The 224717-nt window shown below is 63.3% G+C and carries 222 protein-coding genes, 4 tRNA genes, 1 pseudogene and 1 riboswitch; of the genes and pseudogenes, 99 read left to right on the forward strand and 128 right to left on the reverse strand.

Annotation, left to right across the window (positions count from 1 at the left end):
* On the forward strand, positions 1-259 hold a 259-nt coding region (locus D3242_RS18190; protein ID WP_147377451.1), incomplete at its 5' end, for a transposase.
* A 78-nt stretch (positions 260-337) separates the two neighbouring features.
* Here the strand turns inward: D3242_RS18190 and parC are convergent.
* On the reverse strand, positions 338-2590 hold the full coding sequence (gene parC, locus D3242_RS18195) for a DNA topoisomerase IV subunit A (RefSeq protein ID WP_038646224.1): 2253 nt from the start codon (positions 2588-2590) through the stop codon (positions 338-340).
* A 327-nt stretch (positions 2591-2917) separates the two neighbouring features.
* On the opposite strand from parC, the gene D3242_RS18200 reads away from it, so the two are divergent.
* Positions 2918-4108, forward strand: coding sequence for a hypothetical protein (locus D3242_RS18200; RefSeq protein WP_027046730.1), 1191 nt, complete (start codon positions 2918-2920; stop codon positions 4106-4108).
* 118 nt (positions 4109-4226) lie between these two features.
* Here the strand turns inward: D3242_RS18200 and aspS are convergent, their stop codons facing one another.
* Positions 4227-6017, reverse strand: a complete 1791-nt coding sequence (gene aspS, locus D3242_RS18205; RefSeq protein WP_064985061.1) for an aspartate--tRNA ligase — start codon at positions 6015-6017, stop codon at positions 4227-4229.
* 224 nt (positions 6018-6241) lie between these two features.
* On the opposite strand from aspS, the gene D3242_RS18210 reads away from it, so the two are divergent.
* A complete protein-coding gene (locus D3242_RS18210; protein ID WP_223217744.1) occupies positions 6242-6556 on the forward strand; it encodes a hypothetical protein in 315 nt (104 codons plus the stop codon).
* A gap of 95 nt (positions 6557-6651) precedes the next feature.
* On the opposite strand, the gene D3242_RS18215 is transcribed toward D3242_RS18210, so the two are convergent.
* Complete coding sequence (locus D3242_RS18215) at positions 6652-7410, reverse strand: DeoR/GlpR family DNA-binding transcription regulator (RefSeq protein ID WP_064984746.1); 759 nt, start codon at positions 7408-7410, stop codon at positions 6652-6654.
* Between the two features lie 120 nt (positions 7411-7530).
* On the opposite strand from D3242_RS18215, the gene D3242_RS18220 reads away from it, so the two are divergent.
* From D3242_RS18220 to D3242_RS18235, 4 genes are all read left to right on the forward strand, one after another.
* Positions 7531-8763, forward strand: coding sequence for an MFS transporter (locus D3242_RS18220; protein WP_019857576.1), 1233 nt, complete (start codon positions 7531-7533; stop codon positions 8761-8763).
* A 221-nt stretch (positions 8764-8984) separates the two neighbouring features.
* Positions 8985-10229: an MFS transporter gene (locus D3242_RS18225; RefSeq protein WP_064985063.1), complete on the forward strand. Its 1245-nt coding sequence runs from the start codon at positions 8985-8987 to the stop codon at positions 10227-10229.
* Between the two features lie 75 nt (positions 10230-10304).
* On the forward strand, positions 10305-11456 hold the full coding sequence (gene rnd / locus D3242_RS18230) for a ribonuclease D (RefSeq protein WP_010915555.1): 1152 nt from the start codon (positions 10305-10307) through the stop codon (positions 11454-11456).
* 13 nt (positions 11457-11469) lie between these two features.
* Positions 11470-12504, forward strand: a complete 1035-nt coding sequence (locus D3242_RS18235) for an acyltransferase family protein (RefSeq protein ID WP_064984749.1) — start codon at positions 11470-11472, stop codon at positions 12502-12504.
* A gap of 7 nt (positions 12505-12511) precedes the next feature.
* Here the strand turns inward: D3242_RS18235 and D3242_RS18240 are convergent, their stop codons facing one another.
* The 3 genes from D3242_RS18240 to guaB all read right to left on the reverse strand — a co-directional run bounded on the left by D3242_RS18240 (position 12512) and on the right by guaB (position 15134).
* On the reverse strand, positions 12512-12931 hold the full coding sequence (locus tag D3242_RS18240; protein WP_019857573.1) for an MAPEG family protein: 420 nt from the start codon (positions 12929-12931) through the stop codon (positions 12512-12514).
* A gap of 132 nt (positions 12932-13063) precedes the next feature.
* Positions 13064-13681, reverse strand: a complete 618-nt coding sequence (locus D3242_RS18245) for a hypothetical protein (RefSeq protein WP_080643722.1) — start codon at positions 13679-13681, stop codon at positions 13064-13066.
* Positions 13632-15134: an IMP dehydrogenase gene (gene guaB / locus D3242_RS18250; protein WP_010915551.1), complete on the reverse strand. Its 1503-nt coding sequence runs from the start codon at positions 15132-15134 to the stop codon at positions 13632-13634. Before guaB ends, D3242_RS18245 begins: the two co-directional genes overlap by 50 nt.
* A gap of 39 nt (positions 15135-15173) precedes the next feature.
* Here guaB and D3242_RS33550 point away from each other — a divergent pair, with 39 nt between their 5' ends.
* Together D3242_RS33550 and D3242_RS18255 are read left to right on the forward strand one after the other, a co-directional pair.
* Positions 15174-15323, forward strand: a complete 150-nt coding sequence (locus D3242_RS33550; protein ID WP_155772703.1) for a hypothetical protein — start codon at positions 15174-15176, stop codon at positions 15321-15323.
* Positions 15324-15419: 96 nt separating this feature from the next.
* Complete coding sequence (locus D3242_RS18255; protein WP_064985065.1) at positions 15420-16841, forward strand: MFS transporter; 1422 nt, start codon at positions 15420-15422, stop codon at positions 16839-16841.
* A gap of 8 nt (positions 16842-16849) precedes the next feature.
* On the opposite strand, the gene D3242_RS18260 is transcribed toward D3242_RS18255, so the two are convergent.
* Genes D3242_RS18260 through D3242_RS18270 form a run of 3 tightly spaced genes read right to left on the reverse strand, consistent with a single transcriptional unit; the run spans position 16850 to position 19287 of the window.
* Positions 16850-17647 (reverse strand): RlmE family RNA methyltransferase, encoded by a 798-nt coding sequence (locus tag D3242_RS18260; RefSeq protein ID WP_019857569.1) that lies wholly within the window; start codon positions 17645-17647, stop codon positions 16850-16852.
* The gene (locus D3242_RS18265; RefSeq protein WP_019857568.1) at positions 17644-18999 is read right to left on the reverse strand and encodes a Ppx/GppA phosphatase family protein; all 1356 of its coding nucleotides are present in this window, start codon (positions 18997-18999) and stop codon (positions 17644-17646) included. The genes D3242_RS18260 and D3242_RS18265 overlap by 4 nt, the downstream gene beginning before the upstream one ends.
* A 60-nt stretch (positions 19000-19059) precedes the next feature.
* Positions 19060-19287 (reverse strand): hypothetical protein, encoded by a 228-nt coding sequence (locus tag D3242_RS18270; protein WP_064984751.1) that lies wholly within the window; start codon positions 19285-19287, stop codon positions 19060-19062.
* 123 nt (positions 19288-19410) lie between these two features.
* On the opposite strand from D3242_RS18270, the gene D3242_RS18275 reads away from it, so the two are divergent.
* The 3 genes from D3242_RS18275 (at position 19411) to D3242_RS18285 (ending at position 21154) form a co-directional block, all read left to right on the forward strand.
* A complete protein-coding gene (locus tag D3242_RS18275; RefSeq protein WP_064984753.1) occupies positions 19411-20343 on the forward strand; it encodes a lysylphosphatidylglycerol synthase domain-containing protein in 933 nt (310 codons plus the stop codon).
* A gap of 174 nt (positions 20344-20517) precedes the next feature.
* Positions 20518-20591: transfer RNA gene (locus D3242_RS18280), tRNA-Gln, on the forward strand.
* 182 nt (positions 20592-20773) lie between these two features.
* Positions 20774-21154 carry a cupin domain-containing protein gene (locus D3242_RS18285; protein ID WP_019857555.1) on the forward strand — a complete coding sequence of 127 codons (381 nt, stop codon included), beginning with the start codon at positions 20774-20776 and terminating at the stop codon, positions 21152-21154.
* Between the two features lie 131 nt (positions 21155-21285).
* On the opposite strand, the gene D3242_RS33965 is transcribed toward D3242_RS18285, so the two are convergent.
* Complete coding sequence (locus tag D3242_RS33965) at positions 21286-21540, reverse strand: hypothetical protein (RefSeq protein ID WP_223217745.1); 255 nt, start codon at positions 21538-21540, stop codon at positions 21286-21288.
* 409 nt (positions 21541-21949) lie between these two features.
* Here D3242_RS33965 and D3242_RS18295 point away from each other — a divergent pair, with 409 nt between their 5' ends.
* The 4 genes from D3242_RS18295 to D3242_RS18310 all read left to right on the forward strand — a co-directional run bounded on the left by D3242_RS18295 (position 21950) and on the right by D3242_RS18310 (position 25690).
* The gene (locus D3242_RS18295; protein ID WP_064984755.1) at positions 21950-22582 is read left to right on the forward strand and encodes a hypothetical protein; all 633 of its coding nucleotides are present in this window, start codon (positions 21950-21952) and stop codon (positions 22580-22582) included.
* Between the two features lie 100 nt (positions 22583-22682).
* Positions 22683-22756 (forward strand) — tRNA-Cys (locus D3242_RS18300).
* A gap of 367 nt (positions 22757-23123) precedes the next feature.
* A complete protein-coding gene (locus D3242_RS18305; RefSeq protein WP_019857552.1) occupies positions 23124-23804 on the forward strand; it encodes an outer membrane protein in 681 nt (226 codons plus the stop codon).
* Positions 23805-24010: 206 nt separating this feature from the next.
* Entirely contained in the window at positions 24011-25690 is a 1680-nt protein-coding gene (locus D3242_RS18310; protein WP_064984757.1) for a tetratricopeptide repeat protein, read from the forward strand.
* Positions 25691-26318: 628 nt separating this feature from the next.
* Here D3242_RS18310 and D3242_RS18320 read toward each other — a convergent pair.
* Complete coding sequence (locus D3242_RS18320) at positions 26319-27101, reverse strand: YciC family protein (protein WP_064984758.1); 783 nt, start codon at positions 27099-27101, stop codon at positions 26319-26321.
* Positions 27102-27191: 90 nt separating this feature from the next.
* Here D3242_RS18320 and D3242_RS18325 point away from each other — a divergent pair, with 90 nt between their 5' ends.
* From D3242_RS18325 to D3242_RS18350, 6 genes are read left to right on the forward strand one after another with little or no spacing between them, the layout of a single operon-like run.
* The gene (locus D3242_RS18325; RefSeq protein WP_081296134.1) at positions 27192-27875 is read left to right on the forward strand and encodes a DUF4129 domain-containing protein; all 684 of its coding nucleotides are present in this window, start codon (positions 27192-27194) and stop codon (positions 27873-27875) included.
* A complete protein-coding gene (locus D3242_RS18330) occupies positions 27872-29086 on the forward strand; it encodes a DUF4350 domain-containing protein (RefSeq protein ID WP_064984760.1) in 1215 nt (404 codons plus the stop codon). Before D3242_RS18325 ends, D3242_RS18330 begins: the two co-directional genes overlap by 4 nt.
* Positions 29073-30029: an AAA family ATPase gene (locus D3242_RS18335; protein WP_064984762.1), complete on the forward strand. Its 957-nt coding sequence runs from the start codon at positions 29073-29075 to the stop codon at positions 30027-30029. Before D3242_RS18330 ends, D3242_RS18335 begins: the two co-directional genes overlap by 14 nt.
* Positions 30026-31330 carry a DUF58 domain-containing protein gene (locus D3242_RS18340; protein WP_064984764.1) on the forward strand — a complete coding sequence of 435 codons (1305 nt, stop codon included), beginning with the start codon at positions 30026-30028 and terminating at the stop codon, positions 31328-31330. Before D3242_RS18335 ends, D3242_RS18340 begins: the two co-directional genes overlap by 4 nt.
* Entirely contained in the window at positions 31327-32346 is a 1020-nt protein-coding gene (locus D3242_RS18345; protein ID WP_064984767.1) for a stage II sporulation protein M, read from the forward strand. The genes D3242_RS18340 and D3242_RS18345 overlap by 4 nt, the downstream gene beginning before the upstream one ends.
* Positions 32333-33196 carry an RDD family protein gene (locus D3242_RS18350; protein WP_064984769.1) on the forward strand — a complete coding sequence of 288 codons (864 nt, stop codon included), beginning with the start codon at positions 32333-32335 and terminating at the stop codon, positions 33194-33196. The genes D3242_RS18345 and D3242_RS18350 overlap by 14 nt, the downstream gene beginning before the upstream one ends.
* A gap of 28 nt (positions 33197-33224) precedes the next feature.
* Here D3242_RS18350 and D3242_RS18355 read toward each other — a convergent pair whose 3' ends face one another.
* The gene (locus D3242_RS18355; RefSeq protein ID WP_027046725.1) at positions 33225-33911 is read right to left on the reverse strand and encodes a D-lyxose/D-mannose family sugar isomerase; all 687 of its coding nucleotides are present in this window, start codon (positions 33909-33911) and stop codon (positions 33225-33227) included.
* A gap of 243 nt (positions 33912-34154) precedes the next feature.
* On the opposite strand from D3242_RS18355, the gene D3242_RS18360 reads away from it, so the two are divergent.
* Positions 34155-35213 carry a D-TA family PLP-dependent enzyme gene (locus D3242_RS18360; RefSeq protein WP_064984771.1) on the forward strand — a complete coding sequence of 353 codons (1059 nt, stop codon included), beginning with the start codon at positions 34155-34157 and terminating at the stop codon, positions 35211-35213.
* Between the two features lie 32 nt (positions 35214-35245).
* Here the strand turns inward: D3242_RS18360 and D3242_RS18365 are convergent, their stop codons facing one another.
* The 9 genes from D3242_RS18365 to hutI all read right to left on the reverse strand — a co-directional run bounded on the left by D3242_RS18365 (position 35246) and on the right by hutI (position 53437).
* A complete protein-coding gene (locus D3242_RS18365) occupies positions 35246-36004 on the reverse strand; it encodes a heme ABC transporter permease (protein WP_019857541.1) in 759 nt (252 codons plus the stop codon).
* A gap of 172 nt (positions 36005-36176) precedes the next feature.
* Positions 36177-37949: a glucan ABC transporter ATP-binding protein/ permease gene (locus D3242_RS18370; RefSeq protein WP_064984772.1), complete on the reverse strand. Its 1773-nt coding sequence runs from the start codon at positions 37947-37949 to the stop codon at positions 36177-36179.
* Between the two features lie 370 nt (positions 37950-38319).
* Complete coding sequence (locus D3242_RS18375; RefSeq protein ID WP_064984774.1) at positions 38320-46911, reverse strand: glycoside hydrolase family 94 protein; 8592 nt, start codon at positions 46909-46911, stop codon at positions 38320-38322.
* Positions 46912-47199: 288 nt separating this feature from the next.
* On the reverse strand, positions 47200-47778 hold the full coding sequence (locus D3242_RS18380; RefSeq protein ID WP_064984776.1) for a HutD/Ves family protein: 579 nt from the start codon (positions 47776-47778) through the stop codon (positions 47200-47202).
* Between the two features lie 4 nt (positions 47779-47782).
* Positions 47783-49456 carry a urocanate hydratase gene (gene hutU / locus D3242_RS18385; RefSeq protein WP_171880392.1) on the reverse strand — a complete coding sequence of 558 codons (1674 nt, stop codon included), beginning with the start codon at positions 49454-49456 and terminating at the stop codon, positions 47783-47785.
* On the reverse strand, positions 49453-49827 hold the full coding sequence (locus D3242_RS18390; RefSeq protein WP_064984780.1) for a hypothetical protein: 375 nt from the start codon (positions 49825-49827) through the stop codon (positions 49453-49455). Before D3242_RS18390 ends, hutU begins: the two co-directional genes overlap by 4 nt.
* Before the next feature lie 24 nt (positions 49828-49851).
* Positions 49852-50670, reverse strand: coding sequence for an N-formylglutamate deformylase (hutG, locus tag D3242_RS18395; RefSeq protein WP_064984782.1), 819 nt, complete (start codon positions 50668-50670; stop codon positions 49852-49854).
* Entirely contained in the window at positions 50670-52211 is a 1542-nt protein-coding gene (hutH, locus tag D3242_RS18400) for a histidine ammonia-lyase (protein WP_064984784.1), read from the reverse strand. Before hutH ends, hutG begins: the two co-directional genes overlap by 1 nt.
* On the reverse strand, positions 52208-53437 hold the full coding sequence (hutI, locus tag D3242_RS18405; RefSeq protein ID WP_120145516.1) for an imidazolonepropionase: 1230 nt from the start codon (positions 53435-53437) through the stop codon (positions 52208-52210). The genes hutH and hutI overlap by 4 nt, the downstream gene beginning before the upstream one ends.
* Positions 53438-53534: 97 nt before the next feature.
* On the opposite strand from hutI, the gene D3242_RS18410 reads away from it, so the two are divergent.
* Positions 53535-54887: a formimidoylglutamate deiminase gene (locus D3242_RS18410; RefSeq protein WP_064985068.1), complete on the forward strand. Its 1353-nt coding sequence runs from the start codon at positions 53535-53537 to the stop codon at positions 54885-54887.
* A complete protein-coding gene (gene hutC / locus D3242_RS18415; RefSeq protein ID WP_019857531.1) occupies positions 54884-55624 on the forward strand; it encodes a histidine utilization transcriptional repressor HutC in 741 nt (246 codons plus the stop codon). Before D3242_RS18410 ends, hutC begins: the two co-directional genes overlap by 4 nt.
* A gap of 149 nt (positions 55625-55773) precedes the next feature.
* On the opposite strand, the gene D3242_RS18420 is transcribed toward hutC, so the two are convergent.
* Positions 55774-56118 carry a RidA family protein gene (locus D3242_RS18420; RefSeq protein ID WP_019857529.1) on the reverse strand — a complete coding sequence of 115 codons (345 nt, stop codon included), beginning with the start codon at positions 56116-56118 and terminating at the stop codon, positions 55774-55776.
* A gap of 220 nt (positions 56119-56338) precedes the next feature.
* On the opposite strand from D3242_RS18420, the gene aztA reads away from it, so the two are divergent.
* From aztA to D3242_RS18440, 4 genes are all read left to right on the forward strand, one after another.
* Positions 56339-57151, forward strand: coding sequence for a zinc ABC transporter ATP-binding protein AztA (gene aztA, locus D3242_RS18425; protein WP_019857528.1), 813 nt, complete (start codon positions 56339-56341; stop codon positions 57149-57151).
* Positions 57151-58026 carry a zinc ABC transporter permease AztB gene (gene aztB, locus D3242_RS18430; RefSeq protein ID WP_019857527.1) on the forward strand — a complete coding sequence of 292 codons (876 nt, stop codon included), beginning with the start codon at positions 57151-57153 and terminating at the stop codon, positions 58024-58026. Before aztA ends, aztB begins: the two co-directional genes overlap by 1 nt.
* Positions 58027-58056: 30 nt before the next feature.
* Positions 58057-58998 (forward strand): zinc ABC transporter substrate-binding protein AztC, encoded by a 942-nt coding sequence (gene aztC / locus D3242_RS18435; protein WP_064984786.1) that lies wholly within the window; start codon positions 58057-58059, stop codon positions 58996-58998.
* A 174-nt stretch (positions 58999-59172) separates the two neighbouring features.
* Positions 59173-59511: a protein tyrosine phosphatase family protein gene (locus D3242_RS18440; protein ID WP_019857525.1), complete on the forward strand. Its 339-nt coding sequence runs from the start codon at positions 59173-59175 to the stop codon at positions 59509-59511.
* On the opposite strand, the gene D3242_RS18445 is transcribed toward D3242_RS18440, so the two are convergent.
* Positions 59508-59975, reverse strand: a complete 468-nt coding sequence (locus D3242_RS18445; RefSeq protein WP_027046722.1) for an Lrp/AsnC family transcriptional regulator — start codon at positions 59973-59975, stop codon at positions 59508-59510. The genes D3242_RS18440 and D3242_RS18445 overlap by 4 nt on opposite strands.
* A 137-nt stretch (positions 59976-60112) precedes the next feature.
* On the opposite strand from D3242_RS18445, the gene hppD reads away from it, so the two are divergent.
* Positions 60113-61228, forward strand: coding sequence for a 4-hydroxyphenylpyruvate dioxygenase (gene hppD / locus D3242_RS18450; protein ID WP_019857523.1), 1116 nt, complete (start codon positions 60113-60115; stop codon positions 61226-61228).
* Positions 61229-61522: 294 nt separating this feature from the next.
* On the opposite strand, the gene D3242_RS18460 is transcribed toward hppD, so the two are convergent.
* From D3242_RS18460 to hmgA, 5 genes are read right to left on the reverse strand one after another with little or no spacing between them, the layout of a single operon-like run.
* Positions 61523-62059: a DinB family protein gene (locus D3242_RS18460; protein WP_038646160.1), complete on the reverse strand. Its 537-nt coding sequence runs from the start codon at positions 62057-62059 to the stop codon at positions 61523-61525.
* A 4-nt stretch (positions 62060-62063) separates the two neighbouring features.
* The gene (locus D3242_RS18465) at positions 62064-62357 is read right to left on the reverse strand and encodes a hypothetical protein (RefSeq protein ID WP_064984788.1); all 294 of its coding nucleotides are present in this window, start codon (positions 62355-62357) and stop codon (positions 62064-62066) included.
* Positions 62358-62368: 11 nt separating this feature from the next.
* Positions 62369-63382, reverse strand: coding sequence for a fumarylacetoacetate hydrolase family protein (locus D3242_RS18470; protein WP_038646158.1), 1014 nt, complete (start codon positions 63380-63382; stop codon positions 62369-62371).
* Positions 63379-64266 carry an MBL fold metallo-hydrolase gene (locus D3242_RS18475; protein WP_020628838.1) on the reverse strand — a complete coding sequence of 296 codons (888 nt, stop codon included), beginning with the start codon at positions 64264-64266 and terminating at the stop codon, positions 63379-63381. The genes D3242_RS18470 and D3242_RS18475 overlap by 4 nt, the downstream gene beginning before the upstream one ends.
* A gap of 11 nt (positions 64267-64277) precedes the next feature.
* Positions 64278-65591 (reverse strand): homogentisate 1,2-dioxygenase, encoded by a 1314-nt coding sequence (gene hmgA / locus D3242_RS18480; RefSeq protein WP_038652518.1) that lies wholly within the window; start codon positions 65589-65591, stop codon positions 64278-64280.
* Positions 65592-65710: 119 nt separating this feature from the next.
* Between hmgA and D3242_RS18485 the strand changes: the two genes are divergently transcribed.
* Positions 65711-66154, forward strand: a complete 444-nt coding sequence (locus D3242_RS18485) for a MarR family winged helix-turn-helix transcriptional regulator (protein WP_064984791.1) — start codon at positions 65711-65713, stop codon at positions 66152-66154.
* A gap of 42 nt (positions 66155-66196) precedes the next feature.
* On the opposite strand, the gene tdh is transcribed toward D3242_RS18485, so the two are convergent.
* Complete coding sequence (tdh, locus tag D3242_RS18490; protein WP_019857515.1) at positions 66197-67231, reverse strand: L-threonine 3-dehydrogenase; 1035 nt, start codon at positions 67229-67231, stop codon at positions 66197-66199.
* A gap of 52 nt (positions 67232-67283) precedes the next feature.
* Entirely contained in the window at positions 67284-68471 is a 1188-nt protein-coding gene (locus D3242_RS18495; protein ID WP_064984794.1) for a glycine C-acetyltransferase, read from the reverse strand.
* A 308-nt stretch (positions 68472-68779) separates the two neighbouring features.
* Between D3242_RS18495 and D3242_RS18500 the strand changes: the two genes are divergently transcribed.
* Both D3242_RS18500 and D3242_RS18505 read left to right on the forward strand, forming a co-directional pair.
* Positions 68780-70849 carry a putative bifunctional diguanylate cyclase/phosphodiesterase gene (locus tag D3242_RS18500; RefSeq protein ID WP_064984797.1) on the forward strand — a complete coding sequence of 690 codons (2070 nt, stop codon included), beginning with the start codon at positions 68780-68782 and terminating at the stop codon, positions 70847-70849.
* 104 nt (positions 70850-70953) lie between these two features.
* Complete coding sequence (locus D3242_RS18505; RefSeq protein ID WP_223217747.1) at positions 70954-71658, forward strand: polysaccharide deacetylase family protein; 705 nt, start codon at positions 70954-70956, stop codon at positions 71656-71658.
* An 18-nt stretch (positions 71659-71676) separates the two neighbouring features.
* Here D3242_RS18505 and D3242_RS18510 read toward each other — a convergent pair whose 3' ends face one another.
* Positions 71677-72105: a MarR family winged helix-turn-helix transcriptional regulator gene (locus D3242_RS18510; RefSeq protein ID WP_019857512.1), complete on the reverse strand. Its 429-nt coding sequence runs from the start codon at positions 72103-72105 to the stop codon at positions 71677-71679.
* Between the two features lie 115 nt (positions 72106-72220).
* On the opposite strand from D3242_RS18510, the gene D3242_RS18515 reads away from it, so the two are divergent.
* Entirely contained in the window at positions 72221-72628 is a 408-nt protein-coding gene (locus tag D3242_RS18515) for a hypothetical protein (protein ID WP_019857511.1), read from the forward strand.
* A gap of 158 nt (positions 72629-72786) precedes the next feature.
* Here the strand turns inward: D3242_RS18515 and D3242_RS18520 are convergent, their stop codons facing one another.
* Complete coding sequence (locus tag D3242_RS18520; RefSeq protein WP_064984801.1) at positions 72787-74832, reverse strand: oxidoreductase; 2046 nt, start codon at positions 74830-74832, stop codon at positions 72787-72789.
* A gap of 139 nt (positions 74833-74971) precedes the next feature.
* Here D3242_RS18520 and queF point away from each other — a divergent pair, with 139 nt between their 5' ends.
* Positions 74972-75433 (forward strand): preQ(1) synthase, encoded by a 462-nt coding sequence (queF, locus tag D3242_RS18525; RefSeq protein WP_010915503.1) that lies wholly within the window; start codon positions 74972-74974, stop codon positions 75431-75433.
* 6 nt (positions 75434-75439) lie between these two features.
* Here queF and D3242_RS18530 read toward each other — a convergent pair whose 3' ends face one another.
* Positions 75440-76024, reverse strand: coding sequence for a YqhG/Tai3 family protein (locus tag D3242_RS18530; RefSeq protein WP_064984803.1), 585 nt, complete (start codon positions 76022-76024; stop codon positions 75440-75442).
* A 317-nt stretch (positions 76025-76341) separates the two neighbouring features.
* On the opposite strand from D3242_RS18530, the gene D3242_RS18535 reads away from it, so the two are divergent.
* Complete coding sequence (locus tag D3242_RS18535) at positions 76342-77934, forward strand: class I SAM-dependent methyltransferase (protein ID WP_167470436.1); 1593 nt, start codon at positions 76342-76344, stop codon at positions 77932-77934.
* Between the two features lie 342 nt (positions 77935-78276).
* Here D3242_RS18535 and D3242_RS18540 read toward each other — a convergent pair whose 3' ends face one another.
* The 4 genes from D3242_RS18540 to D3242_RS18555 form a co-directional block, all read right to left on the reverse strand.
* A complete protein-coding gene (locus tag D3242_RS18540) occupies positions 78277-79260 on the reverse strand; it encodes a right-handed parallel beta-helix repeat-containing protein (RefSeq protein ID WP_064984805.1) in 984 nt (327 codons plus the stop codon).
* Positions 79261-79554: 294 nt separating this feature from the next.
* Positions 79555-80034: a DUF3828 domain-containing protein gene (locus D3242_RS18545; RefSeq protein ID WP_019857504.1), complete on the reverse strand. Its 480-nt coding sequence runs from the start codon at positions 80032-80034 to the stop codon at positions 79555-79557.
* 96 nt (positions 80035-80130) lie between these two features.
* Positions 80131-81780: an ABC transporter substrate-binding protein gene (locus D3242_RS18550; RefSeq protein WP_019857503.1), complete on the reverse strand. Its 1650-nt coding sequence runs from the start codon at positions 81778-81780 to the stop codon at positions 80131-80133.
* Positions 81781-81823: 43 nt separating this feature from the next.
* Complete coding sequence (locus D3242_RS18555; RefSeq protein ID WP_064984807.1) at positions 81824-83374, reverse strand: trimethylamine methyltransferase family protein; 1551 nt, start codon at positions 83372-83374, stop codon at positions 81824-81826.
* Between the two features lie 88 nt (positions 83375-83462).
* On the opposite strand from D3242_RS18555, the gene D3242_RS18560 reads away from it, so the two are divergent.
* The 3 genes from D3242_RS18560 to D3242_RS18570 all read left to right on the forward strand — a co-directional run bounded on the left by D3242_RS18560 (position 83463) and on the right by D3242_RS18570 (position 86640).
* Entirely contained in the window at positions 83463-84365 is a 903-nt protein-coding gene (locus D3242_RS18560) for a LysR substrate-binding domain-containing protein (RefSeq protein ID WP_019857500.1), read from the forward strand.
* A gap of 66 nt (positions 84366-84431) precedes the next feature.
* Positions 84432-86321 carry a DNA mismatch repair endonuclease MutL gene (gene mutL, locus D3242_RS18565; RefSeq protein WP_064984809.1) on the forward strand — a complete coding sequence of 630 codons (1890 nt, stop codon included), beginning with the start codon at positions 84432-84434 and terminating at the stop codon, positions 86319-86321.
* A gap of 4 nt (positions 86322-86325) precedes the next feature.
* A complete protein-coding gene (locus D3242_RS18570; RefSeq protein ID WP_019857498.1) occupies positions 86326-86640 on the forward strand; it encodes a DUF1905 domain-containing protein in 315 nt (104 codons plus the stop codon).
* Between the two features lie 81 nt (positions 86641-86721).
* Here the strand turns inward: D3242_RS18570 and D3242_RS18575 are convergent, their stop codons facing one another.
* Positions 86722-87615, reverse strand: coding sequence for a DMT family transporter (locus D3242_RS18575; RefSeq protein ID WP_064984811.1), 894 nt, complete (start codon positions 87613-87615; stop codon positions 86722-86724).
* A 92-nt stretch (positions 87616-87707) separates the two neighbouring features.
* On the opposite strand from D3242_RS18575, the gene D3242_RS18580 reads away from it, so the two are divergent.
* Positions 87708-88634, forward strand: a complete 927-nt coding sequence (locus tag D3242_RS18580; RefSeq protein WP_038646136.1) for a LysR substrate-binding domain-containing protein — start codon at positions 87708-87710, stop codon at positions 88632-88634.
* Between the two features lie 25 nt (positions 88635-88659).
* Here the strand turns inward: D3242_RS18580 and D3242_RS18585 are convergent, their stop codons facing one another.
* Complete coding sequence (locus D3242_RS18585) at positions 88660-89217, reverse strand: hypothetical protein (protein ID WP_245435302.1); 558 nt, start codon at positions 89215-89217, stop codon at positions 88660-88662.
* A gap of 156 nt (positions 89218-89373) precedes the next feature.
* On the opposite strand from D3242_RS18585, the gene D3242_RS18590 reads away from it, so the two are divergent.
* Complete coding sequence (locus tag D3242_RS18590) at positions 89374-89607, forward strand: DUF2093 domain-containing protein (RefSeq protein ID WP_010915490.1); 234 nt, start codon at positions 89374-89376, stop codon at positions 89605-89607.
* On the opposite strand, the gene lpxK is transcribed toward D3242_RS18590, so the two are convergent.
* From lpxK to D3242_RS18620, 6 genes are all read right to left on the reverse strand, one after another.
* Entirely contained in the window at positions 89604-90629 is a 1026-nt protein-coding gene (gene lpxK, locus D3242_RS18595) for a tetraacyldisaccharide 4'-kinase (RefSeq protein WP_064984816.1), read from the reverse strand. The two genes, D3242_RS18590 and lpxK, sit on opposite strands and share 4 nt — an antisense overlap.
* Before the next feature lies 1 nt (position 90630).
* The gene (waaA, locus tag D3242_RS18600) at positions 90631-91947 is read right to left on the reverse strand and encodes a lipid IV(A) 3-deoxy-D-manno-octulosonic acid transferase (protein WP_019857494.1); all 1317 of its coding nucleotides are present in this window, start codon (positions 91945-91947) and stop codon (positions 90631-90633) included.
* The gene (locus tag D3242_RS18605) at positions 91944-92735 is read right to left on the reverse strand and encodes a lysophospholipid acyltransferase family protein (RefSeq protein WP_019857493.1); all 792 of its coding nucleotides are present in this window, start codon (positions 92733-92735) and stop codon (positions 91944-91946) included. The genes waaA and D3242_RS18605 overlap by 4 nt, the downstream gene beginning before the upstream one ends.
* A 5-nt stretch (positions 92736-92740) precedes the next feature.
* The gene (locus tag D3242_RS18610; RefSeq protein ID WP_019857491.1) at positions 92741-92986 is read right to left on the reverse strand and encodes a DUF4170 domain-containing protein; all 246 of its coding nucleotides are present in this window, start codon (positions 92984-92986) and stop codon (positions 92741-92743) included.
* 76 nt (positions 92987-93062) lie between these two features.
* Positions 93063-93872 (reverse strand): 3'(2'),5'-bisphosphate nucleotidase CysQ, encoded by an 810-nt coding sequence (locus D3242_RS18615; protein ID WP_064984818.1) that lies wholly within the window; start codon positions 93870-93872, stop codon positions 93063-93065.
* Positions 93859-95202, reverse strand: a complete 1344-nt coding sequence (locus D3242_RS18620; RefSeq protein ID WP_064985071.1) for a TldD/PmbA family protein — start codon at positions 95200-95202, stop codon at positions 93859-93861. The genes D3242_RS18615 and D3242_RS18620 overlap by 14 nt, the downstream gene beginning before the upstream one ends.
* Before the next feature lie 168 nt (positions 95203-95370).
* Between D3242_RS18620 and D3242_RS18625 the strand changes: the two genes are divergently transcribed.
* Positions 95371-95787: a VOC family protein gene (locus tag D3242_RS18625; RefSeq protein ID WP_064984820.1), complete on the forward strand. Its 417-nt coding sequence runs from the start codon at positions 95371-95373 to the stop codon at positions 95785-95787.
* Positions 95788-95812: 25 nt separating this feature from the next.
* On the opposite strand, the gene epmA is transcribed toward D3242_RS18625, so the two are convergent.
* Positions 95813-96859, reverse strand: coding sequence for an EF-P lysine aminoacylase EpmA (epmA, locus tag D3242_RS18630; protein ID WP_064984821.1), 1047 nt, complete (start codon positions 96857-96859; stop codon positions 95813-95815).
* 129 nt (positions 96860-96988) lie between these two features.
* On the opposite strand from epmA, the gene efp reads away from it, so the two are divergent.
* The gene (gene efp, locus D3242_RS18635) at positions 96989-97558 is read left to right on the forward strand and encodes an elongation factor P (RefSeq protein ID WP_010915481.1); all 570 of its coding nucleotides are present in this window, start codon (positions 96989-96991) and stop codon (positions 97556-97558) included.
* A 26-nt stretch (positions 97559-97584) separates the two neighbouring features.
* Here the strand turns inward: efp and D3242_RS18640 are convergent, their stop codons facing one another.
* The gene (locus D3242_RS18640; RefSeq protein ID WP_064984823.1) at positions 97585-98484 is read right to left on the reverse strand and encodes an HNH endonuclease; all 900 of its coding nucleotides are present in this window, start codon (positions 98482-98484) and stop codon (positions 97585-97587) included.
* A 168-nt stretch (positions 98485-98652) separates the two neighbouring features.
* Between D3242_RS18640 and D3242_RS18645 the strand changes: the two genes are divergently transcribed.
* Positions 98653-99189 (forward strand): dihydrofolate reductase family protein, encoded by a 537-nt coding sequence (locus D3242_RS18645; RefSeq protein WP_064985073.1) that lies wholly within the window; start codon positions 98653-98655, stop codon positions 99187-99189.
* Positions 99190-99202: 13 nt separating this feature from the next.
* Here the strand turns inward: D3242_RS18645 and D3242_RS18650 are convergent, their stop codons facing one another.
* The 5 genes from D3242_RS18650 to D3242_RS18670 form a co-directional block, all read right to left on the reverse strand.
* A complete protein-coding gene (locus tag D3242_RS18650; protein ID WP_038646126.1) occupies positions 99203-100075 on the reverse strand; it encodes a patatin-like phospholipase family protein in 873 nt (290 codons plus the stop codon).
* A complete protein-coding gene (locus tag D3242_RS18655) occupies positions 100072-101394 on the reverse strand; it encodes a M16 family metallopeptidase (protein ID WP_064984824.1) in 1323 nt (440 codons plus the stop codon). Before D3242_RS18655 ends, D3242_RS18650 begins: the two co-directional genes overlap by 4 nt.
* Before the next feature lie 200 nt (positions 101395-101594).
* The gene (locus tag D3242_RS18660) at positions 101595-102983 is read right to left on the reverse strand and encodes a M16 family metallopeptidase (protein WP_019857484.1); all 1389 of its coding nucleotides are present in this window, start codon (positions 102981-102983) and stop codon (positions 101595-101597) included.
* A 114-nt stretch (positions 102984-103097) separates the two neighbouring features.
* On the reverse strand, positions 103098-103652 hold the full coding sequence (gene rsmD / locus D3242_RS18665; RefSeq protein WP_064984827.1) for a 16S rRNA (guanine(966)-N(2))-methyltransferase RsmD: 555 nt from the start codon (positions 103650-103652) through the stop codon (positions 103098-103100).
* Positions 103649-105754, reverse strand: coding sequence for a pseudouridine synthase (locus D3242_RS18670; RefSeq protein ID WP_064985075.1), 2106 nt, complete (start codon positions 105752-105754; stop codon positions 103649-103651). The genes rsmD and D3242_RS18670 overlap by 4 nt, the downstream gene beginning before the upstream one ends.
* A 241-nt stretch (positions 105755-105995) precedes the next feature.
* On the opposite strand from D3242_RS18670, the gene D3242_RS18675 reads away from it, so the two are divergent.
* Positions 105996-106445, forward strand: a complete 450-nt coding sequence (locus D3242_RS18675; RefSeq protein WP_019857481.1) for a nucleoside deaminase — start codon at positions 105996-105998, stop codon at positions 106443-106445.
* A gap of 127 nt (positions 106446-106572) precedes the next feature.
* Here the strand turns inward: D3242_RS18675 and D3242_RS18680 are convergent, their stop codons facing one another.
* The 5 genes from D3242_RS18680 to D3242_RS18700 form a co-directional block, all read right to left on the reverse strand.
* The gene (locus tag D3242_RS18680; protein WP_027046714.1) at positions 106573-107250 is read right to left on the reverse strand and encodes a metal ABC transporter substrate-binding protein; all 678 of its coding nucleotides are present in this window, start codon (positions 107248-107250) and stop codon (positions 106573-106575) included.
* A gap of 223 nt (positions 107251-107473) precedes the next feature.
* Positions 107474-110455, reverse strand: coding sequence for an isoleucine--tRNA ligase (ileS, locus tag D3242_RS18685; RefSeq protein ID WP_081296136.1), 2982 nt, complete (start codon positions 110453-110455; stop codon positions 107474-107476).
* A 283-nt stretch (positions 110456-110738) separates the two neighbouring features.
* On the reverse strand, positions 110739-111542 hold the full coding sequence (locus D3242_RS18690) for a MipA/OmpV family protein (RefSeq protein ID WP_064984830.1): 804 nt from the start codon (positions 111540-111542) through the stop codon (positions 110739-110741).
* 130 nt (positions 111543-111672) lie between these two features.
* Positions 111673-111885 (reverse strand): hypothetical protein, encoded by a 213-nt coding sequence (locus tag D3242_RS18695; protein ID WP_064984832.1) that lies wholly within the window; start codon positions 111883-111885, stop codon positions 111673-111675.
* 23 nt (positions 111886-111908) lie between these two features.
* The gene (locus D3242_RS18700; RefSeq protein ID WP_196774190.1) at positions 111909-113465 is read right to left on the reverse strand and encodes an acid phosphatase; all 1557 of its coding nucleotides are present in this window, start codon (positions 113463-113465) and stop codon (positions 111909-111911) included.
* A 136-nt stretch (positions 113466-113601) separates the two neighbouring features.
* Here D3242_RS18700 and D3242_RS18705 point away from each other — a divergent pair, with 136 nt between their 5' ends.
* Entirely contained in the window at positions 113602-114156 is a 555-nt protein-coding gene (locus D3242_RS18705; protein WP_019857473.1) for an HdeD family acid-resistance protein, read from the forward strand.
* 1 nt (position 114157) lies between these two features.
* On the opposite strand, the gene D3242_RS18710 is transcribed toward D3242_RS18705, so the two are convergent.
* Together D3242_RS18710 and D3242_RS18715 are read right to left on the reverse strand one after the other, a co-directional pair.
* Positions 114158-115138, reverse strand: a complete 981-nt coding sequence (locus tag D3242_RS18710) for a bifunctional riboflavin kinase/FAD synthetase (protein WP_064984836.1) — start codon at positions 115136-115138, stop codon at positions 114158-114160.
* Between the two features lie 6 nt (positions 115139-115144).
* On the reverse strand, positions 115145-116005 hold the full coding sequence (locus D3242_RS18715; RefSeq protein WP_064985076.1) for a TIGR01459 family HAD-type hydrolase: 861 nt from the start codon (positions 116003-116005) through the stop codon (positions 115145-115147).
* 296 nt (positions 116006-116301) lie between these two features.
* Here D3242_RS18715 and D3242_RS18720 point away from each other — a divergent pair, with 296 nt between their 5' ends.
* The 3 genes from D3242_RS18720 (at position 116302) to D3242_RS18730 (ending at position 121263) form a co-directional block, all read left to right on the forward strand.
* A complete protein-coding gene (locus tag D3242_RS18720) occupies positions 116302-118254 on the forward strand; it encodes a TadE/TadG family type IV pilus assembly protein (RefSeq protein WP_064984837.1) in 1953 nt (650 codons plus the stop codon).
* A gap of 190 nt (positions 118255-118444) precedes the next feature.
* Positions 118445-120430 (forward strand): TadE/TadG family type IV pilus assembly protein, encoded by a 1986-nt coding sequence (locus D3242_RS18725; RefSeq protein WP_171880393.1) that lies wholly within the window; start codon positions 118445-118447, stop codon positions 120428-120430.
* Positions 120431-120630: 200 nt separating this feature from the next.
* Complete coding sequence (locus tag D3242_RS18730) at positions 120631-121263, forward strand: LysE family translocator (RefSeq protein ID WP_032929773.1); 633 nt, start codon at positions 120631-120633, stop codon at positions 121261-121263.
* A 68-nt stretch (positions 121264-121331) separates the two neighbouring features.
* On the opposite strand, the gene D3242_RS18735 is transcribed toward D3242_RS18730, so the two are convergent.
* Both D3242_RS18735 and D3242_RS18745 read right to left on the reverse strand, forming a co-directional pair.
* Entirely contained in the window at positions 121332-122156 is an 825-nt protein-coding gene (locus tag D3242_RS18735) for a DUF2189 domain-containing protein (protein ID WP_027046709.1), read from the reverse strand.
* A gap of 436 nt (positions 122157-122592) precedes the next feature.
* Entirely contained in the window at positions 122593-122793 is a 201-nt protein-coding gene (locus tag D3242_RS18745) for a hypothetical protein (protein ID WP_019857465.1), read from the reverse strand.
* Between the two features lie 310 nt (positions 122794-123103).
* On the opposite strand from D3242_RS18745, the gene D3242_RS18750 reads away from it, so the two are divergent.
* Complete coding sequence (locus D3242_RS18750) at positions 123104-124327, forward strand: TadE/TadG family type IV pilus assembly protein (protein ID WP_064984841.1); 1224 nt, start codon at positions 123104-123106, stop codon at positions 124325-124327.
* Positions 124328-124405: 78 nt separating this feature from the next.
* Complete coding sequence (locus D3242_RS18755) at positions 124406-124921, forward strand: CAP domain-containing protein (protein ID WP_064984842.1); 516 nt, start codon at positions 124406-124408, stop codon at positions 124919-124921.
* 93 nt (positions 124922-125014) lie between these two features.
* On the opposite strand, the gene D3242_RS18760 is transcribed toward D3242_RS18755, so the two are convergent.
* The 3 genes from D3242_RS18760 to D3242_RS18770 all read right to left on the reverse strand — a co-directional run bounded on the left by D3242_RS18760 (position 125015) and on the right by D3242_RS18770 (position 128509).
* A complete protein-coding gene (locus D3242_RS18760; RefSeq protein ID WP_064984844.1) occupies positions 125015-126550 on the reverse strand; it encodes a DHA2 family efflux MFS transporter permease subunit in 1536 nt (511 codons plus the stop codon).
* 310 nt (positions 126551-126860) lie between these two features.
* Positions 126861-128039, reverse strand: a complete 1179-nt coding sequence (locus D3242_RS18765; protein ID WP_064984846.1) for an HlyD family secretion protein — start codon at positions 128037-128039, stop codon at positions 126861-126863.
* Positions 128036-128509, reverse strand: coding sequence for a MarR family winged helix-turn-helix transcriptional regulator (locus D3242_RS18770; RefSeq protein WP_019857459.1), 474 nt, complete (start codon positions 128507-128509; stop codon positions 128036-128038). The genes D3242_RS18765 and D3242_RS18770 overlap by 4 nt, the downstream gene beginning before the upstream one ends.
* 182 nt (positions 128510-128691) lie before the next feature.
* Between D3242_RS18770 and D3242_RS18775 the strand changes: the two genes are divergently transcribed.
* From D3242_RS18775 to D3242_RS18800, 6 genes are read left to right on the forward strand one after another with little or no spacing between them, the layout of a single operon-like run.
* Positions 128692-129336 (forward strand): CDP-alcohol phosphatidyltransferase family protein, encoded by a 645-nt coding sequence (locus tag D3242_RS18775; RefSeq protein WP_223217748.1) that lies wholly within the window; start codon positions 128692-128694, stop codon positions 129334-129336.
* 35 nt (positions 129337-129371) lie between these two features.
* The gene (locus D3242_RS18780; RefSeq protein WP_064984850.1) at positions 129372-131156 is read left to right on the forward strand and encodes a bifunctional alpha/beta hydrolase/class I SAM-dependent methyltransferase; all 1785 of its coding nucleotides are present in this window, start codon (positions 129372-129374) and stop codon (positions 131154-131156) included.
* 13 nt (positions 131157-131169) lie between these two features.
* Positions 131170-132510 (forward strand): phosphatase PAP2/dual specificity phosphatase family protein, encoded by a 1341-nt coding sequence (locus tag D3242_RS18785; RefSeq protein WP_081296138.1) that lies wholly within the window; start codon positions 131170-131172, stop codon positions 132508-132510.
* Complete coding sequence (locus D3242_RS18790; protein WP_019857455.1) at positions 132507-132950, forward strand: hypothetical protein; 444 nt, start codon at positions 132507-132509, stop codon at positions 132948-132950. Before D3242_RS18785 ends, D3242_RS18790 begins: the two co-directional genes overlap by 4 nt.
* Positions 132947-133609 (forward strand): lysophospholipid acyltransferase family protein, encoded by a 663-nt coding sequence (locus D3242_RS18795; protein WP_019857454.1) that lies wholly within the window; start codon positions 132947-132949, stop codon positions 133607-133609. Before D3242_RS18790 ends, D3242_RS18795 begins: the two co-directional genes overlap by 4 nt.
* Positions 133609-134544 carry a phosphatidate cytidylyltransferase gene (locus D3242_RS18800; RefSeq protein ID WP_019857453.1) on the forward strand — a complete coding sequence of 312 codons (936 nt, stop codon included), beginning with the start codon at positions 133609-133611 and terminating at the stop codon, positions 134542-134544. Before D3242_RS18795 ends, D3242_RS18800 begins: the two co-directional genes overlap by 1 nt.
* Before the next feature lie 19 nt (positions 134545-134563).
* Here D3242_RS18800 and D3242_RS18805 read toward each other — a convergent pair whose 3' ends face one another.
* The 5 genes from D3242_RS18805 to D3242_RS18825 all read right to left on the reverse strand — a co-directional run bounded on the left by D3242_RS18805 (position 134564) and on the right by D3242_RS18825 (position 138945).
* On the reverse strand, positions 134564-135613 hold the full coding sequence (locus D3242_RS18805; RefSeq protein ID WP_064984851.1) for a FecCD family ABC transporter permease: 1050 nt from the start codon (positions 135611-135613) through the stop codon (positions 134564-134566).
* Entirely contained in the window at positions 135613-136560 is a 948-nt protein-coding gene (locus tag D3242_RS18810; protein WP_064984853.1) for an ABC transporter substrate-binding protein, read from the reverse strand. The genes D3242_RS18805 and D3242_RS18810 overlap by 1 nt, the downstream gene beginning before the upstream one ends.
* Before the next feature lie 47 nt (positions 136561-136607).
* Positions 136608-137396, reverse strand: a complete 789-nt coding sequence (locus tag D3242_RS18815; RefSeq protein WP_064984854.1) for an ABC transporter ATP-binding protein — start codon at positions 137394-137396, stop codon at positions 136608-136610.
* Complete coding sequence (locus tag D3242_RS18820; protein WP_223217749.1) at positions 137393-137860, reverse strand: DUF1636 family protein; 468 nt, start codon at positions 137858-137860, stop codon at positions 137393-137395. The genes D3242_RS18815 and D3242_RS18820 overlap by 4 nt, the downstream gene beginning before the upstream one ends.
* A gap of 22 nt (positions 137861-137882) precedes the next feature.
* Positions 137883-138088, reverse strand: a riboswitch (cobalamin riboswitch).
* 209 nt (positions 138089-138297) lie between these two features.
* Entirely contained in the window at positions 138298-138945 is a 648-nt protein-coding gene (locus tag D3242_RS18825) for a class I SAM-dependent methyltransferase (RefSeq protein ID WP_064984856.1), read from the reverse strand.
* A 287-nt stretch (positions 138946-139232) separates the two neighbouring features.
* Between D3242_RS18825 and D3242_RS18830 the strand changes: the two genes are divergently transcribed.
* Positions 139233-140192 carry a DMT family transporter gene (locus tag D3242_RS18830; RefSeq protein ID WP_038646060.1) on the forward strand — a complete coding sequence of 320 codons (960 nt, stop codon included), beginning with the start codon at positions 139233-139235 and terminating at the stop codon, positions 140190-140192.
* Between the two features lie 127 nt (positions 140193-140319).
* Here D3242_RS18830 and D3242_RS18835 read toward each other — a convergent pair whose 3' ends face one another.
* The 4 genes from D3242_RS18835 to D3242_RS18850 all read right to left on the reverse strand — a co-directional run bounded on the left by D3242_RS18835 (position 140320) and on the right by D3242_RS18850 (position 144976).
* Positions 140320-141309 carry a substrate-binding domain-containing protein gene (locus D3242_RS18835; RefSeq protein ID WP_027046704.1) on the reverse strand — a complete coding sequence of 330 codons (990 nt, stop codon included), beginning with the start codon at positions 141307-141309 and terminating at the stop codon, positions 140320-140322.
* Positions 141310-141378: 69 nt separating this feature from the next.
* Entirely contained in the window at positions 141379-142434 is a 1056-nt protein-coding gene (locus D3242_RS18840; protein WP_019857445.1) for an ABC transporter permease, read from the reverse strand.
* A complete protein-coding gene (locus D3242_RS18845) occupies positions 142434-143951 on the reverse strand; it encodes a sugar ABC transporter ATP-binding protein (RefSeq protein WP_064984857.1) in 1518 nt (505 codons plus the stop codon). The genes D3242_RS18840 and D3242_RS18845 overlap by 1 nt, the downstream gene beginning before the upstream one ends.
* Positions 143948-144976 carry a LacI family DNA-binding transcriptional regulator gene (locus tag D3242_RS18850; protein ID WP_038646046.1) on the reverse strand — a complete coding sequence of 343 codons (1029 nt, stop codon included), beginning with the start codon at positions 144974-144976 and terminating at the stop codon, positions 143948-143950. The genes D3242_RS18845 and D3242_RS18850 overlap by 4 nt, the downstream gene beginning before the upstream one ends.
* A 216-nt stretch (positions 144977-145192) precedes the next feature.
* On the opposite strand from D3242_RS18850, the gene D3242_RS18855 reads away from it, so the two are divergent.
* Positions 145193-146026 carry an AraC family transcriptional regulator gene (locus D3242_RS18855; RefSeq protein ID WP_064985081.1) on the forward strand — a complete coding sequence of 278 codons (834 nt, stop codon included), beginning with the start codon at positions 145193-145195 and terminating at the stop codon, positions 146024-146026.
* A gap of 153 nt (positions 146027-146179) precedes the next feature.
* On the opposite strand, the gene D3242_RS18860 is transcribed toward D3242_RS18855, so the two are convergent.
* The 5 genes from D3242_RS18860 to D3242_RS18880 all read right to left on the reverse strand — a co-directional run bounded on the left by D3242_RS18860 (position 146180) and on the right by D3242_RS18880 (position 151329).
* Complete coding sequence (locus D3242_RS18860) at positions 146180-146449, reverse strand: antibiotic biosynthesis monooxygenase family protein (RefSeq protein WP_064984859.1); 270 nt, start codon at positions 146447-146449, stop codon at positions 146180-146182.
* Positions 146450-146694: 245 nt separating this feature from the next.
* Entirely contained in the window at positions 146695-147645 is a 951-nt protein-coding gene (locus tag D3242_RS18865; protein ID WP_027046703.1) for a bifunctional helix-turn-helix transcriptional regulator/GNAT family N-acetyltransferase, read from the reverse strand.
* A gap of 61 nt (positions 147646-147706) precedes the next feature.
* On the reverse strand, positions 147707-148852 hold the full coding sequence (locus D3242_RS18870) for a DSD1 family PLP-dependent enzyme (RefSeq protein ID WP_019857437.1): 1146 nt from the start codon (positions 148850-148852) through the stop codon (positions 147707-147709).
* The gene (locus tag D3242_RS18875; RefSeq protein ID WP_064984860.1) at positions 148849-150129 is read right to left on the reverse strand and encodes a D-arabinono-1,4-lactone oxidase; all 1281 of its coding nucleotides are present in this window, start codon (positions 150127-150129) and stop codon (positions 148849-148851) included. Before D3242_RS18875 ends, D3242_RS18870 begins: the two co-directional genes overlap by 4 nt.
* 12 nt (positions 150130-150141) lie before the next feature.
* Positions 150142-151329 (reverse strand): MFS transporter, encoded by a 1188-nt coding sequence (locus D3242_RS18880; RefSeq protein ID WP_064984862.1) that lies wholly within the window; start codon positions 151327-151329, stop codon positions 150142-150144.
* Positions 151330-151453: 124 nt separating this feature from the next.
* Here D3242_RS18880 and D3242_RS18885 point away from each other — a divergent pair, with 124 nt between their 5' ends.
* From D3242_RS18885 to D3242_RS18910, 6 genes are all read left to right on the forward strand, one after another.
* The gene (locus tag D3242_RS18885) at positions 151454-152080 is read left to right on the forward strand and encodes a TetR/AcrR family transcriptional regulator (RefSeq protein ID WP_019857433.1); all 627 of its coding nucleotides are present in this window, start codon (positions 151454-151456) and stop codon (positions 152078-152080) included.
* Between the two features lie 176 nt (positions 152081-152256).
* Positions 152257-152553: a co-chaperone GroES gene (gene groES, locus D3242_RS18890; protein WP_010915433.1), complete on the forward strand. Its 297-nt coding sequence runs from the start codon at positions 152257-152259 to the stop codon at positions 152551-152553.
* A gap of 62 nt (positions 152554-152615) precedes the next feature.
* Positions 152616-154271, forward strand: a complete 1656-nt coding sequence (groL, locus tag D3242_RS18895; RefSeq protein WP_019857432.1) for a chaperonin GroEL — start codon at positions 152616-152618, stop codon at positions 154269-154271.
* A 354-nt stretch (positions 154272-154625) separates the two neighbouring features.
* A complete protein-coding gene (locus D3242_RS18900) occupies positions 154626-156698 on the forward strand; it encodes a TadE/TadG family type IV pilus assembly protein (RefSeq protein ID WP_223217750.1) in 2073 nt (690 codons plus the stop codon).
* Positions 156695-157300, forward strand: a complete 606-nt coding sequence (locus D3242_RS18905; RefSeq protein WP_063827325.1) for a TadE/TadG family type IV pilus assembly protein — start codon at positions 156695-156697, stop codon at positions 157298-157300. Before D3242_RS18900 ends, D3242_RS18905 begins: the two co-directional genes overlap by 4 nt.
* The gene (locus tag D3242_RS18910; RefSeq protein ID WP_064984863.1) at positions 157297-157737 is read left to right on the forward strand and encodes a TadE/TadG family type IV pilus assembly protein; all 441 of its coding nucleotides are present in this window, start codon (positions 157297-157299) and stop codon (positions 157735-157737) included. The genes D3242_RS18905 and D3242_RS18910 overlap by 4 nt, the downstream gene beginning before the upstream one ends.
* Before the next feature lie 2 nt (positions 157738-157739).
* On the opposite strand, the gene D3242_RS18915 is transcribed toward D3242_RS18910, so the two are convergent.
* Positions 157740-158348, reverse strand: a complete 609-nt coding sequence (locus D3242_RS18915; protein ID WP_064984865.1) for a TetR/AcrR family transcriptional regulator — start codon at positions 158346-158348, stop codon at positions 157740-157742.
* Positions 158349-158446: 98 nt separating this feature from the next.
* Between D3242_RS18915 and D3242_RS18920 the strand changes: the two genes are divergently transcribed.
* The 3 genes from D3242_RS18920 to D3242_RS18930 are packed head-to-tail and all read left to right on the forward strand — an operon-like array spanning position 158447 to position 160333.
* Positions 158447-159457, forward strand: coding sequence for a zinc-dependent alcohol dehydrogenase family protein (locus tag D3242_RS18920; RefSeq protein WP_064984866.1), 1011 nt, complete (start codon positions 158447-158449; stop codon positions 159455-159457).
* Positions 159458-159490: 33 nt separating this feature from the next.
* A complete protein-coding gene (locus D3242_RS18925) occupies positions 159491-159934 on the forward strand; it encodes an OsmC family protein (RefSeq protein ID WP_064984868.1) in 444 nt (147 codons plus the stop codon).
* Positions 159935-159949: 15 nt separating this feature from the next.
* Entirely contained in the window at positions 159950-160333 is a 384-nt protein-coding gene (locus tag D3242_RS18930) for a nuclear transport factor 2 family protein (protein WP_019857425.1), read from the forward strand.
* 14 nt (positions 160334-160347) lie between these two features.
* Here D3242_RS18930 and D3242_RS18935 read toward each other — a convergent pair whose 3' ends face one another.
* The 8 genes from D3242_RS18935 to D3242_RS18965 all read right to left on the reverse strand — a co-directional run bounded on the left by D3242_RS18935 (position 160348) and on the right by D3242_RS18965 (position 164306).
* The gene (locus tag D3242_RS18935; protein ID WP_019857424.1) at positions 160348-160959 is read right to left on the reverse strand and encodes a LysE family translocator; all 612 of its coding nucleotides are present in this window, start codon (positions 160957-160959) and stop codon (positions 160348-160350) included.
* Between the two features lie 105 nt (positions 160960-161064).
* On the reverse strand, positions 161065-161445 hold the full coding sequence (locus tag D3242_RS18940; protein ID WP_019857423.1) for a YkgJ family cysteine cluster protein: 381 nt from the start codon (positions 161443-161445) through the stop codon (positions 161065-161067).
* A 4-nt stretch (positions 161446-161449) separates the two neighbouring features.
* Positions 161450-161614 (reverse strand): hypothetical protein, encoded by a 165-nt coding sequence (locus tag D3242_RS33555; RefSeq protein WP_019857422.1) that lies wholly within the window; start codon positions 161612-161614, stop codon positions 161450-161452.
* 1 nt (position 161615) lies between these two features.
* Positions 161616-162023 (reverse strand): hypothetical protein, encoded by a 408-nt coding sequence (locus D3242_RS18945; RefSeq protein ID WP_010915422.1) that lies wholly within the window; start codon positions 162021-162023, stop codon positions 161616-161618.
* Positions 162023-162250 (reverse strand): hypothetical protein, encoded by a 228-nt coding sequence (locus tag D3242_RS18950; RefSeq protein ID WP_027046702.1) that lies wholly within the window; start codon positions 162248-162250, stop codon positions 162023-162025. Before D3242_RS18950 ends, D3242_RS18945 begins: the two co-directional genes overlap by 1 nt.
* Positions 162251-162594: 344 nt before the next feature.
* On the reverse strand, positions 162595-162804 hold the full coding sequence (locus D3242_RS18955) for a cold-shock protein (RefSeq protein WP_010915421.1): 210 nt from the start codon (positions 162802-162804) through the stop codon (positions 162595-162597).
* Between the two features lie 458 nt (positions 162805-163262).
* Positions 163263-163592 carry a YciI family protein gene (locus D3242_RS18960; protein WP_019857420.1) on the reverse strand — a complete coding sequence of 110 codons (330 nt, stop codon included), beginning with the start codon at positions 163590-163592 and terminating at the stop codon, positions 163263-163265.
* 45 nt (positions 163593-163637) lie between these two features.
* Positions 163638-164306, reverse strand: coding sequence for a glutathione S-transferase family protein (locus D3242_RS18965; RefSeq protein ID WP_064984870.1), 669 nt, complete (start codon positions 164304-164306; stop codon positions 163638-163640).
* A 166-nt stretch (positions 164307-164472) separates the two neighbouring features.
* Between D3242_RS18965 and D3242_RS18970 the strand changes: the two genes are divergently transcribed.
* Positions 164473-164661 (forward strand): CsbD family protein, encoded by a 189-nt coding sequence (locus D3242_RS18970; protein WP_167470437.1) that lies wholly within the window; start codon positions 164473-164475, stop codon positions 164659-164661.
* Between the two features lie 57 nt (positions 164662-164718).
* Here D3242_RS18970 and D3242_RS18975 read toward each other — a convergent pair whose 3' ends face one another.
* Entirely contained in the window at positions 164719-165852 is a 1134-nt protein-coding gene (locus D3242_RS18975; protein ID WP_064984872.1) for a metallophosphoesterase, read from the reverse strand.
* 133 nt (positions 165853-165985) lie between these two features.
* On the opposite strand from D3242_RS18975, the gene D3242_RS33970 reads away from it, so the two are divergent.
* A complete protein-coding gene (locus D3242_RS33970; protein WP_019857416.1) occupies positions 165986-166141 on the forward strand; it encodes a hypothetical protein in 156 nt (51 codons plus the stop codon).
* Positions 166138-166578, forward strand: a complete 441-nt coding sequence (locus tag D3242_RS18980) for a hypothetical protein (protein ID WP_019857415.1) — start codon at positions 166138-166140, stop codon at positions 166576-166578. The genes D3242_RS33970 and D3242_RS18980 overlap by 4 nt, the downstream gene beginning before the upstream one ends.
* Positions 166579-166617: 39 nt before the next feature.
* Here the strand turns inward: D3242_RS18980 and D3242_RS18985 are convergent, their stop codons facing one another.
* The 3 genes from D3242_RS18985 to D3242_RS18995 all read right to left on the reverse strand — a co-directional run bounded on the left by D3242_RS18985 (position 166618) and on the right by D3242_RS18995 (position 170273).
* Positions 166618-167739: an NAD(P)/FAD-dependent oxidoreductase gene (locus D3242_RS18985; protein ID WP_064984874.1), complete on the reverse strand. Its 1122-nt coding sequence runs from the start codon at positions 167737-167739 to the stop codon at positions 166618-166620.
* 56 nt (positions 167740-167795) lie between these two features.
* The gene (locus D3242_RS34280) at positions 167796-169337 is read right to left on the reverse strand and encodes an amino acid ABC transporter permease/ATP-binding protein (protein WP_027046698.1); all 1542 of its coding nucleotides are present in this window, start codon (positions 169335-169337) and stop codon (positions 167796-167798) included.
* Positions 169338-169433: 96 nt separating this feature from the next.
* On the reverse strand, positions 169434-170273 hold the full coding sequence (locus tag D3242_RS18995) for an ABC transporter substrate-binding protein (RefSeq protein WP_027046697.1): 840 nt from the start codon (positions 170271-170273) through the stop codon (positions 169434-169436).
* A 225-nt stretch (positions 170274-170498) separates the two neighbouring features.
* Between D3242_RS18995 and D3242_RS19000 the strand changes: the two genes are divergently transcribed.
* Positions 170499-171587, forward strand: coding sequence for a LacI family DNA-binding transcriptional regulator (locus D3242_RS19000; protein WP_064984876.1), 1089 nt, complete (start codon positions 170499-170501; stop codon positions 171585-171587).
* Positions 171588-171594: 7 nt separating this feature from the next.
* Here D3242_RS19000 and D3242_RS19005 read toward each other — a convergent pair whose 3' ends face one another.
* Positions 171595-172203: a TetR/AcrR family transcriptional regulator gene (locus D3242_RS19005; RefSeq protein WP_064984877.1), complete on the reverse strand. Its 609-nt coding sequence runs from the start codon at positions 172201-172203 to the stop codon at positions 171595-171597.
* Positions 172204-172297: 94 nt separating this feature from the next.
* Between D3242_RS19005 and D3242_RS19010 the strand changes: the two genes are divergently transcribed.
* Positions 172298-173080: an NIPSNAP family protein gene (locus D3242_RS19010; protein WP_019857410.1), complete on the forward strand. Its 783-nt coding sequence runs from the start codon at positions 172298-172300 to the stop codon at positions 173078-173080.
* A 97-nt stretch (positions 173081-173177) separates the two neighbouring features.
* Here the strand turns inward: D3242_RS19010 and D3242_RS19015 are convergent, their stop codons facing one another.
* Both D3242_RS19015 and choX read right to left on the reverse strand, forming a co-directional pair.
* On the reverse strand, positions 173178-174014 hold the full coding sequence (locus tag D3242_RS19015) for an alpha/beta fold hydrolase (protein WP_051726772.1): 837 nt from the start codon (positions 174012-174014) through the stop codon (positions 173178-173180).
* A complete protein-coding gene (choX, locus tag D3242_RS19020; RefSeq protein ID WP_019857408.1) occupies positions 174011-174949 on the reverse strand; it encodes a choline ABC transporter substrate-binding protein in 939 nt (312 codons plus the stop codon). Before choX ends, D3242_RS19015 begins: the two co-directional genes overlap by 4 nt.
* Before the next feature lie 84 nt (positions 174950-175033).
* Between choX and betI the strand changes: the two genes are divergently transcribed.
* Positions 175034-175672, forward strand: a complete 639-nt coding sequence (gene betI, locus D3242_RS19025; protein WP_020628828.1) for a choline-binding transcriptional repressor BetI — start codon at positions 175034-175036, stop codon at positions 175670-175672.
* A 108-nt stretch (positions 175673-175780) separates the two neighbouring features.
* Complete coding sequence (locus D3242_RS19030; protein ID WP_245307261.1) at positions 175781-175864, forward strand: hypothetical protein; 84 nt, start codon at positions 175781-175783, stop codon at positions 175862-175864.
* Between the two features lie 12 nt (positions 175865-175876).
* Here D3242_RS19030 and D3242_RS19035 read toward each other — a convergent pair whose 3' ends face one another.
* Positions 175877-176842: a LysR family transcriptional regulator gene (locus D3242_RS19035; RefSeq protein WP_019857406.1), complete on the reverse strand. Its 966-nt coding sequence runs from the start codon at positions 176840-176842 to the stop codon at positions 175877-175879.
* A gap of 110 nt (positions 176843-176952) precedes the next feature.
* Between D3242_RS19035 and D3242_RS19040 the strand changes: the two genes are divergently transcribed.
* From D3242_RS19040 to D3242_RS19055, 4 genes are all read left to right on the forward strand, one after another.
* Entirely contained in the window at positions 176953-177465 is a 513-nt protein-coding gene (locus D3242_RS19040) for a cupin domain-containing protein (RefSeq protein ID WP_051112825.1), read from the forward strand.
* Positions 177466-177721: 256 nt separating this feature from the next.
* Positions 177722-179119 (forward strand): class II fumarate hydratase, encoded by a 1398-nt coding sequence (gene fumC, locus D3242_RS19045; protein WP_038646004.1) that lies wholly within the window; start codon positions 177722-177724, stop codon positions 179117-179119.
* Between the two features lie 177 nt (positions 179120-179296).
* Positions 179297-179719, forward strand: a complete 423-nt coding sequence (locus tag D3242_RS19050) for a DoxX family protein (protein WP_019857403.1) — start codon at positions 179297-179299, stop codon at positions 179717-179719.
* Between the two features lie 154 nt (positions 179720-179873).
* Positions 179874-180296 carry a DoxX family protein gene (locus tag D3242_RS19055; RefSeq protein WP_064984879.1) on the forward strand — a complete coding sequence of 141 codons (423 nt, stop codon included), beginning with the start codon at positions 179874-179876 and terminating at the stop codon, positions 180294-180296.
* A 21-nt stretch (positions 180297-180317) separates the two neighbouring features.
* Here the strand turns inward: D3242_RS19055 and ppx are convergent, their stop codons facing one another.
* Entirely contained in the window at positions 180318-181853 is a 1536-nt protein-coding gene (ppx, locus tag D3242_RS19060; protein WP_064984881.1) for an exopolyphosphatase, read from the reverse strand.
* Positions 181853-184054 (reverse strand): RNA degradosome polyphosphate kinase, encoded by a 2202-nt coding sequence (locus tag D3242_RS19065; RefSeq protein ID WP_027046695.1) that lies wholly within the window; start codon positions 184052-184054, stop codon positions 181853-181855. Before D3242_RS19065 ends, ppx begins: the two co-directional genes overlap by 1 nt.
* A gap of 228 nt (positions 184055-184282) precedes the next feature.
* Here D3242_RS19065 and D3242_RS19070 point away from each other — a divergent pair, with 228 nt between their 5' ends.
* The 3 genes and pseudogenes from D3242_RS19070 to D3242_RS34480 all read left to right on the forward strand — a co-directional run.
* Entirely contained in the window at positions 184283-184528 is a 246-nt protein-coding gene (locus tag D3242_RS19070) for a zinc-finger domain-containing protein (protein ID WP_015318409.1), read from the forward strand.
* A gap of 19 nt (positions 184529-184547) precedes the next feature.
* A complete protein-coding gene (locus tag D3242_RS19075; protein WP_038645993.1) occupies positions 184548-185786 on the forward strand; it encodes an FAD-dependent monooxygenase in 1239 nt (412 codons plus the stop codon).
* Between the two features lie 15 nt (positions 185787-185801).
* A pseudogene (locus D3242_RS34480) lies at positions 185802-185909 on the forward strand (hypothetical protein); the annotation flags it as partial.
* Here the strand turns inward: D3242_RS34480 and D3242_RS19085 are convergent.
* From D3242_RS19085 to D3242_RS19115, 7 genes are all read right to left on the reverse strand, one after another.
* Entirely contained in the window at positions 185910-186575 is a 666-nt protein-coding gene (locus D3242_RS19085; protein WP_064984883.1) for a TIGR02117 family protein, read from the reverse strand.
* 94 nt (positions 186576-186669) lie between these two features.
* Complete coding sequence (locus D3242_RS19090; RefSeq protein ID WP_031240865.1) at positions 186670-187419, reverse strand: amino acid ABC transporter ATP-binding protein; 750 nt, start codon at positions 187417-187419, stop codon at positions 186670-186672.
* Positions 187420-187495: 76 nt separating this feature from the next.
* Positions 187496-188653, reverse strand: coding sequence for an amino acid ABC transporter permease (locus tag D3242_RS19095; RefSeq protein WP_019857397.1), 1158 nt, complete (start codon positions 188651-188653; stop codon positions 187496-187498).
* Positions 188654-188657: 4 nt separating this feature from the next.
* Positions 188658-189845, reverse strand: a complete 1188-nt coding sequence (locus tag D3242_RS19100) for an amino acid ABC transporter permease (RefSeq protein WP_038645989.1) — start codon at positions 189843-189845, stop codon at positions 188658-188660.
* A 62-nt stretch (positions 189846-189907) separates the two neighbouring features.
* Positions 189908-190936, reverse strand: coding sequence for an amino acid ABC transporter substrate-binding protein (locus tag D3242_RS19105; protein WP_019857395.1), 1029 nt, complete (start codon positions 190934-190936; stop codon positions 189908-189910).
* 382 nt (positions 190937-191318) lie between these two features.
* The gene (locus tag D3242_RS19110) at positions 191319-192179 is read right to left on the reverse strand and encodes a DUF2182 domain-containing protein (protein ID WP_064984884.1); all 861 of its coding nucleotides are present in this window, start codon (positions 192177-192179) and stop codon (positions 191319-191321) included.
* 9 nt (positions 192180-192188) lie between these two features.
* Positions 192189-192824 (reverse strand): DUF1326 domain-containing protein, encoded by a 636-nt coding sequence (locus tag D3242_RS19115; protein ID WP_019857393.1) that lies wholly within the window; start codon positions 192822-192824, stop codon positions 192189-192191.
* A gap of 350 nt (positions 192825-193174) precedes the next feature.
* Between D3242_RS19115 and D3242_RS19120 the strand changes: the two genes are divergently transcribed.
* The 5 genes from D3242_RS19120 (at position 193175) to D3242_RS19140 (ending at position 197390) form a co-directional block, all read left to right on the forward strand.
* Complete coding sequence (locus D3242_RS19120; protein ID WP_019857392.1) at positions 193175-194356, forward strand: cystathionine beta-lyase; 1182 nt, start codon at positions 193175-193177, stop codon at positions 194354-194356.
* A 228-nt stretch (positions 194357-194584) separates the two neighbouring features.
* The gene (locus tag D3242_RS19125; RefSeq protein ID WP_019857391.1) at positions 194585-195664 is read left to right on the forward strand and encodes an HPP family protein; all 1080 of its coding nucleotides are present in this window, start codon (positions 194585-194587) and stop codon (positions 195662-195664) included.
* Between the two features lie 94 nt (positions 195665-195758).
* Positions 195759-196445, forward strand: a complete 687-nt coding sequence (locus D3242_RS19130; protein ID WP_019857390.1) for an RNA polymerase sigma factor — start codon at positions 195759-195761, stop codon at positions 196443-196445.
* Between the two features lie 106 nt (positions 196446-196551).
* Entirely contained in the window at positions 196552-197076 is a 525-nt protein-coding gene (locus tag D3242_RS19135) for a DUF4142 domain-containing protein (protein WP_038645982.1), read from the forward strand.
* Positions 197073-197390: a cupredoxin domain-containing protein gene (locus D3242_RS19140; protein ID WP_038645980.1), complete on the forward strand. Its 318-nt coding sequence runs from the start codon at positions 197073-197075 to the stop codon at positions 197388-197390. The genes D3242_RS19135 and D3242_RS19140 overlap by 4 nt, the downstream gene beginning before the upstream one ends.
* Positions 197391-197463: 73 nt before the next feature.
* On the opposite strand, the gene D3242_RS19145 is transcribed toward D3242_RS19140, so the two are convergent.
* Positions 197464-198096: a CGNR zinc finger domain-containing protein gene (locus tag D3242_RS19145; RefSeq protein ID WP_038645978.1), complete on the reverse strand. Its 633-nt coding sequence runs from the start codon at positions 198094-198096 to the stop codon at positions 197464-197466.
* A gap of 260 nt (positions 198097-198356) precedes the next feature.
* Between D3242_RS19145 and D3242_RS19150 the strand changes: the two genes are divergently transcribed.
* From D3242_RS19150 to D3242_RS19160, 3 genes are read left to right on the forward strand one after another with little or no spacing between them, the layout of a single operon-like run.
* Entirely contained in the window at positions 198357-199199 is an 843-nt protein-coding gene (locus tag D3242_RS19150) for an alpha/beta fold hydrolase (protein WP_019857386.1), read from the forward strand.
* A 21-nt stretch (positions 199200-199220) separates the two neighbouring features.
* Positions 199221-199991 (forward strand): SDR family oxidoreductase, encoded by a 771-nt coding sequence (locus D3242_RS19155; RefSeq protein ID WP_064984886.1) that lies wholly within the window; start codon positions 199221-199223, stop codon positions 199989-199991.
* Between the two features lie 10 nt (positions 199992-200001).
* Positions 200002-200280: a ScoMcrA-related endonuclease gene (locus tag D3242_RS19160; protein WP_038645974.1), complete on the forward strand. Its 279-nt coding sequence runs from the start codon at positions 200002-200004 to the stop codon at positions 200278-200280.
* A 39-nt stretch (positions 200281-200319) separates the two neighbouring features.
* On the opposite strand, the gene D3242_RS19165 is transcribed toward D3242_RS19160, so the two are convergent.
* Positions 200320-201195: a crotonase/enoyl-CoA hydratase family protein gene (locus tag D3242_RS19165; RefSeq protein WP_064984888.1), complete on the reverse strand. Its 876-nt coding sequence runs from the start codon at positions 201193-201195 to the stop codon at positions 200320-200322.
* A gap of 79 nt (positions 201196-201274) precedes the next feature.
* Between D3242_RS19165 and D3242_RS19170 the strand changes: the two genes are divergently transcribed.
* Both D3242_RS19170 and D3242_RS19175 read left to right on the forward strand, forming a co-directional pair.
* Positions 201275-201859: a TetR/AcrR family transcriptional regulator gene (locus tag D3242_RS19170; RefSeq protein ID WP_064984890.1), complete on the forward strand. Its 585-nt coding sequence runs from the start codon at positions 201275-201277 to the stop codon at positions 201857-201859.
* 59 nt (positions 201860-201918) lie between these two features.
* Complete coding sequence (locus D3242_RS19175) at positions 201919-202635, forward strand: hypothetical protein (RefSeq protein ID WP_027046692.1); 717 nt, start codon at positions 201919-201921, stop codon at positions 202633-202635.
* On the opposite strand, the gene D3242_RS19180 is transcribed toward D3242_RS19175, so the two are convergent.
* From D3242_RS19180 to D3242_RS19215, 8 genes are all read right to left on the reverse strand, one after another.
* The gene (locus tag D3242_RS19180; RefSeq protein WP_064984892.1) at positions 202573-203442 is read right to left on the reverse strand and encodes a tetratricopeptide repeat protein; all 870 of its coding nucleotides are present in this window, start codon (positions 203440-203442) and stop codon (positions 202573-202575) included. The genes D3242_RS19175 and D3242_RS19180 overlap by 63 nt on opposite strands.
* 16 nt (positions 203443-203458) lie before the next feature.
* Positions 203459-204685, reverse strand: coding sequence for an anion transporter (locus tag D3242_RS19185; RefSeq protein ID WP_064984893.1), 1227 nt, complete (start codon positions 204683-204685; stop codon positions 203459-203461).
* 128 nt (positions 204686-204813) lie between these two features.
* Entirely contained in the window at positions 204814-205641 is an 828-nt protein-coding gene (locus D3242_RS19190) for a glycosyltransferase (protein WP_223217752.1), read from the reverse strand.
* 351 nt (positions 205642-205992) lie between these two features.
* Positions 205993-206781 carry a GGDEF domain-containing protein gene (locus D3242_RS19195; protein WP_019857376.1) on the reverse strand — a complete coding sequence of 263 codons (789 nt, stop codon included), beginning with the start codon at positions 206779-206781 and terminating at the stop codon, positions 205993-205995.
* Between the two features lie 178 nt (positions 206782-206959).
* On the reverse strand, positions 206960-207181 hold the full coding sequence (locus D3242_RS19200; RefSeq protein ID WP_027046691.1) for a hypothetical protein: 222 nt from the start codon (positions 207179-207181) through the stop codon (positions 206960-206962).
* A gap of 174 nt (positions 207182-207355) precedes the next feature.
* Positions 207356-207643 (reverse strand): hypothetical protein, encoded by a 288-nt coding sequence (locus D3242_RS19205; protein WP_064984896.1) that lies wholly within the window; start codon positions 207641-207643, stop codon positions 207356-207358.
* 95 nt (positions 207644-207738) lie between these two features.
* Positions 207739-207815: transfer RNA gene (locus D3242_RS19210), tRNA-Arg, on the reverse strand.
* A 46-nt stretch (positions 207816-207861) separates the two neighbouring features.
* Positions 207862-208167 (reverse strand): ETC complex I subunit, encoded by a 306-nt coding sequence (locus D3242_RS19215; protein WP_015318428.1) that lies wholly within the window; start codon positions 208165-208167, stop codon positions 207862-207864.
* Between the two features lie 125 nt (positions 208168-208292).
* Between D3242_RS19215 and D3242_RS19220 the strand changes: the two genes are divergently transcribed.
* Positions 208293-208369: transfer RNA gene (locus D3242_RS19220), tRNA-Pro, on the forward strand.
* Between the two features lie 403 nt (positions 208370-208772).
* On the opposite strand, the gene hdaA is transcribed toward D3242_RS19220, so the two are convergent.
* From hdaA to D3242_RS19235, 3 genes are read right to left on the reverse strand one after another with little or no spacing between them, the layout of a single operon-like run.
* Positions 208773-209477 (reverse strand): DnaA regulatory inactivator HdaA, encoded by a 705-nt coding sequence (gene hdaA / locus D3242_RS19225; RefSeq protein WP_019857373.1) that lies wholly within the window; start codon positions 209475-209477, stop codon positions 208773-208775.
* Positions 209474-210682 carry an AI-2E family transporter gene (locus D3242_RS19230; RefSeq protein WP_064984898.1) on the reverse strand — a complete coding sequence of 403 codons (1209 nt, stop codon included), beginning with the start codon at positions 210680-210682 and terminating at the stop codon, positions 209474-209476. The genes hdaA and D3242_RS19230 overlap by 4 nt, the downstream gene beginning before the upstream one ends.
* Complete coding sequence (locus D3242_RS19235; protein WP_019857371.1) at positions 210654-211211, reverse strand: CDP-alcohol phosphatidyltransferase family protein; 558 nt, start codon at positions 211209-211211, stop codon at positions 210654-210656. Before D3242_RS19235 ends, D3242_RS19230 begins: the two co-directional genes overlap by 29 nt.
* 205 nt (positions 211212-211416) lie before the next feature.
* On the opposite strand from D3242_RS19235, the gene purM reads away from it, so the two are divergent.
* From purM to D3242_RS19255, 4 genes are read left to right on the forward strand one after another with little or no spacing between them, the layout of a single operon-like run.
* Positions 211417-212541 (forward strand): phosphoribosylformylglycinamidine cyclo-ligase, encoded by a 1125-nt coding sequence (gene purM / locus D3242_RS19240; RefSeq protein WP_064984899.1) that lies wholly within the window; start codon positions 211417-211419, stop codon positions 212539-212541.
* Positions 212538-213251 carry a phosphoribosylglycinamide formyltransferase gene (gene purN / locus D3242_RS19245; RefSeq protein WP_064984901.1) on the forward strand — a complete coding sequence of 238 codons (714 nt, stop codon included), beginning with the start codon at positions 212538-212540 and terminating at the stop codon, positions 213249-213251. The genes purM and purN overlap by 4 nt, the downstream gene beginning before the upstream one ends.
* A gap of 12 nt (positions 213252-213263) precedes the next feature.
* Positions 213264-213605: a hypothetical protein gene (locus tag D3242_RS19250; protein ID WP_019857368.1), complete on the forward strand. Its 342-nt coding sequence runs from the start codon at positions 213264-213266 to the stop codon at positions 213603-213605.
* Positions 213605-214114 carry a SixA phosphatase family protein gene (locus tag D3242_RS19255; RefSeq protein WP_019857367.1) on the forward strand — a complete coding sequence of 170 codons (510 nt, stop codon included), beginning with the start codon at positions 213605-213607 and terminating at the stop codon, positions 214112-214114. The genes D3242_RS19250 and D3242_RS19255 overlap by 1 nt, the downstream gene beginning before the upstream one ends.
* Positions 214115-214160: 46 nt before the next feature.
* On the opposite strand, the gene D3242_RS19260 is transcribed toward D3242_RS19255, so the two are convergent.
* The 5 genes from D3242_RS19260 to D3242_RS19280 all read right to left on the reverse strand — a co-directional run bounded on the left by D3242_RS19260 (position 214161) and on the right by D3242_RS19280 (position 215962).
* Entirely contained in the window at positions 214161-214400 is a 240-nt protein-coding gene (locus tag D3242_RS19260; RefSeq protein WP_064984903.1) for a DUF680 domain-containing protein, read from the reverse strand.
* Between the two features lie 213 nt (positions 214401-214613).
* Positions 214614-214847: a DUF680 domain-containing protein gene (locus D3242_RS19265; RefSeq protein ID WP_019857365.1), complete on the reverse strand. Its 234-nt coding sequence runs from the start codon at positions 214845-214847 to the stop codon at positions 214614-214616.
* A 385-nt stretch (positions 214848-215232) separates the two neighbouring features.
* Positions 215233-215460 (reverse strand): DUF680 domain-containing protein, encoded by a 228-nt coding sequence (locus D3242_RS19270; RefSeq protein WP_064984904.1) that lies wholly within the window; start codon positions 215458-215460, stop codon positions 215233-215235.
* Between the two features lie 48 nt (positions 215461-215508).
* On the reverse strand, positions 215509-215712 hold the full coding sequence (locus tag D3242_RS19275; protein ID WP_019857363.1) for a DUF680 domain-containing protein: 204 nt from the start codon (positions 215710-215712) through the stop codon (positions 215509-215511).
* Positions 215713-215758: 46 nt separating this feature from the next.
* The gene (locus D3242_RS19280) at positions 215759-215962 is read right to left on the reverse strand and encodes a DUF680 domain-containing protein (protein ID WP_019857363.1); all 204 of its coding nucleotides are present in this window, start codon (positions 215960-215962) and stop codon (positions 215759-215761) included.
* Positions 215963-216447: 485 nt separating this feature from the next.
* Here D3242_RS19280 and D3242_RS19285 point away from each other — a divergent pair, with 485 nt between their 5' ends.
* Together D3242_RS19285 and D3242_RS19290 are read left to right on the forward strand one after the other, a co-directional pair.
* The gene (locus D3242_RS19285; protein ID WP_019857362.1) at positions 216448-217119 is read left to right on the forward strand and encodes a response regulator; all 672 of its coding nucleotides are present in this window, start codon (positions 216448-216450) and stop codon (positions 217117-217119) included.
* On the forward strand, positions 217106-218464 hold the full coding sequence (locus tag D3242_RS19290; RefSeq protein WP_064984907.1) for a sensor histidine kinase: 1359 nt from the start codon (positions 217106-217108) through the stop codon (positions 218462-218464). The genes D3242_RS19285 and D3242_RS19290 overlap by 14 nt, the downstream gene beginning before the upstream one ends.
* A gap of 13 nt (positions 218465-218477) precedes the next feature.
* Here the strand turns inward: D3242_RS19290 and D3242_RS19295 are convergent, their stop codons facing one another.
* From D3242_RS19295 to D3242_RS33560, 6 genes are all read right to left on the reverse strand, one after another.
* The gene (locus D3242_RS19295; RefSeq protein WP_019857360.1) at positions 218478-219356 is read right to left on the reverse strand and encodes an ABC transporter permease; all 879 of its coding nucleotides are present in this window, start codon (positions 219354-219356) and stop codon (positions 218478-218480) included.
* An 11-nt stretch (positions 219357-219367) separates the two neighbouring features.
* Positions 219368-220177: an ABC transporter ATP-binding protein gene (locus D3242_RS19300; RefSeq protein WP_038645810.1), complete on the reverse strand. Its 810-nt coding sequence runs from the start codon at positions 220175-220177 to the stop codon at positions 219368-219370.
* Positions 220178-220285: 108 nt separating this feature from the next.
* The gene (locus D3242_RS19305; protein ID WP_038645808.1) at positions 220286-221299 is read right to left on the reverse strand and encodes an ABC transporter substrate-binding protein; all 1014 of its coding nucleotides are present in this window, start codon (positions 221297-221299) and stop codon (positions 220286-220288) included.
* Between the two features lie 204 nt (positions 221300-221503).
* The gene (gene dapB / locus D3242_RS19310) at positions 221504-222280 is read right to left on the reverse strand and encodes a 4-hydroxy-tetrahydrodipicolinate reductase (RefSeq protein WP_064985084.1); all 777 of its coding nucleotides are present in this window, start codon (positions 222278-222280) and stop codon (positions 221504-221506) included.
* 8 nt (positions 222281-222288) lie between these two features.
* Entirely contained in the window at positions 222289-224382 is a 2094-nt protein-coding gene (locus D3242_RS19315) for an ATP-dependent helicase (RefSeq protein ID WP_064984909.1), read from the reverse strand.
* A gap of 112 nt (positions 224383-224494) precedes the next feature.
* Positions 224495-224668 (reverse strand): hypothetical protein, encoded by a 174-nt coding sequence (locus tag D3242_RS33560; protein ID WP_081296140.1) that lies wholly within the window; start codon positions 224666-224668, stop codon positions 224495-224497.
* Positions 224669-224717: the final 49 nt, after the last annotated feature.

Consider the following 224717-nt stretch of genomic DNA (forward strand, 5'->3'; position numbering starts at 1 on the left):
CGCCAAGTTGGCCGGCCTGGCGCCGATCGCCAATGACAGTGGCAAGCGCAGCGGTCGAAGACCAGTGCGCGGCGGTCGGGCAGGGCCGCGCGGCGTCCTCTTTCTCGTTGCCAGCATCGTTGCCAAAGCTTTCAAGCAACGGTTGCAGACTGCCGGAAAGGAGAAAATGGTCATCCGCATTGCGCTCGCCCGCAAGCTGCTCGTCATTCTCAATGCAAAAGCACGCGACGCGCGTAACGAATTCGCAAATGCAACTTGACACCTCAGATAGTCGCTCATCCGACCTCGCTTCGCGAGGCCACCTTCCCCCACACAGGGGGAAGGAAGAGACGCTTAGCTACCCGAACTTGCCCGTCCTCGGAAAACCCTTCGGCACCATGCGGCCGGCCGACGCCCGGGCGCCGATCCATTCGGCGAGTTCCTCGCGCGACCTTGTGAAGGTGCGGTCGGCCGAGTCCTGCCAGGACAGGCCCGTCTCCAAGGTGAACGGTTTGAGATCGAGCAGGCCGCCATCCTTGTATTTCTGCAGCCGCACGCCCTTGCCGCGGCCCATCTCGGGAATTTCCGAAAGCGCGAACACCAGCATTTTCCGGTTCTCGCCGACGATGGCGAGGTGATCGCCGGTAACCGGTACGCAACGCTTGGCCTCGTCCGGCGCCTTGACGTTCATCACCTGCTTGCCCTTGCGGGTGTTGGCGACAACTTCCTCCTCCGACACGATGAAGCCGTTGGCGTCATAGGAGGCCAGCAGCAGCTTGCGCTTCGGATCGTGGACGAAGGCGGTGACGATGTCCTGGTCGTTGTCCATGTCGACGATGATGCGGATCGGCTCGCCATGGCCGCGCCCGCCCGGCAGCCGGTCGGCGCCGATGGTGTAGAACTTGCCCCCTGTCGTGAAGACCAGCACCTTGTCGGTGGTCTGCGCATGGAAGGCGAGCTTGAGGCTGTCGCCTTCCTTGAAGGTCAGCGTCGAAAGGTCGGCCAGATGTCCCTTCATCGCCCGCAGCCAGCCCTTTTCCGAAACCACCACGGTGACCGGCTCACGTTCGATCATAGCGTGGGCGATGTCGGTCAGGTCGTGCTCGGGGGCATCGGCGAACTGGGTGCGGCGCTTGCCGAGTTCGGTCTCCGGGCCGAACTTGTCGCGGATGTTGGTGACTTCCCACTTGATCGTCGACCATTGCTTGGCATCGGACGCCAGCAGCGCCTCGATCTGCTTCTTCTCCGCGCTCAGGCCGTCGAACTCCTTGCGGATCTCGAACTCTTCCAGCTTGCGCAAGGCGCGCAGGCGCATGTTGAGGATGGCTTCTGCCTGGGTATCGGTGAGCGACCAGCGGGCCATCATCACCTGCTTGGGCTCATCCTCCTCGCGGATGATCTTGATCACCTCGTCGATGTTCAGATAGGCAATCAGGTAGCCGGCGAGGATCTCCAGCCGTCTTTCGATCTCGCCGAGGCGATGTTTCGAGCGGCGGATCAGAACGTCGCGGCGATGGTCGAGCCATTCCTGCAGCACGCCCTTCAGCGACAGGACGTTGGGCACCTTGCCGCGCGACAGCACGTTCATGTTGAGCGGGAAACGGCTTTCAAGCTCGGTGAGCTTGAACAGCGATTCCATCAGGATGCCCGGGTCGACGGAACGGCTCTTGGGCACCAGCACGACGCGGATGTCTTCCGCACTTTCGTCCCTGATGTCCTCGAGCAGCGGCAGCTTGCGCGCCATCAACAGCTCGGCGATCTTCTCGATCAACCGCGCCTTCTGCACCCCATAGGGGATTTCGGTGACGACGATGCTCCAGGTGCCCCTGCCCTGGTCCTCCTGGCTCCATTTCGAGCGGACACGGAAGCCGCCGCGGCCGGTCTCGTAGGCTTCGAGGATGGAAGCGCGGCTGTCGACGATGATACCGCCGGTCGGGAAATCCGGACCCTGGACGAAATCCATCAGCTTCGAGACCGGCGCATCGCGATGCTCGATCAGGTGCAATGCGGCGTTGCAAAGCTCGGCCGCGTTGTGCGGCGGGATCGATGTCGCCATGCCGACCGCGATGCCGGACGAGCCGTTGGCCAGCAGGTTCGGGAAGGCGCCGGGGAGCACCACGGGCTCCTCGTCCTCTTCATTGTAGGTCGGCCGATAGTCGACGGCATCCTCGGTGATGCCGGACAACAATTCGGTCGCCACATCGGTCATGCGCGCTTCGGTGTAGCGCATGGCGGCAGCGTTATCGCCGTCGATGTTGCCGAAATTACCCTGCCCGTCGACCAAGGGATAGCGCATGGAAAAATCCTGCGCCAACCGCACCAGCGCGTCGTAGATCGACTGGTCGCCATGCGGATGGAACTTGCCCATCACCTCGCCGACGATGCGGGCGCATTTGGCAAAACCCTGGTCGGGGTTGAGCCTGAGCAGCCGCATGGCGTGCATGATGCGGCGGTGGACCGGCTTCAGCCCGTCGCGAACGTCGGGCAGCGCCCGGTGCATGATGGTCGACAGCGCATAGGCGAGATAGCGCTCTTCCAGCGCCTTCTTCAGATCGACCGGTTCAATGTGATCACCACCGCCATTTTCAGGCGGCAAAAGCCTTTTTCCCATGGGCTGGGACTAGCTGAGCGGGTGATTCGCGGCAAGAGGCCGACAGACATACCCGCCGTTCTGCAACATGAAACCGCACGCCTGGGGATGTCGTCCAACATCAGCCTGTTACATCAGGCCTCTATGGCCAAGCGTGATGATATCGGGCAACCGGCTCTTCATGACAAATTCACCGATTTGCGCCAAGACGGTGGGATCGAGTTTGCCTTTCACTGTGATTTTCGACCATGGTACCGGGATACGCCTTTTTCCCGTCCAGTTCGTCACGGAATGGTGATGGTGCAAAGAATTGAAAAACAATTTCAGGACACTCTCAGGGACCTTGCGATGACAATCAAACGCTCAACTCTCCAGAAACTGGCTTTTTCGACCTTCTTGCTCACGCTGCCGCTGAATGCGGCCCTTGCCCAGGATGCCGCGGTTGCCGACCGGCTGAAGGCGGCGCTGGCGGCACAGGGCGTCGACATCTCCTGGACCGGCGTGACCGGCGACAACACCAGCATGGTGCTGCAGGGCGTTGCCATCAAGCCGGCGGCGGAAAAGGAAGCCCTCACCATCGGCGACGTCAAGCTAGAGAACGTGACCGCGGCCAATGGCGGCTTCGATATCGGTACCGTCTCGACCTCGGCCTTCGAACACGCCAAGGACGGCGTCACCCTCAACCTCAGCCCCTTCGTCATCCATGACATGACGGTTCCGGCCGATGGCGCCACCGGCCCGCTGGGCTCGCTGATGATGTACAAGTCCGCCGAACTCTCCAACATGACGGTCAAGGTCGCCGACAAGACCGCCTTCTCGATGGACGGGCTTGCCGTCGAGATCACGCCGCCGGCGGACGGCAAGGCGATGGAATTCACCGCCAACACGGAAAAGTTCAACGCCGACCTGACACTGGTCGACGATCCCAAGTCCAAGGAAGTCATCAACGCGCTCGGCTACCAGAACATTTCGGGCAATCTCGAAATGGCCGGCACCTGGCAGCCCTCGGACGGCAAGATGGAACTGTCGAAATACGACATCTCCGTCGAGAATGCCGGCACGCTCGGCATGACCTTCGACCTCGGCGGCTACACGATCGACTTCATAAAGTCGCTGCAGGAAATGCAGAAGAAGATGGCCGCGCAGCCTCAAGGCGCCGACAATTCGGCACAAGGCATGGCCATGCTCGGCCTGTTGCAGCAGCTTTCGTTCAACAGCGCCTCGATCCGCTTCGACGACGATTCGCTGACCGGCAAGGTGCTGGAATATGTCGGCAAGCAGCAGGGCATGTCGGCCAAGGACGTCGCCAACCAGGCCAAGGCGATCGTGCCGTTCGGCATGGCGCAGCTCAACAATCCGGAACTGACGGCGCAGGTGACCGCGGCGGTCAGCAAATATCTCGACGATCCGAAGAGCCTCGAAATCTCGGCCGAGCCGCCGGCATCGGTGCCGTTCGCGCTGATCATGGCCGGCGCCATGTCCAACCCGCTCGACCTGCCGAAGACGCTCGGTGTCAGCGTCAAGGCCAACGAGGACTGATCTAAGCGGCCTCAGCATACAAAAATAGCCCGGCAGCGATGCCGGGCTATTTTTTTGAATTATCGATTCGAAAGAGTCGGTTCTGGCTGGTTTTTAAAGTCTCGCCCGAAGCTGGCGATCAGGCGTCCTTCTTGGTCGGTGCGACACGCAGCGCCAACTCGCGAAGCTGCTGCGGGCTGGCTTCCGACGGCGCGTTCATCAACAGGTCGTAGGCCTGCTGGTTCATCGGGAACATGGTGATCTCGCGCAGGTTCTTGGCGCCAACCAGCAGCATGACGACGCGGTCGATGCCGAATGCCGCGCCGCCATGTGGCGGCGCACCATACTGGAAGGCACGATACAAGCCGCCGAAACGCTCCTCGACCGTCTGACGGTCCAGACCGACCATCTCGAAAGCCTTGACCATGGTTTCCGGCAGGTGGTTGCGGATGCCGCCCGAGGCAATCTCGAATCCGTTGCACACCGCGTCGTACTGGAACGCCTTGATGCTGAGCGGCTCCTGGTTAGTCAGGGCGTCAATGCCACCTTGCGGCATCGAGAACGGATTGTGAGCGAAATCGATCTTCTTCTCGTCCTCGTTCCATTCGAAGAACGGGAAGTCGACGATCCAGCACAGTTCGAATCGGTCGCGATCGACCAGGTTCAATTCCTCGCCCGCGCGGGTGCGCGCGGCACCGGCAAAAGAAACGAATTTCTTCGGATCGCCGGCGACAAAGAAAGCGGCATCGCCGTCGGCAAGGCCGAGCTGCTGACGGATCGCCTCTGTGCGCTCTTCGCCGATGTTCTTGGCGAGCGGACCGGCGCCTTCGAGCTTGTCGCCCTCCTTGCGCCAGAAAATGTAGCCAAGGCCCGGCTGGTCCTCGCCTTGCGCCCAGGAGTTCATGCGGTCGCAGAAGGCACGGCTTCCGCCGGTCTTGGCCGGAATGGCCCACACTTCGGCCTTCGGGTCGTTGGCCAGAATGTTGGCGAAGACCTTGAAGCCGGAATCGCGGAAATGGTCGGAGACGGCCTGCATCACGATCGGGTTACGCAGGTCCGGCTTGTCGGAGCCGTATTTGCGCATGGCTGCATCATAGGGGATGCGCGGCCAGTCCTTGGTGACGGGCTTGCGGTCGGCGAAAGCCTCGAAAACGGAGGTCATCACTGGTTCCATCGTCGACAGCACGTCGTCCTGTTCGACGAAGCTCATTTCGAGGTCGAGCTGATAGAACTCGCCGGGCAGACGATCCGCGCGCGGATCCTCGTCCCGGAAGCAGGGCGCGATCTGGAAATAGCGGTCGAAGCCCGACACCATGATCAGCTGCTTGTACTGCTGCGGCGCCTGCGGCAGCGCGTAGAACGTGCCGGGATGGATGCGCGACGGCACCAGGAAGTCGCGCGCGCCTTCTGGCGACGAAGCCGTCAGGATCGGCGTCGAGAATTCGGTGAAACCGACCTCGCCCATGCGTTTGCGCATCTCGGCAATGATCTTGGTGCGCGCCACGATGTTCTTGTGCAGCGTGTCGCGGCGCAGGTCGAGGAAGCGGTACTTCAGCCTGATGTCCTCGGGATAGTCCGGCTCGCCAAACACCGGCAGCGGCAATTCCTTGGCAGCCGACAGCACCTCGATTTCGCGTGCGAAAATCTCGATCTCGCCGGTCGGCAGGTTGGCGTTGACCGTCTCCGGCAGGCGCGCCTTGACCTCGCCGTCGACACGGATGACCCATTCGCCGCGCACGGTCTCTGCGACCCTGAAGGCCGGCGAATCGGGGTCGGCGACGATCTGGGTCAGGCCGTAGTGGTCGCGCAAGTCGATGAACAGCAGGCCGCCATGGTCGCGCACGCGATGCACCCAGCCCGACAGGCGAACGGAAGAGCCGACGTCGCCCTTTCTCAACTGGGCACAGGTATGGCTGCGGTAACGGTGCATTGTCATTGGTAAAGTCCGGGGTGCTGGGTGGCAGGCCAAAGCATCAAAGCCCGGCCCAAAATTTGCGCGAAAAGCGCATGGGAGGCCGGATTTGTCAAGGCAAGGAGACATCGGGCCGTATCCAGGTTCGACCGCCAGGGTTTAAGTCTTTGCCGGCCTTAACGCATTGCCGCCAGACGTGCTTCCTGAGACAACGCACTTATCAAGCGATCTGGAGACCCCACGTGCCAAAACGCACTCTCCCGCCGGGAACAGGCCCGCACAATGGCCGCGAGATGGAACTGATGCTTCAGGGTGACAAGCCAATGGCCTTGTTCTCGGCCGAACCGGGTATGTACGCCGAAGATATTGGCGACGCGGACTTTGAGCCGTTTGTAGAAACAGGTCGTATTCTGAGGTTCACCCACACTGATCCTGGAACCTTGGTGGAGGAGCGCCGCTACTGCCTGCCGACAGAAGAGTGGCGCTGCAAGCTCAGCCTGTTGATCTCTCAGAATGTGTCGCAGCGGAGGGGCCTTCGACGTCTTCACATCGAATGATCTGGCCAGGCTTGAAGGAACCCTTCTCGGTTACTCGAAGCAAGATATCGAAGTGTTCATCGCACATGCGGCGTCGTGGAAGTAGCTCGCCGCCTTCAAGCAAAGTGGATTTCGGCGCCCTGGCGTTCGAAATCGGCGAGGATCGCGGCCGGCGCGGTCTTTTCGACCACCAGATGGCGGATCGCTTCGGCGCCGGCGACGCGATAAGGCGCCGCGGTGGCCAGCTTGTCGTTGGTGACGGCGATGACGATGCCGGCGCTGTTCCTGGCCATGGCCCGCTTGACCTCGGCCTCGGCCGAATCGAATGCCGTCACACCGCGTGAGGCATCCAGGCCGCACGAGCCAAGGAAAAACAGGTCGGCGCCAAGCTGTGCAATGGCGGCCAGCGTGTCGGCGCCGACGCAGGTTCCGAGGTCGCGGACAAACCTGCCGCCAAGCACGGTCAGTTCGACCAGGGGATGGTCGGACAGCGCCGAGGCAACGCCGAGCGAATTGGTGGCGATGGTCAGTTCGAGGTCGCAGGGAATGGCCTTGGCGATGGCGGTGTTGGTGCTGCCGCCGTCGATGAACAGGGTCTGTCCGCTGGAGAGCAACGCCATGGCCGTGCTCGCCAGCCGCGCCTTCTCCTCGACCGCATGGCCCCCGCGCAGACCGATGGGGGCCGCGGCAAAGGGCGCCGCCGCAACCGCGCCGCCATAGACCCGGCGACAGTGCCCGGCTTTCGCCAGTTCCCTGAGGTCACGGCGCACCGTGTCCTCCGAAACCCCGAAGCGGCTCGCCAGTTCGCCCGCCAGCACACTCCCCTCCGCCGCGAGGCGGTCACGGATAAGTTGGTGCCGTTGATCGGTCAGCATTGCCTGTTTCGCCTGATCTTATTTCTCTGTGCACGTTCTTGCATGTTCTGCACGTTTATGCAAGGAGTGGCCGACTGGGCTGTCGCACAAGCCAGCCTCCCTTCCTTTGAAAGCGCCGCCATGAGCTTTGGTCTCAACCTTGCCCCGCAACACCGCGTCTATGCCGGGTTCGCGATCTATTCCTTCGCGATGGGCAACATCTTTCCACGGCTGCCCGACATCAAGCACGCCATGGGCATTGGGGACGGCACGCTCGGCCTCAGCCTGATCGGAACGCCGATCGGCACCTTGACGGCACTGACGCTCGCGACGCCGCTGCTCGAGCGCGTCGGCTTCCGCCGCGCGCTGCTCGTCCTGGTACCACTGCTGGCGCTTGCCTATGCCGTTGCGGTGCATGCGCCGGGGCCGCTCGCGCTTTTCCTCATGCTCTTTCCAGTCGGCCTGATGATCGGCAGCGTCGAGATCATGCTCAATGTCGAGGCCGACCGGACCGAATTCCTGGTCAAGCGTCGCATCATGAACCGCGCGCATTCGTTCTGGAGCATGGGCTTTTTCGGCGCCGGCCTGTTCGGCGGGGCTCTTGCGCATCTCGGCATATCGCCGCAACTGCATCTGGCGCTGATCGTGCCGATCGTCGCGATCTCGATGGCGCTGTTCCTCGGCGGCTATCAGCCGGCGCCGAGTCGCTTCGTCGGCACCGGCAAGAAGGCACCCATGCTGGCGCGGCCGACCCTGCCGATCCTTGTTCTCGTCGCGGTGACACTCTCGGCGATGCTGATGGAAGGCGCCAGCATCGACTGGTCGGCGATCTATATGCGCACCGTGTTCGAGTCCGGCCCCTTCGTCGCCGGTTTCACCGTGGCGCTGTTCGCCTTTTCCCAGGCAACCACGCGCTTCTTCGCCGACAGTTTCGTCGACCGCTATTCGCCAAGCGGCGTGGCGCGGGTGCTGCTGGCAATGATGGCGACCGGCGTGCTCGTTGTCTTTTTCTCGCCCGCGCCGTTCTTCTCCATGCTGGGCTTTGCGCTTCTGGGGATCGGTACCAGCGCCCTCTTCCCGCTGGCGATCTCGGCTGCCGCCCAACGGACGGATCGACCGGCTGCGATCAATGTCGCGGCACTGTCGCAGATCTCCTTCGTCGCCTTCCTGCTCGGCCCGCCGCTGCTCGGCTTCGTCTCGGACCATTGGGGCATCCGCTCGGCCTTTGGTATCGGCATTCCGTTCATTATCCTCAGCCTGCTGACCGCGGGATCGCTTGGCCGGCGGCCGGCCGCCGACAAACCGGCCGCTTCGGTGGATGAGCCGCTCGAACCGACGCGTGACAAGATACTTGCGCGGGCAGCAGAGGGGTGACTGAAGGTTTCCCTCGCCGCGGACGGGACGGCCGGCCAGGTAAGATCGCGTCGCGAAACTGAGGTCGGCAGTTGGACCATACGGACCTGCGTCCGCTCCAAACCAGGCAATATAGTGGGGGCGCTGCAGAACCGCGATTGATCCTGCAAGCGGCAATTGCCGCTGGCATTGGTGGGAGGGATAGTTCAAGAAGGGATCACCGATACGTGATCGCCTTTTTCATGTCCTCCATCCGCCCGCTGATCCCGCTTCTTCTCGCCGCAGGCATCCTGCTCGGCGGCAATGGGTTGCAGAGCACGCTGATTGCGCTGCGCGGCGCGCAGGAGGGGTTTTCCGCTTCCGACATCGGCCTGATGGGCACGTTCTATTTCGCCGGCTTCCTGCTCGGCTGCCTGGCCATCACCCGCATCATGAAGGCGGTCGGCCATATCAGGGCGTTTTCGGCGCTGGCCGCGATTGCCTCGGTCGGCACTCTGCTTTTGGTGCTGGTGCTCGATCCAGTGATGTGGTGCGCGGTGCGCTTTGCCGGCGGCTTCTGTTTTGCCGGGCTGTTCACCATCGTCGAAAGCTGGCTGAATTCCGGCGTCACCAACAAGGACCGCGCCCGCGTGCTGGCGATCTACCGGATGGTCGATACCGGCTCGGTGACATCGGCCCAGTTCCTGATCCCCGTCTTCGGCGCCGGCGGCTTCACCATCTTCGCCATCATGTCGATCATGATCACGCTGTCGCTGGTGCCGGTCTCGCTCGGCGACCGTTCCAACCCGACGCCGCCGGAGGAGGTCAAGCTCGACCTGGCGCGCGTCTGGCGCATTTCGCCACTCGGCTGCTTCGGCTGTATCGCCGTCGGCGTCACCAACAGCGCCTTTCGCACGCTGTCGCCGGTCTATGCCGAGCAGATCGGCATGTCGGTCGCCGATGTCGTCACCTTCGTCAGCGTCGGCATCTTCGGCGGCGCCATCATCCAGTATCCGCTCGGCTACCTCTCCGACCGATGGGACCGGCGCCGGGTGCTGTTGCTGACGACCTGCTGCGCGATGCTTTCAGCCCTGGCGCTGGTGTTCATCGCCGGCAGCAATCCGCTGCTCAACTTCATCATCATCTTCATCTTCGGCTGTTTCGCCATGCCGCTTTATTCGCTGTCGGCGGCGCATTCCAACGACCGAGCCGACACCGGCGAGTTTGTGCTGATCAATGCGGCGCTGATGCTGTTCTATTCCTTCGGCGCCATCGGCGGCCCTTTCGCCGCCTCGACAGTGATGCAGCATTTCGGGCCGAGCGCGCTGTTCGTGTTCAGCGCCACCGTCTATGCGATCTTCATCGCCGTCATCCTCTACCGCATGCAGGCACGCTCCGGCGTGCCCGTGGGCAAGCGCGGCCGCTTCATCGCGCTGCTGCGCACGTCGACCGTTTTTGCGCGGCTGGCTAAGCGCAATGGCGATTCCGATGGTCCGGGAAGCCGATGATGGCTGCGCCAAAGCTTGACGAAAGCCTTTCCGGCTGAAATCTAGGAAGACCTTACTCCTGCCAAAAGCGATTTGATGCACGTCATCACCACCCAGAAAGAACTCGAGACCGTTCTCGCCGCTTTCGAAAAGTCGGATTTCGTTACCGTCGACACCGAGTTCATCCGCGAAACGACCTTCTGGCCGATCCTGTGCCTGATCCAGATGGCGGCGCCTGGCGTCACCGCGCTGATCGACCCGCTGTCGCCCGACATCAACCTCGCCCCGTTCTTCCGGCTGATGGCCAACGAGGCCGTGGTCAAGGTCTTCCACGCAGCGCGCCAGGACATCGAAATCATCGTCCATCTCGGCGATCTCGTGCCGCACCCGGTGTTCGACACGCAGGTCGCGGCCATGGTCTGCGGCTTCGGCGACAGCGTTTCCTACGACCAGCTCGTGCAGCGCATCACCGGCGCGCGGCTCGACAAGTCGTCGCGCTTCACCGACTGGCGCCACCGGCCGCTGTCCGACAAGCAGCTCGACTACGCGCTCGCCGACGTCACCCATCTGATCGAGGTCTATCAGCATTTGAGCGCCGAACTGGCGCGGGAGAACCGCGCCCACTGGCTGAACGAAGAGATGGACGTCCTGACCTCGCGCGAGACCTACGATCCGCATCCGGAGGACGCCTGGAAGCGGCTGAAAATGCGGCTGCGCAAGCCGCAGGAACTTGCGATCGTGCAGGCCGTGGCGGCATGGCGCGAGCGCGAGGCGCGCGAGCGCGACGTGCCGCGCGGCCGCGTGCTCAAGGACGACGCGATCTACGAGGTGGCGCAGCAGGCGCCGCGCGACGCGGCGGCCCTCGCCAAGCTGCGCACAACGCCCAAGGGCTGGGAGCGCTCCTCGACGGCGACGGCCCTGCTTGGAGCGGTCAACACCGCGCTGGCCTTGCCCAAGGAGCAGATGCCGAAACTGCCGAAGAATTTCCAGCCGCCGGAAGGCTCGAGCGCCGCGGCCGAACTCTTGAAAGTGCTGCTCAGGATCGTCGCCGAGAAGCAGGGCGTGGCCTCGAAGGTGCTGGCCTCCAGCGACGACATCGACCGCATCGCCGCCGAGGGCGAGGACGCCGACGTGCCGGCGCTGCAGGGCTGGCGGCGCGCCGTCTTCGGCGAAGCGGCGCTGAAGCTGGTGCGCGGCGAGATCGGCATAAAGTTCGACAAGCGTAAAATAGCGGTGTTCGATCTCTAGAGGCTTCTGGCCGATGCGTTCGGATCAGGACGAGAGCCGGCGATACGAGGCGATCGACGCATTGCGTGCGATCGCCGTGATGCTGGTGCTGATCTTCCACTATACGTCCCGCTTTCCCGCCGACTACATCGGGTTCGACCACCAGATGACGCTGCCATGGCAAGGGATAGTTGGCGTCTTTCTCTTTTTCATTATCAGTGGCTACTGCATCGCGATGACAGCCGAGCGGTCTGAGACCGTGTGGATGTTCTGGCTGCAGAGATTTACGCGGCTGGAGCCCGCGCTCATCGTCTGTATCGCGATCACGCTTATTGTGGTTGCTGCTCTGGGTCTTCCGGGCAGAGAGGTTTCAGCGCTCGACGGCCTGAAAAACGCAAGCTGGGTAACGCTGTTTGTTCAAACGCCGCTGGTCGACGGCGCCTACTGGTCACTGCTTGCGGAAGCAAAATTCTACTTCGTGTTCGGCCTCATCTTCTACCTCTGGCCAAATCGCGTTCTCGTCCTTTTCACCAGCTTTACCGTTCTGGGCGCAATTGCATATTTTTCCGGGTTGTGGAGAGACCATCAGGCTCTGATTTTTCCCTTCAAGGGCGTCGCCATGCCGTATTTTCTGTTCCCCTACGGCCTCTTCTTTTTGATGGGCATCGCGGCGAGGCGATCGACCCGAACCGTGCAGACGGTCGTGACAGCCGGGTGCCTGGTGGTTGTTGTCAAACTGTGGGGCGGTTCAGCATTCAGTGCCTGGGTCATCGCGCTTTCAATTGTTGGGGTCATCGGGGTCCAGCTGCGCGATATCAAGATCTGGCGAAGCGTGAGTTACATCGGCTTGATCAGCTATCCTCTGTATCTTCTGCACCAGAATGTCGGTGTCGCGATCATACGATGGCTGGCTCCGTGGGTCGGCTCCCCGTATCTTCGGATCGGCATAGCGTTCTGCACCGTGGTCGCCATTGCAGCATTCGTCGCGTGGACGGTCGAGCATAGATTTCGGCGGAGGATCGAAATCTATGCGTCGCGCTTGATGTCGAGGGCTGCAACCCCCGCGTGACCCTGCCTCAGACGAGGCCGAGCAGGTGCAGCGCGAACCAGATCCAGGCCAGCGCCAGCACCACCGCGCCAGCGAAGAAAGAACGGCTGCGCAGCCGCAGATTGTTGCTGGTCAGGTGAACCCAGGCATGAAAATAGCGCGTCAGGACGAAAATCCACGCCAGCGTCAAGGTCAGATAGTTGACGCCGTTGGTGACGTGCAGCGTAAGGCACAGCACATAGAAAAGCACCGGCAGTTCGAACTGGTTGCAGAGATTGGCGGCAACGGTGACGCTGGACGCCGGCTCGGTCGAGCGGGCCTTGTACTGTCCGACCTTGGCCTCACCTGATTTGATTGCGCCATATCTGCGGCGCCCCAACACGCCGTAGACGATGTAGACCAGAGCCACATGCGCCAGAACGGGCCAGAAGATCGTGGTCTGGTTCATGACATTCCCCTGCCCTGTCCGGTACCATGCTTAGAGTGTTCCACCGTCTTCACGGAAACGGCAAACCACTCTAACTCTTTGTTTTGTCGCAATTCCCCAGGGAAAGCGCTACGCGCTTTTCCTGGAATTGCTCTAGCGTCTCTGACCCACCAGCCAGAAAGCGGCGATGACGACCACCGGGATGGCGAGAAGCGCGAATTTGGTGACGATCAGAGCCGAAGCGAAAGACAGCGAATCCGGATTGGCCGACAGGAAATCGGACAGAAGCCGCGCCACGGCGATGTTCTGGGCATAGTCGGCCAGCGTGTAGGGCAGCACCAGCACCAGCGCGAAGATCGACTGCACCTGCCCGGGAAGCTCGCGGAAGTTCTGCAGGCGCCGGCCAGTGGCCAGGACCAGGCTCACCAAGGTCAGCGACAGCAGCGCCGGGAACAACAGATCGAAGGTCAGATAGTGCCAGACCAGAATGATCTCGCCGCCGCGCCGGCCGAGCGCCGTCAGCCAGGCCATGCCTTCGTCGGGTGTGAAACCGAAATAGCGCATGTCGAGCGACGGCAGGCCGCCGCTCAACTGGCGGAAATAGAAGAACTCCATCACCGTCATGGCGATGAAAACCGCCGCCGACAGGAAACACAATGCGGCCGCGTGACGTGGCAGCCGCAGGACCGTCGCGGTCAGGCTCCGCCCGAGCCCGTATTGTTCAGGCTCCGCCGGGATAGTTCGGGCTTTCGCGGGTAATCGTGACGTCATGGGCGTGGCTTTCACGAAGTCCGGCGTTGGATATGCGCACAAAAGTGGCGCGCTCGCGGAAATCGGCAAGGTCGCGGCCACCGACATAACCCATAGCGGCTTTTAGGCCGCCCGCAAGCTGGTGCAGCACGCCAGACACAGGTCCTTTGTATGGAACCTGGCCTTCAATGCCTTCCGGCACCAGTTTGAGGGTATCGCGCACCTCGGCCTGGAAGTAGCGATCGGCCGAGCCGCGCGCCATGGCGCCGACCGAGCCCATGCCGCGATAGGCTTTGAAGGAGCGGCCCTGGTGCAGATAGACCTCGCCTGGGCTTTCGTCGGTGCCGGCCAGCAGCGAGCCGATCATGGCGGCGCTGGCGCCGGCGGCGAGCGCCTTGGCGAGATCGCCGGAATATTTGATGCCGCCATCGGCAATCACCGACACACCCGATTTGTGCGCCGTCTCGACCGCCGACATGATGGCCGAAAGCTGCGGCACGCCGACACCGGCAACGATGCGAGTGGTGCAGATGGAGCCCGGGCCGATGCCGACCTTCACGGCGTCGGCGCCAGCATCGATCAGCGCCTGCGTGCCTTCGGCGGTGGCGACGTTGCCGGCCAGGATGCGAACCGAGTTCGAAAGCTTCTTGGCGCGCGTGACGGCGTCGAGCACGCGCTGCGAGTGGCCATGCGCGGTGTCGATGACCAGAAGGTCGACGCCGGCGTCGATCAGGCGCTCGGCGCGCTCAAAGCCATCGTCACCGACACTAGTGGCGGCCGCCGCGCGCAGGCGGCCCTGCGCATCCTTGGTGGCGTGCGGGTTGAGCTGCGACTTCTCGATGTCCTTGACGGTGATCAGGCCGACGCAATTGCCCTGCTTGTCGACGACGACAAGTTTTTCGATGCGGTGCTGGTGCAGAAGCCGTTTGGCTTCGTCCTGGTCGACATTTTCCTTGACCGTGATGAGGTTCTCACGGGTCATCAACTCATAGACCTTCTGCGCCGGGTCGGAGGCAAAGCGCACGTCGCGGTTGGTCAGGATGCCGACCAGCCGGCCGGTCTTGTGGCCGCCCGTGCCGCCATTCTCGACCACCGGAATGCCCGAGATCGAATAGGTGCGCATCAGCGACAGCGCATCGGCGAGCGTGGCGTCCGGACCGATGGTGACCGGATTGACCACCATGCCGGATTCGAATTTCTTCACCTGCCGTACCTGCTCGGCCTGTTCGGCCGGCGAGAAATTGCGGTGGATGACGCCGATGCCGCCGGCCTGGGCCATGGCGATGGCAAGGCGCGCCTCGGTGACGGTGTCCATCGCGGCGGAGAGGATCGGCACGTTGAGGTCGATGTCGCCTGCGATGCGGGTGCGGACATCGGTTTCGCCGGGCATGACCTCGGAGTGACCGGGCTGCAAAAGCACATCGTCAAAGGTCAGCGCCAGTGCGCCTGTGGACGTTTCGATGATTTTTGCCATGGCCAGCCCTTTAGAATGCGGAAAAAGCGCTGGACCGGAATGGACAGCGCCGACTCTCATCTTCCCTTTCAGGATTGGCGCTGGCTGGTAACACGTCGCGACGCGGATGAAAAGCCGATCGTTGCATTGCACAACAGCGTCTTCGACCATTTGATTGCGCCACCCGTGGTTGCGGTCGCACAAAAGTGACAGCAATTTAACACGACATCGGTGTCCAGCCATGATAACCGCCCCCTGTATCGGTTCGCCCCCGGCCGAATAGAAAATTTGAAAACGGTCACGCTTGTGAATCGCACCATTCCGCTGATCCTGGCGGTCGCACTTTTCATGGAAAACATGGATTCGACCGTCATCGCGACATCGCTGCCGGCGATCGCCATCGATATCCATACCAGCCCGATCGCGCTCAAGCTGGCGCTGACGGCCTATCTTGTGTCGCTGGCGATCTTCATTCCAATCAGCGGCTGGATGGCCGACCGCTTCGGCGCCAAGAACATTTTTCGCGCCGCGATTGCGGTGTTTATCGTCGGCTCGGTCGCCTGCGCCTTGTCCGGTTCGCTGCCGGCCTTCGTGGTGTCGCGCTTCCTGCAAGGCATTGGCGGCGCCATGATGACGCCGGTCGGGCGCCTGGTGCTGGTGTGCGCCACGCCCAAGAGCGACCTGGTCGCCGCCATGTCGTGGCTGACCGTTCCCGCACTGGTCGGACCGCTGGTCGGTCCCCCGATCGGCGGCTTCATCACCACCTATTTCACCTGGCACTGGATCTTCCTGATCAATGTGCCGATCGGCCTGGTCGGCATCTGGCTGGCGACGCGCTTCCTGCCGGAAACCGAATCGATGGAGACGCCGCCGCTCGATTTCATCGGCTTCGTGCTGAGCGGGCTTGCGGCATCCGGCGTGGTCTTCGGCCTGTCCGTGGTCAGCCTGCCCTATCTGCCGCCGGCCACCGGCTTCATCACCGTGGGGGTCGGGCTGCTGTCGGGCGCGCTCTACCTCATGCATGCGCGGCGCGCCAAAAATCCGCTGCTGGCGCTCGAACTGTTCCGCAACCAGGTGTTCCGCTCATCGGTGCTTGGCGGCTCGCTGTTTCGCATCGGCATCGGAGCAGTGCCGTTCCTGCTGCCGCTGATGTTCCAGATCGGCTTCGGGCTGACGCCGTTCCAGTCTGGCATGATCACCTTCGTCTCGGCGATCGGCGCCATCGGCATGAAATTCGTCACCGCGCTGATTTTTCGCGTTGCCGGCTTCCGCCGCGTGCTGATCGTCGGCTCGCTGGTCGCCGCCGCATCGATCGCCATCTATGGCCTCTTCACCCCCGAAACGCCTTACGTGCTGATGCTGGCCATATTGCTGGTCGGCGGCTTCATCCGCTCGATGTTCTTCACCGGCGTCAACGCGCTCTCCTATGCCGAAGTGTCGGCCGAAGACACCAGCAAGGCAACACCGATCACGGCGGTGTTCCAGCAATTGTCGATCGCGCTCGGCGTGGCGCTGGCCGGCGGCATTCTGGAAGTCTCGACCTCGATCCATGGCGGACCGCTGACGCTGGGCGATTTCCACATCGCCTTCTTCATCGTGGCGGCGGTATCGGCGGCGGCGTCGCTGTCCTTCATGCGGCTGGCGCCCGACGCCGGCAATGCCGTCTCCGGCCATGGCCGCCTGACGACGCCCAAGCCGCTGGAACCCGTGAGATCGCCGGGGGAGTGAAGGCCGGCTCAGCGGTCAGCGTCCCCCGGCCCTTCGCTATGGCTCCGGGCGCTCGAGTCCTTCGGAACGTCCACTGGACGTTCCGATCCGCCTGACGGCGGACCGGACTCTCGCCCCTTAAAATCTTTGGCCAACAGATAAAGCTCGACCGATTCATCGCGCGAGGCCGGCGGCTTGACGTGGTGGACGGAGCGGAAATTCTTCTTGAGCATGGAGAGCAGTTCGTTCTCGGCGCCGCCCTGAAAAGTCTTGGCGAGGAAATGGCCGCCCGGTTTCAGGACGGACAGCGCGAAATCGGCCGCCACCTCGCACAGATGCATGGTGCGGATGTGGTCGGTGCGCTTATGGCCGGTGGTTGGCGCCGCCATGTCGGACAGCACGACATCCGGGTCCCCACCCAGCGCTTCGGCGAGCTTGCGCGGCGCATCCGGATCCAGGAAATCCATCAACAGCACCGGCGCGCCGGGCACGGCGTCCATCTCCAGATAGTCGATGCCGACGACATGCGGATTTTCCGCCGTCGATTTCGTGCGTGCGGCCGCGACCTGGCACCAGCCGCCGGGGGCGGCACCGAGGTCGATCACCTTCATGCCGGGCTTCAGCAGATGGTGCTTGTCGTCGATCTCGATCAGCTTGTAGGCCGCGCGCGAGCGATAGCCGTCGGCCTTCGAGCGCTGGACATAGGGATCGTTGATGTGGCGCTGCAGCCAACGTCGCGACGATTCCTTCAGGCCGCTCTTCTTCTTGATCCGCGTCTTCAGCACGCGAATGCTGGCCGATCCTGGATTTTCCGGTTTCTTGGTCATTGTCGGCCACGCCCATCGTTGCGCCAGACGCCGTCATCGGCCATCAGCTCGCTCAATATGCCTTCGCGCAGGCCACGGTCGGCGACGCGCAGCCGCTCCGAGGGCCAGACGGCGCGGATCGCTTCGAGGATAGCGCAGCCGGCCAGCACCAGATCGGCGCGGTCGGCGCCGATGCAAGGGTTGGCGCAGCGCTGCTGGAAATCCCAGCCGACCAGTCGTTCCACCATGCGGTCGACGCTGTCGCGGTCCATCCACAGCCCGTCGACCCGACGACGGTCGTAACGCTCGAGATCTAGGTGGACGCCGGCCAGCGTCGTCACCGTGCCGGACGTGCCGAGCAGATGGAAATTCGGGCTGGCCTTGAGGTGGCTCAGCCGGTCGCGACCGTCGAAGCTCGCCAACCGGCCGGCGACATCGTCGACCATGGCGTTGAAGATCTCGCGCGTGACGGTACGGCCACCAAAGCGCTCGGCCAGAGAGACGACGCCGACCGGCAGCGACGTCCACGAGACGATATGGTTGGCGAGCCGCGGCGAGCGGCGGCCGGTGAGATCGATCAGCGCGATCTCCGAAGAGCCGCCGCCGATGTCGAACAAGACGACGCCCTGCGTGTCGCGCTCGACCAGCGAGCCGCAGCCGGACACCGCCAGCCGCGCCTCGGTCTGGCGGTCGATGATCTCGAGCTTCAGGCCGGCCTCGCGCTCGACGCGTTCGAGGAATTCGACGCCGTTCTCCGCGGAGCGGCAGGCTTCCGTGGCGATCAGCCTGGCCTTCCTGATCTTGCGGCTGCGCAATTTATCACCGCAGATCTTCAGCGCCTCGACGGCGCGATCCATCGCCGGCTGGCCGAGCCGGCCATTGGCGGTGAGCCCCTCGCCCAGCCTGACGATGCGCGAGAAGGCGTCGATGACGCGGAACTGGCCATGCCGTGTGGGAACGGCGACCAGCAGCCGGCAATTGTTGGTGCCGAGGTCGAGGGCCGCAAAGACCGGCAGCTCATGCACCGGCGGCCGGCGCGTGCCCTGTTCGGGGCGCGGCGCTTGAGCGACGGGGGAGATTGCCGGCGCCGTCGGCTGCTTCGCTTCCAAAGCCGGGGCGGCCTGGCCTGGCACCGGCGATCGATTGCCCTGCGTTTCGTCGCGCGCAAAAACCTTGCGCCCGCGCCTTCGCTTGCGCCGCTTCTTGGGCTTGCCCTTCTGGTGATGGGGCGCGTCGCCCGCCTGCCCAGCGGCGGAGCGCGGCTCCGTCGGGCGGCGTTGCTGCCAGCCGGCAGTCCCCGAGCCCGATGGCCCTGGGGAAGCGCTGGACGCGCCCACCTCCGACGCGCCTGCGCCGGTGTCGCGGTCTTCCACTGTCGTTCCTTCCGGCGCCGCGCGAACCGGTGAAGGACGCAGCAGGCGCTTTGGCATGTTTCAAGTTGCCGCCAGACTAACAGTGCCGTGGCCGATCACCAAGAGCCGCATGCCGAATTTTGCCGGCTGGGCGAGACGGCCCTTTTGCGCCGCCGCGTAATGTACCTGCAAGGCTGGATTGGTAGCGCGGATGCCGGTGAAGACAACGCTGGCCGCAGCCGATGCCTTGTCGCCTGCCGTTGCGCCGCTTTCGCTGCGGGCAGATCTTGCCGGCGGTCGGCGCGACATGTGTTCGCGGTTGAATAGCCGGCTTCAATGAGGCATTTCTGAAATGAATGGAAGTCACCGGGCGGCCGGGCTCCCACCATCAAGCGAAAAGGAAGCGGGCACGCAGCGCATGGCAGTCAGGCAATGAACTGGAAACGCTATTTCTGGCCGGTCGTCGGCATCGCCGCGGTGATCTTCTCGCTGCTGCTGCTCTGGCATGAACTGCGCGGCATTTCGCTCGACGATGTCTGGGATGGGCTCGCCGCCATCCCAACCCGCGGCTGGGTGCTGGCGGCGCTGAGTTCCGTCATCGCCTATGCCGCGCTCGCCGGCTACGACCACATCGCGCTGCTGCATATCGGCAAGCGTGTGTCGTGGCTGTTCGTGACGCTGTGCTCCTTCACCACCTATGCGCTGTCGCACAATATCGGCGGATCGGTCTTTTCCGGCGCCGTCATCCGCTACCGTGCCTATGGCACAAGGGGCCTGACCGGCCAGGATGTCGGCGTGCTGGTGGCGATCTGCTGGATCACCTTCGTCCTGTCGACGATTCTCGCCTCCGGCCTCGTGCTGGTGTTCGAGCCTCAGATCATCGATCGGTTCTCGGGCGTCGCCCATCACGGGCTGTCAGAAGCGGCGGGCATCGCGATGCTGCTCCTCGTCGCCGCCTATATCTTCGGCAGCTGGCTGCATCTGCGCCCGCTGAAGATCGCCAGCTTCCAACTGCACTATCCGGCACTGCCGATCGTCGCCAGGCAATTGCTGATCGGCCCGATCGAACTGATTGCCGCCGCGGCGATCATCTTCTTCGCCCTGCCCGAGGTGCACAATCCCGGCTATTTCGTCGTGCTCGGCGTCTTCCTTGTCTCCTTCTCGATCGCCCAGATCTCGCACGCGCCGGGCGGACTCGGCGTGTTCGAGGTGGTCTTCCTCACCGGCCTTTCCGACATGGAGCCGGTCGGCGTGCTGGCGGCGCTGCTGGTGTTCCGGCTGTTTTACCTGATCATCCCGCTGATTCTGGGCCTGGGCGTGGTGCTGTTCTTCGAGCGTTCGCAGTTCAGCCGGACAGAGAGCTGAGGCGCGGATGGGATTTTGTGCCCGCCCGCGCACCTGAACCCCGGCGTCTGAAACCAGCTGTCAAAACGGAGCGATTGAACCACACAGCAGGCTTGACTATTTTCCGCTGGCGGCTACAAGGCAGCGCTCAAGCGGCTCAGCCGTTCGGCCCGCGCGGTCCATGACCGCGCTTGCTGGGGAATAGGTTAACGGTAGACCCACGGACTCTGACTCCGTTAGTCCTGGTTCGAATCCAGGTTCCCCAGCCACTCTTTATTCATAATTTGAATCAGCAGCTTACACAGAACTTTATGTCCTGATGCTGGCCATTCCAGGTCACCCGTTCAGGTGGTGAGCGCGGCTGTGGTCGACCTTCGCAGATATAAAAGCAATTGCTAATATAATGGAAAGGTGCCAGCATTGGACTCCGCGTCGCGTATGGGAGGATGCCATGGCCGATGGTGGAATGAATGTCACCAAGTTTGAATCCAAATCTCACGACAACCCGGATGAGGTTCGCTCGCCCGCCAAGACACGCGTCGAGGTGGTGCGGCTTCCAGGCTTTACGCTCGGGCGGCTCAATATGGAGCCGGGATGGAAATGGTCCGAATGCGTGAAGCCGGTCGTCAAGACGGATAGCTGTCAGGTATCGCATGTCGGCTACGTCGTGTCCGGAACCATCACCATCAAGATGAATGACGGCACTCAGAAGACGTTCACGAAGGGTACGTCCTATACCATCCCGCCCGGCCACGACGCCTGGGTGGAAGGCAACGAACGCTTCGTCTGCATCGAAGTCATGAGCGCCGAGCAATACGCCAAGCCGGCGTAGGGCAGGCTGCAAACCTGCTGGCTAAAAGGCTCGCGTCGGGCCGCGAGACTGTCGGCGCGGCATGAATATGTAGCGAACAACCGCCGCGCCCATCAGCGCGGTGGCATAGTCGTGGTTGCGCGCCGGTCGCCTCATCCCTTCCACATTGTCGATCGAAGAACAGCCTGCATATGCTCCGGGAGGTCGAGTTCGCCGCGCGCCTCTATCTCCAGAAGATATCGGGCCTTGGCCAGGCGATCGCCTTCCTCGACCGCGGCATGGCCGCAGATGGCGAGCAGCGCCCTCTCCTCCTCCCGGCTGGCTCCGCCGGAGTCGCCGCCTAAATCGTGCAGCGCCTTGCCGAACGCCGCATATGCAATCCTGTGCGCCTCAATCAGCTCTCGCAATCTATCTGACGGTTCCTGGTCTCGGCCCGGCGACCCTGTGGCGCGTGCGGTTGCCGCAACCGTCGAGGCGACGGCTGCGCTGCCGGAGTGGAAAAGCAAGGCGCGGCGGTTGATCCTGGACGTGGCGAACTCTCCCATTGCTTCGATGGCTATCAGATCGATGACATGACAGACCGTAACACGACGGCTTGCACATTCTTGTCAGGATGGAAGGCCTCAAGGCAGCCGACAGCAAGCGCGGGCTGGCTGATGCGCCGCACCTGAAACAAGCTTCCCGTCCGAGAACACGCACGGCGCGTCACTTTGGGCGGCTTGAGGCAGGTGAGATTTCCGGAGTGAAAAAGATTGATGGTGGCAGGTGCGTTCCAATGGCTAAGTTGCGTAGAAGTTTCCAGCACGAGGCCGGATAATGGTCACTGACACCGAGTTCATTCACGAAAGCATCCGCCAAGGCTGCGTGACGCTTGCCGATGGTGAATTCCTCATCGACAGGCTGGTGAAGTATGTCGGCAACGGAAGGATCCGTTGGCATGTCGAGTTTCGTGGGCATCGCGTCGAGTTCACGACCGGCCAGATCAAGAAGCAGCCGACCTTCCGCAGGAAGATGCTCGAACAGGCCGGTGTGCTGCCGCCGCAGCGCGCGGGTTTCGATTATAGGCGATGGGCACTCGATCTGAGAAAGAATGCCATCGAGCTTCCTTGGCGGGATCGACCGGTCGATGCCGGTTTCTCGATCGACAGCCTTGTCAGTCTTGGAGGCGACCGCTGGACGGTCGACTATCAAGGCAAGGTCATCAAGTTCACGACGACCAAACTGCGCAGGCAAACCAGTTTCCGCAAACGCATGCTGGCCAAGGCCAAGGTGCTGCCACCCCAACTGGATCCGGTCGCCTATCGGAAGTGGATGGACTGGCTGATTCAAAACGCCACGGAGGCCGCACCGCAGGCCAGCGATGCTTTGATGAGCGAGAAAAGCTGGCTCGACGACCTGCCGGAGCTGGCCGGCTGGCAAAGCGAGGCGCCGCGCGAAGAGACCAACTAAGGGCGGCGCGCCACCGACAATCCCTTCACCCAAACCGCGCAGGGGGGAGCGCCTGCAGCAAGGCTGACGCGCGTTGGTGGTATGACCATAACACCAGCACGGTCTGATGGCGGGACGGTGACGCATCGGTCTGCAAAACCGACGTAATGGGTTCAATTCCCATTCAGACCTCCATTTTCAAAGCCGCCCACGCCACGCACAAGCAGGGTGGCTTTCTTGTCAGAGACGCCAGCCTACCCTCTTAAACAGCGGCGGTGCCACCATGGCGCTTGCAACGCTTGGAGGCACACATTGATGGCGAGGGAATCCAGCCGCGGCCGGCTCACCGTGGCAACGCGGCTCCTCCGCGAACTCGAAGATCGGGGCGACAATCGTTTGGAAACAGGCCAAATGGCCCTCCAAAACGCCTTTTTGTTGCGCTGTAGCAACATGCTTTGGGGAAAGCGTGCGCTTCAACCATGCAATTGCGTTCCGTAAGGGAATTCCTGTGATACTGATACATAGAGCTCGGGTCAGGCATAGCTCCAGGCGGGGACAGACTATGAAATACATTTTGGCAGCAGCATTTTTTGGCGCCACCCTTTCCTCGGCCATGGCGGCCGATGTTGTGAATGAACTTCCGGTCGCTTCCACGTATGATTGGACAGGCGCCTATATCGGCGGCCAGATCGGTTACGCTTGGGGCAAGGACCATATCCAGGACGAGAACATCGCCAGCGGCGATTCAGATTATTCGGATAGCTTCAGGCTCCGTGGGGTCACCGGCGGTATTTTTGCCGGCTATAACATGCAATGGGGCAATATCGTCGGCGGCGTCGAAGGCGATATCGAGGCCTCCGGAATTGTCGGCCACAACCCGGACTGGCCGTTCGGAACTGACGACAATACCCATATCGACGCCCAGGGCTCATTGCGCGGGCGCCTGGGTTATGCCTTTGACAACTGGATGCCCTATGTCACCGGCGGTTTGGCGCTGGGAGACATTCACACGAAGTTCGAAGACGGGCCGGCAACGGATTCCAAGTCGACAATCAAGGCCGGCTGGACGGTCGGCGCGGGCCTCGCTTACGCTTTCAACAAAAACTGGGTCGGCCAGGCCGAATATCGCTATACAGATTTCGGCAAGGTCACGACTGCAACCGATAACACTGACTCGGGTTGGGAAGAGCACGAACACCTCAAGACCAACGAGGTCCGAATCGGGATCGCCTATAAATTCTGATTTGCAGATCCTGTATCAGGTCGCCCGCACAGCAGTTCCAAATATCGGTGCGTGTCCCGTATAATGGCGCCATTATATGGTGATGCGGATATGCGGGTGAAAATAGCCAAAGTGCAAGTTAGTCCGGATCGTGCCGAAGGTCAGAAAGCTTTGGGCACACCGACTGCGCTTGTCTGACGAAGGCAATGAGTCAGACGAGCCGGGAAATGGACCACTTCAACCTCGGCACCTATCGCCGCTCGATCTCCACCCGCTCCACTGAGACCCAGCGCTGGTTCGATATCGGGCTCAACTGGTGTTACGGCTTCAACCACGAGGAAGGCATCAAGTGTTTTGAGAAGGCGTTGCAGACCGATCCCGGCTGCGCGATGGTGCATTGGGGCATCGCCTATGCCGCCGGGCCTTTCTACAATCTGACCTGGAAGGAACATGGCGAGGCCGAGGCCAACAGCGCGACCAGGCGCTGCTTCCAGCATGTCCAGTTGGCGCGCGCCCATGCGGCTGGCGCCAGGGAGATCGAACGGCGATTGATCGAGGCGCTGGCCTCTCGCTTTCAGAAGCCGCACAAGGTGAGACCACAGGATTTCGAACGATGGGATGATGCCTATGCCGCCGCGATGCGGCGGGTTTACCACGATTTTCCCGACGATCATGATGTGATGGCGCTGCTGGTCGAGGCGCTGATGATGCGCACGGTGCGGCGGCTGTGGAACCTCAAGACGGGGGAACCGGCACCGAATTCGGACGTGCTGGAAGCCCTGGAGGTTTGCGAGCGGTCGATCCGGCTTGCCGACGAGGCAGGTGCCTCACAACACCCGGCGATCCTGCACCTGCACATCCATCTCCTGGAAATGTCGACCATGCCGGAACGCGGCTTGCGCTCGGCCGACCGGCTCGGCGAAATGTGCCCGGATGCCGGGCACATGAACCATATGCCTGGGCATATCTACGTGCTGTGCGGCGACTATGAGAAGGCGAGGATCGCCAGCGAAAAGGCGGTCCGCGCCAACGACCTCTATCTCGCCTATGCCGATGAGCCGACCTATTATCTGCTCGGCTGCTGTCACGATCTGCATCTGATGATGTTCACATGCATGTTCCTTGCCCAGTATCGGCCAGCGCTGTGGGCCGCCGACAAGGTGCGCAGCCTAGTGACGCGAGACGTGGTCGGCATCCAAGACCGCCCAAAACTCACCCAGACCGTGGAAGGCTATCATGCGATGAAATCGCATGTGCAGGTGCGCTTCGGCCGCTGGCAGGAGATCATCGACGAACCGGCGGTCGAAGAGCCCGGCCTGTATGTGCTGACGGCGGCCATGCAGCACTATGCCAAGGGTGTCGCGCATGCGACGCTGAGGCAATTCACGGAAGCCGAGCGCGAGCGCGACCGGTTCCACCGGCATATGGAGACCATTCCGACCGAACGGCGTTTCCTCAGCAACCCGACCCGCGCCTCGCTCGCTGTCGGTGCCGCCTTGCTCGACGGCGAGCTTGCCTACCATCAGGGCCGGCACGAGGAGGCCTATGGCCATTTGCGCCAGGCAGTCGAGCTGGATGACAACCTCTCCTACACCGAGCCATGGGCGTGGATGCACCCGCCCCGCCATGCGCTGGCGGCACTGCTTCTCGACCAGGGCCACATGCAAGAGGCCGAGCAGGTCTATCGCGACGATCTCGGCCTCACCGGCAAGGTGCAGCGCTGCGCCCAGCACCCGGACAATGTCTGGGCGCTGCACGGGCTGGTGGAATGTTTGCGGCGGCGTGGCGAGAGCGAGGAGTTGCTGGCCCTGCAGGCAAGACTCGCCACGGCGCTGGTCAAGGCGGATGTGGCGATCAGCTCGTCATGCCTGTGCCGAACGAGCGTGCAGCGCGGCTGCTGTCACTGAGATTCCGATCTGACGATGTTCCTATTCGAAGCCAACCTTCAGGAGATGGAAGCCCGAGCCGCCACCGCACAGACCGAGCCTTGGATCACGATCTTATGGCCGCGGCGCGGCGGCATCAGCCGATCAGGCCAGGCTGAATGAACGGCTTTCCTCAATTAGCGCAGAGCAGTCGATCTCATCATGAAATTGGGCGTATGCATCAGGTGCAAGCCAGGAAGCGTAGGACCGAAGCCGCTTGAGCCTGGCCGTTTTCTCGAGCCGCGCCAGCCGCTCATCTTCGGCTGGTTGGGTGCGAGCCGGCCTCTTGTTCCTCTCGGCAGGATCATACATATCGACTATCCTCGGTCGGAGCCTATGAAGAGGCCGCTCAATGAGGGAGTTGGCCCACTCACCGGAATATGGACCTGTTGCTCCGGCGGTCCGCTCTCCAATTGGGCTGGATGCCACCACAAGCGCGGATGAAAGTCGCCATCCATTTTGATGAAGCTGCCGCAATTGGCCGGGCTCGGCAGAGCCATCCTCAAGCGTGATCACCCCCGACCCAGTTCGTCAGGCATGTGTCGGACGAGCGCGCAAACCATTCCGTCGTTGAAGTGGGCTGTCGCCCTCATGTGAATGGCGCCGTCCGCTACGAGAATATCTGCGCCAGTTCGTCGATGCTTGCGCCTTCCTTGACCTGGCGCAGTTCGACATAACTGACCGCGGCGGCGATCGACAGCACCATGGAGATCACGGTCTGCACCAGCGCGGCGCCCAGCTGCGCCAGAATCCCGCCAAACAGGACGAAAACCAGCAATATCCCCCACTGGATGACCATCGCGATGATCATCAATATGAGAAACAGGCCAAACAGCGACCAGCGGTTTCCCTTGGTCAGGGCACGGCTGCGTGACATCGAGCCGAAAACGCCACGCCGCTCCTGGATCAGGACCGGCACCGACATCGACCATCCGAGCCACAAGATGATGCCGGGCACGATCAGGGCCAGCATGGCAAGGACCGAGCCAAAGGCGACGAGGAAGCCAATCGCCAGCGTCGGCAGCAGGAAGCGGATCGCAATCTGAATACAGTCGCCGAAGGAGGGCCGCCTGCCGTTCAGGTCCTCGATCGTCGCCCGGACCAGTGACGACTGAAGCAGCATGGTGAAAACGAAGGAAACCAGCCCGGGGACGAGGCTGAGATAGGAATTGCGGAACATCGCATGGGGATCCGCCATCGCACCCGGATCACCACGCAACATCGCGTCGACCTGCGGCTGGCTCCACAACCGGACAAGCAGCGTCGGCACGCCGGCGAACAGCGCGGCAAGGCCAAGGCAAAGCCCGATGTTGCGGCCTAAGACGGCAAAGGTGTTGTTGAACACCCTGCCGATCTCGAACCGGCCGGGTTGTCCCAATGTCGCAGTGGTCATGATATTCCCCCGAGCCGCCGCAACATCCAAACAACCAACCTCGAAAGTAAATCTGCCAAGATTAAAAGGCTTCGTCCAGTGGACTTGCAATTGTCCAGGCGTATTGCCAGTGTCGACACCGAACCGCAGGTGCAGAGGGGCGAGCGGGTGACAGTCGCACAGCCGCAGGACGCCGAATGGCTGGCAAAGATACACAAGCAGTTGCTTGCGGACGATTCCATCCAGTTTGACTTGCCGACACTGGTGCAGCCCGAGCCGCCGGAATGGCTGCGGCCTTTTCTGGAGGCATTGGCGAAGATCGGCCCTTACATGATCTACCTGTTCTGGGGCGCGGTGATCGTCGGCGTCGCGGTCATCGCGCTTCTGGTTGCCCTCGAAGCCAAGGGCGTGGCATGGCGCCTGCCGTGGCGGCGCGCCCGTAAGGAGGCAGAGGCGGAGGAGGCATGGCGCCCGAATGCGAGTGCCGCGCAGATCCTGCTGTCCGAGGCCGACGCACTCGCCGCGCGCGGCGAGTATGACGAGGCGGTGCATCTTCTGCTTCGCCGCAGCGTCGCCGACATTGCCGGGCGGCTGCCCGACTTTCTGCGCCCGTCGCTCACTTCACGCGACATCGCCAGCGCCACGTCGTTGCCGGCGCGGGCACGCAGCGCCTTCAGTGAGATCGCGCGCATTGTCGAGGCAGCGCTGTTTGCCCGCCGGCCGGTCGGAGCGGAAGGCTGGCAGCAGGCGCGTGGCGCCTATGAACGCTTCGTCTTCAGGGATGCCTGGACATGAGCGCGCCAGCGGTCGACGCCGCGCAGGAACCGTTCAGCCGCAAAACCCTGTTCTGGGGCATCTTTGCCAGCTTGCTGGCCGCGGCGGGGTTTTTCCTGCTGTCGACCTACGCGCCGGACTTTCGCCAGCCGGAAGGCGGCGGCACGCCGCTCTCCAAGGGCGGCTCCGGCTATGCCGGGCTCGTCGAATGGCTGAAACTCGCCAATGGACAGGCGCCACCCATGGCGCGCAGCGAGGAAGCGCTCGGCTCCGGCCTGGCGTCCGAATTCCTGCTGATCGTCACCATCGCGCCAAACAGCGACCCGGCCGCGCTGGCAAGGATCATCAAGCTTCGCTCGGGCAAGGCCACGCTGTTCGTGTTGCCCAAATGGATCATCTTGCCCCTGCAAGACCATGAAGGCTGGGAGATGAAGCTCGAACGGCTGCCCGATACGGTCGTCAACGACTGGCTCGGGCGCATCGCCAAGGCCAAGCTCGGCGAAGGCAAGAGTTTGGTCGGGCAGATCGACGTCGCAGGCCGCATGGTCACCGCGCCGGAAGACCTGCAATGGGTGGCGGATGACCACCCCTTGATCGCGGCGGGCAACGGCAAGGCCATTCTCACCGAGCTCGACGACGAGCCGTTCTACATCCTGACCGACCCCGATCTGATCAACAACGCGGCGCTGAAGGATCCGCAAAAGGCGGCGGCGGCACTGGACATGATCGCCATGCTGGAGCCCGGAAAGGGCGCCGTGATGTTCGACCTGACGCTGCATGGCGTCGGGCAGAAATACGATCTCGCCAAGCTTTTGGTCGAGCCACCCTTCCTGGCGCTGACGCTGTCGGTGCTGGCGGCGGCCGCCCTTGCCTTCCTGCATGGGCTCGGCAGGTTCGGACCGCCGCGCTCCGAGGCCCGGGCGATTGCCTTCGGCAAGCGGGCGCTGGTCGACACCACCGCGATGCTCCTGAAGCGCGCCGGGCGGCTCGGGCAGCTCGGCGATCGGTATGCGACGCTGATGCGTGCGCGTGCCGGCGCATTGCTCAGCGCGCCGCAAGGCTTGCCGGGCGAAGCGCTCGACCGCTGGCTCGATTCCCGCGACCGAAGCGAAACGCAGGGCTTCAGCCGCCGCTTCAAGGCCGCGAGCGAAGCCAGGACCCTGGCGCAAATGCATGAGGCAGCGGAAGCGCTGCATGAATGGACGACAAGGAGGCTCGGTGAACGTCGATGATGTGAAGGCCCTGGCGACCGCGATCAGGGAAGAAGTGGCGAAAGCGATCACCGGGCAGCGCGACACGGTCGATCTGATGCTGACGGCATTGTTTGCCGGCGGCCACATATTGCTGGAAGGCCCGCCGGGAACCGCCAAGACCATGACCGCGCGATGCTTCGCGCAAGCACTTGGCGTCGCCTATGGCCGCATCCAGTTCACGCCCGACCTGATGCCTGGCGATATCGTCGGCTCCAACATCTACAATTTCCAGAGCGGGCAGTTCACGCTGACGCGCGGGCCGATCTTCTGCGACTTTTTGCTCGCCGACGAGATCAACCGCACGCCGCCGAAGACGCAGGCCGCCCTTCTGGAGGCCATGCAGGAACACGCCGTCACCTTCGACGGCGCCACGCATGCGCTCAGCCAGAACTTCATGGTGGTGGCGACGCAGAACCCGATCGAGCATCAGGGTGTCTACCCCCTGCCCGAGGCGCAACTTGACCGCTTCCTGTTCAAGCACCGGGTGAGCTATCCCGATCTCAAGGAGGAACAGGCTATCATCGTGCATCACGGCGGCGGCACCGCCTCGCATGATATCGCGCAATACGGCATCAAGGCGCAGACGGACCGCAAGACGCTGGAGGCGGCACTTGCCACGGTTGGTGAGGTGACGCTGGTTGACGATGTCGTCGGCTATATCGCGGCCCTTGTGCGCCGCACGCGCGAAAGCCCGGACCTCGAGGTTGGCGCCAGCCCACGGGCGGGCGCCATGCTGGCGCGCGCGGCACGCGCCAGGGCGGCTCTCGACGGCCGCGCCTATGTCATCCCCGACGACGTCAAGGCGCTCGCCATACCCGCGCTGCGCCACCGCCTCATCCTGTCGCCGGCGGCGCAGATCGATGGGCGGCTTGTCGAGCAGATCGTGTCCGATCTCGTCGACCAGACGGAGGCGCCGCGTTGATCTACCCGACCGGCAGAGCGGTGTGGGCTGCGGCGGCCGGGGCGATCCCTGCCTTCCTGATCGCGCTTGCGCTGCCGCATGTCTGGTATCTGGGCCTGCTGTGGATCTGCGCGCTGCTGGCATTTCTCGCTGTCGACGCGGCGGCCGGGCGTGGGCGTGCCTCGCTCAGCGCCAGTCTCTCGGCGCCGCCGCAGGTCGGCGTCGGCGGACGCTTTACCGTGCACGTCGCGGCCAGCCTCGGCCAGCGGGCGCGCATGCTGCAAGCGCGTGTCGGCCACGATCAGCGTGTGGAGCCGGTCAGCCGCACAGGCGGTGCGTTGCCCGCGAATGGCGGCACGCTTGACCTTGAATTCACGGCGCGCCGGCGCGGCATCGCCAGTTTCGACCGGGTCTGGTTGCGCTGGAACGGCCCGTTCGGGCTGAGCTGGAACCAGGTGGTCCTGCCGATGGACCGCAAGGTGGCGGTGCTGCCCGACGTCAGCAGCGCGCGCGATGAGGCCATCACCTTGCTGCAGCGCTCCGCGCTCGCCGACGGCCACGCGCAAAGGCGGGCCGGCCAGGGCCGCGAGTTCGAGGCGCTGAAGGACTATCAGCCAGGCATGGGCCGGCGGATGATCGATTGGAAGCGCAGCGCCCGCCACGGCAAGCTTCTGGCGCGCGAGTTCAGGATCGAGGAGAACAACAACATCGTGCTGGCGATCGACAGCGGCCGGCTGATGTGCGAGCCGGTCGACGGCGTGCCGAAAGTCGACCGGGCGGTAACGGCAGCGCTTCTGTCGGCCTTCATTGCGCTCAAGGGCGGCGACCTCGTCAGCCTGTTCTCCTTCGATGCCACGCCTCGCGTCTCGAGCGGCGCGGTGCGCGGCTCGCCGAGTTTCACGATGATCCAGAAGCGCGCGGCCGAGATCGACTATTCCAGCGAGGAGACCAATTTCACGCTCGCGCTGACGACATTGGCGGCCAAGCTCGACCGTCGCTCGCTGGTCATCGTCTTCACCGATTTCGTCGACCCGATCAGCGCCGAACTGATGCTGCGCACCGTCGGCCGGCTGACCGAGCGGCATCTGGTGCTGTTCATGCTGATGAAGGATGTCGAACTGGAGACGCTGGCCGACATGCAGCCCACGAAACCCGAGGATGTGGCCCGCGCGGTCACCGCCGGCGGCCTGCTTCGGGAGCGGCAAGTGGTGATCGGGCGACTGCGGCTGCTTGGCGCGCATGTGATCGAGGCCGACCATCAGCGGCTCGGTCCGGCCCTGGTCGAGCGTTATATCCAGCTCAAGGAGGAAAACCTCCTATGACGCTGCCCGCAGGCACCGATGCCGTACGCCAGTCGCTGGCAAGCTTCCGCCACGAGCGCGAGGCCGACTGGAAGGCGTTCGAGGCGCTGCTGGCCCGCGTCGAAAACCGTGCGCCGCGCACGCTTTCGGAAGACGAGTTGCTGTCGCTGCCCCTGCTCTATCGTTCGGCGCTGTCCTCGCTCTCGGTGGCCCGCGCGACGTCGCTCGACAGCGCGTTGATCGCCTATCTGGAGGCGCTCAGCCTACGCGGGTACTTCTATCTCTATGGCGCGCGACGCAGCTTGAGGCAGCGCGTCGGCGATTTCTTCCTGCGTGACTGGCCGGCGGCGATCCGCGACCTGTGGCGCGAGACCTGGGTGTCGGTCGGACTGACGGTGATCGGCGCCATTGCCGGCTACTGGCTGGTCGCCTCCGACAAACGTTGGTACGACGCCATTATCGCGCCCAGCCTTGCCGGCGGGCGCAACCCGGATTCGTCTGCCGAAGTGCTGCGCAGCGTGCTGTACGATGGCGGCAGCAGCCACTTCCTGTCCGGATTTGCCGCCTATCTGTTCACCCACAACACGCAGGTGGCGATCCTGGCCTTTGCTCTCGGCTTCGTCTTCGCGGTGCCGAGCGTGCTGATCATCCTGATGAACGGATGCATGCTGGGCGCGCTGTTCCAGGTCTATGCGGCCAAGGGGCTGGGCTTGGAGCTCGGCGGCTGGCTGTCGATCCATGGCACGACGGAACTGTTCGCCATTGCGCTGGCGGGCGCGGCCGGCATGCGCATCGGCACGCGCATCGCCTTTCCCGGCGAACTGACCCGGATGGCCGCCGCCGCCCAGGCCGGGCGGGTGGCGGCGACCGTGATGGTCGGCGTGATGATGATGCTTCTGTTTGCCGGCCTGCTAGAGGGCATCGGCCGGCAGACGATCACCAGCGATGCGGCGCGCTACGCCATTGGCGGCGGCATGCTGGCCTTGTGGATCGCCTATTTCTACCTGTTCCGGATGGTGCGGCATGGCAACGGCTAGGAACCCTGCCGAGCTGATAAGGCCGCTGATCACGCCGGAAGGTGTCGACCTCAGGGTCAAGCTGGCGGACGCCGGTACGCGGGCTTCAGCCTTCCTGCTCGATGTGGTGATCATCGTCGCTGCCGCCATTGCGGTCACCCTTGTCGTCATCTTCGGCCTCGGCGGCCTTGGTGTGAAGGAGGCGGAGCCGCTCTTCATCGTCTGGATCATCTTCATCTTCCTGCTGCGCAACGTCTATTTCATCGCCTTCGAGGCGGGGCGGCGGGCAGCGACACCCGGCAAGCGGATCGTCGGCGTGCGGGTCGCCTCGCGCAGCGGCGCGGGTCTCACCATCGATCAGGTCATCGCACGCAACCTGATGCGCGAGATCGAGGTTTTCCTGCCGCTGTCGATCATCGCCGCGCGCGGCGGCGCCGGCGTCGCCGACACGCTGTCGACGGTTTTCGGCCTGGTGTGGGCGTTGCTGTTTTCGCTGTTTCTATTGTTCAACCGCGACCGGCTGCGCATTGGCGACCTGCTTGCCGGAACTTGGGTGGTGGAGACGCCGAAATTCAAGCTGGTCGAGGACCTTTCGCAGCGAAAGGACCCGGTCGACAAGCGCTTCCATTTCAGCCCGGAGCAGCTCGACGCCTATGGCATCGCGGAATTGCACAAGCTGGAAGAAGTGCTGCGCCGCGACGACTATTCCGCGATGAAGGCAGTTGCCGAGATTATCGGCCGCAAGATCGGCGCGAAGGTCGAACCGTTCGATTCAAAGGCCTTTTTGACCGCCTACTACGGTGATCTGCGAGCGCATCTCGAGCGCAAGCTGCTGCTCGGCAACCGCAAGGCGGACAAACACGCGCGGTAGCGCGGGGCCAAGCCGAGTTTGGCCTGCCCTACCTCAGCCACTTCTCATAGTCGGCCACCAGCAGGTGCACCGGGGCGACATCCTCGTCGATGTTGGAGAAGCGGCCGATCGGCTCGCGGAAGACATTGTCGGTGAGATCGTCGTTGACGGTAGACACCTCGCCGATCAGCACGTCCTTGCCCTCGGCCCAGAAGGCATGCCAGACCCCAGGCAGGAGCGTGACGCTCTGGCCCGGGTCGAGCTTCAGCAAACCGCCCGCCGGCAGCCTATGGATGGTTCCATCGACCGGCACCGACACCTCGGCCTTCGGGTCGATGCCGCCGTCGCGATCGTGCATGAACAGTTCCAGCACCAGCTTGCCGCCGCCACGGTTGATGATGTCCTCGGCCTTGATGTTGTGGCGGTGCATCGGCGACAGCTGGTCCTTGCGCGAGATCATGATCTTCTCGGCATAGAGCATGCCCATGCCCTTCTTCATATCCTCGTAGCGGCCGTTGCGCACGGTAAACAGGAACAGGCCGAGTTCGTTGAATTTTTCCTGGCCGTAATCGGTGATGTCCCAGCCGAGACGCGAGGTGTAGATGGCCGAAGAATCGACCTGGCGCGCCTTCATCTCCTCGGGCGACCAATAGGCGAAGGGGGGCATGATGTAGCCGAACGAGCGGATGAAAGCGTCGGCTTCGCGGATGATTTCGTTGATGGCGGAACGTTTCATGATCGTGACCCTTCGTGTCTACACGCTTTAGGTTGTTGCATGTCGTCATCCCAAAACCGCTGGGCACTTTTGGGCGACATGCATTGCAAATCGCATAGCCGAACGCCGCTGCGGTGTCGATCCATCTCACTGCCTGCCGTGCCCTTCGCCATGCAGGGATGGCCCAGCGATCCGGTCCGCTGGCCGCGTGACATCAAGCACTTTCAGGCTCATAAACCCTGCAAATTCTCACAGGAATAGAAGATGCCGACCGTCCACGACCTTGATACGCCGTCGATCCTGATCGACGCCGCGCGCGCCGAAGCCAACATCGCCCGCGCACAGGCCCATGCCGACAAAAACGGACTGAAGCTCAGGCCGCATATCAAGACGCACAAGCTGCCCTATTGGGCGAAGAAGCAGGTGGCGGCGGGTGCCGTCGGCATAACCTGCCAGAAGATCGGTGAGGCCGAGGTGATGGCCGATGCCGGATTGTCCGATATTTTTCTACCCTACAACATTCTCGGCCGCGCCAAGCTAGAACGGCTGAAGGCGCTGCACGGCCGCGTAACCCTGTCGGTCACAGCGGACAGCACGGAAACGCTGGAGGGGCTGGCGGCGGCTTTCACCGATACCGGCCATCCTCTCCAGATTCTGGTCGAATGCGACACCAGCATGGGCCGCTGCGGCGTGCAAACGGCTGATGAGGCGGTTGCGCTGGCAAGGCTGATCGACAAGGCCGGTGGCCTCGCCTTTGGCGGGCTGATGACCTATCCTGCCGCTGGCCGCGCGGCCGAGGCCGAAGCCTGGCTTGCGAAAGCCAAGCAGGCGCTGGCCGCTTCGGGCCTCGCTTGCGAACGCATCTCCAGCGGCGGCACCCCGGACATGTGGCGCTCCAGCAACGCATCGGTCGTCACCGAATATCGCCCTGGCACCTACATCTATCTCGACCGCTATCAGGTCGCCAAAGGCGTCGGCACCCTCGACGATTGCGCGCTTACGGTGCTCGCCACCGTCGTCAGCCATCCAACGGCAACACGCGCCATTCTCGATGCTGGCAGCAAGGCGCTGTCGAGCGACACGCTCGGGCTAAAGGATTTTGGCGAACTGCTCGGCGCTCCCGATGCAAGGGTCACCGGACTCAGTGAAGAACATGGCACTGTCACGCTTTCCGGTGACGCGAAGCTGCGCATCGGCGAGCGCGTGCGCGTGGTGCCCGACCATTGCTGCGTCGTCACCAATCTGTTCAACGAGGTCAACCTGATCGACGGCGAGCAGGTGCTCGAAACGCTGCCGGTGGCAGCGCGGGGGAAAATGGGATGAGTGGCCTTCCCTTCTCCCCCTGTGGGAGAAGGTTAAGCCCGCTCCGCCTGCCGAGCCGCTACCCGCCGCATGGCGATCACCCGGCGGCGGCGGATTTCGGTGCGCATCGCCATCAGGTGCAGCGTGAAGAACAACGCCGTGAAACCGACGGCCATGACTAGCAGCGGCCAGAGCAGGCTGGGGTCGATGGTCGGGCCGTCCATCCGGAACACCGAGGCTGGCTGGTGCAGCGTGTTCCACCAATCGACCGAGAATTTGATGATCGGGATGTTGATGAAGCCGACCAGCGTGATGATGGCGGCGGCCCAGGCGGCGCGGCTTGCATCGTCGAGCGCACGGGTCAGCGCGATGATGCCGAGATACATCAGGAACAGCACGAAGACCGAAGTCAGGCGGGCATCCCAGACCCACCAGGTGCCCCACATCGGCTTGCCCCAGATCGAACCGGTGATCAGCGCAAGTGCGGTGAAGACCGCACCGATGGGAGCCGCCGATTTCAGCGCGACATCGGCCAGCGGATGCCGCCAGACCAGCGTGCCAAGGGCTGAGACCGCCATCAGCGAGTAACACATCATGGCGAGCCAGGCGAAGGGCACATGGATGTACATGATGCGCACGGTGATGCCTTGCTGGAAATCCTCAGGTGCGGCGAAGCTCATATAGAGGCCGACCGCAAGGATGAGCGCGGCGATCGTCGCCAGCCATGGCACGACCTTGTCGGCCAGCCCAACGAAGCGCGTCGGGTTGGCAAGGTCCATCCAGCCGCTCAGGCGTGAAGTCGTATCGCTCATGCGGCATTACATAGACCGACAGCGCGATCGGGGCAATCGAGCGGTGGTGTCGCAGGCTTGGTTACCCTCCCCCTTGTGGGAAGGGTCGCTGCGAAGCAGCGGGATGGGGGCGGCGCTGCCCCCACCCGGATCTTCGGTCCGGCCTCCCCACGAGGGAGGTAAAAGATGATGCTTACGCGGCCTCGCCCTGCACGGAGCGGCTGAGGCGGCGGACTTCCTCGTCGTTGAGCAGGCCGCCGGCACGCAGCAGGCTGGCGAAGCGGCCGTTCCGCAGCGACAGCTCGGCGAAGCCACCCATTTCGACCACCCTGCCCTTATCCATGAACACGACCAGATCGGCGTCGCGAACGGTGGTCAGGCGGTGGGCGATGATGAAGGTGGTGCGGTCGCGCCGCAATTCGTCGATCGCTTCCTTGACGCGGTCCTCAGTCTCGACGTCGAGCGCGCTGGTCGCCTCGTCGAGCACCAGGATCGGGGCGTCCTTCAATACCGCGCGAGCGATGGCGATGCGCTGGCGCTCGCCGCCGGAGAGCTGGCCGCCACGTTCGCCGACCACCGTGTCGTAGCCATTGCTCTTGGCCAGGATGAAGTCCTGCGCCGCAGCCGCGACGGCGGCGGCGTGAATCTCGTCATTGCTGGCTTCGGTACGGCCGACGCGGATGTTGTCCTCGATCGAGCGGTTGAGCAGTCCGGCATCCTGGAACACCGTGGCGATCGAATGGCGCAGCGACTTGCGGGTCACGGTGCGGGTGTCGATGCCGTCGATCAGGATGCGGCCGCTCGACGGCGAGAAGACGCGCTGCAGCAAATTGATCAGCGTGGTCTTGCCGGCACCCGTCGGTCCGACGATGGCGACGGTCTGGCCGGCCTGAACCTCGAAGGACACATCGCTGACGCCCTGCCCCGAATTGGCGAATTCGAAGTTGACATCCTCGAAGCGGACATGGCCGGTGACATTGGTAAGGTCGCGCAGGCCATCCGGTTCGGCGGCATCGGCGGCCGAGTCCTCGAGCTTGTAGAACTCCTCGAGCTTGGCGCGAGCCTCCGAAATCTGGTTGGCGAAAGCCGACATCTGGTCGAGCCGCGAGATCAGCAGCGTGGCGAAGCCGGTGAAGGCGATGACATCACCGACGCGCAACTGGCCATGGGTCACCAGATAAGCGCCGATCAGAAGCACCACCATCATCGAGATGGTCGACGACAGACGATTGAGCGCATTGGCGATGGCCCACCAGTCGAGCACCGGGTTCTGCGCGTCGAGCAGGTTCTTGACATAGCGGCGCAGAGTCTCGGCCTCATGGCCAAGGCGGTTGTAGCTCTGGAGAACGGCGACGTTGCTCACGGAGTCCGTCACATGGGCGAACACCTTGTGGTAATGGCGCTCGACGGCTGCCTGGCCCGCCTTGGTGCGCTTCATCACCAGACGGCCGATGCCGACATAGAGCACGCCAAGCGCGAGCAGGACCATCGACATGCGCACATCCATGCTGAGCGCCGTCGGCACGAGAAGGACGAGCGCGACAGCCGTGGACAGATGCTGGCGCATGAATTCGAGCCATAGGCTGAACAGCGTCTCAACAGCACGCAGCAGCGTGTGCAGGGCGTTGGACGTGCCGCGCTGATGATGCCAGGCAAGCGGCATGGTGATGACGCGCTCGAAGGACTGGCACAGCACTTCGCTACGCCGGGCGTGAGCAAAGCGGTCGGCGCCGCGCGCCACCAGGACGAAAGCGATGACGTTGAAGGCGCCCAAACCGGCCCACACGGCAAGCGTGGAGAATACAGAGCCATGCGCGGAGATGGCATCGATCACCCGGCCAAACATGATCGGCTCCAGGATGGCGATAGCGGCAAGTGCGACATTGGCGCCGCAAATCAGCGCGACGCGCCTCTTGTCGGCGGCCAGATAGCCCAGCGCTCTCCAATAGATCTGCAGAAGTGACACTTCAGCTACTCCGCCAATTCTCTACTGTGCTCAATGCGGTATTGTGCACTGCACCATTGCTTGACACGTAACGGTTGACGCGTCGCAAAACAATGCCCGTCTATCGCTTCCGTTCCCATTTTGCGAACAAAAGATGACGACGATGCGAAATCTGACGTGATCACCTAACGGTTTGAGATAAAAGGTGAAATGCCAGCCTTGCGGCAAAATCATGGCAGTGGCCGAGCGCTGCCACATTTTTAATCACTGCAGGCTTGCATGAAGTGTCAGGCAATGCCTGGCGGATGCCGTCGCCGATCGCACGCAAGTAAACATTCGCGGCGTCGCGCGCCCCGAAGGACGCGCGACCTATTGACTTAAGGTATTGATTTTACGCCGGTATCTTTACCACGACCTCGGTCTTGGTACCAGCTTTGGGTTCGAAGGAGGCGGACTTTGTTTTCGAGCCGTCGACTTCAAGCGAGATCGTCTTGGTCTTTTTGTCGCGAACGACATGAACCTTGATCTCGGCGCCCAGCATCTTCAGGGAAGCCTGGTAGCCATCCCAATGGCTGGGCAGCTTCGGCCGGAACGTGATCTGCTTGCCGCGCCGTTCGATGCCGAGGATGCCCTCGACCGCCGCCCGGTAGAGCCAGCCCGCCGAGCCGGTGTACCAGGTCCAGCCGCCGCGCCCGCCCTTGTCGTCTCCGGCATAGATATCGGCCGCCACCACATAGGGTTCGACGCGGTATTGCTCGGCCGAGGCCTCGTCGGATGCGTGGTTGACCGGGTTCAGCATGGAGAAGCAGCGATAGGCCTCGTCCGTCTGCCCCATCTCGGCCAGCGCTATGACGAACCACGTCGCCGCATGCGTGTACTGGCCGCCATTCTCGCGCACACCGGGCGGATAGCTCTTGATGTAGCCGGGGTCCTTCTGCGTCTTCGAGAAGGGTGGCGTGAACAGTTTGACGATCTTGAGCTTGTCGTCGACGAGCAGGTTGGTCGCCTGCTGCATAGCCGTCGTCGACCGCGCCGGGTCGCCCTCGCCCGAAAGCACGCTCCAGGATTGGGCGATGGAGTCGATCCTGCACTCTTCGGAGGTGCGCGACCCCAAGGGCGTGCCGTCGTCAAAACTGCCGCGCCGGTACCACTCGCCATCCCATGCCGTGCTCTCAAGCGCCCGCTTCAGCGCCTCGGCATGCTTTACCCAGGTCTGCGCTCGCTTGCTGTCGCCCTCGCTCTTGGCGACGGCGGCGAAGTCGCCCAGCGTCTTCAGCAGGAACCAGCCTAGCCACACACTCTCGCCCTTGCCGTGCTCGCCGACACGGTTCATGCCGTCGTTCCAGTCGCCGCCAAGGATCAGCGGCAGGCCGGCAGGACTGCTGCGCTTGATGGCCAGGTCGAGCGCACGCGCGCAATGGTCGTAAAGCGACACCGTCTTCTTCGAGATTTCCGGGGTGAAGAAGGCATCGTGTTCGCCCTCGCCCAGCGCCTGCCCGTCGATGAAGGGCAGTTGCTCCTTGAGGATGGCGGCGTCGCCGGTCACACTGAGATAGCGCGCCGTGGCGTGGGCCAGCCAGACCACATCGTCGGAGATCATGGTACGCACGCCGGCTCCGGTGCGCGGCAGCCACCAATGCTGCACGTCGCCCTCCGGGAACTGCCGCCGCGCGGCGTTGAGGATCTGGTCGCGCGCCAGCGTCGGATCATGCGCCAGCAGCGCCAGCGTGTCCTGCAGCTGGTCGCGGAAGCCGAAAGCGCCGCTTGCCTGGTAGAAGGCCGAGCGGGCGCGGATACGGCAGGCAAGGCTCTGATAGGGCAGCCAGTGATTGACCATGGCATCGAGCGCCTTGTCTGGCGTCTCGACCTGGATGGTGTCGAGGAAACCGCGCCACTCGCGCTCATTGTCGGCCAGACGCTGGTCGAAATCCTTGCCACGGTGCGCCTGCACCAGCGCGCTCGCCTGCGCGGGGGTGTCGGCATCGCCGAGCAGCCAGAGCAGCGTGACGTCGCCGCCGGCCGGGATCTCGACGTCGCGGGCGATCGCCGCGCAGGGGTCATCCCCGGCTTCGACACGGCCCGACAGGGCCGCGCCGGTCAGCACCGCCTGCGGCAGCTCGCTGGACCCGTGCCGGCCGAGGAATTCGGAGCGATCCGCCGTCACCGAATGAGCAGCGGCATCGGCGGCGAGGAAAGCCACCCGCTCGCTGAAATCGAGCCCATAGGGGTTTTGCGCCAGCAACGCGCCGGTCGCCCCGTCGCGGGACGGGACGATGGTGGCGGCCGTCCGCGACCGATGCCCGCCAAGCACCCATTCGGCGTAGGCATAGACGCGCAGCCGCGCCGGCACCGCGCCTGAATTCTGGATGCGCAGCCGCGTGATCTTCACCGGATCGACGGGGTCGACCACATGGGTCAGGTCCATCGACAAAGGCCCACGCTTCGAGCGGAAGGTGGAGAAGCCCTGGCCATGCCAGGCCTCGTAGGTCATCGAGGGATCGCGCACCACGGCGGCGATCGGCGAGAACGCCCTGCCGCTGGCCTGATCGTAGATATAGATGCCCTCTCCCGGCCGGTTCGAGACCGGATCGTTGGACCACGGCGTCAACTGGTAATCGCGGCTGTTGCGGCTCCAGGTGAAGGCAGCACCCTCGGCCGACGTATGGAAACCGAACGAGGCGTTGGAGACGACATTGATCCAGGGCTGCGGCGTGGTGCGCCGGCCAGCCAGACGCACCACATAGTGCCGTCCGTCGCCGTCGAAACCGCCAAAGCCGTTCCATTGGCTGAGGCCAGAGCCATCGGCACTGACATCCGCCACGGACTGCGAGGCAAAGGCATGCGCCGCCGGGATTTCGCGCGGAGCCGGCGATCCGGTGGACGGCAAGCCATCGCGCGCCTGCAAGGCAGCCGCCTCGGCCCGTTCGATCTGATCGAAGATGGTGCCGTTGCGCGTATGCAGCACCACCCGGGCGACGGCGAGCAGCGTCTTGTAGGTGGTCTCTTCCATCAGGTCGCGGCGCACCGCGAAAATGTGCTGGCGGGGACCGAGTTCCTTGCCGCGCAGACGGCTGTTTTCGCACAGCGTCTCCACCGCGCGCTGCAGGTCCTGGACATAGGACGAAGCCTGCTCGTTGACGACGACGAAGTCGATCATCATGCCGCGGGTGCGCATGTATTCCTGGAAGCGCAGCGCCTGGGCGACGATTTCCAGATCGGCGACGTCGCCGATCCTGACCAGGAAGATCGGGAAATCGCCCGAAATGCTGGTCGGCCACAGGCTCGACTGTTTGCCCAGGCCCGAAGCGAGGGATTCGGCCGGCAAGCGCAGGAACGCGTCGGGGTAGATCAGATAGCGCGCCAGTTTCTGCACATTGGCGGCATCGGTCAGGCTGAGGCCCATATGGCGGGTCTGCACCTGGCTGCGCGTCCAGGCAAGCATGGCCTGGCGGGCAAAGCTCTCCTGATGGTCGAGGCGGTTTATCGCTTCTTCCAGCTCGGTGCGGTTGGCCCCGACCACGGTCCAGAAGGTCAGCGATATCTTCTTGTTGGCGGGCACGCGCACCTGGCGGCGCAGCGAGGCGATGGGATCGAGCGTAAAGCCGGAATGGCCGCCGAGCCTGGCGCCCGGATCGAAAGCCGCGGCATCGACGATCGAGCGGCCACGGCCGATGAAGGCGCGCCTGTCGGTCTCGGCCTCGGCATCGCGCGCCGGTCCGGACGGATCGGTGACGAAATGCGCCAGCGTGATATCGGGCTCGCTGGTCTCGCGCTTGCGGCGCGTGGCGAAGATCGCTCCTTTATTGGCGGCGATTTCAGTCTCCACGAACATCTTGGAGAAGGCCGGATGCGCGTTATCGGAGGCCTCCAAACCCAGTACCAGTTCGGCAAAGGACGTCACCTCGATGAAACGATCGGACGTGCTTTCATTGTAGAGCGTGATACGACGGCCTTCGCCATTGCCTTCGGAAACGACGATGCATTCGACCTCGGAGCGCAATGTGCCGACCAGTTTGACGAAGCTCGCCTTGTCGTCGGAGAACAGGGTCTGCACCTTCTCCTCTGCCGCGCGCTTTGGCTCCGCCGTTGCCGACCACCAGTCGCCGGTGCTGACGTCACGCAGGAAGATGTAGGAACCGAGACGGTCCTCGACCGGGTCCGGTTGCCAGCGCGTAACGGAAAGATCGCCCCAGCGGCTGTAGCCGGAGCCGGTTGCCGTCACCATCACCGAATAACGGCCGTTCGACATCACATTGGTCGAGCGGAGCGACCGCAGCGGATCGAGCACGATGCGGGTGTCGGGGCTCTCGGTTTCGGTCTCGTCCTTGGCGCGCTCGTCCGCCTCGGTCCTGACGGTCGCGGTCGGGATGTCGCGCGGGGCCCTTTCCTGCAGCAGGAGTTCAGCCGATTCAATGACCGGGTCGCTGTGGAAACGGTCGCGCAGGCGACCCTCGAAGATCGCGTCGGCGACCGCCGCGATCGACATGCCCGAATGGTGCGCATAGTAGTTCAGCACGACCGCGTGGTTGGTCCCTTCAGGCACCCGCTGCGGCGTGAAATCGACCGCATCGTAAAAACCATGCGGGCCAAGCGCACCGATGTCGCGCAGACGCGCCAGATTGTGCACGGCTTCGCGCGGGTTGAACTGCGCCGCCAATATGGTGGCGTAGGGGGCTATCACCGTGTTCTGGCCAAGGCCGCGCTTCAGCCCAAGCCCGGGCACGCCGAAATTGGTGTACTGGTAGGTCAGTTCGCGGTCGCGGGCGTTGTAGGCCGCTTCCGAGATGCCCCAGGGCACGTTTTTCTGGCGACCGTACTGGATCTGACGCTTGATGATCAGCTTGCTGGTCTGGTTGAGGATCGAGCCCTGCGCCTCCTTCATCACCAGCGGTGGCATCAGATACTCGAACATCGAGCCCGACCAGGACATCAGCGCGCCCTGGAAGCCGATCTCGACGATCGGACGGCCGAGCCGGAACCAGTGCTCGGTCGGCAGGTCGCCCTTGGCGATGGCGAACAGGCTGGTCAGCCGCGCCTCGGAGGCGAGAAGGTCGTAGCAGCTTTCGTCGAGCTGGTGTTCTTCGACCCGGTAGCCGATCGACAGCAGCTTGCGTTCCGGCCGCATCAGGAAGGCGAATTCCATCTCGAAGGCGAAACGACGGGTGCGCTCGCGCAAGGTCAGAAGTTTGGCGCGCAGCGCTTCGACGGCGTTGTCGTCGCTATGGGCATCATGGACATGCGCCTCGCAAGTGGCTTCCAGCCTCGCCGCCCAGTCGACGATGACGTCGCTCTGGGCCGACGCCGCCTCGGTGTGGATGGCGGTGGCCAGCTTGCGGATCTCGCCCGCCAGCACGGCGAGGTTGATGGTGCGGATCGAGGCCATTTCCGGCTGCGCCTTGATCGTCTCGACGGCGCGCCGCATGCCGTCCAGGCGATCGACGAGACGCTGGCGCAGAGGCCTGAGCTGACGGCGGTCGTCGGGCAATTCATCAAGGCTCTCGCTCAGGATGGTCACCGTGTCGAGAATGCCTTCGAAATCACCCTGCAGGTGAACGGACGGCGCTTCCGCCCATTCGGCACAGGCCGCCGCCACGGCCACCAGGTGGCCGGCGAGATTGCCACTGTCGACAGCCGAAATGTAGAGCGGGTACAGCGGCTTCAGCGTCGTAGTGTCGTACCAGTTGAAGAGATGGCCGCGGTGGCGCGGCATGCTCTCTATGGTCGTCATGGTCGCGTCGATGCGGGTGATGGCATCCGACAGGCTGATCCAGCCGAAATCGCGCGCCGAGACCACCGACAGGAGATAGACGCCGACATTGGTCGGCGACGTGCGCGGCGCCACGACCGGTGCCGGGCTTTCCTGGAAATTGTCCGGCGGCAGATTGTGATGCTCCGCCGTGACGAAGCTCTCGAAATAGTGCCAGGTGCGCCGCGCAATAGTGCGCAGCGTATGGATATCGGCCTGCGATATGCGCAGCCGGTCCTCGGTTTCGGCCGAGCGGCTGATCCAGCTGGCAATCGCCGGCGAGCCGATCCAGAACAGGGCGAAGAAGAAGGCGACGAAGGCGCCAGTGGAATCGGCCAGCACCGGAATGGCCAGGCCGACGAAACCGATGATCACGGCGCCGTACATCATGCCGTAATAGGAGCCGACATCGTTGTCGCCGGCCTTGTGCGCTTGGGAGGCGGTGCGCCATTCCAAAAGATTCTGGCGGCTGACGAACAACCGGTAGAGCGTGCGCACGATGGCGTCGCCCATCATCCAGGCATTGTGCGCCATCAGCACGATCTTCAGCGCCACCATGGCGGTGCCGAACGCGACGTCGCGCGCCAGCGCCGAGAAATGGCCGCGCGGCGTCTGGTCGCCGCTCTTGGGCAGGATGGCGTTGACGACATCGAAGGTCGGCGCCATGAACAGGCTGAGGATCAGCAAGGCCTGCCATTGCGCGGCCTGCGTGAAGGGCAGCAAGGTCCAGCCTGCGATCGCCGCCATCACCCAGAAGATCGGCGTCAGCGAGCGGCGCAGATTGTCGACCATCTTCCAGCGCGACAGGGCCGGAACGCCGGAGCGCGGATCGAGGATAAAGCCCAGAAGCTGCCAGTCGCCGCGTGCCCAGCGATGGTGACGCGAGGCGTCGACCGAGTAGCGGGTCGGATAGTCCTCGACCAGTTCGACGTCGGTGACCAGTGCAGCGCGCGCCAGCGCGCCTTCGAGCAGATCGTGGCTGAGGACGGTGTTTTCCTCGATGCGGCCTTGCAGGGCGGCCTCGAAGGCATCGACATGGTAGAGGCCCTTACCAGTGAAGGACCCGTCGCTGAAGACATCCTGGTAGAGGTCGGAAACGGCGAAGACATAGGGGTCGAGGCCGCGATTGGCCGAGAACACACGCTGGAAGAACGAGGCCTCGTCGCCTGATGTCAGCGAAGCGGTGATGCGCGGCTGCAGGATCGTGTAACCGGCGGTGACGACGCGCCTGGCGGCGTCGAAATGCGGGCGGTTGAGCGGGTGGCAGAGCTTGCCGACGAGGCTCGCCACCGCGTCGCGGGTGGTGCGCGTGTCGGCGTCGAGCGTCATAACATGGACGACTTTTTCCGGCAGCGGCACGTCGAGCGGCAGGAAAGTCGTGTCGCTGTCGCCGCGCAGCAGAAGGTCAAGCTCATGCAGCTTGCCGCGCTTGCGCTCCCAGCCCATCCAGGCCCCTTGAGCGGCGTTGAAGAGGCGGCGACGGTGCAGGATGTAGAAGCGCGGCGCGCCTTCCGAGGGATAGCGGGCGTTGAGACGGGCGATCTCGGCGCGGGCATATTCGAGGATCTCGGTGTCGGCCGCATCGATCTCGATCTTGCTGTCGGGCCAGTCCGACAGCAGCGCGAAATGGATCTCGTCCACCAGATTGGCAAGGTAATGGACTTCGAGGTTGCGGATGTTTTCCTCGACATCGTCGCGCGAGCCGATCAGCGACGGCACAACCACCAGCGTGCGCGCCTCGGGCGGCACACCGTGCCTGTAATCGTAACCGATCAGGCGTGTCGGCTTGAGGAAGAGCGAGACCACCGTGTTGAAGAAGGCCAGCGCGCCCTCGCTCGCCGGCACGGCAAACAGCGCCAGCATCAGGACGATCGAGGTCACCGACAGGCCGAGATTGGCCAACGCATTGCCGGTGAGGACGAGAAGCAGGGCCGTCAGCGCGAAGACCGGCAGGACAATGCCCAACCATCCGGTCTTGGTGAACGTCCGCTTGACCGTCTGGCTGATGGTGGGCCGATAGCCGATCGCTTTTTCCAGCTCCAGACGGCGCGGACCGACGAGGAAGAAGCCGACATCGGTATGCGCGGACGGAGCCGGCGCGGAATGGTCGCCATCGCCGGCCGATACATGTTCGCCGGCGGCGTGTTCGCTAGCGGCCTGGCCGGCCAGTTCGATCGCCTTTTCGGCGACGCGGTATTCCGACAGGTTCGAGCGGCGGGCAAGTTCCTCGATCGCGGTGCGGTATTGGTCGCGCGAGAAGAAATCGAGCGCGGCAAAATCGGTGCGCTCGCGCAGCACGGTGTCGATGCGGCTGACGCCTTCGAACCACACCGTCCAGTCGACGTCGTTGATGAGGCGCAGGCCGCGGATGATGTTGCCGGTCGTCACATTGCCGCTGGACAGCGTGTGATGCTCGGAGATGATGATCTCCTCGGCATCGGAGCCGGTCTTTTCGAGCTCGCCTTCCAGCCATTCCAGGGCCTTGCCGGCATTCTGCGAACCATCGCGCAAGCGATAGAGAAGCTGCGTGGCAAAGGTGGTGTCCTGCGCGTGAGCGCTGAAATTGGCCAGGATCGCCTGGCGGTCGGCACTTTCGTCGGTCGCCAGCACCTTGTCCGCCACATCGTTGGCGATCTGGCGCATCTGGCGGGTGCGATTGACCCTGACGGCCAGGCGGCGGAGATTTTCGATCAGCACGAACCGCAAAAGCGACGGCAGCGCCCAGAGTTCACCGATCTTCAGCGGCTCGACTGACTGAAAACCCTGGACGATGGACTTGAACATGGTCGCCGAGACGGAACTGTCCGAATGCGCCACATAGGTCCAGGCCAGCGCCAGCGCACGCGGCACGGTGCCGCCGTCAGGCAGTTTCAGCGTCGGCAGCTGACGATAGAAGCGGCGCGGCAGATCGCGCTTGACCTGGAAAATGGTCTCTTCGACCAGATAATTGTTGTCGAGCAGCCATTGCGCGGCCGGCGTGATCGTCTCGCCCTTGGCCTGCGCCGCATTGGTCGAACGGTAGACTTCGAGGATCTTCTTGGCGCTGTCGCGAATGCGGGCCTGGAAATCGAATGGGATCAGGCCGAAAAGATCGGTGAGATCGCCTTTGGCCAGGCTTTCGCCAAGCAGCCGAAGGCGCTCCTCCGGCAGGAATGTCGACCTTATCGGCTCTTCCGTAATGGCCGGAAAGCTCGCGCTTGTCTTCTCGATCTGGGCAGGATTCGTCTGAATATTCATTGAAAATTCCGTAAGCGGGCACTCAGCGGCGTCACCGCCACGGCAATGGCCCTAAAACCGGTTCAAATGCAATTGGTTGCATTAACCCCTATGCCGAAAGTTTGTTTCCGCACCACGACAGAGCGTCATCTTTCGACCAAACTCAAAGACGAGCGCCCCTCGCTCACGTCGGGTTCGATCGGCGGAGAGGATTCGGGCTTTTTCGTGATGCCGGCAGGAGCTTACGCTATATTTCGCCGGCATTGCGATCATGTTTGGAAACAGGCGGTAACCGTTGGCGCGAAAGCCTCAGGCGGCGGCGGTTATCCGGACCACGAACAGCGTCGTATCCCGCGCCGGCTCGACCTTCATGATGGGAGCATCCGGCCCGATCAGCAACGTGTCGAGCGGCCCGAGGCGAATTGACCCAGCCTCGGGGAAGAAAGCTTCGCCCTTCTGACAAAGGATGAGGGTCGAACCGGCCCGCGTCGCGATATCCACAGGCTGCGAAATCGCGAGCCGCTCGACCGAATGCAACGTGCGGCCGCGGCGCGTCATGACGTTGAGGTCGGTGATCGGGCCGGCGATCAACGAGGCGCTGGTCGGCAGGTCGGCTGGAAAGGAAAACGGCGCGGAAGTCGGCGTCAGCCGCACCGCTGGCCGGTCGGCGACATCGAGCACGATGCCCTCGCCTTCCAGCACCGACAGCGTGCGGTCGATGCAGGCAAAGCTGGAGAACGGCCCGCTGCCCTCGACGCGGGCCATCGACACGCGCCAGTCGAACTCGTCAAGGCCGGCGCCGTCAGGCGAGACGGCGATCTCGGTCGTCGTGCCGCCGCCGTTCTTCCACGGCATCACGCGGTAGTCGGCGGCACGAAGAATGCGCATGATTTCAGCCCAGAATGCCGGGCAGGTTGAGCTGGTGCTCCTTGGCGCACTCGATGGCGATGTCGTAGCCGGCATCGGCATGACGCATGACGCCGGTCGCCGGATCGTTCCACAGCACGCGCTCCAGGCGCCTGGCGGCATCCTGCGTACCGTCGGCGACGATGACCATGCCGGCATGCTGGGAAAAACCCATGCCGACGCCGCCGCCATGATGCAGCGACACCCAGGTGGCGCCCGACGCGGTGTTGAGCAATGCATTGAGCAGAGGCCAGTCGGAGACGGCATCGGAGCCGTCCTTCATCGCTTCCGTCTCGCGGTTCGGCGAGGCGACCGAGCCGGAATCGAGGTGATCGCGGCCGATGACGACCGGCGCCTTGAGTTCGCCCTTGGCGACCATCTCGTTGAAGGCGAGGCCGAGCCGATGGCGGTCGCCGAGACCAACCCAGCAGATGCGCGCCGGCAGGCCCTGGAACGAGATGCGCTCGCGCGCCATGTCCAGCCAGTTGTGCAGATGGGTGTTGCCAGGCGTCAGTTCGCGCACCTTGGCGTCGGTCTTGTAGATATCCTCCGGATCGCCAGAGAGTGCGGCCCAGCGGAACGGGCCGATGCCGCGGCAGAACAGCGGACGGATATAGGCCGGCACGAAACCCGGGAAGGCGAAGGCGTTCTCGAACCCTTCGTCCTTGGCGACCTGGCGGATGTTGTTGCCATAGTCGAGGGTCGGCACGCCGGCGTTCCAGAACGCCACCATCGCCTCGACATGCTCGCGCATGGATGCGCGAGCCGCCTTCTCGACCGCCTTCGGATCGCTGACACGCTTCTCGCGCCACTCGGCCATGGTCCAGCCTTTCGGCAGATAGCCGTTGATCGGGTCGTGGGCCGAGGTCTGGTCGGTGACCATATCGGGGCGGATGCCGCGCCTGAACATTTCGGGCACGATCTCGGCGGCATTGCCGAGCAGGCCGACCGACTTCGCCTCGCCGGCCTTGGTCCAGCGCTCGATCATTTCCATCGCTTCGTCGAGCGTCTCGGCTTTCTCGTCGACGTAGCGGGTGCGCAGGCGGAAATCGATCGAGTCCGGGTTGCATTCGATGGCCAGGCAGCAGGCGCCAGCCATGACGGCGGCCAGCGGCTGTGCGCCGCCCATGCCGCCGAGGCCGCCGGTCAGGATCCACTTTCCCTTGAGGTTGCCGCCGTAGTGCTGGCGGCCAGCTTCAACAAAGGTTTCATACGTGCCCTGCACGATGCCTTGCGTGCCGATATAGATCCACGAACCGGCCGTCATCTGGCCGTACATCATCAGGCCCTTTTTATCGAGCTCGTTGAATTTGTCCCAGGTCGCCCAGTGCGGCACGAGGTTGGAATTGGCGATGAGCACACGCGGCGCATCGGTGTGGGTGCGGAACACGCCGACCGGCTTGCCGGACTGCACCAGCAGCGTCTCGTCCTCGCCAAGCGTCTTCAGCGAGGCGACGATGCTGTCGAAATCGTTCCAGGTGCGCGCCGCCCGACCGATGCCGCCATAAACGACCAGTTCGTTGGGGTTTTCGGCAACGTCCGGGTCGAGATTGTTCATCAGCATGCGCAGGGGCGCTTCGGTCGTCCAATAGCGGGCGTTGAGCTTGTCGCCGCGGGGGCTGCGCACTTCACGGATGTTGTGGCGAGGATTGTTCATCATTGTCCCTTTCGAATGAGATGCGCGGTGCTGCGGGAGCCGTCGGCGCTAATCCAGGTGATCCGCTCGTTGGCAGGATTGGAGGAATCGATCGTCATGGTGTAGCAGGCCCAAACATCAGAGGGCGGCCACAGCGAGCAGTACTGGTCACCCCGCACGTCCCAGCGGCCTATCTGGTGACTGTCGCCTCTGGCATAGCTTGTTGCGCCGCCGTCATCGAAGTCTTGGGACCAGCCGTCGCCCTGGACCTGCGCGCCCTTCAGATCGGCAAGGATTTCCGGCCCTTTCATCGCCACTTCGGCGGCGAATGCCGAAACGATTGCAGCTAGAACCAGCCCCCCCGCGAGATGGAATGTCCTGACATGTCCGGTCACTGCGTTCCTCCGAAGAATTGCCGATCAGCCCTGCGCCCAGGCAATCGCGGTTTTCAGAATGTTCTCCAACGTTGCGCGGATCGGCGCCGCAAATCCGGCTTCGTAAGGCACCGGCCAATTGTCAGGCGAGCCCTTCTCCTCGGGCTCGCGCATGTAGCCACGGTTGGAGAGCTCCATCTGCAGCGCATGCACGCCGCTTTGTGGCTGGCCGAAATGGCGCGTGATCCAGCCGCCCTTGAAGCGACCATTGACGACCCATGTCTCGCCAGTTCCGACCAGGATTGCGGCGACCCTTTCCTGCAGGATGGGATCGGCGCTCTTGCCGTCGTTGGTGCCGAGGTTGAAGACTGGCAGCGTGCCTTCGAACAGACGCGGCAATACCGAACGGATCGAATGGCAATCGTAGAGGACGATGTTGTCATGCAGGCCACGCAAGCGGTCGATTTCGGCCTGCAAGGCAGCATGGTAAGGCACGAAGAATTTTTCGCGACGCTCGTCGACCTCCGACGGTCCCGGCTCCTCGCCCTCGCGGTAGAGCGGGTCACCGTCGAAGGTCTCGGTCGGGCACAGGCTGGTGGTCGCCTGGCCGGGGTAGAGCGAGGCGCCGGATGGGTCGCGATTGACGTCGATCACGGTTCGCGAGATGGCCGTGTGAACGACGGTTGCGCCGAGGTCGTTGGCGAAGTCATAAAGCTTGTCGATCCACCAGTCGCAATCGCGGCGGCCGAGCCAGGGCGACACCAGCCGGGGTTCGAGGCCGGCAAGGTCGATGCCGGTATGCGGGATCGACACCAGCAGCGGTGCTGTGCCTCGGCTGACGGTAAGCCAGGGTGTGGCGTTCATCATGCCGCTCCCGCGATGGACGGCAGCGCCACCGCGCGGGCAGCCCTGACGGTCGCGCCGCTGCGCACCATGGCGATCGCCTTTTCCATGTCGGGGTGGAAGTGGCGGTCATTGTCGAGATGCGGCACTTCAGCCCGGACCAGTTTGCGTACCGCTTCCAACGCGTTGCTCGACGCCAGCGGCTGGTGGAAGTCACAGCCTTGCGCGGCGGCCAGCAATTCGATGCCGATCACCGCCGTGGCGTTCTCGACCATGCCGATCAGCCGGCGCGCACCGTGCGCGGCCATCGAGACGTGGTCTTCCTGGTTGGCCGAGGTCGGGATGGAATCGACGCTGGCCGGATAGGCCTTCTGCTTGTTTTCCGAAACGAGTGCGGCCGCCGTCACCTGCGGGATCATGAAGCCGGAGTTGAGGCCCGGCTTGGGCGTCAGGAAGGCCGGCATGCCTGACAGCGCCGGATCGACCAGCATGGCGATGCGGCGTTCCGACAGCGAGCCGATCTCGCAGACGGCCAGAGCGATCATGTCGGCGGCGAAAGCCACCGGCTCGGCGTGGAAATTACCGCCGGAGAGCGCCGTGTCGTCCTCGGCAAAGATCAGCGGATTGTCGGTGACGCCATTGGCCTCGGTGCCGAGCGTATCGGCCGCCTTGCGCAACACGTCGAGCGCGGCGCCCATCACCTGCGGCTGGCAGCGCAGGCAATAGGGATCCTGCACGCGCTCGTCGCCGACACGATGCGATTCACGGATGGCGCTACCGGCCATCAGATTGCGCAGTGCCTCCGCCGTCTCGATCTGGCCACGGTGCTTTCTCAGGAGATGAATGCGCGGGTCGAACGGCGCGTCGGACCCCTTGGCGGCATCGGTCGACAGCGCACCGGCGACCAGCGCCGACTGGTAGAGCACTTCGGCTTCGAACAGAGCGGCGAGCGCATAGGCGGTCGAAAACTGCGTGCCGTTGAGCAGCGCCAGACCTTCCTTGGCGCCCAGCGTCACCGGCTCGAGGCCGTGCGAGACGAAAGCGACCTTGGCCGGGAAACGACCATGCGGGGTAAAGCATTCGCCGACGCCGATCATCACCGCCGTCATGTGCGACAGCGGTGCAAGATCGCCGGACGCGCCGACGGAACCTTGCGCCGGCACCACCGGGATGACGTCGTTGGCGAGCATCGCTTCCAGCAAATCGATGGTTTCGGGTCGCACCCCGGACGCACCCTGCGCCAGGCTGGCAAGTTTCAACGCCATCATCAGCCGGGCAATTGCGACTGGCATCGGCTCGCCGACGCCGGCGGCGTGCGACAGCACGATATTGCGCTGCAAGGTTTCGAGATCGCCGGCCGGGATGCGCACGCTGGCCAGTTTGCCGAAGCCGGTGTTGATGCCGTAGACCGGCTCGCCCTTGGCGACGATCCGGGCGACGGCCTCGGCGCTCGCCTTGATTTTTGGACGGCAGGCCTCATCCAGCTTCGGCACGGCACCACGGTAGATGGCGCGCCAGTCGGCCAGCGTCGCATTGCCAGGCTTCAGGGTCAGTTCGGTCATTGTCCTCTCCAGATGCGGGCATGGAGCGGGTTGAAGCCCATGCGGTAAACGAGTTCGGCCGGGCGCTCGATATCCCAGATCGCCAGGTCGGCGGATTTGCCGGCTTCCAGCGTGCCGGCCTTGTCGAGAAGGCCAAGTGCACGCGCAGCCTCGCGGGTGACGCCGGCAAGGCATTCATCGACGGTCAAGCCAAAAAGCGTCGCGGCCATATTCATGGTGAGCAACAGCGAGGTGAGCGGCGAGGTGCCGGGATTGCTGTCCGTCGCCACCGCCATCTTCACGCCATGACGGCGGAACAGGTCGACAGGCGGCTTCTTGGTTTCGCGGATGAAGTAATAGGCACCGGGCAGGATGGTCGCCACCGTGCCGGCCTTCGCCATCGCGGCAGCGCCTGCCTCATCGGTGTATTCGAGATGATCCGCCGACAACGCGCCATAGCTGGCGGCAAGTGCTGCGCCGTGCAGATTCGAAAGCTGGTCGGCATGGAGTTTCACGGGCAGTCCGAGTGCTCTCGCCTTCTCGAAGACGCGTGCGATCTGCTCCGGCGAAAAGGCGATGCCTTCGCAAAAACCGTCGACGGCGTCGGCAAGTTTCTCAGCGGCGACGTCGGGCAGGATCGTGGCGGCGACGAGATCGATGAAGGCGTCCTTGTCACCCCTAGCTTCGGGCGGCAGCGCGTGCGCGGCGAGGCAGGTTGTACGGATTGTGACGGGGCGCTCATTGGCCAGCCGGCGGGCGGCACGCAACGACTTCTTCTCATTGTCGAGATCGAGGCCATAGCCCGATTTGACCTCGACCGTCGTGACACCCTCGGCCATCAGCGCATCGAGGCGCGGCAGCGTCTGGGCAACAAGGTCATCCTCGTTTGCCGCGCGCAGCGACTTGACCGAGGACACAATGCCGCCGCCGGCGCGGGCGACTTCCTCATAGGTGGCGCCGGCCAGCCGCATCTCGAATTCATTGGCGCGGTTGCCGGCATAGACAAGATGCGTGTGGCAATCGATCAGGCCCGGCGTGATCCAGCGGCCCTCGCAATCGACCGTGTCCACGCCCTGCCCCGCCGAAGCCGGCATCGAGGCCTCCGCGCCGGCATAAACAATGAGACCATCGCGCGCGGCGATCGCGCCTTTCTCGACAATGCCGAGGCCCGCCACACCGTCGGCCATGGTCGCCAGGCGCGCATTGCGCCAGACACGAAGGCCGCTCTTCCCGTTTGCTCCACCCATCATCTTTTCCATTTGAAAGGATGACGATTATGTATATACATATTGAAACGCGACGCAAGTGGTCTCGTCGCTTAGGCATGCAGATTTGGAGACGGACGTGACGGCGATCTTTGCGGAACAGGCGCTGCTGCCCGAGGGCTGGCAAGGCAATGTCAGGATCGCGCTCGATGATGGCCGCATCGCCTCAGTCGAGGCGGACGCGGCACCGCAGGCCGGCGACGAGCGCCACACAATTGTCGTCCCCGGCATGCCCAACCTGCACAGCCACGCCTTCCAGCGCGGCATGGCCGGCCTGGCTGAGCTTCGCGGCCCCTCCGCCGACAGTTTCTGGAGCTGGCGCGAGGTGATGTATCGCTTCGCGCTGTCGATGACGCCCGATCAGGTCGAGGCGGTCGCCGCGCAGCTCTATGTCGAGATGCTGGAGGCCGGTTTTTCCCGCGTCGGCGAATTTCACTATCTGCACCACGACCGCGACGGAAACCCCTACGCCAATCTTGCCGAGATGGCCGAGCGCATCGCCGCCGCCGCCGGCGAAACCGGTATCGGCCTGACGCTGCTGCCGGTGTTTTATGCGCACTCCTCCTTCGGCGGAGCGGCCCCGAACGAAGGCCAAAGGCGATTCATCAACGATGTGAATCGGTTCTCCCGGCTTGTTGAGAAGTCCAGTGAATCGGTTCGCGCGTTGAATCAGGCTGTCGTCGGCGTCGCGCCTCACAGCCTGCGCGCCGCCACACCGGAGGAATTGACCCAAGTTGCTGCTTTGGCGCCGAATGGGCCGATCCACATCCACGTCGCCGAACAAGTGAAGGAGGTCGAGGACTGCCTCGCCTGGTCCGGCGCGCGCCCGGTCGAATTTCTGCTGGCCAATGCCGAGGTCGACCAGCGCTGGTGCCTGATCCACGCCACCCATATGACCGATGCCGAAACCATCGGCATGGCCAGGAGCGGCGCCATCGCCGGTCTTTGCCCGATCACCGAGGCCAATCTCGGCGACGGGACGTTTGCAGCGCCGCTATTCACCGAGCATGGCGGCCGCTTCGGTATCGGCTCCGATTCCAACGTGCTGATCGGCCTGCCCGACGAATTGCGCCAACTCGAATATTCGCAGCGCCTCGCCCACCGCGCCCGCAATGTGCTGGCGGTGGCCGGCGGCTCGACCGGGCGGGCGCTGTTCGACGCAGCACTCGACGGCGGCAGCCAGGCGCTCGGCGCCGGTGCCTCGCAGATCGCCGCCGGCGCCGCGGCAGATCTCGTCTCGCTCGACGCCGGCCATCCTTCTCTGGCCGGCAAGGCAGGCGACGCCATCCTCGACGCCTGGATCTTCGCCAATGGCAGCACGATCGATTGCGTCTGGGTGCACGGCAAGAAGCAGGTCAGCGGCGGCAGGCATGCCAGGCGCGAAGCTATCGCAAAGCGTTTTCGCGCCGTGATGAGGGCGCTTTCGGCATGAGCACGGTCGAGACGGCGGATGCGGACAGCGGCGGTTCCCTGCACCAACGCATCCTGTCCGACATCAGCGAAAAGATCCTGTCGGGCGCCTGGGCGCCCGGACATCGCATTCCGTTCGAGCACGAACTGACGACCGAGTACAATTGCTCGCGCATGACGGTGAACAAGGCGCTGTCGCAGTTGGCCAAGGCCGGGCTGATCGAACGCCGCCGCCGCTCGGGCAGCTTCGTCCGCCGGCCGCAGTCGCAGGCAGCAGTGCTGGAACTTCACGACATCAGGATCGAGGTCGAAGCGCTTGGCCTCCTCTATCGCTACGAGCGGCTGGAACAGCTCAAGCGCCGCAGCAATGCGGAGGACAGAGCGCTGCTCGGCCTGTCCGCCGCAGGCTCGGTGCTCTGGATCGAAGGCCTGCATTTTGCCGGCGAACGGCCCTTCGCACTCGAGCAGCGCCTGATCAATCTTTCCGCGGTTCCGGAAGCCGGGAACGAAGAGTTTCTGGAGATCGCCGCCGGCCCCTGGCTGATCGGCCGCGTTCCATGGAGCGAGGCCGAGCATCGCATCCGCGCCATGGCCGCCGATGAGGCTATCGCCGACGCGCTCGACATCGATCCGGGCGCGCCATGCCTTGTGGTCGAGCGCCGCACCTGGAGCGCTGAACACCCGGTTACCCATGTGCGGTTTATCTATCCGGCGGAAAGCCACACGCTGGTGGCAAGATTCACGCCGTCGCAGGGGTGAGGCGTGTCCAGCCGACGGCTGGCGAAAAGCCAACGATTTGGCTTTTCGAACGCCGAACGCCCGGAGCCATAGCGAAGGGCAGTTGCGCAGTCCGGGACAAGACCCGATCTCCCCCTTGTGGGGGAGATTGGCAGTTTCAGCGCCGTGCCTTAAATCGCCGCCGTAACGATAATCTCGACCAGATATTCCGGGCCAGCCAACTTGGCTTCGCCGGTGGCGCGGGCGGGGGTGTGGCCCTGCGGCACCCACTTGTCCCATTCCGAATTCATCTCGGCGAAGGTACCCATGTCCGCCAGCCAGATGATCGCCTGAACGATCTTGGTCTTGTCGGTGCCGGCCTTGGCCAGCAATTCGTCGATGGCCGCCAGAATGTCGCGGGTCTGCGAGGCGACGTTGCCGCCGGGCTCGCCGACCTGGCCGGCCAGATAGACGGTGTTGCCGTGGATGACGATCTGACTCATGCGCGGGCCAACATCGATGCGACGAATGCTCATGGGAGGTTCCTTCCTGTTATGGGTGGCGACTGTTTAGAGTTGCGGTTCGCTTCGGGCAAGGCCGCCGGGGCCAAATCCCCTTGGACCAGTGCGCAAACGACTCACGGCAAGTTGAGCCGCCGGTCGCAATTCCGCCTGATTGGCTTGTTGACTAATGTAATAACATCACATATCCAATCGGCCCTGCCCGCGGCCGGGTTTCGCTGCTCCACGGAACGACATGACCCAGACCTGCCTGACATTCCGTGACCTGACGCTGGGCTACAACAGCCACCCGGCGATCCACCATCTCGACGGCACGATCCGCAAGGGCTCGCTGACCGCCGTTGTCGGCGCCAACGGCTCCGGCAAGTCGACGCTGATGAAGGGCATTGTCGGCGTGCTGAAGCCTATGGCCGGTGAGGTTGCTCGCGCACCCGGCGTGCGCGCCGCCTACCTGCCGCAGCAATCGGAGCTCGATCGCTCCTTTCCCGCCCGCGTCGTCGACCTGGTCTCGCTCGGTCTCTGGCCGAAGCGCGGCATGCTCGGCCGCTACACATCAGAGGATCGCGCGGCGGTCAGCCAGGCGCTGATGGCGGTCGGCCTCGGCGGCTTCGAGAAGCGGCCGATCGACACGCTGTCGGGTGGCCAGCTGCAGCGCACGCTGTTTGCCCGCGTGCTGCTGCAGGACGCCGACCTGATCCTGCTCGACGAGCCATTCAACGCCGTCGATGCCAAGACGGTCGGCGATCTGATCGCCCTGATCAAGCGTTGGCACGGCGAGGAACGGACCATCATGGTCGTCGTCCATGATCTCGATCTGGTGCGGCAGAATTTTCCGGAGACGCTGCTTTTGGCCCGCCAGCCGATCGCCTGGGGCGAAACGCGCGAGACGCTGAAGCCGGAAAACCTTCTGCGCGCCCGTCGCTTCCATGAAGCCTGGGAGGAGAACGCGCCCTGGTGCGAGCCGGACGGGCACGGTCATGATCATGCCCATGGCCACGATCATCATGGCCACGATCACGACCATGACGCCGGGCCGAGGGCTGCCTGATGGACGCGCTCTACGGTCTGTTCATCGCACCGTTCGCCGATTTCGGCTTCATGCAGCGGGCGCTGTTCGGCTCGCTGATGCTGTCGTTGGGCGCCTGCCCGATCGGCGTCTTCCTGATGCTGCGGCGCATGAGCCTGTCGGGCGACGCCATGGCGCATGCCATCCTGCCGGGCGCGGCCGCCGGCTTCCTGTTCTATGGTTTGGAAATCCTGCCGATGACCATTGGCGGGCTGATCGCCGGTATTATCGTGGCGCTCGGCGCCGGTGCTGTCTCGCGTTTCACCATCCAGCGCGAGGACGCCTCGATGGCGGCCTTCTATCTGATTTCGCTGGCCATCGGCGTGCTGATGGTGTCGATCCGCGGCTCAAGCGTCGATCTCATGCATGTGCTGTTCGGCACGGTGCTGGCGCTCAACAATGAGGCGCTGACGCTGATCGGCGGCATCGTCGCGGTGACGCTGGTCAGCCTCGCCATCTTCTGGCGGGCTCTGGTCGCCGAATGCCTCGATCCGCTGTTCCTGCGTTCGGTCAGCCGCATGGGCAGCCCGGTGCACTTCATCTTCCTTGGTCTCGTCGTGCTCAACCTCGTCGGCGGATTTCAGGCGCTCGGCACGCTTCTGTCGGTCGGACTGATGATGCTGCCGGCGGCAGCCGCCCGCTTCTGGACGGTGCGCGTCGAGCCGATGTGCGTGCTGGCCGTGCTGATCGGCTTTGCCTCCTGCATCGCCGGGCTGCTGTTGTCCTATCACGCCTCGCTGCCGTCCGGACCTGCCATCATCCTGTCGGCCGGTGTCGTCTACTTCGCCTCGATCCTGTTCGGCACGCGCGGCATTCTGCGCGCCCGCATCATCCATCACCGTCACAGAACGGCCTGATCCCTCGCCCCTCGAAAGGAGACCCCGCCTATGCTGAGATCCATCCGTGCCGCTCTGGCGATGAGCGTTATAACATTAACTGCCTTTGGCGCATCGTCGGCGTTCGCGGCGCCGCTGAAAGTCGTCGCCAGCTTCACCGTCATTGCCGATTTTGCCAAAAATGTCGGCGGCGATCGTGTCGACATCACCACCATCGTCGGCCCGGATGGCGATGCCCATGTCTATGAGCCGAGCCCGGCCGACGCGGTCGCCATGGCCAAGGCCGATATCGTGCTGGTCAATGGCCTGCATTTCGAAGGCTTTTTGCAGCGGCTGGTCGATGCCAGCGCCACCAAGGCCTCGATCGTCACCTTGACCAAAGGCGTGACGCCGATCGACTTCAAACCTGAATTCGCCGACGCCGACGCGGCCGAAGGTGCCGGCACCGGTGGCGGCAAGACCGTTACCGATCCGCACGCCTTCCAGTCGATCGCCAACGCCAAGATCTATGTGAAGAACATCGCCGAGGCTTTCTGCGCGGCCGACAGCGACGGCTGCGTCGGCTACCAGACCAATGCCGCCGCCTACACCAAGAAGCTCGATGCGCTGGAAGGCGAAGTGAAGGCCGCGATCCAGTCGATCCCCGAGGCCAAGCGCGTCGTCATCACCTCGCACGACGCCTTCGGCTATTTCGAACACGAATACGGCCTGACCTTCCTCGCCCCGCAGGGCATTTCTACCGATTCCGAACCGTCGGCCGCCGATGTCGCCAAGCTGGTCGAGCAGGTGAAGCAGGACAAGGCGGCGGCGATCTTCGTGGAAAACATCACCAACCCGCGCCTGATCGAACAGATCGCCAGCGAAACCGGCATCAAGGTGGGCGGCACGCTCTACTCGGATGCGCTGTCGCAGCCCGATGGCCCAGGATCGACCTATATCGACATGATGCACAACAACATCCGCCAGATCAAAGGCGCGATCCTCGGCAGCTGAGGAGCGCCGATCCCGGAAATGGCGGAGGCCTTCCAGCCCGAACTGTGGCGATGCCTGACCGTTGGAATCCTCGCCGGAAACGTCTATCTCTGCAGAACGATTTCCGCTGGCGGATTGCCGGCCACGTCGGGGAGTGGCAAGACTCCCTGCAAATCAGATTGCGAGGATGCTGCGATGGAATACCGCGAAATCAGCGACGACTATTCGGTCTCTGGCCAGATCCAGCCCGAAGACGTCGCCGCCATCAAGGAAGCCGGTTTCAAGAGCGTCATCTGCAACCGGCCGGATGACGAGCAACCCGGCCAGCCTTCGGCCAAAAGCATCGGATCGGCGGTCGAAGCCGCCGGCCTCGCCTTCCGCTATATCCCCGTCATCAGCGGCCAGATCACCGCCGAGAATGTCGAGGACCAGGCCGAGGCGCTGGACGAAATGGAGGGTCCGGTGTTCGCCTATTGCCGCTCCGGCGCGCGCTGCACGAATCTGTACGGGCTGATCCAGCAGTCGAAGGGTTAGATCGGCAGCGCGCCGGTTTCCTTCAGCGTTTCCAGCACGATCGCCGTCTTCACATGCTGCACGGATTCGTGCGGCAGGAGCACGCCGTTGACGAACTCCGACAGCGACTTCAGGTCGGGCGTCACCACCTTCAGGATATAGTCCATCTCGCCGGTCAGCGCGTGCGCCTCCTGCACCTCGGGCAGCCGCGCCACCAGTTCGCCGAAGCGCTGGGCGTTGTCGCGATTGTGGGTGGCCAGGGTCACCGAGATGACGTTGACCAGCGAGAAGCCGAGCTTGTCGCGGTCGAGCACCGCCCGATAACCCTTGATGTAGCCGTCCTCTTCGAGCCGCTGGCGGCGGCGCGAGCATTGCGACGCCGACAGGTTCACCCGCTCCGAGAGATCGTTGTTGGTCAGCCGCGCATCGCCTTGCAAAAGCGCCATTATCTTGCGGTCAAATTGGTCAACGCGCGTCTCATCCATGGTTTTGTCTCTCAACATGCATGCTTCACGCATGACATCATCATTTCAAGCGTTTGAATGCAAGCACCATGCGCCTCCTCCGCGCTATGATGGCGTCAGATGGCCTTTTCGGGCCAAGCCAGCTTTGGAGGAATACCATGGGTCCCTTCCCACACGACGCCCCGCCCGCCAAAATCAGCAAGGACAACCCGGCCGGTACCGATGGTTTCGAGTTCGTCGAATTCGCGCATCCGGAGCCGCAGAAGCTGGCCGAACTGTTCACCCGCATGGGCTATGTGGCGGTCGCCAAGCATCGCAGCAAGGACATCACCGTCTGGCGCCAGGGCGACATCAACTATGTCGTCAATGCCGAGCCGGGCTCGCATGCCATGGAGTTCGCCGACAAGCACGGCCCGTGTGCCGCCTCGATGGCATGGCGCGTGGTCGATGCCAAGCACGCGTTCGACCATGCCGTCTCTAAGGGCGCCACGCCTTACGAAGGCGACGACAAGGCGCTCGACGTGCCGGCCATTGTCGGTATCGGCGGTTCGCTGCTCTATTTCATCGATGCCTACGGCAAGAAGGGCTCGGCCTACGACGCCGAATTCGAATGGCTCGGCGCGCGCGATCCTCGGCCGCAAGGCGTCGGTTTCTATTATCTCGACCACCTCACCCACAATGTCTATCGCGGCCAGATGGACAAATGGTGGGATTTCTACCGCGAACTGTTCGGCTTCAAGCAGATCCATTTCTTCGACATCGACGGCAAGATCACCGGCCTGGTCAGCCGCGCCATCACCTCGCCCTGCGGCAAGATCCGCATTCCGCTCAATGAATCCAAGGACGAGACCAGCCAGATCGCCGAGTATCTGAAGAAGTACAATGGCGAGGGCATCCAGCACATCGCGGTCGGCACCGACGAGATCTATACCGCCACCGACAAGCTCGCCGCCAACGGGCTGAAATTCATGCCCGGTCCGCCGGAAACCTATTACGACATGTCCTATGACCGCGTGAACGGCCATGACGAGCCGATCGAGCGGATGAAGAAGCACGGCATCCTGATCGACGGCGAAGGCGTAGTCGACGGCGGCATGACCAAGATCCTTTTGCAGATCTTCTCGAAAACCGTGATCGGGCCGATATTCTTCGAGTTCATCCAGCGCAAGGGAGACGAAGGCTTTGGCGAAGGCAATTTCCGCGCGCTGTTCGAATCGATCGAGCAGGACCAGATCAAGCGCGGCGTGATCAAGGTGGATGGCAAGGCGGCCTGAAGCAAAACAAGACGCTTACGGCTCGACCGGTTATGACGTTTTTTTAGGTAATAACCGGTCCTAGCCACGAACGTATGCATCTCGGAAGCGAAAGCCAAACTATCGGAGCTCGTTAGGCGCGCGGAGGCGGTGAGGATATTGCGCTCACGCGCCATGGGAAAATTGTTGCAAGGCTCGTGTCACCGGCCACGAATGGCGTTTTGCCCCGCATTGGCGCCTTCAAAGGCAGCGTCAGTATCGCGGAAGATTTTGACGAACTAGGCCCCAGGTGGGCTGAGTATCAGAAATAATGGGTCACAATCCCAGCCACTCGATCTCCGCCTTCCTCAGCTTGATGTCGTAGTCGAGCAAAAACTCGTCCAGCTGCGGTGGCGCGACCGAAGTGCTGGAAAGCATGGCGTGCACCTGGCCGCGATGGTGGATGTCGTGCAGGAAGACATGGGCCAGGATGTCGCCGATGCGTTCGGGAATCATGCCGTCCTCGCGCCGGTCGGTGATGACGCGGCGGTCGAGATCGGCTTCCTTCAACCCATCGCAGAAGGCGATCAGCCGCCGGTCGGCCACGGTTTGCGCGGCAAACAGCGCGTGGGGTTCGTCGAAGGGCACGAACTCATCATGGGCAGCGGCGCCGACGCCGCCCTCTTCGAGAAAATCGAGATAGAGATGATCGACCGCGAGAATGTGGTTGAGCGTCGCCTTGATCGACGGGAAGAAACTGGTGCGCTCGGCCTCGAACTCACCCGGCTTGAGCGCGAGCACGGCGCGATAGAGCCGGGCGTTCGACCAGAGATTGTTGCCGGCCATGCGGCGCAGATGGTCAAGCAGGGTCATGGTTTCATCCTGCGGAGCGGGTCAGATGCAAGCCTGCCGCCATAATCGCGAAGCCGGCAAGAACGATTAGCAGCAACCCGTTCATGCGCCGACGCATGGCTTGCGTTTCCGGATCCCGTGCGACCTTCATATTGGTGATGGTGTGAAGCATCATCGCTTTGCGCGAGTAGCCACTGCGGTTGATCAGGTTCGGCGAGCGCGCCTCGATGCGATAGCTCAACCGGATCGCCAGGATAAAGACGACCAGAATGGCGATCGCGCAGACACCGGCCAGCAGATAGAACGCCTCCCCCGCCATTCTACATTCCCCTATCCCTGGTATTTCTCGACCTTCTGCTCGATGGCGCCGAAGATCGAATGGCCCGTACTGTCCTTCATCTCGATGCGCACCGTGTCGCCAAAGCGCAGGAACGGCGTGCTCGGCTCGCCTGACACAATGGTCTCGATCATGCGCAGTTCGGCGATGCAGGAATAGCCGGCGCCGCCAGCCGAGACCGGCTTGCCCGGGCCGCCGTCGAGCTTGTTGGAGACCGTGCCCGAGCCGATGATGGTGCCTGCCACCAGCGGCCTTGTGCGGGCGGCATGGACGATCAGCGCCGGAAAATCGAAGGTCATGTCGACGCCGGCATTGGCGCGGCCGAACGGCTTGCCGTTGAGGTCGGCAAGCAGCGGCAGGCTGACCTTGCCACCATCCCAGGCATCGCCCAGTTCGTCCGGCGTCACCGCCACCGGCGAAAAGGCCGAGGACGGTTTAGACTGGAAGAAGCCAAACCCCTTGGCCAGTTCCGGCCCGGTGAGCGCGCGCAGCGTCACATCGTTGACCAACATGACCAGCCGGATCGCGGCGCGCGCCTCTTCGAGGCTAGCGCCCATCGGCACGTCGTCGACGATGACGGCGACTTCCGCTTCCATGTCGATGCCGAAAGCTTCGTCGGCCACGCGGATCGGATCGCGCGGTGGAATGAAGGAGTCCGAGCCACCCTGGTAGATCAGCGGATCGGTCCAGAAACTTGCCGGCATCTCGACGCCACGCGCTTTGCGCACCAGTTCAACATGGTTCACATAGGCGGACCCATCAGCCCATTGATAGGCGCGCGGCAGCGGCGAATGCGCATCGTGCTCGTGAAAGCGGGCTGACGGCACCGCATTGTTCTCCAGCGATTCCGCTATTGTGCCGAGATGCGGCGAGACCCTGCGCCAGTCGTCGAGGGCCGCCTGCAGCGTGCGCGCCAGGAATGAGGCATCGGTGTACTGCGTCAGGTCGCGCGAGACGACGACGAGTTTCCCGTCGCGCGTCCCGTCCTTCAATGTGGCAAGCTTCATGCGGTTTCCTCTCCTTGCGCAGCTTTGGCGCCGCTTAATTCCACAACAAGGCCGTCGCGGGCGATCGTCAAGTCGCCGGCCCATGTTTTCCTGACAGCAGCAAGCCAGTCGACCTCGCCGATCTCCGCATCGTCAGCGGGAATGAGGTGGTTGAGCACCAGCCTCTTCACGCCGGCATCGCTGGCGATGCGTCCCGCGTCCTCGGCAAAGCTGTGGCTGGCGAGCAGATGTTCCCTGAGCCGTGCGCCGTTGCCGGTTCTGGCAACCAGCCGCTCGATGCCCTCTTCCAACATGGCTTCATGGACGAGAATGTCGGCATCCTTGGCGAAATCGGCGAGCGGTGGAAAGAAAGCCGTATCGGCGGAGAACACCACGCTTTTGCCGCCCCGCTCGAAGCGCAGGGCAAAACAGTCGGTCACCGGCGGATGATCGACGCGCAACGCCGTCACCTTGAGGCCGTGTTGATCGAGCACATGGCCCTCAGCGAATTCGCTGATCGAAACCAGTTCGCGAATGTCAGGCCGGCCCTCATCAACGATGCGGATTTCGATGTCGAACTCCATCGCCTGGCAGAAGCGCCGCCAGTAATGGCCGGTGCCGGGCGGGCCGAACACATTGACCGGTGTCGCCAGCCCCGCCGTCCAGGCGGTGTGGACCAGCGGCCCGAGTTCCAGCAAATGGTCGGAATGCAGATGGGTGATGAAGATCAGGTCGAGCGCCTTCAGGCTGATCCCGGCATCGACCAGACCGCGCGTCACGCCGAGCCCGCAATCGACGACGATGGTCCGCCCACCGATCTCAAGCAGCGAGGAACTCGGCCACGGTCCGCCTGGCCGCAGCGCCGGGCCGCCCTTCGAGCCCAGCAGCACCAGCCGGTCCGGCATTGGCTTGCCGCTCAAGACCAGTCGCCCTCGGGCGTGCCATTGAAGCGCTTCTTTAGGTCGGCCCAGCAGTCGATGTAATTGTCCTGCCGGGTTTCCAGTTCGGCGCCGTAGCGGGTCAGCATCTGCGGGAAACGGGTCTCGAACATGAAGGCCATGGTGTTGTCGAGCTTGACCGGTTTCAGCTCCGCGCGCGAGGCCTTTTCGAAGCCAGGCGCATCCGGGCCATGGGCCAGCATCAGATTGTGCAGGCTGATGCCGCCGGGAACGAAGCCTTCCTCCTTGGCATCGTACTGGCCGTGGATCAGCCCCATGAACTCGCTCATGATGTTGCGGTGATACCAGGGCGGACGGAACGTATCTTCGGCCACCAGCCAGCGCGGCGGGAAGATGACGAAGTCGATGTTGGCTGTGCCTTCCTCGCCGCTTGGCGCCGTCAGCACGGTGAAGATCGATGGATCGGGGTGATCGAACAGGATGGCGCCGACCGGCGAAAAGGTCGCCAGATCATATTTGTAGGGCGCGTAGTTGCCATGCCAGGCGACGACGTCGAGCGGCGAATGGCCGATCTCGGTGACGTGGAAATTGCCGCACCATTTTACGATCAGCCGGCACGGCGTCTCCTTTTCCTCGAACCAGGCGCAGGGCGTCTTGAAGTCGCGCGGGTTGGCCAGGCAATTGGCGCCGATCGGGCCGCGGTCAGGTAAGGTCAGCTTGGCGCCGTAGTTTTCGCAGACATAGCCGCGCACTTCAGCGTCGACGAGCTCGACCTTGAAGACGAGGCCGCGCGGCAGCACGGCGATCTCGCCGGGCCGCAGTTCAATGACGCCCATCTCGGTGACGAAGCGCAAGGCGCCGACCTGCGGCACGACCAGCAACTCGCCGTCAGCGTTGAAGAAATGATCGTCGACCATCGATGTGTTTGCGACATAGACATGGGCTGCCATGCCGGTCTGCCCGAGCACGTCGCCGGCCGTGGTGATGCTGCGCATGCCCTGAATGAAATCGGTCGGCTCCTTTGGCATCGGCACCGGGTTCCAGCGATACTGGCCAAGTGCCAGTTCGTGATCGCCGACATTCGGCGCAGTCTTCCACAAGGGATAGCTCGCTGCCTTGAAACGGCCGGTGTGCTTGACGCTCGGCCGGATGCGATAGAGCCAGGAGCGCTCATTGGTGCCGCGCGGTGCGGTGAAGGGCGAGCCGGAAAGCTGCTCGGCATAGAGGCCGTAGGCCGGCCGCTGCGGCGAGTTCCGGCCTTGCGGCAGTGAGCCGGGGAGTGTCTCGGTCTCAAAATCGTTGCCGAAACCCGGCATGTAGGAAAAGGCCATCCGATCCTCCCTGATCCCGGCTCCAAGCTTCAAAATGCCAAGTCTGCCGGTGATATTGACCAAACTGGTTTCATCTGTAACCATCGAAAATGTAACTATCAACGGCCACGGCGCGCGTCATGGAACCCGACATTCTGGAGCTGGAAAGCTTCCTGCCCTACCGCCTCTACCGGCTTGCCGATGCCGTCAGCCGCGAATTCTCCAGGATCTACCGGGATCGCCACGGCCTGACGCGACCGGAATGGCGCACGCTTTCAGGCCTCGGCCAGCGCGGCACGATGACGGCGACCGAGCTCGGCGAGCAATCGGCCATGCACAAGACCAAGGTCTCGCGCGCGGTGGCCGAGCTGGAACGGCGGCGCTGGCTGACGCGCACGCCCGATGAAAGCGACCGGCGCGTCGAGCACCTGGCGCTGACCAAAGCGGGGCTTACCGCCTATCGCGAGATGGTGCCGCTGGCGAAGGCGTTTGAAAGGCAGTTGCTGGAGAGGTTGAGCCACCAGGAGCGGGCTGCGATTGTCAGCGGAGTAGCCGCGCTGGAGGGCGCCTTGGAAGGAAAGTAGCTGATAGGCTGGCGCGAGGCGCCCCCCTCTCCTATCGGCAAACTACCAATCCATCACCACCTTGCCCGAGCTGCCGCTCCTCATCGCGTCAAACCCCTCCTGGAAATCGTCGATGCCAATCCGGTGCGTGATTAACCCGGTCACATCGAGCGGGCCCTGCACCAGCGCGATCATCTTGTACCAGGTCTCGAACATCTCGCGGCCATAGATGCCCTTGAGATGCAGCATCTTGAAGATGACCTTGTTCCAGTCGATCTCGAAGCCGGTGGGCGCGATGCCGAGGATGGCGATCTTGCCGCCATTGTTCATGGTGTCGATCATGTCGCGGAAGGCGGGTGCCGCGCCCGACATTTCGAGACCAACATCAAAACCCTCGGTCATGCCTAGCGCCGGCATGACGTCGCGCAGCTTTTCCTTGGAGGCGTCGACGACATGCTGGACGCCGAGCTTTTTCGCCAGCGCCAGCCGCACCGGGTTGATGTCGGTAATCACCACTTTGCGCGCACCGACGCATTGCGCCACCAGCGCACCCATGATGCCGATCGGCCCGGCGCCGGTGACCAGCACGTCCTCGCCGACAAGATCGAAGGACAGAGCGGTGTGGACCGCATTGCCGAGGGGATCGAAGATCGCGGCGATCTCGTCCGGCACGTCGTCCGGGATCGGCACGACATTGTGCTGCGGGATCGCCAGATATTCGCCGAAGGCGCCGGGCCGGTTGACGCCGACGCCGAGTGTGTTGCGGCACAGATGCCCTCGCCCCGCGCGGCAGTTGCGGCAGTGGCCGCAGACGATGTGGCCCTCGCCCGAGACACGCTGGCCGACCTTGTATTCGGTGACCGCGGCGCCGAAATCGGCCACCGTGCCGACAAACTCATGGCCGGTCACCATCGGCACCGGCACGGTCTTCTGCGCCCACTGGTCCCAATTGTAGATGTGCACGTCGGTGCCGCAGATCGCAGTCTTCCTGATCTTGATCAGCACGTCGTTGGGGCCGATCTCCGGCACCGGCACCTCTTCCATCCAGATGCCTGGCTCGGCCTTGGCCTTCACCAGCGCCTTCATCATGTTCGACATTCTTTTGTCCCTTGAATCTCTTGATCCGGAATCGCTTTTCGGCGCCAGCCGCTCAGGCAATCACGCCCAGCTCCCTGCCGACCGCGCCGAAGGCGTCGACCGCCCTGTCGATATCGGCGCTGGAATGCGCCGCCGACATCTGCGTGCGGATGCGCGCCTGGCCCTTCGGCACCACCGGGAAGGAAAAGCCGATGACATAGATGCCGCGCTTCAGCATGCGCGCCGCCATCTCTTGCGCCAGCGTCGCATCGCCCAGCATCACCGGAATGATCGGATGGTCGGCCCCGGCCAGCGTGAAGCCGAGTTTGCCCATCTGCGACCTGAATCGCGCCGCATTGGCATAGAGGCGCTCGCGCAAGGCGTCGCCATTGCGGATCAGTTCGAACACCTTGATCGAGGCGCCGGCGATCGCCGGCATCAGCGTGTTGGAGAACAGATAGGGCCGCGAGCGCTGGCGCAGCCAGTCGATCACCTGGCTCTTGCCCGAGGTGTAGCCGCCGGAAGCGCCGCCGAGCGCCTTGCCGAGCGTGCCGGTGATGATGTCCACCCTGCCCTCGACGCCGCAATGCTCGGCCGAGCCGCGGCCTTGTCTGCCGACAAAACCGACCGCATGGCTGTCGTCGACCATGACCATGGCATCGTATTTGTCGGCAAGGTCGCAGACGCCCTCCAGGTTGGCGATGATGCCGTCCATCGAAAACACGCCGTCGGTGGCGATCAGCCGGAAGCGGCAATCCCTGGCTTCCTTGAGACGTGCCTCGAGATCGGCCATGTCGTTGTTGGCGTAGCGGAAGCGCTTAGCCTTCGACAGTCTGACGCCATCGATGATCGAGGCGTGGTTCAGCGCATCCGAGATGATCGCGTCTTCCTCGCCAAGCAGCGTCTCGAACAAGCCACCATTGGCGTCGAAGCAGGAGCCATAGAGGATGGTGTCTTCCATGCCAAGGAAGGATGAGATCGTCGCTTCGAGCTCCTTGTGTTCCTCCTGCGTGCCGCAGATGAAGCGCACCGACGCCATGCCGTAGCCATAGCGGTCCAGAGCCTGCGTGGCCGCCTTTCGCAGGTCGATGCTGTCGGCGAGGCCGAGATAGTTGTTGGCGCAGAAGTTCAGCACCTTCTCGCCACCGACTTCGATCTGTGCCGACTGCATCGAGGAAATTACCCGCTCGGACTTGTAGAGGCCGGCCGATTTGAGCCCGGCAAGCTCGCTGTCGATATGGGAGAGAAATGCTGCGGTCATGATCGGGCCTCGTTTGACGTGGCCAGACTGTCGTCCCGCCTGCGCAAAAAATCCATCGCAAAAGCGACCGGATGGGGTGGCCGGGCAGCATCAGATGAAACGCACGGGCACAGCCCAGGCCACCAGTTGGGAACACTTGCGCCAACCAATGTTCAAATGCAGCCCGGCGGCGAAACGAGCCGATAACCATTTCGCGATCTTTCCGCGTCATCCCCTTGCCGTCCAGCCGTCGGTTTCCGGTCCTGTTAACGTTTGCGGTTCAATGGTGCTCATACAGGAATCCGTTGGCGAGAGGGCCGCCCCCGAACATGTCGCAGCAGCCGGTGCAAACCGTTTCAGGCAAGCTCATATTGCTGATCAAGGCCGGCTATTGGCTGGCGCTGCTGATCATTGCCGCCATGGTGGCGGCCTCCTTCGTCCTGCTGCAGCAGACGATGGCCACGCAGCAGCACAACAACAACTTGCTCGACATTGTCGGCACGCAGAAGACCTTGTCGCAGCGTATCGTCTTCCTGGCCAGTGCAACGGGCGCCGCCTCGCGCGACAAGCGGCCGGCATTGGTCAGCGCGCTGAAGCAGGCCACCGCTGAATTCGAGACCAACTACGATCTGTTGCTCGAGCAGACCGGCGCGGATCCGCAATCGCCGGCCAAGCTCGATCCGAAGTCGATCGAGAGCGTGCTTTTCGCCAAACCCTTCCATCTCGATTACTTCTCGGTTGGGCTGATCGCCAATGGCGACCGTCTGATCTCAGCCCTTGAATCGCAACTCAATCTCGACAATGACGGCTACAAAGGCGGCGCCGAACGCGTCAACCTCGATGCCTCGGTCGCCAACGCCACCCTGTCGGGCTATGCCGCGCTTGGACAGCGCATCAGTGCCGATGCCGACGAGCGCTCCGAAAAGCTGCTCGCGCTTCACCGCACGCTGTTCTACGCCACCCTCGGCGTCATCCTGCTGGTGGCGCTGTTTATCTTCAGGCCGATGTCCAACGCGATCCTGCGCAAGACGCGTGAGCTTGTCGATGCGCGCAATTCGATGGCCTTCATCGCGGTTCATGACGGCCTGACCGGCCTGCACAACCGTACCTTCCTGACCGATCATTTCGACACGCTGATCAAGGGCGCACACCGCCGGCGCGAACGGCTGGCGGTGGTCCAGCTCGACCTCGACCGCTTCAAGCAGATCAACGATACGCTCGGCCACGCCGCCGGCGACTATGTCCTGGTCGTCACGGCCCAGCGCATGCGCGATTCCTGCCGGGCATCGGATCTGTGCGCGCGGCTCGGTGGCGACGAATTCGTGATGATCCTCAACGGAGCGGGCAGCACCGAAGACATCAACATGCTCGCGCGACGCATCCTGGCGCACATAAACGAGCCGATCGTCTTCCAGGGCACCACCATCCTTCCGGGCGCCAGCGGCGGCATCGCCGTCTATCCGATCGACGCCGACAACGCGCAGGACCTGCTCGTCCATGCCGATCTGGCGCTATACTCCGCCAAGAAAATGGGCGGCGGCAACTTCTCGTTCTTCTCGGAGGAGTTGCGCCGCGAGCTCGACTACCGCAAGCAGCTCGAACACGACATCAAGGTCGCCATCTCCGAGCGGGCATTCCAGGTCTATTTCCAGCCGCAGGTCTCCTTGACCGACGGCACGATCAGCGGCATCGAGGCCCTGGTGCGATGGAACCATCACGAGCGCGGCATGATCTCGCCGGGCGAGTTCATTCCGGTCGCCGAGAAATGCGGTTTCATGCCGGAGATCGGCCGCATCGTCATCAGCAAGGCGATCAACGAAGCCGCCGAATGGAACCGCGCCGGGATTGCCTTCGGACGGCTTGCCGTCAATGTCTCGGGCACCGAGTTGCGCGAGCACGATTTCGATGCGTTCCTGTTCGAGACGCTGGAAAAGGCCGGACTGCCGCCGCAGAAACTGTCGCTGGAAATCGTCGAATCCGTCATTCTCGACGATGAGAAGACAGGCATCGCGGCGAAGCTGCGTCACATCAGGGCCGCCGGCGTCCATCTGGAGCTCGATGATTTCGGCACCGGCTATGCGTCGCTCAGCCACGTCAATCCCAATGAGATCGATCGGCTCAAGATCGATCGCCGCTTCGTCCAGAACATCCATGAGAATGGCGACAACTCGAAGATCGTGCGCGCCATCACCGAGCTTGCCCGCGGCCTCGGCATATCCATCGTCGCCGAGGGTGCTGAAACCGAGGCCGAACTCGACTCGCTGATGGCGATCGGCTGCGACCAGGTACAGGGCTATTCCATCGCCTTCCCGATGCCGCAGGACAAGGCGCTGGAATGGCTGACCGCCCGCATGCCGAAGAAGGCCAAACTGCGGGTCTTGCAGGGCAGCCTGGCGTAACGGCCCGCCTTGACAACCAGCCGCCGAAGTGGCGGCCTGTCGCAAGTGCAAGCGGATCGCTGGAACTTATGACATTCTTTCGGTTTGTCCTGCCGGCCGTTCTGATGTCCGCGCTGCCAGCCCATGGGGCGGATCGCACCATCTATCTCACCTTCGACGACGGCCCGCTGAACGGCACCAGCAACATCCTCGACGTGCTGCAGGCAGAGCAGGTTCCGGCAACACTGTTCATGGTCGGCATGCATGCCGAGGCCAGTGCGTCCAACAAGGCGCTGGTGCGGCGCGCCAAGGCGATGCCGCTGGTGACGATCGGCAATCACAGCTACAGCCACGCCTATAATCACTACCGGCACTTCTATGGCGATACGGAAGGGGTGGTTGCCGACATGCTCATGGCGAATGCCGTGCTGGGCCTGAAGCCCGCGGTGCGTGCGCGACTGCCGGGGCGCGATGTGTTCCGGCTGCCCTCCATGTCAAAGGACGACAACTCGCTCGGGCCCGCGCAAGCCGGCCGCGAGGACCCCGACTACGAGTTCGTCGCCGCTTCCGGCTTCTATCTCTATGGCTGGGACCACGAATGGGTGCACAAGGACAGCGGCGAGCCGGTACAGAGCGTCGATCATCTGGTCAGCGAGATCGATCATCTGTTCGGCTATGGCCACTTCGCCAAGCCGGGCAAGCTGATCCTCTTGATGCATGACGAGATGTTCCAGGACGGTTTTGACGGCAAGACGAAGCTTACCGACCTGATCACCGCGCTGAAGCTGCGCCACTACGCCTTCGGAGCGATCCCGAATTATGACAACTGAGCCAATGGTTCGGTGTTCCTAGCTTTCGACATTGTCGCGCAGCGCCGCCAGTACCTGCGCAAACTCCGCCAGGCGCTCGTCGGGCAGTCCTGTGCGAAGCCGCTTGTCGAAGGCAAGCGCGGCCTGCCGCAACGTCTCGAACAGCGCTTCTCCCGCTTGTGTCAATTCGACCAGATGGACCCGGCGGTTGACGGGATCGCGGCGGCGCGTCAGCAGACCCTGTGCTTCCATCGCGTTCAGGTGGTGGGTCAGCGTCGCGCCCTGAATGCCGATCATGCCGGCGAGTTCGCGCTGATTGGCGAGTTCGCTCGACTTGACCGATAGCAGCGTGAGCCAGACCGGCAAGGTCCCGCCCGCTTCGACCAAAGCGGCGTCGAAGGCCTGGGCGACAAGCTTGGCGGTGCGGCCGAGATTCATGCCGACTGGCGGGCGTTCAAAGGGCGTCATTGCCGGACACTAGACGGTGTTTTTCCCAGATGGAACTGACTCTCGCTTTATACATTGACATCTAACTGTTAGATATCTAATTGTTAGATGCCCTGCAGATGAGAGGAGAGCCGTCATGCAATATGTCTACATCGTCGTCATCGGTCTTCACGTCATGGCAGGGGTGTTCTGGGCCGGCACCACCGTCACGCTTGCCCGCGATCCCGAGATCAAGGCAGAACGCTTCATCCAGCCGCAGCTGGGCGCGGCCGGCATGGTTTTCCTGACCGGGGCGCTGCTGTGGTATTTCTTCCATGGCGCCTATTTCGGCTCGATGGAAATGGTGCTTGCACTCGGCATCCTCGCGGCTTTCGCCGCCGCCGGCGTGCTCGGCGCGATGGTCAGGGCGCCCAGCCGGCGGCTTGCCGGCGCCAATGCGGAAATCGAAACGCAACTGCGCGCCAGAATGGCCATGGGCGAACGCATCGCTGCCTGGCTGCTGGTGGTCACGGTGCTGTGCATGGCGATCGCCCGGATGGTCTGAGCATCGTCCGCGCCACAAAGCTTTGAGATCGCACGTTGCCGGCGGTGAGCCAATGACGTGCGGGCGCGCGGCCGGGCCGGCGTACATGGGCTCTCGTATGCAGGTCCGACCGCGCGCCACCGACGCCAACAATTGCGCCGGCCTGAGCAGGCCGTGCATCAAATCCGCAAGCCGAACCTGATGCCGTCATAGATGGCGGCATGGATGTTGCGCGAAGCGACCGCATCGCCGATGCGCAACAGCACGAAGCCTGCTTCGGGGTTGCGTGCCGGGAAAATGTCGCCGCCGCCGACCAGACTTTCATAGTCGATCGCGCCGCCATTCTTCGAATGCGGCTTCAGGCTGAGGTAGAGATCGTCGAGCGGCGCCGTGCCGTGCTCGACCACCACCTGGTCGACCCTGCGTTCCCCGCGCCAGCCATCGGCAAAATCCGAAGCGAGTTCGGCGACCAGTTGGTTGCCCTCGCGCCGCACCGAGCGCAGGCGCGTGTTGATGGTGATGGTGACGCCTTTCTCCTGAAAAGCGCGCATATACGGCACATGGTTCATGCCGCCCATTTCGGGGGCAAAGAAACGCTCCGGCGAAACCAGTTCCAGCCTCGCACCGCTGTTGGCGATCAGTTCGGCCGCACCCATGCCCTGATGGCCGCCATTGTCGTCAAAGAGCAGCACGTTCTCGGCGGGCTTGACGCTACCGGCCATGATGTCCCAGCTCGACGTGACGAGATTGTCGCCGGCCGTCAACGGCGGGTTTTGCGGCAGGCCGCCGGTGGCGACGACCACCACATCGGGCGCCAGTGCCAGAACATCATCCTTTTCCGCCCAGGTGTCGTAGCGGATCTCGACGCCGAGCCGGTCGAGTTCGGCCAGCCGCCAGTCGATGATGCCGATCAGCTCCTTGCGGCGCGGATTCTGCGTTGCCAGACGTACCTGCCCACCCGCTTGCGAGGATGCCTCCAGGATCGTGACCTGGTGGCCGCGCTCGGCTGCGACACGCGCCGCCTCCAGTCCCCCGGCCCCGGCACCGACGACGACGACTTTCCGCTTCGGCCCTTCGGTCTTGACGATGATATGCGGAATCTCAGCCTCGCGGCCGGTCGCCGCGTTGTGGACGCAGAGGGCCTCGCCGCCTTCATAGATGCGATCGAGACAGTAGGTGGCGCCGACGCAGGGGCGGATCTCGTGCTCGCGGCCTTCCATCACCTTCCTGATGATGTGCGGATCGGCAATATGCGCACGGGTCATGCCAACCATGTCGAGCTTGCCGGTGGCGATCGCATGGCGCGCGGTGGCGACATCGGAGATGCGCGCCGCATGAAAGGTCGGGAACTTCGTCGCCGCCCTCACCTCTCCGGCAAAATCGAGATGTGGCGAAGACCGCATGCCGGTAACCGGAATGACCTTGGTCAATGCCGCGTCGCTCTCGATCGAACCGCGGATGATGTTGAGGAAATCGACCTTGCCGGAGCCGGCCAGCCGCCTGGCGATCTCGACGCCTTCCTCCTTCGACAGGCCTTGCGGAAAGTCCTCGTCGGCGACCATGCGGATGCCGACGACGAATTTCTCGCCAACCGCTCCCCGCACCGCATCCAGCACCATGTTGGTGAAGCGCAGGCGATTGTCGAGCGAGCCGCCATACTCGTCGTCGCGATGATTGGTGGCCGGCGACCAGAAGCCATCCATCAAATGGCCGTAAGCCTCGAACTCGATGCCATCGAGGCCGGCGGCCTGACAGCGCTGCGCGGCCGACGCATAGTCGGCAACGATGCGTTCGATGTCCCACTCCTCGATGGTTTTTGGGAAAGCGCGGTGCGCCGGTTCGCGCACCGGCGAGGCCGAGAGCACCGGCAGCCAGTCGGCCTTGTTCCAGCCGGTGCGGCGACCAAGATGGGTGATCTGGATCATCACCTTGCAGTCATGCTCGTGGCAGGCCTCGGCGAGTTCGGCCAGCCAAGGCACGATGCGGTCATCATAGACATGCAGATTGCCGAAGGCCGCGGGACTGTCGCGTGAAACGATCGCCGAGCCGGCGGTCATGGTCAGCGCCATGCCACCTTTGGCCTTCTCGGCATGGTAGAGCCGGTAGCGTTGTTTCGGCATGCCGTCCTCGGAATAGGCCGGCTCGTGGCTGGTCGACATCACCCGGTTCTTCAGCGTCAAATGCTTGAGCTGGTAGGGCTGGAGAAGCGGATCGTTGCTGGTCATCGTCTTCCTGCGGTTTCAAATTGCGCTGGAGCAGCAGGGAGCTGCCGCATTTCCTATTTAAGCATCGGATTCGTCTGAAAACCGCTGCGCACGTTTCGGTCCGATGCTAATGAGCGGCAAATTCGAAGGAACCCCGCCCATGATCGACACCAAAACCCTTACCCAGCTCGGCGCGCACGTCGAGACGCCACAGAGCCCCGAAGCAGCGGTCCTGGAAACCGTGCCGTTTTCGCGCGGCGACGGCCCGCCGGCGATCGTGCGCTTCACCTGCCCCGAGTTCACCTCGCTGTGCCCGGTGACCGGCCAGCCGGATTTCGCCCATATCGTCATCGACTACGCACCCGATGCGGCTTTGGTGGAATCGAAGTCGTTGAAGCTGTTCATGACCTCGTTTCGCAACCACGGCGCCTTCCATGAGGATTGTACCGTCATGATCGGCCGTCGCATCGTGGCAGCAACCAAGCCGCTGTGGTTGCGCATAGGCGGCTATTGGTATCCGCGCGGCGGCATTCCGATCGACGTTTTCTGGCAGACCGGCGCTCCACCTGAGGGCGCCTGGCTGCCGGACACCGGCGTCGCCCCCTATCGCGGGCGCGGCTGAGCCCCCTCATTCGCACTGATACTGGCTGAGCGCCCATTCGCCGGTCACCGACAGAAGATCAGAAATCTTCCAGTCACCGCCAACCTTCTTGAGCTTCCATTCGAGACGGTGCTGGTGACCTTCGACAACGAACGCCACGACCACCTTGGCCTCGTCGTCGTTGACGGCCTCGACCGTGCGCAGGCTCCGGTCGATGGCGAGCTTGTCGTAGTCGGCGTTGTCGAGTGCCATATTGGGGTCGAGGCATTCGCCCTCACCCGAAGCGCGCAGCGCGTCACTCTTGTCGAGCACGGTTTTCGCTGGATCGATGAAGTTCTTGCGTTGGGCTGGATCGAGTTCCAGCCCGGGATGTTCGTAAAAGGGCTTCACCACCGCCGTCGGCGATCCCGGCAGAACGGGCGCCGCCGGCGGCAACTCGACCGGCTTTTCCTGCGGCGCCGGCGTTGCGGCAGGAGGCGTAGCGTTGTTGTCTGGAGGCTGGCCGCCGGCGGACGGCGCGTTCGGCGGTGGTGAGCCGAACAGACCTTGAGCGGCGGCGGCGCAGGACCCAGTCAAAACGCACACGATCACCAGGGCCATAAGACGGGCCATCGCATCACTCCAGGCTTCGAACGGTCATGCGGTCAGGCCGGCGGAATGTCCAGCCTTTGGTCGTCGAAACCTGGTCACAAAGATGCAGAATTTGAGGAAACCAACAAGCACGTCGAGGCGCACGGTTCGCGCGGCTGCTCGCGCGAAGCGTTCAAAAACAATCATTTCAGCGGAACCATCGGCGAATCAGGATCATCGGCAACGCAAACGACCCCAAGCCTGCCGGCATCAAGAAACTTACAGCCATGTCTGGCTGGCGGGTTTGCGTATATTGTGCCAGTACCCTGGCAGGTTCCGTCAACAAGGAAGACCGTCTCTTGAACTATCTAGACGCCTTGGGGCTAACCCATGAAACGCTTCGGCCGGCCAACTATTGCGAGATCGGCTGCAGACTGGGCTATAGCCTGGCTCTGTCAAGAGTCCCGGCCATCGGCATCGATCCCGACTATGAGATCAAGGTCGCGTTGACCGCCCCCACGCGGTTGTTCAACACCACGAGCGACAGTTTCTTCGCACGCGACGACGTGGCGCAAATTCTCGGGGCACCCATCGATTTGGCGTTCATCGACGGGTTGCATCTTGTCGAATTCGCACTGCGCGATTTCATGAATCTGGAGAAGCATGCCAGCCCAGACAGCGTCATTGTCATTGATGACCTGCTGCCCCAGCACATGGATTACGCATCACGGCAACGCAACACAACTATCTGGACTGGTGATGTCTATCGCCTAATACCTATTCTTCGCCATTACCGGCCCGATCTGGACATCCGAGTTTATGATGTCGACATGAAGGGTTTCGGCCTGGTGACCCGGCTCGATCCGTCGTCGAACGTGCTCACCGCCAACTATGGCGCCATCGAAGCCGACATACTGGCTGGGAAGTGGTCATTTCCAACAGTCGCAGCCATACGCGACCACATGCAACCACGCGCCACGGATCTGTTGGCTAACGATCTTGGGATCGTCGCGGCACAGCGCGCGGCCAAGGCTTCGATGCAATCGGACCGGCGCGCGGCGCCGGCATTGTCGCAGCGCAGGCCGCGCCTCTCGGTCATCATCTGTGCCTACGAGATGGCGCGCGAGGCCCCCCGCACGATCCTGTCCGCGACCGCTCCCTATCAGAAGGGACTGAGGTCGGATGAATACGAAGTCATCGTTGTCGACAACGGTTCAAGCACGCCGCTCACATACGACAATCTGCCGCCAAATGTGCAAATCGTAAGAGCACCAGACCCCAGGCAATCCCCGGTGTTTGCTCTGAATTGGGCTGCCCGCGAAATCGCCAAAGGGGAGATTTTGTTGTTTGCCATCGATGGCGCCCGCATATTCTCCGAACGGCTGATCGATGAGACTGTAAAAGCTCATGACCGGATGGAGGATGCCTTTGTGTTCTCTCTGGCCTGGCACATTGGTCCTAAGGTGCAAATGGAGTCGGTGCCGGAAGGATATGGGCCAGAGATCGAAGACGGATTGATCCGTGCGGCGCGCTGGCCTGACGAGGCGGACGGGCTGTTCGGGATTTCGGTACTCGCCGGATCCTCAAGCAATGGTTTCTTCGGCGACATCACGGAAAGCAATTCTTTCTCGATAAGCCGCACGTCGTTCGACCGACATGGTGGCTTCGACGAACGTTTCACGTCCCCAGGCGGCGGCTTGGCAAATCTCGAGATATTTCGTCGCTACGTGACGCGCCCTGACGCGCGCAATGTCTGCCTGCTCAGCGAGGGGACGTTTCACCAGGTCCATGATTCGGTGGCGACCTCGGGCAAAAACAGGTGGGAGGCTTTTGCCGGCGAATACGAGGCAATCTTTGGCGGTCCCTATCTCAGACCTTCATATCATTGCTTTTATCAGGGAAAGCCCCGCGCCGGTATGGTTCCATTTATCCTGCAATCGCTTCAGGGTTGATTGCCGGTCGCCTGCGAACGCGATCGATCGGGTTTCAAGATGTTCCGTGCGGCTAAGCAGCCTGAAGGCTGCCAGCGCGGTGCCATGCAGCACCGAAACAAAGTGGCTAGATCTTTTCACCGTTTCACGGAAACGGCGAACTGCTCTAACTCTTTGTTTTGACGCAGTTCCCAGGGGAAAGCGCTACGCGCTTTTCCCAGGAAAACCGCACACACCTTTCCTGGAACTGTTCTCGCTGACGCACGCCCAAAGTCCGTGGAAAGCTTGGTCTTCAGGTCTTACTGCATTCCACCGGACAGCGAGCACGGCCCGGTGGAATGATCTGTCATGCAACAAGAACGCTTATTGCAGCGGCGCGCCTCCAGGTCCAGGGAATGCCGTCAGCGGCGTGCCATCCGAGACATTTCCGGAAATCATGTTGTTCTTGAACGACTGCACCACACCCGATCCGCTAGCGCCGACACCGGTTAAGTTGGCGAACACGGTCGATCCGCCAAGAGTGACGATCGAACTGCCGGCGCCGCTGGCAGCCGCACCATTGGCATTCACGCCCACGCCGGCATTGGATGACACCGTCGTATTTGTTACCGTGGCGCGGACCGGGGAGGCTGCGGCAACCGTCTTCACGGTCACGCCGTTGCCGCCGTTCCCGCTGACCAGGCTAGCCGTCAACGCCATATTTATGGCCAAGGTGTTACCCGTCCCATCGACAGTGATACCGGTGCCGTTGTTTGTGACCTCCGTTCGTGTGAACGCAGCGTTTATCCCAACGGCGCCAGTCGTCTTGATCAGAATGCCATTCGTGGCTGCCTCGGATATCCGGGTATTGCTGATATAGACTTCGGTAGGTCCGTTCGGCGCGACTTCCACGCCCTGGCCGGTGACCCGCTGGATGATCGAATCCTCGATATGCAGTTGGCCCTGACCAAGAAAGCGCACGCCATTTACGCCCGTGCCCACGCCATCGATATCCAGCCCCCTGAGATGCACAACGCTTCCAGCCGGAGCGTTGACAACGACACCATTGGTTCCGGCGGAGAGAACCCCGCCTTCCGTATATACACAGTCGATCGTAATCGACTTGGTGATTGTCACCACACCGAAGCCACCTGGATCGAGGCAGTTGATCTCCCCGCTGACAGCCGTCTTCGAGATCGCGCCGGCAAAGGTCTTGCAAGGCGCCGTGCGGCTGCACGGATTGGCGTCGTCGCCGACGCCGGAAACCCAGGTCCGGGTCGCTTGAGCGGAAGCCGGCGTGGCGATCACCGCCATCGCCAAAGCGAGAAACAGCGATGATAATAGGTAGCCTAGAATTTTCGTGATCATTCCCCCTAAATTGAACAAGAGATTCGTCCACAACCAAGCGGAGGAAGTCTAGCGCTTCGCCTTGTCAAAAGCAACGTGACGTCAAAACCGGATCGCTGATTTGAATTTCTCGTGTGCGTGGCAATCCGCCAAGCTACGCAACCGCCATCATGCCATTGTTACATCGCCTTCACACTACATTCGAAGCGCTTGGCATTCCATGAAATTTAGAAACTTCACGCGTCGGAGATGCCGAGCGCGACATGATTCCGCCGTTTCGACGCCCCCCGGCCGGAACGGCCAAGGCTCATGGCATCACTCCGGATCTTGGCCCGCCATGCATTCGAGCTGGCTCAGCGTCCAGCCGCTGGTCTTCGAAGCAATGTCCGATACCTTCCATTTGCCGTCGACCTGCTTCAGCGACCAGCGCATTTCGCGTTGCGAATCGTCTCCGTCCGAAAACAGCTTGAAGCTTGCCACCACTTGTGCCGCGTCGCCATCCACCGTCTCGGACAATTTCAGGGTTTTGGAGACGGTCTTCTGGTCGAAATCCTGCGCATCAAGACCGGGATCGAAGTCGATGCAGGCGACCTGGTCGGGATTCTTCTTGGTCGCCTGGTCGTTGAGATCGAACAGTTTCGTCACCGGCTCGACGAAACGATCCCGGTATTGTGCGTCGGCCTCGAATTTGACCGCCGGAACATAGAAGAACTTCACGGCGTCGGACGCCGGTCCGGCGAAGGCGGCCGCGGGCAAGGCTGTCGCGAGGGCGGCAAGGAGCACTGTCCGTCTCATGCAGGATCTCCGGCTTTTGATGGCTTGAAGCAATCAACACCACGCATCCTGCATACCGGCTTTTTTGCCGCTCATGAAGCCCCTGCCCGGCTCCTTTCAGCCGTCGAGCCAGACGTTCTGGAGGTCCATCTCGAAGGTCTGGTGGACGCCGTAGTTCTTCACCTTCTTGCTGGTGTGGCTATACAGCTTCTGCCAGAACGGCTGGATGATGACTCCGGAGTCCTGCAGGATCTGCTCGACGTCCTTCATCACCTCCTTGCGCTTGGCGACGTCGATCAGCGAGAGCGCCTGTTTGAGCTTGGCGTCGAAATCGGGATTGGAATAGGCTGACTCATTCCACGCCTCGCCGCTGCGATAACCCAGCGCCAGCACCTGGACGCCAAGCGGACGCATGTACCAGATGGTCATCGAATAAGGATATTTCGTCCAGTCGTTCCAGAAGGTCGACCCCGGCAGCACCGTGCGCTTCACCTTGATGCCGGCATCGCGCAATTGACCGGCGATCGCGTCGCCGGTGTTCTTCTGCCAATCGTCCTCGATGGTGATCAGCTCGTGCTCGAAGTCGGCCTGACCGGCTTCCGCCATCAGTTTCTTGGCGCCGGCGGCGTCACGCTCCTTCTTGGGCAGGGGATAATATTCCGGATGGATCGGGCTGACATGATGGTTCTCGCCGACCGTGCCGCGCCCGGCATAGCCGAGCTGCAAGACGGCATTGTTGTCGACGGCCATCTGCAGCGCGTTGCGCACCCTCTTGTCGTCATAGGGCTTGTGCGTGATGTTGGTGCGGGCAACCAGTGTCGTTGCCGTCGCGACCTCGGATTTCTGCAGACCCATCTTGTCGAGAATGTCGATGAAGTCGGCCGGGCTCTCGAAATTGAGGTCGATCTCGCCGGAATCAAAAGCGTTCACCGTGGCATTGAAGTCGGTGCCGTAGTCGACGAATTCGACGCCGTCGAGCGGCGTCTCGCCACCCCACCATTTGCCGTTCTCGCGGCGCTTCACCACCGCCTTCTGGCCGACATCGTAAGAGACGAGTTCGAACGGACCCGTCCCGATCGGCTTCTTGACCGGATCGGCGCCGTCGGCATCGAAGTTGCGGTGGACGACGAGCGCGGGATAATCGGTTAAGTTCGGGATCAGCGAAATGTCGGGTTCGCTGAGCTTCAGCTTGACGGTGTGGTCGTCGACCTTGGTGATCGCGCCGTCCCGCGCCTTGCCGGTTTTTGCGTCGATCAGCGCGCCGACGCGTGCGGCCATCGAATTGCCGGCGACGCCTTTTTCGCACCAGCGCGCCAGATTGTAGGCGATGTCATCGGCATTGAAGGCATCGCCATTGTTCCAGGTGATGCCCTTGCGCACATGCAGGACATATTCGGTGGCGTCGTCGTTGATATCCCAGCTTTCGAGCAGCACCGGCTCGAAGGTGAATTGCCTGGTGTAGCGCACCAGCGGCTCCAGCCAGCTGCGCGAAATGTTGGCCAGTTCCACCCAGTCGTAGGTGCGCGGGTCCTTCTGCGCCTTGACCGACATCGAGACGCGCAGCGTGCCGCCCTTCTTCGGCTCCTCGGCCAGGGCCTGTCGCGGCGCGGCAAGGCCGATCATGCCATAGGCAAGAGCCGTCGATGCACCGAAGGCGCTCGCTAGCGCCAGGAACTCACGCCGGTCCATGCGGCCGGCGCGTGCCTCTTGCGCCATGGCCTCGATAGCGCTCGGGACGCGGTCGCCATTGCTTGTGAAAAATGTCATTTTCTTCCTCCCTTATGGTTCCCGTCGGGTCTTCGCCCTTTGGTCAACTCACCGTATCCGGCAGCTTCTCCTCGCGCCGCGCTATCAAATCCCTGAGACCTTCGGCAATACCCACGTCGAGCTTCGGTTCCTCGTAATCGGCAAGCATGTTGCGTGCTTTCTCGCGGCCGCGCGTGTCATGGTCCTTCGCCCCTTCGGCATTCCACTGTTCGTAGGAGTTGAAATCCATGATCGAGGGCATGAAGAAGGCGGACTCGAAATGTTCGAGCGTGTGCTGGGTGCCGAGGAAATGGCCCTGCGGTCCGACCTCGCGGATCGCCGCCATGGCCTCCTTGAAATCGTCGAAGGACACCCCGCCGGCGTATTTGTACCAGCCGACAAGCTGCTCGCAGTCCGTTGCGAATTTCGAATAGCCGCAAGTCAGGCCGGCTTCCAACCAGCCGGCGGAATGCCAGATGTAATTGGCGCCGGACAGGATGGCGGCATGCATGAGCATGTTCGATTCGTATCCCGCCTGGGCGTCATTCAGCTTCGAGCCGACATGGAAGCCGGACGTGCGCCAGGGCAGCCGGTATTTCCGCGCCAGCGCGCCCATTAGATACATCATCTGGGCGGCCTCCGGTGTGCCGCCCATCGGCGCGCCGGTCTTCATGTCGACCGTGACCATGAACTGGCCGTAGATTTGCGGCGAGCCTGGGCGGATAAGCTGGGTCAGCGCCACGCCGGCAAGCGCCTCGGCGTTGACCTGCGCCACCGCGCCGACGGCGGAAGCCGAGGTCGAAGCGCCGCACAGCGCGAAAGGCGCCAGGATCAGCGGCTGGTTGTGGCTCGCGTAGACCCGCATGGCGTCGATCATGGTGGCGTCCCATACCAGCGGCGAATTGCAGTTGGTGATTGCCACCAGCACAGGGTTGTCGCGGACGAACGCCTCGCCGAAGACGATGCCGGCCATTGCCATCGTGTCCTCGGCACGCTCCTTCGACGTCACGATACCCATGAACGGCTTGTCGGAATGCTTGAGCGCCGAGTGGATGATGTGCAGATGCCGTTTCGGCACCGCGATTTCCATCGGCTCGCAGATGACCGAACTCGAGGAATGCAGCGCCGGCGCCATATAGGCCATTTTGTGGAAATTGTTGAGGTCGGCGAGCGTGCCGTAGCGCCTGACATTGTCGAGGTCGCGGACGTAGGGTGCGCCATACATCGGCACGAAAATCGAGTTCTTGCCGCCGACGCGCACCGTGCGCTCGGGGTTGCGCGCATTGAGCGTGAACTCCGACGGAACCTTCGAGACGAGTTCCATCAGCAGCGCGCGATCGATGCGGACGCGCGTCTCCCTGACATCGGCACCGGCCGCCTTCCAGAGCTCGATCGCGCCGTCGTCGCGGAATTCGCAGCCCACCTCCTCGAGGATCTTGACCGATTCCTCGTGGATCAGTTCCACCGCCTCGTCAGGCACGATCTCATAGACGGGGATGTTGCGCACCAAGGTCGGAAAGGAAGCGATCGGCGCGCTTCTGAGCGCCTTGCGGCCAAGACGGCCACCGCCGCGGCGGTGGGTCTGTTCGGTCAATTCGACGGCCGGTACGTTCATGGAGCCTCCTTCTTCCCGCCACCACGTTAGCGACCCGAAATATGGCTGTGACGCTGGAAAATCCTGATCTTCTGTATAAGCTGTGCTTATGCGAAGCCTGCGCCACCTTCTGCCCTCCGCCGGCAGCCTGATCGTCTTCGAGGCGGCCGGCCGGCTGTCGAGCTTCACCGCCGCCGGGCGCGAGCTCGGCATGACGCAGGCCGCCGTCTCCTACGCGGTGCGCGGGCTGGAGGAGCAGCTCGGCGCCAAGCTGTTCCAGCGCCGCCATCGGCAGGTCAGCCTGACCGAAGCCGGCGAACGCTTCCACGCCGATGTCTCGCTGGGGCTATCGCATATCCGCAAGTCGGCCGAGGATCTCCGCCTGCAGGCGACCGGTGGCCATGTGACGCTTGCCGCGTCGACCGCCTTCGGCTCGTTCTGGATGATGCCGCGCCTGCAGCAGTTCCGTGACGAATTGCCGGGCATCGATCTGCGCATCCAGACCGCCGACCGCGACCTCGACATCATCGCCGAAGGCATCCCGCTGGCGGTGCGCGGCGGCGAGCCCCGGGACTGGCCGGACTACCATTCGCTGCCGCTTGCCGATGAGGAGATTTTCCCCGTCGCCGGCACCAGCTACCTGGCCAAGTTCGGCATGCCGAAGACCGTGGGGGAATTGGCGACGCACCGTCTCATCCATCTCGAGGAGCCGTATCGCGAGGCGGCGAGCTGGGACGAATGGTTCCAGTCGGCCGGCGGCAGCCTCGGCGACACCGCACGCGGCCTGCGCATCAATGATTATGGCCTGGTCATCCAGGGCGTGATGGAGGGGCAAGGAATCGCGCTCGGCTGGCGGCACCTTGCCGAGCGGCTGCTGGCGACGGGACTTCTGGTGCAGGTGACGGACCACGTGCTCAAGACCGGCAAAGCCTTCTATATCGTCTGGCCGAAGAACCGGGAACTCAGCGACAATGCCCGCAAGGTCAGGGATTGGCTGGCCGCGCAGGCATAAAACCGTTTCACGGTCCCACGCAGTTCGCCCTCGCCCGCACCACACGAATCCGCCTATACTGTCGCCATGCCCATTCGCCAGCTTTCCGAAACGATGATCAACCAGATCGCCGCCGGCGAAGTCATCGAGCGTCCGGCGAGCGTGGTCAAGGAACTGGTCGAGAATGCACTTGATGCTGGCGCCTCGCGCGTCGAAATCGTCACCTCAGGTGGCGGGCTGAACCTGATCCGCGTCACTGATGACGGCTCCGGCATCCCCCAACAGGAGTTGGCGCTGGCGATTGCGCGCCACTGCACCTCCAAGCTCGGCGAGGATATCAACGACATCCGCTCGCTCGGCTTTCGTGGCGAAGCGTTGCCCTCGATCGGCTCGGTGTCGCGGCTGTCGATTCGGTCGCGCACGGCGTTAGGCGACAGCGCCGCCGAAATCGGCATCGAGGGCGGCCGCGTCCTGCCCGTAAGGCCTGCGGCGGCCAATCGCGGGACCACGGTCGAGGTGCGCGACCTGTTCTTCGCCACGCCGGCGCGGCTCAAATTCATGAAGGGCGAGCGGGCTGAAAGCTCGGCGACCAGCGATGTCGTCAAACGCATCGCCATCGCCTTTCCGGCCGTGCGGTTCACGCTCGCCGGCTCTGACCGCTCGACCCTGGAATTGCCGGCGACCCATGACAGTCCGGAAGGCAGCCTGCGCCGCGTTGCCCAGGTGATGGGGGCGGAATTTCCCGACAATTCCATCGCCATCGACGCGATGCGCGAAGGCGTGCATCTGACCGGCCATGTGTCGATCCCGTCCTTCACCCGCGCCAACGCGCTGCAGCAATATGCCTATGTCAATGGCAGGCCGGTGCGCGACAAGCTGATCGCCGGCGCCATCCGCGGCGCCTTCGCCGATGTGCTGCCGCGCGACCGCCACGCGGTGACGGTGCTGTTTCTTTCGCTCGATCCGGCCATCGTCGACGTCAATGTCCACCCGGCCAAGGCCGATGTGCGCTTCCGCGATCCGGGCCTGGTGCGCGGGCTGATCGTCGGCGCCATACGCCAGGCATTGGCCGATGCCGGCATTCGCTCGGCCACGACGGGAGCCGCAGGCATGATGGCGGCATTCCGGCCGGGTGCCCCACCCTACAGTCATGGCGGCCCGGCCAATGGCCATCGCAGCTACGAAGCAGCATTCCATGCATCCGGCTCCACCGGTTTCGATCCCTCACGCTCACCGCAGCGGCCGCTCGACATGCAATTCGAGGGTGCGGGCTTCGAACGCGCCAGCGCAAGGAATGGCGGTTTTGGCGAACCCGACCAGGCGGCTTTCGATACCGGTCCGCTTGCCAGCGCCGATGCGCGCGCCGGGCAGAGCGAGGCGGCGGAGACGCTGCTCGGCACGGTGCTCGGTGCGGCCCGCGCCCAGGTGCATGAGAACTACATCGTTGCCCAGACCAGGGATTCGCTCGTCATCGTCGACCAGCACGCCGCGCATGAGCGGCTGGTGTACGAAGCGCTGAAGAACGCGCTGCATTCGCGCCCCGTGCCCTCGCAGATGCTGCTTCTGCCTGAGATTATCGACCTGCCGGAAGAGGATGCCGAGCGGCTCGCCATGCATTCCGAAACGCTCGCCCGCTTCGGCCTCGGCATCGAGCGTTTCGGCCCGGGCGCCGTTGCCGTGCGCGAGACGCCGTCGATGCTGGGCGAAACCAATGTCCAGCAATTGGTGCGCGACCTCGCCGACGAGATCGCCGACAACGACACGGTCGAGACGCTCAAGGAGAGGCTGGACAAGATCGCCGCCACCATGGCCTGCCACGGCTCGGTTCGTTCCGGCCGGCTGCTCAAGGCCGAGGAGATGAACGCGCTGCTGCGCCAGATGGAGGCGACGCCCGGTTCCGGCACCTGCAACCACGGGCGGCCGACCTATATCGAGCTGAAGCTGGCCGATATCGAGCGGCTGTTCGGGCGGCGGTAAGCCTGTGGGCGGCGAACAGACGGTCCGGTTCCGGTTCGAAGCCGAGGTGATCCACTGGAGGGGCCCTTCGCCATACTTCTTCGCGCCGATACCCGAGCAGCATGGCGACGAGATCAAGAAAGTCGCGAAGTTCGCGACCTATGGCTGGGGGGTGATACCTGTCGAGGCGACTATTGATGGCTTTATGTTCGCCACATCCCTGTTTCCCAAGGGCGGAAGCTACCTTTTGCCCCTGAAGGACGACGTCCGGCGCCAGTGCAATCTAACGGCAGGCGATTCGATTTCCGCTTCCATCGCGATACACCTTCGCGGCCGATAACGCGGCCCGCGGGCGATCCTCTTGATCGATGGTCTGGCGCGGCTCTCGTCTTGATTCGGGAAAGGCAGCCAACCCTTTGGTCTAACGCTTCAAATTCACTACGATGACGCCGCCGAGTGCCAGCGCGCCGCCGAGGATGCCGAGTAGCGTCGGCACTTCGCCCAGCCAGAAGAAGCCGATCAGGGCAGACATAGGCGAAACCAGATAGAGGAAGTTGGAGGCACGTGCGGCCGGCAGACGCGACAGCGCGGTTGCCCATGCGGCATAAGCGATCAGGCTGGGCACGATGCCAAGAAAGATGACGGCGCCGAGACCGGCGGTGTTGGCCACGGCTGCCTGCGCGAAACCGCTCGGCAGAAAGGGGGACAGGCAAAGTGCGCCAAGAATCATATTCGAGGCCGAGATGGTCAGCGGGTGATGGCGGGCAAACAGGGGCTTCTGGACGATAGTGTTGACGGCCGAACAGAGCGCGGAGCCAAGCACGAGCAGTGCACCAGCATTGAAATGCAAGCCTTGTCCATCTGACATTGCTATGACGCCGATGCCGGCGAAGGATATCGCCGTGCCAGCCCAGGCCCACCTTGAAAAGCGCTCGCCGAGCAGCGCCATCGCCATGATGGCGGTGAAGATCGGGCTGACATTGATGATGAAGCCGGCGGCTCCCGCCGAGACGGTCAGCTCGCCGAAATTGAGCATGACAGTGTAGAGCGCGACGAAAATTGCCCCGCCAAAGACGAGGCGCCACACCTCGTCGAGCCTGGGCAGTGCCGGGCGCTTGACGGCAAGGAAGATCGCCGCCGGGACCGCGGCGATGGCAAAGCGCAGGGAGCCCAGTTCCAGCGGCCCGAAGGCGGCAAGGCCGGCGCGGATGGCCGGAAAAGCGGAGGCCCAGCCGACCACCGTCAGCGCCACGGCGATGGCGGCCGTGGTGTCCATCCGCTGTGTCTGATTCAACGTGCCTGTCATCGCGCTCATCTCACCGTCCTCATGCTGTTCCCGTCCTGGAGGCCACAAAACGCCTTTTCCCGCCTGTTGACAAACGACCAAATCGAGGATCACCTGTGACTATGGATCACAGCTCAGACACAATGGTGCCGCTCGAAACCCTGCGTGCCTTCGACGCGGCGGCGCGAACCGGCAGTTTTTCGGCGGCCGCTGAAAAGCTCAACATCACCCATGGAGCCATCAGCCGGCAGATTGCCAAGCTCGAGGACTGGCTGGGCCTGAAAGTGTTCGATCGCGGTGCGCGCGGCGTAACGCTGACGATCGAAGGCAACCGGCTGCATCTGCGCACGTCGGAGGCTTTCGCGCTGATTTCGAGCCATTCCGACCGCTGGGTCGAGCCGCGCGGCACGGCGGTGGTGCGGCTGACCTCGATCCCCTCGGTGAGCGGGCTGTGGCTGATGCCGCGCATGGCGGCACTGGAAAACAATCCCACCAAGCTGCGCATCGTGCTCGATGTCGACATCCGCCAGGCCGACCTTGCCGATGAAGGCATCGATCTGTCGATCCGCTGCGGCCGCGGCGGCATTCCCGGCCGCGTCTCGGTGCAGCTGTTCGAGGAGCATGTCTTTCCTGTCGCGTCACCGGAACTGGCTCGCGAGATCGGTCGCGGCGACCCGGCCCGGTTGCTCAAATTCCCGCTGATCAACGATTCCGACGCCTCCGGCTGGCGCGCCTGGTTCGCCGCGCAAGGCATGGATTATCGCCCACGTCCGCAAGATCGCCGCTTCGAGGACTACAATCTGGTGCTCGACGCTGCCGCCTACGGGCTCGGCATTGCGCTGGCGCGTCCGCCGCTGACCGGGCATCAGTTGCAGTCAGGCCGAATCACCGCGGTCGACGAGCGCACCGCGCTCAATCCAGTGTCCTATTGGCTCGACCGGCCGCTGGGGCGGCCACGCACCGCAGCGGCCGACCTTGCCCGCCGTATCGCGCAGCAGGCCGGATTGGCGCCGGACAAGATCGAGGCGTTCATCGAAGCCGAGCGATAGGTCTGCCGGCCTATCTCCGATTCGTTCAGCGAAGCAGCAGCAGAACGAATCCGAACATCATTGCCAACAAACCGGTTATGATCGAAACAAAGCCGATCCTCACCAGCAGGCCCTCGGGATTGGGTGCCGCGGCGGCGTGAGATTGATTGGCTGGCCTTCGCCGTCCCGACGGCATCCCCATGGCGGCGGCGTTTTGCGGCACCGGAACCTGCTGCGGGATAAACGACAGCAAGGACACCCCGGCGGCCCTGGCGGGTGCGTTGTCATTGGCCGTTACCGAAGGCGGCACGGCGCCGCGCTGCGTTTCGGCTTCGGGCGCTGTTCTCCTCGCCACGGTCGTTGCCAACACCGCCTCGTCGCGTGTGTCGAGCTGGGCCTGATAGGCCTCCACGATGCCGGGAGAAGCAATCTGCTGCGATTTGACAGCCATCAGGGCCGCCGGCATCGCCAACAAAGCGGGCGCCGTGCGTTGGGCGAACAAAGAGGGCGCGGCGGGCTGGACCAGTTCCCTGACCAGCGCCGTCCTGACCGGATCGGCTTTCGCCGACGGCACGGGTTGCGGCGTCATCGCCTCCTTGAGCAAGGAAGCCAGGCGGGCGGAAGAAATATCCATCATGCCCCCGATAAAAGCGCTTTTCGCACCTGTCCTAGCGCCTCAGCATTGTCCGAGGCTTGTCGCAAGCTTGACCTTGGCGGCGATTTGTGGCGATGAAATCTGTATGAACCTCGGCACCACCGCATGATGAACCGTTTCGAAGGCCCGGGCGGCAAGGAAGCCCGCATCCGCTACCTGGATGGCGATTTCCAGGTCACCAGCCCCGGCTCGTTCGTGCGTTGCGCGGTGACCGGGGAAAACATTCCCTTGGATGAGCTGAAATACTGGAGCGTCGCCAGGCAGGAGCCCTACGTCAACGCCACCGCTTCGCTGCGCCGCGAGATCGAGGTGCATCCTGAGCTGCGCAAGCGCAGCTAACCCCTCAGCTTGCGCTGCCGCCAGGCATCGAGCGTTTCCTCGATGATGCGTTCGGGCACATGGTCGAGCTCGAAAACCGTGTCGATTTCCAGCACATCGAGCCTGTCGAGAAAGTCCTGTGAGGCGCCGTGGCGCAACCGGGCGGCGTCCTTGGCCGTGGTAATGAGCCCCAGCCCTTCGGCGCGCGCCGTGATTGCCAATTCGGCGAGTTCGTCCTCGGCGTAGAAATGATGGTCCGGAAAGGGTTTTGAGAGAACCACCTCACCGCCGGCCTCGCGCACCGTGTCGAAGAATTTGTCGGGATGGCCGATGCCGGCGAAGGCGAGGAACCGTTTGCCGGCAAGCCCGGCCTTGCTGCTGGGCTCGGTATGCGCCTCGAAGATCGGCCGGCCGGCGCGCGCCGCCTGGCGCACCACGGCGTCTGCGGCGGTGCCCTCGCCCATCTTCAACAGCCCGCTGGTGAAGACCAGCTGGTCAACGATCTTTGCCCTCAGCGGACCGCCCGGAATGACGCGGCCATTGCCGATGCCGTAGCGGGCGTCGACCACGATCAGCGCGTAGTCGATATGGATGCGCGCGCTCTGAAAGCCGTCATCCATGATCAGGAAATCGCAGCCGTGCTTCGCCATGAGCAGCCTGGCGCCGGCGGCGCGGTTCGGCGTCACCGCGACCGGCGCGTGTTCGGCCAGAAGCAGCGGCTCGTCGCCGACATGCTTGGCGGCATCGTGATGGGCATCGACGACATGCGGCTCAGCGAAGGAGCCGCCATGGCCGCGCGACAGGAAACCAGGCTTCAGCCGCATGCGCTTGGCCTGTTGGGCGAGCGCGATGGCGACCGGCGTCTTGCCGGTGCCGCCGACGGTGAAATTGCCGACGCACAGGACCGGCGCCTCGATCTTCTCGCGCCTGGCCCGCCGCATGCCGCGCCCGGCGACAAGCGCATAGACGGCCGACAGCGGCGACAGCGCCAGGACTTTCCAGTCCGGCTCTTCCCACCAGAATGGTGGTGCTTCGGAGGCCACGCTAGCGCCCGTTGGCGCCCTTCAGGCGCGACTTGACGACCAGCGGCTGGATGTAGGGTTCGAGCGATTTCAGCGTGCGTGCCAGCGCGCCGCGCATCTCGTCGACGGTCGCCACCCCTGCCGCCATCATCTCGTGGCGCGCCACTTCGTTGGTCAAAAGGAAGTTGACGGCGCCGGCCAGCATGTCGCGATCACGCACCAGCTTGGCGCCGCCGCTGTCGATCAGCCGCTGATAGGCCTCGCGGAAATTCTGCACATTGCGGCCCGCCAGAACCGCTGTGTCGAGCATGGCCGGTTCGAGCGGATTCTGCCCGCCCTCGGAGGTCAGCGAGCGGCCGACGAAGGCGATTTCGGTCAACCGCAGATAGAGCCCCATCTCGCCGATCGTGTCGCCGAGCAGGATATCGGTGTCGGGCCCGATACGGTCGCCCTTGCTGCGCCGCGCGACCTTCAGCCCCATGCCGGAAATCTGCGCGGCAAGGCTTTCCGCGCGATCGGGATGGCGCGGAACGACGATCGTCAGCAGGCCGTGGTGACGCTTGTGCAGCGTCGCATGGACTTCCGCCGCGACCACTTCCTCGCCGTCATGGGTCGAGATTGCCGCCCAGGTCGGGCGGCCGCCGATCTGCCGCTGCAAGGAGGCCAATACCCGTTCGTCGACCGGCGGCGGGTTGGTGTCGACCTTGAGGTTGCCGGAAACGGTGACCGGCCGGGCGCCAAGCGCGCGAAAACGCTCGCCGTCGACATCGGACTGGGCAACGACATGGGCGAGATTCTCGAACAGCGCCTCGGCGATGTTGGCGCGTTTCTTCCACGAAGTGAAAGAGCGGTCGGACAGCCTGCCATTGACCAGCACCTGCGGCACGTGGCGCGCGCCAAGCTCGAGGATGGTCATCGGCCAGATCTCGGATTCAGCGATAATCGCCAGGTCCGGCTGCCAGTGATCAAGAAACCGGCTGACCGCCGGCTTAAGATCCAGCGGCACATATTGGTGGATGATGCGGTCGCCGAGCCGTTCGTCGGCGACCTGGGCCGATGTCACCGTGCCGGTTGTCAGAACGATGTTGACGCCGTAGTCGAGAATGCTTTCGACCAGCGGCACCACGGCTATGGTCTCGCCGACGCTCGCGGCATGGATCCAGATCACGGGCCCTTCGGGACGCGGGCGGCCGGCAACGCCGTAGCGCTCGCGGCGACGGTGGCGGTCTTCCTTGCCACGCGAGGTGCGCCAGGCGACATAGGGCCCGACCAGCGGATAGGCTGCGGCACCGGCGAAACGGTATGCCGTCAGCATGGCGCGCGCCCAGCGACCGCTCATCGCCGGCCATCCACGAGACGGTAGGCCTCGGCCGTCGCGGCATTGAGAGCGGTGGTGATTTCCTGGCGCTTGCGCTCCATTTCGGCGTCATCGGCGTCGGCCGCGACAAAGATCGGCGCGCCGATGGTCACGGCGGAACGGCCGAAAGGCAGGTTGATGGTCGTCTTGTCCCAGCTCTTTTCCAGCACCTTGCGACGGCTGGTGGCGATGGCGACAGGCAGCAGCGGCCGGCCAGAGAGGCGCGCCAGGAGAACGATACCGAGCCCTGCGTCGCGCGGCGTGCCATGCGGAATGTCTGCGATCATGGCGACGTTCTTGCCGGCGGTGAGCGACTTTTTGAGGGCAATCAAGGCCTTGGCCCCACCCTTGTCGAGATGCCGGGCATTGTCGCGCCCACCGGAACCGCGCACCGCCTCGATGCCGAATTTCTCCAGCATCAGCGCATTGAGCTCGGCATCGGCGCTGCGCGACACCATGGCGACCAGCGGCTTGCGCTTGGGGTAGTAGGCCGGCGTCAAAAGATGCTGGCCGTGCCACAGGGCGATGATGCCTGGCTCGAATTCGGCATAGGCGCCGCCCGAAAAGCGCGCCGAGCCGGCGACCAGGGGACTGGTCAGGCGAACCAGGCGGACGAACTGTGCGAGCAGGCTGGCAATGGCGTTCTTGACGAATCGCGACTGCGCGAGCGGCTCGCGCACCTTGCGCCAGAACGTCTTGGTCGCGCGGCTGCCGCCCCTGCCAGTCGGCGCGGCGTCGCTGGCTGGCCCTTTCGCCAGGTCATGCTCCATCGAAGTCAACCGGCAGCCTTGTTGTCGGGGTCCAGCAGACGGTGCAGATGAACGACGAAATAACGCATATGGGCATTGTCCACGCTGGCTTGCGCCTTGGCCTTCCACGCCGTGTGCGCGGATTGATAATCGGGATAGATACCGACAATGTCGAGCCCGTCGAGATCGCGGAACTCGGTGGTCCCAAGCTTCTTCAGTTCGCCGCCGAACACCAGATGCAAAAGCTGTTTCTTCCCGTCTTCCGCGGTCATGTCGGTCCTTCACATATTGTGAGTTTGTGACAGGTCTAGACCAAAGCCGCCGACTTTGGAACCTGCGAATGTGCTTTCACGCGTCCAGCCCGGCGATCACATCGACGAGCACCGCCAGCAACTCACCGCTGCCGGCCGCGAGCGCGCCGTGGCGGGTCACCTCGCCGGCATAGAGCGGCGCGCGGCCATGCGGGTCGAGCAACTGGCCGCCGGCCTCGCGCAGGATCAGATCGGCGGCGGCGATGTCCCAGTCATGCGCATTCGGCTTGACGACGGTGGCGTCGAGCGTGCCGTTGGCGATCATCGCCAGGCGATAGGCAAGCGACGGGCTGTAGGGCGCCCGTACCAGCCGCTTCTGCCAGCCGGCCGGCATCAGGTCGATCAGCTGCTTCAACCCTGAAATCTCGGCCTTGTCGCCAAGCGTACGCACGCCGATGCGCTTGCCGTTGCGGAATGCGCCCTGGCCGGGCAGCGCCCAGTAGGTCTCGTCCATTGCCGGGCATTCGAGCACGCCGGCAAGCGTGCGGCCCTCTTCGACCACGGCAACGCTGACGCACCAAGTGCGCTGTCCCTCGAGGAAGCCGCGCGTGCCGTCGATCGGATCGACGACGAAGGTGCGGCGTGCTGAAAGCCGCGCCGGATCGTCGACTGTCTCTTCCGACAGCCAGCCATAATCCGGCCGCGCCGCCAGCAGCGTGCCGCGCAGATAGGCGTCCGCTGCATGATCGGCTTCGCTGACCGGCGAGGTGCCGCCCTTCATCCAGACCTGTGGGCTGTTGCCGAAGTACTGCATGGCGATCAGGCCCGCCTCGCGGGCGGCATCGCGCAACAGCGGCAGATCCCCAATGGTGCCGGAGGGGGCAGCAGTCAGTTCAGGCTCCGGCAAGGGTCATGCCTTCGATCAGGAGCGTCGGCGCGGCGGTGCCGAAATTGCGGTCGAGGTCATTGGCCGGCACCATGTTGAGGAACATCGTCTTCAGGTTCGAGGCAATGGTGACTTCGGCGACCGGATAGGCCAGTTCACCGTTCTCGATCCAGAAACCGGAAGCGCCACGGCTGTATTCGCCGGTCACCATGTCGACGCCCTGGCCGAACACTTCGGTGACGTAGAAGCCGCTCTTGAGCGACTTGATCAAATCCTCCGGCGAGTGTTCGCCCGGCTCGATGGCGAGATTGGTGGAGGACGGCGAGACGGAAGAGCCGCTGCGTGAGCCGCGGCCGTTGGTGATCAATCCCAGTTCCCGCGCCGCCGAGGTCGACAGGAACCAGTGGTTGAGCACGCCCTTTTCGACCATGAGAAGCTTCTCGCCCTCGACGCCCTCGCCATCGAACGGGCGCGAGGCCTGGCCACGCGGCCTGAGCGGCTCGTCGGTGACGGTGATGGCCGATGCGGCCACCTGCTTGCCCATCATGTCGCGCAGGAACGAGGTCTTGCGCGCAACGGACGCGCCGTTGATGGCGCCGGCAAGATGGCCGGCGATGCCACGCGCCACGCGCGGGTCGAACACCACGTCGACCGGCCCGGTCGTCGCCTTGCGCGCGCCGATGCGGCGCACGGCGCGTTCCCCGGCCTTGCGGCCGATATCTTCCGGCGCGTCGAGATCGGCAAAATGCTGGCGCGAGGAAAATTCATAGTCGCGCTCCATGCCGGTGCCCTCGCCGGCGATGACGCTGGCCGAGCGCGAGAAGCGCGAGCCGACATAGTGGCCGATGAAGCCGTGCGAGGTGGCCAGCACGATACCGCCCAGCCCGGCACTGGCGCCGCTGCCGGCCGAATTGGTCACGCCCTTGACGGCAAGTGCCGCCGCTTCGGCCGCAAGGGCTGCTTCCTTCAACTGGTCGGCCGACACTTCGGTGGCGTCGAACAGGTCGAGATCGCGCATTTGCCTCGCCAGCAGCGCCGGATCGGCCAGACCCTGATAGGGATCCTCGGGCGAGACCTTCGCCATGGCAACGGCGCGCTCGGCCAGTGCGCGCGGGTCGGATGCGGCAGTGGCCGAGACGCTCGCCACTTTCTGGCCGACGAAGACGCGCAGCGAGACATCCTCGGCCTCCGACGATTCGGTGGCCTCGACCTTGCCGAGCCGTACCGACACGCCGGTGGAGCGGCCGCGCACGGCAATCGCATCGGCGGCATCGGCGCCGGCCTTCTTGGCGGCCTCGACCAGCGACGCGACGCGGTCGGTCAGTTTTTTAGCGTCTGATGTATCGGCCATGCCTGTGATCCTGCTTGTCGCGGCCAGCTTGCGGCCGCGCCCACCCATCTATTGTTCCGGTCCGGCTTGTGCAATGGCACAGGCTTCAATCAAAATGCATCGCCACATGGTCCCCGTCGCGAACCCTGTGACGCAAAATCAGCCCGCAACCCGCACGGAGCATCCTTCATGACGCCTTTCCATCTCGCCTTCCCGGTCCGTGATCTCGATGAAACCCGCGCTTTCTATGGCGAAGTGCTGGGCTGCGCGATCGGCCGCTCGTCGGCGACCTGGGTGGACTTCGATCTTTACGGCCATCAGATGTCGGCGCATCTGCGGCCGCAGGCCGCGCAAGCCGCCAGCGACGGCAAGGTCGACGGCATTCTGGTGCCGATCCCGCATTTCGGCGCCGTGCTGCTGATGGATGACTGGCGGCGCCTGGCGACCGGGCTGGAAGCGCGCGACGACATAGACTGGCTGGAACGGCCAATGGTCCGCTTCAAGGGCGAGCCCGGCGAACAGGCGACGCTGTTCATCCGCGACCCCTCAGGCAACGCACTGGAATTCAAGGGTTTTCGCTCTCTGGAGCAGGTTTTCGCGCACTGAGGTTGGGCACTACGCTGCCTGTGGCTCAAGAGCCGGCGACCGGCGTCCAGATCACGTCCTCTACTTTCTGGGCGCCGGTGGCCAGCATCGCCAGGCGGTCGAAGCCGAGGGCGATGCCGCTGGCCTGCGGCATGATGGCAAGGGCGGCGAGAAAATCCTCGTCCAGCGGATAACGCTCGCCATAGATGCGCTCTTTCTCGTCCATTTCGAGGATGAAGCGACGTCGCTGCTCCTCGGCATCGGTCAGTTCGCCGAAGCCGTTGGCGAGTTCGACGCCGCAGCAATAGAGCTCGAAGCGCTCGGCGACGCGCGGGTCGCGCGGGCTCGGCCGGGCAAGCGCCGCCTCGGCGACCGGGTATTCGCACAGGATGGTGGCGCGGCCGAGGCCGAGATTAGGCTCGATCTTTTCCACCATCACGCGGCTGAACAGGTCGGCCCAGCTGTCGTCGGGCGCCGTGCGCAGGCCGGCCTTGGTCAAGGCGGCGTACAGCGCGTCCCGGTCGGTGCCGACATCGGCGGCGACAGTGGCCAGGAGATCGATGCCGGCGTGGCGAGAAAAGGCGTCCGCCACCGTCAGCCGTTCCGGCTCGGCGAACGGATCGCAGTCGCGGCCCCGGAAGGAAAAGCGCGCCGCCCCTGCCCGCGTCGCGGCCAGCGCCAGCAGATCGGCGCAATCGCGCATCAGGCTCTCATAGGTCTCGCCCACCCGGTACCATTCGAGCATGGTGAATTCGGGATGATGCAAGGGGCCGCGCTCGCGGTTGCGGTAGACCGGACCGAGGCTGAAAATGCGCTGTTCACCTGCGGCGAGCAGCTTCTTGCAGGCGAATTCCGGCGAGGTGTGGAGATAAAGCGGCGCACGCGCGCCGTCCGGCCCGACCGCTTCCGTGGCGAAAGCCGCCAGATGCGCCTCATTGCCGGGCGAGACCTGCAGCGCCGCCGTTTCCACCTCGATGAAATCGTTGCGGGCAAACCAGTCGCGCAGAGCGGCCGTGAGGCCGTTGCGCAGCATCAGGCGCGGGCGCCGGTCGGCGTGAACGTCAGGCGTCCACCAGGGCGAAGCGGCGGTCATGGGCGATTTGAAGGCGTGCAGGCGCGCGCCATGTCAGTTTGCAGTGAGGGCTGGCGGTTCGCGCCAAGATGCGCTACCAGCGCCGCACAAGCCGGCAAACGCCCACTAACTCTCGCAGGATTTAAAACCGTGGTGAAAGTCATCGCCAGTTCGCTCCGCAAAGGCAATGTCGTCGACAAGGACGGCAAGCTTTATGTGATCCTCTTTGCCGAAAACATCCACCCAGGCAAGGGCACGCCCGTGACGCAGCTCGACATGCGCCGCATCGGCGACGGGGTGAAGGTTTCGGAGCGCTACCGCACCACCGAGCAGGTGGAGCGCGCCTATGTCGAGGAGCGCGAGCACACCTTCCTCTACGCCGACGGCGAAGGCTTCCACTTCATGAACCCGGAAACCTACGACCAGGTGGCGGTGAGCGAAGCCGTGGTCGGCGACGCAGCACCCTATCTGCAGGAAGGCATGCCTGTGCAGGTCTCGCAGTTCAACGGCATCGCGATTTCCCTGGTCCTGCCGCAGCGCGCCACCTTCGAAGTGGTCGAAACCGAGCCGACGACCAAGGGCCAGACGGCATCGTCCTCCTACAAGCCCGCCGTGCTTTCGAATGGCGTGCGCACCGCAGTGCCGCCGCATATCGCGCCAGGTACCCGCGTGGTGGTGATGACGGCGGATGGGTCCTATGTGGAGCGAGCGAAGGACTGAGGGTTACTCGGCGCGTCAGCGAAGCACTACTGCTTGAAGCAATGCTCGCGGTGCCATTGCAAGAAATGAGGATGCGGGCGTTCGAGCGGCCGGCGAGGCGGAAGCGCACGGCGGGTCTTGTTGACGAACCCTTGCACGCTCTCGAGGTCATTGACCTGCCGCGAGATCAGGATTTCCAGATCGTCGGAGAGGCTGATCAATCCGCGATCGAACATCCAATGCGCAGTACCTGATAATGCGAGCCCATTGTTGACGACATCGGGCCCGTTCGCTTCGACGGGTCGAATATGTGCCGCGGCAACTTCTGCCCGACCACCGCCATTTATCAACTTCAGTCCCGTGATCGCGCAGCGCTCATCATAAGCGCGCAAGACGATGCGACGGAAAATGCGGTCTCGCACGATTCGCGATCCAATGTAGCTTATGCGGTCGCGGCTGTGCTCGAACTGGAATGGCGCTTCTTCATCCTGAAACCCGGATGAAATGCCGATTTCATCGACGCGTGGCAGCAACGGCTCGCGGGTGTCAACGCCGAGATCGAGGATGCGGTTGAAGTCGCTCGGACTGATCGGCCGGACGGCCGATTGAGCGCGACCAGAAATCCGTCCTTGTTCGTTAAGCAAACCTCGCTCAACTAGCCCGTCCATCCCGTTGAATGGGACGGGATCGGCAAAATCGAGGTATGATCCCGGCTCAATCAGCGCGAGATACATGCCGGACGCCACAGGATCAGGGATAACCTGTTGGACTTTGGCGAGGGCGAAATAGCCACGGGTATCGTCTACTTTGCTAGGTTCATAGTAGATGATCCAATCGCCGACGCATGCTTCCACACGGCGTAGATACTGGCTGGGGAACTGATATCGCTCAGCAGGGCTGTCATCGTAGATCGAATCTGAGCGATGGATGAAGACCCCGAATCCCATGATCTTCCTGTAGCTTTGGGGATATCCGCTGAGATGTATCACCAAAATTCGACTTTGGACTCTCGTTTAGACCAGAGAAACACCTTCACCGACAAACCACCCCGATTTTTTCAGAGCCTGTAGCAAACGCCCCATGTGGTTCGTCCTTTGGGCGAAGAGGAGAACGCCATGAGAAAACTCATCGTCACCGAATTCATCAGCGTCGACGGCATTGCCGAGGTCGAGAAATTGCCTGGCGTTACCTGGAATGACGAGATGAACAGGTTCAAGGAGGATGAACTTGCCGACAGCGGCGCCATGCTTCTGGGGCGCACGACCTATGAGATCTTTGCCGGTTCATGGCCCAAGGAAACCGGGGATTTTGCCGACCGGTTCAACGCGCTGCCGAAATACGTCGCCTCCACGAGTTTGAAGGCGCTCGACTGGAAACCGGCCGAATTGCTCACAGGCTCGTTACCGGAAGCGGTGAGGACGCTGAAGCAAGGCAGCGGCGGCAACATCTATGTGCATGGCAGCCTCAGCGTCGCGCAGGAATTGCTGCGCCACGGGCTGGTCGACCGCGTCAGGCTGCTCAGCTATCCCGGCGCCGTCGGCCAGGGCAAGCCGCTGTTCCCGCCGGGCGAACAAGTGCCGCTCGAGCTGATCTTGGCCGCGCCGTTCAGCAACGGCGTTGTTGCGTTGGAGTATGCGCCGGCGAAGTCTTAGCCGGCCTCACCACTCACCCGGCCTTCTTCCCTCGCCTCCCCTTGATGGCGGCGGCGCCATTGCGCGCCTCCACCACCCGCTCCACCTCGCGCTTCAGCTGATCCTTGATGTCAGCCGTCTCGTTCATCAGCGCATCGATCTTCAGGAAATCCAGCACGCGGTATTTCGACACCGCCGGGCGGACCAGAATGTCGGGGCGGCACTGTTTCAGCTTGTTGGCGATAATCGACTGCATCATCAGCTGCGTGGCGCCGAACATCAGGTCGACGGAGGTGGGGTGCTTGCGGTCGGCCTCTTCCGGCGCACCGACCACGTCGACGCCGATGATGATGTCGGCGTCGTTCTCGATGAGATCGAAGGGCACGGGGTTGTAGATGCCGCCGTCGATCAGCAGCCTGCCGTCGCGCGTCACCGGGCGGAACACGGCGGGAATGGCGGCAGAGGCTGCAAGCGCGGAATGCAGGTCGCCTTCGTCGAACACGGCGAGCTTGTGGCCGAAATAGTCGGTCGCGGTCACCTTCAGCGGGATTTTCAGTTCGGCGAAAGTTTCGGGAATGGCCTCGGGCAGGAATGCCTTGAGGATACGCTCGACATTGAACTGGCTGACCCGGATGCCATTCTGCATGGCCTCCGCGATGGTGCCTGGCCGCGCGCGCCACATGCGGCTCGCCACTTCGGCGCGGCGGCCGAGTATCGAGCGGGCATAGTCGTGGATCTCTTTGCCGGTCATGCCCGCGGCCATGCCGGCGCCCATGATGGCGCCGATCGACGAGCCGGCGATCGCCACCGGCTTGATGCCGAGCTCGTCCAGCGCCTCGATGACATGGATATGCGCCAGGCCGCGCGCGCCGCCGCCGCCGAAGGCTATGCCGAATGTCGGGCTCATCCCTTGCCGGCTCCGGCCAGCGGCGGCCCGACCACCATGATGGTCGGGTCGGCCGTCAGCAGCTTTTTCGCCGCCGCCTTGACCTGGTCGAGGGTCACCGCGTTGATGTAGCCGGCGCGACGCTGCATGTAGTCGATGCCGAGATCGTCGAGCTGCAATTCGACCAGCGTCGCGGCGATGGAACTCGAAGAGTCCAGATTGGTGATGGCATAGGCGCCGATGAGATATTTCTTGGTCGCCGCCAGTTCAGCTTCGGTCGGGCCTTCCTCAGCCAACTGCCTGGCGACGTCGCGCACGATGCCGAGCGTCTCGGACGCGCGGTCCGAACGCGTGCCGGTGGTGACGATCAGCGCGTTGGCATGGTCCTGGTTGACCAGCGAGGAATTGACGCTGTAGGCCAGCCCGCGCTTTTCGCGCACCTCCTCGAACAGGCGCGAGGTGAAGGTGCCGCCGCCCAGGATCTCGTTCATCAGCACGGCGGGGAAGAAATCGGCCGACTTGCGCTTCACGCCCGGCCAGGCGAGCTGCAGCGAGGTCTGCGGCAGGTCGTAATTGACCTCGACGCGCTGCGCCAGCTTCGGCTCGACATCGGAGACCGGGGCGAGCGCCTGGTCCTTCGGCAGATCGCCGAACACCATGTCCAGCTTCTTCTTCAGCGTCTCGGCATCGATGGCGCCGACCACGGCGACATGCAGGCCGCCGCGCGCGAACACCGCCTTGTGCAGGGCCTTCAGATCGTCCTTGGTGATGGCGGCGATGCTCTGCTTGGTGCCTTGGTCGGAGCGCGAATAGGGATGGTCGCCATAGACGGCGCGCGCCCATTTGTTCTGCGCCACCGTGTCGGGATCATTCTCGTTGGCGATGATGCCGGACAGGATCTGGGCGCGGATGCGGTCGATCGGCGCTTGGTCGAAGCGCGGCTCGTTGACCGCCAGCCGCAACAGGTCGAAGGCCTCGTCGCGCTGCTCGGCCAGCATGCGCATGGAGCCATAGACGCCGTCGCGGGTCTCCTCGAAGCTCATCTCGGCGCCGGCATCGTCGAGCCTGACCTGGAAGGCTTCCGAATCGAGGGATCCGGCGCCCTCGTCGAACAGGCCGGTCATCAGATTGGCCAAGCCCTCCTTGCCCACCGGATCCTGCGTCGAGCCGCCGCCGAAGACGAAACGGACGGCGACGATCGGTACGGAATAGTCCTCAACCAGCCATGCGGTGATGCCTTTTGGGGAGGTGACCTGCTGGATATCCATCGCGCGCGCGGCAAGCGCGGGCAGGATCAGGAAGAAGATGGAAAGGAAGAGGGTTGCGAGGGCGGTGGCCACGCGCGGTCTTCCCTTCTCCCCTTGTGGGAGAAGGTGGCCTCGCGAAGCGAGGTCAGATGAGGGGTGTTCCAGCTTGGCAAGGACGGCGATCCGGCACGCACCCCTCATCCGTCTCGGCGCTGCGCGCCGATCCACCTTCTCCCACAAGGGGAGAAGGGAAGGCGCCGTCACCGCCTCGCGCATATGTGTCGAGTTCATCATCAATTCCCCGCCTGTTGCTGCGGCAAGAGATAGCCTGATGTCGAGCGGGCCAGCACCAGATAGCGCGCGGCGACGGCCTTGACCTCGTCCGCAGTGACCTTGCGGATGCGGTCCGGCCATTGCTGAACATCCTGCACGTTGCCGCCGGTGGCCAGCGTCGAGCCATAGATTTCGGCCATGGAGTCCTGCTTGTCGCGGGCAAAGACCATCGACCTGATATAGCGGTCCTTGGCCTTTTCCAGCTCATCCGGCGTGACGCCGCCGCTGGCGATGCGCGCCACCTCCGCATCGACCGCGGCCTCGACGTCGGCCAGCTTGGCGTCGCCGCGCGGCGCGCCATAGACGGTGAAATTGGTGTCGTCGAGCATGGTGCCCTGGAAATACGCGCCCGCATTGGAAGCGATGCCTTGCTTGACCACCAGCGCCTGGTAGAGCCGGCTGCGGTTGCCGCCGCCGAGGATCTCGGCCAAGAGGTCGAGCGCCTCGGCCTCGCCCGGCTTGGCGGTGTGGTAGGACGGCACCACCCATTGCGTCGAGAAACTCGGCACGCTGACGCGGGCGTCGGTGAGCGTGACCGTGCGCTTGGTGTTTTGCTCCGGCTCGACCGGGCGGATGCGCGGCGGAAGGTCCGGCCCGCGCGCCACCTTGCCATAGGTCTTTTCGGCCAACGCCTTGACCGTCTCCGGCTCGACATCGCCGGCCACGATCAGGACGGCGTTGTTGGGCCGGTAGTATTTGTCATAGAAAGCGACGGCGTCGGTGCGGTTGAGCTGCTCCATCTCCTGCATCCAGCCGATGACCGGAATGCGATAGGGCTGGTTCTGCCACAGCGTGGCATCGACTTCCTCGTCGAGCACCGCCTGCGGATTGTTGTCGATGCGCGAGCGGCGCTCTTCCAGGATGACGTCGCGCTCGGTCTTGATGACGTCGTCGGTGAGGATGAGGTTGCGCATGCGGTCGGCCTCGAAACCCATCATCTGCTCAAGCGCCGAGGGCGCCACCGTCTCGTGGAAAGCGGTGTAGTCGTAGGAGGTGAAGGCGTTGTTGGAGCCGCCAATGTCGGAGACGGCGCGGTCGAACTCGCCGGAGGCGTGATTTTTCGTCGCCTTGAACATCAGATGCTCGAAGAAATGGGCGATGCCGGATTTGCCGGGCGGCTCGTCGGCGCTGCCGATCTTGTACCAGACCATATGGGTGACGATCGGCGCGCGATGGTCGGGAATGACGACCACCTCCATGCCGTTATCGAGCAGGAAATCCGTCACCTTGAATTCGGCCGGCGTCTTGTCGGGCGACGCGCTGCTGTCGGCCAGCACGGGGCCGGTGAGCGTGAAGGCCAGCGAGGTTGCCAGCAGTGTCGTCCGCAGCCATTCAGCCCTGGATGTCATCAATGGCTCCGGTTTTTTCTTCAAGACGATAGGCAAGGTGCTGGCGACAAGCAAAGTGATTTGTTGTTGCCGGCAAAGGCGGCGGCAAAGAGGCCACCGCTCGATGCAGGCGTGTCACGCAGCCTCGATGAAGCGGATGATGGTCTCGCCATAGTTGCGCTCGTCCAGTACCGAAAAGCCGGGACCCGGTTCGAAGGGAGCCGCCGCCGTCTCCTCGACCACGCAGAGCGCGCCGGGGCGCAGCCAGCCGCCGGCTCTGGCAGACTGCAGCGCGCGCTCGCCCAGCCCCTTGCCGTATGGCGGGTCGGCGAAGACCAGGCCGAACGGCGCCAGCGTGCCCGCCTCGCCAAGGCCGGTGGCGTCGCGGCGAAAGATCTTGGTGCGTCCGGTCAGGCCGAAGGCCTCGACATTGTCGCGGATCAGGCCGCGGCCTTCGGCCGATTCCTCGATGAAGACGCCATAGGATGCGCCGCGCGACAGCGCTTCCAGACCAAGCGCCCCGGTGCCGGCGAACAGGTCCAGTACGCGCGCGCCGTCCAGCTGTTCGGCAAAGCGATGCGCCAGCACGTTGAAGACGGCCTCGCGGGTGCGGTCGGTCGTCGGACGGATGGCGCTGCCGCGGGGCGTCGCCAGCGGACGCCCACGAAACTCACCGCCGACGATCCTCATCTTGTGCGGGGACCCTTGGGACCGCCACGCGGCCGTTCACCGCCAGCCGGACGCTCGCCACGCGGCTTGCCGAACGGCTTTGCGCCGCCTGGTTTGCCAGCGGGCTTGCCATAGGACGGCTTGAACGAGGCCTTGCGCGCCTTGGCCTCCGCCGCCTTGGCGGCGTCGGCTTCCGCCCTGCCCTTGCCGATCGGCCGGGCCCCTGGCGCCATCCAGACATTGGCCTTGCGCTGGCCGGGCGGCTCTATCGGCCGCTGCTCGCGCTCGGATTTCTTGCCGCCAAAACCGCCACGAGGCTTGTCGCCGAAGCCACCGCGCGGTTTGTCGCCGAAACTGCCACGTGGCTTGTCGCCAAAGCCGCCGCGTTCGGGCCGGGACCCGCGTTCGCCAAAGCTCTTTTCCGGCCTCTCGCCTCTGTCGGGACTGGTCGACAGCTTGCCGAGCGCCTCGTCGCGGCTGCCTTCGCGGCGCTTGCGGTTCTTGATCAACCCGCCCTCGCCGATCGGCCGGCGCTCGCCGTCGCGCGTGAATTTCGGCCGCTCGGGTTCCGGCTCGCGAACTTCAGTGCGCCGCACCGGCTTGTTGGAGAACGGTTTTGCTATCTCTGCGTCGAAATTGGCGCCGGACTCCTCCACCAGGCGCTCGCCAAGCTGGTCGCGCAGCACGCGGCCCTTGATCTCCAGCACATGGCCCTCGGGAAGATCCTCGAGCTGGAACGGCCCATAGGAAATGCGGATCAGCCGAGTCACGTCGAGACCGAGCGCGCCGAGGATGTTCTTCACTTCGCGGTTCTTGCCTTCGCGCAGGCCGATCGTCAGCCAGGCATTGGAGCCCTGCTCGCGGTCGAGGCTGGCTTCGATGGCACCGTAGAAGACGCCATCGACGGCAATGCCTTCGCGCAGACCGGCAAGCGCGCTTTCCTCGACCTTGCCGTGGACGCGCACGCGGTAGCGGCGCAGCCAGCCTGTGGCCGGCAGTTCGAGCACGCGCGACAGGCCGCCATCATTGGTCAGCAGCAGCAGGCCTTCGGTGTTGATGTCGAGGCGGCCAATGGTCATCAGCCGCGGCAATTCGGCCGGCAGCACGTCGAAAACGGTCTTGCGGCCTTCGGGGTCACGGTTGGTGGTGACGACGCCGGCCGGCTTGTGGAACAGGAACAGGCGCGTGCGTTCGATCGGCGGGATCTCCATGCCGTCGAGATGGATGATATCGCCAGGCATCACATTGAAGGCCGGCGAAGTCAGAGCGCGGCCGTTGACCTTGACGCGGCCGGCGGCGATCAATTCCTCGGCGTCGCGGCGCGAAGCAAGTCCAGCGCGTGCCAGCCGCTTGGCGATGCGCTCGCCGGCCTCTTCCGTAGCCTCCGCGGGACGCGGGCGCGGCTTGAAGCCGGCCGATGCCCCTTGGGGCCGATCGCTGAAATCACGCTTGGGGCGGTCACCGCCAAAGTCGCGCTTGGGGCGGTCGGCAAAGTCACGCTTCGGGCGATCGCCGAAATCACGCTTGGGACGGTCGAAACGCTTTTCGCCGCCCTCCGCCGATGCGGCAACCGGACGATCGCCGCGCGGCGCATATGGCTTGCGCGGCCCTTCGCGCTTCTCGTAGGGCTTGCGCTCGCCTTCAGCCGCCATGGGACGGTCGCCGCGCGGCGCATAGGGTTTGCGCGGGCCTTCGCGCTTCTCATACGGCTTGCGCTCGCCCTCAGCCGCCATGGGCCGGTCGCCGCGCGGCGCATAGGGTTTGCGCGATCCTTCGCGCTTTTCATAGGGCTTGCGTTCGCCTTCGGCCGCCGTCGGACGGTCGCCGCGCGGCGCATAGGGTTTGCGCGGTCCTTCGCGCTTCTCGTAGGGCTTGCGCTCGCCCTCAGCCGCCGTCGGTCGATCGCCACGCGGTGCGTAAGGCTTACGTGGGCCTTTGCTGAATGGCTTGTCGCCGCCCTTGAAGTCGCGCTTCGGCCGTTCGCCCTCGGCGGCCATCGGCCGATCGCCGCGCGGCGCATAGGGTTTCTTGGCGCCGAAGGATGGCTTCCTGTCGCCTCGCGGAGCCGCAGGTTTCTTGCCCGGGCCTTTTTGGCGCGGAGATTTCTTGTCGTTGTCGTCCATGTGGCCTTTGTCCGTTTGCGCTGCTACAGCGTGGCGCATCCTTTCGGGCGCGCAACGAACGCTGTAGCACTTTGATTTGGCGCATGATCTTTTCCGAAAATCGAGTCCGATTTTCGGGTTGATGCGCTCCATAACAGGATCGCGGGAGTTTGTCAGGGAAAAGTGGGAACCGGTTTTCCCGGGAAGACAAACGAAAACCAAAAGCCAGGAGTGGCGAGGAGATAATCGGAATGGAAACCGCGTGAAGCGGCCGGATTTCATGGCGCTGGCGCTTGAGGAGGCCGAAGCGGCAGCCTTGCGCGGCGAAGTGCCGGTCGGCGCCGTCGTCGCCAACGGCAGCACCGTCGTTGCAAAAGCCGGCAACCGCACCCGCGAGCTTGCCGACCCGACTGCGCATGCCGAGATGCTGGTCATCCGCGAAGCCTGCGGCAAACTCTCAAGCGAGCGGCTCACCGGCCACGATCTCTATGTGACGCTGGAACCTTGTGCCATGTGCGCCGGCGCAATCGCCTTCGCCAGGCTACGCCGTCTCTACTTCGGCGCCGCCGACGAAAAGGGCGGTGCGGTGGTCAATGGCGTGCGCTTCTTCGCCTCGCCGACCTGCCACCACACGCCCGACATCTATCCGGGTATGGGCGAGACCGAGGCTGCCCTGCTGCTAAAGGATTTTTTCAAGGAACGTCGCGACTGAACCGCGCCGTTCCGCCCGAAAGGGCAGCGTGGCCGTTCTCAGGCTCTTTGTCTTGACGCAACTCCGTAGTGAAAGCGCTACGCGCTTTTCCCGGGAAAACCGCTTCACACTTTTCCTGGAATTGCTCTTACAGGGACGGCAACCAGTCGAACCAGCCGGACTTCTTGCCTTCCGCCTCTTTCTTCAGGCGGCGTTCCTTCTTGTATTCGTCCTCGCCGAGTTCGTTCTGCGGCGCGGTGCCGGCCGCGACACGATAGGCCAATGGCGGCTCGCTCAGATATCTGCGGGTATTGGGGTCGCCCTGCTTGCTCGCGGCAAGACGACGCTGGATCTCGGCGGCGCGGCCCTTGTCGGAATCAGCGGGTGTCCAGGCCGGCGGGTGGCTGGAGCCTGAATCCGCCATCGCCTTCTTGACCGAGGCCGGATCGGTCTGCACATCGTCGACGATCTCAGCCTGATAGTTCGGATCATTCTGGTGGGCGGTGGCGTCGGCGCGCAGGCGCGCGCGGCGCTGCTCGGGCGATTCGGGCCATTCGGCGCTTGCCGTCTCGATGCTTTCCTGAGGCGCAGGCAGCGCTTCCTTCTGTCCGGGAGCGGGCTTCACCAAGGTGGGGCGTGGCTTGTAGTCGATCGGATCCTTGCGCTTCGGCGCGAAGGAAACGGCGCCGGTGAGATCGCCGGCCAGCTGTTCGGCAGCGGTCTTGTCGGTGCCATAGGTCGGAGAACCCATGCAGCCGGATAGAGCGAGGCCCGATGCGACAAGCGGCGCCAGCAGCGCAAGGCGCGCCTTATATCTCTCGGTCATGCCAAAAAGTCCCACTCTAGACAGCCTCTCGATCGCCACCAGTCTTGTGACCGGTCCCCATCGTCCAAGCACTTGCGACGGAAATCCGGCGACAATTTGTCTTCCGGAGTTTCGCGTGTTTACCTCAACCGCTCGTTAAGGGCAACGCACGGGCGGATTTGCACCGCCCGGCGTGGCATTTGTGCACTATTGATCGCGCGGCAAAGTTTCGGGCGACATGCACCTAGAGCCGGCCGAGCGCCTTCATCTCATGCAGCACGGCGGCATCACGCGCGGAGACATCGGGAAAGGCAGGATCCTGCCCGACATCGGCCGTGTAGCGCCAGGAACGCGCGCATTTGACCAGGCCGCGGTCCTCGGCTTTCTCGACCACCACGGCGACGCCCTTGACATCGTCGAGGGTGAAGGCGCCTTCCGGCGCCTGGCCATGGGCAATGACGAGATCGCTGGTGATCGCCATCTCGGCCATGTCGATGTCCGATATCGCCGCTTCGAGCGCTGCGTCGTTGATGGTGACGACCGGCACCGCTTCCAGTGAGGAGCCGATCACCTTCTGGGCACGCGCGATCTCGAGCGCGCCGGTGACGACGCGGCGCACCTGCCGCACCTTGCGCCACTTTTCCGCCAGCGCCTCATTCTTCCAATCCGCCGGAATTTCCGGGAACTGGTCGAGATGCACCGAAACGGCATCGGGATGACGGTCGAGCCAGGCCTCTTCCATGGTGAAGGGCAGCATCGGCGCCAGCCATTTCACCAGGCAGTCGAAAAGATTGCGCACCACCTGCACCGAGGCCTTGCGCTTCACGCTTGACGGTCCGTCGCAGTAGAGCGCGTCCTTGCGGATGTCGAAATAGAAGGCCGACAGCTCGACCACCATGAAATCGATGAGCGCGCGGGTGATGCGCTTGAACTCGAAGGCGTCGTAGCCCTGGCGCACCACCTCGTCGAGTTCGGCCAGCCGATGCAGCATCAGCCGCTCAAGCTCCGGCATCGCTTCCAGCGGCACGGTCTCGCCATCGTCATGGGCGAGCGTGCCCAGCATCCAGCGAATGGTGTTGCGCAGCTTGCGGTAGGCGTCGATATTGGTCTGCAGCACGTTCTTGCCGAGCCGCTGGTCTTCCCAATAATCCGTCGTCACCACCCATAGGCGCAATATGTCGGCGCCCGACTGCTTGATGACGTCCTGCGGCACCACCGTGTTGCCGAGCGATTTCGACATCTTGCGTCCGTCCTCGTCCATGGTGAAGCCATGGGTGACGACGGTGTCATAAGGCGCCCTGCCCCTGGTGCCGCAGCTTTCGAGCAGCGAAGAGTGGAACCAGCCGCGATGCTGGTCGGACCCTTCGAGATAGACGTCGGCCGGCCATTTCAGGTCAGGGCGATCCTCCAGCGTGAAAACATGCGTCGAGCCCGAATCGAACCAGACGTCGAGGATGTCCATCACCTGCTTCCATTTGGACGCATCGTGATTACCGAGGAAGCGTTCCTTGGCGCCGGCGGCGAACCAGGCGTCGGCGCCCTCTTCCTCGAAGGCGTCCATGATGCGCTGGTTGACCGCCGCGTCCTTCAGAACGTTGCCGTCCTCATCGGCGAAGACGGCGATCGGCACGCCCCAGGCGCGCTGGCGCGACAGCACCCAGTCGGGGCGCTCCTCGATCATGGCGCGGATGCGGTTCTGGCCCGCAGCCGGCACGAAGCGCGTGTCGTCGATGGCCTTCAAGGCGCGGCTGCGCAGTGTCGTGCCGTCGCCGAGGTCCTTGTCCATGTAGACGAACCATTGCGGCGTGTTGCGGAAAATCACCGGCTTCTTCGACCGCCAGGAATGCGGGTAGCTGTGCTTCAGGCGGCCGCGCGCGAAGAGCGCGTTGCGCTTGATCAGCTCGTCGATCACGGCCTGGTTGGCGTTGCCCTTCTTGCCATTGTCGTCGATGACACGCGCGGCCCCGCCCTCGCGATCCGGGCCGAAGCCTGGCGCGTCCCTGGTGAAGAAGCCGGCATCGTCGACAGTAAAGGGGATCACGGTGTCGATGCCACGAGTGCGCAGTTGGGGTGCGGCGTCCATCCAGGCGTCAAAATCCTCGCGCCCATGGCCAGGCGCGGTGTGGACGAAGCCGGTGCCGGCATCGTCGGTCACATGATCGCCCGCAACCATCGGCACCGGGAACTCGTAACCGCCGCCGAGACCCTTGAACGGGTGTGAAAGCACAAGATTTCCAAGCTGTTCGGCGCTGACATCGTGAAGGCGCTTCAAGGTGACCTTGGCCTTGGCCTGGCTTTCCTCGGCCAGCGCGTCGGCGAAGATCAGCTTCTCACCCGGCTGCGGGCCAAAGGCATTCTCGGCCGCCGTCACCTCATAGAGCCCGTAGGCGACGCGCGGCGAATAGCTGACGGCGCGGTTGCCCGGGATGGTCCAGGGCGTCGTGGTCCAGATGACGACATGGGCGTCCAGCAGATCCAGCGACCGTCCGCTCAGGTCTGGATTGAGCTCCGCCGGCTGCCCGTCCACGACATTGGCGACGACAAGATTGGCCACCGGAAACTTCGCCCAGATCGTGTCTGACTCATAGTCCTGATACTCGACCTCGGCTTCGGCCAATGCGGTGCGCTCGACGACGCTCCACATCACCGGCTTCGAGCCGCGATAGAGCTGGCCCGACAGGGCGAATTTCAACAGTTCGCCGGCGATGCGCGCCTCGGCATGGAAAGCCATCGTCGTATAGGGATTCTTGAAGTCGCCGATGACGCCAAGCCGCTGGAACTCGCCACCCTGCACCGTGATCCAGTGCGCGGCGAACTCGCGGCATTCCTTGCGGAATTCGTTGACCGGCACCTCGTCCTTGTTCTTGCCCTTGGCGCGGTACTGCTCCTCTATCTTCCACTCGATCGGCAGGCCGTGGCAGTCCCAGCCAGGCACGTAGTTCGAATCATAGCCGCGCATCTGGAAAGAGCGGGTGATGACGTCCTTTAGGATCTTGTTCAGCGCATGGCCGATGTGGATATTGCCGTTGGCGTAGGGCGGGCCGTCATGCAGCACATATTTCGTGCGGCCGGCGGCACTCTCACGCAGCTTGGCGTAGAGGTCCATGTCCTGCCAGCGCTTGACCAGCACCGGCTCCTTCTCAGGCAGGCCGGCGCGCATCGGGAAATCCGTCTGCGGCAAATAAAGCGTCTTGGAATAGTCGATCGTTTCAACAGTGTCGGTCATTGATCTGCCATCTGCGTAGCCCGTCGGCACAAAGCCGGGCGTTGAAGTCTTTGATTGACGCACATCGTTCCCAAAACCGGACCCACTTTTGGGCGATATGCGTCGATGTTCTGAAAAAGCGCGAGGGCGCGCGCGAAACTCCCGGCGGTTCCGGCGGCGCTCAGGCCACCTGGAACACCGGGCCAGTAATTCGTATCGCGATCGCGAAAAGGCGCGAAAAGCTCATCATGGCGTGGCTTTTAGCGGAGATGGACGCAGGAATAAAGCGTCTCGTTCGATTCGCCTACATCTTGAAGTCGAAGCGATAGGTGGTCGACACACCGACCATGAACTGGTTGCGGTCGCCGCGCTCCCTGACCAGGCTGGAATCGGCTGCCGGCCCCTCCAGGCGCGAATATTCGCCGAACAGGCTGGCTGTCATCGGATCGGTTACCTTCCAGGTCACCGCGCCGCCCAGGCCGACGGATTTCAGGCCGCCACCGGGATTATACTGGCTCAGGCCCGAGGCCACGGCTTCCTGCGCGTTGACGCCATAATAGGCGTCGAAATAGTTCGCCGAAGCAAAGGACACGCGCGGGCCGCCCGAAATCCTGACCGTTGGCGTCACATCGTAGAAGGCGTCGGCGGCGATATCGGCGACAAAGCCGTTATGGGCACGGATGCCATGACGCAATTCGGCGCGCGCACGCATCCAGTCCGTCGGATAGAATTCGAAGAAGCCGCCGACTTCGCCGCCCCAGCGCACCGGATCGAGTCCCTCGAGTTCGTCGTCGCTGCTGCGCGAAAACAGGAACTTGCCGGTCAGGCCGGCGCGGACCCCGCCATCATCGACCAGCGCCAGCGAAATATTGTCGTTGCGCGAGGTGAAGCGAGCCTGGGGACCGGCCTTGCCCAGGGAGATAATGGGCTGGGCGCTGAGCATGTATTTCTTGCCGCCCTCGAAATTCGGCGCGACCATGCCCGTGGCGCCAAGCGTCAGATACCAGTCGCCGGACACCCAGCCGAAGGGGCCGTCGCCGGCCTCGGCGGCGGAAGCGCCCAGCAAAGAGGCGGTCAGAAGCAGCGGAATCGCCCGGACAATACGCATCGATACCCCATACGCGAAACACGCCGGAACAAACACCCGGCATCGCTCAAGCCATGGCGCCAGTTCGGTAAAATTTGACTTAACATCCGTAACAGTTGCGTCGGCCAACCGTGTGTCCGGCCGCACCGGATCAGACGCGGCGCGGCGCGGGCGGCAGGTCCAGCAGCCCTCTCACGGCCTTGCTGCCCTTGCCGGCAATGCGGGCCGATCCGTCGTCACCCACCTCCACCGTTGCACCGTTGGCAAAGCTTAGCGACCAGCCGTCGCCCTCGGCGTTACGGCGGCGGTCGGTAAGCTCGATGCCGGCAGCGGTGACAAGGGCGACGATTCCGTCAGCGTTCATCGTTTTCCTACGGACACGGGCCTTCACTTGAGGTCGAGCCCGGCGGTAAGATCGCCGAGCGGCGGTTCGCCATGCGCGGCGACGGCCCTGTCGCGAACCACGATGCCGTGCAGCACCGGCAGTTCGAAGCGCTCGGTGATGAAGCGCAGGATCGAAGTCGTGTCATAGGGCGACTGATCGACATAGCCGTGCTTGGCAAAGGGCGAAACGATGATGGCGGGGACGCGTGTGCCCGGCCCCCAGCGGTCGCCCTTGGGCGGAGGGACGTGATCCCAGATGCCGCCATTCTCGTCATAGGTGACGACGACCAGCATATGCGGCCATTGCGGGCTTTTCTCCAGATGGGCGACGACGTCGGCGATATGGCGATCTCCGGCCTCGATGTCGGCATAGCCGGAATGCTCGTTGAGATTGCCCTGCGGCTTGTAGAAGGAGACCTGTGGCAGGGCGCCGTCGTCGATCGCCTGGATGAAGCTAACGCCGCCCAGCCCACCGTCGCGCAAATGTTCGCGCCTAGCTTCGGTACCCGGCGCGTAATTGGCATAATAGTTGAACGGTTGGTGGTGGTACTGGAAATTCGGAACCGGCGACTTGTTGCCATGGTCGAGCGTGTACTGCCAGGCGCCCGAATACCATGCCCAGGTGATGTGCTTTAGGCTAAGCATGTCGCCGATGGTCGGCTCCGTCTGGGGCGGCAGCGTGGTGGGCTTGGCCGGATCCGCAAGGAGCGGATCGCCGCCAGGCGCCGGATCGGTGCCGCTCGGTTGGTAAGGCGGCTGCATCGTGTTCACCGCGTGGAAGTCCGGCGTCAGATTGCCATCGGAGACAAATTTCGGAATGCCGTCGCGCGCCGATTTCGGTGAATTGTCGGCGATCTTCAGCGCAGTGCCGTTATCATCCGTCACCGAAATCGACGGTTTGGCCGGGCTCTTGTCGGCATCGGCGTAGTAAGGCGCGCAAGCGCAGATCAGCCATTGGTGGTTGAAAAACGAGCCGCCGAACCCACCCATGAAGAAATGATCGGCCAGCACGTATTTCTGCGCGACCGCCCACATGTCGGTCTTGGAGGCGTCCCAGTTGCTCATCGGCATGGCGCCTGAATCGGCCCAGGCAACGAACATGTCGTTCTTGCCGCCGTTGATCTGCATCTGGTTCTGGTAGTAGCGATGCCAGAGATCGTGCGTTGTGACGCTGAGCGGCACGTTGAAACCCTTCGCGTCGTTCACGGTGAACGGCGCGTTTGGAAGGTGCTCGGTCATCGCCTGCGTCACCGGCGGCGTGACGCCCTTGGCGGTCAGCCCGTCCCACACCGGCGGCAGTTCGGACAGCACCGAGCCGTCACGGTCGCGCTGCTGCAGGCTTTCCTGGCTGGCTTTGTCGATGCCTTCGGCACCGGGAAAATGGCCATAGAGATTGTCGAAGGCGCGGTTCTCGGCGAAGATGACGACCACCGTTTCTATCTTGGTGATGCCATCCGGCGGATCGCCGGGCTGCGCTGCGAACGCGGAAGCCGCACTGGCAGCGAACAGGACGAGAGTTGAGGAAAACAGGGCGAGCCCATGGGATCGCTTCATTGTCATACCTCCCTGATGCAAAGCGGGATGACACCAGCTTCGCCGCGCCTTTGCAATAGCCACCGCGCTGGACGGGTAGTGCCATTGGGATTACCTTCCTTCAACCGCAGGATGCGCGGCCAGATGTGGAGGGAGATGGATCATGACCTTGCACGGCGATACACTGAAGAACGCGATCGGCCAGACGCGGGAAAAGTGGGGGTGGTTTGTTGGTCTGGGCGTGGTGCTGCTGATCCTCGGCGGCATTGCTTTCGGCAATCTGTTCATCGCCACAGTTGCTTCCGTCTATGTCGTCGGCTGGCTGATGCTGGTGGCCGGCATCATTGAGATCATGCATGCTTTCGGGGTCAAGACCTGGGGCCGCTTCTTCTACTGGCTGCTCAGCGGGCTGCTTTATGCGGTCGCCGGATTTTTCGCTTTCGACAATCCGCTGCTGGCCTCGGCGGTGCTGACCTTCCTGCTGGCCGTTGCGCTCGTCGCTTCCGGCGCGCTGCGGGCCTGGGTCGGCTACAGCCACCGTCCGGAACAGGGCTGGGGCTGGATCGTCGCGGCAGGCCTCATCAGCGTGCTTGCCGGCCTGATCATCGCCATGGGGTGGCCGGTCAACAGCCTGTGGGTGCTCGGACTGTTCCTGGCGATCGACCTGATCTTCCAGGGCTGGACCTTCATCGCAGTCGGCCTGGCCTTGAAAAAGTAAGTCAGAAGGCAATCGCCGCGTCGAGCTGCGAAAGCGGCTTGACGCCGGCAAGCAGCGCCCTGGCCTCGGCTTCATCGCGCCTCATCTGCACCACCAATGCATCGAGGCCGTCGAATTTGATCTCGCTGCGCAGGAAGCCGAAGAACGAGACCTCGCAGGTCTCGCCGTAGAGATCGCCGGAAAAATCGAAGACAAAGGTTTCCAGAAGCGGTGCGCCATTGTCGTCAACGGTCGGGCGGCGGCCGAAGCTGGCGACGCCGTCATGCAGCGTACCGTCGGCGCGGCGGAAGCGGACGGCATAAATCCCTTCCTTCAGAGTCGCTTCCGGTGAAAGCCTCATGTTGGCGGTGGGAAAGCCCAGCGTGCGGCCGAGCTGCTGCCCGCCGATCACTTCGGCCTCGACCGTGAACCGATAACCCAGCAGACCGGCGGCCTCGACTACCTCGCCATCGCAGAGAAGGGCCCGGATCCGGCTCGACGAAACTACCTCGGCGCCCTCGTCGCGAAAAGCGTCGACGAGCGTGACGCCAAAGCCATGGCGCTCGCCGGCTGCCATCAGATAGGCCGGTCCGCCCTGGCGGTCCTTGCCGAAATGGAAATCGAAGCCGGTCACGGCGTGGGTGATGCCGAGCGTCCTCTCCAGTACGTCGGTGACGAAGGCTTCCGCCGACAGCGCCGCGAAGTCGCGCGTGAACGGCTGCTCGACGAGCGCGGCAAAACCCAGCAAGGACAAGAGCCGCGCCTTCATCGGCGGCGGCGTCAGCACGAACAGCGGCATGTCGGGTCTGAAGACCTTTCGCGGGTGCGGTTCGAAGCTCAGCACCAGGGCCGGCACTTCGCGCCGCACAGCCTCGGCCAGCGCCCGTTCGAGCACCGCCTGATGACCACGGTGGACGCCATCGAAATTGCCGATCGCGACAACGCCGTCACGCAGATCGGCAGGCAGCGGCGCGGTCGCGGTGAGATGCTGGAAGCCTACCATTGCCACCTACTGCAGTCTGACCATGACGGCCACGGGACGATAGCCGTGCCGCTCCAGAAAGAGCCCGAGCTTGGCCGGATCCGGCCGGGATGCATCGCCATAGTCGCGGGCATGGATGCCGCCGGAAACATAGAGAACGTCGAAACCATTGTCGGCCGCCCCCTTCACATCGGTCATCACCCCATCGCCGATGGCCAATACCCGAGAGCGCTCGACCGGCCGGCCAAGCACCTCCGCCACCTCCTTCATCGCAAGATCGTAGATCGGCGCGTAGGGCTTTCCGGCGATCAGCGTGCGGCCGCCAAGCTGGGCATAGTCGCGCGCCAGCGCGCCGGCGCACCAGATGATGCGTTCGCCACGCTCCACCATGATATCGGGATTGGCGCAGATGAATGGCAGGTTCCTGGCACGCAACCGGCGCAGAAGATCGGTATAATCCTCAGGCTTCTCGACCTCGTCATCGAACAGGCCGGTGCATACGACGCCGGCGGCCTCGAATTCCTCGACCAGGTCGACATCGAGGCCGTCGTAGAGGGTCAGATCGCGGTCGGCGCCGATGTGGAAGATCTTGCGTGGGCCTTCCGCGATCAGGTCGCGGGTCACGTCGCCCGAGGTCACCACACGGTCGTAAGCCGACCGCGGAACGCCGATCATACTCATCTGAGCCACGACATCGGCGCTGCGGCGGGGCGAATTGGTGATGAGAACAACGGGAATGCCGGCTGCCCTTGCCCTGGCCAGCGCCACCGCAGCCGCCGGGAAATGCCATTCGCCATTGTGCACCACGCCCCAGACATCGCAAAGAATTGCCGAATAGGCTTTTGAGACGTCTTCGAGCGAGCCGACGATGTCAGGCGAATCCGCCATGCCGTTTCCTTCAATATGAGCGTTGCGAGTGCGGCGGCCGACGGTTCGCCGCAGCGGGTTCGAATTATCCGAACCGATCCGTGCTGTCATCAGCTTTCACCCGGAGATCGACGCGAAGGGCGAACTGTGCGCCCGATCGGGCTATCCGTTGGCACCCAAAGCCACCACTGGACAGCATATGGTTAACGCGCGTTGAAAGGGCGGCTCGACCTTGGACATATTACGGCAACGTGAAATTTAACGATTTATGACACGATCCCCACCGATTATCGATTTGGCGGGGGTATTTTGGAACAATGATCCGGAGATTCGGAAGCGATCGGCGTGGCAATTACGCGCTCATGACTGTCGTCGCCATGGTACCGCTCATGGGTGGCCTGGCAATCGGCGTCGACTATACGGAAATGACGCGGCAGCGACAAAACGCCTTGAACGCCCTGGACGCGGCCGGCGTCGCCACTGCCCAGCAGATCGTTGCCGGCGCCAGCGACACCGATGCCAAGGCCTACGCCAAGAATTTCTTCGAAGCCAATCTCGCGCATATCGATCCAGCCAACACCACGCTCGCCGTAACGCTGCCCAATAACAACGCAGGCGGCGGCACCTTGAAGCTCTGCAGCACCTTGACCTACAAGCCCTACTTCCTGCCGACTGCAAAAGTGCTGGTGGGTGGCAGCGCCGCCAACAGCGACATCAGCTTCGGCGCATGCTCCGAAGTCCGACTGAAGAATACGCTGGAAGTGTCGCTGGTGCTCGACAATTCCGGCTCGATGACGGAACTCGGCAAAGGATCAAACAAGGTACGCTTCGACCTTCTCAAGGATGCCGCGAAGCAGCTGGTCGACCAGTTGGCTGGCCAGGCGCAGATGATGAAGCAGGTCACCAACCCAGTCCAGTTCAGCCTCGTTCCCTTCGCCGCATCGGTCAATGTCGGCCCGGGCAACGCTTCGGCATCCTGGATGGACACCACCGGGATTTCGCCGATCCATCACGAGAATTTCGACTGGGCGAGCATGAGTTCGACCTATTCGTCCACCAAGTATGCCCAGAACATCGCCGGCGTCTGGTACGCCAAAGGCAGCGGTTGGGACGCAACCCAGAAGGACCTGCCCCTGACCCGCTTCTCCATCTACAACCAGATGAAGCGCACCGCCACTGCCACCTATGTCGCGCAGTTCAAATGCACCGCCACCTACTCCAATGGCTCATGCAAGACTTGGCAAAGCGGCTACAACTATACCTATGGAAACGTCGCTTCCTGGGGCGGCTGCGTCGAATCTCGACCGTATCCTTACAATGTCAACGACACCGAGGGGGCGACCGGGACGCCAGCGACGCTGTTCGTGCCCATGTTCGCGCCCGATGAAACCGATCTCACCGACAGCAACAACCCACCTCGCCCCGCCAACAACAATTGGCTTGCCGACGGGTCGACGGGCACGAGCGCGGTACGTCAGCGCTACATGCCGAAATATTTTACCGACCCGGGCACCACGGTTACTCCAGCCTACGGCATGGATGCCGGCCCCAACACGAGTTGCAGCACGACCGCGATCACGCCTCTGACCGACGTTTCCACGACAACCGGAGCGAACACAGTCAAGGCGGCCATCGACGCCATGGCCGCCGACGGCGCCACCAATGTTCCGGAAGGCATGGCCTGGGGCTGGCGGACCCTTTCCAGCACTGCCCCGTTCACCGAAGGCAGACCCGAGACAGAAAGAGGCAACGACAAGGTTCTGATCGTCCTGACCGATGGTGCGAACACCTATTACACACCAACGTCGGTGACGGCTCAGAGCTACTCTGGAACCAACTGGAACTATGGCGGCAACGATCTGGCGGGCAGCAAGGCCATCTATTCGGCGCTCGGCTACATCGTACCCTTCAGCAACGCCTACACCTATGGTCGGATGTTCCTTGGCACCAGCAACAGCGTCAGCAAGACCGACTATTCCAACGCCAACTACACCAAGGCGATGAACGAGTACTTCACCACGCTGTGCAGCAACGCCAAGGCCGCCAACATCATGGTCATGACCATTGCGCTCGACCTCGATGCCACCAAGACGGCGGAAAAAACACAGATGGATGCGCTGAAAGCCTGTTCGTCGGATTCCCGCTTCAGCAAGGATCCGACCGATCCGAGCAAGCCGATGAAACTGTTCTGGAATTCGACCGGAGCGACACTCTCCGACGATTTCAAGGCGATCGGCAATGAACTGTCCAACCTGCGCATCGTCAGCTGATCGCCAAACTGCGAACGCCCTGCCCCGACAGGGCGTTTGCCTTAGACCGGATCGGGGCCGCAGGCTTGCATTGGTTAGCGGTTGGTGAAGCGTCGACCAAGCAATAGAGCGGTTTCCCAAACCCGGCCTTCAGCGTTTTGTGGAAGGCTGGCGTCAATCGAGAATCCGCCGGCGGGGGCCGCTGCAAGTCATGCATGAACTTTGGCGTCAGTTCGGCCGCGACCGGCGCGGCAACTATGCTCTTATGACTGTCGTGGCGATGGTACCGCTGATGGGCGGCCTGGCGATCGCGGTCGACTTCACGGAAATGAACCGCGAAAAGCAGATGGTGACGAATGCGCTCGACGCCGCCAACTTCGCCACGGCGCGCCGGCTGACGGAAGGCGCGACCGACGACCAGTTGAAAGCCTATGCGCTAGACTTCTTCAACGCCAACCTGAACGATGTCGATCCGGCCAGCGCGACGCTCAACGTCACCTTGCCCAGCAACACCAGCGGCGGCGGCCTGCTCACGATGACGGCGCAGCTTGCCTACAAGCCTTATTTCTATCCTGCCTTCGCCCAGCTCGTCGGCAAATCGGCAACCGATGCGAATCAAAGGATCAACTTCAACGTCACTTCCCAGGTGCGGCTGAAGAACACGCTGGAAGTTGCTCTGGTGCTCGACAATTCCGGATCGATGACCACGCTCGGCACGGGCTCAGGCCAGAAGCGCATCGATCTTCTCAAGACCGCGTCCAAGCAGCTGGTCGACACGCTGGCCCAGCAGGCGGTCATGATCAAGCAGGTCGACAAGCCGGTGCAGTTTGGCCTCGTGCCCTTTGCCGCTTCGGTCAATGTCGGCCCCGCCAATGGCAACGCTTCGTGGATGGACACGGAGGGCCTGTCGCCGGTGTCGAACGAGAATTTCGACTGGTCGACACTGAACGCGGCCAACAAATACGCCCAGCAGACCAACGGCATCTGGTACAAACGCGGCACTGGCTGGGGCAGCGAGGAAGGGCAGATGCTGACCCGATTTTCACTCTACCGGGACATGAAGGTCGTCACCAACCACGAGCGTGTCGTCAACAGCAAGCGGGTGGTTTGCGACGAATACAATTCGAACAACACCTGCAAACGCAGCCACGACGAATATGACTACATCGATTCCTACGGTCCGTTCGCCAGCTGGCAAGGCTGCGTGGAGGCCCGGCCCTATCCCTACAATGTCAACGACGCATCGCCGTCCGGCGGCTCGGCCAACACAGGCACAGGCGTCGGCGATCCTGCAACGATGTTCGTGCCGATGTTCGCTCCGGACGAACCCGGCAATCACTGGAAGCTCACGCAGGATCCCGACGAGGCCGCCCCGGTGACCTACGGCGCGGTGAATAGCTGGTGGAATGACGATCCTACGAGCAGCACCGGTCAAGCGCGGCAGCGAAACATGGCCAAATATTTCCAGCCGCGGCCGATCGATGCGCCGGCGCTGCCCGCCGGCAACGGCCCGAACTACAGTTGCACCACCAATCCGATCACACCACTGACCGATGTGAGCGTCGCCGATGGGGCCACCGCGATCAAGGCGGCGATCGACCTGATGCAGCCGAATGGCGGCACCAATGTTCCCGAGGGCATGGCGTGGGGCTGGCGGGTGGTCTCAAGCGGCGAACCGTTCACGCAAGGGCGCCGGGAAACGGAAAAAGGCAATGACAAGGTGGTGATCGTGCTGACCGACGGCGCCAACACCTACTACACGCCGTCCTCGCTTGGCTATTCGGACCCCGCCAACTCGAAATCGACCTACGCGTCCTACGGCTATCTCAACCCCGGCTACAACGGCACCTCGATCGGCCGCATGTTCATGGGCACATCGGGCGCCATCGGTCAGTTCGATTATTCGAACGGCAACTACACCAATGAACTCAACGAACAGATGGCAACGCTTTGCAACAACGCCAAGGCGGCCAACATCATGGTGATGACGGTGGCGCTCGACCTATCGACGAGCCAGGCCAGCGACAAGCTGGCGATCAATGCGCTGAAATCCTGCTCATCGGACTCGCGCTTCCGCAAGGACCCGACGGATCCGAGCAAACCGGCGAAGCTGTTCTGGAATGCGACCGGCGCCAGCCTGTCGAACGACTTCAAGGAAATCGGCAACGAACTGTCGAACCTGCGGGTGGTCGGCTAAGGCGCGCCGCGTCGAAGCGGCGCTTTGGGTCCTTCTTATGCATGTCGTTGTCCCGAAACCGGAGGCGCTTTGGAGCGACATGCCGTAACCGCTCCTCTGGCGCAACGCCTGGTGCCGGCAAGCCCTTGCGGGCGCCTGCCGTGACAGGCAGATATTGGCGGCTCGCGGGATCGCATCGCGGGCGTGCTTGGGGACGAACAATGCCCGATACCGCCAACCATATCGCCTTCGCGCTGGTCTGCCTCGGCATGGTGCTGACGCCAGGCCCGAACATGATCTACCTGATCTCGCGCTCGCTGTCGCAAGGGCCGAAGGCGGGACTGATCTCGCTTGGTGGGGTCGCGGTCGGCTTCCTGTTCTATGTGCTGTCGGCGGCGTTCGGCATCACGGCGCTGCTGCTCGCCGTGCCCTATGCCTACGACGCGCTGCGCTTTGCCGGCGTGCTCTATCTGCTGTGGCTTGCCTGGCAAGCGGTGAAGCCGGGCGGACGTTCGCCGTTCCAGGTGCGAGACCTGCCGAAGGACAGGCCGCGCAAGCTGTTCGCCATGGGGCTGATGACCAATCTGCTCAACCCCAAGGTGGCCGTTCTCTATCTGTCGCTGCTGCCGCAATTCATCAGCATCGGCAAAGGCCATGTGCTGTCGCAGCTGTTGGTTCTGGGTGCGACGCAGATCTCGATCAGCCTGACCGTCAATGCCATCATCGCGGTGACGGCCGGTTCGATCGCCACCTTCCTTGCTGGACGGCCATTGTGGCTGGTTATCCAGCGCTGGATGATGGGAGGCGTGCTGACGGCGCTGGCGTTGAAGATGGCGACCGACGCGCAACGCTGAGTCCCTCCAGCCGGGCATGATCTTTCCCAAAACCGGTTCCGACTTTTGGAGATCATGCTCTAGCCTAGCTACATCGGCCGGCGGATCGGCCGGATCTGTGCCGGCTCGATCACCTTGCGGTAGAGGTGCCAGGTGGCATGGCCCAGGATCGGCATGACCACGGCCAGCCCGGCAAACAGCGGGATCGAGCCGATCACCAGAAGCACGGCAACCAGCAGGCCCCACAGCGCCATCTGCAACGGGTTTGCCATCACCGCCCGGGCCGAGGTTTCGATTGCGGAGACGGCACCGACATCACGGTCGAGCAGCAACGGAAAGGCGATCACCGTTGTGGCCAGCACCACCACGGCAAAGACAAAACCGGCCGCATTGCCAAGCAGGATCAGGGTCCAGCCCTTGCCCGTCGTCAGCACGTCGCGGACAAAGGCGCCGATCGAGGCCGGCGGCTGGTCTCCGAACAGGCTGGTGTAGATCGATTGCGCGGTGAACAGCCACAACAGGAACAGTGCAAACAGCATGATGCCGATGACCGCGATCGACGGCAATGCCGGGGAACGGCGCACGTCCAGTGCATGGCGCCAATTCGTGTTCATGCCGAGCTCGCGCCGGCGGCTGATTTCGTAGAGCCCGATCGCGGCAAAAGGCCCGACCAGGGCAAAGCCCGACATCAAGGGATAGACGAGCTGAATGGCGTTGGAACCCGAGCTCCACTGGGTAAGGATCAGACCGACGATCGGGTAGATCAAACACAGGAACACGTAGTGGGACGGTTTTGCCCAGAAATCCTCGGCGCCGAGCCTGAGCGCGTCCCAGAGATCCGCCGTGGTGATGCGGCGCACCGCGGGCTGCACATGCATCCCGTAGGCGTCCGCCATGACATGAAAGCCGGCCATAACCATCCTCCCGTGTGTCGGGGGCGGTCACCGCCGTGATGGCCGCCCGCAGCTGCCACTAGTAGATGTGGCAGCATAGCCGATTTGCCAGGGGTTGTCGCCGAATGGATTATCTTGGACAGGTCCTCACGGGATTGTCAGCACCCTGCCGACAAAAAGCCGGCGGCGCGGAATCTATCCCGGCGCGTTGAAGACCGCCTCGATAGGGTGGCCGTCCGGATCGACGACGAAGGCGGCATAAGGCGGCATGATAATGCGGACCTATGGCGCTCAATTGCCGCTACGCACCCTTGAAGACATTGACCTCTACGAGGTTAGTATCTGCGGATACCAGCGTACGAGACGACATCAGCCTCACTGTCAGGCGCCGAACGCAACGGCGGCAAGCCGGCGCAGAGCCGAGGCAGAGCGGCGTTTGCGCGGGATCCGTTGAAGTCTATTCGGTCTTCGGCGGTACTTCCTTTTTCACGACCGTCTGCGCGTCCGTAGCCTTGGACATGTCAGCCTTCTCGACGCTCGCTGTCGTCGTCTGTGTGTCGACTGACGCCGATACCTTCGAGTGATGATAGGCGCAGTCCGCCGAAGCGGCGGACACGGAGAGGCCCAGTGCGGCAGCGATAGCGAGGAACGTTTTCATCGTCTTTCTCCTCTTTCATTGCTGACGCAGCGTAAACCGCTTGGCCCTGTCCGCAAAATCACATTTGGCCATTCGTCCATTCCGCGGCCGTTGTTCTGTCGGCCATATTGTCAGCCAATGCTTTGGCGTTTCTACGGGTCACGGCGTTCCCGTGGGTGACGTCGGCTGTAGTCGGGCCCCAGGCCCGGGGCGTCACTATCACGAGCCGCCTCGCCTCATTTTTAGAACCTATGCATTTTAGCGATTGCTTACATTTCTCTTAGATGTCCCGGGCGTATCACCTGGGCATTGCAAACCTTGGCGGCGGACGATGTTCACATTGAGAGGCTTCTGGTCTTCGAAGCGCGGCAACTTTGCCATGGCGACCGCCATAGCGATGCTGCCGATAATGGTTGTGGTGGCCGGCGCGATCGATCTGACGGGCACGAGTGACGACGCCGCGCAATTGCAGAACTCGCTGGACGCGGCTGGACTTGCCGTCGGCACGAAGTACCTGCCCAGCATGGCCGCGAGTGATGTAGAGGCACTTGGGTTGACATTCTTTTCTGCCAATTTGAGCCTCGCCGACCAGCAGGAATATGCCGCCAGCGTCTCGGCTTTTTCGGCAACCGCCAGCGGCGACCCGAGCGCCTATTACATCTCGCTTTCGTCCAGCATCAACCGTCCGAGCTTCATCAATGGCGCGGCCCCATGGCCAGCTCACCGCTCGGCCACGGTCAAGATGAATCCCGGTGCGCAGGCCTGCGTTCTGGCGCTCGATCCACATGCGTCGGCCGCAATAAGCCTGCAGGGCTCGACCGATGTCTCCATGAGCAGTTGCGTCATCGCGGCAAACTCGGATGCGTCCGATGCTGTCAGCAGGGGCGGTTCCGCGCAGATTTCGGCGGGCTGCGTCTCGACTGTCGGCGGCACTTACGGGCTTTCGCCGCCCAGCGCCAATCTCACCTGCGGAGCCCCGCTCGAACATCAATATGCATCTTTCGATCCTCTGGGGGACGTCGTTCCTCCCCCTTACACATTGTGCCTACCGATCCCGAACGGCAGAACCTATACGCTGTCGCCTGGAACCTATTGCGACAAGACGTTGTCGGGAAACATCACGCTCAATCCGGGCGTCTACATCTTCCGTGGCGTCACCCTAAAACCCGGCGGCAACGGCAGCCTGACCGGTCAGGGCGTGACCATATTCCTCGTGGAGGGCTCACAGATCACTATAAATGCCAATGAACAGGTGAATCTATCACCACCCACCAGCGGTCCCTACGCCGGCATCACCATTTTCGAGAACCGCGGCAACACCTCGGCCCTGACGCTGAATGGCGGTGCAAATTCCGCGATCAGCGGGTTCGTCTATGCGCCGGACGCGGCGATATCCTTTGCCGGCAACTCAGATATGAGCGGTCAGGGCGACTGTCTGAGGCTTGTTGGCTCGACCGTGCAGATGACTGGAAACTCATCCATCAAAACGGACTGCACGGCCGTGTTTGGAAATCGCGAGATGTATGCCAGCCGCCTCATCACGCTTGTGAAATGAGCGACTAACCCGCATTTCCATCTCAGATCTTACCGCCCTGCCCGGCAAAAGCCATGATCGCCACTATGTCAGTTGGGCATGACAATCGCGAAAACTGCAAACTCGCCAATCCCGGATCCGAACAGGCGCACGTTGCTCAAGGTCGCCGGCCTTGCAGCCATTGCCGCGCTTTCCGCCTGCAGCACCGTCTCTGTACCGACGGGCGAAGGCGCAGGCGTCTCTTCCTCCGCCACGGCTACTCTGTCGGGCTTGCGCGCCTCAGCCGGGCTCGGCCCGCTGGCGCCGGACGCCCAGCTCGAACAGGCGGCGCTGCAACAGGCCGGCTATATGGCAGCGCGCGAGCGCATGAGCCACACCACGGGCTGGGGCAAGGATTTCGCATCGCGCATGAAGGACAATGGCGTGCGGGGCGCCGCGGCCGAGAACATCGCCGAAGGCCGCTTCGACCAGCAAAAACTGTTCGACATCTGGATGCATTCGCAGGGCCACCGGCGCAACATACTCGATCAGGATTTCAGCCGCTTCGGCCTCGCCTATGTCCGCGACGGGCGTGATCCCAACCTGCGCTATTGGTCGCTGGTGCTCGGCAGGTAGCGTCTTGCTGGGGCCGTTTCGGCTATTCGCCAGCACCAACCGGCACGCCAATCCCAATCCATATTGACGGCAGGCGGACCGCCCGCCGCCGGCTCAGTCCATATGTACCGCAGGTGCGCCGCCGCCGGCCGGACCAGCCTTTGGCTTGCGCAGCAGGAAGACGAACGGAATGGCGGCCAGCGTCATCACCATCAGTATTTTGAAGTCGTTGACGTAGGAGATCATCATCGCCTGGAGATTGACCATACGATCGACCTCCGACAGCGCCATCGGATCGCCGCCCGCGGCCGCCGGCGAGACGGCCCAGAGATTGGGATTGAACGGGTTGATGAAGGCCGAAAGCTCGGCGTGGTTGATTTGCGTGTTGCGCACCAAGAGCACCGTCACGACCGAGACGCCGATCGACGAGCCGAGATTGCGCACCAGGCTGAAGAGCGCGGTTGCGTCGGTGCGGTAGCGTGCGTCAAGCGTGGCGAAGGCGACCGTCGACAGCGGCACGAACACCATTCCCATGCCCAGGCCCTGGATCACGCCGGAGCTGATGATCAGCCAGTTATCCATCTGCGGGGTGAAGCTCGCCATGGTGTAGAGCGACTGCGCGGTCAGCAGAAAACCGATGACGACGAGAATCCTGGCGTCGATCTTTCCCATGATCCGCCCGACGACGAGCATCGAGATCATCGTGCCGATACCACGCGGACCGATGACGATGCCGATGGTGATGGTCGGATAGCCGAAGATGGTCGACAGCATCGGTGGCAGCAGCGACATCGAGGCCAGGATGAGCACACCCATGACGAAGATGAACGCCAGCCCGGTCACGAAATTCTGGTCGAGAAAAATCTTCGGATCGATGAAAGGATGGTCCGCGGTCATCGTGTGAATGATGAACACCCAGAAGCCGGTGATGGCCAAGCCGAGTTCGATCCATATCTCGACCGAGGAAAACCAGTCGACCTCGCCGCCGCGATCCAGCATCAGCTGCAGCGCGCCGACGCCGAGCGATATCATGGCAAAGCCGAAGAAGTCGAAGCTGCGCACCCGCCGGGCAACGGCCGGCAGATAGGCCGCCATGCCGAGGAAGGCGACGATGCCGACCGGCAGATTTATGAAGAACACCCAGCGCCAGTTGAAATTCTCGGTCAGCCAGCCGCCCAGCGTCGGCCCCAGGATCGGTCCCAGCATGATGCCGGCGCCCCAGATGGCCATGGCCTGGCCGTGGCGCTCCTTGGGATTGATGTCGAGCAGGAATGTCTGCGACAGCGGCACGATGGCGGCGCCGAACACGCCTTGCAGCAGCCGGAACAGCACAATGGTTTCAAGGCTCCATGCCAGGCCGCACAGCATGGAGAAGATGGTGAAGCCGACCACCGCCGTCAGGAACAATTCCTTGCGGCCGAAGCGGTCGGCGAGCCAGCCGGTGACCGGCGTCATGATGGCGGCGGCGACGATATAGGAGGTCAGCACCCAGTTGATGTTGTCCGGGGAAGCGCCGAGGTCGCCCGTCATGGTCGGCAGGGCGACATTGGCGATGGTGGTGTCGAGCGCCTGCATGATCGTCGCCAGCATGAGCGCAACCGTGATCAGGCCGCGATGCGGCACTTCTCGAAATGGTTCTGGCGTGCTCATGATGCGGAACTTCCAGCCGGTAACAAAAACGTGTACACAGGGGTTTCCGGGCGGCAAAGCCTTCCGTTGAGAGACCTTCATCGCGGTGGGACGCGGTTATCGATGTGGGGGTTACATCGACCGAAAGTCTCTGATGAGCGGATGCCTGCCGCCCGGAAACATGAGGACCGAAGGGTCCGTGTCGAAGATTTCAGATTTCAGCCAGGCCGCGACGCGGCTTGAACCAAACGCTGATCCTTCTCACTCCTCCCCCCAGACCAATCCTTGGCTGTCCGCCGCCACCTGCCAGGCGCCGCGGACTTCCGCCGACTTACTGCACGACCTCGCCAGCCGTGGCGTGGCCGAATATGGCGGGAAAGCCGCGGGCAACGCCGGTATCGACGGTGACCGAGGCGCTCATGCCGGTCCGCAGCGCCATCTTGGCGTCGGGATCGGTCAGTTCCAGTCGCACCGGGATGCGTTGCGTGACCTTGACCCAGTTGCCGGTGGCGTTCTGGGCGGGCAGCAGCGAGAATTCTGCGCCCGTTCCCGCACCGATCGCCTTGACCGTCGCCTCGAAGGTCTTGCCCGGATAGGTATCGACGACGATCTCAGCCTTCTGGCCCGGCTTCATGTTGGTGAGCTGGGTTTCCTTGAAATTGGCATCGATCCAGGTGTCGTCGGTCTCGACCAGCGAAAACAGCGGCGTGCCGGAGCCGACGAACTGGCCGACCTTGAAGGACGAGGCCTGGGAGATGACGCCATCGGCGGGCGCCTTCACCGTGGTCCGCGCCAGGTCGTAGGCGGCCTTGTCGCGCGCGGCGAGCGCGGCCATTACGGTCGGATGCTTGTCGGTTTCGATATCGGGATTGCCGCCGAGCGCGGCCTTGGCGCTGATGATGCCCTGCTGGGCGACGGCGACCTGCTGCTTTGCCTTGTCGAGGTCGTTGCGGGCCTCGTCCAAAGACGATTTGGCGTTGATGCCCTTCTGCGCGAGATCGGCGGCGCGGTCGTACTGCGACTGGGCGTAGTCGACCTCGCTGCTGGCGGACTTCTCCTGCGCCATCGACTGGCTGTAGGCGGCGCGCAGCTGCTCGACATTGAGGCGCGCGGCGGCAACCGCGGCGTCGGCCTGGGCAAGCGCGATCCGGTAAGGCTCGGGATCGATGGTGAACAGAAGGTCGCCCTGCTTGACCATCTGATGGTCTGTTATGGCAACCTGGACGATGCGGCCGGCCGTGTCGGAGGCGATCGACACCTTGGCCTGCTGCAGATTGGCGTTCTCCGTCTCCTGATAGCGGCCGCCGGTCACCCAGACATAGCCGCCACCGATAACCAGCGCCGCCGGCAAGACAAGCATCAGGAAGAAGCGGCCCATGCGGCGCTTCTTTTTCGGCGCCGGGACCGGCTGCACGGGAGGAGCGACCGCGACAGGAGCGGCGGCCGGCTGGGCCGGCGCTTCCATCTCCACCTTGGCGGCGTTTTCGTCGACTTTGGCTACCGCGTTCATGCTGCTGCGCCTTTCGTAGGCTCGACTTTTTCCGAGGTATCGCCGTCGGCGAGATTCTGCGCCATCGCATCGAGCGCCCTGATCAGCACGCGACGGTCCTCCGGCGAAACGCCGACGAGCGATTCCTCATAGACTTCGCCGGCCAGGCTCTTGACCTCCGCATAGGCGGCGCTCGCCTTGGCCGTCGGGAAGATCATGCGCACGCGGCGGTCGGCAGCGTCGGCGCGGCGTTCGATCCAGCCGCCCTCCTCCATCCGGTCGACGAGGCGCGAGACACTGATCGGCTCGATTTCGAGCAATTCCGCGAGCCGGGCCTGGGTGACGCCCTCCTCCTTGGCGACACGCACCATCAGGCGCCATTGCGCCGACGACAGGCCGAGCCCGCTGGCGCGCGTCTCGAAACGCTTGCGCATCAGGCGCTGCACGTCGTGGATCAAAAATCCCAATCTGTCGATGCCATCAGAAACCATGAGCGATATATATAATAAGCGTGCTTACTATTCAAGCACCGTGTCGTTCAGAAGCCGGCAAATGTGCATGCCCACACCGACCGTCGACGATTGGTCGACGCCTCAGCAACCGATGCGCGGCAGCCGGGCAGTGAGAGTCGCCGTTTTGGGCGCTGCAGCCGCTGGTCGCGTATGACATATTCATGTACAGCGCAGGTCAGGATCGGGGGATCGACGCCATGCCGACGCTTTACGCGCTCAAGCCGGCTTTCCAGGGAAGACTGCGGCCGCTGGTCAGCCAGCTGGCGGCGAACGGCGTCACCGCAAACAGCATCACCATCCTGGCGGCCCTGATGTCGATCGTGGCTGGAGCGGCCATCGCGATCCTGCACGAATGGCGCTGGCTGCTGCTACTCATTCCCGTGGTGCTGTTCGTGCGCATGGCGCTCAATGCGGTGGATGGCATGCTGGCACGCGAACATGGCCAGGCTTCGACGCTCGGCATGTATCTGAACGAGATTTGCGATGTCGTTTCGGACCTGGCACTCACCCTGCCTTTCGCGGTCTTTCCGCTGTTCAGCGCATGGGGCGTCATCGCCTTCGCCATCGCCGCGGTGCTGGCCGAGTTCGCCGGCGTGCTCGGCATCGCCGCCGGGATCGGGCGCAACTATGCCGGTCCGTTCGGCAAGAGCGACAGGGCGCTGGCACTGAGCGTGGTGGCGGTCCTGTGCGCTGCCGGGCTGTGGCCGGTATCCATCGCGCCTTTTGTGTTTCCGGCCATGGCAACGCTTTCGCTGCTGACCGCCATAAACCGGATACGCGCCGGTCTTATTGGCAGCGCCAGTTGAGCACCGGGCTCGCGATGCCGCCAGAGGGGAAGACGATGATGCACGGACCAATTGCAGCGGTTGCGGAAAGCCCTGCGCGGCAGGCACAAGAGCGTGTCTTCCACAGCCATGACGGAACGGAAATCTTTTACCGGTTCTGGCCGGCGGCCTCCGCCGATGCCAAGGGCGCTGTGGTGCTCTTCCATCGCGGCCATGAGCATGGCGGCCGCATGGCCCATCTCGTCGACGAACTGCAGATGCCGGATCATGCCTTCTATGCCTGGGATGCCCGCGGCAATGGCCGTTCGTCCGGTGAACGCGGCTATGCTCCGTCCTTCTCGGCGCTGGTGCGCGACATCGACTGCCTCATGCGCGAGATGGCCGCCAGGGACGGCTTCGCTACGCAGGACATCGCGCTGATCGCGCAGTCTTTCGGCGCCGTGCTTGCCGCCGCCTGGGTGCACGATTATGCGCCGAAACTGCGCGCCATGGTGCTGGCCTCGCCGGCCTTTTCGGTCAAGCTCTACGTGCCCTTCGCCAAGGAGGGCATCGCGCTCTGGCAGAAGCTCAAGGGCCGTTTTTTCGTCAACTCCTACGTCAAGGCGAAATTCCTGACCCACGATCCCGTGCGCATCGCTACCTTCGAGAGCGACCCGCTGATCACGCGGCCGATCGCCTCCAACATCCTGGTCGAACTCTACCAGCACGCCGCTCGCATCGTTTCGGACGCCCGCGCCATGACCGTGCCGACGCAACTTCTGCTTTCGGGAAGCGACTGGGTGGTGCGCCACGCCCCGCAGCACGAATTCTTCGTCAATCTCGGCAGCCGGACCAAGGAACGCCACGTGTTGCCGGGCTTCTTCCACGACACGCTGGGCGAGCGCGACCGGGCACAGGCCCTCGACCTGATCCGGCCGTTCCTGACCAGGCAGTTCACGACGCCGGACGCGCCCGTTGACCTCAAGCAGGCGGATATTGCCGGATACACGCGCGACGAGGCCGAACGGCTTGCCTCGCCACTGGATCTGTTGTCGCCCAGGGGCCTTTATTGGGCATTCAGCCGCGCCTCCATCCGCATGGGCGCCTGGGTTTCGTCGGGCATGAAGGCCGGTGTCACCACCGGCTTCGATTCCGGCTCGACGCTGGACTATGTCTATGAAAACGAGGCACGAGGGCTGACGCCGCTTGGCCGCTTCGTGGACCGCATCTTCCTGGAGGCCATAGGCTGGCGCGGCATCCGCCAGCGCAAGCTGCATCTGGAAGAACTGATCGGCACCGCGCTATCGACACTCAAGGCCGCCGGCCGCGCCGCCCACATTCTCGACATCGCCGCCGGCCACGGCCGCTATGTTCTCGATGCGATCGTCAAGAGCCCCGATCAGCCGGCAAGCGTGCGCCTGCAGGATTATTCCGACCTCAATGTCGGGCTTGGCCGCAAGCTGATCGCCGAGCGGCAATTGCCGGCCAGCGTCTCGTTCCGGCGCGCCGACGCTTTCGATGCCGACATGCTCGCCGCTATCGATCCCGCGCCGGACCTCGCCATCGTTTCCGGCCTCTACGAACTGTTCTCGGACAATGCGATGATCGCCCGCTCGCTTGGCGGACTGGCCCGCGCCATGCAGCCGGGCAGTCTGCTCATCTACACCAACCAGCCCTGGCATCCGCAGCTCGAGATGATCGCGCGCAGCCTGACGTCCCATCGCGGCGGCCAGGCATGGGTCATGCGCCGGCGCACGCAAGGTGAGATGGACCAGCTCGTCGAAGCCGCCGGTTTCGAGAAGCTCGATCAACGCATCGACCAATGGGGCATCTTCACCGTCTCGGTCGCACGGCGCCTGTAGGACCCGCCGAGGCATGCCGACTGACCCTGAAGCTTCGCAATCCGCAGCCATCGTCGCCGCCGAACCCTATGGCCGTGTGATTGTCAGGGCTGCATTGTGGCTGGCGTTCCTGGCGCCGTTCTTCTACCTGACCTATGGCTTGGCCAACTGGCTGGCGTCGCGGCGCGACGACGTCGGCAGCATCGTGTTCTCCTGGGAACACAGCATCCCGTTCGTCGCCTGGACCATCGTGCCCTACTGGTCGATCAACCTGTTCTACGGCCTGTCGCTGCTGCTTAACGACAACCGGCAAGGGGTCGACCGCCTGGCCGGCCGCTATCTCACAGCGCAACTCGTCGCCGTCACCTGCTTCATCCTGTTCCCGCTGACCGCGACGTTCGTGCGGCCGGAAACGACCGGCCTGCCGGGCTTCATGTTTGCCGTGCTTGGCGGCTTCGACAAACCGTTCAACCAGGCGCCCTCGCTGCACATCGCCCTGCTGGTGATCATCTGGGACCATTGGCGCCACCGCCTCGGTCGCCTTCTCCTGCCGCTCTGGCACGGCTGGTGCTTCCTGATCGGCGCCTCGGTGCTGACGACCTGGCAGCATCATTTCATCGACATCCCGACCGGCGCGCTGCTCGGTTTTTTCGCGCTCTGGCTGTTTCCGCGCAACGGTGAATTGCCGTTTTCAGGTGCCCGGCCGACCAGCGATGCGAAAGCCCGCCGGCTGGCACTGTTCTATGCACTGGGCGCCGTCCTTGCGCTGGCCGCCGCCGCGTTCGGCGCGTTCTTTTCGGCCGTCGCGCTCTTCCTGCTTTGGCCAGCCTTGGCGCTGGCCATCGTCGCGCTTGCCTATGCCGGGGCCGGTTCGAAAGTGTTCCAGAAATCCGCGGATGGCAGCATCACGCTTGCATGCCGCCTCCTCCTCCTGCCGTACCGTCTTGGCGCCAGGACAAACATATGGGCCTGGACGCGCAATCTTGCTCCGCAGGTGGCGGTTGCCGACAGCGTCTTTCTCGGGCGTTTTCCCACCGCAAGCGAGGCCAACGGCTTCGGCACGGTCATCGACCTCGCCGCCGAACTTGAAAGGCCGGCGGGAGCGACTTGCCGCTGGATCGCCTTTCCGATGGTCGACCTGTTGCCGCCGCCGTTGATGGTGCAGCAACAGGCAGCCGGCGCGCTGGAGAAAGCGCGCCGCGACGGCACGGTGCTTGTCTGCTGCGCGCTCGGTTTCCAGCGCAGCGCCGGCGTCGTCGCCGAATGGCTGGTGGTGACCGGCAGAGCCAGGACGCCGGCCCGGGCTCGCGAGATGCTGAGCGCCGCCGGCCGGCCTGTTCATCTTGTCGAGGCAACGGAGCGGGCGGCATCATGACCGGCAATGCCTATCAGCAAAGCACCGATCGCTTCGCCGGCATGCTGATGCGGCAGGCCGCGTGGCCGGCCGCAATCGTTCTGGCCGCAAACATGCTGGCGCCCTTGGCCGCCCGGGCGCGCGGCGCCTTCGAGACCTTGCCCGCCGCCGTGGCGCTGTCGCTCGCTGCCGTCAGCGCGGTTGCCGTGCTGGCGCTGTCGGCGCTGCTGGCATTCGACGCGCTGCTGTTCCGGCTGATGGCCAGCCATGACGACATGTCTTCCGCCGGCGCCGCGGTGGACGACATGCTGGCGCGCATGCGCCTGAAGCTGCTGCCACCTTCCCCACGTTCGCTCGACGAACGCATGGCCGGCACGCGCCGGCTGCTGACCAGGCAACGCATAGCCCTTGGCCTGTTCGTCGCGATGCTTCTGGCGGCCGGATTTTGGGCGCCGCGATGAACAAGCTCTCGCTCACGACCTTCACCCTGCTGCAGACTGTGACCTCCGTCGGCCTCTCGGCGCTGGCCTGGGCGGTAACCGGCGTGCGTCCGATCTGGAATGGCAGTCTGCCGTCGGACAAGCAACGCATCTATTTCGCCAATCACACGAGCCATGGCGACTTCATCCTTTTGTCGGCGTGCCTCAACGAAAAGGAGCGCGCGATCACCCATGCCGTGGCTGCCGGCGAATATTGGGGAAAATCGCGGCTGCGCCGCTTCATCGCAGAAGACATGCTGTCATCCGTGCTCATCAACCGGCAATGGACGAAGCCCGAGGAAAACCCGATCGAGATCATGCTGTCGGTTCTCGACCAGGGACACTCGCTGATCCTGTTTCCCGAAGGCACCCGCAACATGACGGATGAGCCGCTGCTGCCTTTCCGCTCCGGGCTCTACAATTTGTCGATGGCACGGCCTCAGGTCGAGCTGATCCCGTGCTGGATCGAGAACATGTCGCGCGTATTGCCCAAGGGCCAGTTCCTGCCAGTCCCGCTTTTGTGCCGCGTCGTCTTCGGCGCACCGGTGGCGGTGGCCCCCGGCGAAGAGCGGCGCGCCTTTCTCGACCGAGCCCACGCCACGCTTCTGGCGCTCAACCCGCGTCCCGAACGAGACGATTGATGCGCCACGACATCTCGATCCTGATCATCGGCCTTCTGGCGGTGCTGACCACCGCCAGCATTGTGGCCGCTATACTTTCGGCACGGGCGCCGAAACCACTCAGTTCGACTCTGGTCAATCTCACCCAACGCATCAATGCCTGGTGGGTGATGGTCGCGCTGATGACGGTCGCCTTCTTCTTCGGCCGGTACGGCCTGACCATCCTGTTCGCGCTGATTTCCTTCGCCTCGCTGCGCGAATTCGTGACGCTGACGCACACGAGCCGGAGCGACCATTGGGTGCTGCTCGGCATGTTCGGCATCATCATCCCGTTTCAGTACTGGCTGGTCTGGACCGCCTGGTACGGGCTCTTCGTCATCTTCATTCCGGTCTACTGCTTCCTGCTGATGCCGGCCATCACTGCGTTGCATGGCGACACCGAACGCTTTCTCGAGCGGATCGCCGCGCAGCAATGGGCGGTGATGATCTCCGTCTATTGCGTCAGCCATGTTCCAGCACTGCTGACGCTCGACGTGCCGGGCTTCGAAGGCCGCAATTTGCTGCTGATCGCCTTCCTGATCATCGTCGTGCAAGGCAGCGACGTGCTGCAATACATCTTCGGCAAGCTGTTCGGAAAACACCGGTTTTCGCCGACCGTATCGCCGTCGAAAACCTGGGAGGGCCTGATCGGCGGAGTGGTATCGGCGAGCCTGCTCGGCGCTCTGCTGTCGTTCGTGACGCCATTCACGCCCCTGCAGGCGGCGTGTGTCGCCTTCGTCGTCTGTTCGATGGGGTTTCTGGGTGGGCTGGTCGCCTCGGCCATCAAGCGCGACCAGGGTGTCAAGGATTGGGGCCATCTCATCGAAGGCCATGGCGGCATGATGGACCGTACCGACAGCCTGGTCTTCGCTGCCCCGATCTTCTTTCACATCGTGCGCTACTTCTGGACAGTCTGAGACGGCAAGCTCTGAGCCGTCAGAGCCGGTTTCGCACGACCAGCGTGACGACGAAGAAGGCGCCGAGCGAACTGGTGATGATGCCGATCGGCAGTTCCTGCGGCGGCAGCAGGGTTCGCGCCAGAAGATCGCTTGCCAGCAACAGCACCGCCCCGAACAGCGCACAGCTGGCGATCAGCCGCAGATGCAAGGGACCGGCCAGCGGCCGCGACAAATGCGGGATCATAAGCCCGACAAAGCCGATGACGCCGGCGACCGAGACGAGAATTGCCGTCGAAAAGGCGGCAACGAGAAACGTCGTCCTACGCATCCGCGCCACCGGCACGCCAAGGCTTTCGGCGGCGCTTTCACCCGCTAGGAAGGCGTCCAGCCTGCGGTGGTTCCACAGCCCATAGGCAGCAATCGTGCCGGCGCCCAATGCGCCCAGCCAGACATTGTCCCAGCGCGCCAGCCCGAGCCCGCCCATCGTCCAGAACAGCACCGAATGGGCGGCGCGCTGGTCGCCGGCAAAAACCAGATAGTTGGTCAAGGCCGTGAACAGGAAGGAAACGGCAAGGCCGGCGAGGATCAGCCGTTCCGGCCCCTGACCCCGCACCCGCGCGACCAGCAGCAGGACGATGCAGGCGGCCAGTATGCCGCCGGTGAAGGCCGCGACCGGCAAGGTCCAGATGCCAAAACTGTCACCAAAGACGGTTATGACGGAAACAGCACCGGCCGCCGCCCCCGACGACAGGCCGAACAGGAAGGGATCGGCAAGATCGTTGCGGGTCACCGTCTGCAGCAAGGCGCCTGTTATGCCGAGGCCGCCGCCGACACAGACCGCCAGGATCGTGCGCGGCAGCCTGAGATCGACGACGATCTTGCCGACCGGGCCAGACACCTGGTGCTCGTTCAATCCGACGGCATGGCCAAGCGAGGCGATGACGTCGGTCAGCGGGATCAGTGTCGAACCATAGGCGATCGACAGCAGCACGAGGGCGACGACCGCTACCGTGCCCGCCACTATCGCCAGCGCGAACGCCTTGTGCCCTGAAAGCGCTCCGGATTTATGCCCAGGGGCAAGAAGCATCAGAACGCTTCCGGATGCATCGCCTTGGCGATCTTGCCGATCGCCTCGATGTTTGCCGGGCCGGGCGTCAGTTCGGCATAGCGGAGCGCCACGAAGCGCTCGTTCTTGACCGCGTCCGTCTCCTTCATCGCCGGGTGCGCCTTGAGGAAGTCGAGCAGTTTCTTGTAGCCGCCGCCATCCTGGTAATCGAGCAGGATGAGGAATTGCGGATTGCGCGACGCCACGGTTTCCCAATCCGTGTTGCCCCAGCTGGTGTCCATGTCGGCCATGATGTTGTCGCCGCCCGCCGCCGTGATCATGGCGCTCGGAATGGCGAATTTTCCGGCGGTGAACGGCTTGTCCTCACCTGAATCATAAAGGAACACCCGCGTCCCCTTTGCGCCGCCGACCTTGGCAGTGATATCAGCGAGCTGCGCCTTCCAGCCGGCAACAAGTTTTTTGGCTTCGGTCTCCTTGCCGAAGATCTTGCCCAGCTTTTCGACATCGCCATAGAGCAGATCCATCGAGGCAGCCGGACGGTTCTTGTCGAGATGGACGCAGCTTTCGGTCAGCACCAGCGTCTTGATGCCGTGCGGGGCGAGCGTGTCTGGCGTCACGTCGCCGCCCGGCTTCATGCCATAGTACCAGCCGGCGAAGAAGAAATCGGGCTCGACGGCGACGAGGTTTTCCAGCGTCGGGTATTTGGGCGCCAGTTCGGGAATAGAACCCTGCTCGGCCTTGAATTCGGGGCCGACCTTGTACCATCCGGTGATGCCGGTCAGGCCGACGATCGACGGCTGCAGCTTCAGCGCGAAGGCCATCTCGGCCATGTTGAGATCATGGATGACGGCGCGTTTGGGCGGCGCGTCGAAGGTCAGCGGCTTGCCGCAGCTGTCGACGGTGACCGGGAAGGCGAAGGCTGACGAAGCCAGCAGCGAGATGACGAGCGACAGGGCGAGACGTTTCACGGATTTTGCTCCTTGGTTGAACAATGTCGGATCAGGGATGGGGTCGATCAGGATGGCGGCGCGGAGCGGTTCGGAACATCGAAGACTGTCAGTTCGCGGTCTTCGGTCGGATGGCGCAGGCGAAACACGTCGACGCCGAAAATCTCGCGGATCAGCTTTTGGGTCAGCGCCTCGCGCGGCGCGGCCAGCGCATGCAGCCGCGCTTCGTTCATCACCGCAACCCTGGTGGCGAAGGGCGCCACCAAAGCCAGATCGTGCAGCACCGCGATCACCGTCATGCCGAAGCCGGCCACGAGCTCGAGCAGCTCGCCGCGGGCGCGCGGATCGAGATGGTTGGTCGGCTCGTCGAGGAACAGCACTTTCGGTTGCTGCGCGATGGCGCGCGCCAGCTGGGCGCGCTGGCGTTCACCGCCCGACAGCGAGCCTATGCTGCGGCCAAGCAGCGGCAACAGGCCGGTCCGGCGCAACGCGTCGACGACGATGTCGCGCTCCTCGCTCCTGCGCCTTAGTCCGGCATGCGGGACGCGGCCGAGCTCGACATAGTCGATCACCGCCAGCCGCGGGTCCGGCTGGTCGGTCTGGCCGACAACGGCGACGTGCAGGGCCCGCTCGGCGGTCGAGATCCTGTCCAGGCGGCGCCCGCCAAGCTTCACCTCGCCGGAACTTGGCCTGAGCATGCCCGACAGCATGCGCAGCAGCGTGGTCTTGCCGGCGCCATTGGGGCCGATGATGGCAAGGCGATCGCCTGTGGCCACCGACAGGCTGACGGCGTGGACCAGGTCGCGGCCATTCGCCGTCGCGCAGAGTTCGCGGGCTTCGAGAAGCGGCGTTGTCATCGGCTGTTGCCCTCAACCTTGGCCGGTCCGGGAATACGAGCCAGCGTCTTGCCCGGCAGCCGCGGCGGACGCTGTCCGGAATTGCACCAGCCGTCGGCAAGCGAGGCGTAAAGCCTGGCAAATCGCACGAGATCGCCGGCGTCGGCCTCGGCGTCGATGCAGCCGAAGAGATAGGAAGCCTTGCCTGGCGCCTGGAAGGCCACGGTCAGCGGCCGCGCACAGCCCGCCATGCATTCGACGCCTTCGATCGTGAAGCCATGCGCCACAGCGGGTTCCTGGCAGGCCGCGAGCCGGGAGCGCAGATCGGCACACAGGCTTTCGCCCGACCTGATGCCGGTCGGGATGTCACGGCAAAGCGTGCACACGATGATGCGATGATCGATGGCGCCGTCCAACTTTCCGTCACTTTCCAAAACTAGCGACGGAAGGATGCTGGCGAGCCGGACGACAAGACCGACGTCCACGTCTCCTCCCGGCACACCCCGTCCGGTCAACTCGGTGATGGCAGGTCTCCTGGCTCGCGGGTCTCAGCGCAATCCTGCCTTCCCAGCCTTGCCGGCCAGTGGCACGTCGGATCTTGCTCACCGCTTACAGTTGCGGGGGCAGCCACGGTCTCGACCTCTGCGGGTCTCACCGTGTTCCCTTTTCACCCCTTGCCTTTCGGCGCGGGGACCATCACGCACCCACCGTAGATTTCCATCGATCGCATCGCAATGGGTTTTTTGCGATGTCGCTGCGCTGCGTAGAATATGTAATAACATTACTTTGAAGCGATATTTCTCGACGATGTCAACCCCTGTCCTCGCGCAATAAGTCTTCGGCGGTACCTCGGTTTTCAGCCGCGAGTGGTCACCAGGCAGGAGGCATGACACCTGGCCGCGGTCGCCGAGGGAAACCGGCGCTACAGCTTTCTAAAAAAGCCTGACAGAATATTTGGACCCGCTTCGCCTGGCCGCAGTCTGATCCCGTCTTCAAAGCAATTCAGCGTCACGCATTCGAAGCCGTAATGCGCGAGGAGCGCCACCAGCGAGTCACGGTCGAAATGGTGCAGGTGCTCGTTGGGCAGACGCATGCGCCACGTCCGGAACCACGCATCGCCATCGGCGCCGAGTTCATGCCAGCGGCAATAAGGGACGGCGATGGCCAGGTGGCGGGTCTGAAGGCGGGCGAGGAAACCCAGATCCGGAATGTGCTCGAGCACGTCGAACATGGCGACGAGATCCCACGAGCCGGCGAGCGCCTCGTCCCAATCGACAAAGCGGACGCCCTCGGGCAGCGGAAATTTGGTGATGTCGCAGCCGGCACAGTCGGCAACCCCGGTAATCTTGGCGGCCTCAATGAAGGTGCCGGTGCCATAGCCAATCTCCAACACGGACCGCGGTATCTCACCGGTGATCCCCAGCACCCAGCCAAGCCGCTGATAGCCGAGCTTGATGGTCCGGTCGCTCAGATCCTCGTAATAGGAAATGTATTGCTTGTCGTATGTGATCGGCGTGGCGTCGATCTGGTGGATCACGCCGAAGCGGTCGAGGTTGTAGTTGTCTAGCATTCGCGGCGCCCCCGGGATTTCGAATGCTTATATGGCGGAGTTGAACGCAAGGTAAGCAGTTGGGGCGGGATGCCAAATTCTGGCAGGAGCGCGACCAGAACTAAATGTCACATTTGGGTCGACTGCCAACCGCCACTGCCAGGCTATGCAACGCGAAAAGCTGACACGCGACCTCCCGATACCAAAGTAAAAGCGTACGCGACCTCACCCTTCAAAACGGATGCATGACCCAACGACGCAGGTTATGTTACCCCGTCGGCAGACGTCATCGAAGGGGAGGACATGACATGCAGGCAATGCCGATAGCGCATCAAGCCGCGCAACCCGCGGTCGGCCCCATATCCTCCTTGACCGGCTATCCGGCCGCCATCCTGTGCTGGCTGCTTTCGGCTGGTGTCTATATCGCGGCCAAATGGGTGGCGCCTGAAATGCCGCCCTGGGGCCTCTGCTTTTGGCGGCTGACGCTTGCCTGCGCCATCCTACTGCCGATTGTGCACCGTCATCACGACGCCATGATTGGGCTTTTGCGAACTCGCGCCTTGGAGGTCGTCGCCGTAGGGGCGATCGGCCTCACCCTATGCCAGGGTATGATCTACCATGGCCTCAACGACACCAACGCCACCACGGCCGGCATCATCATGGCGCTTTCGCCTGTCATGACGATGGTGCTCGCGCGTTTCGTGCTTGGCGAACCCCTCGGATTGTGGAAGTCGCTTGGCGCGCTGGTTGCGCTCGCCGGAATGATTTTCATCGTTGCCCACGGGAACCTGACGGCGCTGCTGCAACTCGAGTTCAACGCCGGCGAGTTGTGGATCGTCGGCAGCGCGTTCTGCTGGGGCCTGTACACCGTGCTTTTGCGCCGTGCCAAATTCGGCATCGAACTCCTGCCGATGGTCGTGCTGCTGCTCGGCGCCGGTGCGCTGGTCGCGTTGCCTTTCCATTTGTGGGAATTGTTCAACGACGCACGCTCCGCCATGGACGTCCACAGCATTCTCGCGCTCGCCTATCTGGCAGGACCCGGCGGCGCCTTGATGTACTATCTCTACAACAAAAGCGTGGAAACACTCGGCGCGAGTCGGGCGAGCATGCTGCTCTACCTGCAGACGGTGTTCGTCGCCATGCTTGCCTATCTGCTGCTCGGCGAGGAATTGCACGATTACGATCTGGTCGGTGCGGCCTTCATTGTCGCCGGCATCATACTCGCCACCGTGGTCAAACCCAGGCCAGCTCAACCACGCGTGGCGTAGAAATCTATAGCCGCGCGAATGACCGAAGTGCGCCATGAAGTTGCCATTCTTCGGCAGGCCCTCCCAAAACGAACAAGGCCCCTTCCGGGGCCTTGCGCATCAAGTTCAATGCCGGGCTCTCCGGCCCTCACTTCCCCATCAGTTGCTTGGCGTTCTCCGCCGTGATCGCGGTCGTTTCCACCGTCACCGTTGGTTCCACCGAAGTCGCGCAGTCGAGCAGGATCTTCTTCGACATCTCGATCGCTTCCTTGGCGCCCGTCGGATAGGTGAAGGTCGCCGCCCAGTCGCCTTTTGCGACGGCCTCGATGCCGCCGGCCGGTCCGGGCAGGCCGTCGGTGCCGATGATCTTGACGTCCTTGCCAGCTCCCTTGGCGGCAAGCAGCGCGCCGGCCGCCATCATGTCGTTGGAGGCATAGAGCACCTTGATGTCGGGATGCGCCTGCAGCATGGCGGCAAAGGCGGTCTGGGCTTTGTCCGGCACCCAGTCGGCGGCCTGCTCGGCGACGACCTGGATCTTGGCATTCTCCTTGACGCCGTCCTTGAAGCCGTTCAGCCGCTCAACCGCCGGCGTCGAGCTCGGCAAGCCTTCCAGCACCGCCGCCTCGCCGCCATCCGGCAGCAAGGTCTTGGCGGTGTATTTGCCGGCCTCGAGCGCGATCTTGTAATTGTCGCCGCCGATGAAGGCGGTGTAGTCCTTGCCGGGATCGCCGACCGTCTTGCGGTCGAGCTCGATGACCGGGATGCCGGCATCCATGGCGCGTTTCACCGCCGGCGTCAGCGGTGCCGCCTCGAAGGGCGAGATCAGCAGCAGATCGACCTTCTGGGTGATGAAATTGTCGACCTGCGAGGTCTGCGTGTTGACGTTGCCGGCGCCGTCGGCGATCTGCAGCGTGAAGCCCGGCACGGCCTTGGCCGCCGCGGTCAGCTCGTCATTGACGTGCTGACGATAGGGCTCGGCATTGTTGGCCTGCGAAAAGCCGATGATGAACTGGCCGTCCTTGGCGCAGGCCTTGACCATCGGGTCTGCAGCCTGGGCGGATCCCGCAATGCACAGGCCCGCGCCTGCCAGAAGCACGGCGTGAAGCGTGCGCCTCGTTCCTTGTCTTGTGGTCTTCATACTCACTCTCCTCCTCGTCGGGCCGGGGGCCAGACCTTGGTTGACTTCGACTTTGTTGCCGCCTTCCTCCTAACGACCCAAACCCTCGCGGCGGCGAACGAGGGATTGAAGCACTGCCGCCAGCACGATGATCGCGGCGGTCGCGAGTAACTGCATTGCCGGCGTGATGTTGTTGAGCTGCAGGATGTTGGCGAGCGCGCCCAGCATGATGGTGCCGGCCACGGTGCCGACCATCGAGCCGGCGCCGCCAAACAGGCTTGTGCCGCCGATGACCACGGCGGCGATGGCTGTCAGTTCGTAGCCCATGCCGTCATTGGCGCTGCCGAAATTGAACTGGCCGGCGTGCACGATGCCGGCCAGAGCCGAAGCAAAACCGGTGATGGCATAGACCGAGATCTTCACCATCGAAACGGGCACGCCGGAAATGCGCGCCGCGCGCTCGTTGCCGCCAACGGCAAAGACATAGCGGCCGAAGCGCGTCGTGTTGAGCACGATCGTTGCGATCGCGGCAAAGACGATGAAGACGATGGTGGCGACCGGCACGGTGTTGTTGAACAGCCGCTCTCCGAGGATCGCAAACACAGGCGGTGCCAGGCCCGGCCCGTCGCCATAGGAAATGTTGATGTACTGGTTGCCCGAGACGACCAGCGCCAGGCCGCGCGCCGCCTGCAAGCCAGCAAGCGTGACGATGAACGGCTCCAGCCGAAAGCGGGTGGAGATAGTGCCCTGGATGGCGCCGAAGACGATGCCCATGACGAGCACGGCGAGGATGGTGGGAATGAGCCCGAATCCACCCGAGATCATCATCGACGCGGTGACGACGCTGGACAGGCCGAGCACCGCGCCAACCGACAGGTCGATGCCGGCGGTGATGATGACGAAGGTCATGCCAATGGCGATGATGCCGGTTTCCGACACGGCGCGCACGATGTTGGCGATGTTGTCGGGATCGAGGAACAGGATCTGGCCGTGCCGGCGCGGCGAGAAGATGATGCCGCCGATCGCCACCACCACCAGGCCGATCAGGCTCTGGAAGCGCACCACAAGGGCGAGCGGATCGCGATGCTTGGGCGCTGCCGCCGGCACAGCGGGGCTCGCTGTCACCGAAATCTTCTGTTCAGACATCAGGCCTCCCTGCCATTTGCCGCGTCAAGCACCGTGTGCTCGTCGACGCCGCCGATGAATTCCGCCACGTTGCGCCCTTGGCGCAGCACCACGATCCGGTCGCACAGGCCGATGAGCTCCGGCATCTCGCTGGACGCGACCAATATTCCGAGCCCCTGCGCCGCCAACTGCCTCAGCCGCGCGTAGATCTCGCCCTTGGCACCGACATCGACGCCGCGGGTCGGTTCGTCGAGCAGCAGCAGCCGGGGATTGCCGAGAATCTCCTTGGCCAGCACCACCTTCTGCTGGTTGCCGCCGGACAGCGCGCCGACGGCGATGTCGGGATTCTTCGGCCTGATATCGAACTGGCCGAAGGACTGCTTCACCGCATCCGCCTGGCGGCGCTGCGACATCAGGCCGAAGGGCGAGATGCGGCGGATCACCGACATGACCAGGTTGAGGCCCACCGCCATTCTGAGCATCAGCCCGCTGCCGCGCCGATCGTCGGTGACGAAGGCGATGCCGGCCGCGCGGGCCGCCCTGATCGAATCCAGCCTTACAGGCCGGCCATTTATAGCAACCTCGCCTTCCCAACGGCCGGACAGGCCGGTGCCATAGAGCGCGCTGAGCAGTTCGGTGCGCCCTGCCCCCATGATGCCGGCCAACCCGACGATCTCGCCCGCCTTGACGTCGAGCGAGACGCCGCTCGGCGGCTGCCAGCCGGCGCTTTCATGGGCGAGCCTGAAGCTGGCATCACGCAAGCTGAGCAGTGTCTTGCCGGCCTTCGTCGACCGTTCGGGATAAAGCTCATCCAGCGGCCGGCCGACCAGAAGCCGGACCAGTTCGGCCTGCGGCGCGTGCGGCTCGGTGACGCCCGCGACGCGACCGTCGCGCATGACCGTCACCCGGTCGGCGATCTGCGGTACCTCCTCGAGGCGATGCGAGATGTAGACGATGCCGACGCCGCTGGCGGCGAGCTTGCGCATGATGTCGAACAGCCTGTCGACCTCACCTACCGTGAGTGCGGCCGTCGGCTCGTCCATGATCAGCACGCGCGAGGCGTAGGACAGCGCCTTGACGATGGCCACGACCTGGCGCTGGCCGATCGACAGGTTCGCCACCATGCTGGCCGGATCGATGGCCAATTCGATGGCTTCGAGACGCTTGCGCGCCTCGCTGCGCATTGCCGGCACGTCGAGGAAACCACCGGGCCGCATCAACTCGCGGCCAAGGAAAAGGTTGGCGGCGACGTCGAGTGTCGGCACCAGGTCGAGTTCCTGGAAGATGGTGGCGATGCCGGCCGCCTGCGCCTCGCGCGGGTTGTTGAAGGCTACCTGCTTGCCGTCGATGTGGATGGTGCCCTCGTCCGGCGTGTAGACGCCCGACAACAGGTTCATCAGCGTCGATTTACCGGCGCCGTTTTCGCCAAGCAACGCATGGATCTCGCCCGCCTTGAGGTCGAAGTCGACGCCGCGCAGCGCCTGGACGCCGCCGAAGCGCTTGACCGCACCGGTGACGGAAAGCAGCGGCGCGCTCATGCCGACCTCATGGGGCTGACCTCATGGGGGGCCGGCCTCGCGCAGGACTCCCGCACCTGCAGCGCCGCCCGCAGCCGCACCGCCTGCGGCTCCAGGTCGGTCGATGCAATGCGAGCGCACAGCAGGGCGGCCGCCTGCCGTCCGATCTCGGTGCAAGGTTGCGCGACCAGTGTCAGCCGCGGCTCGAAGCAATCGGCCCATTCGAAGTCGTCGAAGCCGGCGAGCGACAGGTCGCCGGGGATAGAGAGCCCCCTCTCGCGGATGGCGCGAACTGCCCCGATGGTCGTCATGTTGTTGCCCGTGACCAATGCGGTGGGCGGCGATGGCAGAGACAGGATCGCATGGGTCGCTGCGGTCGCGCTCGCCGTGTCGACATTCTCCGGCGAGACATAGTGCGGCAGGCATTCAAGTCCATTGGCGACCAGCGAGGCGCGAAAGGCCTCGACGCGTTCGCGGGTCGTCGCCAGACCCGGCTGGCCGGCGATGTAGCCGATGCGCTTGTGGCCGAAGGCGGCGACATGATCGATCAGCGCGCGCATCGATGACTGGTTCTCGACACCGATCTGGTCGAAACGCTCGTCGGCGAAACGATCGATGAGCACGCAGGGCAGCTTCTTCTCGGCCAGGTAATCGATGGCGCGCTGCGGCGCGCCCGACGGCGCCAGGATTACGCCGTCGACGCGACGCTGGTGGAAGGCGCGCACCACCGAAAGCTCGCGGTCGGGGTCCTCCTGCGTGTCGGAGAGGAAGACCATGAGGCCGAGGCGCGCGCATTCGGCCTCCACCGCACAGATGATATCGGTGAAATAAGGGTTGGAAATCGCCGAGATCGCCAGGCCGACGCTGTTGGTCGAGGCGACTTTCAGCGACCGTGCCAGCTCGTTGGGCTGGTAGCCCATCGCGGCGATTGCGTCGTTGATGAGCCGGGCCTTCTCCGGCGAGACGAAGCGGGTGCGGTTGATGACATGCGAGACGGTCGAAACCGATACGCCGGCGCGGCGCGCGACCTCAGCCATTGTCGGCATGGCGACTCAAATGGAGTGCTGGCAAGCGCTCCTCCCTGATGATGCGTTCCAGTCCGCTCTCATTGGCTTTGGCGGATTTCGATGGACCATAATGTCATCGAAACGTTTGCGCAATCGATTCGATGGCTTTGTTCGACCAAATTCGCGCGCTGCGCAATTTCGATCAAATTGTCACGCAAGAAAGCGGCAAGATGGTCCGGCCAAATGCGAGAAGCCATGAACCCGACCGAGAAAGCGCTGTGGTTTGTCGAGAGCCATCTGCCGGAGGCGATCTCGCTCGACGATGTCGCGGCAAGCAGCGGCGTGTCGCGCTTTCATGTGACGCGCGCCTTCGGCGCCGCCACCGGCCGCTCTGTCATGGGTTATGCGCGCGCACGGCGCTTGACCGAGGCGGCGCGCAGGCTGGCCGACGGGGCGCCCGACATCCTCTCGGTGGCGCTCGATGCCGGCTACAACTCGCATGAGGCCTTCACCCGGGCCTTCCGCGACCAGTTCGGCACGACGCCGGAGCTGGTGCGCGCGCAAGGCTCGACCAAGACCCTCGACCTCGTGGAGCCGATCCTGATGGACCAGTCCTTTCTTGCCAAGCTCGAGCCACCGCGCTTCGAGACCAGCCGGCCGTTCCTGATCGCGGGGCTGGGCGAACGCTACAGCTGCGAGACCAGCGCCGCCATTCCCATGCAATGGCAGCGCTTCGGCCCCTATATCGGCAACATTCCGGGCGAGACCGGTGACGTCGCCTATGGCGTCTGCGTCAACGGCGACGATGCCGGCAATTTCGACTACATCGCCGGTGTCGAGGTCACAGACTTTTCCGACCTTCCCAGGGAATTCAGCCGCGTGCGCATACCGGCGCAGAAATATGCGGTGTTTTCGCATCGCGAGCACATTTCGACCATCCGCCGCACCGTCAACACGATCTGGAACAAATGGCTGCCGGCCTCCGGGCACGAAATAGCGGACGCGCCGGAATTCGAACGCTATGGGCCGGAGTTCGATCCGCGCAGCGGCAATGGCGGGCTGGAGATCTGGATACCGGTCAAGTCCTAGAGCGTTTCACCGTTTCACGGAAACGGCGAACCGCTCTAACTCTTGTTTTGGAGCAATTCCGGACGGAAAACCGCTTCACACTTTTCCTGGAATTGCTCTGGTATCGAGCAGATCTTACCTTGGCATGGGCCAAGGTACGATCCGCCGCTTCGCCTACTCCACGGTGAGAGCGACCTCGTAGCCGTTGCTACGCAGATGCTCGAAGACCCGCTGCATGGCCGCCTGATCCCGCGCCTGGGCGTAGTTGACGACCCGCGTGCCGTCGAGACTTCGGTGTAGGCTGGCGGACATCCAGCCGGGAATGCCGCGGCAACCCATTGCCGCCTCCCGCAGCAAGTCGATCAGCGCCTGCTGTCCGCCTTCAGGCACGGTGAAGACATTGATCTGGGTGATGACGCCGGTGTCGACGCGAATGATGGGCATTTTGCTTCTCCTTCGTTGGCGCTTGGCAAACGAAGGAACGCCGATCAGCGAAGACCCCGAACGCCAAGCCGGGCGTAAAGCACGCCGTGGGCTTGCCGTGGGTTCCCATATTGGATGGGAACGGAGCTTCCAGCTTGTGGAAGGGAGCGGGCTTACCATGTGCCGCTCAAGGGTCCTTTTCGACCCGCGTTTCATATCATCGACGCAAGGCGCCAACAACCGCGCGTCGTGCCGGACGGCGTTCGCTAGAGGTCGAGATCCCAGGTCTGACCGACCAGATCCTTGCCGAAGGAATGGTGGCGCTCTTCATCGATCAGTTTGAAGCCGGCGGCCTGGTAGATGCGGCGCGCCGAGCCCAGTATATCGTTGGTCCAAAGCGTCAGCGTCTTGTAACCCTTGGCCCGCGCGAAGGCGATGCACTCATCGACCAGACGCGCGCCGATGCCAAGGCCGCGTGCCGAAGGCTCGACATAAAGCAATCTGAGCTTCGCCACCTCGGGCGACTTGCGCACGACGAAGACCGAACCGACGACCTCGCCATCGCGCTCGGCGATCCAGCTGCGCTCCCATTTCGGGTCGAAGGATTTGACGAACGCCGCGAGGATTTCGGCGACCAGCGCCTCGTAGGTTTCATCCCAGCCATAATCCTGCGCGTAGAGCAGGCCTTGCCGGCGGGTGATCCAGCCGATGTCACCGATCTGCAGCGGCCGCAGCAGATAGGGGATTTTCGGCTCGGCGCTTTCGTCCAGCAGCGCCTGGACCGTCCGCATCGACTTCACCAGCCGGTCCTGCTCCGAAGCGGGCAGCCGATCGAGCAAGGCGGCCACCTGGTCATGCGAACCCTTGTTCAGCGGCGCGAAGGCATTCCTGCCCGCCGGCGTCAGCGCAATCGAGGATTGCCTGGCATCCGAAACCAGCGTCGACCTGGAGATGAGGTCATCGCGTTCGAACTTCTTCAGCAAACGGCTGACATAGCCGGCGTCGAGACCGAGATCGCGCCCCAGGTCGGTCGCGGTCAAACCGTCGCGATGCGCCAGCTCGTAAAGCACACGCGCCTCGGTCAGCGAGAAGGCGCTTTGCAGCAGCCCTTCGTCGAGCAGGCCGATCTGGCGGGTGTAGAAGCGGTTGAAAGCCCGCACCGCATCGATCAGGTGCTTGTTGGGCGCTTCGTTGTTGGGCTGATGGTGAATCGTCATGGTCATCTCCTGCCTTCACAGGATCAATCGTTTACTTGACGGAGTCAACTATATGATGTGATCACATCATCGGCAAGACCGGCCAGCGATCGACGATCCTGCCCTGGGAAAGCACCGCGATCGGCCCGAATTGCTGCAGCACGGCCTCGCTCTGCGTCGGCCGCAGGAACGCATAATCGCCGGGCATCACAGTGGTGTCAGCCGGCAGACCCATGAATTGCTGGTTGGACGACAGGCCGAGCAGGCCATTCGTCCTCATGCCGTCGGGAAAGACCGGCTCAGCCATCCACTTGCCGCCATAGAGGTAGCAGCCCTTGCGCGGGAACCGGCCGAGTGCCTGCAGCAGGCGGGTAACGGCCGGCGGGCCCGGCAGCATCGGCTCGACAATTTTCAGGATCGGCGTCGCGATGAAGGCGGCCGGCTGGAAGCCGTCGAGGCCGGCTGTGTCGAAATCGCCGGGCAGCACGAAGGCCGACCCCATCGACACTTCATTGGCCATGACGCCATGATGAAGCAGCGCGGTCTTGCTGCCGCCAATGTTCAGGATGCGGCGCTGGTCCGGACCGAGGCGCGCGACGAAAGCGGAGGCCCGCTCCGAAGCGTGCGCCAACGCCTTGGCCGGCCCGCCGAACAGGCCGGGAATGTGCGGCGCATGCGCCTCATAGGCCATGACGCCTTCGCAGCGCAGCTTTTTGTGGACCGACACCTGCTTCAGCGCCCGCGACAAGGCCCCCGGTTCGGCGAAGCCGCCGCGATGCAGTCCGACATCGATCTCGAAGGCAATGCGGAGCTCGATATCGAGTTCGATCGCGAGAGCGCCATATTCCGCCAGTCGTTCATCACTGTCGATCAGCCAGCAGACACGTGACCAGTCGGCGCCACCCTTCACCAGTGCCGCCCTTGCCGTCCCGACTGGCATCGGTTTGCCGTACAGGAGACCCGCGTCCGGAAACGCCTTCAGCACCGCCTCACTGATCGGCGGATGGAAAGTCATGAAGCGGTCGGTTCCAAGCGCCTTGCGGATATGCGCAAGCAGCGGCAGGCAAGCGAGCGACTTGTCGACCAGCCGCACGGCAAGGCCGGGCGCCAGTCTCTCTCCCACCAGCGCAATGTTGCCGTCCAGCCGGTCGCGGTCGAGCAGCAGGCAGGGTTGGAAGATGCCGGCTTGCTTCAGCGCCTGCGAAAGCGTCGCGAAATAGGCGCTCATGGCTCGATGCCGAACAGGCCGGCCATGTAAGGCGAGACGAAGCGGTTTTGCGGATCGATGTCGCGGCGCACCGCCATGGCGTCGTCCCAGCGCGGATAGAGCTTCTTGAAGTCCGCCGCCTTCAGGCTGTGCATCTTGCCCCAATGCGGCCTGCCGCCATATCTGCGGAAGATCGGCTCGGCCGCCTGCATGAAGGGCAGCGGATCGCTCGCGGCGTCATGGTGGATGGCGATCGAGCAGGTCGGCCTGTTGTAGAAGGGCGAGAGCCAGAACGGATCAGCCGCGACGCTGCGCACCTCCATCGGGAAATAGACTTCGGGGAAGCGTTTTTCGGTCAGCTCGATGATTTCGGCCAGCGCCTTCGGCCCCTCCTCGAACGGAAGGTGATATTCCATCTCGTTGAACTTGGTCTGGCGGTCACTGGCATAGACGTTGAGCCAGTCCTGCACATAATCCTCGGACGGCACTTTCGCGACCGCGCCAAGGATCAGCCGGCGGCGCAGTGACGGCAGCCAGGCAAGCCCGGTGCGCAGCCAGCGCAGCGTGCGCAAGGAGCCTTCGTCATCGTCGGTCGGGCGCGCGGTGGTCGCCTCGGTGCTGAAGTCGCTGGCGATAAACTGCGCGTAGCCAGAGAACGGAATGTAGTAGAATTCGGCCGAGCGATGCGCGGTCATCATCTTTTCGAAGTCGCGCAGCATGTCGCCGATCGGCAGCACCCATTTGCGGCGCCGCAGCCGGTAGGTCGCGATGTTGTTCAGCGTCACTTCGCTCAAGACACCGAACGCACCGAGCGCGACGCCTATGGCGTGGATCATATCCTGATCCCCTGCCCTGGTGACGTCGCGAACCTTGCCAAGCCCGTCGACGATCTGCACCGTCTCCAATTGCGTATGATAGGCGCCTAGCGTCGGCCCCGAGCCATGGGTAGCGGTCCCCAGCGCGCCGCCGATCGCCTGGCGGTCGATGTCGCCCATATTGGGCAGGCCCTGGCCGATGCCCTGCAGTATGTGCATGAGCGGACCAAGCCGCGTCCCTGCCTTCACGCGTGCCCGATGCCTTTGCGCGTCATGCGAGACCAGCCCCTCCAGCCTCTCCAGGGACAGGATGGTGCCTTGCGACTTGACCAGCGGCGTGAAGGAATGTCCCGCGCCAACGACGCGGATTGGGCCGGGCGCGGTGCGAACGAGATCGCCGAGTTCGCCCGCATCGGCGGGGCTTGCGATCAGCCGGGGTTCAGCGGTGACAAAGCCCGACCAGTTGCTCCAGATGTTCGACATGCTGCCCTCCGCTCAGGCAACGGCGCGGCGACGCCGCGACACGAGGATGAACAGGCCGAGCAAGGCGACACTGGCAACGGCGCTGGCGGCGGCGAATTCCGGAACCGGGCGAAAATCCTTGCCGTCGATGAGCAAGGATGCCGCGATCGGCCCGATCGCCAGGCCAAAAAGCTGTGCCGCCGGCACCAAGAGCACGGCGGTGCGCGTCTCGTCGGCGGTGATCGCCAGCCGGATCTGGTAGGGCACGATGAACAGGAGGATGAAGCCCATGGCCAAGGCGGCCATCCAGAATGTGATAAGGTCGGGTCCGCTGGCGAGAACCAGCGAGCAGACCAGCGCGACCACACCGATCGCAGCAACGGCAAGGCGGTAGTCGATGCGCGCTTCGAACGCGGTCGCCATCATCGCCCCCGAGACCTGCGCCGCGAGGCTCGCCGAGACGATCAGGCCGACGGTGCGGCCATCGATGCCGAATTGGGTGCCAAGCGGTTCCAGAAACGCCCAGACCGCGCCGAAGAACATGAAATAGCAGAAGACGCACAACAGCGCGGTGATCGAGGGAGCCGTCAGCACATTGGTCAGGTTCTCGTCCTTGGGCAGGTCGGCGTAGTCAGCGGGGACGACGAAGGCGACGATGAGCGACAGGACGCAGACGACCGCGAGAATGAGGAAGCCGCCAGCCGATCCGGCGGCCGGGATGACATAGAGCGCCAGCAGCAGGGCAAGCGCGCATTGCGCCAGCGTCTGCATGGTGACGAAAAAGCCGCCGATGCGTTCGGCGCGCCGCGAACGGGCGATCAATTCGGTGGCGACCGCGACCAGCCCGCCTTCCGCAAGCCCGGCCAAGGCGCGTGCCGCCATCAACGCATTGGCGCCGGCGGCATAGGCCGTCCAGACATGCGCCAGCGCCAGCAGGAGCAGCAGCACCGCGCTTTTCCAGTGCATGTTGCGGGCCGACAGCAGCATCGCGACGATCGCCGAACCGATCGCGATGGCGATCATCTCGGCGGTGGCGACCAGCGCCAGTTCGTCGCCGCTGACATGTCCCTCGGTGTAAAGGGCGCCGAGCAGCACTGGCTGCAGGCCTAGGATGAGCAGACCGACCGAGCCGATCCACAGGGCCGAAGCAAGCTGCCCGCCGGTCGGATTGCCGACCAGCCAGTCGCCAGTGCCAGTGTGCCCGGCATTTGTCGAAGTCAAAGGCGCCTCCCAACGTCCTTGCCGCGCGGCAAAAAAGCTGACAATCTGTCAGTATTTCAGAAACTGATACTTGATCATATTTTTTGTCAACCAGAATTTGGCAATTCGTGCGAAAGACCGGTGCATGGTGGAAGTAAGGCGAACAGCGACCGAACCGAGGCGCAAGCCCAAGCAGGAGCGCAGCCGCGAGCGCATCGACGCCATCCTGTCGACGACGATGCGGCTAATCGGCGAGAAGGGCATCGACGCCGTCACCATGAAGGAAGTCGGCGCGTTGGCAGGCGGGCCGATCGCCACCGTCTATCACTACTTTCCCAACAAGTCGGCGATCCTGGCGATGCTCTATGAGCGATTTTCAGAGGTGAGCCGTGCGCGATTGACTGATATCCTCGCCGATGTCCGCAAAGCCAAGGACGTCATCGCCGCCGCCGACCGGTTGCTCGACGACTACCTCGGCCGCGTCGCCGGAGATCCGGCCATCCAGGACCTGCAGAACGCCATCCAGGCCGACAAGGCGCTCAAGAATCTAGACATCGCCGAAACCCGGCATCAGGCCAAGATGTTCTGCGACCATGTCACCGCCTTGATCGAGCCGGGCAAGCATGAACAGTTCGAACGCATGGTTCTCTTGATCTTCCAGCTCGCCGGCGGTGTGGTGCGCCTGGCGCTCGCTCAGGGCGAAGCGGAAAGCCGCCAAACCGTCGAGGATTACCGGTCGATCATCCACACGCAGTTGCGGTTGTTTCTCTAAGCCCCAATCCATGGAAAAAATTACCGCCTTTCGAGGCTGCCGCGCGCCTTGACTCTCGCAGGTCGGCGGCCTATTTCAGCCCCACGTTAGCACTCGCCCTTGGTGAGTGCTAACTATATGTCCGGCTTCGCCGGACGGAGGAACTGTTCTCACCGTTCTCACTCGAGGAAGAAAAAATGGCAAAGTCGAAGTTCCGCCCGCTTCATGACCGCGTGGTCGTTCGCCGGGTCGAATCCGAATCCAAGACCGCCGGCGGGATCATCATCCCGGATACGGCGAAGGAAAAGCCGCAGGAAGGCGAAATCATCGCCGTCGGCTCTGGCGCGCGCGACGAAAGCGGCAAGCTGGTCCCCCTGGACGTCAAGGCTGGCGACCGCATCCTGTTCGGCAAGTGGTCGGGCACCGAAGTCAAGCTCAATGGCGAAGACCTTCTGATCATGAAGGAATCCGACATTATGGGCATCATCGGCTGATCATCGGCCTCACCGTCAACTGAATTCCGGGCTTTATCCCAAGCCCCTGCCAGGAGCTAAAAATGGCTGCTAAAGACGTAAAATTCTCCCGTGATGCCCGTGAGCGCATGCTGCGCGGCGTCAACATCCTCGCCGACGCGGTGAAGGTCACGCTCGGCCCCAAGGGCCGCAACGTCGTCATCGACAAGTCGTTCGGCGCCCCGCGCATCACCAAGGACGGCGTCACCGTCGCCAAGGAAATCGAGCTTGAGGACAAGTTCGAGAACATGGGCGCGCAGATGGTCCGCGAAGTTGCTTCGAAGACCAACGACATCGCCGGCGACGGCACCACGACCGCGACCGTTCTGGCGCAGTCGATCGTCCAGGAAGGCCACAAGGCGGTTGCCGCCGGCATGAACCCGATGGACCTGAAGCGCGGCATCGACCTCGCCGTCAGCGAAGTCGTCACGGCGCTCGGCAAGGCTGCCAAGAAGATCAAGACCTCCGAGGAAGTTGCCCAGGTCGGCACGATCTCCGCCAATGGCGACGAGTCGGTCGGCAAGATGATCGCAGAAGCGATGCAGAAGGTAGGCAACGAAGGCGTCATCACGGTTGAGGAAGCCAAGACCGCCGAGACCGAACTCGAAGTCGTCGAAGGCATGCAGTTCGACCGCGGCTACCTCTCGCCCTACTTCGTCACCAACGCCGACAAGATGGTTGCCGATCTCGAGGACGCCTACATCCTGCTCCACGAGAAGAAGCTCTCCAACCTGCAGGCGATGCTGCCGGTTCTCGAAGCCGTCGTGCAGACCTCCAAGCCGCTGCTCATCATCTCGGAAGACGTCGAAGGCGAGGCCCTGGCCACGCTGGTCGTCAACAAGCTGCGTGGCGGCCTGAAGATCGCCGCCGTCAAGGCTCCGGGCTTCGGTGATCGCCGCAAGGCCATGCTGGAAGACATCGCCATCCTCACCGGTGGCCAGGTCATCTCGGAAGACCTCGGCATCAAGCTCGAGAATGTCGGCCTCAACATGCTCGGCCGCGCCAAGAAGGTGTCGATCTCCAAGGAGAACACCACCATCGTCGACGGCGCCGGCAAGAAGGCCGAGATCCAGGGCCGCGTTGCTCAGATCAAGCAGCAGATCGAAGAGACCACTTCGGACTACGACAAGGAGAAGCTGCAGGAACGTCTCGCGAAGCTCGCGGGCGGCGTTGCGGTGATCCGCGTCGGCGGTGCGACGGAAGTCGAAGTCAAGGAAAAGAAGGACCGCGTTGACGATGCGCTGAACGCGACCCGCGCGGCCGTGGAAGAAGGCATTGTTGCCGGCGGTGGCGTGGCCCTGCTGCGCGCTTCGGCCAACATCAAGGCTGCCGGCGCCAATGCCGACCAGGCTGCTGGCATCAACATCGTGCGTCGCGCTCTGCAGGCTCCGGCTCGCCAGATCGCCTCGAACGCCGGTGCGGAAGCATCGATCGTTGCCGGCAAAATCCTTGAGAACAAGGGCGCGACCTTCGGCTACAACGCCCAGACCGGCGAATATGGCGACATGATCGCCATGGGTATCGTCGATCCGGTCAAGGTCGTGCGCACGGCTCTCCAGGACGCGGCCTCGGTCGCCGGCCTGCTCGTCACCACCGAAGCCATGATCGCGGAGGCTCCGAAGAAGGAGTCGGCTGGCGGCGGCATGCCTGGCGGCATGGGCGGCGGCGGCATGGGCGGCATGGGCGGCATGGATTTCTAAGAAGCCCATAAAGCACGCCCATGAACTAACATTGCTCAAGCCCGCAAGCGGGCTTGAGTGGCGGCATGGATTTCTAATCCAGGCCACCTGGCTCATTATGCATACGGAAAGGGCGGCAGCGATGCCGCCCTTTTTTCATTGCTTCCTGCAACGATAGCGACCATCGAGGTCCGCACCGCTAGACGGCGCAACCCTCTCATTCTCGAGCAGTTCTCCAGAAAAATCAAAGGCTTAACTACGCTTTGACGGCGCTAGGTAAATTTGTCAGACAATATTCTTTAACACATTCGCGATTACTAAAGGGCGGGAGCACGGCGAGGTTGCTCCTGCGTGTGGCGTGTCGGGTACCCATCGATGCAAATTTTCCGGCGATTTTTGCGGAACCGCGACGGCAACGTGCTGATCATCTCGGCACTGGTGATGCCGGTCCTGATCGGCATGGCCGCCCTGGTGACCGAATATGGCGCAGCACTCGTCGAGCGGGCCGATAATCAGCGAGTCGCCGACCTGTCGGCCTATGCGGGCGCCCTCGCCTATAACGTGAACAAGTCCACCTCGCAGATGACGGCCACCGCCGTCGGCGTCGCGGTGCTCAACGGCGTTCCTGCCGCCAATGTACAGGTCAACCTGGTCGCCTCCCCGAAGACGACCGGTGTCAACGCCGTTTCGGTGTCGATCAACACCTACAGGACGCTGTTCCTGGCACGCGTTCTCAACGATCGCCAGCAGTTGCAGATCTATGCCAATTCGGTGGCCGAGCTTGGCGCGCAGCCGCAAACGCCCGGATGCATGCTCGCGCTCGACGGCACACAGACCGGTCTGACGCTGAGCGGCGGCACTTCGATCTCGGCGCAGAAGTGTACCGTCTCTTCCAACAACACGGTGACCGTCCCCTGCGGCACCAGCATTTCGGCGCTCGGCGTCAACTACAATTCCGCCGCCGCACCGAGCCAGCCGTGCAGCGGCATCACCGGCCCAGGCGGGGCGACCGCGGTGATCACCAAGAAATCCACCCCCGACCCGCTCGCCGGCAATGCCGCGGTCACGGCCGCCGTGGCCCGTATTGCAACGGTTGCCGCGCTTTCGACGACGGCCGCGCCAACAGCGCCCACCACTCCCAACGGCAACAACATCGACTTCGGCTGGAACACAGGCCCGACCCAAGGCCAGGCGAACGCGCTCGGCTGCACCGCCAGTTGGGCATCGTCGTCGTCGACATGGACGCTGAACTGCGGCAGCAAGACCACGGTCAACCTAGGCACCATCACCATCGGCGGCGGCATCAACCTCAACTTCGCCACAAGCGGCGCGGCAACGACGGTTTACAATATCGCCGGCGATCTCACGACCAGCGCCACCACCAATTTCGGGCCAGGCACCTACAACTTCGCCAAGACCCTCACCACGGCCGGAACCACCACGTTCGGGACCGGCACCTACAATTTCGGCAAGCAGGTGACAACAGGCGGAACAACCACCTTCGGCGCCGGCAGTTTCAACTTCGCGAAGGGGCTGACAACCGGCGGCGGTGCCACCACGACATTCGGCGCCGGCACCTTCAAGATCGGCCGCAGCGACAACACCTGCAATGGCTCGGGGCAAGTCAGCATCTGCAACACCTCCACCTTGACCTTCGGCGGACCGAGCACCTTCGAGCTCCCCGGCGGCTATACCAACACCGGAACGCTCACCTTCGGCTCGGGCACGACCAATTCCTACAAGATCGGGCCAGGCAGCAATGGCGACGCGATCACGCTCGGCGGCGGTTCGACAACGATCATGGCCGATGCGACTGGCGCCAGCAGCGTTTTCCAGGTCGTCGGCAATGTGAATGGCGGCGGCGGCGGCAGTTGCTTTGTGGTGCCGGCCGCGGCGCAGCATGACATCGCCGGCAACTTCATCGGCTCGGGCGCCATCCTGCTCGGCGCCGGTGTCTACACCGTGGATGGCTATTTCGCACTGGGCGGCAATGGCGGCGGCAGCGCCAACTGCAACGGCAGCACGATCAGCGTCAGCGGCGCCAATGTGACGCTTGTCCTGTCGGGCAAGGCCAAATCCAGTTCGGGAAGTTGCAACGGCTATGTCTTCTGCGTGGCCGCCGGCTACAGCAACATCGTGCTCACCGCACCCCAGTCGGGAGCGACGGCGAAGCTGGCGGTGATCGGCCCCACCGGCAGTTCCAACACCGGCGGCGCGACCTTCGCCGAAGGCGGCTCCAACGCCCAGATATCGGGCGCATTCTATTTTCCCTACGGCCCGATCATCATGAATGGCGGATCGAGCGTGCTGGGGTCGAACACCGACCCGAGCAAGTGTCTGCAGATGATCGGCTCACGCATCACGCTGTCGGGCGGCACTACGGCTGCATCGGAATGCATTGCCGCCTCGAGTGCCGGTGGCAGCAGCAAGGTGAGCCTCGTGCAATGAGACAGCAGTCACGCCCCGACCCCGGCTTGTTGGCCAGCTGGCGCTTCGCGTTCACTGACTTCCTGCGGCGCCAGAAAGCCGGCGTGTCGGCGGTCGAGTTCGCTTTGGTCAGCCCCGTGCTGCTGGTCATCCTGGCCGGAACCGTCGACATAGGCGGCTCATTGAAGGCCAAATTCGAACTGAGCTCGGCGCTTTCGGCTGGTTCGAACTATGCGCTGCTCAATGGCGACAAGGTCAATTCCACCGGCGGCGGCGCGCTGGCCGGCAACATTGCGACGGTGGTCACCAGCGGCCTGAGCGGCAATGGCGGCAGCATTCAGGTCGTCATCAACAACGGTGCGGCACTTGCCTATAACGCCACCACGTCCACGGCCACCCAGAGCGGCACGGCCGCCAATGCCGATCTCTGCTATTGCCCAGGCAGCTCAGGGGCCGTGGCCTGGAGCACCCCGATGGCATGCGGCAGCATCTGCAGTGGCGGCGGCATTGCCGGGAAATTCGTAACGATCACGGCCAGCAAGCCCTATACGCCGCTTTTCGGCGGCTTCGGCATCGTCAGCAACGGCAACATCACCGTCAAGGCCGTGGTGCAACCGCAATGAGCCGTCGCCGATCCTTCCTGCGCGACAAATCCGGTGCCAACGCCGTTGAGTTCGCCTTGCTGTCTGTACCGTTGCTGATGGTGCTGATGGGCACGTTCGAGTTCGGCCGCATGTACTGGGCCCAGCATGTGCTGAATGAGATCGCCGCGGCAGGGGCGCGTTGCGTCGGCGTGCTGCAGAGCGGATGCACGCAGAACGGCGTCTACAACGCCGCCAGCGCCATCAGCTATATCAGCAGCAGGGCGGCAACCGACGGCATCGTGCTCAGCAACGCCAACATCGCCGTCAGCAACAACACCACCTGCTCGGGCCTGTCCGGCTTTTCGAGCGTCCAGGTTTCCTACAACTTCACGACCGTGCTACCGGCCTTCCTGACGTCGCTGGCGAACGGCCCGAACCTCAGCGCCAGCGCCTGCTTCCCGAACCAGGGGGCTTGACTTCAGACACCGGCCTCCGCGCGCTGCCGTGCCTCGCCGGCAAGCACCGCGGCTTCGATCAGCGCCGCGACCTCGTCCGCCACCGCCTGTAGCGGGGCGCGGTCTCGGGTGGCGCGGGCGATCACCATCAGCCCTTCCAGCGACGATTCAACCAGCAGCGCCAGAGCGTGGGCGCGGCGTTGGGGCACTCCGGCCCTGACGAAGGCCTCACGCAACAGGCCTATCCACTGCTCGAAGGCCGCGCGGCACAAATCCGCCAGCTCCGGCACGTCGGTCGGTGAGTCCAGCACGACAGGCGCGATCGGACAGCCGAGCGAAAACTGGTTGTCTTCCAGCATGCGCCCCACCGCCTGGTAGATATGATGGACCGCCACCGCCGGATCCCTTTCGGCCGCCAGCGCTTCGCCCAGCCTCGCCGTCACCCCGGCAACACTGTCACGCGTCACGTCGATCACCAGTTGGTCCTTGCCGCCCGGAAAATGGAAGTAGAGCGAACCGCGCGGCGCGCCGCTGGCGCTCAATATGTCGTTAAGCGAGGTGCCGTGATAGCCGCGCTGCCGCAGCAGCAGCGCGGTCGTGTCGAGTATGCGGGTGCGGGTGTCGTTCGCCATGTCAACCTCTGTCAGCAGCGATCATTATAGGCCTTGCATCGAATATGACAATCGGTCTACATAATATGTAGATCAGTCTACATATTGGAGGCAACACCATGCGCAGCTATCGTCTTGACGGGTTGGGCGGAACCGAATGCCTGGTGATGCGCGACGAGCCAGAGCCTCGGCCGAAACCGCATGAAATCGTGGTCCGCGTCCGTGCCGCCTCGCTGAACCGCCGCGACACGATGATCCTCAACGGCACCTATCCGCTTACGCCGCGCCAGGGCATCGTCCCCCTGAGCGACGGGGCTGGTGACGTTGTCGCCATCGGCGATACCGTCACCCGCTTCGCCGTCGGTGACCGTGTCACCGGCAGCTATTTCGCCCGCTGGATCGACGGCCGTATCAACGCCGAGCTCATCGACCAGCTCGGCTGCACGCTGGACGGCATGTTGGCGGAATACGCGGTTCTCGACGAACAATGGGCGGCGCGCCTGCCCGATCATCTCGAATGGCATGAGGCGGCGACGCTGAGCTGCGCCGGCGTGACCGCCTGGAACGCGGTGACGAGTGCCGGAATTCCCAAGCCCGGCCAATGGGTTCTGGTCATCGGTTCGGGCGGCGTCTCGCTCTTCGCACTGCAGTTCGCCAAGCTGCTCGGCTGCCGCGTCGCCGCCGTCACCTCGCGCGCAGAGAAAGCCGACAGGTTACGGGCGCTGGGCGCCGACCTTGTGATCTCGACGTCGGATATGGCCGAATGGGGCGCGGCCGTCCGTGACCAGACCGGCGGCATCGATCTCGTCGTCGAGACCGGTGGCCCGGCGACCTTCGCGCAGTCGCTGATCGCCAGCACGCTTTACGGACACATCGTGCTGCTCACGCTGCAGGATGCGAAAGGCGGATCGATCCAAATCCCGGCGGCACTCTACCAGCGCAGCCTCGCCACCATCAGCCGCCTCTTCGTCGGCAACCGGAGCAATCTCGAAGCCATGCTGCGCGCTGTTTCGCAGCACCGCCTGCGGCCCGTCATCGACAAGGTCTTTGCCTTCACCGAGGCCCGCGATGCCTATCGCTATTTCCAGCAGGGCGACGTCTTCGGGAAGGTGGTCGTCGACGGCGCCTGACCCGTCAATGTCTCAAACCTAAGGAGAACGGCAATGACAATTCGCGAAGCCTCGGCGAAGTGGCAAGGGACGCTGAAAGAGGGTTCAGGCAGGGTGAGGCTCGGCAGCGGCGTCTTCGAAGGCGCCTATTCCTTCCCGTCGCGTTTCGAGAACGGTCCAGGCACCAACCCGGAAGAGCTGATCGCCGCGGCGCATGCCGGCTGCTTCTCGATGGCCCTAAGCGCCATACTGGGCACAGCCCAGCATATACCGACGAGCATCAGCACCGTCGCCAAGGTGCATCTCGGCGCAACCGCCGCGGGACCGACGATCACCCACATCGAGCTTGAGACGCAAGCCGAGATTCCGGGTCTTGCTCCGGATGAATTCCAGAACCTCGCGGAGAGAGCGAAAACGACATGCCTTGTTTCGCGCGCCCTGGCTGGCGTGGCCTCCATCACGCTCAAGGCCGAGCTCATCGCGACCACGGCACAGTAACATCAGGAGGACGAGATGAAGGACAGCATTATCACCCCCCATCCAGACGACCGCTCCGGACAGACGGCCGAGATCATACGGCGCTTCAACGATGTGTTTCAGCTGCACGACCCGTCCGCACTTCCCGAACTGATTGCCGAAGAGTGCGTCATCGAAAACACCGCGCCGGCGCCGGATGGCGCCCGTCATGCGGGACGGCAAGCCTGCGTCCAGCTGTGGTCGGCGATCGCCACCCAGCCGGACACGCGCTTCGACCTCGAGGAGACCTTTGTCGCCGGCGACCGGGCGACCATCCGCTGGCGCTACTGGATGGCCGACGGCAACTCCGTCCGCGGCGTCAATCTGATGCGTGTAGAGGACGGACGCATCGTCGAGGCGATGGGCTATGTGAAGGGATAGTTGGCCGGTCGCAGCTACCGATCAGCCAATGCCAGCTTGGCGCCGAGCATGACAAACGCACCGGCGAAGGTTCGCCGCATCCAGGTCAGCACCATTGGCCGCGAGGCGACATGGCTCCGGATCGAAGCGGCGAAGATGCCGTAGCCGACGAAAACCACGAAGGTCAAAAGCATGAAGACGGAGCTGAGCTCCAGCATCTTCGACAGCGCATTGGGCTCGGTGGTGCTGACGAATTGCGGCAGGAAGGCGAAGAAGAAGATCGACAGTTTCGGGTTGAGCACGTTGACGAGGATGCCGGTGGCAATCACCTTGCCGGCCGAGCGCGGCGCGACATTGTCCTCGACGCTGAGGCCGCCCTTCTCCTTCAGCGTGTTCCAGGCCATATAGAGCAAATAGGCGACGCCGAGATATTTCAGCGTCTCGAAGGCGACCGCGCTGGTGTGCAGCAGCGCCGCAAGGCCGGTGATGGCGGCGGCCATGTGCGGGATGATGCCAAGCGTGCAGCCGAAGGCGGCAATGATCGAAGCCCGCGCACCGCGCGAAAGTCCGGCGCTCAGCGTGTAGAGAACGCCGGTCCCGGGCGAGGCCACGACGATCAGCGACGTCAACAGAAACTCGATGCTCACGATGGTTTCTCCATGGCCTGCCCGACATGGAAGCTATCGGGTGGCGCAAGGTGAGGCAAGCGGCGGTGATTGGCGTTTCCTTGCGCCGCAAAGCGGGGGATGGAACTACCCCACCGCCAGCCCGTGCGCGGCCCTTGCCATCAGGCACTCCTCGTCGCCAGGCATGCAGGCACGGCACACATCCGGCCGCGTTTCATAGATGCCGCAAGCGGTCGACTTGCCGACTTCGCCGGTCAGGGCCGAACAGCGCACGCCCTCACAGCGCATGCCGGACAGGTCGAGGGCTACATATTTTTCAGGGATGCGGTCGAGCTGCGCATCGTCCTCGGTGGAGAAGCGCGGCCACTCGGCCGAATAGGAACAGCACGCGCCGCAGCTCTGGCAGTCGAAGAGCGGTGCGGCGTCGCGTTGTGAGGAAAGGCTTGCGGCAGCGACGAGGGCGAGCAGGCCCGGCGCGGCAGGATTGCGATCGGCGTCCCGCGGCAAGGCGCTATTTCTTCTTGCCTGTCTTGCGCGCCGGCGATTCGACCGGTGACTTGAACAGATCGGTCGCGGGGTCGGCGGCTTCGCTGGCTTTCGCGGCCGCCGGCTTGGCCGGCTTTGCTGCGGGAGCCGGTGCTACCGGCTGGTCCTTGGCGGAGAATTTGATGGCCATGTCAGTCCTCGTCGGCGAAACGCGATGATGGGGCGCGCGGATTGCGCAAGCGGCCGATCAGCGCCGAAACCGCCGTGATGTTCATTTCCTCGGGCGACCAGTTCCTGGCTTCCGCAATGTGATGCGGCGCCAGTTCGCGATGCGTGCTGCCGCTATAGGCGGCATCCTGATAGGTGACCCGCTCCAGGGTCTTCTTGTCCTCGCGAACGTATTCGATCAGGTAGTTCGGGGCCTCGGCGCGGCCGCGCACGCCGACGCGCACCTGGGCATCGCCATGGGCACGCTTGCAGCGTTCGAGCTTCTCCAGCACACGGCGAACATATTCGACCGGCTTGTCCAGGGTTTCGACCATGTCGGCGATGGTCGCATCGGCTGCGATCGGCGTTGGCGGTACGCGCTTGGTGGCCATCAGCGTTTTCCGGCTCGTTTCGGCTGCGCCGCGAGTGCAGCGGCTGCCGCCATCTCTTCCGCTTCCTTTTCCAGGCGCAGTTCGCGCAAGCGGGCGGTCTTGGCTTCCCGCGCCTCGCTGACGGCATCGCGCTCGGATAGGATGCGATTGAGCGACATCGACTGGGTTTGCGTCTTGCTGAACAGCGACACCGCCGGATCGGCGGCGGTCTTCGAATGGGCGGTCAAAATCTTTCTCCTGTCAGGAGCCTGGTGCCGATAGGGCGAGACCGGGTCTTCGGTCTGGACCACGCACAAAGCAACACGGCATCGGGTTCAAAATTGCTAAGGCGTCCCTTAGCACGTTCGGCCCGATGCGCAGCGCATTTTCGGTGGCAGCAAGCGTAAAATGAAAAAGGCCAGGCACCGCCTGACCTTCCCTGGAGCGCCGCGCACCCTTTTTGGATGCACAAGGCAAACCCCTCATGCGCATGATGTGTCTTGGAAACTCAGGTTTCCAAGACCACGCGCCAGAATTCGCCCTTCACCAGTGCCAGTACATCCGTGGTCACCGGGAGGGCTGAATTCGTTCTTCAGGCCGCCTTCAACTGGTCGGCGGACATCTTGCCCGACTTGTTGTCGCGGACCATCTCGTAACCGAGCTTCTGGCCCTCGACGATGTCGCGCATGCCGGCGCGCTCTACGGCCGAGATGTGGACGAAAACGTCGGCCGAGCCGTCGTCAGGCTGAATAAAACCAAAACCTTTGGTGGCGTTGAACCATTTAACTGTGCCGGTGCTCATAAACGAACCCTTTCCATGGCAAATATTCGGTAATCGCGGTGCGACTGCACAGCGATTTTTGTCTCGATTTTTGATGGGGAAGTTCGTCAAAGGCGCGCATGCGTGCGCGGATAACAAAAGTCAGTCAAACAAATATCGACATAGTTCTTCTAGACTGCTTTTGCCGCCGAGTCAATTTCTGGTTTTCCAAAAGCCCAGATTCAATTTCAGGTTGTCACGCGAATAGAGCCTCAACTGATGAAAGGCAGAAAGACCAGCCTCCCGCAAAAAACCACACAACCCTGGAACCAATCCCACGCCAGCGCATTTCTTTGGGTCAGCAATTTCAGAGAGCAGTCTCAGGGATGCTGACAAAAGGACGCCTCCCGCACAATAACCGGTGCGAGGGGCGTTCTTATTTGTGCCTGAGCTGCTCGAGGCGCTATGGCCGGAGCCGGGCCGTTAGCTCGCGGTGTTGCCTACATAATCGTGCTGATCATCGGCAGAATCTCGTAGCGGAAGCCGCGGCCTGACCTTGCCACTGGATCGCCATCGGTCACCGCCTTTGCCTCGGCCTCGCTGCCGGCACGCAGGATCAGCAGGCCCCAAGGGCCGGCCGGATCGGCGACCGGGCCAGCCAAGATCATGGTGCCCTCGCACAGCTTGGCGCGCAAATAGTCGGCATGCCGGCTCATCAGCTCCCTCTCCTCGTCCGTCATGGTGAAGGCGAAGTCTGGCCGCGGTGGGATCAGCCGGCAATGGAAGATCCTTGTCGTCGCGGCTTCACGTGGTGCTTCGTTGCTGGCCATCGATCCTCCTCCAGAGCGAAATCTTATTGCCGACCTTTGTTCGGTCTATTCGTCCGGCCCCGGCTCCGGCCATGGCTCCTCCGCCGCCTGTGCATACCAGTGCCGCATCGCCGGCATTGCCAGCACGGCGTCGACATAGGCCTTGGTGTCGGGCGCGAGTTCGCCGCCATACGTGTCGAAGCGGGTGACGACCGGCGCGTACATGGCATCGGCCGCGGTGAAGTGGCCAAACAGGAATGGACCGCCCTTGCCGTATTTCTCGCGGCACTCACGCCACAGCGCCTCGATGCGTGCCCGCTGCACCTCCCCTTCGGCGTCGAGCGGCTTGTGCCCCTTCGGCCGCCGCAAATTCATCGGCCAGCCATAGCGCACCTCGCGAAAACCGGAATGCATCTCGGTTGCCGCCGCGCGCGCCAGGGCACGGGCGCCGATATCGGTCGGCCAGAGCTTTTTCTCGGGAAACAGGTCAGCGAGATATTCAAGGATGGCAAGGGTTTCCCAGACGATCCTGCCTCCTCCCTGCAACGGCTTGTGATTCAGGACGGGCACCTGACCGGTCGGCGACACTTTCGCCAGATTGGCAAAGGTCTCGGGCGTACGCAGCCGCACAAAACCTTCCTCGAACGGGATCTCCAGATGCCTCATCGCCACCCATGGCCGCAGCGACCACGAGGAGAAGCATTTGTTGCCTATGTAGAGCGTGAAATCCGCCATTTTTCTCCCCATGCGCGCGGTGCGTCCGCGCAACCTATCCTGCCAGCCTTGCCACCGGAAGCGGGTCCGCCCAGCCATCTTGTTCCACGACCACACCTGGAACTTAACCGACACCGGTCCGTTTGTTCCCGGCGGACGAATTGCCCCGAATTCAAACTCCCGGGAGATGCGGAACATGGTGAACAAGGATCAGGTCGCTGGTCTGGCCAAGCAGGTCAAGGGTTCGGTCAAACAGGCTGCCGGCAAGGCGACCGGCAACAGGCGGACCCAAGCCGAGGGAATGGCCGACAAGGTCGCCGGCAAAGTGCAGAAGGCCTATGGCGACATGAAGGACAAGGTCAAGAAGGCGTTCTGATCCCACATCGAGACATGTCGTGGCCTTCGGAAAGGCGGCCGTCAAGGGCCGCCTTTTTCACGTGCTCCAGCCCTTGCTGAAGGCGTTGGTGAAGTTGACCCCGCCTTGGTCGTCGGTCGCCTCGCCCAGCGCCACGTCCATGCCATCGCTGGTCACCCGGGCCACGGCGAACCCTCCCATATAAGCGGCCTTCGGCTTGAACAGGTCGAGCCCGTCACGGCGGTAGATCAGCGGCGTGTCATGCTGGTGGCCGTGGAAAATGCCGACGACATTGTAGCCCTTCAGCACCGCCAACAGCGCCTGCCTGTCGGCCTCGCCCCACCAGTGCGGCGCACCGGCGCCCTTTTCGTCGTAGGTGCGCTTGGCGGGATCCCATCGCTCCGTCGAAAACGTGTCCCAGCCGTAGTGCTGGAACAGGATGACGGGGCGGCCATCCGCCGCATAGGTCGCCAGATCCTGCTTGAGCCAAGGCAGGCTCGAGTCGGCGCCGTGACCGGTGTCGCCGGTGAAACGATGCGTCTGGACGAGGTGCAGGCCGCCCCAGTCCCATGAATAGCAGTCAGTGTCGACATCGTAGCTGGTGGCCGGCACCGGTGGCTTGAAGAACACGCCGGGGCGGTGGTTGACCTCGACATAGTCGCGCAGTTCACGCCGGTACCAATCGACATGATGCGACGGACCGTTCTGGTCGAGATCATGGTTTCCGAGCCCGACATAGACCGGCATGTGGACGCGATCCGGGCCAACGCCTTGGCTATAGCGCTGGCTGAACTGAAGCAGTTGCGTGCCCTCGCTCGGCTGGGTGATCTGGCCACCGCCATCGTCGGTGATGTCGCCGCCGACGACAAGACCGAGCGGCATGCCGATCCGGTTGCCGGCCGAACGCGAGCCGGTGGCGACGCCGTTGATCTCGGCCGGCCAGTGCTTGTCGTTGATGGCGTTCAGCGCCGCGACATTGCGCAGCAGCGCGACGTGGGTCTTGCCCTCCTGCTGGCAGTTGGGGCTGAGGCCGCTTGCCATGCGGCAGGCATGGACATCGGCGATGAACAGGAAGGTGGCGTCGATGGGCTGGATGCGCTGCCCGGTCTGGCCGAACGCCGGGCGTGAAAGCGCGCCGGCCGCGGCAAGACCCGCGGCCTGCATCAGAAAGCTGCGACGTGACAGCAATTGTGGCCCCTGGTGATTCATCATCGGCGGAATTTCAGCACAAGCGACGTCCGTCCGTCCAGTTTCGGCAATACCGGCACTGCCTTGACCATCGACATCGCCATGAACGTCTGCCAACTTCTACCTGCGCTTGTATTCGCAAGAAACGGGGAAAGCCATGAAGAGCGCGCTTATCGGCATGGCATTGGCGGTTTTGCTGCCGGCAGGTGTTGCGTTTGCCGGTCCATGTGTCGATGCGAAGTCCGCGAAAAACGGGGCATCCTGGCACGGCCAGGCATTCAAAGCGAGTTTCGGCCCGTCGCCGGCGGGATGATCTCCGTCGCCAACACCTATGAGTCGCAGTCACCGCAAAAGCAGTTCCTGTTCGCTGGCCTGATCGAGGTTTTTCGCGACAGCGACATCGGCCGGCTGGCAATGATCCCGTTTTCCGACCTGCGAAAACTGTTTCCGCTGAAGGCGGGAACCAAGAGCACGATCGAGTTCGTCGAGCTGTCGCCGGCCAAGCAGCCGAAGGCCACCAAGACGTTGACGCTGGTCGTCGAGGGCAAGGAAACCTTCAGCCTAGGCGGCTGCAAATACAACGTTCTGGCTGTCAAGGAGACCTTCAAGAACGGCGCCGGCGAGACGCTCGATACGTGCACCGCGCTTTATGCGCCCGATCTGCAGGCGTCCCTTGCCCGGCGCTATGATGAAGGCACCAGCGCGGAATCGGTCAACGGCTACGAGACGATCAAGCCGCTGGCCGAGTAGAGGGTCCATGGCGCGAAAGAAGCCTTTGGACTGGTCTGATCAAAAGCGGCTTGGACGGAAGTTCGCAAGCAGTGGATGCTCAATGCCGCTGGCGATCTCGCCGGCAAGCAGCTCGCCCGCGATCAGGCCAAGCGTTGCGCCGCTGTGGCTGAAGGCAACATAATATCCCTGGATATCCTTCAACTGGCCAAAGACCGGCTCGCCGTCTCCGGGGATCGGCTTGGGTCCGACACCGTAGCTTTGCAATTCCAACTTTGGATGTCCCTCGATAACATTCGAGGCTTCGTTGAGAAGCCCCTGGATGGTCGAAGTCTTTACGCTATAGGTGCCGTCCGAATTGACCACCACCTCTTCTTCAGACCAGGCGGAATCGAGCGCGAGGGCTCCGTCCGGCGTCGGCCGGATGGCGACGCGCGGCGTGTTGAGCACGGCCCGAAGGGGCAAGTCGACCGGCTTGGTCCTGACGAGCAGCGCGATCGGCGTCCCATCGGCGATATACTGGCGGGAGTCCGCAACCATACGCGGCACATCGCCGCCGGTCGCCAGGAGTATCGCGTCGGCAGCAAGGCTGATGCCGCTTGTCGTAGTGACGCCGGTGGCACGACCGTCGACGACCGTGACCGCGGCGCTTCCGGCATCGGTGACCAGTTGCCCGCCACGCTCCACGAACTCCGCAATCAATATCTCGATCAGCGACGGCAGGTCGACCCAGCCCTCGCCGGGATTGAAGATCGCGCCTTGAGGTGTGACGGCGCTTGCTGCGACACCTGGCGTGACCGAGGCTATGGCGTCCGCGGACAGATGTTGCGCGTCATAGCCGAGGTCTTTTTCGTGGGCGAAGACATCGTCGATCTCGTTCGAGGCGTCATCCGCGTCCCATGTCAGGCCACCGTCGAAACGCAGCCAGGCGGCATCAGGGTATCTCGCCGACAGCGTCCGGTAGCGATCGATACCGATCATGCGTAGGCGATGATATTCAGCCGATCGCTTGCGCGCGGAATTGAGCCAAGCGAGCGAACGGCCGGAGGCTCCCTTGGCGAGCGGTCCATCATTGACCAGGACGGTTTGGATGCCGAGCCTTGCAAGATGAACGGCCGAGGAGACGCCGAAAATGCCGCCCCCGACAACAACGACCTTTGAGACCGAACGTGGTGTAGCCATGGGATATTCTTTCACTGGTGAGGTTGGATTGGAGCCGTCTCGGGGCTCATGCGCGATCAAAGCACTTCGGCAAGGAAGTGCTTCAGACGCGTACTTTTCGGCGTGTCAAAGATCGCGGCAGGCGTGCCGACCTCGATGACGCGGCCTTCATCCATGAAGGCGACCTGATCGGCGACTTTGCGGGCAAAGCCCATTTCATGCGTCACCACGACCATTGTCATGCCGCGCCGGCCGAGGTCCGCCATCAGGTTGAGAACGCCCTTCACCAGTTCGGGATCGAGAGCGCTCGTCACCTCGTCAAACAGGATGACCTCCGGGTCCATTGCCAGCGCACGGGCGATTGCCACACGCTGCTGCTGTCCGCCGGAAAGACCGCCGGGACGATGGTGTTTGCGGGCGGCAAGGCCAACATCAGCTAGGCGCGCCTCGGCGATGCGCTCGGCCTCCTGCACCGGAATGCCCTTGATCTTGGTCAGCGACAGCATGACGTTTTCCAAGGCCGTGTGATCGGGAAACAGATTGAAATGCTGGAAAACCATGCCGACACGCCGGCGCAGTTTTTCAGGCTTCATTGCCAGTATGCTCGCGCCATCGAGCAGCACGTCCCCGCCTTTGGGTTCGACCAGGCGATTGAGGCAGCGCAGCAGGGTCGACTTGCCCGACCCTGAGGGGCCGATGACACAGGTGACCGTCCCCGGTTTGACCTTCAGGCTGACCCCCTTGAGGACATCGAGATTGCCATAGGCCATGTCGAGACCGGTGATGGTGAGACTGCCGCCCTTGAAGCGGGGAAGCGCAGCGTTGCCTTCAGGGCCGGCCTCGGAGCGTGGGCGGCTGATGGCGCTCTCCAGTTCGCTCACTTCGGCGAGGCCGCTGGTGACGAGGCCGGCCTTTTGCTTTCCGACGCGCAGCGAATTGTCGATGTAATTGACCACATGGGTCAGCGGCACGGTGATGACGAGATAGAAAACACCGGCCAGAAGCAATGGAGAGAGGTTTCCGGTGACCACCGCCTGGTCCTGACCGACGCGGAAAATCTCGCGCTCCGACGCGAGCAGACCGAGGAAGTAGACAAGGCTCGAATCCTTGACGTTGCCGATGAACTGGTTGACCAGGGCCGGCAAGACGCGGCGGATGCCTTGCGGTATCACGATCAGGCGCATGCCTTGGCCGTAGCTCATGCTGAGCGCCCGGCAGGCCTCCATCTGCCCGCGCTCGACGCTCTGGATGCCCGAGCGGAAGATTTCGCCGATATAGGCGCCGGCGATCAGGCTGAGGGCGAGAATGCCAAGCGGATAGGGCGAAGGGCCAAAGATTTCACGGCCGATGCGGGCAAAGCCCTGGCCTATCAGCAGAATCGTGACGATGGCCGGAAGGCCACGGAAAATATCCGTGTAGACCCGGGCGGGAATGCGCAGCCAACGCGATTGCGAGATGCCCATGACTGCCAGGATCATGCCAAGAATGACACCCAGCACCGTGGACGCGGCCGCAAGGATCAAGGTGTTCTTCAATCCGATGGTGATCATGCTGGGCAGCACGTCCGCCATGGCCTGCCAGTCGAGGAAACTGCGCCGCAAGTTTTCAAGCCAGTCCATTCGCCCGCCTTTCGGTTGCGCTGTCCGCATCGTCCGCCATCAAGCGCGGAAGCGTAAGGTCCGGCCGCCGACTTTTGTGCCGGCGGCCGGGTGCGGTTACTTCTTGGGGAGATACTGGTCAGGCATCGGCGAACCGGGGAACCACTTCTCGTAGAGCGTCTTCCAGGTTCCGTCCTGCATGGCCGCGTGAAGGGCGGTGTTCAAGGCGCCACGGAACTTGTCATTGCCTTTGCGCACCACGAAGCCGGCCGGGGCATCGAAGGACGGGATGTTGATTGCGATCTTGAGGCCGGGATAACGCTCGCCATACTGCTTGGCGGCCTCATAATCGAGGAAATGCGCGTCGACGGTTCCATTGTTGAGTGCTGAAACGGCGGAGTTGTTGTCGGGGAATTTGACAAGATCGGTTCCGACAAAGTTCTTCGCCGCGTAGATTTCCTGGAGCGTCCCCTGCACGACGCCGAGGCGCTTGCCCTTGAGCCCGTCGGCCGACGTGATCGCCTTGTCCGAGGTAAGCACAGAGAGATAGCCCGCAAGATACCCGTCTGAAAAATCGACGGTCTTCTTGCGCGCTTCCGTCGTGCCGATCGCCGCGACCGCGACGTCGAAGCGTCCGTTCGCAACCGAAGGCATCAGCGCCGAGAATTCCTGACCGGTGAAGATCACCTGGTCCGGCTTGAATCCAAGGCGGCTGGCGACGTTGCGGAACAATTCGATGTCGAAGCCGGTGAACGTGCCATCCGCCTGGGTGAAAGCGTAGGGTTTGGCATCGCCCATCGTCCCAACGGAAATGACTTTCGCATCAATAAGACCATAGGGATTGTCATCCGCGGCGGCTCCCGAAGCCAATCCGGCGCCGATGCCCATGGCCAAAAGAGCCACCACACCGATCCGGATCGGTGACATCAACGACTTGAGAATTCCTGTCCTGCTCATGTCTTCTCTCCACTCTGAAGGTCTGTTCTTGTTGGTATTTATGTCGAGCCCGCGCTTGACATCGCCCGCCACCGCGACCGCTGCATGTGCAGGATGTCCCGTTACGCCTACCGGCTCGCAATTTTCTTCAAAGAGACCGGTCTCTTATTGATTGAGACCGGTCTCTTTGATAATCGTTATCGCCAGATTGACCTTCCGTCAACAACTCTTGTAGTCGTTCATCCGATGAAAAGAACCGCGCCCAAGACCCCGTCGATAACGGTCAGCGATGTCGCCCGGGCGGCAAACGTATCGAAAGCGACAGCCGCGCGCGTGCTCGGCGGATACGGCGTCGTCAGCGATACGATCCGCGCGGACGTCATGGCCGCGGCCAAGGCGCTGGACTACCGTCCGAACGAGTTGGCTCGCAGCATGACGACCGGCCGGTCCGGCATCATCGGGGTGGTTGTCGGCGACATCGAGAACCCGTTCTTCAGCCTCGCGGTGCGCGGCATCAGCGATGCGGCAAGGGCAGCCGGGTTCAACGTCATTCTGGCCAATTCCGGCGAGAGAATCGACGTTGAGAAGGCAGCCGTGCGGCTGTTGATCGGCAAGCGCGTCGACGGGCTGATCGTCACGCCATCGGAATCGCGTGACATCTCGCACCTGCGCGACATCCATCGTTCAGGCCGGCCGCTTGCCCTGCTTGACAGGGCGCTGCCCGATCTGGACGTCGATACAGTCACGGTCGACGATCGCGGCATCGCTATGCGGGCGACCCGCATTCTTGTGGATGCCGGACACCGCAACATCGCCTATGTGACCGCCGTCGACGCCGAAGGGCATGAGTACCGCGATCTCGGACAGATCTACACCTCGTCGGTTCGCGAGCGCATCGACGGGTTCCTCACAGTGTGCCGGGATGCCGGGATCGATCGGCCAGAACGCTATGTTCGGCTTGGTGCAACAAGCCCCGCCGAAACGCGAAGGGTGGCCGACGCGGTGCTGTCCGGCGCAGATCGGCCGACGGCAATCCTTGCATCCGACAGCGTCATAGCGCTGGAGATATTCAAGGTGATCCGCCAACGTGGCCTGCGGGTTCCCGAGGACATTTCGCTGATCACCTTCCATGATGCGGACTGGACGAGCGTGACAACGCCACCCATTACCGTCATCGACCAGCCCGTCTACGCGCTTGGCAAGAGTGTCGCGGAATTGCTCATCCGGCGGTTGAAGGGAGATCCGCGTCCTGCGGAAAGGCTCATTCTGCCAACATCGATCTTCGAGCGCGGGTCGGTTGGCCCGCCCTCGAACGCCATCGTCAAGCGCGCGTAGCTGCGGCTCAGGCTTGGCCGAGTGCCGCCAGACAGTCGCGCAATGGGCCTGCGTCCTGCGCCGTCTTGGCCATTGACATGGCGCCGGAATAGCTGGCGACGGCAAGTGCCGCAAAATGCTGGGGATCGATGCCTTGCTCCCTGCCCTCCTGCTGGTCGGCTTTGATCTTGTCGGCGATCGCCTGGCGCCAGGCCGCGAAGATGCCGGCAAGGGCAGCGCGGAAATCCGGATCGGCGAGCGACAGTTCATGCGCCAGATTGTTGAGCGGGCAGCCGCGCACGAAACCCTGCTGCTCGAGTTCCGCCGCGACAGCCTCGAACACGGCCCGCACCCCTTCGCGCGCCGAAGCCGCCGTCTTTACCGGCGCGATCCATGTCGCCTCGACCGCTGCCGCCACGCGCTCTTCGATCACCGCCATCGCCAGCGCCTTCTTGGTCGGGAAGTGATGATGCAGCGCGCCGCCGCTGACCCCAGCCGCCGTCATGAGGTCGCCGAGGCTGGACGCGTGATAGCCGCGCGCCTGAAACGCGGCCTCGGCCACATCGAGCACTTTCCGGCGCATACCTTCGGGGTCGTTGACGCGGTTTCTTGGCCTTGGGCCTGGTCGATTGGTCATCTCTGCTGACATTGCGCGACAATAGCAAGTTGACAAAACAGGACAACCGGTTTGTTTATAAACAGGATGATCACCCTGTTTTTGGAGACTGCCGATGAACCTGCCCCGGAACGCCGCTCCGCAGGCCGCAATGCTTGCCTCACCCGTCGTCGAGTTGAGGCAGTACACCTTGAACCCAGGGCAGCGCGAAACGCTGATTGCCCTCTTTGACCGGGAATTCATCGAGAGCCAGGAGGCGACTGGAATGACTGTCATCGGCCAGTTCAGCGATCTGGACCGTCCGGACATGTTCGTCTGGCTGCGCGGCTTCGACAGCATGGATGTCCGCAAGGAGGCGCTGGCCGCCTTCTACGACGGCCGGGTCTGGACAGCGCACCGCGACGCGGCCAATGCGACGATGATCGATTCCGACGATGTGCTGTTGCTGAAGCCGGCATGGCCGGGCGCAGGCTTCGACCTGTCAAGGCTTCAGCGGCCGGCTTCTGCCGAGCAGGAAAACTCCAGCAATGAGAACCGTTTGGGCGGTATTGTTGTCATCCGGATTCATCATTTGCGATCGGAAGCAGAGACCGAATTCGCCAGTCGCTTCGCGGTGGAGGCGGCACCCATGATGAAGGCGCACGGCGTACGCCTGCTCGCCGCCTTTGTCACGGAACATGCTCAAAACAGTTTTCCGCGGCTGCCGGTGCGGGCCAGCGAAAACGTCTTCCTTTCCATCGCCCGGTTCGACGGCACCGAGGCGCATGCAAGCCAGGAAGCCGCCCTCGCCGCCGCGCCGGCATGGCAGGCCTTCTGGCAAACCGCTCATCTTGATCTGGCCAAACCAATCGAGACCTTGCGGCTGTCGCCCACGTCGCGATCCCTGGTCGGGCGTTAGAGCAATTCCAGGAAACGTGTGAACGGTTTTCCGTCCGGAATTGCGTCAAAACGAAGATTTAGAGCAGTCCGCCGTTTCCGCGAAACGGTGAACTGCTCTAGGCTTCGAATGCCTCGATGATGGCCCGAGCGACAAAGGCCGGGTTCTCCCAATGCGGGTTGTGGCCACATGCCTCGGCACGCAAGAGGCGTGCCCCCGCCAAGCAACGCCACAGCGCCTGCTGGTGCGCCTCACCGAACAGCGGGTCGCACCCGCCGGCGATTATCAGCGTTGGGGTTCGTACTCCCTGCGCCGCACTGGTCAGGTCGGCGCGGCAAATCTCCTCCAGGATGGCGCGCCAGCGCGCCGCGGGCATGGCCGATGCGTCATTCGCCAGGCCGGCGAGAAACGCCTGGGGCACGCCGGGCCGGCAGGCATGCCACCAGTCATAGAACGGGTCGGTCGGCGATATCGGGTCGCGCAGGGCCTGCACACCCGCGACCAGTGGATGATCCGATGCGAAATCGGGCTTCAACGTGCCGGCCATGACCACCAGTCCGCCGATGAGTTCCTTGTACCGCGCAGCCAAGGCGATGGCCACCATGGCGCCCAACGAATGGCCGACGACAACAGGCTGATCGAGTTGCAAATGCCGGATCAGGGCCGCAATGTCATCGGCGAAGTCGGCGATGCCGAAGCCCTTGCCCGGCGACGACGCGCCATGGCCGCGTAGATCGAGCATGATCAGCCGGCGGCCGGCCAGATGCGGCGCCAGGAGCGAAAAGCTGCGGCTGGTGTCGGTGAAGCCGTGCACCAGAACCAGCGCCGGCTCGGCGCCCGAGATCTCGACATAGGCGATCTCCAGGCCGGCTGGATTGATGAATTGCTTGCGATCGGCCCAGGCGTCCTGCTCCGCCCAGGCATCCGGGGCCGCTTCCAGCGTGACCGATGTCACAGGCCGAGCTTCTCCTTGACCGCGGCAAGGCCGGGCTTGCCGTCGAAGGTGGTGACGCCGGCGAGCCAGGCGTCGAGGCGGCCCTTGTTCGCCGTGATCGCCTTCAGCGCCCCGTCCTCCGGCTTCATGCCGTCATTGATGAGGTAACCCATGCCGACATTCTCGAAATCGATGTCGAAGGCGAGGTTTTTGAGGAACTGCGCGACATTGGGGCATTGCTGCAGATAGCCCTTGCGCACCTGCGTCGTCACCGTCGCGGCGCCGAAATTCGGGCCGAAGAACTTGTCGCCGCCGGTCAGATATTTGAAATCATACATGGTGTTCATCGGATGCGGGGCCCAGCCCTGGAAGACGATGAACTGCTTTTCCTTGATCTCATAGCCGACCTCGGAAAGCATGCCGGCCTCGCTCGACTCGACCACGTGCCAGCCATCGAGACCGAGCGATGGATCGGCGATGGCGTCCATCATCAACTGGTTGGAACCGGGCTCGATGCCGTACATCTTCTTGCCGAACTTGTCGGCGAATTTGTGCAGGTCGGCGAAGTCCTTGACACCGGCATCCCAGACATAGGTCGGAACGGCGAAGGTGTATTTTGCGCCCTCGAGATTGACGCGGACATTCTCGACCGAGCCGTCCTTCTTGTAGGGCTCGTAATAGGTGACCATGGCCGGATCCCAGTAGCCGAGGAACAGGTCCAGATCGTTGTTCTTCATGCCTTCGTAGATGACGTTGATGCCGAGCACCGAGCTTTGCGGCTGGTAGCCGAGCGCATCGAGCAGGACGTTGGCGACGCCGGTGGTGAAGGCAAGATCGTTCCAGCCCGGTTCGGCCATGCGGACCGCCCTGCACTGCTCGGCCTCGGCTGCCTGAGCCGCATGAACACCCAGCGTCAGGGCTGCAATACAGACGCCATTTGCAAGCATGCGGACCATTTAGATTCTCCTCGTCATCAGTGATTTTGACCAATTGGTCCTTTTATTGTCCCGCCGGTCAATTCTTGATCTGCACGGACGAAAATGTCAACGTGGATTCGCAATGCCTGGATGGAAGCCGTGAAACTCAAGCGTCTCAGCGACATACGCCGCAAGGAGTTGCGGCAGGCCGCCTTCGCGGTGCTGGAGCGCGAAGGCATTGCGGGTGCTACCCTGGAAAAGGTGGCCGCCCATGCCGGCGCCTCCAAGGGCATCGTGCTGCACTATTTCCGCAACAAGCAGGAATTGTTCGAGCATGCGATGCGGGAGGCCAACGCCGTGCTACGCGACGCCGTGGTCGCCCGGCTTCGCCAGGCGCGCACGCCGATGGAGCGGCTCGATGCGGTGATCGACGGCAATTTCGAGGAACATCTGTTCCTGCCGCCTCTTTGCCATGCCTGGCTTTCGCTGTGCGCCGAGGTGCCGCGCGACGAGAAGCTGGCGCGTATCCAGAAGGTGCTGCACGCGCGTATGCGTTCGAACTTGTTGTCCGGCCTGCACGGCCTTGCCTTGCCCGGCGAAGCCGACGAAATCGCGCTTGGCGTCACCGCGCTGATCGACGGGCTTTGGCTGCGGCTCGGCCTGGAACCAGGCAGCGTCTCGCGCGAACAGGCGATCCGCCAGGTCAAGGATTTCGTCGCCGCGCGCCTGGCCATGCACCAGCCTGCGACCGTCGGCGCGTAGACCTGCCCTGGCTGCCAGCTGGCCGTACTTGTCCCATCCGAGCATCGGCAGCCGGAGAACGCAGCTAATCCGCTGGGCCGCATCGGCCGCCCGGACGACCTCGCCGGCATGGCGGTTTATCTCGCCAGCGACGAGGCGGCCTGGACGAGCGGTGGCATTTTCGCGATCGACGGCGGGTACACGGCGGGGTGAGCTACCCGGCCGCTAGGCGCCGACAATTTCAGTGGCGACGCTTTCCAGAAATCCAAGAGCCTCTATCGCCTCCAGGATCTGGTTGCGAACCCAGCGATGAGGCGGCTCGTCGTCGTGGCGCGCGTGCCAGTACATCCTGACTTCAGGAACAGCAATGGGAAGTGGCGGTTCAAAGATGACGAGGGGCAAAGTCTTCGCGGCCCAAACCGCGAACTGCCTAGGAACCGCGGCGAGGTAGTTTCCGTTTGCCACTGCCAATGCGACAGCCTGAAAGTGCGGCAGCGCCAGGCTTACACGACGCGTTCGCCCGATCTTGCGAAGCGCCTCGTCGGTGGAGCCCGACATCGAGCCATCGATAGAGCGAAGGACGTGCGGCAACTCGCAGAAAAGCTGGATCGGCAGAGGCTCGCCTTCCGCGATCCCCGCCTGCCTGATCGCAGCGTTGTCGTCCGCGGCGATGACAGCGAATGGTGAATGGAACAGGGGCGTGCTTGAGACCCAGTCGGAGACCTCCAGCGGACGCTCGAGCGCTGCGTCGATTTCATCGTCCTGAAGCAGCCGCGAAACGTCGCCACGAGCACTGTCCAGAAAGCGGAACGACACGCGAGGCGCTATCACAGCGATGCGTGCCGCCAGAAACGGCATCAGCAGCATGGAGAAGAAGTCTGCCCCCATGAGCGTGAAGGTTCGGTCGAGTTCCGCCGGTTCGAAGTTTCTTGACGACTGGAAGACACGTTCGATTTCGCGAAGTGCCGCGCGCAACGGCTCCGCAAGGCTCTCGGCGCGCGGCGTCGGCATCATTTCATTGCCGCGTCGCACGAACAACTGGTCGTTGAGGATATACCGCAAGCGATTGAGCGCAGCGCTGACGGCTGGCTGGCTGAGGCCGATCTGCTCGCCGGCACGCGTGACGCTTCTTTCCCGCAGGAGTGCGTCGAATACCTTGATGAGATTGAGGTCGAGCGCGTTCAAATTCATCAGATCAATTCGCCCCATACGATCATTCGATTTCCGTTGCCGGCATGTCTTTGGTTAGGTCGTCGTCGGCACAGCCCAGTCGGCACAGGCAACAGAAGGATCAGACAGCCATGACAATGACCCCCGGGACCATCACAGGCAAGGAACTCCTCTGGTTCAACAACACGCTTGTCGCGATCCACGTCTCATCGACCGCTGGAGAAGACGGCATCTGCGTCGTCGAGCATCGCATGCCTTACGGCGACTCTCCGCCGCTGCATGTGCATCGTCGGGAAGACGAAGTGTTTCACATCCTGAACGGAAGATTGCGCTTTCAGATCGACGGCCGCGAACGCATCGCGGACGCCGGCGAAACCGTCATTGCACCGAAAGGCCTCCCGCACACCTACCGGGTTGAGTCGCGCGAAGGGGCGAACACCCTGACCATCACACGCGGTGCGGATTTCGAAACGCTTCTGCGTCAGGCGGGCCGCCCCGCCAAACAGCCGGAGTTGCCGCCGCAAATGGAACCGACGCCGGAACTCATCGCGGCACTGGTGCAGCTCTGCGCAAAGAATGGCATCGACGTTGTTGGTCCGCCGCTAGAGCAGGATGATTTCAGGTCGAATCGACCTGAAATCTGAATCTGCCTCTAACTCAAAGAGATAGAGGCGGATGTCATCCGAAAACCGCTTCACACTTTTCGGCATCATGCGCTGGCCCGATTGGTCGTTCAGGACATTGACCTCGGCAAGCCGACGCGCGCCTCCGCACTCTTTCCTTACGGGAGAAGGCGGAGGCGTTCCTTCAACCGATTTGCATCCGTCTCGCGCGCAATCTCCGCTTGAAGCCATTTGTGCAACGCGATACGCCGTTGCCGACTTCGACAAGGAGAGACCCGTGACCGCTGCAAAGACCAGAACCGAAACCGATACGTTCGGCCCCATCGAGGTTGCCGCCGACCGTTATTGGGGCGCCCAGGCGCAGCGTTCCCTGGGTAATTTCAAGATCGGCTGGGAAAAGCAGCCGGCTTCGATCGTGCGTGCGCTGGGAGTGGTCAAGCGCGCCGCGGCCGAAGTGAACATGGAGATGAAGCGGCTCGATCCGGTCGTCGGCAAGGCGATCGTCGACGCCGCCCAGGAAGTGATCGACGGCAAGCTCAATGATCATTTCCCGCTGGTGGTCTGGCAGACCGGCTCGGGCACGCAGTCCAACATGAACGCCAATGAGGTGATCTCCAACCGGGCGGTCGAGATGCTGGGCGGGGCGATGGGCTCGAAGAAGCCGGTGCACCCAAACGACCACGTCAATATGAGCCAGTCGTCGAACGACACCTATCCGACGGCCATGCATATCGCCTGCGCAGAGCAGGTCGTCCATCATCTCATCCCGGCGCTGCATCATCTGCACAAGGCGCTGGACGCCAAGGCCCGGGCCTTCAATCACATCATCAAGATCGGCCGCACCCATACGCAGGATGCCACGCCGCTGACGCTGGGCCAGGAATTTTCCGGCTATGCGGCGCAGGTCGCCTCCTCGATCAAGCGCATCGAAATGACGCTGCCCGGCCTGCAGGAACTGGCGCAAGGCGGCACCGCCGTCGGCACCGGCCTTAACGCGCCAGTCGGTTTTGCTGAAAAGGTGGCCGATCGCATCGCCGCCATCACCGGCATCGCTTTCGTCACCGCGCCGAACAAGTTCGAGGCGCTCGCGGCACATGATTCCATGGTGTTCTCGCACGGCGCCATCAACGCGGCGGCGGCAGCACTCTTCAAGATCGCCAACGACATCCGCTTCCTCGGTTCAGGCCCGCGCTCGGGCCTCGGCGAATTGTCGCTGCCGGAAAACGAACCCGGCTCCTCGATCATGCCGGGCAAGGTCAATCCGACCCAGTGCGAGGCGATGACGCAGGTCTGCGTACAGGTGTTCGGCAACAATGCGGCGCTGACCTTCGCCGGCAGCCAGGGCCATTTCGAGCTCAATGTCTACAATCCGCTGATGGCCTACAATTTCCTGCAGTCGGTGCAGTTGCTTGCCGATGCATCGGTCTCCTTCACCGACAATTGCGTCGTCGGCATCGTCGCGCGGGAGGACAATATACGTGAATCACTGAACCGCTCGCTGATGCTGGTGACGGCGCTGGCGCCTACCATCGGCTACGACAACGCCGCCAAGATCGCCAAGACGGCGCATAAGAACGGCACCACGCTGCGCGAGGAAGCGCTGGCCACGGGGCTGGTCAGCGAGGCCGATTATGACCGGCTGGTGCGCCCGGAGGACATGACGCATCCGGGGTAAGGTGCTTTTCGGCGGGAGAATTTACTCCCGCCCCCGCATCACCCGATACGAATTTCGCGCTTTTTCGCCGTTCACGGAAACGGATAACCTGTGAACAATGTGTCGCCGCATCGGCGGCTTTGGTGAACAGTCGGCATCGTCTATCTCAGGGTCATTCAACCCATTCGGAGAGACACCATGTCCATCAACACTTCCGCCGCAGGCGCCGGCACCGCGTCCAACAGCTCTGTCACCATCCTGCTTGGCCGCATCCTGCTCGCGGTCATTTTCCTGCTTTCCGGTTTCGGCAAGCTCACCGCCATTTCCGGCACCGCTGCCTACTTTGGCGGCCTCGGCCTGCCCGCTCCGACCGCAACGGCTGTGGTCGTTGGCCTGATTGAACTGCTCGGCGGCCTCGCCATCCTCGTCGGTTTCCAGACCCGTGTCGCTGCCTGGGTGCTCGCGATCTTCACCGTCGCCACCGGGCTGGTCGCCCATACCGGCTGGGCCGACCAGATGCAGATGATCCAGTTCCTCAAGAACCTCGCCATCACCGGCGGCTTCCTGCTGCTGGCCTCATCGGGCGCGGGCGCCTATTCGATCGACGCCAAGCGCGGCTGAACCTTCCCTCCCAAGCCTCGACAAAGCGGCGCGGAATTTTCCGCGCCGCTTTTTCGTTGTCTGGAATAGCCGGTCCGGTTTCGGCGGAGGCCTCACAGGCGTAGACTTCGGGCAGCCGGCTCGAGCCCAGAGGGCGCCGGCAAGGGAGGTGGCCATGACCCGCGATGCTTTGCTTCTGGTTTCGCGACTGCTGTTTGCCGTGCTGTTCGTACCATCCGGCTTCCAGGCGCTCGCCAACATTGCCGGCACATCCGATTATTTCGCCGGCCTAGGCCTGCCGCTGCCGACGCTCGCCGCCTGGGGCACGGGCCTGTTCGAGCTGATCGCCGGCTTGCTGATCCTCATCGGGTTTCAGACACGGATCGTGGCGCTGCTTTTGGCGGCCTTCTGCGTCGTTGCCGGCTTCATCGGCCATCACGGCCAAGGGGCCGGCGATGCGATGCTCGCCTTCCTGCACCAGCAGATGCTGATGAAGGACATTGCGATATCAGGCGGCTTCCTGGCGCTGGCCATGGCCGGCGCCGGCGGCTGGTCGGCGGACGGGCGCGGTTTCGCTATCGGTGCGGACGTAACCTGAGCCTCAGTCAGCAAGAGCGCCCTATTTGACCGACACGCTCGGTCCGCCCTCGACCGCCAGCACGAGCCTGCGGTTGCTGATCCGCGCCAGTTGCGCCAGGCGGCCGGCCGGTCGCTCGCCATAGAGATCGGAGAGCGATGCCGGCAACACCAGCGCCAGCACGCCGTTGGCGCGCTGCTCCCATTTCAGCCTAGGCATGATGCCGGGCATCGAGGCCGTCAGCAGGTAGACCACCCGCATCATCGCCGCCAGCACGCGAGCCCGCTCGAGATAGCGCGGCGTAGCCAGCGCCTTGATTTCAGGTGCGATGGATTCGTTGAAGATGCCGTCGTGACGATAGGCGTTGGCCAAAGCCAGGAAGGCGCGGCCGGGATGGTCGACGCCGAAGAAAGAGGCGTGCGCTATGATGTTGAGCGATTGCCTGCCGCGATATTCCGGGTGCGCGCGCCAGCCGATGTCGGCCAGCAATGCGGCAGCGTGGCGGTAGCGCGCCTCGTCCTCGGTCTCGTCGATGCCGAAGGCCGCGAAGGATTTGGCCGTCCAGTCGACCAATTCATGCGCATGGGTGAACGAGCGCGAGCGCAAACGGGCGAGTTCCTCGGACGCCGAGATCAACGGATCGGCCTTCTGCTCGGCCTCGTCGAGCAGCGAATAGAGGAAGCCTTCGCGCACGCCGAGCGCCGAGACGATGATCTTCGACGGCTGCATCGCCGCCATGATCTCCTGCAGCACGATGGCGCCATAGGGCAGCAGCGAGCGGCGGTTCTTCGAGACGCCCTCGATCCCCTTGACCTTCTCGATCTCGGCCTTGGCCACCTGCTTGAGAAAATTCGTCGCGCTGTCGGCCGACATCTCGTAGTGGTGCATGACGCCAAGCGGGTAGTTGGTCATCTCCATGTGCAGGCGGGCGAGGTTTCGCCAGGTGCCGCCGACGGCGTAGAAGGGCCGGCCCTGCCCGCCTTTCAACAGCTTCGCGCGCGCCAGTTCGTCGCGCGCGATCTTCTGTGCCTGGGCAAGCGAGTTCTTCGCCATGTCCTGCAGGCGCAGGCCGCCGAGCGGCAGCGTTATGCCGTCGCCGATCGCCTCGCCATTGACGTCGACCAGTTCGAGACTGCCGCCGCCCAGATCGCCGGCGATGCCATTGGCCGGGTGGAAGCCGGAGATGACGCCGAGCGCCGAATAGTAGGCTTCCTGGCGGCCGCTGATCACGCGGATCTCGGTCTTGAGGACCTCTTCGGCGCGATGGATGAAATCGGGACCGTTGATCGCCTCGCGCGCGGCTGCCGTGGCCAAGACATACATATGCTCGGCGCCCGCCTGATCGGACAGCGCGCGAAAGCGGCGGAACTCTTCCATCGAGCGGGTCACCGCCTCGGGGTCGAGTTTTCCGGTCGAAACGATGCCACGGCCAAGACCGGCGAGCATCTTTTCGTTGAACAGCATGGTCGGCGAGCGCGCCAGCCCCTCATAGACGACGAGGCGGATCGAATTCGACCCGATGTCGATGATGGATAGCGGTCGGCGGTCCTGCAGCCGGCCCTGGGAATCAGACAGCATCAGGTGGACGCTGCAGCGTTCTTCTTGCGGCGCTTGAACTGCGCAATGCGCTTGGGCGCGTGCGACTTCAGCGCGTCACCCCGTCCCGACAGGCTCGGATTGGTCATGAAATATTCCTGCGCGTTGAACGGTTCCTCGCCCTCCTCAAGCACCACGCGCCGGGAGGTTCCATCAGCCAATACGTCGAAACTTTGCTGATTGTCCATGATATTGCCCAGCATGATCTGGCCCAAAACCTGTTCATGCACAGTTGGATTGGTGATCGGCACCATGGTCTCGACGCGACGGTCGAGATTGCGCGGCATCAGGTCGGCGGAGGAGATATAGACGATCGCCTCGTCTGAGGGCAGGCCATAGCCATTGCCAAAACAATAGATGCGGCTGTGTTCGAGGAAGCGGCCGACGATCGACTTGACCCTGATGTTTTCCGACAGGCCCGGCACCTGCGGCCGCAGGCAGCATATGCCGCGCACGACGAGGTCGATCTCAACCCCGGCGCGGCTGGCATCATAGAGCGCGTCGATGATGATCGGGTCGACCAGCGCGTTCATCTTCATCCAGATGCGCGCCGGCTTTCCCTCCAGCGCATGGGCGACTTCGTCGGAAATGTGGTGCAGGATGCGGTTGCGCAGCGTGAATGGCGAGATAGCTAGCCGCATTTCGGCGGTCGGCTCGGCATAGCCGGTGATGAAATTGAACAGCTGGGCAACGTCGCGGGCGATCGTCGGATCGGTGGTGAAGAAGGACAGGTCGGTGTAGATACGCGCGGTGACCGGATGGTAGTTGCCGGTGCCCAGATGCACGTAGTTGCGCAGCTTGCCGTCCTCGCGCCGCACCACCAGCGACATTTTCGCGTGGGTCTTCAATTCGAGGAATCCGAACACGACCTGCACGCCTGCGCGCTCGAGGTCGCGCGCCCAGCGGATGTTGGCTTCCTCGTCGAAGCGCGCCTTTAGCTCGACCAACGCGGTCACCGACTTGCCGGCTTCGGCCGCGTCGACCAGCGCGCGCACGATCGGGCTGTCGTTGGAGGTTCGGTAAAGGGTCTGCTTGATCGCCACCACTTCGGGATCGGCCATGGCCTGGCGCAGGAACTGCACGACGACGTCGAAGGATTCGTAGGGGTGGTGGACGATGATGTCCTTCTCGCGGATAGCGGCAAAGCAGTCACCGCCATGCTCGCGGATGCGTTCGGGAAAGCGGGGATTGTAGGGCGTGAATTTCAGGTCGTCGCGGGGAACAGCGACGATCTCGGAGATCTGGCTGAGCGCCAGCGGACCGGTCAAGACGCTGATGCGGCTCGACGAGACGCCGAGCTCGCCGGCCACGAAATCGCGCAATTCCCCAGGCATCAGCCTGTCGAACTCGATGCGGATCACCGAGCCACGGCGCCGCCGCTTAAGCGCCGTCTCGAACAGGCGCACCAGATCTTCCGACTCTTCCTCGACCTCGATATCGCTGTCGCGGATGATACGGAATGTGCCGGAGCCCTTGACCTCGTAGCCGGGGAACAGCTTACCGATATAGAGACCGACCGCCTCCTCCAGCGGGATGAAGCGAACATGGTGCTTGCGATCGGGAAGCCGGATGAAGCGCTTCAGCGCCACCGGCAGGCGCAGAAGCGCGCTCATCTCCTCGCCATTCTTGCGGTGGCGCAGCTGCAGCGCCATCGAGAAGCCGAGGTTGGGAATGAACGGGAACGGATGCGCCGGGTCGATCGACAGCGGGGTCAGCACCGGAAACACCTGGTCCTGGAAATGCTCTTCCAGCCAGACCTTCTCGTCCTTGGTCAGCGCATCGCGCGTAATGCTCTCGATGCCTTCCTTGTTGAGCAGCACGGTGAGCGCCGAAAGGCTCTTCTGCTGATCTTCCTGCAGCCGCTCGACCTCGCGCAGCAGCTGTTCGAGCTGCTGTTCGGGGGTGCGGCCGTCGGGGCTTTTCAGCGTGATGCCTTCGCGCACCTGGCCGGCGAGGCCGGCGACGCGCACCATGAAGAACTCGTCGAGATTGGCCGCCGAAATCGACAGGAAGCGAACGCGCTCCAGCAGCGGATGGTGGGTGTTCAGCGATTCCTCGAGAACGCGACGATTGAATTGCAGCCAGGAAAACTCACGGTTGACGAAGCGATCCGGGTTGCCGCCCTCTGAACTGGCCACCTCGACATTGACGAATTCGCTCTGCACCGGCTTCAGTTCGTTCATTGTCCCTGCCCACAACCGTTCCCTTGGAGCGCCGCCAGATGGCGATGAACGCTCTTACATGCCTTCGTAAAGCGTTATCAGTCGCGGAATCGCTTGGCATCCGCGGTCACACGCTTAACCGGCTCAACTTATCCTCTGACAGGCTTTTGCGACAGTTTCATTTCATCGATCTTGCAAAGAGACCTGTTATGATCCAGATGCATGCGAGACTGCGTTAAGGAGACGACGATGGCAGGCGGTTCCATTCCCCATTTCCAGAACGATGCCGGCCATCCGGCGATCGACATCGGGGTCAAGGAATTCATGTGCACGGGCGCCAATCCGCCTTTCGACCACCCGCATGTGTTTCTCGACATGGGCGACGACAATGAAAAAGTCTGCCCCTATTGCTCGACGCTCTATCGCTACTCGCCGAAGCTGAAGGCAACGGAAACGCTGCCGGCAGGCTGCCTCTACATCGACCAGGCCGCTTGATTCTTTCCCGACGGACCTGATGGACGACCAGCGCTCCCGGCAAATCGTCATCGCCGGAGCGGGCGTCGCCGGGCTGACCGCGGCACTTGCTTTTGCCAGACGCGGCTATCCCGTGCAGGTGTTCGAGCAAGCGCCGCGCCTGGAAGCCGTAGGCGCCGGCCTCCAGCTTTCTCCCAACGCGACACGCATCCTGCGTGACCTCGGCGTGCTCGACCGGCTGCTGCCGGCGGCGGTGCGGCCGGAGGCCGTGATGCTCAAGGATGCCAGGACGTTACGCCAATTGGCGCGTGTGCCGTTGGGACAATCGGGTGAAAGCCGCTGGGGCGCTCCCTATCTCGTCGCGCACCGGGCAGATCTGCAGAGTGCGCTGATGGCGTGTGCGGCAGAGATGCCTGATATCCATCTCACGCTCGGGGCGCGCGTCGAAAAAATTGCGACTGGCAGCCGTGGTGTGACGGCGACCGTCGAGATCGGCGGCAAGACGGCAGAGGAACAGGGCTCCTTGCTGGTCGGCGCCGATGGCGTCTGGTCGTCGGTACGCGGGCTTGTCGATGCAAAAAGGATGGCATCGCCAAGAAGCCGTTTTTCGGGAGAGCTGGCCTGGCGCACCACCGTCGCGGCCGACAGCGGTGCCGGGCAAGCCTTTGCCGCGATCGGCGCGGCCGATTGCGTCACGACTTTCCTGCATCCGGGTTTCCATATGGTCGCCTATCCCGTCAGCAAGGGCGACGCCTTCAATCTCGTCGCGTTCACCAAAGGCGAGCGCATCGCCGAGGGGTGGTCCGGCCGTGCCGATCCCGGCATCCTCGCCGCCGCCATGCGCGGCACCGCGCCAGGACTCGTGAAGCTGGTGGAACAGGCCGGCCCGTGGCTGACCTGGCCGCTGCATACCGTGGAGCAGAAGCAGCCCTGGACAATGCCAGCCGGCATCGCGCTGATCGGCGATGCCGCGCATGCGATGACGCCGTTCGCTGCACAGGGCGCGGCAATGGCGATCGAGGATGCAGCGACGCTCGCCACTCTGGTCACCGACTTTCCCGCCGATCCGCGACAGAGCCTCACCATCTGGGAAAATCTGCGGCGGCCGCGCGTGGAGAGGGTCCTCAAGCGCGGTGCGCTCAACCGGCTTGCCTGGCACGCCCGAGGTCCGGTGGCACTGGCCCGCAATGTGGTGCTGGCGGCACGGCCTGCGGAGAAGCTCGCCGCCGACCTCGACTGGCTTTATGGCTGGGAGGAGCAGAGGGTCGTCAGGCGGTAGGACGTCGACTCTGATCTAGTCGCATGGTTCAAGGGGCGCGAGCCCGATGGTCGCGGTTATCAAAGCGCGATCAATAAGGCATTGCGCGAATATGTGATGAAGCAGGACCGTAAAGCCGATTAGCTAATTATACAGCCGCAACGACCATCCCAGCGACACCGGCAACGGGTTCCACCAGCCGGTCCGCAGGCCGGCGGTGCGCAACGCGGCGGCGGTCCAAGTGTTGCAGCCGACCAGTGCGTTGAAATGACCGTTCGCCTCGTAGAAGCGGTCGAAGCTGGAGTAGGCCGCATTCTCGATGACGATCGGGCCGCCAGGCCCCTGCTGAAAACTGGCTGCGATAAAATCAAGCAAGGCCGTGAACTGATCATCACCAATGTCGAAGCCGGCGACATCGGGATGCGGTTCGACGATAGCGCCGGCGACATCGACATGCATGACCGAGGCGTCGAGGGTCAGCGCCTTCATCACCGGAACGGCCTTGAGCTCGGACCACGTCGGTGTTTCCAGATAGAAGGCGCGGCCGCCCCAGCCGAAGACGATGTAGCGCACCTCGGGCGCATCTGACGGCAGCCCGGCGTCCACCAGGAAGTGGAAGCGCTTGCGTACGGCGTCGTCCACTGGAATGGCGATATCGGTATGGATCGGGTTCTTCAGCACCAGTATATGCCGCGTGCCCTCGCCCGCCGACGCCGCCGGCCAGAGCGGGCGCGGCACCAGCGTGCCGAGGGTCGCCGCAAGCACGATCGCGGCCAGCACCATGGAGAGGAAACGCAGGACTTTTCTCATCGATGACGTCCCCGCCGCCAATCGCATCACCCGATCCACAAGCAAAGAGCCCGGCCGCGTTGCGGCCGGGCTCTTGCGCTCAGTTTGGAACCGCTCAGTGCAGGATCTGGCTGAGGAACAATTTCGTGCGCTCGTGGCGCGGGTGGTCGAAGAACTCGGCCGGCGTGTTCTGCTCGACGATCTGGCCCTGATCCATGAAGATCACCCGGTTGGCGACCTTGCGGGCAAAGCCCATTTCGTGGGTGACGCACAGCATGGTCATGCCTTCCTCGGCCAGACCAACCATGGTCTCCAGCACTTCCTTGATCATTTCCGGGTCGAGCGCCGAGGTCGGCTCATCGAACAGCATGATGCGAGGGTTCATGCACAGCGAACGCGCGATGGCCACGCGCTGCTGCTGGCCGCCAGATAGCTGGCCGGGATATTTGTTGGCCTGCTCGGGGATTTTCACGCGCTTGAGGAAATGCATGGCGATTTCCTCGGCCTGTTTCTTCGGTGTCTTGCGCACCCAGATCGGCGCAAGCGTGCAGTTCTCCAGGATGGTCAGATGCGGGAACAGGTTGAAGTGCTGGAACACCATGCCGACCTCGCGGCGCACCTCGTCGATCTTTTTCAGATCGTTGGTCAACTCCTTGCCATCGACGATGATCTTGCCCTTCTGATGCTCTTCTAGCCGGTTGATGCAGCGGATCATCGTCGATTTGCCGGAGCCCGACGGGCCGCAGATGACGATGCGTTCGCCGCGCATCACTTTGAGGTTGATGTCTTTCAGCACATGGAACTCGCCATACCATTTGTGCATGGCGATGATGTCGATGGCGACATCGGTGGTCGAGATGTGCATCTTGGCGGCGTTGACCTTGATCTCTTCGGCGCTGACGGCGTTTTCGGTGGCCATGACGGGTCCCCTTATTCTTTTGTTAGCGTTTGTGGCCGGTGTCGAGCCGGCGTTCGGTGTACATTGAATAGCGCGACATGCCGAAGCAGAACAGCCAAAAGACAAAGGCGGCGAAGACGAGACCGGATTTGGCGGTCTGCGCCGTTGCCCAGTTGGCGTCGGAAAAATTCTGCTTCACGATACCGAGCAGGTCGAACATCGAGATGATGAGGACCAGGCTGGTATCCTTGAACATGCCGATGAAGGTGTTGACGATGCCGGGAATGACAAGCTTCAGCGCCTGCGGCAGCACGATCAGTCCCATCTTCTGCCAGTAACCGAGGCCGAGCGAATCGGCGCCCTCGTACTGGCCTTTCGGAATAGCCTGCAGCCCGCCGCGCACCACTTCGGCCATGTAGGCGGCGGCAAACAGCGACACGCCAATCAGCGCCCGCAAATATTTGTCGAAGGTGACGCCGGCCGGCAGGAACAGCGGCAGCATGACGCTGACGAAGAACAGAACGGTAATCAGCGGGATGCCGCGCACGGCTTCGATGAAGACCACGCACAACATCTTGACGATGGGCATCTTGGAGCGCCGGCCGAGCGCCAGCACGGTTCCCAGCGGCAGCGACACCGCGATGCCGACGAAGGAAAGGCTCAGTGTGATCAGCAGCCCGCCCCAGCGCGAGGTTTCGACATGCGGCAGGCCGAATACGCCGCCGACCAGCAGGAAGAACGAGACGATCGGCAGTACCAGGAACAGCAGGATGGCGTTCAATCCCTTGCGCGGCACACGCGGGATCAGCATCGGCACCAGCAGCGCGGTGAACAGGATGGCGACCAAGATCGGCCGCCAGCGCTCCTCGACCGGATAGGTTCCGAACATGAACTGGCCGAACTTGGCATTGACGAAGGCCCAGCAGGCGCCGCTCCAGCCATCCGGCTGAATGCCGCCTTGCGCGACGGTCGCGCAGACGGTGCGGTCCGGCCCTGTCCACACGGCGTTGATGAACGCCCAGTTGATGATTTGCGGCAGAACCCAGGCGACGATGACGATGCCGAGGATCGTGAGGATGGTGTCGCCAACCGAACCGATCAGGTTCCTGCGCACCCAGGCGCCGGGGCCGCTGACGCTGGCCGGTGCAGGCTGCGCCAAGGCCATTTCGGTGCGCACCCAGGACATATCGTGTTCCTGCATGGCTCTACCTCTCCACCAGCGCCATTCTGGCGTTGACCACGTTCATGACGGCGGAGGTCACCAGGCTGAGTATGAGATAGGCGATCATCATGATCAGCACGCCTTCGACCGCCTGTCCGGTCTGGTTCAACACCGTGCCGGCGGTCGCCGTCAGGTCGGGATAGCCGATGGCGATCGCCAGCGAGGAGTTCTTGGTCAGGTTGAGATACTGGCTGGTCAGCGGCGGGATGACGATACGCATGGCCTGCGGCACCACAACCAGCCGCAAGATCGACCCGGACCGCAGCCCAAGTGCCGCGGCCGCCTCGGTCTGGCCCTTGCTGACGCCCCTGATGCCGGCGCGCACGATTTCGGCGATGAAGGCGGCCGTGTAGCAGGACAGCGCCAGATAGAGCGACAGGAACTCCGGCTTGACCTGAAAGCCGCCGGTCAGATTGAAGGTCGATTGTTTGGGAAGATCAAAGCTGAGCGGAAAGCCGCTCAGCACATAGGCGAGCACCGGCAGGCCGACGATCAGCGCCACCGAGGTCCAAAACACTGGAAATTGCTGGCCGGTCGCCATCTGCCGCTGACGCGCCGTGCGGGCGACGAACCAGGCCATGGCGATGCCGACAAGGAGGGCGACGAAGATCAGCCAGGAACCCTCGCCCCAGACTGCGCGGGGAAAGTAGAAGCCGCGCTGGTTGAGGAAGGAGCCGAAGGGCAGATGATAGCTGTCACGCGGCGCCGGCAGCACGGCAAGCACGCCGGAATACCAGAAGAAGATGACCAGCAGCGGCGGGATGTTGCGGAAGATCTCGACATAGACCGTACAGATCTTCTGGATCAGCCAGTTCTGCGACAGGCGGCCGATGCCGATGACGAAGCCGATGATTGTGGCGGTGATGATGCCGGCCACGGCGACGATGATGGTGTTGATCAGGCCGACGACGATGGCGCGGCCATAAGTCGAGTCCGACGTATAGGCGATCGGCGTATCCGAAATGTCGAACCCGGCTCTGCCCCTCAGAAAACCGAAGCCGGAAGCGATGTGCAGGCGCTGCAGATTGTCGATGACGTTCTGCACGATCCACCAGACGGAGCCGAACAGGACGATGACGACCAGCGTCTGGAAGAAGAGACTGCGTATCTTCGGGTCATTGATGAAGGAAGCCCTGCTGGACTCCTCGCGAAGAACTTCCTGCGATGCCATGTGCCCGTCCCCTGAAAAGAGAAACCGGAAGGCAGATATCTGCCTTCCGGATCACATTTCGGTCAGCGGATCGGCGGAGCGTATTGCAGGCCGCCCTTGGTCCACAGCGCATTGATGCCGCGCGCGATCTTGAGCGGGCTGCCCGAGCCGACATTGCGATCGAACATTTCGCCGTAATTGCCGACGGCCTTGACGATATTGACGACCCAGTCATTGGAGACGCCGAGATCGGTGCCGATCTTGGTGTCGGCTTCCTGGCCGAGAACGCGCTTGATCTCCGGGCTGGCCGAGTTCTTCATTTCATCGACATTGGCCTTTGTGATGCCGAGTTCCTCGGCGTCAAGCAGCGCGAAATACGTCCACTTGACGATGTGGTACCACTGGTCGTCGCCTTGGCGCACCGCCGGTCCGAGCGGCTCCTTGGAGATGATCTCGGGCAGCACGACGTGATCGGCCGGCGAGCCCAGCGTCAGGCGGATACCGTAAAGGCCCGACTGGTCCGTGGTGTAGACATCGCAGCGGCCGGCGTCATAGGCGGCGTTGACCTCTTCGAGCTTCTCGAAGACGACCGGATTGTACTCCATCTTGTTCGCCTTGAAGTAGTCGGCGAGGTTCAGCTCTGTGGTGGTGCCGCTCTGCACGCACACGGCCGCGCCCGAGAGCTGGAGCGCCGAATTGACGCCAGGCAGCTTCTTGGCGTTGATCATGAAGCCCTGGCCGTCATAGTAGGTCGTGCCGATAAAATTCAGGCCAAGCGCCGTGTCGCGATTGATGGTCCAGGTGGTGTTGCGCGACAGGATGTCGACCTCGCCGGACTGCAGCGCGGTGAAGCGCTCCTTGGCGCTGAGCGGGGTGAACTTGACCTTGGTGCCGTCACCGAAGACGGCGGCCGCGACAGCGCGGCAGAAATCCGCGTCGATGCCCTGCCAGTCACCCTTGTCGTCGGGCGCCGAGAAACCGGCCAGACCCGTCGAGACACCGCATTGGATGAAGCCCTTCGCCTTGACGGTGTCGAGCGTCGTCGCCGACGCGGCCGACCCCATAAACCCGAGCGTAGCGGCGCCAAGGATGCCGATAGCAATATGTTTCATGACCCACAGACCCTTTTCTGTTTTCAGGCAAAACCTGATCTTTTTTCCCGTGTGAACGCAGCTCCCATTCCATCCCATTCCCGGAATCCCGCATCGTAAGCGACGCGCCGCCTCCCATTCACGAACAGCATCGAAGGCGATAATTCCTGTGAGGTCAAGGGAAATGACCGAATCCGAACGTCTTTGAAAATCGATTGCCTGAAATGCCCGAATTGCAGACAAACGCAGCCGCAATTTAGTCACGGCGCTAATAAAGTCGGCAAAGCGCATTCATCGCAAATGCGGGTCAGCGGCGAAATCCATAACTGGCACGAGCTTGGCGTCCCTGATCTGGATACCGGATGAATTGGCAAGTCCGAAGACTGTCATCGGATCTGCGCCGTCAAAGTGCGCGAGACATCAACCACACGCCGGCGGCCACCATCAGCGCGCCCGAAATGCGCGAGATCAACGGCCCGCTCGTAGCCATCTTTTCCAGGAGAACGAGGATGGCGATAGCGGCAATCCACAGGATGTTCATGACGCCGCCGACGAACAGCAGGGCCATCAGCGCCCAGCAGCAGCCCAGACAATAGAGGCCGTGGTCGACACCTAGCCGAATCGCGCCGACCGGCGCGGAACGGAACCCGCCATGGCTCATCAGGAACCCGATCGGCCCCTGACATTGGCGCAAGCAGACGCCCTTGATCGGCGTCCATTGATAGAGGCCGGCGGCGATCAGGACGAGGCCGCCGAGGATCGTGCTGTCGGTCGCCATCGAGGGGTCGAGCAGGGCCAGGCGGCCGAGCAGCCATTGCGCGACGGTCGCGGCGATGCTGAAGACGATCCAGACGGTGAGATAGCCGGTAAAAAACCATCCGGTCGAAGCGATGGGGCGGCCATCCGCCTGCGCCTTGCGGCCGATGCCGGCATAGAGCAGCAGCAGCGGCGCGACCGAAGGCGTCATCATGCCGACCATCATCACCGCCCACATGGTGAAGATGAAGGCGAAATCGGCGGGTGCCCAGGCCCGGAAACCGGGCGCCACGGCGGCGCCCATATCCATGCCACCCATGTCGATATTCGACATGTCCATTGCGGCCATATCGCCGCTCGCTCCAGCCGGCATCGGGGATGTGGGCATGGCCATGTCGATGGCGAGCCACAGCACATAGGCCCAGGCGAGCACCGCAATCACGACGATCGCGGTCATCACGACCGTGCGGTCGCGCCGCAGCACCGCCTCTAAGGCCGTGTCGCCCATTGGATCAGCTCAATGGACGACGCCGCTCTGCGTGAGATGCAGATTGGCAAAATGACTGTGCGTGTCGGCCACCTCGAACTTGATCGGGCCTGTCGCCTTGGTCCAGCCGCGCCCGATCTCGGCCATTGCGTATTCGGAGCCGTGCGGCAGGTCGATGCGTGCCCGATGCTCGGCGCCGGTGACCGGATTCTTGATCGGCTCGCCATGACCGTCGGCTACGCCCTCGACATGCAGGCGTCCGGTTCGCGCGTCGACGTCGACCTCGAAGTCGATCGGGGCAAAGATCGGGTCATGGAATTTCTCCAGCGTGGTCGAGAAGACCTCGAATATAGTCGCGCCTGGTTCGGTGTCCTGTCCGCCGAGTATGCGAAGCAGCGCTTCACGTTGGGCCTCGCTCGCCCTCTCGTCGACAACCACCGCTGCTTCGCCGCCGCCCTGATGGATGGCGCCCGGCCAGCGGAAAATCCCGACGAGCCGCAATCCATCAAGTTTGGTGGCTCCGTGATGCCCGCTCTCGATTTCGATGCCGGTAACCGCCTGACAGAAGCCGTGTGTGGGCATGGCGTTGAACTGGCATGGGCAGCCATAGGCGCAATTGCAGTTGACGAATTCGCGCGCCTTCATTGTCCATTTGACTTTGGCCATGGCATTCCTCCCCTTGCCGCGCTCTGTGAACGCGATACCCGGACCGGGGGATCAGGAGGTAACCGGCCAAAAACCGTCCGGCAGCATCTGATCGAGGCAATCCGGCGATTAATATTAGAAATCTATTATATATGTTTCATAGCCGCCTACAATAGGTTGACCGGGGCACGATCGGCTCCGCCGACAATCATTGCCGCCCCTTGGCCGGCCCGTTTCAGGGCCTCGCCACAATGCCGTTCAGCCGGAGAATTGGCATATTCGAAGTCTATCCTTGGCGAAGGCTGGGCTGTTGCGCGGTCCACGACGCCGCACTATGGCTAGCGCCTTGTCAAACAAGGCGAAGACGAAGAATGGCTAAGGACGGCAACGAGCAGGGTTCCGGCAAAATGGGCATCAACACGCGGTTGGCCCATTCGGGCAACAACCCGCACGACTATTTCGGCTTCGTCAATCCGCCTGTCGTGCACGCCTCGACCGTGCTGTTCCGCAACGCCGCCGCAATGGCTGGCCGCAGCCAGAAATACACCTACGGCACGCGCGGCACGCCGACGACGGACGCCCTTGCCCAGGCCATCGACGCGCTGGAGGGATCCGCCGGCACGATCGTGGTGCCGTCGGGCCTTGCGGCGGTGACCATTCCGCTGCTCGCCTTCGTATCGGCCGGCGATCACCTGCTGATTGTCGACAGCGTCTACCATCCGACCCGTAATTTCGCCGACACGATGCTGAAGCGGCTCGGCGTCGAGGTGGAGTATTATGATCCTCGTATCGGCGCTGGCATCGCCGCCTTGATCAAGCCCAACACCAAGGTGGTGTTCACGGAATCGCCAGCCTCCAACACGTTCGAGGTGCAGGACATCCCGGCGATCGCCAAGGCGGCGCACGCGGCCGGCGCTATCGTGATGATGGACAACACCTGGGCGACGCCGCTCTATTTCCGGCCGCTCGACCACGGCGTCGACATCTCTATCCACGCGGCGACGAAGTATCCGGCCGGCCATTCCGACGTGCTGCTGGGCACGGTCTCGGCCAATGAGAGCCACTGGGAGCGGATCTACGAGAGCTTCTGCACGCTCGGCTGCTGCGCGGGACCCGACGATGTCTACCAGGTGCTGCGCGGTCTGCGCACCATGGGCGTGCGCCTTGAGCATCACCAGCGCAGCGCGCTGGCCATCGCGTCGTGGCTCGAAGGCCAGAAGGGCGTGGCGCGCGTGCTCCACCCTGCCCTTCCCAGCCACCGGGACCACGATCTGTGGAAGCGCGACTTTTGCGGTTCGAGCGGCATCTTTTCCATCGTGCTCGCCGGCGGCGGCCAGAGGGAGCAGCACGCTTTCCTCGACGCGCTCAGGATATTCGGCCTCGGCTATTCCTGGGGCGGCTATGAGAGCCTTGCGGTGCCGGTCTGGCTTGGCGACCGCGTCGTTGCAAAAGGCCCTTATGAAGGCCCGTTGATCCGCCTGCAGATCGGTCTCGAGGATGTAGACGACCTGAAAGACGACATTTTGCGCGGTCTGGCCGCAGCGACGGCCTAACCGGCGCGCACGGACTGACTGCCGGGCAGAATCAGCAGACAGCCGCAAGGCCTTGGCGCTGATGACAAAGCGCGAGCCGCTCGCGGCATCCCATTGCTGCGCGTCGCGCAATACTATTCTCCCGGGCCGCTGCTTTCGGGATTTGTTTGACTTTCAAATCCGCGGGTTCTGCCGCATTGCGTGCTGCACTGGTACCCTCGTCCAATCCCATTTGGTCACAACCCTGCCATGGCCTTTCGTCTTTTTGTCCCCATCCTTGCCGGCGCGACGCTGCGAGAGCGGCTGCTGGCCTGTATCGGCGCCACGATCGGCATCGCGCTGACCGGCGTGATCAGCGGGCTGGCAATGGGCGGCGGCCCGCATGTGGCCCTGCTGGTGGCGCCGATGGGCGCCTCGGCCGTACTTCTCTTCGCCGTGCCCGCGAGCCCGTTGGCGCAGCCCTGGTCGATCATCGGCGGCAATTCCATATCGGCGCTGGTGGGCGTGACGGTGGCGCATTTCATCCATGATCCGGTCATGGCCTCGGGCCTTGCCGTGGCGCTCGCCATCGCGGCCATGTCGTTCACGCGCTGCCTGCATCCGCCGGGCGGCGCGGCGGCGCTGACGGCGGTGCTCGGCGGGCCGGCCGTAGTCAGCGCCGGCTTCCTGTTTCCGTTCGTGCCGGTGGCCCTGAATTCGATCATCCTGGTCACGCTCGGCCTGCTTTTCCACAGGCTGGCGCGGCGCAACTACCCGCATGTCGCCGCCCCCGCAGCCAACAGCCACGGGACGGCCGATCCGCCGGCGCAGCAGCGCGTCGGCTTCCAGCCCGAGGATATCGACGCGGCGCTGACCACGCTCGACGAAACCTTCGACATCGACCGCAACGACCTCGAACGGCTCCTGAGGCAAGTCGAGCTGCAGGCCATGGTGCGCTCACACCGGACGCTGCTTTGCCAGGACATCATGTCGCGCGACGTGGTTTCGGTGCCCGAGCAGGCCACCGCCGACGAGGCGCGCCAGCAACTGCTCGATCACAACATCCGCACCTTGCCGGTGGTCGGCGCGGATGCAAGGCTGGTTGGGGCCGTCGGCCTGCGGGAGCTGACGAAGGCGACCGATACGGTGAAGGGCGTGATGTCGAAGGCCGGCACGGCTTCGCCCGAGACACCGGCGATGAGCCTGCTTCCCTTATTGACCGACGGCCGCAGCCACGCCGTGGTCATCGTCGACGGTGAGCGGCGCATTCTCGGCCTGATCACCCAGACCGACCTTCTGGCGGCGGCAGCGCGCGTGCAGGCCGCAGACAAAGGACTGGCGGCGGCTTAAAATAGCGGAGCCAGGTTGCCGAAATTCGGGAACCTTTTTTCGGCGGGCGCGTCCAACGTGCAGTCAAGCGTCTGCTCGGGGAGATCCGGTCGCGATGAGCAAGCTCGCAATACCCGTCAAAATGCCCGGGGTGGCCGAGGCTCTTTCCGGCGACTTGATGCTTGTACAGCGAGCCCTGGCGCGCGACGCGGGCGCCTTCCGCACGATCATCAAGACATACAACCAGCGGCTCTACCGCATCGCGCGCGGAATACTGCGCAACGACGCCGAAGCCGAGGACGTCGTCCAGGAGGCCTATGTCCGCGCCTTCGCCAATCTGGCGACATTTCGCGGCGACTCTTCGCTCGCCACCTGGCTGTCGCGCATCGTCATCAACGAAGCGCTCGGCCGCCTGCGCAAGAGGCGCCGCACCGTGGCGATGCCCGAAAATCCGGAAGCGCAAATCATCCGCTTTCCCCTCAACCCCAGCGACGACCCGGAGCGGACGATGGCGCAGCGGCAGATTCTCGCACTTGTCGAACGGGCGACCGACAGCCTTCCCGACATCTACCGCATGGTCTTCGTGGCCCGCGTCATCGAGGGCCTGAGCATGGAGGAAACCGCCGATCTGCTCGGCGTGCGGCCGGAGACCGTCAAGACAAGGCTACACCGGGGGCGTAGCCTGTTGCGCAAGGCGCTGGACGACGAGATCGGCCCGGTCCTGCTCGACGCCTTCCCCTTCGCCGGCCGCCGCTGCGAGCGGTTGACCAAGGCCGTGATGGGGCGGCTGGGCCTGGAATGATCCCGTCGCGATTTTGCGGGAACGTTTTTCCCGGCCGTGCATCCAATCGGCGTCAACTGGAAATGTAAGCCCGGCGCTTCCTCGCGGCCGGGCGAAGGAGGATGCCATGTTCACCCGATATACCGCCGCCCTTGCCGCCCTGCTTTTCGTCAGCGCTGCTCCGTTCGCGCAGGCCGCGGACAAGCCGACCGACCCGCAGATCGCCCATATCGCCTACACAGCCGGCGTCCTCGACATCGAGGCGGCCAAGCAGGCGATCAAGACATCGAAGAACACGGAGGTCGTCGCCTTCGCCAAGGACATGGAGCGCGACCATGAGGCGGTGAACAAGCAGGCGCTCGATCTGGTCAAAAAGCTCAAGGTGAAGCCCGAGGACAACGCCACCAGCCAGGCGCTGACCAAGGCGGCGGAAGAAGAACACGCCAAACTCGCCAAGCTGAAGGGCGCGGCTTTCGACAAGGCCTATATCGAGAATGAAGTCGCCTATCACAAGCAGGTCAATGGCGCGCTCGAAACGCTGCTCATCCCTTCGGCCAGCAATGCCGAATTGAAGAGCCTGCTCGAGACCGGCCTCAAGATCTTCCAGGGGCATGAGCAGCACGCCGAACATGTCGCCGGCATGCTGAAATGAAAGCGGGCGCCTTGATCCATCTGCCATGGGTGGCCGCTCTGACGCTTATGGCGGCGCCGGCGGCGGCCGCAACCATAGAGGTCACCATCGACAAGCTCGTCTTTTCGCCGGCGACCGTCGAGGCGAAGGTCGGCGACACGATCGAGTGGGTCAACATGGACGTGTTTGCCCATACGGCCACCGTCAAGGGCGGCTGGGAGGTGATGATCCCGCCGAAGAAATCGGCGAGCCTGACACTGAAGGCGGCGGGAGCGGTCGACTATTTCTGCCGCTTCCACCCCAACATGAAGGGTCATGTGAACGTGGCGCCGTGATGCCATCGAGGGCTGGCGGCGCAGAGCCGCCAGCTTCACGGCGTCGGTCCAATTTTTGCAGAAGCCGTCGCTGCTAATCGTGATGCGCCTTGACGCGGTGACGATGCGCGGCCTGCTTTGCCCGGTTGCCGCACTGCGCCATGCTGCACCAGCGGCGCCGATGGCCGCGGGTGTGGTCGACGAACAGCAGCGTGCAGGCCGGACCCTCGCAGGCTTTCACATGTGAGAAATCCTCGCTGCAGACGAACCGCGCCAGCGCTTCGCCGATCGGCAGCAGAAGCGCCTCGGGCGAGCGCCATTTGCGGGCCATCTGAAGCCGAAAAGGAATCTCGCTACCCGCAGGCATGTCCTTATCGGCTAGGACGACGATCCGGGTAAAGCTCTCGTCGCGCTCGAGCAGGCGGTTGAGCGGATCCAATTGCGCAAGATCCTGCGCGGCCAGCGGACGCCCCTTGTGTTCGCGCACGAACCCGCGAAACCATTCCCTGAGGCGGCGTGCCTGGTCGGCGACCTTGTCGAGTTCGCCCGGGAGAGCTTGCTTGCGCATGTCCCCAAGCGCTTCGGACGGCGCCAGCCGCGCCTGTTCGACCCAATCCAGCAACCCCTCGCCATCCTTGATCCAGTCGACAGGGGTATCGAGCGGCGTCGCGATCGAATTGAGGAAATCCAGGCCGAGCGCGTCACCGACAAAGATCGCAGGGGTCATCGTAACTCCAATCGCGCATCGGTCCCGCCGAGCGCCCTGAACACAAATCAGTGATAACCCCTTCAAGGCCAATTGACAAGTTACGTTCATATCCCGTAACCGTTCTATAGGTGTTTATCAGGTTACTCATCAACTCGACCTAAAAAGAGCCAACGCGTGCCGGCGAGATGCGAACCTGAGCCCCATAAGGGGGCTTGCCCACCCTCAATCGCGATAACCTTCCCAATGCCGATTTTTCGGTTACAGCAATGGAGAGAACCATGACCGCCTACCGCAATGCCGATGTCGACGGCTTCAACATCTTCTATCGCGAAGCCGGCACACCAGGCGCACCGAAACTGTTGCTGCTGCATGGCTTCCCGAGCTCGAGCCACATGTTCCGCGACCTCATTCCGCTGCTTGCCGACCGCTTCCATATCGTAGCGCCCGACCTGCCGGGATTCGGCCGCTCCGACATGCCGGCGCGCAGAACATTTGCTTATACGTTCGACCACATTGCCGAAATCATCGACCGCTTCACCGAAGTGGTCGGCTTCGACCGTTATGCGCTCTACGTGTTCGACTATGGCGCGCCGACGGGCTTCCGGCTGGCGGTGAAGCACCCCGAGCGCATCGCCGCGATCATCTCGCAGAACGGCAACGCCTACGAGGAAGGCCTGAGCGATGGCTGGAACCCCATCCGCGCCTATTGGCACGACCCGTCGCCGGCCAACCGCGAGGCGTTGCGCCCTACCTTCAAGCCGGACGCGATCGCCTGGCAGTACACGCATGGCGCGCCGGCGGATCTGATCTCGCCCGACGGTCATTCGCTCGACAGCTTCTATTTCGGCCGGCCGGACGCCGAGGAAGTGCAGCTCGACCTGTTCGGCGACTACAAGAGCAATGTCGCCCTTTACCCCGCCTTCCAGGCCTATTTCCGCACCCACAAGCCACCGTTCCTGGCGGTGTGGGGCAAGAACGATCCATTCTTCCTGCCGCCCGGCGCCGAAGCGTTCAAGCGCGACATGCCGGACGCGGTGGTGCGTTTGCTCGACACCGGCCATTTCGCACTGGAAACGCATGCCAGCGAGATCGCCAAAGCGATCCTCGATTTCCTGCATTGACCTGAAAAGAGGAGACTTGCCATGTCGAATTCCGTCGCCATCGTCACCGGTGCCAGCCAGGGCATCGGCCAGGCCATCGCCATCCGGCTGGCGCGGGATTTCTCAGGCCTTGTGTTGGTCGCGCGCAGCCGCTCAAAGCTCGAAGAAACCGCCGAGGCCGTGAGGGTAGCGGGCGCGAAAACGCTGGTCATCGATGCCGATCTTGCCCGACCCGAAGCCGCCAAGGCGGTGGTCGATCAGGCGCTCGCCGCCTTCGGCCGCATCGATGCGCTGCTCAACATCGCCGGTGCCGTGCCGCAGATTGACCTGTTCGACATGTGCGACGAGCAGTGGGATGCCGGCCTGGCGCTGAAACTGCACGGCGCCCGCCGGCTTACCGTCGCGGCGTGGCCGGCGCTGAAAGCCGCCAAGGGCGCCGCGGTGCTGATGTCGGGCAATTCTGCACTGTTTCCCAAGGCGCCCTATGCCGCCGTCGGCACGATCAATGCGGCCATCGTCGCGCTGGCCAAGGCCTTCTCCGACCGCGGCATCGCCGACGGCGTGCAGGTCAACAGTGTGTTGCCCGGTCCGGTGATGACCGGCCGCCGGCGCTCCTATCTCGAACACTGGGCGCAGCTGCACAAGGTGAGCGTCGAGGAGGCGACGGCCAACTTCCCGAGAGAAGCCGGCATTGCCCGCTACGGCGAGCCGGAAGAGATCGCCGAGCTGATGGCCTTCCTGGTGTCACCCGCCGCGCGCTGGATGACCGGCTCGACGCTGCGCATGGATGGCGGCGAAGTGAAATCGATCTGAGGAGGATGGCATGATTGCCTGGAACAGCGTGACCCGCGCCCATGTCATGCGGGCGATGGAAGAGTATGACCGGCTGGGGCCTGAGCGCTTCTTCGCCGAGCATGGCTTTGCCCCGACCACGACCTACGAGCTGGTGGCAGACAACCGCCTCTATCCACCTAAGGCGATCCTCGGCACTGCCTACGAATTCGCCACCGGCAAGAGGCTGGCATCGGGTGACTTCGAGGGCGGCAAGAGCGGCGCGGTGAAAGTGCTGGGGCAGTTGGGGTTCATCGTCAGGGCGAAGTGACGGCCGTCAGGCAGCGACGCTGCACCTCGACATGACGCCTCATCTCGACGCTTTGGCCTGCCCCGCAACCTGGTCGAGCCGCAGCGAGGCGCGCCTTGCCTCGTCCGGCCTTGTGATATGCGTCCAGGAGCCGTCGTAGCTGGGCCTGCGCCGCTCGATCCAGGCGGCAAGGCCTTCCCTGAGATCGGCGGTCGGGGCCATGCGGGCGAATTGCTCGGCCTCGACCAACAACCCTTCGGCGATGCTGAGGTTGATGCCGCGGGCCACCGCAGTGAGAATGCCGGCGAGCGCTGCCGGCGAATGCGTGACGATGCGACGGGCAAGATCGTGCGCTGCCGGCATCAGCTCGGCATGCGGCACAATCTTGTTGACGAGGCCGAGTTCGGCCGCTCGTTCAGCCGAAAAGGTTGCGCCCGTCAAAAGCAGTTCCAGAGCGCGCTTGCGCCCGGCGAGCCGCGGCAGGCGCTGCGTGCCGCCGAAGGTCGGCGGCATTGCGAGGTTGATCTCCGGCTTGGCGAACAGGGCGCGGTCGCTGGCGATGGCCAGCGGCACAGCCTCGGTGATCTCGCAGCCTCCGCCGAAGGCAATCCCGTTGACAGCGGCGATGATGGGTTTGCGGAAGGCTTCGAGCCTTGCCGTCAGTCGCTGGCCGCGCAGGACGAAGTCGCGCAACGCCACATCCGTGCCTGCGGCGACACTCGATGAGAATTCGTTGATATCGCCGCCGGCGGAGAAGGCACGTTCCCCTGCCCCGGTCAGGATGACAGCGCGGACCGCATTGTCGGTCTCTATCGTGTCGAGAACCGCGAGCAGGCGATCGATCAGGGCATAATTCAGCGCGTTGAGCTTTTCCGGGCGGTTGAGGGTGAGAACGCTCACCCCGTCGCGGGTCTCGTTCAGGATAAGATCGGCCATTGTTCTTCCTTTCCAGATACCACGGAAAGGGATCACGCTTTCGATTGCGTGTATATTCACTAGTCGGTATACATGCCTGATGCCTGAAGCCATCATCCCGACCCGCAAACGCATCGTCGATGCCGCCACAAAACTGTTCTATGCCGAAGGAATCGGTCGCGTCAGCGTCGACGCCGTCGCCGAAAAGGCAGGCCTCACCAAGCGGACGCTCTACTACCACTTCAAGAGCAAGGACGACCTGATCGCCGCCTATCTCGACGGGCGCGACCAGCCCAATCTGCGGCAGATGGCCGGCTGGTTCGATGTCGCGGAAGGCGGCGCGGACCGCAAGGTCGAGGCGATCTTCAGCAATCTGGCGCGGGTTGCGCGCCACCCGAAATGGAAGGGATGCGGCTTTCTGCGCACGGCCGCGGAACTCGCTTCGATGCCCGGCCATCCGGCGGTCAAGGTGGGGTCGCGCCACAAGTCGAATTTCGAGGCATGGCTGGCCGGCGCATTGTCCGACCACGGCGTCGAGGAGCCGCAGGCCGTGGCACGCGAGATCGTGCTTTTGATAGACGGCTCGTTCTCGATCATGCTGGTCCACCGCAATCCCGATTACATCGCGGCAGCCGGCCACGCCGCGGCGACGCTTGTTCGGGCGAGATCGCGGAACAAGGACTGACCAACCGTGGCTTGGAACGCAGCCGGCAAGCATGGTATCGCAATGCCAGGGAGGCGGTAATGCGTATCATCTTTCGATGTGATCCAATGTTGATCGAGCATTTGCCGCGCCCGATCCCGGCGCGCGGCGCTCTGCCGGAATGGCTGCGCGCCATGCCCGCCACCGCCTATTCGGCGATCCACGGCCGCGACATTCGCACGCTCAAGCAATGCCCACCCGTTGTCGATGCGATGACCTATGGCTTCATGGTCCTGCTGCCGTGCGACGTCGTCGTCGACAAGGGCACCTTTTCGTGGGACTGGCAAATTCCAGAACCGGTCACGCAGAACCACCCCAGAGCGCCATTGAGCTTCCACACGCCGGGGCAGCTCGCTGGCAGCCCGTTTGCTACGCCCGGCCAAGCCGCCCTCAAATTCAACAGCTTCTGGACCATCGAGGTCGAGGACGGCTGGTCGCTGTTCGCGACGCATCCAGTCAATCGCGAGGATCTTCCTTTCAGGCTGGTGACCGGCTTGGTGGATTCCGACCGGTTCAGCGATGGCGGTATCAATTTCCCGGCGGTCTGGACGGAACCTGGGTTCTCCGGTGTGCTCGCGAAAGGAACCCCGGTCGCACAGTGCTTTGCGGTTCCGCGGGCGGCGCCGCAGCTGGAATACGAGGTGTTCGACGAAGAACGGCAGGCGTCTTATGCGCGCACGGTCGCTAGTGTCCTGTCAACGCCTGGTGTCTACCGTAAGCGGTTCCGCGCCCGGCGGGGGCGCTCCACTGGCGAGTGAGCGACGCAGTGCTTCCTCATCAAGCCACAGCCGACCACTCGGTGCCGATGTAAGCGCCATGGCGATGACGCCGAACGTGGATGGGCGCAGACGATAGGCCGTTGAATACGCCAGCATCGCCCCATCGAGATCGCCAGTTTCCTGCAAGACGACGCCCAGATTGAAGGCAGCCTCCGGGGTATCGGGGCTCATTTCCAGCACGCGTCGATAGGCCTGGGCGGCGGCGCCGAACTTGCGCATGTCCTGACGCACCAAGCCGAGATCAAACCAGGCAGAAGGATGCCCGCCGCCGGCGACGGCGCGTTCGAGGAAGCCCTCTGCCTCGACAGACGCACCGCGTTGCCAGGCAAGGCGTCCGAGGCGCGCCGTAGCCTCCTCGGATTTCGGATCCCGTTGCAAGACAAGTGTCCACCATTCGCCCGCGGCCAAAGCATTGCCTGCCTGATCGAGGGTGCGTGCCCGCTCGATCAGTATTTCCGCCTGTGATGACAGCTTTGCCGCGCGATCCAGCTGTTGCAACGCTGCTTCGAACCGGCCGTCGGCCCGGGCAATCCTGCATGCGAGAATCAAGGCGGGCACATTATCCGCATGAGCAGCCAGACTCGTCTCGATGCGCGTGCGAGCCCCCGACAAATCCGCCCTGGCGAACAGGACCGCCGCCAGAAGATGGCAAAGCGCCGGATCGTTCGGGTGTTGCTTCAGGCCTAACTCGCACAGCCGCATTGCCTGGCCGTGATTGCCGGAATTGAAAGCGGCCACCGCACGTCGGATCAGATCGCCGCTTTCGGCTTGATTCGTATTCGTCACCGCTTTGCCACTCCCGCTAGAACCCCAGCGCCAGCCATGCCGTGCCGGCGACGAGCGTGACCAGCGTCAGCGGCAGGCCGACCTTGAAGAAGGCACCGAAGGACAAGGGGGTGCCGGCAGCCTTGGACTGCTCGGCGACGATCAGGTTGGCGACCGAGCCGAGCAGCGTGAAATTGCCGGCGAGCGTTGAACTCATCGCCACCACCAGCCATGCCCGCTCGGGGTTTTCCAGCCCAGGTATGAACGGTCGCAGCGCCAGCACCGCCGGAACATTGCTCATGATGTTGGAGAGCACCGCGGTGAAGCCTGACAGGCGCCAGACATCGTCGAGGCCGAGATTCTTGGCCGAGGCGATGAGATCCGGCGTCAGCAACGTCCTTTCGGCGCCGGCGACCACCACGAACAGACCGGCGAACATGAACAGCAGCGGGCCATCGATCTCACGGTAGATGCGGTCGGGCTTGATGGCGCGGGTGAGCAGGAGAATGGCGCCGCCGATCAATGCCGCCTTGGCAACGGGGACGCCGGCGAAGAAGGCGATGGCCAGCCCGATGCAGACGATCACGGCCTTCAGCACCTGCCCGCGATGCATGCGGCCGCGCGAGATATGCGGCGCCAATTCGGCGGTGCGGGTGAATTCGGCGCGATAGACAATGCGCACGATGACGATGACCGCGATGAGGCCGAACAGGGCGACCGGCGCCAGCGCCGCCGAAAAAGCGGGATAGGAAATGCCCGACAGCGCGCCGATAACCATGTTCTGCGGATTGCCGGTGATGGTGGCGACGCTGCCGCAGTTCGACGCGGTGGCGGTGGCGATCAGATAGGGGATCGGGTTGCGATTGATGACGCGAGTGACGTGCACGACGATCGGCGCCATGACCAGGCAGATGGCGTCGTTGACCAGGAAGGCCGACAGCACGCCGGTCAGCAGCGTCACCATCACCAGGAGCATGAAGGGCGCGTGCGCGTGTTCGATGGCGATGGCGCCCAGGCCACGAAAGGCGCCGGAGACCTTCAGATGCGCCACCACGATCATCATGCCGAGCAGAAGCGTGATCGTGTCGAAATTGATGGCGCGGTAGGCGTCCTCCATGCTGATCGCGCCAATGGCGATCATCGCGGCGCCGCCAAGCAGCGCGATGCCCGCCCGGTCGAGACGCAGGCCGGGGATGCGGCCGATGGCGACGCCGGCATAGGTCAGGATCAGGATCAGCAGTGCCGCCGCGCCCATCAATGTCATTGGTAAGAAGCCCCGCTCGATCTGGTGGCGCCGATGCGGTCCGCCCGGTGATTCTTTTGCATGCCAACTTTGGCGATGTCGAGATTGATGACAAACGGAGTGGCTAGCTGTCGCCGCGGGCGGTACCGCTAACGCCGATAGAAATCCAGCCGCTGTTGCAACGCCTGCGGCGAAAACAGTCGCTCGACGGTCTGCCGCGCCTTGTGGCCCACGTCAGTCCGCAGCGCCGGATCGGCCTTGAGCTCGGCCAGGATTTGCGCCGCCTGCTGCGTCGTCTCGAAGAGAAAACCGTTTTCACCATGGTTGATATGGTCGGCATAGCCGCCATGCGAATGGCATACCACGGGTAAACCGCAGGCCATCGCCTCGAACACCACGCGGCCGAATGTCTCCACATGCGAGCCGGTGCGATAGTAGAAGACGTCGAGCGTCGGCAAAAATTGTTCGGCGGCAAACTGGCCCTGCGGCAGGAGTTCGAGTTGCGGATGCGGCGCGAGCCTGCCCTTGAGCGGCATGCCGCCCTGGATCCGCAACGCAACGCCGTCGGCCAGCAATGCCTCGTAGAGCACCACATCGTCGGCATGATGCTTGTCGGCCGTGTCGCGGCTTAGCCGTCCCACCGTGAACGGACCGTCCGGTCTTGCCGGTCGTGGTGAAAAACGCTCGATATCGATCGGCGACGGATGCACGACGCCTTCGACCTGCAGCATGCGCTTCTGGAATTCCGAGATCAGCACCAATTCGGCGCCGGGCCAGCCCAGCAGGCGCGGCATGCCGATCGTCAGCCCGATGATCTTCGGGTGAAAGGTGTTGAAGACATAGATCAGCCGGCGTGGCCGTCGGATCAGGTAAGGCCACCCCTTGTTACGCCAATGCGCACCGAGGAAGACATAGGTGCCGCCGTCCGGCACCTCGCGCCTTGCCGGCGAGACGCGACGAATCGGAAATTGCCGCATCAGTTCACCGGACACGCGCGAAGAGGTTGCCCAAAGACACACCTGCTGGTCGGCGCTCAACAGCCGATATAGGTCCAGGGTTTCGCGCTCGCTGCCGCCAAACGGGTTCTGAAAGCCGTTGAACAAGTGGATCATGATCGCCGCGCTTGCCTGGCCCGGGCCGTCCCGTCACTCGTTGCCGGCACCGAAACAGGTCGTGACCTGCGCCGGCGGCCCGGAAGACCGAGGAGATCAAGAAAGCAGAAATGTCTCTGGCGATGCCCAATACATCACCTTAGCCGGAGGAAGCACACCGGCAAGACGGCGTCAAGGAAGCGGCGACCCCAGCCTTCACGCGCAGCAAGGCTGCGGTCAATGCACCGTGGCGACGCTGGACTGAGAAACCAGGGTGGCTTCCGCCGGGTCGAAACTCACCTGATCGCGGCCATTCGACTTGGCGGCATAGAGCCGTCTGTCAGCGGCGGAAAATATGGCCTCGTAAGTCGTCGGCCCGCTGAAGCTGGTGCCGCCGATGCTGACGGAAAGCGGACAGGCGCGGCCGCCGGGCGAAAAGTCCATTTCACGAATCCGCCGGCGGATGCCTTCGGCAACCAGCCAGGATTGCGAGGGGTCGACACCGGGAAGAAACACGCCAAACTCCTCGCCGCCGATGCGGCCGACGATATCGCTGCCGCGCAACTGTCCCTTGATCGCCTGCGCGATCAACTTGAGCGCCTGGTCGCCACAGTCATGACCGAGGCGGTCGTTGATAGACTTGAAGTGGTCGGCGTCGATGATCAGCAGCGCGCCGGAACGGGTCTGTTCCTGCTTGCGGGTCTCCTCGAGATAGGCCTCGACCAGCATCGAGAAGGCGCCGCGATTCAGCACCGCCGTCAGGCTATCGGTGGCGGCGATGACGCTGAGGTCGCGCTGAGCTATCGCCAGCTGGCGGATCTTCCACATGAGAAAAAACAGAAACGACCCGCCCAGTACCAGGGGCAGCATAAGGTCCGTCATTTGGGCGCGCCAGACGGCCTCGGGCGAGAGATAGGGGAAATTGAAAGAATCGACGAAAAACGCCACGGCGATGAAGAATGCCGTGCCGGCGGCGGTGACAGCGATCACCCTGCCCCAGCTGGTCGGCGACAGGTCGAGCTTCATCCCATTCTACTCCGTTAGCCGTCGCTACTATGACGCACCAACGCAAACAAATTGATAAGACTTTCCCTTCAATTCGAGATCAGGGAGCCGGAGCATGCTCGCCCAATGAACAGCCGTGCTCCGGCGGTGAACGCAAGCCCGCTAACTAAATTTCGCGCGATGCGGGGAATTTATAACGTCAACGATTCGGCGCCGGTCCACTTGCTTCGACAACGAAGGATGCCGCGATCAGGTCGTCGGCATCCAGCTGTAGCGACCCGTCGCCCGGCCCCATGATGGCAGCGACCTTATGGAAGGTCTTCATCTCATGCTCGGAAATTTCGGCATCCTGCATTCTGGCTCTGAGTTGAGCGATACGCCGTCCCAAGGCAGGGGACGTTCCAATTTCACGTTTCGACATGGCCTTGTTTTCTCCTCCCCCAACCCGCGCTTGTTTTGCCCCGCCCGTTCGCCGGCCCACACATTGCGTTTTATGAGGCCCCGCGAATACAAGGCCCCGAACGCCTGATATGGGCTAAGGTTCCAGCCTCGGCGGATCACGAAATAATTCCGGGTCGCCCCACGCAGCTTTGCTCTATTGTCCGGTCGTCAGCACCATGGTCACGGTGGAGCTGCGCGCCTCAACCCGCTCCAGACAACGACCCGGAATGTTCGGCCACCTCGCGGCGGCGCATTCCTTGTCGGTGACGGCAACGGGTTCGCTGCGCTGTACGTCGGCGGCTTGGGTCGCCGTCGATGCGAAAAGAACAGTCTGCGTTATCAGAGCCGAGAAAACGGCAACCTGGAACAGCACGGCGGCGAAGGCGATCTTCTTGAGCATGCGACGAAACGCGCTGGCAAGCGTCGGGTTCCCGCCGGTCATTTCTTACGGCGAGCCTGCACCGTGCCGGCGCGGCAGAAAGCGAACCGACATACCTTTGACAGGAAGGAAATAACCTCGCAAAATCATCGATTTATTGGCGATCCCGACAGGATTCGAACCTGTGACCATCGGCTTAGAAGGCCGGTGCTCTATCCAGCTGAGCTACGGGACCGCTGGCCGGCCGAAGGGGCCGGCTGGATATCTGGCGCTGGCGCCGTTCAATGCGTCCAGGGCGTCCTGCGGTCATAGCGGAAATTCTCCGCATAGGAAATCTGGCGGCGCTTGGTCTCTTTCGGCTCCTCGACACGGAAGGCAAGACCTTCCTTTTCGGCGTAGGCCACGGCCTCTTCGCGGGTGTCGAAGGTCAGCCTGATCTGGCTTCTCATGTCTCCCGACGTCGTATAGCCCATCAGGGGATCGATCTTCTTGCGCATCTCGGGGTCGAACTCCAGCACCCAGTGGCCGGTCTTGGCCTTGCCGGACTGCATCGCGGTTTTGGCTGGGCTGAAAATGCGCGCGGACATGGCCACCTCATGGTTGTGCAAGGCAGCATCGCTGCCCCTTCGCCCGTCATTACTGCGCAATGCGCATGGCGGCAAGGTTTTTGCACTTGCCATGTAACACCGAAATGAATAGGCAACAGACCGTTCGGAGTGTAGCGCAGGCTGGTAGCGCATCTGGTTTGGGACCAGAGGGTCGGGAGTTCGAATCTCTCCACTCCGACCATCTTCTTCGTATCCGCCGCGCCAAGGCGCCGTCGCCCGCCACGAGAGCCGGCAGATTTGTCGTGCCTTTGGTCGGATACACGCTCCAGGCCCCGCCTACGCGACGATACGCGTGCCGGTCCAGTTCTGCCGGATGACCGCCGCCACTCCACCCGACTTCAAGTCTGGAGCGCGCCTCCTATGTCGGTCGTGGATAGATCGAGCCCGGTATACAGGAGCGGCTGGAAGGCAAGCTCGCCGGGCGAGAACCCCAAACTCATTCCCGGCGAGCCTACAACCTGATTTGGAACGCAATCAGGACCGGGGTCAGCCGGCAAACTTTGTGCAGCAAGATAGATGCCAGCTGCTCTGTCCCGAAATGGGACATGCCCAGCGTCTGCTGGTGGTCGAGGCATCGCGATCGGCTAAATCTCGAACTCGCGCTGCCCCTCGTCCATGGCGTTGATCGTTTCAGCGGCGAGCGCGCGGGTGATCGGCATCTTGCGCTCGAGCGCGGTGCGGTCCAGCCGCTCCACTACGCGCATGGCTGTCGCCAGCGAGCGCTCGATGCGCCGCACCAGATATTGCACGACATGCGGTTCGACCTCGACCTGGCGGTCGGCGAACAGTTTGGTGATGACACCGGCCAGCAGCAGGTCGTCGGGCTCGTGGATCTCGACCGTCGCCGCCGCCTTCAGCCGCGAGGCCAGATCGGGCAGCGACACACCCCAGGCCGAGGGAAAACGCCGCGCGGTCAACAGCAGCGTCGAGCCGGCGCCGCGCACCGCATTGATCAGATGGAACAGGCCTTGTTCGTCGACCGCGCCGGCATCGACATCGTCGATCAGCGCCGGCCGGGCGCCGAGACTGGTGATGCTGTCGCCGATGCGCCGGGCGTCGACGGCGACCGCATTGGCGCGCACACGCCAGATGGCGGCCAGATGCGTCTTGCCGGAGCCGGCGGGGCCTGCCAGCACCACCACCGGCGAGGGCCAGTCCGGCCAGCGATCGACCAGTGCCGCCGCCTGGTTGTTGGTGCCGGAGACGACGAGTTCGTCGCGCGAATAGCCAGTGCCGTGGCCGAGATCGAGCGGCAGCTGGCGCGGCGGATCGGTTCGCTGGGCGGTCACTTCGAGCGACGTGGTTGGGTGCGGTGGCCGCCGCCACGATCGGCCGGCAGCGGCGGCGCGGCCTCTGTCGCGTGGCCCTTGTAAAGCGGCGATTCGAGATAGCGGGCGATAGCGAAGCGCACCAGAACGGCGACGGCAGCGGAAGCCGGCACGGCAATCAGCAGACCGACAAAACCGAACAGCGCGCCGAAGGCAAACAGGGCGAACATCAGCCACACCGGATGCAGGCCGACGCTTTTGCCGACCAGCCTGGGCTGCAGGATGTTGCCTTCGATGAACTGGCCGATGAAGAAGACCACGGCGACGGCGACGATCATAGTCCAGTCCGGCCAGAACTGGACGAACGCGACGCCGACGGCCAGCACCAGCCCGGTCAGCGAGCCGACATAGGGGATGAAGGAGATGAGCCCGGCGAACAGGCCGATGAGGATGGCGAAATTCAGCCCGGTCAGCGTCAGGCCGGTGGCATACATGGCGCCTAGCACCAGGCAGAGCGTGCCCTGGCCGCGTACGAAGCCGGCGGTCGCGGTGTTGATGTCGCGCGCAATGGCGCGCACGGTCGCGACATTGTCGCGCGGCACCCAGCTGTCGATGACCGCCACCATGCGGTCCCAGTCGAGCAGCATGTAGAAGGCAACCACAGGCGTCACCACGAACAGGCTGACCACCGAGACCAGCGCCACGCCCGAACTCCAGATCGAGGTGAAGACCGTGGTGAGCAGACCGAAACCCGACGTCAGCAGCGAATTCAGCCCATCGCGCAAGCCATTGGCGTTGACGCCGAATTTCTGCTCGAGCCATTTCGGATCAAAGGAGGTGATCAGGCTCTGCAGCCGGGTCAGGTATTCCGGCAGTTTGCCGGCGAAATCGGCCATCTGCGTCGCCAGGACCGGGATGAGGATGACAAAGGCCAGCACCAGCACGATGAGGAAGGTGATGAGGATGACCACCGTCGCCATGAAACGGGACAGGCCAAGCCGCTGCAGCCGGTCGGCGACCGGATCGAGGAAATAGGCAAGCACCATGCCGGCGACGAAGGGCAGCAGAATGTTGCTGAACATATAGAGGAACAGCGCAAGGGCGGCGACGCCGGCCACCCAGAAGGAGATTTGCCGGCGGAACGCGGAGGCCGCGGCAAGATCGGCAGCCGCGGCCTCGATCACCGCCGCTTCTTCCTCAGATGTCCGGATTGGAGCCTTCGCCATAGCCGCTCATATGCCTCAGCCAAGCCACGAGATAGGCCGCGGCCGAAGCCACGGTCAAGACCCCGGACAGCAATATGAGGGCTGGCCGCAGCGGGTCGAGGTGCATGGCAAAGGCGAGTTCGCCCAGCACGACCGCCGCCAGCACGATCTGGATGGCTGTATTGGCCTTCGACACCAGGAACGGCTTTATCTCGACCGGATGCGCCATCACCGTGGACAACAGGACCGCGCAGACGATCAGCGCATCGCGCGACACCATGGTGACGACCAGCCACAGCGGCAACTGCCCGATGAAGCCCATGACGACGAACACCGAAACCAGAAGCAGCTTGTCGGCCACCGGATCCAGATAGGCGCCGAGTTCGGACTGCTGGTTGAAACGGCGGGCAATGAAGCCGTCGACGCCATCCGAGACGCCGGCGATGACGAAGCCGGCAAAGGCCCAGTCCCAGCGGGCCTGCAGCATGGCCAGCACCACGGCAGGCACCAGGAGAAGGCGCAGGATGGTGATCAGATTGGGGATGGTCAACTCATTGTCCCGCCATGCGCTGTTTGGAGATAGATGAAGGAGATGGAGAGCCGCCACAAGGGACAGTTCGTTCCAGGTGCGAGCGCCAAACCCGATGCCATTCTATCCACGCTTTTGTCAGGTCAAATGGCGCTCGGCTCCGCCGTTATCCTTGCGGACCGAAACCGTTCATGCGAAGAGCCCGCAAACGAGCAGGAAAATTGCGATGAGCAAGCGCGACACAAGCCAGCGCAAAACGGGCCAGCCCAAAACGGGCCAGGCCAAGACGAGCAAGCGCAGGAACGGGCTCACTTATGCCGAGGCCGGCGTCGATATCGATGCCGGCAATCTCATGGTCGAGAAGATCAAGCCGCTGGTGCGTGCCACGCGCCGGCCCGGTGCGGATGGCGAGATCGGCGGTTTCGGCGGGTTGTTCGACCTCAAGGCGGCCGGCTTCACCGATCCGGTGCTGGTCGCCGCCAATGACGGCGTCGGCACCAAGCTCAAGATCGCCATCGATGCCGGCAAGCACGACACGATCGGCATCGACCTCGTCGCCATGTGCGTCAACGACATCGTCGTGCAGGGTGCGGAACCGCTATTCTTCCTCGACTATTTCGCCACCGGCAAGCTCGACCCCGACCAGGGTGCGGCGATCGTCGGCGGCATCGCCGAAGGCTGCCGGCAGGCCGGCTGCGCGCTGATCGGCGGCGAGACGGCGGAAATGCCCGGCATGTATCACGGCAACGACTATGATCTCGCCGGCTTTGCCGTGGGAGCGGCCGAACGCGGCCAGCTTCTCCCCACCGACGACATCGTCGAAGGCGACGTGCTTTTGGGTCTCGCGTCCTCGGGCCTGCATTCGAACGGTTTTTCGCTGGTGCGCCGCATCGTCGCCGCCAGCGGCCTGGCGTGGAGCGATCCGGCGCCGTTCAACGACGAGGCGACGCTGGCCGAGGCGCTGCTCGAACCGACCCGCATCTACGTCAAGTCGATCCTCAAGGCGATCCGCAACACGCATGGCATCAAGGCGCTGGCGCACATCACCGGCGGCGGTTTCCCGGAGAACATTCCGCGCGTGCTGCCCAAGGATTTCTCGGCCGAGCTCGACCTGGAAGCCATAGACGTGCCGGCGGTGTTCTCTTGGCTGGCCAAGAGCGGCGGCGTGGCGCCGGAAGAAATGATGCGCACCTTCAATTGCGGCGTCGGCATGATCCTGGCGGTCGCCTCGGGCCAGGCGGCGCAGGTCGCCGCCGTGCTGCAGGAAGCCGGCGAGACGGTGACGCCGATCGGCCGCATCGTGCCGCGCCGCGATGCCGGCGTCATCTATCGGGGCTCGATCGGCCTATGAGCACGCAGAGAAAACGCACTGTCGTCCTGATATCGGGACGCGGCTCCAACATGACCGCGCTGATCGCGGCGGCCAGCGACCCGGCCTTCCCGGCCGAGATCGTCGGCGTGATTTCCGACAAGGCCGACGCCGCCGGCCTCGGCATCGCCAAGGCGCGCGGCATCGCCACGCAGGTCATTGCCCGCGCCAACCATGGCAGCAAGCAGGCGCATGACGCGGCGATCGACGCCGCACTCACGGCCTTCAATGCCGAGATCGTGGCGCTGGCCGGCTACATGCGCATCCTCTCCTCCGGCTTCGTCCAGAAATGGCAAGGCCGGATGATCAACATCCACCCTGCCCTGCTGCCGGCATTCAAGGGCCTCGACACCCATGCGCGCGCGCTGGCCGCGGGTCTGCGCATCCATGGCTGCACCGTACATTTCGTCACGTCGGAGATGGACGACGGGCCGATCATCGCCCAGGCCGCCGTGCCGGTGATGGTCGGCGACAATGCCGATACGCTGGCTGCCCGTGTGCTGAAGGCCGAGCACCGGCTTTATCCGCTGGCGCTGGGCCTGGTCGCCGAAGGCAAGGCGCGCATGGAGGCCGGGCGCACGGTGCTCGCCCACTTTGCCGACGATGCCGACAACGGCACCTCGGTGGTGATGGCGCCCGATCCGCTGCGCGAGGAAGCCGATCTGGAGCATCTGGCGCGGATTACGCCCTGAGGGCCGAGGCCAATGGGCGTTTTCGACAGTGCGATCCGGACGAGAGGCGACCTGGCCGGCGTTTTCGAATATGACGAGGCGGGAGACCCGCAAAACGCCACCGCATATTTTTACCTCTATCGAGCCCAAGGAGACGAGTCAGGCTCCGTCGTTGATACAATTCACATACGATCGGGCTCTTGGGCCATCAGCGGATCGGATATCGTCGTCCGGTGGGATAAGGATGAGCGGCGCGTCGGGTTGTTTATCTTCGGTGCCCTTGCCGCAGCTTTCGACACTGAAGCCGGCACCAAGCACGGCGGCGGATATGGCAGAGACTTTCATGCCGATATTCCCTGGTCGGGCTCAAAATGATGAAACAGCTACTCCTTCTGCGCCACGCCAAATCGAGCTGGGACGACCCTGCTCTCGATGATGTCGACCGGCCGCTGGCCGAACGCGGGTTGAAGGCGGCCAAATTGATAGGGCGGGAGCTTGCGGCGCGCGACTGGCTGCCGGATCTGGTGCTGGTGTCGTCGGCTCTGCGCACCCGTGATACATGGCGGCTGATCGCCGCGGAACTGCCGGCGTATCCCAAGGTCGTGTTCGCCGAAGCGCTCTACGAGACTTCAGCGGCGGATATTCTAAGCCAGATTCGTAAAGTCGACCCATCAAGCGGCTGCCTGGCGGTGGTCGGCCACAATCCGGGCTTGGAGGATCTGGCGAAACAGCTTGCCGGATCAGGCTCGGAGGCCAAGGCCCACAAGAGGCTCGAGGAAAAGTTCCCCACGGCAGCCATCGCGCGCTTTGTCTTCGACGGCGACTGGTCTGGCTTGTCGGTCGCCCGACTGACGCATTGCCTGCGCCCCAAGGATCTGAGCTAGAAGTCCTGCCGGGCATGCGGCGGGCAAGCCCGCCGCGCCCGAAACCTCAGTTGCCCCAGATACCCTGGCCGGGTTCCGGCCAGTCGGTGGTGGTCTTCATCCTGGTATCGCCCGCCTTGTGCCCGGCCATATCAGTGTTCTTGACCGCGCTGGTGGCGGCGTGATCCACGCCGGCAATCGAGGCAACCGGCTGGTTGGCATTGTCGGAGCCGTAGTGGTCACTGCCGGCAAGGGCGCCGCCGGTCGCAATGAGAATAGCGGCGGCAGCGAGAGCAATCTTGTTCATTTCAATCTCCTGGTTTCTCCGTTAGGCGGCGTCTTGGGAGGACGGTTCCGCTGGGAATAAGACCCGAGGCCATCCGGTTTTATTCCCGGACGCGGAGCTTTCCCTCTGCTGCTCAAACCGATGCCAGCCCGTGCCTGCCCTGCTGCGCAAAAAAACAAGAGCGGCGGGCCGAACCCACCGCTCTTTGTCATCGAGGCCTGCTTGAGCGTTGGCTTAGTTGCCCCAGATCCCCTGGCCGGATTCCGGCTGGACAGAATCAGGCGTCAGCTTGAAGCCGTGATGCTCGACCGGCTTGCGGATCGAGGCCGTGTGGCTGTGGTCGATGTTGCCCGCAGGCGCTGTGATGGCCGGCTGGTTGACGTTGTCCGAGCCATAATGGTCGCTACTGGCAAAGGCGCTGCCCGTGGCAACGAGGATGGCAGCAGCGGTAAGTGCAATCTTGGTCATTTTCTTTACTCCAGTATTCCTAGTTCTGTCCGTCTAGTGGCGTGCCCTTGGGAGGAATTTCGCGTCGCTCGGACAGGCTGGAAGTGGGTTTTTCGTTCGCCGACTTCCAATCACGAAGATGTTCCATCACGCGCGAGATCCGGACCTTGAATTTTGGCCAAGGGTCAGGTGTAAGAAAATTTATTAATAAATATCATATGGTTATCGGAAGGCGCCCGTGCACATTGTGGCGATTTGTCGAGTCGGCGTTGACCGTCCGCTCACGGTTCGTCAACATTATTTGAACCGATCGGTTCGATTTCAGATCGGTACAATCGCATGCATAAAAAACAAGAGCGGCGGGCCAGGCCCACCGCTCTTTGTCGTCTTCCGGGGATTGAAGGAATTAACGGCCCCAGATGCCCTGACCCGACTGAGCCGGGACGTCGGCATTGGCGTCGCCCTGTGCCTTCAAAGACTTCACGATCGAACCGGTATGCGTGGTGTCGATGTTAGAGGACGACTGGCTGACAGCCGGCTGGTTGGCATTGTTGGATCCATAATTGTCGCTGCCGGCAAAAGCGGCGCCCGTGGCGACGAGGATGGCAGCGGCGGTGAGAGCGATCTTGGTCATTTTAAGTACTCCTGAATTGAAGTTCGGGTTGATATCGGCAGTCGCGATTTAGCGGCCGAAGAGGTTGCGGTCGGCGCCCTGCGGAGCCTGGGCCTGGACGGTCGCGGTCGACTTCGAGGTCGAAGCGGTGACCGAATGATCGACAGCGGCGGCGGGCTGGTTGACGTTGTTGGAGCCGTAGTTGTCGCTGCCGGCGAAAGCGGTGCCCGTGGCGACGAGGATGGCGGCGGCGGTAAGAGCGATCTTGGTCATTTTAAGTACTCCTGAATTCAAATTAGGTTGATCTCGGCAGTCGCGATTAGCGGCCGAAGAGGTTGCGGTCAGCGCCCTGCGGAGCCTGGGCCTGGACGGTCGCGGTCGACTTCGAGGTCGAAGCGGTGACCGAATGGTCGACAGCGGCGGCGGGCTGATTGACGTTGTTGGAGCCGTAGTTGTCGCTGCCGGCAAAAGCGGTGCCCGTGGCGACGAGGATGGCGGCGGCGGTGAGAGCGATCTTGGTCATTTTCTTTACTCCAGTATTTATCTGTCCTGTCCGTCTAGTGGCGTGCCCTTGGGAGGATTTTCGCGTCGCTCGGACCACCCCGAAGTAGGGAATGCCTTTTGGGATTACCAGTCGCGTCGACTTTGCAGGATTTGCTTATATTATAGACAATGCATATTGCATTGCAGCAATTTCTGCGCGATTTACGCAATGATTTCAGCTCATTAGGCTCAGCGCCCCCAACCAAAGTGGAGTGTTTTCGGAGGCCATTGTTCACCGTTTGCGGTACAATCTGTCAATCAGAACCGAACCGTTCGGTTCGATTTGCGGGTATGGATTGATAGATTTGAAGCGGCAAGGGTCTGCAGTTATCCCTCGCCAAGACCGCATTTGTCTTGCGTTGAGATCGATACTGTCGCTCATTCAGGAGAGATCAGGGGTGCCGCGGTCATCAAGCCAAGGCGACCCGCTGGAAGGCCGCAAATGGGATCGGGACTGTCATAGATATGCGACTGCTGCTCGTTGAGGACAATCGCGAACTGGCCGACTGGCTGGGCAAGACCTTGCGCCAGGCGAATTATGTAGTCGACATCGTCCATGACGGCGAGGATGTCGAGCACGCGCTGGCGGCGGGCGACCATGCGCTCGTCATCCTCGACCTGGCGCTGCCGCGCATGAGCGGCCTGGAGGTGCTGCGCTTGCTGCGGGCGCGCGGCAACCGGGTGCCGGTGATCGTGCTGACCGCCAATGCCAGCCTCGACGGCAGGGTCAAGGGCCTCAATGAAGGCGCCGACGACTATCTGGCCAAGCCATTCCAGATCGAGGAGCTCGAGGCCCGTATCCGGGCGCAGTTGCGCCGCGCCAATGACCGCACTGCGCCTGTCGTTGCCTGCGGCGATCTCGTCTTCGACACCAACACAAGGCTGTTTTCGCTCGCCGGCGAAGCACTGGCGCTCACCCCCCGCGAGCATGCGGTGCTGGAGCAATTGATGGTGAAGGCCGGGCGCACGGTGAGCAAGGCAGCACTTTCGGCGGCGATCTATGACTTCGAGACCGATGCCGACCCCAGCGCCATCGAGATCTATGTGCATCGCGTGCGCAAGAAGCTCGAAGGGTCGCGGGTCCAGATCGCCACCTTGCGTGGCCTCGGCTATCTCTTGCGACATGAAGATCAATAGCCTCCGCCTGCAATTGTTGGCATGGGTGGTGCTGCCGCTGGCCGGACTCGCCACCATCAATCTGTGGACCAGCCATGGCAGCGCGCTCGCCACCGCTAACCTGGTCACCGACCGAATGCTGCTCGGCTCGGCTCGGACGATCGCCGAGCAGGTCGCCATGACCGACGGTGTGCTCGATGCCACGATACCGCCGGCAGCGATCGAGATGTTCGATACGGGCGACCGCGACAGCGTCTACTACCACGTCAAGACTGCCAGAGGGCGGCTGCTGACCGGCTATCCCAATCTGCCGGAGGCATTGACGCCGTCCAGCACCGAGGCAACCTATCGCGATCACCGGCTGCGGCTGCTTACCTTCAGCCAGGGTGTGGTCGGCGCCGCCGAGGATTCGCCGATATCGGTTACGGTCGGCGTCACCCTTGCCGGACATGACGCGATGGTGCGACGACTCTGGTTTGGCGCCTTTGCCCAGCAGTTGGCGCTGGTGGCTATCGCCGGCCTGTTCGTGCTGCTTGGCCTGCATCGCGGCCTGGCGCCGCTTATCAGGCTGCGCGACGTGGTGCGGTCGCCGAACCGCAGCGACCTCGATCCGATTGAAGTGCGAGGCGCGCAGAGTGAAATCCGGCCGCTGATCGATGCGCTAAACGCCTATATGGCACGTGTGCGGGCACAGATGGCGTCGCAACGCCGCTTCGTCGCCAACGCCGCGCACCAGTTGCGCACGCCGCTGGCGCTGCTGTCGACGCAGGCGAGCTACGCGCTGCGAGAGACCGTCCCCGATGCCCGCCACGAGGCACTGGTGGCCTTGCAGGCAAGCTCCGGCCGCCTGGCACGGCTTGCCGAACAACTGCTGACCTTGTCGAGAGCCGAGCCGGGCAGCCGACGGCCGCGCGCCGACCGTGTCGACCTGACCGAAGCGGCTCGCCAGGTTCTGGAAACCCATGCGCCGATCGCCGTCAGCCGCAACGTCGATCTCGGCCTTGAGGAGGCCGGTCCCGTGCCGGTCATCGGCGACGGCACCATGCTGCGCGAGATGATCGTCAACCTCGTCGACAATGCGCTGCGCTACTCCTCGTCAGGTGGCAGCGTCACTGTGAGGCTGGCGGCCCTCGATGGCGAAGCCGTACTGACGGTCACCGACGACGGGCCTGGCATCCCGGTGGAAGAGCGGGATCACGTGTTCGAGCGCTTCTATCGCATCGCCGGCTCGACCGAGGAAGGCAGCGGGCTGGGGCTCGCCATCGTGCGCGAGGTTATCGAAAACGCCGGCGGCCGCGTCACCCTGCGGGATGGCGCGGCCGGCGGTCTGGTGGTTGACGTGAGGTTGCCGCTGGCAAGCAGCTAGCCCATGTCGCCGCTCATTGCGTCTCATGCAGCGGCTGGGGACGCCATTTCGCCAGGCGATCCTCGACCATGGTCATCAGATATTCGGCGCCGAGCGCCACCACCATGACAATGACGATTGCCGCATACATGCCGGCGGCGTCGAAGGATCCCTTGGCGATATTGATCAGCAGGCCGATGCCATAGCGCGAGCCGACGAATTCGCCGACGATCGCACCGATGATGGCAAAGCCGAAGCTGACATGCAGGCTGGCGAAGATCCAGCTCATCGCCGAAGGGACGATGACCGAGCGCGTCAACTGCCAGTTGGAGGCTCCGAGGATACGGGCATTGGCGATCATTGCCCTGTCGGCCTCCCGCACGCCCTGGAATGCATTGTGGAAGACAACGAAGAAAACCATGACGAAGGCAAGCGCCACTTTCGAAGCGAGGCCAAGGCCGAGGATCATGATGAAGATCGGCGCCAGAACCACGCGGGGGATGGAATTGATCACCTTGATGTAGATGGAGAAAATGTCGGCGGCCATGCGGTTGCGACCGAGCGCGACGCCGATGATGATGCCGGCTACCGAGCCGGTCACGAAGCCAATGACCGACTCCTCCATGGTAACATAGAGATGATACCAGAGCGGCCCCTCGGACGTTCCTTCCGTCGTCCATTCATAGAGCCGCTGCGCGATCGCGCTCGGCATCGCGTAGAAGAACGGATCGATCCACGCCAGGCGTGCGGCAATCTCCCACAGGCCGAGAAAGGCGACCAGGATGGCGACCCGCCAGAATATGACGGTGCGGCGACGGCGCTGCGATGCTTTTGCCGCGGCCGCTTCGATTTCCGCGTCGGAAGTGCCAGGCTTGAATGCCCCTGCCCTGATGTCGATGGCGGCATCTGTCATGGCGTTCCTCCTCAGGCCGCCGCGCGTGCATAGCTGGTCTCGACCTCTTCCTTGAGGTCGGCCCAGATGGTGCGCGAGTAATCGATGAAGCTTTGTTCGTAGCGGATGTCGGCGACGACGCGCGGGCGCGGCAGGTCGATCGTGTAGACCGACTTCACGGTGGCCGGCCCGGCGGTCAGGACATAGACCTTGTCGGCCAAGGCAATCGCCTCTTCCAGGTCATGGGTTACGAAGACCACGGAAGCCTTTGCTTCGGACCAAAGGCGCAGCAACTCCTCATGCATCAGCACGCGGGTCTGCACGTCAAGCGCCGAAAACGGCTCGTCCATGAGCAGGATCTCCGGACCGTTTATGAAAGTCTGCGCCAGCGCCACGCGCTTGCGCATACCGCCCGAAAGCTGGTGCGGATAATGCTGCTCGAATCGCGACAGGCCGACGCGCGCTAGCCAGTCTCGCGCCGCGGCCATGGCTTCGGACTTGGCCTTGCCGCGAAAGAGCGGACCAGCCATCACGTTGTCGATCACGGTTCGCCACGGAAACAGGGCATCGCTTTGGAAAACAAAGCCGATGCGCGGGTCTATCCCTTTGACCGGCGCGCCCATGACACGAACCTCGCCAGCACTTGGGCTTGCCAGTCCGGTCACCAAGTTGAGGGTGGTAGATTTTCCGCAGCCGGTGGGGCCGACAACGGCGACGAATTCGCCGCGCTGTACGGTCATGGTGAAGTCGCGCAGTGCCGTCAGCGATTTGCCGGTGGGTGAAAGGAAACGCCGACTGACGTTGATCAGCTCGATCGCCGGTGCATTTTTTTCAATAGCCATGGTGGAACTCCTGGATAAGAGCAGACGCCCGCCGTCGGCCCCAAGGCCGCCGGACGTGAAAAACTGACGGGTGCCGGCGCGATGGCTTCATCGCGCCGGCACGGCCTGCTACTTGGCGTTCTTGACGAATTCCGAGGTGTAGGTCTTGGCAAGGTCGATCTGCTTGCCCTGCAGTTCCTTCTTGAAGGCTGAAAGAACCGTCAGCACTGTCTCAGGTCCACCCTCGGGCATGATCCCGTCGGGGGTGAACATCGCCTTGCCGGCATCGAGGGCCTTCACATAGCCTTCCTTGTCGCCGACATAATAGTCCTTCGGCATCTTGTCGGCGATCTCGGCGCCGCTATGCGAATTGATGAACTTCTGCGTCTTGACGAAAGCGTTGGCCAGCTTCTGCACGATGTCCTTGTGCGCTTCGACCCAATCTGTCTGCATATAGAGGGAGGCGGCCGGGTAGGTGCCGCCGAGCGCGGCCTTGGTGCCTTCCATCGTGCGCATGTCGATAAGGACTTTGGCCTCACCAGTCTTCAGCAGCCGCGTGATCGTCGGTTCGGTCGTCATGCCCGCCTGGATCTTGTCCTGCTGCATGGCGGCAATGAAGGTGTTGCCGGCGCCGACCGGAACCGAAGTGAATTCGCCGAGCTTCAAGCCGTTCTTGACGGCAAGATATTCGGTAAGAAAATTCGTCGATGAGCCTAGACCGGTCACGCCCAGGCTCATGCCCTTGAAGTCGGCGGGCGACTTGATCTCGGGATGCTTGGTCGAAACGAGCTCGACCTCGCCCGGCGCCTGGCTGAACTGGACGATGGATTCGACGAATTTGCCCTTGGCCTGCAGATCGATGCAGTGATCATAAAAGCCGACAACTCCTTGCACGGCACCGGCAAGCATCTCGTTTTCGGCGTCGACCCCGGCCGGCTCATTCAGCAACTCGACGTCGAGACCCTCGTCCTTGAAATAGCCCAGTGCTTCGGTCAGTTTGGCTGGCAGGTAAATCTGCTTCTCGTAGCCGCCGACCATGATGGAAACTTTGTCGGCGGCGTGTACGGACGGCGCTGACAAGGCCATGGCGGCGACGAGTGCGGTTGTGGCGGCTGAATCAAGCAGAATTCGCGCGAGCGACATGGCCTCTTCCCTTTGTTCGTTTCCCGCGCCCCTCTCTCTCCCATCGCTTTTGCGCGACAATATGGGGGCGCCGGACAAGAGTTATGGCACCAACCTTTCATCCAGCTTTCAGGGTAAAGCCGAAAATGACGGCAAAGCTTACGGATCAGTAGGCCGTGGCCAGCAGGCCGTCGCGGCGTCGTGAAAATGCCCGCCGTGCCAAGTTCAGCGGTCAAACCCAAGCACGTCGCGCATATCATATTCGCCGGGCGAGCGTCCCGACACCCAAAGTGCCGCGGCGATGGCGCCACGGGCGAACATGGTGCGGTCGCCGGCAGCGTGCGACAAGGTAACAAGCTCGCCTTCGGCACAGAAGCTGACGCTGTGTTCGCCGATGATGCTGCCGCCGCGAACCACCGCAAAACCGATCTCGCCGGCCGGCCGCGCGCCGGTGACGCCGTCGCGGACGCGCCTTGCGACCGCGTCCAGGTCGACGCGGCGTCCACCGGCGACGGCCTGTCCCAGCATCAGTGCGGTGCCCGACGGCGCATCGATCTTGTGGCGATGATGCGCCTCGAAAATTTCGGCATCCCAATTTTCGGGGGCAAGTGCCCTCGCCGCCCGCTCGACCAGTCCGACCAGCATGTTCAGTCCAAGCGAAAAACTGCCGGAGCGGACGATGGGAATCGTTTTCGCGGCATCGGCTATATCAGCCAGTTCGCCCGCATCGAAACCGGTCGAACCGATCACCAGGGCCGGTCCGCCCCAATTTGCGCAAACCCTCGCCAGATCGGCGGAGGCGGCGGGCGTGGTGAAATCGATCACCACATCGGTCATGGCAAGCGCCTCGTCGCGGCTCGCCAGCCCATCGCCGACACTGCTTGGGCGATGGAAGCGGGCAGCAAGCGCGAGCCGCGGATCGGCCTGCACGGCCTCCGCCATCTGCCGCCCCATGCGGCCCAGCGCGCCGGCGATGGCGATCCGGATCGGCGGTTGCACCATGATCTCGGCTATTTCCACATGCCGCGCATGCGCGCGCCGATGTCGACGCGCACCTCCGGCCGGGGCGCCCTGCCCTGTGCCGCCTGTGCGCTCGGCCACGACATCTGCTGGAACGCTCCAAGGATCGAGGCGGGGATGAAGCGGGTGCGTGAGGCGTAGAGGTGACGGTCGCCGCGCGCGGCCTGGCCATGGGGAAAGAAGCGCTGCGGCATGACCAGGTTGAGGCTGTCCTTGGCCCGCGTCATCGCCACATAGAGCAGCCGGCGCTCCTCCTCGATATCCTCCTTGGTGCCGACGCCGAGATCGGCCGGAATGCAGCCATCGACGGTGTTGAGCACGAAGACGTTCTTCCACTCCTGGCCCTTGGCCGAGTGGATGGTCGAAAGGATCAGATAGTCCTCGTCGCGATGCGGCGGCCCCGCCTGGTCGCTGGTCGCGTCCGGCGGATCGAGCGTGAGTTCGGTCAGGAAGCGTTCGCGCGAGGCGTAGCCAGAGCCGATCTGCTCGAGCTGCAACAGGTCGGCGCGGCGTGTGACGGCATCCTCATGGATGCGTTCCAGATGTGGCTCGTACCAGAGCCTGACCTGTTCGAGATCGGCCGGCCATTTGGCGCCGGCCCGCAGGCCGGAATAGAGCGAGACGAAACCCGGCCAGTCATCTGCAGCGCGTTGCGGCGGCCGCCAGCCGGCCAGCCCCATCGCCTCGTCCAGAGCCGATGTCATCGTCTCGACAATCTGCGCAGCAGCCGAAGGGCCAATGCCCGGCATCAGTTGCAGGACGCGAAAGCCGGCGACGCGGTCGCGCGGGTTTTCGGCAAAACGCAGCACCGCCAGCACATCCTTGACATGGGCGGCATCGAGGAATTTCAGGCCGCCGAACTTGACGAAGGGAATGTTGCGCCGCGTCAGCTCGATCTCCAGCGGCCCGCTGTGATGCGAGGCGCGAAACAGCACTGCCTGCGATTTCAGCGCCGTGCCAGCTTCTCGTTCGGCCAGAATGGTATCGCAGACGAAGTTGGCCTGCTCGACCTCGTCGCGGACGCTCACCAGCCTTGGCTTGTCGGTGGATTTGCGCTCCGACCAAAGGTTCTTGGTGAAGCGCTCCGAGGCCTCGCCGATCACCGCATTGGCGGCGGCCAGAATGGTTTCTGTCGAGCGGTAATTGCGCTCCAGCATCACCACATCGGCGGCCTGCGCGAACTGTTTTGGAAAATCGAGGATGTTGCGCACCTCGGCGGCGCGGAACGAATAGATCGACTGCGCATCGTCGCCGACCACCGTCAGCCCGGCGCCGTCGGGTTTCAGCGCCATCAGGATCGAGGCCTGCAGCCGGTTGGTGTCCTGGTATTCGTCGACCAGAACGTGGTCGAAACGCCCGCCCAGATGCGCCGCTATTTCCGGCTCGGCCGCCATCTGCGCCCAGTAGAGCAGCAGATCGTCGTAATCGAGCACGTTCTGCGCCTGCTTGGCCTCGACATAGCCGGCGAACAGTTGCTTGAGCTGATCGGCCCAACCGGCGCACCAGGGGAAAGCAGAACCCAGCACTTCGCCGAGCGGCGCCTGCGCGTTGACGGCGCGCGAATAGATGGCAAGGCAGGTGCCCTTGGTTGGGAAACGCGCCTCCGTTTTCGAGAAGCCAAGTTCGTGGCGCACGAGGTTCATCAGGTCGGCGGAATCCTCGCGATCATGGATGGTGAAGGCCGGGTCGAGGCCGATCTCCAGCGCATAGTCGCGCAACAGCCGGGCGCCGATGCCGTGAAAAGTGCCTGCCCAGGTCAGCGCATCGGTGATGACCGCGGCGTCGCGGCCGAGCACCTCGCCAGCGATGCGCTCGACGCGCTTGGCCATTTCGGACGCGGCGCGCCGCGAAAAGGTCATCAGCAGGATACGGCGCGGGTCGGCACCCCTGACGATCAGATGGGCGACGCGATGCGCTAGCGTGTTGGTCTTGCCCGAGCCGGCGCCGGCAATGACCAGCAAGGGCCCGGCGATCTTGCCGTCGCCATGCTCGACGGCCTGGCGCTGGGCGTCGTTCAGCCGCGCGAGATAGGCGGGCTGGGGAGTCGGTTCCAAAAATGTCGAATCATGGGCGGCGAGGTTCATCGCCCATCAAGCATCGTTTCCGCTTTGTTCGCAACATGCAAGCGGCGCGACGGACCCTTGATTTTGATGCAATTCCCAACGCAAAGCGCTGTGCGCTTTTCCTGGAATTGCCCTACCGCCGGGGATCGACACCCATGGCCGCCGATTGGCGGCGCAGAACGTCGCGGTCACTTCTCGACGCGGGCAGCAACAGGGGATCGATGTCGCCGGGCACGTCATCGATCATCTTTCGCGCGAGGCGATAGGCGAGAAAGGCGAATGTACCTGCTAGAAGCAAACGGATCATGCCGCGGTTCTCCTCTGATGAGAGTCAACCGGAAACATGACGGTTTGTT

Origin of the sequence: Mesorhizobium jarvisii, from assembly GCF_003601985.1 — a bacterium.
Taxonomy (GTDB): Bacteria; Pseudomonadota; Alphaproteobacteria; order Rhizobiales; family Rhizobiaceae; genus Mesorhizobium; species Mesorhizobium jarvisii.

Bases quoted from the DNA above. Each gene is read 5' to 3' on its own strand.
- D3242_RS33970 (WP_019857416.1), top strand. From the start codon at position 165,986: ATGAAGAGCGCGCTTATCGGCATGGCATTGGCGGTTTTGCTGCCGGCA.
- D3242_RS19085 (WP_064984883.1), bottom strand. From the start codon at position 186,575: ATGAGAAAAGTCCTGCGTTTCCTCTCCATGGTGCTGGCCGCGATCGTG.
- D3242_RS19090 (WP_031240865.1), bottom strand. From the start codon at position 187,419: ATGCACATCTCGACCACCGATGTCGCCATCGACATCATCGCCATGCAC.
- D3242_RS18980 (WP_019857415.1), top strand. From the start codon at position 166,138: ATGATCTCCGTCGCCAACACCTATGAGTCGCAGTCACCGCAAAAGCAG.
- D3242_RS18925 (WP_064984868.1), top strand. From the start codon at position 159,491: ATGACAATTCGCGAAGCCTCGGCGAAGTGGCAAGGGACGCTGAAAGAG.
- D3242_RS19050 (WP_019857403.1), top strand. From the start codon at position 179,297: ATGTCCATCAACACTTCCGCCGCAGGCGCCGGCACCGCGTCCAACAGC.
- waaA (WP_019857494.1), bottom strand. From the start codon at position 91,947: ATGAGCGGTCGCTGGGCGCGCGCCATGCTGACGGCATACCGTTTCGCC.
- D3242_RS19200 (WP_027046691.1), bottom strand. From the start codon at position 207,181: ATGTCGAAACGTGAAATTGGAACGTCCCCTGCCTTGGGACGGCGTATC.
- D3242_RS18965 (WP_064984870.1), bottom strand. From the start codon at position 164,306: ATGGCGGATTTCACGCTCTACATAGGCAACAAATGCTTCTCCTCGTGG.
- D3242_RS18375 (WP_064984774.1), bottom strand. From the start codon at position 46,911: ATGAATATTCAGACGAATCCTGCCCAGATCGAGAAGACAAGCGCGAGC.
- ppx (WP_064984881.1), bottom strand. From the start codon at position 181,853: ATGCTGTCTGATTCCCAGGGCCGGCTGCAGGACCGCCGACCGCTATCC.
- choX (WP_019857408.1), bottom strand. From the start codon at position 174,949: ATGGTCCGCATGCTTGCAAATGGCGTCTGTATTGCAGCCCTGACGCTG.
- D3242_RS19290 (WP_064984907.1), top strand. From the start codon at position 217,106: ATGAAGATCAATAGCCTCCGCCTGCAATTGTTGGCATGGGTGGTGCTG.
- D3242_RS18530 (WP_064984803.1), bottom strand. From the start codon at position 76,024: ATGGCCCGTCTTATGGCCCTGGTGATCGTGTGCGTTTTGACTGGGTCC.
- D3242_RS18830 (WP_038646060.1), top strand. From the start codon at position 139,233: ATGCAGGCAATGCCGATAGCGCATCAAGCCGCGCAACCCGCGGTCGGC.
- D3242_RS18910 (WP_064984863.1), top strand. From the start codon at position 157,297: ATGAGCCGTCGCCGATCCTTCCTGCGCGACAAATCCGGTGCCAACGCC.
- D3242_RS18440 (WP_019857525.1), top strand. From the start codon at position 59,173: ATGGAATACCGCGAAATCAGCGACGACTATTCGGTCTCTGGCCAGATC.
- D3242_RS18330 (WP_064984760.1), top strand. From the start codon at position 27,872: ATGAGCGCGCCAGCGGTCGACGCCGCGCAGGAACCGTTCAGCCGCAAA.
- D3242_RS18945 (WP_010915422.1), bottom strand. From the start codon at position 162,023: ATGGCCACCAAGCGCGTACCGCCAACGCCGATCGCAGCCGATGCGACC.
- D3242_RS18690 (WP_064984830.1), bottom strand. From the start codon at position 111,542: ATGCGTATTGTCCGGGCGATTCCGCTGCTTCTGACCGCCTCTTTGCTG.
- dapB (WP_064985084.1), bottom strand. From the start codon at position 222,280: ATGGTGCAACCGCCGATCCGGATCGCCATCGCCGGCGCGCTGGGCCGC.
- D3242_RS19070 (WP_015318409.1), top strand. From the start codon at position 184,283: ATGGCAGGCGGTTCCATTCCCCATTTCCAGAACGATGCCGGCCATCCG.
- D3242_RS19110 (WP_064984884.1), bottom strand. From the start codon at position 192,179: ATGGGCGACACGGCCTTAGAGGCGGTGCTGCGGCGCGACCGCACGGTC.
- D3242_RS19095 (WP_019857397.1), bottom strand. From the start codon at position 188,653: ATGCAGGAACACGATATGTCCTGGGTGCGCACCGAAATGGCCTTGGCG.
- D3242_RS18580 (WP_038646136.1), top strand. From the start codon at position 87,708: ATGGATCACAGCTCAGACACAATGGTGCCGCTCGAAACCCTGCGTGCC.
- D3242_RS18540 (WP_064984805.1), bottom strand. From the start codon at position 79,260: ATGATCACGAAAATTCTAGGCTACCTATTATCATCGCTGTTTCTCGCT.
- D3242_RS18360 (WP_064984771.1), top strand. From the start codon at position 34,155: ATGCCGACCGTCCACGACCTTGATACGCCGTCGATCCTGATCGACGCC.
- D3242_RS19285 (WP_019857362.1), top strand. From the start codon at position 216,448: ATGCGACTGCTGCTCGTTGAGGACAATCGCGAACTGGCCGACTGGCTG.
- D3242_RS19035 (WP_019857406.1), bottom strand. From the start codon at position 176,842: ATGAATTTGAACGCGCTCGACCTCAATCTCATCAAGGTATTCGACGCA.
- D3242_RS19115 (WP_019857393.1), bottom strand. From the start codon at position 192,824: ATGGCCAAAGTCAAATGGACAATGAAGGCGCGCGAATTCGTCAACTGC.
- D3242_RS18245 (WP_080643722.1), bottom strand. From the start codon at position 13,681: ATGACGTCACGATTACCCGCGAAAGCCCGAACTATCCCGGCGGAGCCT.
- D3242_RS18790 (WP_019857455.1), top strand. From the start codon at position 132,507: ATGACCGGCAATGCCTATCAGCAAAGCACCGATCGCTTCGCCGGCATG.
- D3242_RS18220 (WP_019857576.1), top strand. From the start codon at position 7,531: ATGAGCTTTGGTCTCAACCTTGCCCCGCAACACCGCGTCTATGCCGGG.
- D3242_RS18520 (WP_064984801.1), bottom strand. From the start codon at position 74,832: ATGACCAGCAACGATCCGCTTCTCCAGCCCTACCAGCTCAAGCATTTG.
- D3242_RS18610 (WP_019857491.1), bottom strand. From the start codon at position 92,986: ATGACCGCGGAAGACGGGAAGAAACAGCTTTTGCATCTGGTGTTCGGC.
- D3242_RS18775 (WP_223217748.1), top strand. From the start codon at position 128,692: ATGTACAGCGCAGGTCAGGATCGGGGGATCGACGCCATGCCGACGCTT.
- D3242_RS18855 (WP_064985081.1), top strand. From the start codon at position 145,193: ATGAACCCGACCGAGAAAGCGCTGTGGTTTGTCGAGAGCCATCTGCCG.
- D3242_RS19295 (WP_019857360.1), bottom strand. From the start codon at position 219,356: ATGACAGATGCCGCCATCGACATCAGGGCAGGGGCATTCAAGCCTGGC.
- D3242_RS18955 (WP_010915421.1), bottom strand. From the start codon at position 162,804: ATGAGCACCGGCACAGTTAAATGGTTCAACGCCACCAAAGGTTTTGGT.
- aztB (WP_019857527.1), top strand. From the start codon at position 57,151: ATGGACGCGCTCTACGGTCTGTTCATCGCACCGTTCGCCGATTTCGGC.
- D3242_RS18355 (WP_027046725.1), bottom strand. From the start codon at position 33,911: ATGAAACGTTCCGCCATCAACGAAATCATCCGCGAAGCCGACGCTTTC.
- D3242_RS18875 (WP_064984860.1), bottom strand. From the start codon at position 150,129: ATGTCGAACATCTGGAGCAACTGGTCGGGCTTTGTCACCGCTGAACCC.
- aztA (WP_019857528.1), top strand. From the start codon at position 56,339: ATGACCCAGACCTGCCTGACATTCCGTGACCTGACGCTGGGCTACAAC.
- D3242_RS19075 (WP_038645993.1), top strand. From the start codon at position 184,548: ATGGACGACCAGCGCTCCCGGCAAATCGTCATCGCCGGAGCGGGCGTC.
- D3242_RS18575 (WP_064984811.1), bottom strand. From the start codon at position 87,615: ATGAGCGCGATGACAGGCACGTTGAATCAGACACAGCGGATGGACACC.
- D3242_RS18495 (WP_064984794.1), bottom strand. From the start codon at position 68,471: ATGACCGCAGCATTTCTCTCCCATATCGACAGCGAGCTTGCCGGGCTC.
- D3242_RS18640 (WP_064984823.1), bottom strand. From the start codon at position 98,484: ATGGGATTCGGGGTCTTCATCCATCGCTCAGATTCGATCTACGATGAC.
- D3242_RS18505 (WP_223217747.1), top strand. From the start codon at position 70,954: ATGTCCGCGCTGCCAGCCCATGGGGCGGATCGCACCATCTATCTCACC.
- D3242_RS18275 (WP_064984753.1), top strand. From the start codon at position 19,411: ATGAACTGGAAACGCTATTTCTGGCCGGTCGTCGGCATCGCCGCGGTG.
- D3242_RS18870 (WP_019857437.1), bottom strand. From the start codon at position 148,852: ATGAGCGCCTATTTCGCGACGCTTTCGCAGGCGCTGAAGCAAGCCGGC.
- D3242_RS18270 (WP_064984751.1), bottom strand. From the start codon at position 19,287: ATGTCGCGCCGACCGCCGGCAAGATCTGCCCGCAGCGAAAGCGGCGCA.
- D3242_RS19040 (WP_051112825.1), top strand. From the start codon at position 176,953: ATGACAATGACCCCCGGGACCATCACAGGCAAGGAACTCCTCTGGTTC.
- D3242_RS19215 (WP_015318428.1), bottom strand. From the start codon at position 208,167: ATGTCCGCGCGCATTTTCAGCCCAGCCAAAACCGCGATGCAGTCCGGC.
- D3242_RS18605 (WP_019857493.1), bottom strand. From the start codon at position 92,735: ATGGAGCATGACCTGGCGAAAGGGCCAGCCAGCGACGCCGCGCCGACT.
- D3242_RS33550 (WP_155772703.1), top strand. From the start codon at position 15,174: ATGGACAGCGCCGACTCTCATCTTCCCTTTCAGGATTGGCGCTGGCTG.
- D3242_RS18500 (WP_064984797.1), top strand. From the start codon at position 68,780: ATGTCGCAGCAGCCGGTGCAAACCGTTTCAGGCAAGCTCATATTGCTG.
- D3242_RS18285 (WP_019857555.1), top strand. From the start codon at position 20,774: ATGGCCGATGGTGGAATGAATGTCACCAAGTTTGAATCCAAATCTCAC.
- rsmD (WP_064984827.1), bottom strand. From the start codon at position 103,652: ATGAGGATCGTCGGCGGTGAGTTTCGTGGGCGTCCGCTGGCGACGCCC.
- D3242_RS18705 (WP_019857473.1), top strand. From the start codon at position 113,602: ATGACCTTGCACGGCGATACACTGAAGAACGCGATCGGCCAGACGCGG.
- D3242_RS18905 (WP_063827325.1), top strand. From the start codon at position 156,695: ATGAGACAGCAGTCACGCCCCGACCCCGGCTTGTTGGCCAGCTGGCGC.
- D3242_RS18645 (WP_064985073.1), top strand. From the start codon at position 98,653: ATGAGAAAACTCATCGTCACCGAATTCATCAGCGTCGACGGCATTGCC.
- D3242_RS19000 (WP_064984876.1), top strand. From the start codon at position 170,499: ATGAAAAGAACCGCGCCCAAGACCCCGTCGATAACGGTCAGCGATGTC.
- D3242_RS19165 (WP_064984888.1), bottom strand. From the start codon at position 201,195: ATGGCCGATCTTATCCTGAACGAGACCCGCGACGGGGTGAGCGTTCTC.
- D3242_RS18720 (WP_064984837.1), top strand. From the start codon at position 116,302: ATGATCCGGAGATTCGGAAGCGATCGGCGTGGCAATTACGCGCTCATG.
- D3242_RS18845 (WP_064984857.1), bottom strand. From the start codon at position 143,951: ATGAGCGCGCCGCTGCTTTCCGTCACCGGTGCGGTCAAGCGCTTCGGC.
- D3242_RS18460 (WP_038646160.1), bottom strand. From the start codon at position 62,059: ATGACCCTGCTTGACCATCTGCGCCGCATGGCCGGCAACAATCTCTGG.
- betI (WP_020628828.1), top strand. From the start codon at position 175,034: ATGTCAACGTGGATTCGCAATGCCTGGATGGAAGCCGTGAAACTCAAG.
- D3242_RS18515 (WP_019857511.1), top strand. From the start codon at position 72,221: ATGCAATATGTCTACATCGTCGTCATCGGTCTTCACGTCATGGCAGGG.
- D3242_RS18625 (WP_064984820.1), top strand. From the start codon at position 95,371: ATGACGCCTTTCCATCTCGCCTTCCCGGTCCGTGATCTCGATGAAACC.
- parC (WP_038646224.1), bottom strand. From the start codon at position 2,590: ATGGGAAAAAGGCTTTTGCCGCCTGAAAATGGCGGTGGTGATCACATT.
- D3242_RS19135 (WP_038645982.1), top strand. From the start codon at position 196,552: ATGTTCACCCGATATACCGCCGCCCTTGCCGCCCTGCTTTTCGTCAGC.
- D3242_RS33555 (WP_019857422.1), bottom strand. From the start codon at position 161,614: ATGGCCATCAAATTCTCCGCCAAGGACCAGCCGGTAGCACCGGCTCCC.
- D3242_RS19140 (WP_038645980.1), top strand. From the start codon at position 197,073: ATGAAAGCGGGCGCCTTGATCCATCTGCCATGGGTGGCCGCTCTGACG.
- D3242_RS18660 (WP_019857484.1), bottom strand. From the start codon at position 102,983: ATGACATCCAGGGCTGAATGGCTGCGGACGACACTGCTGGCAACCTCG.
- D3242_RS19125 (WP_019857391.1), top strand. From the start codon at position 194,585: ATGGCCTTTCGTCTTTTTGTCCCCATCCTTGCCGGCGCGACGCTGCGA.
- D3242_RS18815 (WP_064984854.1), bottom strand. From the start codon at position 137,396: ATGACAACGCCGCTTCTCGAAGCCCGCGAACTCTGCGCGACGGCGAAT.
- D3242_RS18805 (WP_064984851.1), bottom strand. From the start codon at position 135,613: ATGCTTCTTGCCCCTGGGCATAAATCCGGAGCGCTTTCAGGGCACAAG.
- D3242_RS18795 (WP_019857454.1), top strand. From the start codon at position 132,947: ATGAACAAGCTCTCGCTCACGACCTTCACCCTGCTGCAGACTGTGACC.
- D3242_RS18680 (WP_027046714.1), bottom strand. From the start codon at position 107,250: ATGACCGAGAGATATAAGGCGCGCCTTGCGCTGCTGGCGCCGCTTGTC.
- D3242_RS18560 (WP_019857500.1), top strand. From the start codon at position 83,463: ATGCGAAGCCTGCGCCACCTTCTGCCCTCCGCCGGCAGCCTGATCGTC.
- D3242_RS18700 (WP_196774190.1), bottom strand. From the start codon at position 113,465: ATGACAATGAAGCGATCCCATGGGCTCGCCCTGTTTTCCTCAACTCTC.
- D3242_RS18365 (WP_019857541.1), bottom strand. From the start codon at position 36,004: ATGAGCGATACGACTTCACGCCTGAGCGGCTGGATGGACCTTGCCAAC.
- D3242_RS18475 (WP_020628838.1), bottom strand. From the start codon at position 64,266: ATGCCGGACCGGCTGGTGCTGCTGGGCTCGAAGGGCGGCCCGGCGCTG.
- D3242_RS19275 (WP_019857363.1), bottom strand. From the start codon at position 215,712: ATGACCAAGATCGCTCTTACCGCCGCCGCCATCCTCGTCGCCACGGGC.
- D3242_RS18545 (WP_019857504.1), bottom strand. From the start codon at position 80,034: ATGAGACGGACAGTGCTCCTTGCCGCCCTCGCGACAGCCTTGCCCGCG.
- D3242_RS19230 (WP_064984898.1), bottom strand. From the start codon at position 210,682: ATGGCGAAGGCTCCAATCCGGACATCTGAGGAAGAAGCGGCGGTGATC.
- D3242_RS18745 (WP_019857465.1), bottom strand. From the start codon at position 122,793: ATGAAAACGTTCCTCGCTATCGCTGCCGCACTGGGCCTCTCCGTGTCC.
- D3242_RS19065 (WP_027046695.1), bottom strand. From the start codon at position 184,054: ATGAACGAACTGAAGCCGGTGCAGAGCGAATTCGTCAATGTCGAGGTG.
- queF (WP_010915503.1), top strand. From the start codon at position 74,972: ATGATCGACACCAAAACCCTTACCCAGCTCGGCGCGCACGTCGAGACG.
- D3242_RS19260 (WP_064984903.1), bottom strand. From the start codon at position 214,400: ATGAACAAGATTGCTCTCGCTGCCGCCGCTATTCTCATTGCGACCGGC.
- D3242_RS18865 (WP_027046703.1), bottom strand. From the start codon at position 147,645: ATGACGATTCACCATCAGCCCAACAACGAAGCGCCCAACAAGCACCTG.
- D3242_RS18840 (WP_019857445.1), bottom strand. From the start codon at position 142,434: ATGTCTGAACAGAAGATTTCGGTGACAGCGAGCCCCGCTGTGCCGGCG.
- D3242_RS18780 (WP_064984850.1), top strand. From the start codon at position 129,372: ATGATGCACGGACCAATTGCAGCGGTTGCGGAAAGCCCTGCGCGGCAG.
- D3242_RS18725 (WP_171880393.1), top strand. From the start codon at position 118,445: ATGCATGAACTTTGGCGTCAGTTCGGCCGCGACCGGCGCGGCAACTAT.
- D3242_RS18975 (WP_064984872.1), bottom strand. From the start codon at position 165,852: ATGATGAATCACCAGGGGCCACAATTGCTGTCACGTCGCAGCTTTCTG.
- D3242_RS18320 (WP_064984758.1), bottom strand. From the start codon at position 27,101: ATGACCACTGCGACATTGGGACAACCCGGCCGGTTCGAGATCGGCAGG.
- D3242_RS34280 (WP_027046698.1), bottom strand. From the start codon at position 169,337: ATGGACTGGCTTGAAAACTTGCGGCGCAGTTTCCTCGACTGGCAGGCC.
- D3242_RS18670 (WP_064985075.1), bottom strand. From the start codon at position 105,754: ATGGACGACAACGACAAGAAATCTCCGCGCCAAAAAGGCCCGGGCAAG.
- mutL (WP_064984809.1), top strand. From the start codon at position 84,432: ATGCCCATTCGCCAGCTTTCCGAAACGATGATCAACCAGATCGCCGCC.
- ileS (WP_081296136.1), bottom strand. From the start codon at position 110,455: ATGACCGACACTGTTGAAACGATCGACTATTCCAAGACGCTTTATTTG.
- D3242_RS18470 (WP_038646158.1), bottom strand. From the start codon at position 63,382: ATGAAGCTTGCCACATTGAAGGACGGGACGCGCGACGGGAAACTCGTC.
- D3242_RS18510 (WP_019857512.1), bottom strand. From the start codon at position 72,105: ATGACGCCCTTTGAACGCCCGCCAGTCGGCATGAATCTCGGCCGCACC.
- D3242_RS19205 (WP_064984896.1), bottom strand. From the start codon at position 207,643: ATGACCGGCGGGAACCCGACGCTTGCCAGCGCGTTTCGTCGCATGCTC.
- D3242_RS18750 (WP_064984841.1), top strand. From the start codon at position 123,104: ATGTTCACATTGAGAGGCTTCTGGTCTTCGAAGCGCGGCAACTTTGCC.
- D3242_RS18465 (WP_064984788.1), bottom strand. From the start codon at position 62,357: ATGGCGGGGGAGGCGTTCTATCTGCTGGCCGGTGTCTGCGCGATCGCC.
- D3242_RS18960 (WP_019857420.1), bottom strand. From the start codon at position 163,592: ATGGCCAGCAACGAAGCACCACGTGAAGCCGCGACGACAAGGATCTTC.
- D3242_RS19300 (WP_038645810.1), bottom strand. From the start codon at position 220,177: ATGGCTATTGAAAAAAATGCACCGGCGATCGAGCTGATCAACGTCAGT.
- D3242_RS18970 (WP_167470437.1), top strand. From the start codon at position 164,473: ATGCGGAACATGGTGAACAAGGATCAGGTCGCTGGTCTGGCCAAGCAG.
- D3242_RS19315 (WP_064984909.1), bottom strand. From the start codon at position 224,382: ATGAACCTCGCCGCCCATGATTCGACATTTTTGGAACCGACTCCCCAG.
- D3242_RS19030 (WP_245307261.1), top strand. From the start codon at position 175,781: ATGGCGGTTTATCTCGCCAGCGACGAGGCGGCCTGGACGAGCGGTGGC.
- D3242_RS18200 (WP_027046730.1), top strand. From the start codon at position 2,918: ATGACAATCAAACGCTCAACTCTCCAGAAACTGGCTTTTTCGACCTTC.
- hutH (WP_064984784.1), bottom strand. From the start codon at position 52,211: ATGACCGAACTGACCCTGAAGCCTGGCAATGCGACGCTGGCCGACTGG.
- groES (WP_010915433.1), top strand. From the start codon at position 152,257: ATGGCAAAGTCGAAGTTCCGCCCGCTTCATGACCGCGTGGTCGTTCGC.
- hutI (WP_120145516.1), bottom strand. From the start codon at position 53,437: ATGGGTGGAGCAAACGGGAAGAGCGGCCTTCGTGTCTGGCGCAATGCG.
- D3242_RS18380 (WP_064984776.1), bottom strand. From the start codon at position 47,778: ATGCGCATTCTTCGTGCCGCCGACTACCGCGTGATGCCGTGGAAGAAC.
- D3242_RS18850 (WP_038646046.1), bottom strand. From the start codon at position 144,976: ATGCCGACAATGGCTGAGGTCGCGCGCCGCGCCGGCGTATCGGTTTCG.
- D3242_RS18420 (WP_019857529.1), bottom strand. From the start codon at position 56,118: ATGAGCATTCGTCGCATCGATGTTGGCCCGCGCATGAGTCAGATCGTC.
- D3242_RS18695 (WP_064984832.1), bottom strand. From the start codon at position 111,885: ATGAACGCTGACGGAATCGTCGCCCTTGTCACCGCTGCCGGCATCGAG.
- D3242_RS19105 (WP_019857395.1), bottom strand. From the start codon at position 190,936: ATGAAACATATTGCTATCGGCATCCTTGGCGCCGCTACGCTCGGGTTT.
- D3242_RS18835 (WP_027046704.1), bottom strand. From the start codon at position 141,309: ATGAAGACCACAAGACAAGGAACGAGGCGCACGCTTCACGCCGTGCTT.
- D3242_RS18860 (WP_064984859.1), bottom strand. From the start codon at position 146,449: ATGCCCATCATTCGCGTCGACACCGGCGTCATCACCCAGATCAATGTC.
- D3242_RS19145 (WP_038645978.1), bottom strand. From the start codon at position 198,096: ATGACCCCTGCGATCTTTGTCGGTGACGCGCTCGGCCTGGATTTCCTC.
- D3242_RS18995 (WP_027046697.1), bottom strand. From the start codon at position 170,273: ATGAGCAGGACAGGAATTCTCAAGTCGTTGATGTCACCGATCCGGATC.
- D3242_RS18555 (WP_064984807.1), bottom strand. From the start codon at position 83,374: ATGAACGTACCGGCCGTCGAATTGACCGAACAGACCCACCGCCGCGGC.
- D3242_RS18445 (WP_027046722.1), bottom strand. From the start codon at position 59,975: ATGGATGAGACGCGCGTTGACCAATTTGACCGCAAGATAATGGCGCTT.
- D3242_RS18755 (WP_064984842.1), top strand. From the start codon at position 124,406: ATGACAATCGCGAAAACTGCAAACTCGCCAATCCCGGATCCGAACAGG.
- D3242_RS19175 (WP_027046692.1), top strand. From the start codon at position 201,919: ATGCGTATCATCTTTCGATGTGATCCAATGTTGATCGAGCATTTGCCG.
- D3242_RS18710 (WP_064984836.1), bottom strand. From the start codon at position 115,138: ATGGTAGGCTTCCAGCATCTCACCGCGACCGCGCCGCTGCCTGCCGAT.
- D3242_RS19100 (WP_038645989.1), bottom strand. From the start codon at position 189,845: ATGGCATCGCAGGAAGTTCTTCGCGAGGAGTCCAGCAGGGCTTCCTTC.
- D3242_RS18305 (WP_019857552.1), top strand. From the start codon at position 23,124: ATGAAATACATTTTGGCAGCAGCATTTTTTGGCGCCACCCTTTCCTCG.
- D3242_RS19185 (WP_064984893.1), bottom strand. From the start codon at position 204,685: ATGACATTGATGGGCGCGGCGGCACTGCTGATCCTGATCCTGACCTAT.
- D3242_RS18235 (WP_064984749.1), top strand. From the start codon at position 11,470: ATGCGTTCGGATCAGGACGAGAGCCGGCGATACGAGGCGATCGACGCA.
- D3242_RS19120 (WP_019857392.1), top strand. From the start codon at position 193,175: ATGGCTAAGGACGGCAACGAGCAGGGTTCCGGCAAAATGGGCATCAAC.
- D3242_RS18985 (WP_064984874.1), bottom strand. From the start codon at position 167,739: ATGGCTACACCACGTTCGGTCTCAAAGGTCGTTGTTGTCGGGGGCGGC.
- D3242_RS18295 (WP_064984755.1), top strand. From the start codon at position 21,950: ATGGTCACTGACACCGAGTTCATTCACGAAAGCATCCGCCAAGGCTGC.
- D3242_RS18800 (WP_019857453.1), top strand. From the start codon at position 133,609: ATGCGCCACGACATCTCGATCCTGATCATCGGCCTTCTGGCGGTGCTG.
- D3242_RS19150 (WP_019857386.1), top strand. From the start codon at position 198,357: ATGACCGCCTACCGCAATGCCGATGTCGACGGCTTCAACATCTTCTAT.
- D3242_RS18770 (WP_019857459.1), bottom strand. From the start codon at position 128,509: ATGGTTTCTGATGGCATCGACAGATTGGGATTTTTGATCCACGACGTG.
- D3242_RS18915 (WP_064984865.1), bottom strand. From the start codon at position 158,348: ATGGCGAACGACACCCGCACCCGCATACTCGACACGACCGCGCTGCTG.
- hutC (WP_019857531.1), top strand. From the start codon at position 54,884: ATGAGCACGGTCGAGACGGCGGATGCGGACAGCGGCGGTTCCCTGCAC.
- D3242_RS18650 (WP_038646126.1), bottom strand. From the start codon at position 100,075: ATGAGCCCGACATTCGGCATAGCCTTCGGCGGCGGCGGCGCGCGCGGC.
- D3242_RS18930 (WP_019857425.1), top strand. From the start codon at position 159,950: ATGAAGGACAGCATTATCACCCCCCATCCAGACGACCGCTCCGGACAG.
- D3242_RS18760 (WP_064984844.1), bottom strand. From the start codon at position 126,550: ATGAGCACGCCAGAACCATTTCGAGAAGTGCCGCATCGCGGCCTGATC.
- tdh (WP_019857515.1), bottom strand. From the start codon at position 67,231: ATGTCGAACATGATGAAGGCGCTGGTGAAGGCCAAGGCCGAGCCAGGC.
- D3242_RS19170 (WP_064984890.1), top strand. From the start codon at position 201,275: ATGCCTGAAGCCATCATCCCGACCCGCAAACGCATCGTCGATGCCGCC.
- D3242_RS19155 (WP_064984886.1), top strand. From the start codon at position 199,221: ATGTCGAATTCCGTCGCCATCGTCACCGGTGCCAGCCAGGGCATCGGC.
- D3242_RS19160 (WP_038645974.1), top strand. From the start codon at position 200,002: ATGATTGCCTGGAACAGCGTGACCCGCGCCCATGTCATGCGGGCGATG.
- groL (WP_019857432.1), top strand. From the start codon at position 152,616: ATGGCTGCTAAAGACGTAAAATTCTCCCGTGATGCCCGTGAGCGCATG.
- D3242_RS19055 (WP_064984879.1), top strand. From the start codon at position 179,874: ATGACCCGCGATGCTTTGCTTCTGGTTTCGCGACTGCTGTTTGCCGTG.
- D3242_RS18240 (WP_019857573.1), bottom strand. From the start codon at position 12,931: ATGAACCAGACCACGATCTTCTGGCCCGTTCTGGCGCATGTGGCTCTG.
- aztC (WP_064984786.1), top strand. From the start codon at position 58,057: ATGCTGAGATCCATCCGTGCCGCTCTGGCGATGAGCGTTATAACATTA.
- D3242_RS18590 (WP_010915490.1), top strand. From the start codon at position 89,374: ATGATGAACCGTTTCGAAGGCCCGGGCGGCAAGGAAGCCCGCATCCGC.
- D3242_RS18900 (WP_223217750.1), top strand. From the start codon at position 154,626: ATGCAAATTTTCCGGCGATTTTTGCGGAACCGCGACGGCAACGTGCTG.
- D3242_RS18550 (WP_019857503.1), bottom strand. From the start codon at position 81,780: ATGACATTTTTCACAAGCAATGGCGACCGCGTCCCGAGCGCTATCGAG.
- guaB (WP_010915551.1), bottom strand. From the start codon at position 15,134: ATGGCAAAAATCATCGAAACGTCCACAGGCGCACTGGCGCTGACCTTT.
- D3242_RS18920 (WP_064984866.1), top strand. From the start codon at position 158,447: ATGCGCAGCTATCGTCTTGACGGGTTGGGCGGAACCGAATGCCTGGTG.
- D3242_RS18735 (WP_027046709.1), bottom strand. From the start codon at position 122,156: ATGGCCGGCTTTCATGTCATGGCGGACGCCTACGGGATGCATGTGCAG.
- D3242_RS18730 (WP_032929773.1), top strand. From the start codon at position 120,631: ATGCCCGATACCGCCAACCATATCGCCTTCGCGCTGGTCTGCCTCGGC.
- D3242_RS19270 (WP_064984904.1), bottom strand. From the start codon at position 215,460: ATGACCAAGATCGCTCTCACCGCCGCTGCCATCCTCGTCGCCACGGGC.
- D3242_RS18345 (WP_064984767.1), top strand. From the start codon at position 31,327: ATGACGCTGCCCGCAGGCACCGATGCCGTACGCCAGTCGCTGGCAAGC.
- D3242_RS19265 (WP_019857365.1), bottom strand. From the start codon at position 214,847: ATGACCAAGATTGCACTTACCGCTGCTGCCATCCTCGTTGCCACGGGC.
- hutU (WP_171880392.1), bottom strand. From the start codon at position 49,456: ATGATGAACAATCCTCGCCACAACATCCGTGAAGTGCGCAGCCCCCGC.
- hutG (WP_064984782.1), bottom strand. From the start codon at position 50,670: ATGAACGCCACACCCTGGCTTACCGTCAGCCGAGGCACAGCACCGCTG.
- D3242_RS19195 (WP_019857376.1), bottom strand. From the start codon at position 206,781: ATGAAGCTCGACCTGTCGCCGACCAGCTGGGGCAGGGTGATCGCTGTC.
- D3242_RS19280 (WP_019857363.1), bottom strand. From the start codon at position 215,962: ATGACCAAGATCGCTCTCACCGCCGCCGCCATCCTCGTCGCCACGGGC.
- D3242_RS18785 (WP_081296138.1), top strand. From the start codon at position 131,170: ATGCCGACTGACCCTGAAGCTTCGCAATCCGCAGCCATCGTCGCCGCC.
- purN (WP_064984901.1), top strand. From the start codon at position 212,538: ATGAGCACGCAGAGAAAACGCACTGTCGTCCTGATATCGGGACGCGGC.
- epmA (WP_064984821.1), bottom strand. From the start codon at position 96,859: ATGACCGCCGCTTCGCCCTGGTGGACGCCTGACGTTCACGCCGACCGG.
- D3242_RS19305 (WP_038645808.1), bottom strand. From the start codon at position 221,299: ATGTCGCTCGCGCGAATTCTGCTTGATTCAGCCGCCACAACCGCACTC.
- D3242_RS18260 (WP_019857569.1), bottom strand. From the start codon at position 17,647: ATGACCAAGAAACCGGAAAATCCAGGATCGGCCAGCATTCGCGTGCTG.
- aspS (WP_064985061.1), bottom strand. From the start codon at position 6,017: ATGCACCGTTACCGCAGCCATACCTGTGCCCAGTTGAGAAAGGGCGAC.
- D3242_RS18620 (WP_064985071.1), bottom strand. From the start codon at position 95,202: ATGGCCGATACATCAGACGCTAAAAAACTGACCGACCGCGTCGCGTCG.
- rnd (WP_010915555.1), top strand. From the start codon at position 10,305: ATGCACGTCATCACCACCCAGAAAGAACTCGAGACCGTTCTCGCCGCT.
- D3242_RS18765 (WP_064984846.1), bottom strand. From the start codon at position 128,039: ATGAACGCGGTAGCCAAAGTCGACGAAAACGCCGCCAAGGTGGAGATG.
- D3242_RS19250 (WP_019857368.1), top strand. From the start codon at position 213,264: ATGGGCGTTTTCGACAGTGCGATCCGGACGAGAGGCGACCTGGCCGGC.
- D3242_RS18825 (WP_064984856.1), bottom strand. From the start codon at position 138,945: ATGCTAGACAACTACAACCTCGACCGCTTCGGCGTGATCCACCAGATC.
- D3242_RS18215 (WP_064984746.1), bottom strand. From the start codon at position 7,410: ATGCTGACCGATCAACGGCACCAACTTATCCGTGACCGCCTCGCGGCG.
- D3242_RS18310 (WP_064984757.1), top strand. From the start codon at position 24,011: ATGGACCACTTCAACCTCGGCACCTATCGCCGCTCGATCTCCACCCGC.
- D3242_RS19190 (WP_223217752.1), bottom strand. From the start codon at position 205,641: ATGCGGCAATTTCCGATTCGTCGCGTCTCGCCGGCAAGGCGCGAGGTG.
- D3242_RS18350 (WP_064984769.1), top strand. From the start codon at position 32,333: ATGGCAACGGCTAGGAACCCTGCCGAGCTGATAAGGCCGCTGATCACG.
- hppD (WP_019857523.1), top strand. From the start codon at position 60,113: ATGGGTCCCTTCCCACACGACGCCCCGCCCGCCAAAATCAGCAAGGAC.
- D3242_RS18225 (WP_064985063.1), top strand. From the start codon at position 8,985: ATGTCCTCCATCCGCCCGCTGATCCCGCTTCTTCTCGCCGCAGGCATC.
- D3242_RS19130 (WP_019857390.1), top strand. From the start codon at position 195,759: ATGAGCAAGCTCGCAATACCCGTCAAAATGCCCGGGGTGGCCGAGGCT.
- D3242_RS19005 (WP_064984877.1), bottom strand. From the start codon at position 172,203: ATGACCAATCGACCAGGCCCAAGGCCAAGAAACCGCGTCAACGACCCC.
- D3242_RS19255 (WP_019857367.1), top strand. From the start codon at position 213,605: ATGAAACAGCTACTCCTTCTGCGCCACGCCAAATCGAGCTGGGACGAC.
- D3242_RS19010 (WP_019857410.1), top strand. From the start codon at position 172,298: ATGAACCTGCCCCGGAACGCCGCTCCGCAGGCCGCAATGCTTGCCTCA.
- purM (WP_064984899.1), top strand. From the start codon at position 211,417: ATGAGCAAGCGCGACACAAGCCAGCGCAAAACGGGCCAGCCCAAAACG.
- D3242_RS18885 (WP_019857433.1), top strand. From the start codon at position 151,454: ATGGTGGAAGTAAGGCGAACAGCGACCGAACCGAGGCGCAAGCCCAAG.
- D3242_RS33560 (WP_081296140.1), bottom strand. From the start codon at position 224,668: ATGATCCGTTTGCTTCTAGCAGGTACATTCGCCTTTCTCGCCTATCGC.
- D3242_RS18715 (WP_064985076.1), bottom strand. From the start codon at position 116,005: ATGGCGGATTCGCCTGACATCGTCGGCTCGCTCGAAGACGTCTCAAAA.
- hmgA (WP_038652518.1), bottom strand. From the start codon at position 65,591: ATGGCCTTTTCCTACATGCCGGGTTTCGGCAACGATTTTGAGACCGAG.
- D3242_RS18485 (WP_064984791.1), top strand. From the start codon at position 65,711: ATGGAACCCGACATTCTGGAGCTGGAAAGCTTCCTGCCCTACCGCCTC.